A 228799-nucleotide genomic window follows, 5' to 3' on the forward strand; every position below is an offset into this window, starting at 1 on the left:
TCGCCCGCCCGGGCGAGTTCAGCGGCATCGGCGAACTCGAGGGCGTCGTTGCCGGAAGCAGCACGCACAGCCCGGAGGATCGCGCTCGACGACGCCACCGCCTCGACGCAACCGTGCCGGCCGCACACGCAGACCGCATCCATCGAGGCGAGCGGCAGGTGGCCGATCTCGCCGGCGACTCCGTGGGATCCGGCCACGACGTCGCCGTTGAGGAACAGGCCACAGCCGATGCCCCGACCGATGGTGACGATGGCGAACGAGCGGGAGTCGACGCCGACACCGAACCAGTGCTCCGCGATCGTGAGCGCACGCACGTCGTTGTCGATCATCACGGGACGCCCGAGCCGTTCGGTCAGCAGGCGCGCGAGGGGCACGCCGCTCCATCCCAGCAGCGGAGAGTCCCGCACGACACCGCCGTCGGTGTCCACGTCGCCGGACACGCTGACCCCGATCCCGACGAGGCGGTCGACGTCGTCGCCGAGTGCCGCGGTGAGCCTCCCCGCAACCTCCTCGACCGCATCGAGCACGGACTCGAGCGCCGTGTCTGCCAGCGGCAGGTGGACGGTATGCCGGATGTCCGCGGTCATGCCGGTGGCGACGCCGATGACCTCGTCGACGTTCACCTTGATTCCCAGCACGAGCAGGGCGTCGGGGACGACGGTGAGTGGGTACACCGGACGGCCCGGGGAGAGACCCGCCGGCAATTCGCCCGCGACCTGGATGAAGCCCTCAGCCACGAGCGGCGCGACCGCCTTCGTCACGGCCGCCTGCGACAGGCCGGTCTGGCGACCGACATCGATGCGGCCGATCGGGCCGTGCGTCAGGATGCGCGTGAAGATGTCGATCGACGCGGGCGTCTTCAGCCTGAGCCGGGAGCCCGGTCGTCCCTGCGCGGCCGTCGTCGTCATAACCTCTCCATCCTGTCAGCGCGCACCCGCGCGCACGAGAGGCACCGCATCGCCGGTGGCGATGCGGTGCCCCGATCCGTGCGGACTCAGCCCGCGAGGATCTCCTTGCTCTGCTCCGCCATCTCGGCGAACACGTCGGCGTCACGCTCGTGCGAGAAGTACGCCTCGAACAGCGGCTGCATCGTCGAGCCCATCTCCGACCCGTTGGCGTACGCCGGGGCCGGGTAGACCCACTCGTTCTTCGCGGCTTCGACGAAGACGCTCAGGTCGACGCCTTGTCCGAGCTGGTCGGCCGCGAGCGCGTCCATGGCGCCCGGGATGGAGGGGAAGAAGGATCCGCTCTGCAACGCCGCCTTCGTCTGGCACTCCTCGGTGCCCATGTACGACATCCACTTCCAGGCGTTCTCCTTGTTCTTGCTGCCCGCCCAGAGCTGGTTGCCGTTCGAGTTGCTCATCATCGACCGCGTCTCGCCATCGGGTCCCAACACCGTCGGCGCGATGCCGACCTTGGATCCGGGGAGCTTCGCGAACGTGGTGGCCGACCACGAGCCGCCCGAAGCCATGGCGATCGCGCCGGAGCCGAGCTGCTCGGTGTCTCCCACGGTGAACTGGCCGAACCCGGGCGCGATGCCCCGGTCGGTGAGACCGCGCAGGTACTCCATCGTCTTGACGAACTCGGGGTCGTCGTAGTTGAACTTGGTCGGCCACTTCTCGGGGTCGCCGATGCGCCAGCCGGTGGTCGACAGCATCGGGTTCCAGGTGGTCTGCCCGATGAAGTCGCCGGAACCGAGCGCGCCCACCCCGTATGTGGCGACCTTCGTCTTGTCGAAGCCGGGCTCGTCGGCGCGCACCCCGTTCTCGTCGACCGTCAGTCGCGCGGCGACCTTGTCGAAGGTGCCGCCGTCATCGGGGTTCCAGGTCATCGTCGCGATGTCCTCGGGGGTGAGGCCCGCCTCAGCCACCTTGTCGACGTTGTAGTAGAACGCGGTCGCCGCCCAGTCCAGCGGCAGTGCGTACTGCTCGCCGTCGGTGTACTGCCACGCCGACACACCGACGTTGTAGACGTCGAGGTCGAAGCCGGACTTCTCGATGTAGTCGGTGAGCGGCTCCAACTGGCCCTGCTTCGCGTACGCGTCGAAGAACTGCACGCTGTTCTGGAACGCGTCCGGCGCGTTGCCGGCGACGAAGCCGGCGGTGAGCTTCGTGAAGTAGTCGTCGACGGCGTACTGGGAGATCTCGACCTTGACGCCGGGGTTCTCCTTCTCGAAGCCGGGCAGGCACTCCTTGTACGAGACGGCCTGCTTCTCGTCCCAGGTCCACCAGTGCACGGTGCCGCCCGAAGAGCCTCCGCCGTCACCGCTCGCGCACGCGGCGAGCGGCAACGCGAGGGCGGTGGCGGCCAGCATCGGGATCAATGTCCTTTTCAGTGTTCTCTTCGTCATGGTTCCTCTTCGATCATGAATGTGATGGGGATGTGGCTCAGGGCCGGTCGAACACCCGGCGGAGCACGCGGAGCGCTCCGGCGAGGTCTTCGGATCCGCCTGCGTCGTGGCCGTTGTGCGGCCAGGTGACGATGTGGCGCTCCGCCGCCCACGCGTCGTGCACGGCGCGGACGGTCGAGGCGGGAGTGATGTCGTCGAGCTCGCCGATCGAGAACCAGGCGGGCGCGGTCGCGCGCCGGGCGAGGTTGACGGTGTCGAAATACGACAGGGTGCGTAGCACGGCGGTCTCGAGGTGCCGCGCGCGGGAGAGCAGGTCGGGGATCTCCCGGTACGGGTATCGGTCGGTGGCGGCGAGGGCGCGCGGGAAGTCGCTCAGCAACGGCGCCTGGGCGAGCACGGCCCGGATGTCCGTGCCGAGCACACCCGCAGCGATCGCGATCCCCGCGCCCTGGCTGTTCCCGACCGCAGCCACCCGCAGCGGGTCGACCGGGTCGAGGGAGCGCACGGCGTCGATGGCGCGCACCGCGTCGGTGAAGACCCGCCGGTAGTAGTACTCGTGCGGATCGAGCACCCCTCGCGCGAGGTATCCCGAGGGCGCGAATCCGTGCCCCGGGTCCTCCGTGCCGCCGTCACCTTGGCCGCGCGTGTCCATCACGAGGTGGGCGTACCCGGCGCTCGCGAAGAGCAGGTCGTCGATCGGCGCCCCGCGGCCTGCTCCGTAACCGGTGAAGTGCACGACGGCCGGACGCGGCTCGCGACGACCGCGCGGCACGCGCAGCCAGGCACGGATGGGGTGACCGCCGTACCCGGGGTAGGTCACGTCGAACACATCGACGGTCTCGAGGCCGCAGTCGACGGGCGCGAGCGTGACCGCCATGGGGACGGCTCGGGCCTCGGCGATCGTCGACTGCCAGAATTCATCGAAGTCGTGCGGCTCGGCGGTCATGCGGCCGCACCGGTCACGAGGGGCATGAGGTCGACGACGGTCTCGCCGGCCACGAGTGCCACCGTGATTTGCCGCCCCGCCCATGTGACGCCGGTCCGGTCGGGCGCGTCGTCGTGGAGTCGCCGCACGACGAGCCTGATCGGCACGCCTTCGGCCCAGGCGAGATCCACCTCGAGCGCGCCGGGCACGCGCGCGCCGCGCAGTTCGCCCTCCGGCCAGGTCGCGGGCAGGGCGGGCAGCAATCGCACGTCACCCTCGCGTGTGCCCAGGAGCATCTCGCGGATGCCCGCCGTGAACCCGTAGTTGCCGTCGAGCTGGAACGGTGGATGCGTCGAGAAGAGGTTGGGCAGCAGCCCACCCCACTCGGAGCCGTCGACGGGGGCGAGTCGGCGATGGTCCTTCTCGAAGGGTTCGGAGGCCTCCTCGAGCAGCGACCGCGCGACCTCGGCGTCCCCCAGCCGGGCGCGCAGCGCGATCTTCCACGCCCAGGACCAGCCCATCGCGCCCGGGCCACGTTGCTCGAGAGTGCCGCGGGCCGCCTGGGCGAGCTCCGGCGTCGACTCCGGGTCGATGAGCCCGAGCGGGTACACCGCGACCATGTGCGACATGTGCCGGTGGCCGGGATCGACCTCGACCACATCCGTGCCCCACTCCCGCAACCGCCCGTCGGCGGTGATGGCGAACCCGGGCATCCGGGGCAGGGCCGCGTCGATCTCGTCGAGCACGGGGTGGTGAACCTCGAGCACGGCGGCGGCGGTGCGGACGCGCTCGAACAGGGCCCTGATCACCGCGACGTCGAGGGTCGCGGATTCTGCGAGCGACTCCGGATGCCCGTCCGGCCCGCGGAAGAGGTTCTCCGGCGAGGTGGCGGGCACCGTGCGCAGTCCGCCGCGGCCGTCGTCGATCATCCAGTCGAGCGCGAATTCCGCCGCACCGAGCAGCACCGGCCAGGCGCGCTCGCGAAGGAATCCGCGATCGAGCGTGTAGGCGTAGTGCTGCCAGACGTGGTCGGTGAGCCAGAGCCCACCCATCATCCAGATCGCCCAGGAGGCGGGGCTGTGCCCGTTGCCGACCGGCAGCGACCAGCCCCACATGTCGGTGTTGTGATGGGCGACCCAGCCTCGGGTACCGTACAGCCGCCGCGCGGCAGGTGCACCGGTCGACGAGATCCGCTCGACGAGGTCCAGCAGGGGGCCGTGGCACTCGGCGAGGCCGGTGGACTCGGCCGCCCAGTAGTTCATCTCGGTGTTGATGTTGATCGTGTAGTTCGACGACCACGGCGGGCGTACGTCGTCGTTCCAGATGCCCTGCAGGTTGGCGGGCGGCGATCCGGGGCGCGAGGACGAAGCGAGTACGTAGCGGCCGAACTGGAACAGCACGGTCGCTACGAGGGCGTCATCGTCGCCGCGCAGCACTTCGGTGGCCACGTCGAACGAACCGCTGCGCCGACGCCCGATGCGTGCGCTGGATGCCCCGAGCAAGGCGCCGAGATCGGCGACGTGGTCGTCGAACAACCGCTGTGCGGAGCGGCCGACCGCGGCCTTTGCGAGCGCGGCGGTGCGGTGGATCAGTTCCTCGCGCGAGGGCTGCGCGACTCCGTTCCACCAGGCGCGCGCTGCGGTGTCCGTGCTGACCGTCAACACGATGCGGCGGGCTCCGCGGATGCGCAACGCCTCGTCGACCGCTTCGACCGTGCCGTCGGTGCGGACGGCGACCGAAGTGGCGCCGTACGCGTCGTACCCGTCCGACCCGTCCGCGTACCGGTGGGGCACGTCGACCGCCTCCTCGTGGATGGGCGCCCCGTCGACGGGCAGCTGCACGCCGAGCGTGAGCGTGCCATCCGTCGCGACGACCCGGTCCGGGCGCAGGGGCGTGGAGAGCGACAGCTCGAGCTCGATCGGGTGCTCCGCGTCGAGATGCACGACCACGGCGGCGTCAGGCGCAGAGGCCCAGCTCGTGCGGCGGATCTCTCCGCTCGGGGTCGAGAACAATTCGGTGAGCACGCCACGGTCGAGGTCGAGTTCGCGCGCTCCACCGGTCACCCCGGCCGCGAGGCAGGTCATTCGCAGGTCGGCGAGCGGCAGGAACTCCTGACTCCAGGGGCCCTCGAAGGTGTAGAGCAGCCGCTCGGCGGCGCGGTAGTCGCCCGCGTCGATCGCCGCCCGCACCTCGGCGAGGAGCTCCGGGCCCGCACCGCCCGCGACGAGGGCGTCGAGCGCCTCGTCGGTACGGTTCGGCGTTCCGGACCACCCGGTGGAGTCGTTGAGCTGCAGGCGGGCGTCGTCGAGGCCACCGACGAGCATCGCGCCGGTGCGGCCGTTGCCGAGCGGCGCCGCCTCCACCCACTCGCGAGCGGGCTCGGGCCAGCGCAAGCGCAGCGAGTGCTGCGCGTCGCCGAGGTCCAGGTCGAGATCGCTCACTTGAGACCCGTGAATCCGATCGAGTTGACGATCCGCTTGCCGAAGAACATGAACAGGATGAGCATCGGCAGCGCCGCCACAAGGGTCGCCGCCATGAGCCCCGCCCAGTCCGGCGCCGACTGCGGGGAGGACTGCTTGAACACGGCGAGCGCGAGGGTGAGCGGGCGCACCGAGTCGTCGCTCGTGACGAGCAGCGGCCAGAAGTAGTCGTTCCATGCCGTGATGAATCCGAGGATCGACAGGGTGATGATCGGCCCGGAGGTCATCGGCATGGTGATCTGGAACAGCACACGCAGCCGGCCGGCGCCGTCGATGAGCGCCGCCTCTTCGATCTCCTCGCTCAATCCGAGCATGAACTGGCGCAGGAAGAAGATGTTGAACGCCGAGAACAGCGCTCCGGGCAGGATCATGCCGGCGAAGGAGTTGAGCAGCCCGAGTTCCTTGATGAGCACGAAGTTGGGTAGCAGCGTGAGGATGCCGGGCACCATGAGGGCTGCGAGGAAGAGCGAGAACATGAGCTCGCGGCCGCGCCAGCGCAGCCGGGCGAACGCGTAGGCGGCGATGAGCGAGAAGAACACGATGAGCGCCGTCGAGACGGTCGCGTAGATGATCGAGTTGAGCAGGAAGTGCCCCAGTTCGATGGACGCGCCGGAGCCGCCCTCGGCGAGGGACTGCTCGGGCGTGGCGAGACCGAGCACTCGCGCGAAGGCGCCCCAGGTGAAGTCGACCGGCACGAGCGACGCGGGGTCCCGCACCAGCGCGTAGTTGTTCGACAGCGCCGTGCGCAGCATCCAGTAGAACGGGAACACGGTCACCAGCAGCACGAGGCCGATGTAGAGCCAGGCGATGCCGCGGCCGACGCTGAATCGGCGCAGGCTGCGTCCGCGCGGGCGTCGCGGTGCCGGGGCGGCCGGGCGGCCGAGGGCGGTCGCGGTCATGGTCGGCTCCTCTCGAGTCCGGATGCGGTCGGGTGGTCGGCCCGGTGCGGGGCGCTCAATTGGTGTCCGATTCGCTCGCGCGCATGAGGCGCATCTGCATGAAGGTGATGACGATGAGCATCGCGAACAGGGCGAGCGACATCGTGGCGCCGTATCCGAAGTCGAACTGTCCGAACGCCTTCTCGTAGATGTACATCTGCAGCACGTTCGATGCGTTCGCGGGGCCGCCCTTGGTGGTCACGGCGACGATGTCGAACACCTGGAACGATCCGATGACGGTGAGGATGAGCACCATCGCGAGGATGGGGCGCAGCAGCGGCAAGGTCAGGCGGCGGAACATCTGGATCTCGCTCGCCCCGTCGATGCGCCCCGCCTCGTAGATCGACGGCGGGATGGTCTGGAGGCCGGCGAAGATGATGATGGCGTTGTAGCCCATCGACTTCCACACGCTGATGAGCGCGATCGAGGGGATGGCCCAGGCCCGCGAACCGAGGAAGAGGATCGGTTCCCCGGTGATCGCCTCGATGAGCTGATTGACGATGCCGAGCTGCGCGTCGAGCATCCACGACCAGGTCGTCGCGGCGACGACGCCGGAGATGAGGAACGGCAGGATGATGATGCCGCGCACGATCGTCGACGAGGTGAGGCGGTGCAGCACCACGGCGGTCATGAGCGAGATCGCCATGCCGATGACGACCGACAGCACCACGAAGTAGACGGTGACCGCGAGCGACGACCAGAACACCGAGTCGCCGAAGAGCCGCACGACGTTGTCGAGGCCGGTCCAGGTCGGCGGCGTGAGCACCCGGAAGTCGGTGAAGCTGAGGTAGATGCCGCGTACGGTCGGATAGGCGGCGAAGACGAGGAATCCGACGAGGGCGGGAGTGATGAGGATCCAGGCGAGCCGTGCGTCGCCGCGGTGCGCCGGCGCGTGGGCGTTGATCGCGCCCGAGCGGCGTCGCCTCCCCTCGAGCGTGCGGGGTGCCCGTCGTGTCGCTGTCATCGCCATCGATTTCGCCGTTCCTGCCGTCGGAGGTGCTTCCCCCGAGTTGCGTGGCGAGCATATGCAGGGATAATTGATGCTGTCAAATAATTCGATGACGAAGGACTCCATGCCGCACGACACTCCGCCCGCCGTTCACCTCCGTGCCGCGGGCGTGTCCCTCGTCCTCGACCTCGGCCGCGACGTGCCGACGGTGCTGCACTGGGGCCCGGATCTCGGGGCTCTTCCCGCCACCGCCCTGAGCGCGCTCGTCGCCACCTCGGCGACCGCTCTGCTGCACAACTCGCCCGACGTGCCGCGCGTGTTCTCGCTCCTCCCGGGCGAGTTCGAGAACTGGTCGGGCACCCCTGCGCTGACGGGTCACCGGGCTGGGGAGGCGCTCACCCCGCGGTGGCGCCGCACCTCCGTCGAGGTGCAGGCGGACGGCGGCGCGGGAGGTTCCGTGGCGCTCGGTCTCGACGATCCCGCGTCCGGCCTCGCGCTCGAACTCGTGGTGACCCTCGGCGCCGAGGGCCTGGTGCGCATCCGGCAGTCGTTCCGATCCACGGCACCTGTCGACGCCGCCGACCTCGACCTCGCCTCCGTCGTGACGCTGCTGCCCGTGCCGTCCCGCGGGCAGGAAGTGCTCGATTTCACCGGCAAGTGGAGTCGCGAGCGTCAGCCGCAGCGCACGCCGCTCGTCGACGGCACCCACGCGCGACGGGTGCGGCGTGGCAAGCCCGGGGTCGACTCCCCGTACCTGCTGGCCGTCGGCACACCGGCGTTCGGAGCACGCACCGGCGAGGTGTGGGCAGCGCACGTGGCGTGGAGCGGTGACGCCGAGTGGCTCGTCGAGCGGTTGCCCGAAGGCGCGGGCGCGTTCTCCGCGGCGCTCGGCGGCGGCGAACTGCTGCGCGCCGGCGAGGTGCGCCTCGCCGCCGGCGAGCGGTACGAGTCCCCCGAGGTCGTCTACGCGTACTCGAGCACCGGCCTCGACGGCATCGCCGATCGCTTCCATGCCGCGCTGCGGGCGGATCGCCGCCGACCCGGCGCACAGCCCCTCGTACTCAACACGTGGGAGGCCGTGTACTTCGACCACGACCTCGCCCGTCTCACCGAGCTCGTCGATCGCGCCGCTTCCGTCGGGGTCGAGCGGATCGTGCTCGACGACGGCTGGTTCCGCGGACGCCGCGACGACCACGCCGGGCTCGGCGACTGGCAGGTGGATGCGGGCGTATGGCCGGAGGGACTCGACCCGTTCGTGGAACGCGTCCGGGCGCACGGCATGCAGTTCGGCCTGTGGTTCGAGCCGGAGATGATCAACCTCGATTCCGAGCTGGCACGCCGACACCCCGAGTGGATCCTCGGCCCGACCGCGGGGCTCGCCGCGCCGTCGCGTCACCAGTACGTGCTCGACATCGCACATCCTGAAGCGTTCGAGTACCTGTACGACAGCATCGCCGAGCTCGTCGAGCGACACCGCATCGACTTCCTCAAGTGGGACCACAACCGCGATCTCGCCGAGGCTGTGCGCCGCACCGCCGGAGGGCGAGCGGGGGTGCACGAGCAGACGCTCGCGCTGTACGCCCTGCTCGACCGGTTGCGCGAGCGGTTTCCTACGCTCGAGATCGAGTCGTGCGCGTCGGGCGGGGGACGCGTCGACCTCGGTGTGCTCGCCCGCACCGACCGGGTGTGGACCTCGGACTGCAACGACCCCATCGAGCGGCAGCGCATCCAGCGCTGGTCGGAACTGCTGTTGCCGCCCGAGCTCCTCGGCTCGCATGTCGGCGCGGCACGTTCGCACACCACGAACCGGATGAGCGACCTCTCGTTCCGCCTCGCGACGACCCTGTTCGCCTCTGCCGGAATCGAGTGGGACATCACCACCTGCAGCGCCGACGAACTCGACCGGTTGCGCGCCTGGGCCGATCTGTACAAGGAGGTGCGCGAGCTCGTCGCAACGGGCCGCCGTGTGCACGCGGACCTCGCCGACGACCAGACGCTGCTGCACGGCTCCGTCGCGGCCGACGGCTCGCGCGCGCTGTACGCGTGGGCACGGCTCGACACCTCGCCGGCGGGACAGGCGGGCCGGGTGCCGTTCCCCGGGCTCGACCGCGGACGCGACTACCGGATGCGCGTGCGGCGCGAGCTCGGCGACGTGTCACTGCACCAGGGCGCCGGACCGGAGTGGCTCGAGAGCGCCGACGCCGACGGCGTGGTGCTGCCCGGCGTCGTGCTCGGTGAGGTCGGCGTGCCGCTTCCGACGCTCAACGCCGGTCAGGCGCTCGTGTTCGACCTCGTCGCCGTCTAGCGGCCGCACAACGGTTCCCTTCGACGAGCTCAGGGAACGCACACGCCCGCTGAGCCCGTCGAGCGTGCCCTTTGGCGACGCGATCGAGCCGATTTCGGCCCGGATGTGTCGCGAACGGGCACGCTCGACGGTCCCTTCGACAGGCTCAGGGAACGGATCGGGCACACGGAGCGCGGGCTCAGGAGCTGAGCCGGGTCCACTCCTCGTACGGGGTGAAGGGCACCAGCGGCGGGCGTTCGGCCGTCGTCGTCAGGTCGAGACGGCGACCCTCCCGCGCCGAGGCGAGCAGTGCCGTCATGACCTCGAGCACGTGCAGGGCGACCTCGCCGCTCGCGCGGCTTCCGCGGCCCGTGACGTGGTCGAGCAGGCCGATGCCGCGGCCCGCGTTCTCGTAGCCCGCGCGTTCCTGCACGGGCGACCATCCGGCGTCGCCGATGCGGCGCATCCGCACCTCCCCGTCGAACATGTTCGGGTCGGGCAGCGACAAGGACGCCGTCTCGCCGTGGATCTCGAGCGGCGCCGCGCCGCTGTCGACGGCGTCGAAGCTGAAGGTCACCGTCGACAGCGCGCCGCCGACGTGCTCGAGCACGCCGGTCACGTGGGTGTCGACCTCCACCGGGATCTGCTCGCCGGCGCGCGGTCCGGAGGCGATGCGCCGCACCTCCTTCGGCCGCGACGACGCGCCGGAGACGCGGGCCACCGGTCCGAGCAGGTGCACGAGCGACGTGAGGTAGTACGGCCCCATGTCGAGCAGCGGACCGCCGCCGTCCCGGTAGTAGAAGTCGGGGTGCGGATGCCACGACTCGTGCCCGGGCGAGACCCACGACGCGGTCGCGGCGACGGGGCGGCCGATGCCTCCCCCGTCGACCACGGCGCGAGCGGTCTGGATGCCCGTGCCGAGCACCGTGTCGGGCGCGCATCCGACCCACGCCGACCCGGTCGCATCCATGACGGTGCGGGCCGCGTCGAGCGTGGCCGCGAGCGGCTTCTCGCCGTACACGTCCTTGCCGTGGCTCAACGCCGCGAGGGCGACCTCGGCGTGGGCCGCCGGGATGGTGAGGTTGAGCACGGTCTGCACCGACGGGTCGGCGACGAGTTCCTCGACGGTGAGCGCCCGGCATCCGGGGAACCGGTCGGCGACCTCCGCCGCGCGCGCCATGTCGAGGTCGGCCGTCGCGGCGATGCGCACCGCCGGGTGCGACCCGAGGGTCTTCAGGTACTGCGCGGAGATGACCCCGAGCCCGACTATGCCGATTCCGTGCGGCTCGCCCACAGCATCCCCCGTTCGATGATCGTGCGTACGTTGGCGTCGCGGAGCACGTCTGGGCTGTGCCCGGGCGTTGCGACGAAGATGCGGCCGCGGCCCCACTCGCGCGTCCAGACGGCGGGCGACGTGATCGGACGGTGCCACGGGTGGTACGGCTGCACGGGGTGCGTCGTCGTCGCGAGCACGTCGTTGAGGTCGTCGGCGAGCACCCAGTACTGCTCGGTGTGCAGCGTGAAGTCGTCGAGTCCGGCGAGGATCTCGTGGGCGCGTCCCAGTTCGGTGAGCTCGACCGTGTAGTCGAGGAAGTTGTCCGCCTCGCCGCCCGCCCGCTCATCCGGATGCTTGGCCGGATGGGTCGCGAACTGCCCGCCGATGAGCTGCAGGTAGTCGGAGCTGTTGCGGTACGAGTCGGCGATACCGCCGTGCCATCCGGCGAGCCCGGTGCCATTCTCGACCGCGGTGCGCAACCCGGTGAGGGCCTCGCCGGAGATCTCCGACATCGTGACGCTCTGCACGATGAGGTCGGTGCGCGCCATGAGGTCCGGGTCGGCGTAGACCGCGTTGCTCTCCTCCACCCGCACCTCGAACCCGTTCTCGCGCAGGAAGGGGATGAACAGCTCGGTGGCCTCGACGGGACTGTGCCCCTCCCAGCCGCCTCGCACGACGAGGGCGTGGCGCATGGTCATCGCGGGTCTCCTTCCACCGGGATGTACCGGCTCTGTTCGGCGGCGCTGCGGTCGACGGCGTCGAGCACGCGCTGCACCTGCGTCGCCTCGGCGAAGGTCGGATGCACGGTGCCGCCGTCGACCACGGCGCGCACGAAGTCCACCACCTGGTGGGAGAACAGGTGCTCATAGCCGAGCCCGTGGCCGGCCGGCCACCAGGCGTCCGCGTACGGATGCTCGGGCTCGGTCACCTCGATGCGACGGAAGCCCTGCTCGCCGGCGGGCAGGGTCGCGTCGTAGAAGCGCAGCCCGTTCATGTCGGCGAAGTCGAACGAGATCGCGCCGCGGTCGCCGTTGATCTCGATCCGGTTCGAGTTGCGGTGCCCGGTCGCCATGCGGGTCGCCTCGAAGACGCCGAGAGCACCGTCGGCGAAGGTGGCCGTGAACGCGGCCGCGTCGTCCACGGTGACCTCCTGGCGGGGCGCGTCGGCGCTGCCGCGACCGCCCAGTCCCACGCGCTCGTCGAGGTGGGGACGGCTGGGAACGAAGGTGCGCAGCATCGCCGAGACCCCGGTGATGTCGGATCCGGTCAGCCACTGGGCGGTGTCGATGCTGTGCGCGCCGATGTCGCCGAGCGCCCCGGAGCCGGCTCGCGTGCGGTCGAGACGCCAGGTGAACGGGGCGTCGGGGTCGCTCAGCCAGTCCTGCAGGTACTGCGCGCGCACGTGGCGGACCTCGCCGACCCGCCCCTGCTCGATCAGACGCCGGGCGAGCGACAGCGCCGGGGTGCGACGGTAGCTGAAACCGCACATGCTCACGACGCCGCGGGTAGCCGCGCTCTCTGCTTCGGCGGCCATCCGTTCGGCGTCGGCCAGGTCGTTCGCGAGCGGCTTCTCGCACAGCACGTGCTTGCCGGCGGCGAGCGCCGCGAGGGCGATCTCGACGTGCGTGTCACCCGGGGTGCAGATGTCGACGATGTCGATGTCGTCGCGGGTGACCGCCGACCGCCAGTCGTCCGTCGACTCCGGGACCCCGAACGCGGCGGCCGCGGTGACGGCCCGGGACGCGTCGCTGCCCGCGAGCAGCGCGGCCTCGACGCCGCGCGGCAGGTCGAAGAAGCGTGGTGCGGTGCGCCAGGCGTGGGCGTGCATCCGCCCCATGAATCCGGTTCCGATGATGGCCACTCGCAACGGTGCTGTCGTCATCGACCTCTTCCCCTCCGCGTCGACGGGTGCTGAACGCATCAACGATGCCATCGCGACTCGCGATCCGACGGCGAGTTGCGCAAAATGGAGGATGCCCGTCGCCGCTCGTTCCACCCTCGCCCTCGTCGCGCAGACCGCCGGGGTGAGCGTGTCGACGGCGTCGCGCGCGCTGCGCGGACTGGGCGAGATGTCGGCCGAGACCCGCGCCCGCGTGCTGCGGACCGCCGAAGGCCTCGGCTACCCGGCGGCCGGTCGGCGGCTCGGCCGCCCACGCCGCAGCGCTTCGCTCAGCATCGACCTCGTGCTCGGTAGCTACCACGACCCGTACACCGAGGAGGTGACCGCCGGTGCTCGCACGGCGGCCACCGCGCTCGGCTACGACCTCGTGCTCACCGCGGAACGCGACGATCCCGACGACGACTGGCCGGTGCGGGTGCGGGCGCGCGGCACGGCCGGTGTCATCCTCGGCGTGATCGTGCCGACGAGCACCCAGCTGGCCGTGATGCGCGCGGCGGGCATCCCCGTCGTGCTGCTGGATCCGCCCTCCGAACGGTTGCCAGAGCTGCCGAGTGTGCGCACGACCGACCGGGCGGGCGGCGCGGCCGCGGCCCGGCACCTCGTCGAACGCGGCGCCCGGCGCTTCATCGTGATCGGCGGCACGCCGTCGTACCGCTACGGCCGCGCTCGCGTCGACGGCTTCACGACGGCCCTCGCCGAGGCGCTCCCCGGCGCGCCGGTCGTGCACACGAGCGCGCAGTGGGGAGCCGCGGATGCCCGACGCGCCTGCGCCGGTGCTCTTGCGGAACTCGACGGCGACGGCCCGATCGGGCTGTTCGCGTGCTCGGACGAGATGGCGGCCGGCGCCTATCGGGCGATCGCCGCCGCGGGACTGTCGGTTCCCCGCGATGTGCTCGTCGTCGGTTTCGACGACGTGCGCGCGGCACGCTGGCTGCATCCGCCGCTGACGACGATCCGGCAGCCGATCCGCGAGATGGCCGCCGCTGCGGTGCATGCCCTCGCGTCGACCGCAGCCGGAACGCCGCCCCCGAGCACGCCGGTCGAGCTGCCGACGGAGCTCATCGTGCGGGGCTCGACCCGGCTCGATCGGGGCGACTGAACGTCGCGGGCACGCCTCGGTTCAGCGGGTGCGGTACCGCGTGGCGACGACGCCGTTGCCGAACCGTCGCTCCTCGACGAGCGAGAGCTCGAGTCGCACACCGTCGGGGAGCGCCCGCAGCCCGCCACCGACGAGGATCGGGCACGTGATGAAGTAGTACTCGTCGACGAGACCGGCGCGGATGGCCGTGGCCGCGAGGGTGGGACCGCCGATGGTGAGCGGGTCGGTCGCCTCGTCCTTCAACCGACGGAGGGTCGGGACGTCGAGGGTGCGCAGCAGGGTGGTGCGCCTGGTCTCGACGGCGTCGAGGGTCGACGACACGACGACCTTCTCGCGCGCCCGCCATGCCCGCGCCCATGCCGCTTCCTCCGCGGTGTCCCCGTCGAAGGCCTCCCAGACCTTCATGGTCTCGTAGAGCCGGCGACCGTAGATCTCGGTGCCGGTGCCCGCCGCGAGTTCGTTGACGTAGTCGAACACCTCGGCGTCCGGCGCGCTCCAGTCGAAGTCGCCATGCTCGTCGGCGATGTACCCGTCGAGTGAACCGATCACCCCGTAGACGAGGTCGGCCATCAGAGAATCTCACGCGTCGTCGACATGTCCACAAAGTACACATCCGAAGGTGCGCGGTCGACCTCACATTTCCTGCTTCTATCGGGTCGAGTAGACAGCGGCGCATCGCCCGCACCGCGCGCCCGTCCCATCGGGTCCCCCACGACGTACGAGGAGAACAGTCATGCGGATCGCAGTCGCCGGAGGAACCGGCACCGTCGGACGACACCTGGTCGCGGCGGCGCAGGCACGGGGACACGAGGTGACCGTGCTGTCACGCAGCTCGGGGGTGGACGTGCTGGCGGGCACGAACCTCGACCCGGCGCTCGCGGACGTGCCGGTGGTCATCGATGTGCTGAACCTCACGTCGCTGTCGAAGCGCAAGTCCGTCGCGTTCTTCGAGCGCGCGACGCAGAACCTCCTCCGCGCCGAGGCGCGCGCGGGCACCGCGCACCACGTCGCCTTGTCCATCGTCGGGATCGACCGGATCGACGCGTCGTACTACGCCGGCAAGCTCGCCCAGGAGCGACTCGTCAGCGCCTCGGAGGTGCCGCACACCATCGCCCGCGCGGGACAGTTCCACGAGTTCGCCGAGCAGGTCGTCGGACAGGCGACCTTCGGCGGCGTGTCGATGGTGCCGCGGCTGCTGGGGCGGCCCGTCGCCGCGAGCGAGGTCGCCGAGCACCTGGTCTCGATCGCCGAAGGGGCCCCACTCGGCCGCGCATCCGATCTCGTCGGCCCGCGGAACGAGACGCTCGCCGACATGGTGCGCCGCATGTACGCGCACGACGGCATCCGGCGCCGGGTGCTCGAGGCGCGCCTGCCGGGACGGTATGGCCGAGGCCTCGCCTCGGGCGACCTGCGCGGCTCCGGATCGGCGACCGTAGCGAAGGTCGGCTTCGACGAATGGCTCTCGTCCGGGCATCGACGCCGGTGAACTTCCGCCACCGCGGAACGAGAAAGCCCCGGTCCCTCAGGACCGGGGCTTTCCCCGTGGCGGTGACGGTGGGATTTGAACCCACGGTGGGTGTAAGCCCACACAACTTTTCGAGAGTTGCACCTTCGGCCGCTCGGACACGTCACCGCCGAAGAGCTTAGTACATTCACGGCGAACGCCCGATCCTCCCGGTTATCGTGCGCTGATGCCTTGGTTCCTCGTCGCAATCGTCGTCGCCCTCGGGGGCGGGATCGCCGGGTGGGTGCGGTGGCTCGTGCGCCGCCGCGGCGTCTGGTTCATCCGCCTCAACGACGCGATCCCCGTGAACGCGCACTACTGGCGCGAGCGGATGGCCCGGCACGGCGAGTACCTGTACGTGGCGATCGGCGATTCCGCCGCGCAAGGCATCGGGGCGAGCCGACCCGGCCGCAGTTACGTCGGCATGATCGCCCGGCACGTCCGCACCGTCTCGCCCGCGAAGTGGCGGGTGGCCAACCTGTCCGTCTCCGGCGCCACCGTCTCGCTCGCGCTGAAGAACCAGCTGCCCAAGCTCCGCAAGCTCGAGCCGGACCTGTGCACGGTCGCGATCGGCGCCAACGACATCGCCGCCTTCGACCCGGAGCGGTTCGAGCGCGACCTGCGCGCCCTGTACTCCGCCCTGCCGTCGCACACGATCGTCGCCGACGTGCCGTGCTTCTACTTCAACCCGCGCGAACGGATCGTGCGGCAGGCGAACGAGATCCTCCGCCGCGTCGCGGGCGAGTTCGGACTCGAGGTCGTGCCGCTGCACGAACTCACCCGGCGGCAGGGCGCCCGCGGCATCGTCACGCAGTTCGCGGGCGACCTGTTCCACCCGAACGATCGCGGCTACGCAGTGTGGGCCCGCGCGTTCGAACCGGCGGTGGATGCGCGACTGCGGTCGACCGGACTGGGCGCCGGTGCCCTCGACGCGGACGACCCGCGCTCGACGGTCGGCGATCCCCTTCCGGTGAGCGCGCCGGAGGCCGACGCTCCGCGCGGTTCCTAGGGCGGCCTCGTCATCGGTCGCCGGGCGCGATTGCCCCGGCCTCCGCGCGCCGCCTAGCCTGCTGGGGGCGGGTGACCGCCGCCGACGGAAGGGTCCACCCATGAGCTACATCAGGTCAGCCGCGTTCGACGAGACGGGATACGTCATCCTCGACGCCTACGACCAGGCGAGCGACCCGAAAGAGTGGCTCGACCTCGAGTACGTGGACTGGAGGTCGTCGGGGGTCACCCGGTTCGCACCGCTCGCGAGCGCGTTCGGCGAGATGGAGGTCGACGGGTTCTGGAACCACACCCCTCCCCGCACCGACAAGGACGGCGTGTGGGTGCGGGCGAACGTCGAGAAGGCGCCGCGGTTGAAGGCGCGCGCCGAGGAGCCCGGGGCGAACGTCGGCCGCTGCCGGGTGATCGAGCTGCAGCCGAACGGATACGCGGACGCGCTGTTCAACCAGCACCAGGACGACAACAACCGGCTCAACCCCGACAACTCCGGGTGGATCGTGCGCGGCTTCTTCAATCTGAGCGACGACCGCGAGTCGCTCATGATCCTCCGCGAGGACCGCCTCGATCCGTCGACGGAGACGCGGATCGCCCTGCCTGCCGGCACGCAGCTCATCGTCGACACGCAGCGCCTGTGGCACTCGGTGTGGCATCAGGGCACCGAGCCGCGGTACTGCCTCATCACGTCCTGGGAGTCGGGTCGCGAACTCGATGCGTACATCGAGAGGTGGAACGGACGCAGCCGCTCCGAGAGCGCGCCGCTCGCCCCGGGCGTGCAGGACGCTGCGCAACGGCTCTTCGAGGAGAGGCTCGAGGCGCGGGCCCGTGCGCAGGCCACGCGGGGCCGCGTCGAGCGCGGCGCCTACGAGGGTTGAGCCCCGCACACACGAAGCGCCCCTGCACTCCGTTGTGCAGGCGCGCTCCGCGTATCAGGTGATGGGGGCGTGCCCCATCCGCGGGACACGTTAGTCCGCTCGGGTTCCCTGCGACGGGACCGAGTCCGAACCGTTACACGGATGCGCCCCGCCGCTGCACAGCCGCCGTTCACACGCGCCGGATACGATCGGCGTGCGCCCGATGGGCCAGCGGACGAGGGAGCAGTACCCGCACACGACAAGACTGACTCGGAAGGGTTCCGTCGTGTTGTGGATCGTGCTCGTGCTCTCCGGAGTTCTCGAGGCGGTGTGGGCCTCCGCGCTCGCGGCGTCGAAGGGGTTCCGGCGCCCCGGTCCGACCGTCGTCTTCGTGGCGGCGCTCTTCGTCAGCATGGCCGGGTTGGCCCTCGCGATGACGGGGCTGCCGACGGGCACGGCGTACGCGGTGTGGGTCGGCATCGGCGCGACCCTCACCGTCGCGTGGGGCATGCTCACCGGACGGGAGCGGGCGACCTGGGGTCGCAGTCTGCTGCTCGTGCTGCTCGTCGGTTGTGTCGCCGGACTCAAGGCGGTGAGCTGACGTGCCGTGGCTCGTGCTGCTCGTCAGCGCCGTGTTCGAGGCCGTCTGGGCCACGGCGCTCGGTCAGTCCGCCGGGCTGACCCGCCCGGTGCCCACCGTCGTCTTCGCGCTCGCGCTCCTCGTCAGCATGATCGGACTCGGCTGGGCCGCCCGGCACATCCCCATCGGCACCTCGTACGCCGTGTGGGTGGGTGTCGGCGCCGCGCTCACCGTGGGCTACGCGATGGCGACGGGGGCGGAACCGGTGTCGCCATGGCGCCTGGTGTTCCTCGCCGGAATCGTCGGCGCGGTGATCGGGCTGAAGCTCGTGCCCTCCCGGCCGCGCGACGACCGGCCGGAGCGCGTCGGGGAGGCGACGCGACCGGCATCCGAGCGCACCTAACCGGCGACGGTCGTCGCGACGGCGAGCAGCACCGTGCCGGAATGCACGAGCACGACCGCGACGTCCTCGAGGTCTTCGCGGATCGTCGCGCGCTGTTCCTCCGAGACGATGCAGACGGGCCCGCCGACCGGCATGATCACCCAGTCGGCCGCCACGGCGACCTCGTACATCAGGTCCCACGCGACCTCGCCGGTCACGTGCGTGAACATGAGCCCGTTCACGGGGGTGTCGTCGGCGCCATACACCTCGGCATCGCCGTCCGCGGTGATGATCGCTCCGCGGGACTCGTCGAAGTAGGGGCCGAGCACACGCTGCACGGCCTCGCTCTTGTCGGCGGGGGCGTCGGCGAAGTCCTGCAGGAAGATGTCCATGCTCACGGCGCCATCCTGATGCATGCGCCTCCCCTGCACCAGCGCGCCCCCTCCACACCCCAGCGGCGCGAGGGCCCGGTGTCCGCGGCGACGCCTAGGCTGAACGCATGGCCCGCACCACCGCGAACTTCCGCTGCACGGAATGCGGATGGACCACCCTCAAGTGGGCCGGTCGCTGCGGTGAATGCCAGTCGTGGGGCACCATCGTCGAGGCGGATGCCCCCACCCGCACGATCGCGCCGGCGCGCGTGGCCGCGTCGCGCGCCGCCCGCCCGATCACCGAGGTGGGCGTCGAGAGCGCCGCCCGCTGGCCCAGCGGCATCGCGGAGTTCGACCGGGTGCTGGGCGGCGGCATCGTGCCCGGCGCGGCCATCCTGCTCTCCGGCGAACCCGGCGTCGGCAAGTCCACGCTGCTGCTCGAGGTCGCTTCCCGCGCGGCCCGGCAGGGCAGCCGGGTGCTCTACGTCAGCGCCGAGGAATCCGTCAACCAGGTGCGGATGCGCGCCGAGCGCACCGGTGCGCTGAGCGACAACCTCTACCTCGCCTCCGAGACCGATCTCGCGACGATCCTCGGCCAGATCGACCAGGTGGTCCCGCAGCTCGTGATCGTCGACTCCGTGCAGACGGTGTCATCCGCGATGTCGGAGGGACTCGCCGGCGGACCGGCGCAGGTGCGCGAGGTGGCGGCGACGCTCACCCGCATCGCCAAGGAACGCGACCTGCCCGTGCTGCTCGTCGGGCACGTCACGAAAGACGGCTCGATCGCCGGCCCTCGGCTGCTCGAGCACCTCGTCGACGTCGTGTGCTCGTTCGAAGGCGACCGGCAGACGGCGCTGCGATTCATCCGTTCGCTCAAGAACCGTTTCGGACCGACGGATGAGGTGGGCTGCTTCGAGATGACCGGCGACGGCATCGCCGAGGTGCCCGACCCGAGCGGACTGTTCCTCTCGCGCAGCAGCTCTCCGGTGAGCGGCACGTGCGTCGCGATCGCCGTGGAAGGCCGCCGGGCGATCCCCGTCGAGGTGCAGGCGCTCATCGTCAAGAGCGCCGCTCCGCAGCCCCGACGAGTGGTCAACGGTGTCGACTCGTCGCGGGTGGCGATGCTGCTCGCGGTGCTCGAGCGCCGGGCGGGCATCAAGCTCTCCGATCACGACGTCTATGTGTCGACGGTCGGCGGCATCCGCCTGCAGGAGCCGGGCGCCGACCTCGCGATCGCCCTCGCGCTCGCGAGCGCGCAGCGGGAACGGGCGCTGCCGCACACGCTCGCCGCGGTCGGCGAGATCAGCCTCGCCGGCGAGATCCGCCCCGCGTCATCCGGCCGTCAGCGACTCGCCGAGGCGAAGCGCCTCGGTTTCAGCGAGGTGCTCGACAGCTCGCGGCACAATCTGAGCGATGCGATCCGGCGCGCGTTCATGCGCGCCGCGCCCGACCTCGTGCAGGTGCCGGACTTCTAGGGCGCTACTCGGCCTCGAGTTCGAGCGCCTTCACGATCTCGGCGGGCTCCGCCTGCATCGCGTGCGGTCCGGCGAGGTCGAACACGACCGCCTCGAGCAGACCCTCGTTCTGGGCGACGAAGTCGTGCAGCTGCGCCCGGTCGTACATGACCACGCGCTGGTTCTGCTCCGTCGGAGTCATCGCCACGTAGTTCGCCACCGAGGAGAACAGCAGCAGCATGTACTTCTCCGCACCCTCGCGGCGGAACACCCGCACCTGGTCGGGTCCCGGCGCATCCAGCAGCGGCACCACGACCTTGCCGTGACGCAGCGCGAGCGCGACGGCGGCGGTATCCTGCTTCTCGAGCGCATCCGCCAGCTGGGGCGACTGGTAGTTCCGGTCGTCGGACTGGATCGGTCGTGCCATGCCGTCCAGGCTAGCGAATCCGCCCGGGCTCGCCGGATGCGCGGCGACTCAGTTGAGCAGGAACTGCCGGGTCTCGTCGCTCGTGATCTCGCCGACCGTCACGGCGAGGTGGTAGCTCGCGCCGCCGCCGGGCACGAGCGGACGCTCCGCCTCGCAGGTGCTCGGGTCGGACCGGGTGCGATCCCACGGGATGGGGGCGGGTGAGACCGGCTCGTTCGGCTGCAGGATCATCTCCTGCGCTTGCGGGGCGCTCTGGCAGTGCTTCGACGACCAGATGGTGTCGGGTCCGCTCGTGATCACGTACTCCTGCACATCCGACCCGACCGGCAGGAGGCACGGCGCGGTGCCGGTGTTGACGAGCGAGAACGACAGCTGCGGCGTCTCCTCGGGCGCGTAGGTGCCCTTGTCGGTGACGGCGGTGAGCGTGACGCTGCCGGGCGAGCAGGCCGGGGCGTCGCCATCGGCCTCGATCGGCTCGGGCGTCGGCGAGGAGCTCTCGGCGGTGCCCGCGGTGTCGGCCGGCTTGTCGTCTCCCCCGGCGGACTGCGCGGAACCCGGGCGCACGACGATGAGCACGATGACGAGGATGACGGCGAGCAGTCCCAGCAGCACGATCAGACGGCGGCGCCAGTAGACCTTGGCCGGCTGGGGGCCGACGGGATTGCGGAACGTCGACATGCGGTCAGGGTACGTCGCGACCCGCCGTGCGCCGTGCACCCACGCCGCGCGCCGCCGCAACGCCGCTATCGTCCCCGCCGAGCGTGCCCGCGACAGCAGCGAGCGCGGACCCGTTCCGCGGCACGCCGGTGTGACGGCAGCTCCGGCGGCGCGTCGCGCCGGGGATCCGCGCTCAGTGCCGCGGCACGCCGACCGGTCGAAGCGGCTGAAGATCGGGCCCGGTTGCCGGCTGGCTCACATCGACAGGCTCGGGGAACGGTCGCGGAGCCTGTCGAAGCGACTCAGTCCAGGGTCTTGAGCATGCGGGTGTTGCCGAGCGTGTTCGGCTTCACCCGGGCGAGCTCGAGCATCTCGGCGATGCCCTCGTCCGGGGAGCGCACGATCTCGGCGTAGACCTCCGGCGGGATGAGGTCGTCGCCGATCTCGACGAAACCGTGCCGCCCGAAGAAGTCGACCTCGAAGCTGAGGCAGAACAGCCGCTGCACGCCGAGGTCGCGCGCCTGGTCCTCCAGGGCGAGCAGGATCGCGTGCCCGACGCCGCGCCCCTTCCACTCCGGCAGCACCGCGAGCGTGCGTACCTCGGCGAGGTCCTCCCACACGACATGCAGCGCACCGCATCCGATGATCTCGCCCGCGTCGGACTCGGCGACGCGGAACTCCTGCACGGTCTCGAAGAGCACGACGCGGTCTTTGCCGAGCATGATGCGCGACTGCACGAAGGGTTCGAAGAGGTGCTCGATCGCGGCGACATCGCTCGTGCGCGCGCGACGCACGTGGAACCCCTCGCTCACGCGGCCACCTCTCGACTCGGGATTCCGACCCTACTCCTCGAGCAGCGCACCGATCCGCGCGACGAACTCGGCGATGCGCGCCGCGGCGGCCCCGCCGTCGAGATCGGGGTTGTAGATGACGACACTGGCCCCACGGCAGCCGGGCACCGAGAGCACGGCGTCGACGACCGCGTCGAGCTCGTGCCAGTCGAGTCCGCCGGGTTGCGGGTAGTCCACGGCGGCGAGCGCCGCCGTGGAGAGCACGTCGAGGTCGATGTGCACCCACCAGGCCCCGGATGCGCGCGCCGCCGTCTGCCGTACGGCGTCGGCGAGGTCGTCGGAGGTCGCGCGCGCGAGCCACTCGGCGTCGTGCATCCGCACCAGGGAGCCGACGCGCGGAACGCCCGCCGCCTCGAGCTCGTCGGCGTCGCGCGGCCCGAGCACGAGCACTCTGCCGGGATCGATCAAGCGCCCGAGCGGCGGCGGCGCCGCCACGAGCCCGAGCGCGATCCCCAGCTCGCTGTCCGCCGCCTCACCACTCGTCGCGTCGCTCGGGGGCCAGGCGTCCTCGTGCCCGTCCACGAAGACGAGACCGAGCGGATGAGCGGCGAGCGCGCCGAGCATCACCGGGCAGTCCCCGCCGATCACGACGGGGGTGCGCGACTCCGCCCATGCGCGAGTCACCGCGGTGCGCACGTCGTCGACCATCGCCCCGAGGGCGTGCTCGGCGAGGAACCCATGCTCACCCCGTTCGGCGACCGCACCCCGCACGGTGATCGGATGCCGTGTGACGGTGCCGAGCATGTCGTGCAGACCGCGATCGGCGAGCGCGGCGGGCATCCGGGCGACTCCGGAATCGGTTCCGGCCGAATTGAACGGCACCTCGATGAGCGCGATCATGCGCACACGCTACGCGCGCCGTCCGCGGCACGACAGGGCCGATCCGCGACCCGCCGCACCTCACATCCGCCTGCCCTGCGTCGTCGTACAGGTGAAGCGCGAAACGGAAGGAGCGCACGATGACCGAGATCCTCATCATCGGCGGCGGGTACGCCGGGTTCTACACCGCCTGGAAGCTCGAGAAGAGGCTGCGACCCGACGAGGCCCACGTCACCATCGTCGACCCGCGGCCCTACATGACCTACCAGCCGTTCCTGCCCGAGGTGGTCGCCGGGTCGGTGGAGCCGCGCCACGTCGCGGTGTCGCTGCGCAAGCACCTGCACCGCACGCGACTCGTCGCCGGACGCGTGACCCGTCTCGAGCACGCGACGAAGACGGCCACGGTGCAACCCGCCGCGGGCCCGTCGTTCGATCTGCACTACGACATCGTCGTGGTGACGGCCGGTGCGGTGACCCGCACCTTCCCGATTCCCGGGCTGCTGGAATCCGCGATCGGGATGAAGAACGTCGAGGAGGCGGTCAGTATCCGCGACCGTCTGCTCACCGCCTTCGACCGCGCGGCCGTCCTGCCGCGCGGCCCCGAGCGGCAACGTCTGCTCACCGTCGTCTTCGTCGGCGGCGGGTTCTCCGGCGTCGAGGGTTTCGGCGAGGCGCTCTCGCTCGCGAGCTCGCTCGTCCGCCGGTATCCGGAACTGAGTTTCGACGAGGTGGCGTTCCACCTCGTGGAGGCGCAGGGCCGCATCCTGCCCGAGGTCACGGATGAACCGGGCCGGTGGGTGGTGCGCCACCTGGAGGAGCGCGGTGCGCACGTGCACCTCGAGACGCAGCTCGTGTCGGCCGTCGACGGGCACGTCGTGCTCTCCTCCGGTGATGAGTTCGACAGCGACCTCATCGTGTGGACCGCCGGCAACGCGGCGAACCCGACGGTCGCGAAGCACACCGACCTCCCGATCGATGCGCGCGGGCTGCTGCAGGTGCGCGCGGACCTGCGGGTCGGAACCGACGAGGCGCCGATCCCGGACGCGTGGGGCGCCGGAGACGACGCCGCCGTTCCCGACCTCGCGTCGCCGATGCCCGGCGCGCGCACGGTGCCGAACGCGCAGCACGCGGTGCGGCAGGGCAAGCGCCTCGCCGCCAACCTCGTCGCCGTCGTGCGCGGCGAGGAGCCCCGCGAGTACGTGCACCACAGCCTCGGCGTCGTAGCGACCCTCGGTCTCGGCCACGGCATCTTCCAGTACAAGCGCCTCGTCATCCGCGGTGTGCTCGCCTGGCTCATGCACCGCGGCTACCACGTGCTCGCGGTGCCGACGTGGGAGCGCAAGATCCGCGTGCTGCTCGTATGGATCGGCGCCGTGTTCGGCGGGCGCGACATCGTGTCGCTCGCCGCGACGACCGAACCGCGGCGCGCATTCGTGGCCGGTGCGGGCCCGACGGTACGGAGCGCCGATCCCGCCGAGGCCTCCCGCACGGCGGCGTGAGCGCGAAGGTATGGGTGGCGGGGACACCCGGCGACGCGGGAAGGTTGTGACGTGAGCGATTCCGAGCAGGATGCCGCGTCCGGGCGGGCGCCGAGCCTCGGCGACGTCATGGACGAGCGTCGGCGCCTGCTCGCCCTCGCGTACCGGATGACGGGCACCCTCGCCGACGCCGAAGACGTCGTGCAGGAGACCTACGTGCGCTGGTACCGCATGAGCGACGACGAGCGGGCGGACATCCGCAATCCGGCGGGCTGGCTCACCCGCGTCGCGAGCCGCGTCGCCCTCGATCAGCTGACCACCGCGCGGGCACGCCGCGAGCGGTATGTCGGCGAATGGCTGCCGGAACCGGTGCCCGCGGATCTCTTCGCGGGCACCGCTCCCGCCTCCGGCACGTCGGTCACGGCCCACGCCGCGACGGAGGACCCTCTCGACCGGGCGGTGCGCGACGACGCGGTGAGCACGGCACTGCTCGTGGTACTCGAGGCGATGACTCCGGCGGAACGCGTCGCGTTCGTGCTGCACGACGTCTTCGCGGTGCCGTTCGACGAGATCGCCGAGGTCGTCGGGCGATCGCCCGCTGCCGTCCGACAGCTCGCGACATCGGCACGTCGTCACGTCGAGCAGCAGCGCGCTGTCGCGGTGCCCCGTGCCGAGCACGACGCGACGGTGCGGGCGTTCGCCGCCGCCACGCGCGACGGCGATCTCGACGCGCTCATGCGGGTGCTCGCCCCCGGGGTGACGCTCCGGTCGGATGGCGGAGGTCGCGTGCGCGCCGCCCGCAACGCGATCGTCGGAGTGGACCACGTCGCGCGCTTCCTGCTCGGCGTCATGGCGAAGCAGCCGTCGCTCGTGTTCGAGGAGGTCGTCACGCCCGACGGGCTCGCGTTCGGCGCCCGCGCCGGCGATGCGTTCTACGGAGTGCTGAGCGCCGCCGTCGTCGACGGCAAGGTGCGAGACATCTGGCTCGTGGTGAACCCGGACAAGCTCAGCAGCTGGGTCTGACGCCCGCGGTCGGGCACCGGCGCCCGTCGTTAGACTCGGGCGCCGGAGGAGCGATGGGAACACCTGCAGCGGAGATCGAGCTCGACGCCTCGGCGGTCGGGCGGCTCGTGTCCGCGCAGCATCCGGCGCTCGCCGGTGAGCTGCGGTTCGTGGCGCACGGGTGGGACAACGACATCTGGCGACTCGGCGACGACCACTCGGTGCGGATGCCGCGTCGCGCCGCATCCGCGCCGCTGATCGAGCACGAGCAGCGGTGGCTGCCCCGCTTCGCCGAGCGGATGCCCGTGGCGGTGCCCGCTCCGGTCGCCGTCGGCGAGCCCGGCGACGGGTTCCCATGGCGCTGGTCGATCGTGCCCTGGTTCACCGGCACGCCGATGGACGGCATCCCCGTCGCGGCACGCGCGACGGCGGCGCGGGACCTCGCCGACGCGTTCGCCGCCCTGCACATCCCCGCCCCGGCCGACGCCCCCGTGAACGTGTACCGCGGCGTGCCGCTCGCCGATCGCGACCCGCTCGCGCGCGAACGGCTGCGCGAGGTCGAGCTGCCCGAGGCGGAACGCGCGGCGCTCACCGCGGTGTGGGACGACACGGTCGCGGCGCCGCCGTGGCCCTCCGTGCCGCTGTGGCTGCACGGCGACCCGCATCCGGCCAACATGATCCTCGACGAGCACGGCGCACTCGAGGCGCTCATCGACTTCGGCGACCTGTGCCAGGGCGATCCGGCGAACGACCTCGCCGCCGCGTGGCTGTGCTTCGACGCTGAGGCGCGCACCGCGTTCCGCTCACGACTCGAGGCGACCGGCGCCTACGACGCTCACATCTGGCGCCGCGCGCGCGGCTGGGCAGTGCTCGTCGGCACCGCCCTGCTCATCGCCTCGACGGGCACCGACCGCATGCTCGCGATCGGCCGGCACACGCTGCAGCAGGTGCTCGCCGACTGACCTGCACCCCGGGAACGCCGAAGGGCGGCGGACCCGATGGATCCGCCGCCCTTCGTACTGAGCGGTTACGCCTCGACGGCGGCCACGGCCTCCGGCAGCTCGCGCCCGGCCTGACGGCCCGTGGCGAACTGGAAGTCCGTGCCGTCGAAGTCGACCTGCACGTGGTCGCCCGCGTTGAGGCGGCCGTGCAGGATCTCCTCCGAGAGACGGTCCTCGATCTCGTGCTGCACCGCGCGGCGCAGCGGGCGGGCGCCCAGCGACGGGTCCCAGCCGAGTTCGATGAGTCGCACCTTGGCCGAGTCGGAGACCTCGATCGTCATGTCCCGGTCGAGCAGACGCTCGCTCAGGCGCTTGAGGAACAGGTCGACGATCTGCTTCAGCTCGTCGCGGCTCAGCTGCGGGAAGACGATCGTCTCGTCGACGCGGTTGAGGAACTCCGGCTTGAAGTGCTTCTTGAGCTCCTCGACCACCTTCGCGCGCATCGCCCGGTAGCTGTTCTCGGTGTTGCCCTCGATCGTGAAACCGACGGGGCCGCCCGTGATGTCCTTCGTACCGAGGTTGGTCGTCATGATGATCACGGTGTTCTTGAAGTCGACCACGCGACCCTGACCATCCGTCAGACGTCCCTCCTCCAGGATCTGGAGCAGCGAGTTGAAGATGTCCGGGTGCGCCTTCTCGATCTCGTCGAACAGCACCACGCTGAACGGCTTGCGACGCACCTTCTCGGTGAGCTGGCCGCCCTCTTCGAAGCCGACGAATCCGGGAGGGGCACCGAACAGCCGCGAGACGGTGTGCTTCTCGCCGTACTCGCTCATGTCGAGCGAGATGAGCGCGTCCTCGTCGTCGAACAGGAACTCGGCGAGCGCCTTCGCGAGCTCGGTCTTACCGACACCGGTGGGGCCGGCGAAGATGAACGAGCCCGAGGGACGCTTCGGGTCCTTCAGTCCGGCGCGGGTGCGGCGGATGGTCTTCGACAGGACCGAGATGGCCTCCTCCTGGCCGATGACCCGCTGGTGCAGGGCCTTCTCCATGAAGATGAGGCGGCTCGACTCCTCCTCGGTGAGCTTGAACACCGGGATGCCGGTCGCGTTCGCCAGGACCTCGGCGATGACACCCTCGTCGACGGTGCCGGATGCGGCCACGTCGCCCGAACGCCACTGCTTCTCGAGGCGCAGCCGCTCGCCGAGGAGCTTCTTCTCCTCGTCGCGCAGGCTCGCGGCCTTCTCGAAGTCCTGGTCCTCGATCGCCGACTCCTTCTGGGCGCGCACCGCGGAGATGCGCTCGTCGAACTCGCGCAGCTCCGGCGGGGCCGACAGGATCGACAGGCGCAGGCGGGCGCCGGCCTCGTCGATCAGGTCGATGGCCTTGTCCGGCAGGAACCGGTCGCTCACGTAACGGTCGGCGAGGTTCGCCGCCGCGACGAGCGCGCCGTCGGTGATCGAGACCTTGTGGAAGGCCTCGTACTTGTCGCGGAGTCCCTTGAGGATGTTGATCGTGTGCGGGAGGCTCGGCTCCTGCACCTGCACCGGCTGGAAGCGGCGCTCGAGCGCGGCATCCTTCTCGAAGTGCTTGCGGTACTCGTCGAGCGTGGTCGCACCGATCGTCTGCAGCTCACCGCGGGCGAGCAGCGGCTTGAGGATGCTGGCCGCGTCGATCGCGCCCTCGGCGGCACCGGCACCCACGAGGGTGTGGATCTCGTCGATGAACGTGATGATGTCGCCGCGCGTGCGGATCTCCTTGGTGACCTTCTTGAGGCGCTCCTCGAAGTCACCGCGGTAGCGGCTGCCGGCGATGAGCGAACCGAGGTCGAGCGTGTAGAGCTGCTTGTCCTTCAGCGTCTCCGGCACGTCGCCGCGCACGATCGCCTGGGCGAGGCCCTCCACGACGGCGGTCTTGCCGACGCCGGGCTCACCGATCAGCACGGGGTTGTTCTTGGAGCGGCGGGAGAGGATCTGCATGACCCGCTCCATCTCCTTCTCGCGCCCGATGACGGGGTCGAGCTTGCCCTCGCGCGCGGCCTGCGTGAGGTTGCGGCCGAACTGGTCGAGGATCTGCGAACCCTTGTCGGGGGCCTGGTCGTTGCCGCCGACGGCGACCTGCTCCTTGCCCTGGTATCCGGAGAGGAGCTGGATGACCTGCTGGCGCACGCGGTTCAGGTCGGCGCCGAGCTTCACCAGCACCTGAGCCGCGACACCCTCACCCTCACGGATGAGTCCGAGCAGGATGTGCTCGGTGCCGATGTAGTTGTGGCCGAGCTGCAGCGCCTCGCGGAGGCTGAGCTCGAGCACCTTCTTGGCGCGGGGCGTGAAGGGGATGTGCCCGGTGGGCTGCTGCTGACCCTGCCCGATGATGTCCTGCACCTGCTCGCGCACGGCATCCAGGGAGATGTTCAGCGATTCGAGGGCCTTGGCTGCGACGCCTTCGCCCTCGTGGATGAGACCGAGCAGGATGTGCTCGGTGCCGATGTAGTTGTGGTTGAGCATCTTGGCCTCTTCCTGGGCCAAGACGACGACGCGACGGGCGCGGTCGGTGAATCTCTCGAACATCTCACTCTCCTCCGGCGCCGAGCACGGGGCGGCGCCGATACAAAGAGAGTAACGACGCAGGCTGCTCAGTACTCCCGTGTTCGCTCGGGGCGTGACAGTCCGCTGAACGGGCTGGCAACGACCTGCGGATGTGCGGCAGATTGTGCGAGAACGTGCCCGATCCGGGCGGGGAGGATTCTGCATGCCGAACGACGACGACCCCACACAGCCGCTGCCGCCGGCCGACCGCATCCCGAACGGGGCGGACGGAGCCGGAGGGGCGGGAGCCGCAGGAACCGGAGCAGGGGGTGCCGGGAGCGCCGCCGCAGGCGGTGGTGCCGCGGGTGCTGCTGGCGCCGCGGCCGGCGGTGGTGCCGCCGATCCGGATGCGCCGACTCAGGCGTTCCGGCCCGGCGAGGTGGATGACGGGCTGCCGCCGACGGCGCAGCTGCCCGCCGCGGATCGCGCCTCGCTCGCCGACCCGGACGGCCCCGCCGTGGTCGCCCCGCACGTGCCGGTGTACGACGGTGCTCCGACCGAGCCGGTGACTCCGCCGCTCGGCACCCCGGTGGCGCCCGCGGCCGTGCCTGTGGCACCGGACGATGACGGCGGACGCGGCGGCAACCGGGTGTGGTGGATCGTCGGCGGTCTGCTCGTCGCGGCGATGATCGTGACCGTGCTGCTGTTGACGCAGGCGTTCGGCGGCCCCGCGCCGGTGGCGACGCCGAGCCCGAGCGCGCCGACGCCGAGCCAGGTCCCCACTCCGTCGCAGACCCCCGTGGAGGAGGAACCCGAGGACGAGGCGCCGGTCGAGGATGAGCCGGAAGAGCCCGCCCCCGCCCCGCCGCCCGCCGAGGAGCCCGCCCCGGCGCCGGAGCCGACGCAGCCGGACCCCGCGCCGTCGCAGCCGGTGGATCCGCCGCCCACAGATCCGACGCCGACGGAAGAGCCGCCGACCACCGAGGACGCCCCGACCACTCCCTGACGCGTCGCCGAGGGTGCCTCCATCCGACGTTTCACCACCGCATCCGCGCCCGATCCGTCGGATGGAGGCACGTTCGACGTCCGATCCCGCTCACGGGTCCGCCACGGACGTCGAGCGTGCCCGTTCGCAACGGAATCCGCCGCTTTCGCGCTCGTTTCTGTCGCGAACGGGCACGCTCGGCGGCTCCGCCTCCGTCGCGGCCGACACCGCCGCGCCTACAGTGCGAGCATGAGCACCACGTCGGGGATGGCCTCGAACGCCCGTTCGCGGGTTCCCGGTTTCGTGCTGTTCCTGCTCATGCTGGTCTACGGATGTGCGGCGATCGCTACCGCCTTCGGCGCCGGTTTGTCGATGTTCGTGGTCGACTCCTGCGGCGTCGCCACGGGTCGTTGCGCGAGCGACGCGATCGGAGCGCTCCTGCCGCTGACGCTCGGGTACGTCGCCGTCGTCTCCCTGCTCGTCTTCGTCGGCGTGGTCGTGAACCTGGCCCGCGGTCGGCGGACCATTTGGATCCCGCTGGTCGGGATGGTCCTGCTCGTCGTGGGACTCGTCGCGCAGAACATCGCCCTGTCGCTGTTGGTCGCGCCGAAAGGGTGATCCGGCGGGTACGCCGAACGTGCCTCGAACGGACGGATTCGGCGTCGCCGGGGGCGTGAAACGTCCGGAGAAGGCACGCTCGACGGTCCAGCGGACCTGATGCGCCGACCGCGACCGCTGCGGCGCCCGGGCCGGGCGTAGCATGCGAGCGTGAGCAACCTCGAGCGCGACCCGGCGGCGTTACTCCTCGAGTGCCCGGCACCGGACGGGTTCGAGCTGCTCGAGCCGCGGCTCGTGCCCCTCGGCGGACCGCGCGCGATGGAGGTACGTCGCACCCTGCCGCAGCGCCGCCGCAGTCTGATCGGCGCGTGGTGCTTCCTCGACCACTACGGTCCGGAACCGAAGCAGATGGTGGTGCCGCCGCATCCGCACACCGGCCTCGCCACCGTGAGCTGGTTGTTCGCGGGCGAGATCGAGCACCGCGACAGCACCGGCGCCCACGCCATGGTGCGTCCGGGCGAGCTGAACCTCATGACCGCGGGCCACGGCATCCAGCATTCGGAGGTGTCGACGGACCGGTCGGATGTGCTGCACGGCGCCCAGCTCTGGCTCGCCCTGCCCGAGGCTCAACGCGAGCATCCGCCCTTCTTCGAGCGGTTCATCCCCGAACCGGTCGAGGTCGACGACGCCACCGTGCACGTCTTCATCGGCGCGCTCGCCGGACGTGAGAGCACGGCCACCGTGTTCTCGCCGCTCGTCGGCGCGCAGATCGACCTGCCCGCCGGCGGGCGCGTGCGGCTCGCGGTCGATCCGGCGTTCGAGCACGGGGTGCTCGCGGACCGCGCGGCGGTGCGGATGAGCGGCCACGACGTGCCCGCCGACCACCTCGGGTACCTCCCGCCCGGCTCCGACGTGCTCGAGCTCGAAGCGGTCGACGGACCGGCGCGCATCGTGCTCATCGGTGGGGAGCCGTTCGGTGAGCGCATCGTGATGTGGTGGAACTTCGTCGGCCGCAGCCACGACGACGTCGTCGAGTCCCGCGCCCGCTGGCAGGCGGAGGTGATCGCCGGCGCCGCGGACGACGGCCGATTCGGCATCATCCGCGACTTCGACGGCCCGGCTCTGCCGGCCCCCGAGTTGCCGAACGTGCGGCTCGCGCCGCGCGGCTGACGCGCGTCGCGGTCAGCCCTTGACCGCACCGCCGAGGCCCGCCGAGCGCAGGAACACGCGCTGGAACACGAGGAACAGCGCGATCGGCACGAGCGTCGAGATGGCGAGCGCCGCGAGGAACACGTCGAGTTCGACCGACTGCTGGATCGCGGGCAGGCGCACCGAGAGCGGCTGCACCGCGGGATCCGGCAGCACGAGCAACGGCCACAGGTAGTCCTTGAGCGAGGCGACGATCGCGAACACCGACACCACACCGAGGATGGGCCGCGACATCGGCAGCACGATCGACCAGAACAGGCGCAGGGCGCTCGCCCCGTCGGTGCGGGCCGCTTCGAACACCTCGCGCGGCAGATTGTCGAAGAACCGCTTCACGAGCAGGATGTTGAACGCGTTCGCGGCGGCCGGCAGCCACACCGCCCAGTAGGTGTTGAGCAGACTTGCGTCCTCACCGAGCAGCGGCGGGCGCACGATCGTGAGGTACAGCGGCACGAGCAGCACGACCGCGGGGATGAACAGGGTCGCGAGCACCGCTCCTTCGACGATCCGCGCGTACCGCGGTCGCAGCACGGAGAGACCGAATCCGCCCGTCGTGGCGATGAACAACTGGAAGAACCACGACCCGAACGCGATCACGAGCGTGTTCACGAAGTACTGGTCGATGTGCACGTCGACCCAGGCCTGCTCGAGGTTCGCCCAGTCGATTCCGGTGGGGAAGAGCGCGAGCGGCTGCCGCAGGGTGTCCTGCGTCGGGGTGAGGGCCGCCTTCGCAAGCCACAGGATCGGCCCGAGCCCGGCGACCACGAGTCCGATCGACAGCACGAGGTGCACGAGCGTCATCGAGGCGCGCACGCCCGTCTTGCGCCGCTCCATGCTCGAGAGCAGACCGCGGTCCGCGGGGGTGTCGGATGCGCGCGCCATCAGCTGCTCCACTTCTCGGTGAGTCGGAAGTACAGGAACGAGAGCAGGGCGAGCGCGATCGCGAGCATCACGCTGAGTGCCGTCGCCTCGCCGTAGTCGCCGCCGAGGCTGTTCTGGAAGGCGTAGCGGTAGATGAGCAGCAGCACCGTGACGGTCGCGTTGTTCGGTCCACCTGCGGTGAAGAGGAACGGCTCGAGGAACACCTGCGCGGTCGCGAGCACCTGCAGGATGAGCATGACGAACAGCACCCCGCGCAACTGCGGGAGGGTCACGTGCCACACCTTGCGCCACACCCCGGCGCCGTCGACCTCGGCGGCGTCGTAGAGCTCCGGCGGCACGGCGAGCAGTGCGGCGAGATAGATGATCACGCTGCCGCCGGCCCCGGCCCACGTCGCCTCGAGCACGAGCGAGGGCATCGCCGTCTCGGAGGCCTGCAACCACGTCTGCGGCGGAACGCCGAACCAGCCCAGCACGGTGTTGAACAATCCGGTGGGGCTCGCGTCGTAGAACACCTTCCAGAGCAGCACCGCGACGACCGGCGGCACGACGACCGGCAGGTAGGCGAGGGCGCTGTAGACGCCCTTGCCACGCCGCACCTCGCTCATCAGCACGGCGAGCGCGAGCGGCAGCGGGAATCCGAACAGCAGCGCGAGCACCGCGAACCAGAGGGTGTTGAGCACGGCGGTGCCGAGCAGCGGGTCGGCGAGCACGTTGGCGAAGTTGTCGAGTCCGACCCACTCCCACGTGATGAGGTTCGTGCGCTGCAGGCTCATCACGACGGACTGGACGATGGGCGACCAGCTGAACAGTGCGAACACCACGATGGTGGGCGCGAGGAACAGCAGATTCGCGAGTCCCCCGCCGCTCAGCCAGGTCGCCGGCGATCGGCGTCTCCTCGCGCGCGGCGGCGCATCCGATGGGGGTGTGCGCGCGCTGTCGATGAGGACGGGCGCCTCGTCGATCGTCGTCATGGTGTGCCTTCCTCGCCGCGGGTGGGCGATGGCGACGGATGATGCGGGCCCGCCCGCAGCATCCGTCGCCTGTCGTCGTCAGTGCTATTCGCCGTCGAGGAGCGCTTGGGCGTCGGCGTCGGCCTTCTCGAGCAGCGCGTCGATGTCGGCGTCGGGGTCCGTCAGCACGGCCTGCACGATCGGGTCCAGCAGCGCGTAGATCTCCTGCGTGCTGCCCTTCGGTTCGCCGACGGGCAGCTGATCGAAGACGCCGTCGAAGAAACCGGACATCTGGTCGAGCGGCACGTTGATGTAGTCGGCGATCCACTCGCGTGACTGCTGGTAGGTCTCCTCGTCGAGCACGGGGAGCACCGGCGTACCGACGGCCTGGTCGCTCGCGACGAGCGCCTCGGCGTCACGGCGTGCGGCGTCCTCGTCGAGCAGCTTCTGCATGTAGTACCAGTCGATCCACTCGACCGCGGCCGCCTTCTCCTCCTCGGAGACGCTCGGGCTGATGACGGCGATGTCGCCGCCGCCGAGCGGACCTGCGTCTTCGCCCTCGAGCGGCAGCACCGTCAGTCCGTAGCTGTCGGGGTCGGCGGAGAAGTCGCGCACGAGAGCGGTGTAGACGTCGGAGCCGCTCGTGTACATGCCGATGTTGCCGGCCGCGAACTCCTGGTTGATGGTGCCCCAGTCGAGCAGGAAGTTGCTGCCCATCGACTCGTCCTCCCAGCGCAGCTGCTTGAGGAACTCGAGGGCGGCGACCGTGCCGGGGTTCGCGATCGTCGACGTGTACGTGCCGTCGCCGTTGTCCTCCTGGATGCGTCCGCCACGGGCGGCCGCCGCGGCCGCGAGCTGCCAGCCGCCGGTGTTGTTCGAGGTCATCTGGGCGTAACCGGCTTTGCCGGTGGCCTCGGCGATGGCGTCCGCCGCCTCGCGCACCTCATCCCAGGTCGTCGGCGGCGAATCGGGGTCGAGCCCCGCCTGCTCGAACAGGTCGCGGTTGTAGTGCAGGCCCATCGCGTACGCCTGCCGAGGGAAGCCGAAGATGTTGCCGTCGGCGTCCTGCACCTCGGCGAGGATCACCGGGTTGAACTTGTCGGCGTAGCCGAGCTCTTCGACCTCGGCCGTCACGTCCGTGAGCTGTCCGTTCTCGAGCAGCGTCTTCGAATCGGTGAACGGCACGGTGAACACGTCGGGAAGGCTCCCGCCGGCGAGCTGGGCGGCGAAGGTGGGGCCCTCCCACTCGTATTCGACGCCGACCACGTCGATGTCGGGGTTGTCCTTCTCGAACTGCTTCTCCTGCTCCTCGAACGCCTCGTAGGCCGCGGCGTCGGCGCCGGGCGGGAAGGTCGCGACGCGCAGCTCGAGCTTGCCGCTCTCGCCTCCGGCGCCGGTGGAGCACGCGGCGAGGCTCGCGACGGTGGCGACCGCGGCGAGGCTCGCGACGATCGTGCGGGGTGACTTCATCGTCTTGCCTTTCATCTCTGGTGGTTCTCCGGCGGCTAGTGCTGTGGTCGTAGCCACACCGTGGAGTCGGGGGGGAGCGCGCCGTCGTCGAGTTCGACGCTCGACAGCAGCACGGCCTCGTGCGCGGGCAGCGCGACGGGGGTCTCGGAGAGGTTCACGACGCACACGAGGCCGTCGCGGTCGAACGCGAGCACGTCGGGAGCGCTCGGTAGCCACGTCATCGCCTCGGTCGTCAGCGCGCGGCGCCGGATGCGGAGGGCGGCGCGGTAGAGCGACAGCATCGATCCGGGGTCGCGCTCCTGCGCCTCGACGGTGAGCGCCGCCCAGTCCGTCGGTTGCGGCAGCCAGGGCGTCCCGCCGAACCCGTACGGCGGTTCCGACCCGCTCCACGGCAGCGGCACGCGGCAGCCGTCACGGCCCGGGTCGATGCCGCCGGAGCGGTGGTGCATCGGATCCTGCAGCGCTTCGAGGGGCAGGTCCTCGACCTCGGGCAGACCGAGTTCGTCGCCCTGGTACACGTACAGGCTGCCCGGGAGAGCGGCGGCGAGGAGAGCCGCGGCGCGAGCGCGCCGGGTGCCCTTCTCGAGGTCGGTGGGGGTGCCGAAACGCTTCTTCGCGAACGCGAACGAGCTGTCGGCCCGGCCGTAGCGGGTCACCGGCCGGGTCACGTCGTGGTTGCCGAGCACCCACGTGCTCGGGGCGCCGACCGGCGCGTGGACGGCGAGCATGAGGTCGATCGACGAGCGCAGCTCGCCGGCCTGCCACGCCCGCGTCATGAAGTCGAAGTTGAACGCGGTGTGCAGTTCATCGGGCCGCAGGTAGAGGGCGAACCGGTCGGCATCCGGCAGCCACAGTTCGCCGACGAGCACGCGGGTGCCGTCGTACTCGTCGGCCACCCGGCGCCACCCGCGGTAGATCTCGTGCAGTTCGTCGCGGTCGGTGTTGGGATGCTCGCCGGGCGCGGGCAGCGCCGGCACCTCGGGCAGCGCCGGGTCTTTGACGAGCAACGCGGCGGAGTCGATGCGGATGCCGGCGACGCCGCGGTCGAACCAGAACCGCAGAACCTCCTCGTGCTCGCGCACGACATCCGGGTGGCTCCAATTGAGGTCGGGCTGCTGGGGGTCGAAGAGGTGCAGGTACCACTCCCCGGGGGTGCCGTCGGCGTTCGTCGTGCGGGTCCAGGTGGGGCCGGCGAAGTTGTTCGGCCAACGCGTGGGCGGCTCATCGCCGTTCTCGCCCTTTCCGGGGTGGAACCAGAACCGCTGCCGCTCGGGGCTGCCCGGCGGGGAGCCGAGCGCCTCCTGGAACCACCGGTGCTCGCTCGACACGTGATTGGGCACGACGTCGACGATCGTGCGGATACCGAGCGCGAGCGCGTCGGCGATGAGCGCCTCCGCCTCCTCGAGGTCGCCGAACTGCGGGTGGATGCCGCGGTAGTCGGCCACGTCGTACCCGCCGTCGGCGAGCGGGCTCGGATACCAGGGGGTGAACCAGAGCGCGTCGACGCCCAGCTCCTTCAGGTACGGCAGCCTCGAGCGCACCCCGGCGAGGTCACCGGTCCCATCGCCGTTCGCGTCCGCGAAGGACCGTACGTACACCTGGTAGATGACCGCGCGGCGCCACCACTGCGGATCGTCGGTCGGCGGTGCCACGGGTGCGTCGTGCGCCACGGCGGGGGCTGCGGCGGTAAGGACGGGTGCGTCCACAGGAGCTGCTCTCGGTCGGCGTCATCGACGGCACGGAAGGGGTGCTCGAAATGTAGCGATACCGACGAACTGATGCAAGAACTAAACTTTTGCGCGCAATATTGCAGTCGCTTGCGCCCGCTTACGCGTCAGGTGGCGCGTCCCGTGCTGCCGCGCACGACGAGTTCGGGCTCGAAGAGGTACTCCTCGGCGACGGCGGTTCCGCCCGCCAGCTGGGCGACGAGCAGCTCGATCAGCATCCGCCCCATCGGCTCGATCGGCTGCCGCACGGTTGTGAGGGGTGGGTCGATGCTGTTCATGAGCGCCGAGTCGTCGAACCCGACGACCGAGACGTCGTCCGGCACGTTCTTGCCGGCCCGACGGACCGCGCGGATCGCCCCGAGGGCCAGTGGGTCGGACGCGCAGATGATCCCAGTGGCTCCCCCGGCGATCAGGCGAGCCGCGCCCGCCTGACCCGCCTCGAGGTTGTAGTGGGTCGTGACGATGCGGGAGTCGGGCAGCGCGAGGCCGCTCTCCTTCGCCATCCGCTCCGCGGCCGCCCGCTTGCGCTGCGACGGAACGTGGTCGGCGGGACCGAGCAGCAGTCCGATCTCGCGGTGCCCGAGCTGCACGAGGTGCTTCCAGGCGAGTTCGACGGCGACGGCGTCATCGGTGGAGACGGTGGGGAACTGCAGGCCCGGCACCGGCGCATTGACGAGCACGGTGGGGATCTTGAGGTCGAAGAGGCGCGCGTAGTGGTCGTGCGGCGCCTCCCCTTGCGTGTACTGGCCGCCGACGAAGACCACACCCGACACCTGCTGCTGCAGGAGCAGGTCGACGTAGTCGGCCTCGGTGATCCCGCCGGCGCTCTGCGTGCACAGCACCGGCGTGTACCCGTGTTGCGCGAGCCCGCCCCCGACGAGTTCGCCGAACGCGGGGAAGATCGGATTGTGCAACTCGGGCAGGAAGAGCCCCACCAATCGGGCACGATCGCCGCGGAGCTTGCTCGGTCGCTCGTAGCCGAGCACGTCCAATGCCGTCAGCACGGCGTTGCGCGTCGCCTCCGATACCCCGGGTTTCGCGTTGAGCACGCGACTGACCGTGGCTTCGCTTACTCCGACCTGACGTGCGACGTCAGCCAACCGCCTCGACATGACGCAACTCTACGCAAGAACTTGCAAAGCGGTCCCGACCATCGCGCCCAGCCGGGCCGACACGCACCGAGGAGGCCGATCGACGGCTGGACCCACCCGCCTCTTGACCTTACTTAAGTTACTTACGAAAATGAACCGGGGGCACTGCCGCCCCATGGACTTCGAGAGGCATACGTCATGACCCACCGCTCACTCGACGGAGAGTGGAAGCTCACCGCCGTCTCCGGACAGGCCCCCGACGACCTGCGGGGGGTGGCGATCCCCGCGGTGGTGCCCGGATGCGCGCACACCGACCTGCTGCGCGCCGGCCTCATCGACGCGCCGTTCGACGGCGACAACGAGGCGGCCCAGCAGTGGATCGGCAGTACGGTCTGGCGCTACGAGCGCACCTTCGACTGGACGCCCGACGAGCATGAGCGCCACGACCTCGTCGCCGAAGGGCTCGACACCCTCGCGACGGTGATCGTGAACGGCACGGTCGTCGCGCAGACGCGCAACCAGCACCGCTCCTACCGCCTCCCGATCGGCCACCTGCTCGTCGCCGGTGAGAACACGATCGCCGTCGAGTTCGAGGCACCGGTCGACGCCGCCGAGCGGCTCGAGGCCGAGAACGGCGGGCCACTTCCCCGCGTCAACCACCACCCCTACAACGCGCTGCGCAAGAACGCGTCGAACTTCGGCTGGGACTGGGGCATCGACGTCGCGACGAGCGGCATCTGGCGCCCCATCGGCATCGAGTCGTGGAGCCGCGTGCGCATCGACTCGGTGCGCCCGCTCGTCGACGTGGCGGGCACGACCGGTGTGCTGCGCACGCACGTCGCTCTGCAGCAGCACGGCGTGCCGCACGACGTGCCGGTGACCGTGGCGGTGTCGCGCGCCGGGTCGACCGTCACCGCGAGCGGCGTCGTGCGCCACGACGGCGAGATCGTCGCGGTCGTGCCCGACGTCGAGCTGTGGTGGCCCCTCGGCCACGGCGAACAACCGCTGTACGAGGTGACCGTGACGGCCGGGGACTCCCGCTGGGAGGGCCGGGTCGGCTTCCGTACCCTCGAACTCGACACCCGTCCCGACGAGCACGGGCACCGCTTCGTGCTGCGCGTCAACGGCGAACCGGTGTGGATCCGCGGCGCCAACTGGATCCCCGATCACGCGTTCCTCACCGAGATGACGCCCGAACGCTACTCGCGGCGCATCGACGACGCGATCGACGCCAACATGAACCTGTTGCGGGTCTGGGGTGGCGGCATCTACGAGTCGGAGGACTTCTACCGCCTGTGCGACGAACGCGGCGTGCTGGTCTGGCAGGACTTCCTGCTCGCGTGCGCCGCCTACGCCGAGGAGGAGTGGCTCTCCACCGAGATCGAGGCGGAGGCACGCGAGGCGGTGACCCGGCTCTCGCCGCACGCGTCGCTCGTGATCTGGAACGGCAACAACGAGAACATCGTCGCCTACGCCGACTGGGGCTGGCGCGACGATCTCAAGGGCCGCACGTGGGGCGACGGGTACTACCGCCGCATCTTCCCGGGCATCCTGGCCGAGCTCGACCCGACCCGCCCGTACACGCCCGGCAGCCCGTTCTCGTTCGACGACTACCTGCGCCCGAACGAGGACGCCGACGGCACCGTGCACATCTGGGACGTGTGGAACCAGAAGGACTACACCGCCTATCGCGAATGGCGTCCGCGTTTCGTGGCGGAGTTCGGGTTCCAGGGCCCTCCGGCCTGGACGACCCTCACCGACGTCGTGCACGACGAGCCGCTCGACCCGTACGGGCACCAGATGCTCGTGCACCAGAAGGCGCACGAAGGCAACCTCAAGCTCGCGCGCGGCATGGCGGGTCACCTGCCCGAGCCGGCCACGATCGACGACTGGCACTTCGCGACGCAGCTCAACCAGGCGCACGCCATCCGGTTCGGCATCGAGTACTTCCGCTCGCTCACCCCGTACAACACCGGCTGCATCGTCTGGCAGCTCAACGACGACTGGCCGGTCGTGTCGTGGGCGGCGGTCGACTTCGAGGAGCGGCGTAAGCCGCTGTGGTTCGCGCTCCGCGAGGCGTACCGCCCGCGCCTCGTCACCGTGCAGCCGAGCGAGCAGGGACCGACGCTCGTGCTCGTGAACGACACCGCCGAGCCGTGGACGGGCGAGATCGTGTTCGAGCGCGTCGGCTTCGGAGGCGAGCGGATGGCCGAGGCCGCGCTGCCCGCCGAGGTCGGTGCCCGCTCGACCCTCGTCGTCGCGATCCCCGCCGACCTGGCGACGGCCGGCGACGCGGGCACGGAGGTGCTCGTCGCGACCGCGCCGGACTTCGGCCGGGCGATCCACGACTTCGCCGAGGTGATCGACCAGCGGCTCGACGCGGACCCGTTCGAGACGCGCGTCGAGCCGACGGCGACGGGGGCGCGCCTGACGGTGACCGCCCGCTCGTACGTGCGCGACATCGTCGTGCTCGCCGACCGGGCCCACCGCTCGGCATCGGTCGACGCGTCGCTCGTGTCGCTGCTGCCGGGCGAGAGCGCGGTGTTCGAGCTCACCGCCGACGGTCCGCTCGAGGCGGATGCGGTGACCTCGCCGCTCGTGCTCCGCCACGCGGGCCGGCTGGGCGCGTCGCAAACGGCGCGGGACGAGCAGAGCCTCGCCGACGCATCGGTCTGAGCGGATGTCCGTGAACGCGCAAGATGCCCGGGAACTCCGATGGGGCGGCGATCGCATCGCCCTGTCGTTCCTCGTCGACCCCGGCGCCGCCGTGTCTCTCATCACGGTGGCCGACGCCGCGGGCGGCGCCGCCCGTCTCGAACCGACGGACCGCCGGGCGGACCCGCACCGCGATCAACCGCTCGTCGAGGTGTCGGCGCACGGACACGGCCGCTTCCCCGGCGGTTACCGGCACGTCGACACGGTGATCGGACGGCGGCTGCGCTACCTCGACCACCACGATCGCGAGGTCGACGGCGGCCGCGAGTTGCGCATCCGGCAGACCGACGCCGACACGAGCCTCGTCGCGACGAGCGTGTTCCGTGTCGCCGAGGGTGTACCGGCCGTGCGGGCCTGGACCGAGATCGAGTGCGACACTCCGCTCGTGCTCGACTTCGTCTCGAGCCTCGCGACCGGGGCCGTCTACGACGCGACCGGACGCGGCATCGACGGGCTCGACCTGCTGTCGGCCGCGAGCGACTGGGTGGCCGAGAGCCGCTGGGAGCGCCGGCCGCTGCGGCGCATCGGACTCGCGCGCATCGACCGAGAGTTGCAGCACCACCCGCCGCGCAGCCGATACGTGATCGGCTCGCGCGGGGCCTGGTCGACCGGTGAGGCGCTGCCGACGGGCGTGCTCCTGCCCACCGACGGCGACCGCGACGCGCTGTGCAGCGCGTGGCAGGTCGAGCACAACGGACCCTGGTTGTACGAACTGGGCGAGACGCGGTCCGGGGCGTACCTGCTGCTCGCGGGCCCGACCGACCAGGAGCATCAGTGGTCGCATCGACTGCTTCCGGGCGAGCCCTTCGTCTCCGTGCCCGTGTCGCTCGCGGTCGGCCGCGGCGGAGCCGACGGCGCGCTGGCCGCCCTCACCGCCCAGCGCCGCGCCATCCGCCGGCACCGGCCCGTCGACGACACCCTGCCGGTCGTGTTCAACGACTACATGAACACGCTCATGGGCGACCCCACGCGCGACAAGCTGCTGCCGCTCATCGACGCGGCCGCCGAGGCCGGTGCCGATGCGTTCTGCATCGACGCCGGGTGGTACGCCGAGGGCACCTGGTGGGACTCGGTCGGGGCGTGGGAGCCGGCGGCGAGCCGCTTCCCGCACGGCATCCGCGAAGTGATCGACCGCATCCGGGAGCACGGGATGGTCGCCGGGCTCTGGCTCGAGCCGGAGGTGGTCGGGGTGCGCTCGCCGCTCGCCCGTTCGCTGCCCGACTCCGCCTTCTTCTCGCGGGACGGCGTGCGCGTCGCGGAGCACGGCCGGCACCTGCTCGACCTGCGCGACCCGGCCGCACGCGCCCACGTCGACGCGGTCGTCGACCGCCTCGTGGGCGAGTACGGCATCGCGTTCATCAAGCTCGACCACAACACGATGCCCGGACCGGGATCCGACGCGCACGGCCTCTCGGCCGGCGCCGGGCTGCTCGGGCACTCCCGCGCGCTGCTCGACTGGATCGACGACGTGCAGGCGCGGCACCCGCAGCTGCTCATCGAGAACTGCTCGTCGGGCGCGATGCGGATGGACTACGCGATGCTCTCGCGGCTGCACCTCCAGTCGACCTCCGACCAGCAGGACCCGGTGATGTACGCGCCCATCGCGGCGGCCGCGCCGGCGTCGATCCTGCCGGAACAGGCGGGTCATTGGGCGTACCCGAACGAGCGGATGGACGACGAGCTGTTCACCCTCTCCCTCGTGAACGGCATGCTCGGCCGGATGTACCTGTCCGGCTACCTCAACCGCATGGCACCCGCACGTCGCGCCCTTGTCGCCGAGGCGGTGGCCGCGCACAAGGCGCTCCTGCCCGCCCTGACCCGCTCGACGGCGCTGTGGCCGCTGGGGCTGCCGGACTGGGAGGCGCCGTGGGTGGCGCTCGCCCTCGGGGCCGACGACGCGGTGCACCTCTCGGTGTGGCGCCGGCCCGGGGCGGAGCCCGAGGTGGCGCTGCCGTTCCCGACGCTGCGCGGCCGCGGACTCGCCGTGGAGCCGTACTTCCCGGCCCAGCCGAACGGCTGGCAGTGGCGATGGGACCCCGACGCGGGTGTGCTCACCGTCCACACGACGGTCGAGGCCCCGAGCGCGCGCGTACTGCGGCTGCGCGAGGCCTGAACGGCGGTCGCCCGGCGACCGCCGCTCACGCCGCGGCGGTGGCCGTCGTCGTCGAGCCCGCCTGCACCCATTCGCCGCGGTGATGGTCGTAGCAGACGGAGTTGTCGAGGGCCGAGCGGTCGAAGGTCGTCTCCGACGACACGACCTTGCCCGGGCGTTCCGGGTCGGGAGCGGCGAGGGCGAGCAGCTTCGTGTAGTCGTGGTGGGGGTCGAGGATGACCGCGTCGGCCGGTCCACGCTCGACGACGCGTCCCCGGTAGAGCACGAGGATCTCGTCGGAGAAGTGCCGCGCCGTGGCGAGGTCGTGGGTGATGTAGAGCACGGCGAGGTTGTCCTCGCGCTGCAGCCGTCCCATGAGGTTGAGCACCCCGAGGCGGATCGACACGTCGAGCATCGACACCGGTTCGTCGGCGATGAGCACTTGCGCGCCGGGGGCGAGCGCCCGCGCGATGGCCACGCGCTGGCGCTGCCCGCCCGACAACTCGTGCGGGCGCCGGGCGGCGAACTCCCCGGCGGGCGTGAGGTTCACCCGCTCGAGCATCTCGAGCACGCGCTGGTTCGTCTCCCGGGCGCCGCGCGTGCGCTGGTGCAGCAGTAGCGGCCGCGCGATGTGGTGCTCGATGGAGTGGAAGGGGTTCAACGAGGCGAAGGGATCCTGGAAGACCATCTGCACGTGCCGGCGGTAGAGGGAACCCATCACCGGCGTGCGGTCGTCGAGTCGCACGTCGATGTGCCCCGACGAGGGCTTCTCGAGCTTCGCCAGCATCCGCGCGATCGTCGACTTGCCCGACCCGGACTCCCCCACCAGTGCGACCGTGCGCCCGGGCAGCAGGTCGAACGAGACGCGGTCGACGGCCCGGAACGGCGTCCGCCGCAGGCCCTTCCGCAGGCTGAAGTCCTTGGTCAGGTCACGCACCTCGACGCTCGTCATCGCGCCTCCTCCTCGTCGACGCCCGAGCGGATGAATGCCCCGCGTGCGCCGCTCAGGCTGGGGAAGGACCCCAGCAGCTTCTTCGTGTAGTCGTGCGTCGGCGCGCGGTAGATCTGGTCGCTCGGAGCGAGCTCGACGATCTCACCCGCGAGCATGACCGCGATGCGGTCGCTGATCTCGAGCAGCAGTGGCAGGTCGTGCGTGATGAAGATCACGGCGAACGACAGCTCGTCCTTGAGCCGCACGATCTCGCGCAGGATGTCGCGCTGCACGACGACGTCGAGCGCGGTCGTCGGCTCGTCCATCACCATGAGCTGCGGCTCGAGCAGCATCGCCATCGCGATCATGACGCGCTGGCGCATCCCGCCCGAGAGCTCGTGGGGATACGACCGCATCCGCGCCGGGTCGACTCCGACGCGACGCAGCACATCCTCCGACCGCTGCCGGCGCTCGGCCCGGGACATGCCGGGGCGGTGGGTGCGCAGGGTGTCGTCGAGCTGGGCCTTCACCGTGGTCACCGGGTTGAGCGCGTTCATCGCCCCCTGGAACACCATCGACAGCTTGTCCCAGCGGAACCGGCGCAGCTCGTCGTTCTCGAGCGCGAGCACGTCGATGTCGTCACCCGAGCGGTCGTGGAACGTGATCGATCCCTCGGCGATGCGCGCCGGCGGGCGGTGGAGGCGGTTGATCGCGTAGGCGAGCGTCGTCTTCCCGCACCCCGACTCGCCCGCGAGCCCCAGGATCTCTCCGGGTGCGAGGGTGAGCGACGCGTTCTTGACGGCCGTGACGGGTCGCTCGACCTCGTAGACGACGGAGAGGTTCTCGACGGTGAGTACCGCCGGGCGTCGGCTGCCTCCGCCGCGGGTGTCGGAGACGGGAGGGGTGGTGAGGGTCGTCATCGCACGGCCTTCCTGCGCTCGAGGCGGAGTGCCTGGCGGGCACGCTTGCGGTGCAGGCGCACGTTCTTGAGCTTGGGGTTGATGATCTCGTCGATCGAGAAGTTGATGAGCGACAGGCCCATGCCGAACAAGGCGATGATGAGCCCGGGAGGACCGAACCACCACCACGCCCCGAGCGGCAGCGCGAAACCGTTCTGGGCGTAGAAGAGCATCGTGCCGAGGGTCGACGAGTTCGACGCGCCGAGGCCGATGAACGACAACCCGGCCTCGCCGAGGATCGCCGCGATGACCGCGAACACGAACTGCGACGCGAGCACCGGCAGCAGGTTCGGCAGGATCTCGACGGTGATCACGCGCCACGGCTTCTCGCCGGCGACCCGCGCCGCCGCGACGTAGTCGCGATTGCGGATCGACAGCGTCTGCGCCCGCAGCACGCGAGCGGACGCGGCCCATCCCGTGACGGCCAGCACGACCGCGATCGTCCAGAGTCCGCGCGACTCGCGGGGCACGAAACCGGAGATCACGATCACGAGCGGCAAGCCCGGGATGACGAGGAACACGTTCGACAGCAGCGAGAACGCCTCGTCGGCGAAGCCGCCGAGGTACGCGCCGAGGATGCCGAACACGGCCGACAGCGCCGTGGCGAGCACGCCGACGATGAGTCCGATGATGAGCGAGCCGCGGGTGGCGTGGGCGAGTTGGGCGAGCACGTCCTGCCCGGTCTGGGTGGTTCCGAGCGGATGCTCCCCGGTCGGCCCGGTGAGCCCCGCGTCGCGGATGGCGTTCGGGTCACCCACGAGGAACGGCCCGATGATGCCGAACAGCGCGATCGCGCCGACGATGATGAGTCCGAGCGCGAGCCACGGCGTCATGGTGGGCACGAGGAGGCGCCACGAGGAGCGCGGGGGCGTGCCGCCGCGGCGAGCGTTCTCGGCCGCGAGCACGTCGGCGTCGTCGGCGGCGGTCGGCTGGGTGGTGGGGCTGACGTTGGTCATGGTGTCTCCCGCCTAGCTGCGCGCACGGGTGCGCGGGTCGATGAGGCCGTAGAGCAGGTCGACGATGAGGTTCGCGCCGAGCACCGCCAGGGTGATGAACAGGAACAACCCCTGCATGAGCGCGTAGTCGTTGTTGGTGACCGCGGTGAGCATCTTCGATCCGATACCGGGGTACGAGAACACCTGCTCGGTGATGATCGATCCCGACACCACGAACCCGAGCGAGATCGCGAATCCGGCCACGCTCGGCAGCACCGCGTTGCGGGCGGCATAGGCGCGCAGGATGCGTGCGTTCGAGAGCCCCTTCGCCTGCGCCGTCAGGATGTAGTCCTCCGACAGCGTCGAGACCATCATGTTGCGCATCCCGAGCAGCCAGCCGCCGACCGAGGCGAGCACGATCGTGAGCGCGGGCAGGAAGCCGTACTGGATGGTCGAGGAGATGAACTCGGGGCTGAACGCCGGGTCGAGCACCACGTCGTAGCCGCCCTGCGAGGGGAACAGCTTCATCGTCGTCGCGAAGACGTAGACGAGGATGAGCGCGAGCCAGAAGTACGGCACCGCGGCGAGCAGGGTGGTCGAGGGCACGAGGGAGTCGACCCACGTTCCGGGCTTCCAGCCCACGAAGGCCCCGAGCGCGACGCCGAGTACCGCGGCGATGATCGTCGCGATGCCGACGAGGGCGATCGTCCAGGGCAGCGAGGTCGCGATGACCTCGGACACCGGCGCCGGGAAGTAGCTCACCGAGAGTCCGAGGTCACCGCGGAACACGTTGACCAGGTAGTTGCCGTACTGAGACAGCAGCGGTTCCGAGGAGTCGCCGCCCAGGAGGAGCTCGTAGGCCTTCCGGGTCTCGGAGGTCACCACGCCGCCGCGCTGTTGCAGCTTGGCGAGCAGGATGTCGACCGGATTGCCGGGCAGCATGCGCGGGATCAGGAAGTTGAGGGTCAGTGCGGCCCACAGTGCCACGAGGTAGAACCCCAGCTTGCGTACGAAGTAGTTCACGTCGTCCGATCCCCCACCGTCTCGAGCTCCTCCATCACGTTCCCGCCCCTCAGTCGCTCTTCGGGGTGAGCCGCTTGTAGATCTCGGCGTTGTCGGGCGACGCCCACACGGCCGGGAATGCGTAGAGGTCGTCGAGCGTCGGCCACCCCTCGAACTTCTGGGCGTTGAACTCGCTCGTGGTGCCCCCGGTCATGATCGGGATGTACGGCATGTTCTCGACGATGGCCGCCTGGATGATGTCGAACTGCGTCTGGCGCGCGGCGTCGTCGTCGGGGTTCGTCGCGGCCAGTGCCTCGACGGCCGCGTCGACCGCCGGGTCGCTGAACCGGGCGATGTTCATCGGCGCGGACTCTCCGACGGCGGCGGTGTTCTTCGTCGTGAAGTAGTTGTTGTACAGGTAGAAGGGGTCGGCCGCCGCGCCCTGACCGAGCGAGTCGATCGCGAGCTGGAAGTTGCCGCGACCCTTCTTGTCGGTCCACTCGTTCCAGGATGACTGGGCGGCGCTGACCTCGATGCCGGCCGCCTTCAGCTGCTGCGCGAGGGTGTCGATCGCGGTGATGTAGTCCGTCCATCCGGTGACGACCTCGACGGTGAGCGACAGCGGCTGCCCGTCCTTCTCGTAGATGCCCTCGGAGTTCTTCGCCCATCCGGCTCCCTCGAGGATCTCCGCGGCCTTGTCGGGGTCGGCCTTCATGGGCGCGACCGGCTCGGCCACCTGGTCGGAGATGGCGTCGGCCTGCGAGGTGGTGAGGGCGAAGGTCGGCGACACCTCGCTCGCGGTGTTCTGGAAGGCGAGCGAGTTCATCTGGTCGCGGTCCATCGCGTAGTAGATCGCGTGGCGCACGGCCGGGTCGGTCTGCGGACCGGTGCAGCCGAGCTCGACGCTCGAGCAGGTGTGCAGCACCATCTGATTGAGCGGCACGGTGATCGCCTCGTAGCCGGGGTAGTTCTTCGACACGTTGGCGATGTCGGGCACGGGACCGGTCTGCCAGTCGATCGTGCCCGCGGCGAGCGCGTCCGCTCCGGCCGTGTTGCCCGAGAGCGAGACGTAGCGGAGCGCCTTCACGGCCGGCTCGCCGTCCCAGTAGTCGGGGTTCGCCTTGAGGGTGTAGGCCTGCGGCTTGAAGTTGTCGAGGGTGAACGGGCCGGTCCCGACCGGCTCCGAGATGACGTCGGTGGTCGGGTCGATCTCCGACCAGATGTGCTCGGGCACGATCGGCGTGCGGCTCAGTACGGAGGGGCCGGTGGTGAACGCCGAGTGGTCCCACGTGAAGGTGACGTGCGTCTCGTCGGTCGCGGTGATCGTGCCGTCGAATCCGCCGGTGTTGATCGACGGGGTGTCGAGGATCATCTGGAAGGTGAAGACGACGTCGTCGGCCGTGAACGGCTCGCCGTCCGACCAGGTGACGTCCTCGCGCAGGGTGACGTCGAGCTGCGTGCCGTCTTCGTTCCAGGTGTACTCGGTGCCGAGCAGCGGCACGGGCTCTTCGGCGTTGATGTTCGTGATGAAGAACAGGCCTTCGAAGATCGTGCCGATGCCGCCGATCTGCGACGGCGAATAGGGGTTGAAGTTGATCTGGTAGTCGCCGGACTGGCCGGTGTAGGCGACCAGAGTGTCGGCGGAGGTGGAGCCGCCGCTCGAGCCGGCCGCGCAGCCGGCGAGGGCGGTGACCGCGGCGAGCGCTGCCGCCGCGACCGAGAGACGCCGCCGCGTGGAACGGCGGCGGGTGTTCGCTGTGAGGATCATCGTTGGTCCTTTCTGGGCCCGCCTCCTCGGGGGAGGGCGGCGGGACGGGAGAGGCGACGACGGAGGACGTCGTCGTCGACGCCCATTCTTACGCTGCTAAATTTAGTAGGTCAAGTAGTTGGCGAAACACGTCGTCATGACCCCATCGGGGACAACGATCCCAGGTCGCTCGGACGGCGACGACGGAGCCGGACGCCGGCGGGCCCGGCGCCGGGACGGGTCAGGCGGGCGGTGCGGTCGTGCCGCGCTCGACGACGACCGCGCTCGGCGCGTGCACGACGGTGCCGCGCTCCCCGCGGATCGCGTCGACGAGCCCGCGCGCCGCGGCGGCGCCGACGGTGCGCACATCCCGCTGCATGACCGACAGCGGCGGATCGCTCAACTGGCACAGCACGGAGTCGTCCCAGGCGAGCAGCGACAGGTCGTGCGGCACGCGGAGGCCGTCGGCCTTCGCCGCCTCGAGTCCGGCGGTCGCGGTGAGGGCGTTGTCGTAGATGATCGCCGTGGGTGCGAATCCGGCGAGCAGCGCGCGGGTTCCGTCGGCGCCCGACGCGACGCTGTAGTCGCCTTCGATGCTCTCGCCCGTGACGCCGTACCTCGCGACCGCCGCGTCGAACGCGGTGGAGCGCGCGATCGTGTGCAGCAGCCCACCGGGACCGGCGACACGGCCGATCCGTCGGTGACCGAGACCGACGAGGAACGCGACCGCATCCTCGACCGCTCGCGCGTTGTCGACGTCGACGCTCGGCAGAGGCCACGACGGGTCGCCGCCCAGCAGGATCGCGGGCAGCTCGAGCTCGCTCAACAGAGCCACGCGCGGGTCGTCCTCGACGAAGTCGGCCACGACGACGCCGGCCACCTCGCGGGTGCGGGACCAGCGTCGGTAGTCGACCGTCTCCTCCGCCGGGTCGTCGATGACACGCAACAGCACGGCGCCGTCGAGCGGCAGGAGCACGTCCTCCATGCCGAGCACGAGGTCGGTGTAGAACGGCTCGACTCCCCCGGCTCCGGGGGTGCGACGGGCCACGACAGCGACGACGAGGTCGCCGCGGTGCGATGATTCGTCGTGAGCGGTCGGGTGCGGCACTCTGGCAGTATCGCGCACAGGACGCACGGTCCGGGTGCCGGGCCGGCACGCGGCACGGGATGGACCCGCGCGGAAGGACGACGGATGGCGCAGGGCAGAGCGACCCTCACGGGCGCGACCAGCCGCGGGATCGTGCTCGACCTCATCCGCTCCCGGGGCCCCATCAGCCGGGTGCAACTCGCGACCGCGACGGGCTTCACCCAGGCGACCATCTCGCACGTGGTCCGCAGTCTCGCGAGCGACGGCCTCGTGGTGGAATCCGGCGAACGCGAATACACAGGCGGTAAGCCGCGCGTGATGCTCACGCTCGCCCCGCGCGCCCGTTTCGCGGTCGGCGTGCAGCTCGGCGCCGACTCCACCACCTACGTCGTGACCGATCTGACGGGCACCGTCGTCGGCCGGTTGCGCACCCGAGGCGTCCGCACCGGGGAGCCCGCGGAGAGCATCCTCGCCATCGCCGCCCGCATCGACCGCCTGCTCGCCGCTCTCGACGTGGATCCTTCGCTCGTGCTCGGCATCGGGGTGGCCACGCCCGGTCCGCTCGATGTGGAACGCGGGTGCATCCTGCGGTCGCCGACGATGCCCGCCTGGGTGGGATTCCCGTTGCGCGAGCGGCTCGCCGCGGCGACGGGCTTGAGCGTCTCGCTCGACAACGATGCGACGGCCGCCGGCGTCGGCGAGTTCTGGGGAGGCGACGGCGCATCCTCGGTGGCGCACTGCACCGTCTTCATGGGCGCCGGCATCGGCGCCGGCATCATCGTGGGCGGCTCGGTGTACCGCGGCTCGAGCTCGAACGCCGGCGAGATCGGACAGTTGCGCGCCCTGCGGTCGGAACCGGGCGCCACGATCGAGAGTGTCGCCGCACCCGCGGCGGTCGCCGCCGCCGCCCGCCGCGCGATCGCCGCCGGCCGCGCCACCTCGATGGTGCTCGGCGAAGGCGACGCCTTCGCGGACTTCGACGTCGTCGCGGCGAGCGCCACCCGTGGCGATCCGCTGGCGCTCGAACTGATCGCCGAGTCCGCGGAGCACATCGGCGACGCGGTGGTGACCCTCGCGGACATCCTCGACCTCGACTCGGTCGTGCTCGCCGGACCGTCGTTCTCGATCGCCGGTCCCCTGTACCTCCGGGCCGTGCAGCGCCGGGTCGATGCGGAGTTCTTCGCGCGGGAGCTGCACGGGGTGCGGGTGCAGCTCTCGCATCACGTCGTGGACGCCGCGGCCGTCGGAGCGGCGACGCTCGTGCTGCAGCAACAGCTGTCCCCGCGCCGTTTCGGCATCGGCGCGTTCGCCGCCGCTCCCTGAGTTCGACGGGGTCGGCGTCGGCATCCATGGACGCCGGCGCGAACGCTCGCTAGCGTCGATCGGATGGACGACGACGCCTTCCTCGCCTCCGTGGCCGCGAGCCTCGCCGGCCTCGACGGGGTGCGCGCGGTCGCGCTCGGCGGGCCTCGTGCACAGGGCACCGCGCGGCCCGACAGCGACTGGGACTTCGCGGTGTACGACCGCGGCTCCTTCGATCCGCAGCAGCTCCGCGACCTCGGGTGGCCGGGCGAGGTGTCGGAGATCGGCGGCTGGGGCGGCGGGGTCTTCAACGGCGGGGCGTGGCTCACGATCGGCGACCGGAGTGTCGACGTGCACTACCGCGACCTCGCGACGGTCGAGCACGAGATCGCGCAGGCGGAGGCCGGGCGCGTGCACATCGAGCCGCTCCTGTTCCATCTGGCGGGCATCCCGACCTACCTGCTGCTCGCCGAACTGGCGGTGAACCGCGTGCTGCACGGAGAACTGCCCCGTCCCGGGTATCCGGAGGCGCTCCGCCGCGCCGCGCCGCGGGAGTGGTGGGGCCGCGCCGACGCGCTCTTCGGCTACGCCCGGGCGGGGTTCGCTGCACACGGCCGACTCGCCCAGACGCTCGGCATGACCGCCCAGGCGACCACGTGCGCGGCTCACGCGGTGATGGCCGCCCACGGCGAGTGGGTGACCAACGAGAAGACGCTGCTCGAGCGCGCGGGCCTGCGCGACGCCGTGGACGAACGGATGCGCGACACGGCCGACCCGGTCGCGCTCGTCGACGACATCCGCTCGCTCTGCGCCGCCGCGGTCGAAGCGAGCTGATGACGGCGGTTTCCCGTCAGTAGACGCCCTTTCGGCGCGCCCGTAAGGGCATCTACTGACGGAAAACGGAGCTACGGATGGCCCGGGACGGCTCAGTCGCGCGCGGCGAGCTTGGCGCGTTCTTCTTCCTCGATGCGCGTGTAGGCGGCGCGCTCGCTGCGGTCGGCGCGGAGGATGGAGCGCATCGCGAGCCAGAAGATGCCGCCGATGAGGATGGTCGGGGTCACCGAGAAGAGCGCGTTGGCCCAGAAGTCGTCAGGCACCCCGCGAGTGTACCTTCCCGCCCTGAGCGTCGTCACGCCCCGGTGGACAGCGGGCCGGGGCGTGACGCTCAGCCTGGTGTGCGGAGAAGCGCGGGATCAGCCCTTGGCGATCATGCCGAACAGACCGGACAGCACGAGCCACAGGCCGGCGCCGCCGACCACCACCCAGAGCACGATGCGGGTCGTCGACGGCTTGTTGGGGTCGCGGTCCTCGGGTCCGAAGTTGGTCATCTCAGCCTCACTTCACCAGCGGGAACAGGATGGTCTCGCGGATGCCGAGACCGGTGATCGCCATGAGCAGCCGGTCGATGCCCATGCCCATGCCGCCCGACGGGGGCATGCCGTGCTCGAGCGCACGCAGGAACTCCTCGTCGAGACGCATCGCTTCGACGTCGCCGCGCGCGCCCTGCTTGGCCTGCTCGACGAAGCGCTCGCGCTGGATGACCGGATCGACGAGTTCCGAGTAGCCGGTCGCGAGTTCGAACCCGCGCACGTACAGGTCCCACTTCTCGACCACGCCGGCCTTCGAGCGGTGCTCCCGCACGAGCGGTGAGGTGTCGACGGGGAAGTCCATCACGAAGGTCGGACGCTCGAGGCGCGCCTTCACGAAGTGCTCCCACAGCTCCTCGACGAGCTTGCCGTGAGTGGCGAGCTTGACCTCGACCCCCACCTTCTCGGCGAGCGCCTCGAGCTCGGCGACACCGGACTCCGGGGTGATCTCCACGCCGGCGGCCTCGGAGAGCGACTCGTACATCGGCAGCCGCTCCCACTCGCCGCCGAGGTCGAACTCGGTGCCGTCGGCCCAGGTGACGGTGGTCGACCCGGCGACGGCGACGGCCGCGTTCTGGATGAGCTCTTGCGTGAGGTCGGCGATCTGGTTGTAGTCGCCGTACGCCTGGTACGCCTCGAGCATCGCGAATTCGGGGCTGTGCGTGGAGTCGGCACCCTCGTTGCGGAAGTTGCGGTTGATCTCGAACACGCGGTCGAGCCCGCCGACGACGGCCCGCTTGAGGAACAGCTCGGGCGCGATCCGCAGGTACAGCTCGGTGTCGAACGCGTTCGAGTGCGTCACGAACGGACGCGCCGCCGCGCCCCCGTGGATGGTCTGCAGCATCGGGGTCTCGACCTCGAGGTACCCGTGGCTCGCGAAGGTGGCGCGCAGGCTCGCGTTCGCGGCGGCCCGGGCGCGCACGACGTGGCGTGCCTGCTCGCGCGAGATGAGGTCGAGGTAACGCTGGCGCACCCGCGTCTCCTCGCTCAACTCGGTGTGCAGGTTCGGCAGGGGCAGGATCGCCTTCGCCGCGATCCGCCACTCGTCGGCCATCACGCTCAACTCGCCGCGGCGGCTCGAGATGACTTCGCCGGCGATGAAGAGGTGGTCGCCGAGGTCGACGAGCTCCTTCCACCGGTCGAGCGACTCCTCGCCGACCTCGGCGAGCGAGATCATGGCCTGGATGCGCGAGCCGTCACCGGCCTGCAGCGCGGCGAAGCACAGCTTGCCGGTGTTGCGCAGGTGCACGACCCGCCCGGCGAGCGCGACACGCTCCCCCGTCTTCGCATCCGGCTCGAGGTCACCGAAGCGGGCACGGACGGCACCGATGGTGTCGGTGATCGGCAACGAGACCGGGTACGCGTCGACACCCTCGCTCAGCATCCGCTCGCGCTTGGCGAGCCGGACCGCCTTCTGCTCCGAGATCTCGGTCTCGGTCAGTTCGGTCGGGGGCGTGGGGGACTCGCTCACGGCAGCTCTCCGCTAGAAGGGTGGGGCCCGGGTGGGACCGTCCCATGCTAGCCAGTGGCGGGATGCGCTCCGGGCGTCAGCCGAGCACGATCGGTTCGTTGTCGATCAGTCGCGTGCCGCCGACCCGCGCGGCGACGAGCACGAGGGCCGCCCCGCGCGCGTCGTCGTCGACGGGCAGGAAGGTGCGCTGGTCGACGACGGCGAGGTAGTCGACGTCGACGAGCTCTTCGCCCATGAGGCTGCCCTGGGCCGCGGCGAGCACGGCGTCGACCCCGCGGTCCGCGGACGACGCCGCCGCCTCGAGCGCGCGGGAGAGCGCGAGTGCGGCGCGACGCTCCTCGTCGGAGAGGTAGCGGTTGCGGCTCGACAGGGCGAGGCCGTCGGCCTCACGCACGGTGTCGACCGTCTCGACGTGCACCGGCAGGTTCAGGTCGGTGACCATGCGCCGCACGAGGAACACCTGCTGCGCATCCTTACGCCCGAAGAGCACGTGACGCGGTTGCACGATGTTGAGCAGCTTCGCCACGACGGTGAGCACGCCGTCGAAGTGCCCGGGCCGTGAGCGGCCCTCGAAGAGGCCGCCGACCTGACCGGCGACGACGCGCGTGTCGACCGCGCCCGTCGGGTACATCTCGTCGACGGTCGGAGCGAACACGTACTCGACCTCGCGGGCGGCGAGCGCCTCGAGGTCCGCCTCGAGCGTGCGGGGGTACCGGTCGAGGTCCTCGGACGGGCCGAACTGCAGCGGGTTCACGAAGATCGACACGACGACCTCCGGCGCGAGCTCGCGCGCCCGGTCCACGAGGGCCAGGTGCCCGGCGTGCAGGGCGCCCATCGTGGGCACGAGGGCCACGTCGCGACCCGCGATCGCGGAGCGCAGTTCGGCGATGGTGGTGAAGACGGCGGGGGTCACGAAGCACTTCCCGGCCCGCCGACCGTCGGGAGCCGTGTCGATGCTACTGCGGGGCGCTGCGCGGACGTCTCAGCCCGCGGCTTCGACGACCGGCTCCGGATTCCAGCGGTGTGCCCATTGGGTGAGCGGCTGCAGCGACTCGAGCAGCTCGGCGCCGCTCTCGGTGAGTCCGTAGCGCACCTGCACGGGGGTCGTCGGGATGATGGTGCGCTCGACGAGGCCGTCGGCCGCGAGCGTCTTGAGTCGCACGGCGAGCATGCGGTCGGAGATGCCGGCGACGTTGGCCCGCACGTCCGAGAAGCGGGTCGCACCGCGGGCGAGAGCGAGCAGGATCGCGCCGCTCCAGCGCTGCCCGACGAGGTCGACGGCGGAGAGGAAGTGACGGCACTGCTCGTCATCGATCTGCTGATACGCGGGAATCACTTACCTAGAGTAAGTGACTTCCCTGACGTTTGCCAAGGGGTGCGCGTCGCCCGAGGCTGGATGCATGCCCGACTACGGCCATCCGCTTCGCTTCGGAACCTTCATCACGCCCGCCGCCGCCCGCCCCGAGAACGTCGTCGCGCTCGCCCGGCACACCGAGCGGGTCGGCCTCGATCTCGTCACCTTCCAGGACCACCCGTACCAGCCGTCGTTCCTCGACACCCTCACCCTGCTCACCTGGGTCGCGGCGCAGACGGAGCGCGTGCACGTCTCCGCGAACGTGCACAGCCTGCCGCTGCGACCGCCCGCGGTGCTCGCCAAGGCGGCCGCGAGCGTCGACCTGCTCTCGGGCGGACGCTTCGAGCTCGGCCTCGGCGCCGGCGCCTTCTGGGACGCCATCGAGGGCATGGGCGCGCAGCGGCTCACCACCGGGCAGGCGGTGACCGCACTGTCGGAGGCGATCGACGTCATCCGGGCGTTGTGGGCGACGGATGAGCGGACACCGTTGCGCATGGAGGGCACCTACTACCGGTTGCGCGGCGCCAAGCGCGGGCCGGCGCCGTCGACGCGCATCCCGATCGCGCTCGGCGCGTACAAGCCGCGGATGCTGCGGCTGGTCGGCGAGAAGGCGGACGGCTGGCTGCCCTCGCAGGCGTACCTCGGCGAGGGCGGGCTGCAGGCGGGCAACGCCGCGATCGACGCCGCCGCCGAGGACGCCGGTCGCGATCCGCGCGAGGTGCGACGGATGCTGAACATCGCGCCCCCGGGCGGGGACGTCGACTCGTGGGTGGCCGAGCTGGTGCGCATGGCGGTGGACGACGGGGTCGGCACGTTCATCCTCGCCGCCGACGATCCGCGCACCATCCAGCTGTTCGGCGAGGAGGTCGCTCCGGCCGTGCGCGAGGCCGTCGCCGCGGAACGCCGCGAGCTCGGAACGACGACCGGGACGGTTCGCCCCCGCGCCGTGCTCGCGAAGCGCCGTGAGGGTATCGACTACGACGACGTGCCCGCCGATGTCGAGGCGATCGAGCCCGGCGATCCGAGCTTCGGATCGGTGCGCTCCAACTACCTGCGCGGCGGGAACCCCGGCCTCGTGCTGCGCCCGGCCGACGTCGACGGCGTCGCCCGCTCGCTCGCCTTCGCGCGACGACAGCCGGTGCCGCTCGGCATCCGCTCGGGCGGTCATGGCGTCTCCGGTCGCTCGACCAACGACGGCGGCATCGTGCTCGATCTGGGCCGTCTCGACGGCATCGAGGTGCTCGACGAGGCGACCCGCCGCATCCGGGTGGGCGCCGGCGCCCGGTGGGGCGACGTGGCCGCGGCGCTCGACGACTACGGGTGGGCCCTGAGTTCGGGCGACTACGGCGGCGTCGGCGTGGGCGGCCTCGCCACCACCGGCGGCATCGGCTGGCTCGCCCGCGAGCACGGGCTCACGATCGACCACCTCCGCGCGGTCGAGGTCGTGCTCGCCGACGGCCGCATCGTGCGCGCCTCGCCCACCGAGGAGCCCGAGCTGTTCTGGGGGATGCGCGGTGCCGGCGGCAACTTCGGCATCGCGACCGCCTTCGAGTTCGAGGTCGACGAGGTCGGTGCGGTCGGCTGGGTGCAGCTCGCCCATGACGCCACCGACCTGGCGCGCTTCCTGCAGGCCTGGAGCGCGATCGTGGAGTCGTCGCCGCGCGACCTGACGGCCAACCTCATCGTCGGCCGTTCGAGCGGTCGGATCATCGCTCAGACGATGGCCCTCGTCGACTCCGCCGAGGCCGATGTCATCCTCGCCCGGGTTCAACCCCTCGCCGACATCGCGCCGCTTCTCGACTCATCCGCCCAGCTCACCTCGTACGCCGCCGTCATGGGCAATGCCTCCGGCGAACCGCACCAGGGCCGTGGCGAGCCGGTCGCGCGCTCGGTGCTCGTGGAGGCGATCACGCCGCAGGTCGCCGAGGTGGTGCAGCGCCTCGTCGAGTCGGGCGACTCGCACTTCTTCCAGGTGCGCTCCGTCGGCGGGGCGGTGTCGGACGTCGCCCCGGACGCGACGGCGTACGGGCAGCGCGGCGCGAGCTTCTCCCTCGTGGCGATGGGCTCGGACGACACCCGCCTCGACCGGCACTGGACCCGGATGCGCGAACTCGGCTCCGGCCTGTACCTCTCGTTCGAGACGTCGCAGGATCCGGCGCTGCTCGAGCAGGCGTTCGGCGCGGAGAACCTCGTGCGGCTGCGCGAGCTCAAACGGCGCTACGACCCGGAGAACGTGTTCGGCGGCAACTTCCCGATCCCACCCGCACTCGAGGCGTGACCCGCTTGTTAGTACGATGAAAGTCGTAGTACGGTTCTCGTCGTACTAACGACCTGGGAGCGACCGTGCGCACGTTCGAGCATCCGCACGTCGACGATCTGACGATCGGCGCCGTGCTGGCCGCGCTCGCCGATCCGTATCGGCGGCAGGTGGTGCGACAGCTGGCCGACGAGGCCGATGAGCTCACCTGCAGTCAATTCGACCTCGCGGTGGGCAAGTCGACGCGAACCCATCACTTCCGGGTGCTGCGTGAGGCAGGCATCATCCGGCAGCACTACGAGGGCACGACGATCCACAACGCGTTGCGCGCCGACGACGTGGGATCCCGGTTCCCTGGCCTGCTCGACTCGGTCATCGAGGCCGAACGCGCCGCGCTCGCCTCGACCCGCTGAGCGTCGGTACAACGCCCATCCGCGCCGGTCCCTGACGCGACGCCCCACGAAGGAAGATCCCTGATGCACGTGCTCCTCACCGGCTCGACCGGCTACATCGGTTCCGCCGTCCTCCGCGCGCTCCGGAGCGCCGGACACACCGTCACCGCGCTCGTCCGCAGCGACGAGGCGGCCGGCCGCGTGCGCGGAGCGGGCGCCGAGCCCGTCGTCGGCGACATGCGCGACGCGGACCTGGTGCGGCGTCTCGCCTCCGGGGTCGACGGCGCCATCCACGCCGCCGCCACGGGCGACGAGCAGAGCGCCGACGCCGACCGCGCGTTGACCGAGGCCGTCATCGCTGGCCTCGGCGAGCGCGGAGCTCCGTTCGTGCGCACCGGCGGCATCTGGGCGCACGGCAGCGGCGAGGCGATCACCGAGCAGACCCCGCGGAACGCTCCCGGCATCGTCGCCTGGCGGGAGGCCATCGACGTCGCGGCGCTCGCCGCGCCGGGCATCCGCTCGGTGCTCATCGAGCCCGGCATCGTCTACGGGCACGGGCAGGGCATCCCCAACGTGGTGACCCGCGCCGAGGTGACCGCGGACGCGGAGCCCGCGCTCGTGCTGCTCGGCGACGGCTCGCAGCACTGGGCCACGGTGCACGTCGACGACCTCGCCACCCTGTACCTGCTCGCCCTCGAGAACGCTCCGCACGGCTCCACCTACCTCGGAGTGAACGGACACAACCCCACCGTGCGCGAGATGGGCGAGGCCGCCAGCCGGGTCCGTGGCCTCGGCGGACGCGTCGTTCCCGAGCCCGCGTCGGCGACCGTCGAGCGGCTCGGCGCCTTCGGCGAGGCCCTCCTGCTCGACCAGCAGGCCACCGGCACGGCCGCACGCACCGACCTCGGTTGGACTCCGACGCGCCCGACGCTGCTCGACGAGATCGAGGCCGGCCACTACACCGACTGAGGGCGGCGCACCCCGCTCACGAGGTGAACTGCTCCGACCCGAGCACTCGCAGCAGCGCGAGCTTCTCGGCGGCCTCCGTGCGCGGAGCCGCGGTGAGCACGAGCAGGCACTGGGACTGGTCCTCCGTGAACAGCGCCTGACAGTCGAGCTCGATCTCCCCCACCTCCGGGTGCAGCAGGATCTTGTGGTCCTCGAACCGCTGCGCCACCTCGTGCCGGTCCCACAGCTCGGCGAACTCGGGACTGCGCGCGAGCAGCGCGCGCACGAGCTCGCCGGCCCGTGATCCGGCGCCGGTGACCCCGTAGGCGAGCCGCAGCCCCGCCACGTGGGCGCGACTCTGCCGCGCGTGATCCGCGACCGGGTAGACGTCGCGCTCCGCCGCATCCGTGAACCAGCGGTAGACGCCCGACCGCGCGAGTCCGGTGTGGCGGGTGTGGTCGCCGAAGATCGCGGCGGCGAGCCGGTTCTGCACGAGCGTCTCGGCGAGGTTCGAAAGCACGAGGGCCGGGGTGTCGTCGAGCCGGTCGAGCACCCGCTGCAGCGCCGGGGCGACGTGGGTGTCGACGGGCGTGCGGTGGGGCGGATGGTGTCCGCTGATCCGGTAGAGATGGTCGCGTTCGTCGGCGGTCAACCGCAGGGCCCGCGCGAGCGCGGACAGCATCTGCGCCGACGGCTGAGGACCGCGGCCCTGCTCGAGTCGCGTGTAGTAGTCGGCGGACATCCCGGTGAGCTCGGCGACCTCCTCGCGGCGCAGCCCGGGCACGCGGCGGCGGGCTCCCTCGCGCAGGCCCACGTCTTCGGGGCGGAGTTCCTCGCGACGGTGGCGGAGGAAGTCGGCGAGCTGCTGGCGGTCCATGAGGCCATGATCCTCCCGCGCCGCGGCGGGAGGGAGGGATCGGGAGTCCCCCGACAACGGCTCCTCTCGTGCCGCCGCCGGTGCCGGCGGAGGGTGGATCCGATCGAACGAAAGGGATCAGCCATGGACCTCTCCGGCAACACCGTCTTCATCCCCGGCGCCACCTCCGGGATCGGCCTCGCGCTCGCCGTGCGGCTCCAGCAGGAGGGCAACACGGTCGTCATCGGCGGCCGCCGCGCCGACCTGCTCGAGCGGCTCGCGGCGGAGCACGGACTCGACACGGTCGTGATCGACACGACCGACCCGGCGTCGGTACTCGCCGCCCGCGACGCCGTGCTCGCGCGTCACCCCGAACTGAACGTGCTCATCGCGATGGCGGGCATCATGGTCGTCGAGGACGTGACGAAGGCCGGCTTCCTCGAGGCGGCCGAACGCGTCGTGAACACGAACGTGCTCGGACCGCTGCGGCTCATCGACGCGTTCGACGAGCAGCTCCAGTCGCGCCCGGCGGCCGCCATCGTGACGGTCTCCTCGGGGCTCGCCCACACCCCGCTGCGGCTCACGCCGACCTACAACGGCTCGAAGGCGTTCATCCACCTCTTCAGCGAGAGCATCCGGATGCAGTTCGCCGGCACGTCGGTGCAGGTGATCGAACTCGTGCCGCCTGCCGTGCAGACCGAGCTGCTGCCCGGCGGTTCGCAGGAGGAGTCGTACCTGCCGCTCGACGAGTACATCGACGAGACCGTATCCCTCCTCGCGTCCCAGCCGGACGCGACCGAGATCCTCGTCGAGCGGGTCAAGCCGCTCCGCTTCTCCGAGGTGAACGGCGCGTACGAGCAGACGGTCGCGTTCCTCAACGCGCACTGACGCAGGCGGGCCGTTCGCTCCTCGCCGGGCTCTCGCGGCCTCGCGCTACAGAAACGCGGGCGCGCTACAGGTATTCGTGGCGCGCAGACGCTTTTCTGTAGCGCGACGCGGGAACGGCACGGCGTCGCACGGCTTGCGCTACACCAATGCTGTGCGCGCTACAGGTATTCGTGGCGCGCAGGATGCACTTCTGTAGCGCAACGCTCGCCCGGCTCGGGACCGGGAGGACGCGGGACCGTGCGGACGCGGGGGGCGGGCGCTCGCGCGGCGCGCGCTCCGGGCTAATCCTCGGGCGGGAGGAGTTCCGGCGCGGCGCCACCGAGGGCGTTCTCGACGGCCGAGCGCACGAGCGGGCCGAGCACGCGTCCCGGATCGGGGATGCCGAGCTCGTCGAGGATGCCGACCGTCTGGGCCACGATCGCGGTCGAGAACGTGCTCGCGGTCGACACCGCCTCCGCCCACGCGGCACGGTCCTCCTCGGCGACGATCACCGGTTCCGCGCCCATCTCGACGACGAGCGCCTGTCCGATCGGCTGAACGGGCGTCGGCGCGGTGACGGCACAGTAGGCGCCACGCAGTCGGACGAGGTCGATGCTCGTGCCGGTGAACGCCATCGCCGGATTGACGGCGAGAGGGATCGCCCCGGCGGCCCGGGCGGGGGCGAGCACCGACGTGCCGACTCCCGGCGCCGTGTGCAGCACGAGCTGCCCCGGCTGCCATGTGCCGGTCGCCGCGAGTCCCTCGACGAGTGCGGCGAGCTCGGACTCGGGCACGGCGAGCAGCACGAGCTCGCTGCGCCGCACCACCTCCGGCACGGTGAGCACCGGCACGCCGGGCAGCATCGCCTCGGCGCGGTCGCGGCTCTCCTGCGACACGGCGGAGATGCCGACGATCGCGTGGCCCGCGCCGCCGAGCGCGGCCCCGAGCACGGGGCCCACCCGACCGGCGCCGATGATGCCGACGCCGAGGCGTCCGGAACGTTCGGTCACACCGTCTCCTGCGAGCGCCACCGGTGCGAGGTGTCGGAGCTCGCCGACTCGACCGCCGAGCGGGCGACGTCGTCGAAGAAGCGCTCAGCGCTGCCGCGGTCGACGGCTCCGAGTCGGGCCGAGATGGGGCCGGCGACCGTGTGCACGTGCACCGTCGCGAGATCGAGCGAACGCAGCAGCGGGCCCTGCGTCATGGCGACGCTCTGCATCCGGGGTGAGGGCACGACGACCAGCTCGCGCCAGATCGCGCCCCGGCGCAGCACCACCGCATCCGGGATCAGCGCATAGCCGTTGCGGCGCCAGCTGAACCAGCGCAGCACCGCGGCGCGCTTGGGCGAGTTGACGAACCCGTCGGACTCGCCGCCCTTCGACACGAGACCCTCGCGCAGCATGTCGGTCTCGATGCCGGGCAGCAGCAGCGCGATCACCCGCATGACGTCGTCGACATCGCCGACCGGCAGGATGATCGACCGCGCCTGGTTCTCGCTCTGCCCTCCGGAGGAGTTGTACGAGGTGGACCGCGACGCACGGTTGACCTTCACCTCCCACCAGCCCGCCGGACGCCACAGCAGCGACTGCGAGATCGACACGGAGTGGATGCGTCCGGGCGGCAGCGTCTCATTGGTCGTCGAGAGCAGGCCGTAGCCGACGCGCACACCGTCGCGGGTGAGCGCGATCGAGTAGCGCAGCGAGCGCAGGAGCCGGTTGACGAGGTATCCGCCCATCCCGAGGGCGGCCGGAACGAACGCGAACACCGGCCAGAACTCGCCCAGGAGGAACGGCAGCGCGATCGCCGCCGCGACGAACAGCAGGAAGAAGATGAGCACCTCGCTGAGCAGCAGCGAGCCGATCAGCCGGCCGAGGTGCAGTTTCACCACGGACTCGGGCGGTGCCTCGTCGGGGTCGAGCTCGGGTGCCAGGAACTCGTTGACCCGGCGCTCGATGATGTTGCCCTCGGCGTCGCGACGTTCCCGCGCCTCGACCTGCTGCGTGCCCGAGGCGAGTCGCAGGATCTCGCGACGCAGGTCGTCCGTCTGCCCGCTCGCGAGGTAGGTGAGCTGCACGTTGGCGTCCTGACCCGCTTGCGACACCTCGAGCTTCGCGGCGCCGAAGATGCGGGCGAACAGCGGACGCGCGATGTTGATGCCCTGGATGCGATCGAGCCGCGCCTTGCGGTTGGTGCGGAACAGGATGCCGCTGCGCACCTCGACGACCTCGTGCGTGATGCGGAAGGTGTGGAAGCGCCACGACAGGTAGAACGCGAGCAGACACACGATGAGCACGCCGGCGACGGCGAGCAGCGCGATGCCGATGAGGTCTTCGCGCAGGATCAGATCGAACGGGTCCCCGCCGTACTCCCCGCCGGGCACCTCGAAGAAGATCTCGATGAGCCGCTCGCGCAGGTTGGCGATCACGACACCGAGGATGGCGAGGAAGGTGATGCCACCCTTCAGCAGCGGCGTGGCCGGGTGCAGCCGGTGCCACTCGCCGTCCGCGAGGCCGGTCGCCTCGACGGGCGGAGCGGGCGTCGGCTCCTGCAGCGGCGCTCCGGGTGCCGGGTGCTCTGCGGGAACGGGCGGAGTGCCGTCGGATGCGGCGGGCGGGGTCGCTTCGACAGGCTCAGCGACCGGAATGCGGTCTGCGGCGGGCGGGGTCGCTTCGACGGGCTCAGCGGCCGTGTCGCGGGGGTGGTGCTCGTCGTTCACAGTCCCGCCCGACGGGATTCGGCGAGCTCCACCAGCCGGTCGCGCAGCTCCTCGGCCTCGCCCTCGGGGAGTCCGGGGATGACGACGTTCGACATCGCCGCGGCCGTGACGAACTTGAGTTCGGAGAGCCCGACGGCGCGCGCGATCGGTCCGCGGTTGATGTCGATGAGCTGCATCCGCCCGTAGGGGACCGCGACGATGCGGCGGAACATGATGCCGCGACGGAACAGCAGGTCGTCCTCGCGCAGCTGGTACCCGATGGACCGCACGCGCCGCGGGGTGAAGGCGACGATGAGCAGCCCGATGACGCCGACGACCGTGGGCAGCACCCACGCCCACTCCCAGTCGCTCACGAAGAACGGGATGGCGCTGGCGCCCGCGATCACGATCATCGTGATGAGGGTGCCGATCAGATCGACCACGACGTATTTGGGAGAGACCCGGCGCCACTCCACGTCGGTCAACTCGATGGCGTTCATGGACCCCTCCGGATGGGGCTCGATCACGCGGCGGCGGCCGGGCCCGAATTCTCGTTCTCGTCGTCCGGCGGGATGGTGCACATCCGCTCGGCGACGAGTCCGCCGACGAGCAGCGCCACGGCTCCCGCCGTCATGGCCGCGGCCATCAGCACCGAGCCTACTCCGCCGGGCACCGACGAGCGCCCGACGAGATAGATGAGGATGCCGATGCCGCCACCGCCCAGCAGGGAGCCGGTGAGCGCGGCCGCCTTCGCGAGCAGCACGACCCGCATCGCGTAGAAGGGGTCGACCTTGTTGTGCATCCGGTCGCGCACCGCGCGCCGGACCGGCAGCGCCGCGAGCACGACGATGGCCGCGAGCACGAGCAGCACGATCGCGAGCGAGTACGGCGGCATGACGATCGCCTGCCCGGCGGCGGCGAGTCCCGCGTCGAGGAAGAATCCACCGACGGTGCCGATCACGGCGAAGAGCACGAGGGTGGAGGGGGTGGTGTGCTTCATCGGACGCCTCCACGGAGCTCGGTCAGAAGATCCCGCACCGGTCCGGCGCCGGTGAGTCGCGCATCCGGGTCGGCCTCGAGCCAGGGTGCGAGCACGAACTCGCGCTCGGTGGTGCGCGGATGCGGGAGGGTCAGCCGGGGGTCGTCGCTCACGACCCCGTCGACGTCGATGAGGTCGAGGTCGAGGGTGCGGTCACCCCAACGTTCGGCGCGTACCCGCCCATGCGCGCGCTCGATCCGCTCGAGTTCGGCGTGCAACGCCGTCGGCTCGAGTTCCGTCTCGACGACGACGACCGCGTTGAGGTACCGGGGCGCGGAGTCGTCGACGCCGTCGAGCTTGAGTGCCGCCGTCTCGTGCAGACCCGACCGGGCCACGACCGCCGTGTTCTCGAGCGCTTCCAGCTCGGCGATGGCCGCCTCGAGCGTCGCGGCGCGATCGCCGAGGTTGCCGCCGAGAGCGATCACGGCGCGCGTCATCGTCGGCTCCGCACGATCGTCACCGACACGTCGACGAACGGCACGGTGATCGGGGCGTGCGGCTTGTGCACGGTGACGATCGTCTGCTCGACCACGGGATGCGCGAGCACGACCTCGGCGATGCGTTCGGCGACGGTCTCGATGAGGTCGACCGGGTCGCGTTCGACCGCCGCGACGACCTCTTCCGCGAGTTCCCCGTAGTGCACGGTGTCGTGCAGCGCGTCCGTCAGCGCCGCGGCACGCAGGTCGAGTTCGGCGACGACGTCGATCACGAACTCCTGCCCGTCGCGGCGCTCGTGCTCGAAGACGCCGTGGTGGGCGGTCGCGCGCAGGCCGGTGAGCGTGATGCGGTCCATCATGCGAGTGCCCCCTGTCGCCAGGCCTCCGCGACGGCGAGCGCCGCGCGGGTTCCGGGTACATCGTGCACCCGAACGGCCCATGCGCCCTCGCGCGCCGCGAGCGCGCTCACGATCGCGGTCGGGGCGTCGCGGTCGGTGACGGGCGCGTCGGGGTCGAGCAGTTTGCCCAGGAATCGCTTGCGGCTCGCGCCGACGAGAACGGGGAAGCCCAGCTCGACGAGCTCGCCGAGGTGTCCGAGCAGGGCCCAGTTGTGCCGCGCCTTCTTGGCGAAGCCGAGCCCCGGATCGAGCACGATGCGCTCGACCGGCACTCCCCGGATGATGAGTTCGGATGCGCGCAGCGCGAGGGTGTGGTGCACCTCACGCACCACGTCGGCGTACTGGGTGTGCTTGTTCATGGTGGCGCTGTGCCCACGCCAGTGCGAGGCGATGTAGACCGCGTCACTCTCGGCGATCACGCGATGCATCTCGGGGTCGGCGAGGCCGCCCGACACGTCGTTGATGTAACGCGCGCCGGCCGCGATGGCCGCGACGGCGGTGGCGGAGTTCATGGTGTCGACGCTCACGGCCACGCCACGCTCGGCGAGGGCCCGCACGACGGGGATGACACGACGCTGCTCCTCCTCGACGGGCACGCGGTCGGCGCCGGGACGCGTCGACTCGCCGCCGACGTCGACGACGTCGGCGCCCTGCTCGACGAGCTCGAGGCCGCGGGCGATCGCATCGTCGGCGGAGTCGAAGCGCCCGCCGTCGCTGAACGAGTCGGGGGTCACGTTGAGCACGCCCATGATCGACGTGCGCCGCGAGCGTCCCGTGCGATCCTGCTGCACGAGCGCGTCACCCATCGCGGCTCCCGGCGTCGCCGCGACCGCCGATGAGCGCCATGACGTCGGCGCGCGCGACGGGGTCGGTGAGCAGTCCGCGACTCGCCATCGTCACCGTGGAGCTGTGGGCCTGACGCACCCCGCGCGCGTTGACGCATCCGTGTTTCGCGTCGAGCACGACGAGCACTCCACGCGGTTCGAGGCCGGTCTCGAGCGCATCCGCGATCTCGTCGGTGAGGCGTTCCTGCACCTGCGGCCGCGAGGAGAGCGTCTCGACCACGCGCGGCAGCCGGCCGAGGCCGACGACGCGGCGGTCGGGCAGGTAAGCGAGGTGGGCGACGCCGGTGAACGGCAGCAGATGGTGTTCGCACATCGACCGGAACTCGATGTCGCGCAGCACGACGGCCTCGCCCGTGCGGTCGCCGACGTCGATCGTCTCGCGTAGATGGTCGAGCGGGTCGGCGTCCAGCCCGGAGAAGAATTCGCCGTACGCCTCCGCGATGCGTTGCGGAGTCGTCGCGAGCCCCGACCGGGTCGGATCCTCACCGATCGCGGTCAGGAGCTCGACGACGGCCGCTTCGATGCGCCGGGTGTCGATCGCCACCGCGGCCTACGCGGTCGCGATGCCGGGGGTCTTCCGCGGGCGCGGCGCGCGACGCGAGGTGTCCGCCGGCGGCTCCGAGTCGACGCCGCCGTCGACGGCACCCGCATCGATCGGGGCCTTCGCGGGGATCTTCACGGGAGGCAGATCGGAGATCGGGCGCTTCTGGCTCGAGAGCCACTGCGGACGCTCCGGCAGGCGACGCACGTCGGCGAAGATCTCGGCCAGCTGGTTGTGGTCGAGGGTCTCCTTCTGGAGCAGCTCGGTGGCGAGCCGGTCGAGGATCTCGCGGTTGTCGCTGAGCACCTGGTACGCCTCATCGTGCGCCTGCTCGATGAGGAGGCGCACCTCCTCGTCGACGCGCTCGGCGATCGTCTCGGAGTAGTCGCGCTGGTGGCCCATGTCGCGCCCGAGGAAGACCTCGCCGCTCGACTGTCCGAGCTTCACAGCGCCGACGTTCGCGCTCATCCCGTACTCGGTGACCATCTTGCGGGCGATGCCGGTGGCCTTCTCGATGTCGTTCGACGCACCCGTCGTGGGGTCGTGGAACACGATCTCCTCGGCGACGCGGCCACCCATCGCGTAGGCGAGCTGGTCGAGTAGTTCGTTGCGGGTCACGGAGTACTTGTCCTCGAGCGGCAGCACCATCGTGTAGCCGAGGGCGCGACCGCGGGGCAGGATCGTGACCTTCGTCACCGGGTCGGTGTGGCGCATCGCGGCGGCGGCGAGGGCGTGACCACCCTCGTGGTACGCCGTGATGAGCTTCTCCTTGTCCTTCATCACGCGGGTGCGGCGCTGCGGACCGGCCATCACGCGGTCGACGGCCTCGTCGAGGGCGCGGTTGTCGATGAGCTGCGCGTTGCTGCGCGCGGTGAGCAGTGCGGCCTCGTTGAGCACGTTCGCCAGGTCGGCGCCGGTGAATCCGGGCGTCTTGCGGGCGAGCACCTCGAGGTCCACCCCGGCGGCCATCGGCTTGCCCTTCGCGTGCACCTCGAGGATGCGCTTGCGACCGAGCAGGTCGGGGGCATCGACGCCGATCTGGCGGTCGAAGCGACCGGGACGCAGGAGCGCCGGGTCGAGGATGTCGGGGCGGTTCGTCGCCGCGATCATGATGACGTTGGTCTTCACGTCGAAGCCGTCCATCTCGACCAGCAGCTGGTTGAGGGTCTGCTCGCGCTCGTCGTGACCGCCGCCCATCCCGGCACCGCGGTGACGGCCGACGGCGTCGATCTCGTCGACGAAGATGATCGACGGGGAGTTGTTCTTCGCCTGCTCGAACAGGTCACGCACACGACTCGCGCCGACACCGACGAACATCTCCACGAAGTCCGAACCGGAGATCGAGTAGAACGGCACGCCCGCCTCACCCGCGACAGCGCGCGCGAGGAGCGTCTTACCGGTACCGGGAGGGCCGTAGAGCAGCACGCCCTTGGGGATGCGCGCGCCGACCGCCTGGAACTTCGCCGGCTCCTTGAGGAACTCCTTGATCTCGTGCAGCTCCTCGATCGCCTCGTCGGCGCCCGCGACATCCGCGAAGGTGACCTTCGGGCTCTCCTTCGACACGAGCTTCGCGCGGGACTTGCCGAACTGCATGACGCGGTTGCCGCCGCCCTGCACGCGCATGAAGAGGAAGTAGAAGATGACGCCGATGATGAGGAACGGCAGCAGCACGCTGAACAGCTGCGTGAAGAAGTTGACCTGAGGCACCTCGTCGTCGAAGTCGGCCTTCGACGCGTCGATCGCCTCGATGATCTCCGGTCCGCGCGGCTGCACGTAGTAGAACTGCACGCGCTCGCTGCCCTCGTAGGCCTTGCTCAGCACGAGGTCGACGCGCTGCTCGCCGTCGACCGTCTTGGCCTGTTCGACGGTGTCACCGCGCAGCAGGGAGAGACCCTGCTGGGTGGTGATCTCGCGGAATCCGCCCCCGGCGGTCAACAGACTGAAGCCCAGCCAGAGGGCGAGCGCACCGACGATCACATAGATGATCGGTCCGCGGAAGAGGCGCTTGAAATCCATGGTCCGCCAAGGCTACAACCCGGGCGCTGTGCGGGCACCGGGTGTTCGCCGTCGGGGTAATGGGCGCGCGCTCGGCGCCCGCTGTGCGGCGTTACTCGTAGACGTGCGGCGCGAGCACCGCGACACCGCGCAGATTGCGGTAGCTCTCCGCGTAGTCGAGGCCGTAGCCGACCACGAAGTCGTTCGGGATGTCGAAGCCGATGTACTCGACGTCCACCTCGACCTTCGCCGCATCCGGCTTGCGCAGCAGGGCGCAGATCTTCACCGACGCGGCGCCGCGGCTCTGCAGGTTGCCGAGCAGCCACGAGAGCGTCAGTCCGGAGTCGATGATGTCCTCGACGATGAGCACGTCGCGCCCGGAGAGGTCGGTGTCGAGATCCTTGAGGATGCGCACGACGCCGCTCGACTTCGTGCCGGCGCCGTACGACGACACCGCCATCCAGTCCATGTCGATGTGCATCCGCAATTCGCGGGCGAGGTCGGCCATCACCATGACCGCACCCTTGAGCACGCCGACGAGCAACGGCTTGCGCCCCGCGTAGTCGGCCTCGATGCGGCGGGCGAGCTCGGCGATCTTGTCGTGGATCTGCTCTTCGGTGAGCAGCACATCCGTGAGGTCGTCGCGCACGTCATCCAGCCGCATCCGGGTTCCCTTCGGTCGTCTCGGCCGCGCTGAAGACGAGGAGCCCCGCGCGCCTCTCCACCCTAACGCCGGGCAGGTGCACCGGGCCCTGCCCGTGCCAGTCCGTCACGAGCCGCGCGATTTCGAGGGTCTGCGCCCGGCTCAGGCTCACGTGGAACTCGCTCGACACCGCGAGCCGGATGAGCCGCTGCCGCAGCGCCGCCGGGTTGCTCGCGAGCGCGGCGACCGGCAGCGAGATGCCCGCCTCGGCGTGCTCCGCGAGCTCCTCCGCCACCTCCTCTGCGAAGCGGTCGAGCGCCTCGTCGTCTTCCCGCAGTTGGTCGGCGGTGCGGGCGAGCGCCTCGGCGACACCCGGCCCGAGCTCGCGTTCGAGCACGGGCAGCACGTGCTCGCGCACCCGCACGCGCGTGTACGCGGGGTCGGAGTTGTGCGGGTCCGTCCACGGCTCGAACCCCGCATCCGCACACGCCGCGATCGTCGTGGCCCGGCGCAGGGCCAACAGCGGGCGCCGGTAAAGGCCCGCTGTGGCGGGCATCCCGTGCAGGCTCGACGCGCCGCTGCCGCGGGCGAGGCCGAGCAGCACCGTCTCGGCCTGGTCGTCGAGCGTGTGTCCGAGCAGCACCGCCGCGGCGCCCGTCTCGGCGGCGGCCGCGTCGAACGCGGCGTACCGGGCGGTGCGCGCGGCCGCCTCGGGTCCGCCCTCCGTGCCCACCTCGACCCGGCGCACGAGCACGGGGGCGAGCCCGAGCTGCTGCGCCTGCCGCGCGGCCCGGTCGGCGACCTCGGCTGACGCCGCCTGCAACCCGTGGTCGACGATCACCGCGCCCGCCCGCACCCCGGCGCGCGGCGCCTCGAACGCGGTCGCCGCGGCGAGCGCGAGCGAGTCCGGCCCGCCGCTCAGCGCGACGAGCACGAGCGGCGCGTCCGCGGGCACCGTGGTCGGCGCGAGCTCGTGCGTCGGAAACTCAGGAGTTGCGGGCTCCGCGCCCACCGGCTCGTGTGTCGGAAATTCAGGAGTTCCCGCGACGGGCCGCGTTGCGGGTTCAGGAGTTCCGCGCGATCCCGCTGCGGGGAACCCCGCCGCACCCGAGCTCGCGTCCGGGTCTCCTGAATTTCCGACACCACCGCCCGCGACCGTCGCCGGCGCGACTCCTGAATTTCCGACACCACCCCGCGCGACCGTCGTTGGCGCGACTCCTGAATTTCCGACACCGGGAGCACCGGCGGCGGCGGGAGCGGCGTCCACGCGGCGCGGGCCGCGGGCGCGCGGCGCGAGGTCCGTGAGCACGGCGCGCACGGCGCGGCGCACGTCCGCGACGGCCGGGGTGAGCCGGGGACGACGGTCGGACGGGGCGCCGGAGGTCATCGGATAACGTTATGGCAGCATCCGCCGAGCGAGGAGAGAACCACATCATGGCCGACTACGACGTCGTGATCGAGATCCCCAAGGGGAGCCGCAACAAGTACGAGGTCGACCACGAGACCGGTCGCGTCTACCTCGACCGCGTGCTCTTCACCCAGTTCGTCTACCCCACCGAGTACGGCTTCTTCGAGAACACGCTCGGCCTCGACGGCGACCCCGTCGACGCGCTCGTGCTGCTCGAGTACCCCACCTTCCCCGGCGTGGGCATCAAGGTGCGCCCGGTCGGTGTCTTCAACATGACGGATGAGGCGGGCAGCGACGCGAAGGTCGTCTGCGTTCCCTACAAGGACCCGCGCTGGCAGCACATCCAGGACATCACCGACGTGCCCGAGCACGTGCGCAAGGAGATCGAGCACTTCTTCGAGCGCTACAAGGACCTCGAGCCGAACAAGTGGGTCAAGACCGAGGGCTGGGGCGACGCCGCCGAGGCGGAGGCGATCGTGCAGGCGGGCTTCGAGAAGTTCCGCACCGAGGGTCACTGACCTCACACGAGTTCCGAGAGGGCCGCGATCCGGAAGGGTTCGCGGCCCTCTCGCATGTGCCGGACACGCGGCGGTGTTCCCGAGTGGGCGAATCCATCGCCAGGACGCCGGCGTTGGCGATGGATTCGCCAACTGACGGTCACGGGTGGCGCGACGCTCCCGTCGACACGCTCAGGGAGCGGGACGCCGGGAGACGTGGAGCGGGTCAGCCCGTGGGGCGACCGGCCTGGCCGAAGAGCTCGCCGTACCGCACCGGCACGATGCGCACCGGCTTGCCCGCGTAGGGGGCCTCGATCATCTGGCCGCCGCCGATGTACATGGTCACGTGGTACATGTCGCGCCCACCGCTCGAGGTGTACCAGAGCAGGTCGCCCGGCTGCATCGCGCTCAGCGGCACGAGGCGCCCCTGCGACCGCATGGTGTTGTACTGGTTCGTCGCCGAGTGGGTGCCGATGTAGACACCCACGGATGCGTAGCTGTACTTGGTGAGGCCGGAGCAGTCCCAGCCGGGGTTGCCGGAGCCGGCGAACTGGTACGGCAGGCCGAGCTGCCGCTTGGCGAAGTCGATCGCGCCGGCCGCCTTGCTCTGGTTCGGCGCGGGCGCCGGGGCGGGCGCGGGGGCCGGGGCGGGGGCCGGAGCAGGCGCCGGGGCGGGCGCCGGAGCCGGAGCCGGGGCAGGCGCAGGAGCACCGCCCCCACCGGGAGCGGGGGCCGGAGCCGGGGTACCGCCGCCGGTCGACCCACCGGTCGCCGGGGCTGCCGGCGGTGTGGTGCCCTCGATGTAGGCGCGCTCGAGTTCGGCGGTCGTGCCCTTGAGCGTGGCGAGCTGCGCGTAGAGCTGCTGGCCGGCGGCCTCCTGCTCGCCGACGCGCGCATCCGCACTCGCCGCCGCATCCTGGGCCGTCGCGAGCGCCGCCTTCGCCGCGTCGAAGAGCTTGGTGCGCTCCTTCTCGGCCTCCCGCGCGTCGGCGGTCAGGCTGCGGGCGAGGTTGCGGTCGCGGATCGCGGTGTCGTACAGGGTCGACGACTGCTCGGTGAGCTTGCTCAGCGTGCCGAGGCGGGCGAGCATGTCGCCGTCCTTCTTGTCGTCGAAGAGCAGGCCGACCGTGACGTCGCCCCCTCCGGTGCGCGCGAGCTGCGCGACGAGCGCGGCGGCGCGCTTGCTCGACTCCTCGGCCCGCTGCTTCGCCTTCTCGGCGTCACGCTCGAGCTTCTCGGCCTTCGCCGTCGCGGCGTCCAACTCGTCGAGCGCCTGGTTGTACAGCTCCGCCTTCTGCATGGCGGTGCGCTGCGCGCCCTCCGCCTGCGTGCGCAGCGCAGTGAGGATGCCCTCGATCTCGGCGACCTTCTCGGCCGCCTTCCTCGCGTCGGCGCGCGCCGCCTCGACCTCGTCCCAGCTGGGGTAACTCGGCGCCGCGAAGGCGGGCCCGGTGACGGCCGCCGTCGAGCCGAGGGCGGCCGCGACGGCGAGCGCCACGTAGCTGATGGGTCGGGTGCGAGTGCTCGCCATGATTCGGGTCATCCCTCCGGATGGATGTGGTGCGTCAGAACGAGACGCCCTGGCTGCGCATGAACGGAATCGGATCGGTGGTCGCGCCGTTGATCCGCACTTCGTAGTGCAGGTGGCAACCGGTCGAGTTGCCGGTGGTGCCGGTGATCGCGATCAGCTGGCCGGGTGACACCGCCTGGCCGATGGAGACGCGCATGCCGCCGTGCACGATGTGCGCGTACTGGGTGCTGATGCCGCCGCCGTGGTCGAGGCGGATGTAGTTGCCGTAGCCGCCGCCCCACGCGATGAGACCGACCGTGCCGGCGTGGGCCGCGTAGATGGGCACGCCGCAGCCACCGGCGATGTCGGTGCCCCAGTGGGTGCTGACCTTCCCACTGATCGGATGCACTCGGGTGCCGTACTGGCTCGTGATGCGCCCGGTGGTCGGCCAGGTCCAGCCGGATGCGCTGATGGCGCCGGGGGAGGTGGTCGCGCCGCCGCCCGGGGGCTTGAGCGTCGTGAGGTACTCGGCGTACGACGCGTCCAGGCTCTTGCGGGTGTCGATCAGGGCGGCGAGCTGGGCTTCGAGCTCGGCGGCGTGGTCCTGCTCGGCCGCGAGCGCCTGCTGGGCCGCATCCGCCTTGCCCTGGGCATCGAGGTAGGCGGCCTCGGCTTCGGCACGCAGCTGCTCGCGCTTGTCCTTCGCGACCTGCGCCTGGTCGGTGAGCGACTTGGCGGTGTTCTGGTCCTGCACGGCCTTCGCGTAGATGCCGTCGGTCTGTTCGGTGAGACGGATCGCGCGGCTCATCTGCGAGAGCACGTCGTCGGCGTCGTCGCCGTTCGCGAAGAGGTTGGCGGTGAGGTCCGAGCCGCCGATGCGCGAGAGCTGCGCGGCGAACTGTCCGGCGTTCTTCTTCGACTCCGCCGCGGCCGCCCGCGCCTTCTCGGCCTTCTCGCGCTTGGTCTCGTAGTCGAGGTTCGCCGCCTGGAAGTCCTCATCGGCCTGCATGTACTTCGCGTTCGCCTCGTTGGCGATCGCGAGCTTCGATTCGGCGTCGGCCTTCAACTGCGTGAGGAGCCCGCGGATGCGCTCGACCTCGGCCTTCGCTGCGGCCTCGTTGTTGCGGGCCTGCTTGACCTCGTCCCAGGTGGGGTAGTCGACGGCGTAGGCGGCCTCGACCGGGCCCGCCGCGACGCTGACCGTGGTGAGCAGTCCCCCGATGGCGAGCGCGACGATGAGACGGAAGCGGCGCGTGCGCCGTCCGCCCATCCCCCGAGTAAGCGTGACGTCCATAGATCCCCGAACTCCCGTGTGGCCGCGCGGAATCACGTCAGTCACAGAAGTAACAGTGACAACAGTAACAACGCATGGCGGTTCTGCACAGTGGTCGCCGCATTCCACCCACCCGCGGCAAGCTTCAACGACGACTTGAACCTAAGTGGTCGGTCCACGGATGCCGCGCTGATTCGCCGGTTTCGCCGACATCCGCTGGATTGCGCGACATTCCCCGGGTCGTCGGCCGCGCATCCGCCGGGTTTGGTATTTGGCGGATGCGCCCGTATGCTTGACCCTCGGTTGCTATGGCGTCTGGTACTACATGGCCCCATCGTTCAGTGGCCTAGGACTCCGCCCTTTCACGGCGGCAACACGGGTTCGAATCCCGTTGGGGTCACTTGAGCGACTGATAATTGAATAAAGCAAGGCCCTGTAGCGCAGTTGGTTAGCGTGCCGCCCTGTCACGGCGGAGGTCGCGGGTTCAAGTCCCGTCAGGGTCGCCAGGTGAGGCGCTAGACGTCGAGCCGATGGCTCTGTAGCTCAGTTGGTAGAGCGTTCGACTGAAAATCGAAAGGTCACCGGATCGATGCCGGTCGGAGCCACCAGTGAAACCCCCGGTTTACCGGGGGTTTTCTCGTGTCAGAGCGACATCCCGCGAGGCCGCTCGTGAGGCTGTGCCATTAATGTGCCATTGAGGGTTCGCCTGGTTCGGCGTTGTGCCTTCCGGGGTTCGGGGTCGGCGGTCTCGGCGATGCTCTTGTCGGCCGTCGCGCCGGTGCTTTCGTCGGCTCGTTTGAGCGCATCGTTCAGGGCAGCGCCGGGCACCGCCGTCGTCGCCGCGCATCCGCGGCTCGCAGCCGTGCTCGACGCACACGGCCTCACGCTCGATCCCGTGACCGGCGAGGTCGCTGAGCTGGAGCCTTTCAATGCGGTGATGAGCAAACGGGCCGAGCAGGTTGCGCGCAACCTCGCGCGGTTCGAGAAGGACTGGCGGGCGGCCCATCCCGGCCACGAGCCAAGTCCGGGTGCGATGTCGCGGCTGACCGCGATGGCGTGGGATCACGAGCGGCCGCACAAGAAGCCGACGACGCTCGGCAGCGAGGATGCGTGGCAACTCAAGCTCGAGGTATCCGGATATCGACCCGACCTTGAGCGCATGCCGACGCAGCAGTGCATCGCACTCGAAGACCTGAGCGTGCAGGATGTCGCATCCCGCGCGCTCGATCGTTGCGCCGCCGCATCGTCGACATGGACCGTGCACGACATCCAGGATCACGTGTCGCGGATCATCACGGAGGCCGGCGTGCGTGCCGACCCGGCCCCGCTGCGCGAACTCGTCACGCTCACGACGCGACTCGCTGAGCAGGGCTGTCTGTCGGTGCTGCCGCCCGGAGGTCCGCTTCCGGAGCACGTCGCCCACCTGACGGGCCTCCACGTCATCGCCGTCGAGACCCGTCTGCGCGACCTGCTCACGGCCCATGCCGAGCGGCCGCGGCAGCGCACACCGGATCTTTCGGGGATCGCACGGCGACTCCGGCTCGACCCGGCGCAGGCGCGCGCGGCCGAGGCAGTGGCATCCGCCCAATCACTGGTCGTCGTGGAGGGTGCGGCCGGCGCGGGCAAGACCACCATGCTCGCCGCCGCGATCGAGGGCGCGGCCATGCATGGGCGTGCGACGCGGGTGATCACCCCGACGAAGAAGGCAGCCGACGTTGCGCATCAGGAGCTCGGAGTTGCCACCGACAGCGTCGCCAAGCTCGTGCACGAACACGGGTGGCGGTGGAATCGCGACGGCGTGTGGACACGGCTCGCCATCGGCGACCACGACCCCAATACGGGTGCCACCTACGCCGGCCCTGCGGCATCCGCTCGGCTCACTCGCGGCGAGCGGATCGTGGTCGACGAAGCGGGCATGCTCGACCAGGACACCGCGCTGGCGCTCCTGACCCTCGCCGACGAGTGCGGCGCCACTGTTGCCCTCGTGGGCGACCGCGCGCAGCTCGCCGCGGTCGGACGTGGCGGCGTCCTCGACATGGCTGCGCAACTACTCCCCCGCGTGCACCGCATGACCACCGTGCACCGATTCGTCGACCGCGAGTACGCCGCGCTCACCGCGCAGATGCGGCGCGGTCAGCATCCGGAGGCACTGTTCGATCGGCTGTGCGCGCTCGGGCTCGTTGCGATGCACGAATGCCCGGAAGCGCAGCTCGAAGCGCTTGCGGGCGAGTGGCGCGAGGGTTGCGCGATGACTGTTGCGACAAACGATGAGGCGCGCGAGTTGAATGCGCGGGTGCGCGAGGAGCGGGTGCGTGCCCGCGATGTCGATGACAGCCGCACGGTAATCGGAAGCGATGGGCTGAGCATCGGGCGCGGCGATGTGATCCAGACTCGGCGGAACGACTCTGGCGTGCGGGTGGCGAATCGGCAGATGTGGGTTGTTCAGGGGGTGGGCGAGGATGGTGCCGTTTGGGCCGCCGAGGACGCCAGCGGGCGAAAGCCACGTGTGGTGCGACTGCCTGCCGAGTACGTCGCCGAGCACACGCATCTCGCGTACGCCTCGACCGCCTACGGAGTACAGGGCGTCACCGTGCGCGAGTCCACACGATCCTCGGCGACGCCATGGGGGCGGCGAGCGCATATATGGGCATGACCCGGGGACATACCTCCAACCGCCTGCACCTCGTCGCAGCTAATATGGATGATGCACGGGAGCAATTCGCCGTTGCGCAAGAACGTGACCGCGCCGACCGCGGTCTCGCCCCCGCGGCCGTCGCCGCGCAGGCGTCCGTGCGCGGCCTCGCGACGGGCACGGATGGGCTGGGTTGCGATGCTCCTGCGCCGGACGGAATGCGCTTCGGTCAAGCCTCCACACCCCGGAGCACGCCGGGCGCCGGTCTGCGCCGCTGAGGTGTTTGGATCGCGCTACACCGGAGCCCGGGCAAACTCATTGATAGTCGTTGCGAAGGGATGGCGGTCGCGGCGGCATCAGCAGGTGAACCGAGCGCCCTGCGCCACACAGGCCCTACGGTGTGTAAGCCGTTCCCAGCTCATCTCGCGGAGGCTCAACTCCTCGTGCTAACTTGCAAATAGGAGGTCGGAGCGTCGGCTCCACTGGCTCGAGACCAGCGACTTCCACAGAACTAGGTCGACCCGGGTTCGAGTCCCGGCCCGGTACATGCCGGTGTAGCTCAATAGGACAGAGCCCCTACGTCTTAGTCCAACCAGCTCGAACGTGTCCATACACCGAGTCCTCGCGCGGACAGCTCAAGGTCGCTCTCAGCAACGTCCACATCTCGATAGATCTGGCGTGCGTAACCCACGAGGGATCGGCGCCAATTGGCTGAGTTGCGGGGCTTCGCAGTCTGCGCACTGAAGTCGTCGACAATGATGCTGGCCCACTCCGATTTCGTCAGCTCCCGCGCGATCAGGGAGTTGATCTCGCGTCCCAATCGTTTCGTGACTGCAAAAGCGGTAAAGATGTGCTCGGCGGTTAGATCGAGACGACCGGCGCGGTCAATCGCCTCTGGCTGCAGCCCCAGGTTGAGCTTCGCCCAACCTTCCCGCGCTTCGACGCCCATTGCAGTGATCTGCTCCTGGAGCTTTGCGCTAACGCTGCCACCCTCATGCGTGATGCAGTTGCGGAGTTCCCTTAGTACATGAAATGACTGCATCCACTCTTCTGGGTCGTCCACGCCGCAAGATTCGAAAAGCACAGTGTGCATGTTCCATGCCTTGATGGCCTTCCCGCGGGTCACGAGTCTTCTGCCGTGTGAAGTAAGCATGTCTAGCGTGCCCATTACGAAGTCTTCATGAGTCGCGAGGGCGTACGGCACTGCGACCGACGCTATGTGGTAATCGGCATCGAGCAGGAACTTTCGCGCGTCGTCACTTCGAAGGTTGAAACGCGCGATGTGCTCGACGGCAGGGAATACCTCGCCAAGAGTCCTGGAAGACCCTGCAGTCAACTGGAGAGTGTGCGCCGCAAGACGCGAGCCCGCGAGAAGCGCGGTCATCGCGTCGTTAACATTCACACGGCTTTCGACGTATGCACGATATGAGGGATAGAGGATCTCGGCCACTTCCCTTACCTACCACAGGCCCGCGCTTCCATGGCCCTGAAGATCTGAGCGGAGACGCTCTCCCTCACCAGCGGTTCGCGCTCGATCGAAACGACAAGACGGGGGCGAGGGGGTGTCCCTCGCCCCCTCGAGCTACCAGGGCTCGATCGTGATGGTGATTCCAGATACAGTGGCGGTCACAGTGATGCGGAAGCCTGACCTCATCGGGTTCTCCTCTCTCTTGGGATGCCCCCTCCTGTCTTGGCCGACGAGGGGGCATCTGGCTGATCACTAACTGTGGCCCTGAGTACCGCAGGAATCAATAAAGTCCACCGACGCTGTGAGCGGGGTATGACCGCATATGAAGCGGATTTACTAGTCATCTTCAGCGGTGTCGAAGTACGTCAACAGCGGGGCAATACCGCAGGTCTGGCGGTATGTTAATAGGAAGTATCTCTTGTACCCCAAGGATCCCTGTGTACCCCCGGACCCCACGCCACTCCGCTGAGGTCGTCAACTACTTCGACGGAGCGTTGTATGGACGTCCCCTCTGAGGCCATCGAGTCTCTCGGCCGCGCCACCGCGAGGTCGAAGCGCAAATCGAGCGTCAACTTCCCGATCAACTATGTAAAGCGTGGGGATCGGGCCCCAACGGCTGCCCGGCTCTTTCGATCTGATGAACTTCGCCTGAAGCTCCACATGACCCTCGCGATGCAGGCCACTAAGGCCCCGCACACGCTCCCCAAGCGTCCAACTCAGTCCTTGGCGCGGTTGTTGAACGTGCCGGCCGACACGGGCCCTCGCCGGGTCAGGGACGCAATGAAGTTCCTCCAGAAGGAGAACCTCATCACCACTACCGACCTTGCAGAGGGGAAGGCAGGGCTGTTGCTTCTTCATCCGGACGGCTCAGGAAACCCGTGGGATGGCAACGGAAACCGTTGGGTCGGTGTGCCCTTTACTCTGTGGACGAATGCTTGGATTCTGCGGCTAAGCGGGCGCGCTATCGCCGTCTTACTTGCACTCCTCGAACTCAACGGCGGGTCCGAGCATCCTGACGGCGAACTCATGGACGGCCACCGCAAGAAGCAGTACGGACTCTCTGATGACACCTGGACGCGAGCAACCCAGGAACTCGAGCGGTTCAACCTTCTGCGAACAACCCAGGTCCGCTGGGGTGACGACGACTATGACATCCGCCAACGCAAGCGCTACTTCGTGATACGCGAGAACTTCGATCACTCTCCCGACTGGAGTCAGCCGTAGCGCCTGCTAGTTGACACACCCACGAAGGGACCGCGCGTTCGGGTAGTTCCGACTCCGCGCTCCTCGGTCCAGTCGCGTCGAGCACCAAATCCCGGGCCGAAGAATACCTGCTCGCCACCGAGGCGGTGGCAATCGCGCGCGCCCCTGCAGCCGAGTCGAGGTCAGCCAATCGACCTGGTGCTCCTCGGCAAGATCCCGCCCGACCAAGTCAACCGGAATCGATCACTTGGGGGCTCATCGCAGACTCGATTCCAAGCCGAATCTGTGCCATTAATGTGCCATCAAATGCGCGAAAACCAACTGAAACCAACTGTGACCGTTTTGAAGAATCCCTGATCAGCGCGATATCGTATCCATAGAAATTGAGCGAAAACCGCCGAGGCTCACTGAAAATCGAAAGGTCACCGGATCGATGCCGGTCGGAGCCACAGCCTGAAACCCCCGCCCCGGCGGGGGTTTCGTCGTTTCCGGGGTGTCTCCACCGCCCGGCTCCACGACAGGGGCGGGGAATCATCCTCGCGGGCGAGTGCCGTCCGCCTCCCGATCGACGACACCCGCGGGCGCCGCTGCTGGAGTGGCAGCATGACCAACTCCGCACCGCATCCGCTCGGCCGCCGCACCTCGCGGCTGCTCGGCCTCGCCGCCTCCGCCGCCCTCGCCGCCGTCGTGTTGACCGGATGCTCCGGCATCACGAACGCGCTCGAGAAGGTGCACGAGGAGAGCTTCGAGAACGTCCGATCCGCGGAATCGGGATGGAAGGGCGTCGACTTCCCGACCTGGATCCCGGATGACGGCACCGGCATCCGCAACCTCGCGACGACGAACGAGAGCGGCTCGGTCGTCTACGTGGCGACGGAGTCCGACCCGATCGGCTGCGAAGAAGCGGACCGGCGGGGTCTGCCGTTCGACGACCGCGAGTGGATCGCGACGCCGGATCCTCTGCCCGACACGGTGTGGGCCTGCGGCGACTACGAGGTCACGCGGGCCGACGGCGGTCTGCTCGGCTGGTTCAACGCCACCGAGTCGGGACAGAAGCCCGGGTCCTGAGTGCACGCGCGTCGCGCGCCGACGTTTCAGCGATGGCGCGTGATCCGCTCCTCGGGGATCCGCTCCAGCCGTGCCCAGCCACGCCACCCACGTTGCTCGAGGATCGCCAGGAGCCGCCGTGCGACGGGCGTGGACTCGGCCATGGTCGCGTCGAGCAGGGCCGCGAAGGGGTCCGACGGATCGGCGTCGCCGACCTCCACCTCTCCGCTCTCGACCGAGCGGATGCGGAGCTGCTCGATGATGTCGGCGAGTTCGACGACTCGGGGGTCGTCCGGCGACCACTCCGACACGGAGCTGAGGAGGCGATAGAGCCGAATCGTGTCCGGGTCCTCGTCCAGCTGGCGGTGCTTCTCGGCGATCACGGCGTCGATGTCCGGGATCTGCGCGGCGAGCATGATCCACGCGTCCCGCTCGAGCTCGATGTAGGCCTCCCCGACACCGAGCCCGCGCAGCCGGTCCAGGTAGTCCACGACGACTCTGGGTAGAGCCAGATCGTCGCCGGCAGCGAGCTCGGCGATCCGCTCACGGTTGCGCTGGAGCCGACGGATGTCTGCTCTCAAGGCCGTGTCGATCTCCCGCACTGCGTGAGCGAACTCCTCGGGGCCGGCGACGAGGAGTTCCTGCACTCGTGCGCGGGGCACGCCGGCGTCGGCCAGCACACGGATGCGGATGAGCCGCACGACCGCGGCGGCGTCATACCTGCGGTAGCCGGAGTGGTCGCGCCCTGGCTCGTCGAGCAGGCCGATCTGGTGATAGTGCCTGACCGTTCGCACCGTCACCCCGGCATAGGAGGCCAGTTGACTGATCGTGAGCATGATCCAGACTGCCTCAACCGGCGACGCCGCGCACCGCGTCGGCGATCGTGCGGAAGTCCTTGCGCAGGATCGCGCCGTGAGTGCTCGCGACCTTGGCGTGAATGGTGATGTGCGGGTTGCGTTCGGCCACCGCGGGCACGCTTGCGCGGATCCGCTCCTGCCCATCCCCCGTGCTGCCGAACGACGTCCCGGACGCGAGAACGTACCGGGTCGGGACGGTGATCCTGTCCATCACCGGACCGAGCTCCCGTTCACGAGCGAGCCTGCCGACCTGGATGTTGCATTCGGCCATCTCCAGGGCGGTCATCCGCGGCGTGAGCCCCGTCACGCGAAGTGGCACCGTCAGCCAATGCAGACGACGGAAGACCGTTCGGATCCCTTGCTCCATCTCGTCGTCGAGCCAGTCGTGCGGCTGCGCCCCATCGACGAGCACCGCCCCGATCGTCCGGTCCGGATTGCCGCTCGCCCAGTGCGCGGCGACGAACGCACCGTACGACCACCCGACCACCACCGCACGGTCGACACCTCGAGCGTCGAGAACGGCACCGACATCCCGGACCGCCGCCTCGAACGAATAGTCCACCGACCGTCCGGATTTTCGACCACGGGCTCGCTCGTCGTAGGTGATGTGCCGCCAGGCCGGCCCGAGTTCGGCGATCACCCGCCGCCAATAGCCCTGGGTTGCGAACTGTCCGTTGAGGTAGATCACCGGAGTTCCGGAGCCACCTGAATCGGTGACGGCCAGCGCAGTGTCGTCGACCGGCACCATGCCGGTCCAGGCCGGGGGCGAGGGCGTGGTGTTCATGGCTCTCCCTTCCGTTCGGCAACGCCTGTCCAGCGTGCAGGGTTGACGCTGCGTCAGGCTCAAGCACGAATCCGGCGCGCGAGGTCACGTTCCGCGTCGCTATCTCGTCGTACTCATGAGACCGGTTTTCCCCGGCCGAGCGAGGAGTCGAGCGATGGACCACACGGCGAAGCGAAACGGCGCGAGCGCGAGCCGCGCGACCTCGTGGCTGCAGCAGCGGCCCGCGGTGCAGAAGCTGCGCGACGCCCTTTCGCGCAACGGAGAGCGGCCGAGGTGGTCGACCATGTTCTGGCCGGTCGCCGTGGCGAGCTTCGTCGTGGTCGTCATCACGGGGTTCTACCTCACCGCGTTCTATGACCCGTCGATCGAGCAGACGCGATACGACGGCGACTATGCGCCCCTGCGCGGCACGGAGATGTCGCGAGCGCTCGAGTCGACACTCGGCATCACCTTCGACGTGCCGGGCGGGCTGTTCGCGCGGCAGCTGCACGGATGGGCGTCGTCGCTCATGATCGCGGCGCTGCTCGTCCACCTGCTCGCCCTGTTCTTCACGGGCCGGTACCGCAAGCCGGCGCGGATGACGTGGGTGTTCGTCTTCGTCGTGCTGTTCTTGAGCATGGCGGGCGGGCTCACCGGCGTCGTGCTGCCCGACGACCTCGTCTCCGGCAGCAGCCTCGCCGTGCTCGACGGGGTGACCAAGGCGGTGCCGGTCGTCGGCACCTGGCTGTCGTTCCTCATCTTCCAGGGGCAGGGCACGAGCGGCGCGATCGGGCTCTTCTACCCGCTGCACGTCTTCGCACTGCCGCTGGCCATCGCCGGCGCGATCGCGTTCGTGGTGCTCGGCGCGCTCCGCGTGCCCGAACGCCTCCCCCGGTGGAAGGCGACCGGATGGGCGCTGGCCGCGACGGCGACGCGTCGAGCGCCGCTGTTCTTCCTCGTCGCGGCGACGCTCACGATCGTCTCCGCGGCGGTGACGATCAACCCGGTGTGGATCTACGGACCGGCCGACCCGGGCAATGCGGCGGCGGGGGCGGGCGCGCTCTGGTATCTCGCGTTCCTCGACGGCGCACAACGCCTCATGCCTCCCGGATGGGAGATCGTGTGGCTCGACCGCACCTGGACCCTCGCGATCCTCGTGCCGGTCGGCGTCGCGGGACTGTTCCTCGTCGTCGCGCTCATGTACCCGTTCATCGAGTCCGTGCTCACCGGCGACCGACGCGACCACGTCGCTCCCGAGCGCCCGCGGAACGTGCCCACTCGCACGGCGACCGGTGTCGCCGGCATGGTGTTCTACGGGGTGCTGTGGGCGGCCGCAGCGTCCGACGTGATCGCGGCGCAACTGCAGCTCGGCCTCGAGAACGTCGTGCACGCCCTCCAGCTGACGCTGCTGATCGGACCGGTGGTCGCGTTCCTCCTCACGAAACGCATCTGCCTCGACCTGCAGGCGAAGGACCGCGAACTGCTGCGGCACGGACGCGAGACCGGGCGCATCGTGCGCCTCCCGGGGGGCGAGTACATCGAGGTGCACGCGCCGATCGACGACGACGAGCGCCGCGCCCTGTCGTCGGTGCCGGTGGGGCCGACCGTCGTGCGCCCCGGACCGGACGGCCGCATCCGGGTGTCCACCCGCGTTCACGCGGTCGCGTCGCGCTGGTTCTCCGACGGCGCGGCGACCCCTGCCGCCGACGACGCGCGGCCGGTAGAACTGGAGCGGACAGGAACGAGGTCGGATGCCCGCTGAGAGCCGCGACGACCCGGCGGCGCCCGACGCCGCGGCCGAACGCCACGCGCTGCTCGGCCTCTGCTACCGCATCCTCGGCTCGCTCGCCGACGCCGAGGATGCCGTGCAGGAGACGTACGCGCGGTGGCACCGCCTCGGCGAGCAGGAACGGCGCGGGATCACCGCACGCCGCAGCTGGCTCATGACGACGGCGAGCCGCATCTGCCTCGACATGCTCGGCACCGCCCGTGCCCGCCGCGAGCACTACGTCGGGCAGTGGCTGCCCGAGCCCGTGCCGCAGGCGGGGTTGTGGCAGAGCACGACCGCGACCGTCGACCCGGCGGACCGGGTGACACTCGACGAGTCGGTGTCGATGGCGCTGCTCGTCGTGCTCGAGTCGATGACGCCCGCGGAACGCGTCGCCTTCGTGCTGCACGACGTGTTCCAGTACACCTTCGCGGAGGTCGGCGAGATCGTCGGCCGCTCCCCGGAGGCGTGCCGGCAGCTCGCGTCGTCCGCACGCAAGCGCGTGCGGGGTGCCCGCCGCGCACCGGCGGATGCGGCGCAGCACGCGGCGCTCGTGCGGTCGTTCAAGGCCGCGTGGGAGACCGGGGAGATCGACGCGCTGCTGCCGCTGCTCGACCCGGACACGGTCGCCGTCGCCGACGGCGGCGGGGTCGGCGGCGCGAGCCCACGGCCGGTCGAGGGTGCGGCCCGCGTCGCGTGGCTGTTCGCCGACCTCCGTCACCGCGCCCCCGACCTGGTGCTCGCCGAGACCGAGGTGAACGGCGTGCCCGGCCTGATCGCCCGCCGGGACGGGCAGACGGTCGCCGTCATCTCGCTTTCGGTCTCGAACGGACGCATCGACCGCATCTGGGGCGTGAGCAATCCGGAGAAGCTCCGCGCCTGGCGGTGAGCGCGCTACGCCGTCGCCGCGACCGGCGCGACCGGCTGCTCGATCTTCGACACGTGGTAGTGACTGATGAGCCAGTCGCCGCCCGTCGAGCGGAGCACCGCGGTGAGGTGCACGGGGATCACCGCAGCCTCCGGCGGGGTGAAGTCGACGCGCACGTACGCGAGCACGGCATCGGCGGAGATCGGGCGGATCTCACGGATCTCGTATTCGGCGCGGAGGCCGAGCGGCTGCTTGTCGTAGTAGGCGGCGATCCCCGCCCGCCCGACGGTGTGCACGGGGTCGAACCCCTGGAAGATCGCGTCGTCGGTGAAGACGGAGGCGACGTCATCCGGCCGGTGAGCGCGGATGCCCGCCGCCCAGGCGTCGAGGGTGGCGGTGACGGCCGGTTCGGCCGAGTCGGTGGTGCTCATGGGAGTTGCCTTTCGAGTCCGGCGGCCGGGGCGCCCAGTCGGACGCCCCCGGCCGCGATCGGTTTCAGTAGCCGGCGCTCTGTCCGCCGTCGACGTGCAGGAACTCGCCCGTGACGAACGGGGCCTGCTCGAGGTAGACGACACCGCGCACGACGTCGTCGATGGTGCCCATGCGCCCGACCGGGTGCAGGCCGGCGTAGGTGGCGTGCGTCTCCTCGGCGTGCAGCGGGGTCTTGATGATGCCGGGCGAGACGGCGTTGAAGCGGATGCCGCGCGCCGCGTACTCGATGGCGAGCGACTTCACGACCGCCGCCGTGCCGCCCTTGGTGAGGGACGCGAGCGCCGACGGCACGTTCGAGTTGGCGTTCTCGACGAGGGTGGTGGTCACGTTCACGACGTGGCCCGCTCCCTGCTCGGCCATCTGCGCCACGGCCTTCTGGGTGACGTGGAAGAAGCCGCCGAGGTTCACGCGCAACGCGGTGTCGTAGTCGTCCTGGGTGTAGTCGAGGAACGGCTTGGCGATGAAGATGCCCGCGTTGTTGACGAGCGTGTCCACGCGACCGAACGCGTCGATCGCCGTGCGGATGACGGCGTCGGCGACCGTGGGGTCGGAGATGTCGCCGGACACGGTGCGAACGAGGTCGTCGTCCGACGCGCCGATCGAGCGGGAGTTCGCGACGACGGCGTATCCGAGTTCGCGGTACGCCTCGACGAGACCAGCCCCGATGCCCTGTGAGCCGCCCGTGATGACGGCGACCTTGAGTGTGTCCATGTTGCACTTCCTTTAGTAGACGGTCGGTCGACTATCGACCATGGACAGTTATAGCCGACCGGTCGTATAATCGCAACCATGGGACGGAAATCAGACGCGGGAGACCGGATCCTCGCTGCCGGCACCAAGTTGTTCGGGCAGCGGGCGTACGCCTCGATCGGTGTCGCGGAGATCGCCGCCGAGGCCGGAGTGCCGAAGGGGAGCTTCTACTACTTCTTCCCGTCGAAGCAGGCGCTCGCACTCGCCGTCGTCGACGCCCACTGGGAGCAGCAGCGCGCCGAATGGTTGCGCATCCTCACGGCCGCCGAGCCGCTCACCGAACGCCTGCGCGGACTGTTCGCGTCGACGGTCGAGGTGCAGCGGCAGGCCGTCGCCGGCACCGGGGCGGTGGTGGGCTGTCTGTTCGGCAACCTCGCGCTCGAGGTGAGCGCGCAGGACGACCCGGTGCGGGCGCGACTGCAGCAGATCTTCGAGGAGCAGATCGACATCGTCGAGGAGGCCATCCGCCCCGAGCATGCGGCCGGTCGGTCGGGCTTCGGCACCGCGCGGGAGGCCGCGAAGGCGATCGTCGCCCAGATCGAGGGCATGGTGTTGTTCGCGAAGCTCTTCAACGACCCGGGTCAGCTCGACCCGCTGCTGCAGAACAGCCTGCGGCTGCTCGGCCTCGACGACGCGCGCACGGCCGCCTGAACCCGCGCGCTACGGACGGTTCCCTTCGACAGGCTCAGGGAACGAACGCGCTCGCTGAGCCTGTCGAAGCGAGTACGCACGAACTGTTCCCTTCGACAGGCTCAGGGAACGAACGCGCTCGCTGAACCGTGCCCTCAGGCGCCGGTCGGGTCGTCGGGGTCGAGGTCCTCGGCGCGGAGGCGCTCGCCCGTGGGGGTGCGGAACGACGCCTCCTCGCGCTTGGCGACGAGCTCATCGAGCGCGACCTCGGAATCGGACGGCGTCGCGTCGGCATCCGGTTCGAACACATCGGGCTCGGGGCTCGGCTGCACGACGGCGCCGTCGCTTCCCGGTTCCGCCGCGCCGGAGCGCTCGTCGTCGGAATCGGGGTGCGGGAGCAGGGGCTCGGACATCGACATGCGCGCATGATCGCATGCGCACGTGACCGGACGGCCCTACCTGAACGGCAGCCGCAGAACCAGCCGTTAACCCGGCGCCGCTACAGTGACGGGCCGTCCCGCGCCCGCGGACGCAAGGAGGTCGAGTGCTCGCGTCGCCATTGCTGAGGTCGCACCACGCGGCGCCCCCGCGCACGCTCCTCGACATCCTGCGCGAGACCGCCGCACGCGTCCCCGACGCCTCCGCTCTCGATGACGGAGAGGTGTCGCTGAGCTACCGCGAGCTGCTCGCCGCCGTCATCGCCACGGGCGCGCGCCTCAACGCGGCCGGCGTGCGGCGCGGCGACCGCGTCGGTGTGCGGATGCGGTCGGGCACCCGCCACCTGTACGTCGCCATCCTCGGCATCATCGCCGCCGGGGCGGCGTACGTGCCCGTCGACGCCGACGATCCGGACGAGCGGGCCCGCCTCGTCTTCGGCGAAGCGGATGTGGTGGGCGTCGTCGGCGACGGAGGATACGTGTCGCGGCGCACCGCCGACGCGCGACCGGAGCCGATCCTCACGGCGCCGGCACCGCATCCGAGCACGGCGAGTTCGCCGATCATCGACCCGCCGACCGTCGACGACGACGCGTGGATCATCTTCACGTCGGGCTCGACCGGCACCCCGAAGGGTGTCGCCGTCTCGCACCGCAGTGCGGCCGCGTTCGTGGATGCCGAGGCGCGGCTGTTCCTGCAGCACGAGCCGATGGGGCCGAACGACCGCGTGCTCGCCGGATTGAGCGTCGCGTTCGACGCGTCGTGCGAGGAGATGTGGCTCGCCTGGCGGCACGGCGCGTGCCTCGTGCCCGCGCCCCGCTCGCTCGTGCGCAGCGGCGCGGATCTCGGTCCGTGGCTGCAGACCCGCGGCATCACGATCGTGTCGACCGTGCCGACGCTCGCATCGCTGTGGCCGGCCGAGTCGCTCGAGAACGTGCGCATGCTCATCTTCGGCGGCGAGGCGTGCCCGCCGGAACTCGCCGCCCGGCTCGCGACCGACGGACGCGAGGTGTGGAACACCTACGGCCCCACCGAGGCCACCGTGGTCGCGTGCGCCGCCCCGCTCGACGGCTCGGCGCCGGTGCGCATCGGACTGCCCCTCGACGGGTGGGACCTCGCGGTCGTCGGCCCCGACGGCACGCCCGTCGCGGACGGTGAGCCCGGGGAACTCGTGATCGGCGGGGTGGGCCTCGCACGCTACCTCGACCCGGCGAAGGACGCCGAGAAGTACGCACCGCACGCGGGCCTGGGCTGGGAGCGTGCCTACCGCAGCGGCGACCTCGTGCGGTTCGACGGCACCGGACTCGTGTTCCAGGGTCGCGCCGACGACCAGGTGAAGGTCGGAGGCCGCCGCATCGAGCTCGGCGAGATCGAGTCGGCGCTGCAGGAGCTGCCCGGGGTCTCCGGCGCCGCCGCGGCGGTGCGCACGACCGAGGCGGGGGTGCAGGTGCTCGTCGGCTACCTCGCCGTGCTCGACGCGACCGCGTTCGACGCCGCGGCTGCCGCCGCGCGACTGCGGGAACGACTCCCGGCGCCGCTCGTGCCGCTGCTCGCCGTCGTCGACGACCTGCCGACCCGCACCTCCGGCAAGGTCGACAAGGCCGCCCTGCCGTGGCCGTTGCCCGGCACGGGCGACGCGGAGGCGACGCTGCCGGATGCGGTGCGCGAGCTCGCCGCCGACTGGCGCGCGGTGCTCGGACTGCCCGTGGAGAGCGTCGACGCGAACTTCTTCGACCTCGGCGGCAGTTCGCTCGCCGCCGCGCAGCTCGTGAGCCGCATCCGCCGCCGGCACGCCGACTTCACCGTCGCCGAGCTCTACGAGCATCCGCGGCTCGGCGCCCTCGCGGATGCGCTCGCCGCCCGCGAGGGCGACTCGGAGCCGGCGCGCACCGACTATCACCGCGTCACGCCCACCCCGCGGCGGATGCAGGTGCTGCAGACGCTGCTGGGCATCCCGTTGTTCATGTTGAGCGGCATCCGCTGGCTCGCCTACGCCCTCACGGCCTCCACCGTGCTCGCGTCGCAGCCGGGGTGGGAGGGGTTCCCGTCGGTGTCGCCGTGGGTGCTCGCGATCGGACTGCTGCTCTTCGCGACGCCGTTCGGGCGCATGACGATCTCCGCGGTGAGCGCGCGGCTGCTGCTGCACGGACTGCAGCCCGGCGACTACCCGCGCGGCGGCGGCGTGCACCTGCGGCTGTGGGTCGCCGAGCAGGTCGCCCACCAGGTCGGGGCCGTCAGCCTCGCCGGGGCGCCGTGGATCACCTACTACGCCCGCGCCCTCGGCGCGCGCGTCGCGGCGGACGTCGAGTTGCACTCCGTGCCGCCCGTCACCGGACTGCTCACGATCGGTCGTGGCGCCTCCATCGAGCCGGAGGTCGACCTCGCCGGCTACTGGATCGACGGCGACATCGTGCGCATCGGCGCGCTGCGCATCGGCGCGGAGGCGACCGTCGGCGCGCGCAGCACCCTGCTGCCGGGCACCCGGATCGGCAAGCGCGCGGAGATCGCGCCCGGCTCGTCGGTGTTCGGGCGGGTGCGCTCCGGGCAGCTGTGGGCGGGCTCCCCCGCCGTGCGCGTCGGCAAGGCCCGCGGCTGGTGGCCCGACGAGCGCGCCCCACGGCCGCGCCGCTGGTACTGGGCGTTCGGGGCGTCGTCGGTGCTCATCTCGCTCATCCCGGTGATGGCGCTCGCGGCGGGTGGTCTCATCGTCGCCCTCGCCGTGCGCGGAAGCGACACCCTGGGCGAGGTCGCGGCGCGATCCGCCCTCGCCCTCGTGCCGGCGACCGTGGTCACCGGGCTCGTGCTCGCCCTCGCCGTCGTCGGCATCGTGCGGCTGCTCGGCCTCGGGATGCGCGAAGGCGTCTACCCGGTGCACAGCCGCGTCGGCTGGCAGGCGTGGTGCACCGAGCGGCTGCTCGACCTCGCCCGTGAGCTGCTCTTCCCCATCTACTCGAGCATGCTCACCCCGGTGTGGCTGCGGATGCTCGGGGCGAAGGTCGGTCGCGACGTCGAGGCGTCGACGGTGCTGCTGCTGCCGCGGATGACGACGATCCGCGACGGCGCGTTCCTCGCCGACGACACCCTCGTGGCCGGATACGAGCTCGGCGGCGGATGGATGCGCATCGCCGAGGTCGAGATCGGCCGCCGCGCGTTCCTCGGCAACTCCGGCATGGCGGCCGGCGGCAACCGGGTGCCCAAGGACGGGCTCGTCGCCGTACTCTCGGCCGCGCCGCCCAAGTCGAAGGCGGGCTCGTCGTGGCTCGGCTCCCCCGCGGTGCGGCTGCGCCGCAGCGTCACCGAGGGCGATCCGGCCCGCACGTTCGCGCCGCCGCGGCGCCTGCGCGTCGCCCGTGCCCTGTGGGAGGCGTGCCGGTTCGTGCCGGTCGTCGTCACGTGCGGACTCGGCCTCGCGGTGCTCGTCGTGCTCGCGGCGCTGACGGAGGCGCTCGGGCTTCTTGCCGCGATCCTGCTGAGCGGACCGGTGCTGCTGGCCGGCGGCGTCCTCGCCGCGGCCGTGAGCACGGCCGCCAAGTGGGCCCTCGTCGGACGGATGCGCGCGAGCGAGCATCCGCTCTGGTCGTCGTTCGTGTGGCGCACCGAGGTCGTCGACGTCTTCACCGAGATGGTGGCCGCGCCCTGGTTCGCCAACGCCGCATCCGGAACCCCTGCGCTCACCCTGTGGCTGCGCAGCCTCGGGGCGAAGATCGGACGCGGGGTGTGGTGCGAGACCTACTGGCTGCCCGAACCGGATCTCGCGCGGCTCGACGACGGCTCGACGGTGAATCGCGGCTGCGTCGTGCAGACCCACCTCTTCCATGATCGAATAATGAGCATGGATGAGGTGACCTTGCGCGCCGGGGCGACGCTCGGTCCCCACAGCGTCGTGCTGCCGGCCGCGCAGATCGGCGCCCACGGCACCGTCGGACCGGCGTCGCTCGTCATGCGCGGCGAGCTCGTACCGGAGGGCACGCGCTGGAGCGGCAACCCCATCGGGCCGTGGCGCGAGGTCACCACCGCGGTGTACTACCCCGTCGGCGCCTGATGGCGGCCGCCCTCCGCACGCACTCGAGAACCGCGGACCCTTACGTTCCCGGCAACGGCAGCCTCGACTACGCCGTCGACTCGTACGCCCTCGACCTGCGGTACCGGGTCGCGTCGAACCGGATGCAGGGCGTCGCCGTGATCGAAGCGGTCGCGTTGACGTCGCTCTCGCGCATCGAGCTCGACCTGTCGACCCTCAAGGCGACGCGGGTGCTCGTCGACGGGGATCCGACCGCCCACCGGCAGACGGCGCACAAGCTCATCGTCGCCGCCCGCTCCACGATCGAGGCGGGCAGCCGGTTCTCGGTGCGGGTCGAATACTCGGGCGCGCCGCGCCCGCGGCGGAGCCCGTGGGGATCGGTCGGCTGGGAGGAACTCGAAGACGGCGTCATCGTCGCGGCGCAGCCGAGCGGAGCGTCCACCTGGTTCCCGTGCAACGACCGGCCGAGCGACAAGGCGACCTACGACATCCGGGTAACGACGGATGCGGCGTACACCGTGATCGCGAACGGCCGGCTCGCGGGATCGACGGCCTCCCGCGGCGATCGCACCTGGCACTACGTGCAGCAGCAGCCCACCGCGACCTACCTCGCGACGGTGCAGATCGGCCGCTACACGACGGATGCGGTGGACCTCGCGGGTGTACCGGGCGTGCTCGCCTATCCGCGCCCGCTCGCCCGGCGGGTGCGGGCGGACCTCGGCGCGCTGGACCGCATGATGGCGCTGTTCATCGACCGCTTCGGTCCGTACCCCTTCGACGGATACGCCGTGGTCGTCACGCCGGATCCGCTCGAGATCCCGCTCGAGGCGCAGAGCCTCGCGATCTTCGGGGCGAACCTCATCGACGGCATCGGCGGCTCGGAACGCCTCGTCGCCCACGAACTCGCCCACCAGTGGTTCGGCAACAGCGTCGGCGTCGCCGCGTGGCAGCACATCTGGCTCAACGAGGGGTTCGCCTGTTACGCCGAGTGGTTGTGGTCGGAGGAGCGCGGCGGCCCGAGCGCCGACGCCTGCGCCCGCGACCACCACGCCGGGCTCGCCGCGAAACCGCAGCAGCTCGTGCTCGACGATCCGGGCGCCCGCGACATGTTCGACGACCGCGTGTACAAGCGCGGCGCGGTCGCCCTGCACGCGCTGCGACTCGGTGTCGGGGACGACGCGTTCTTCGGCGTGCTGCGCCGCTGGTGCGACGAGTACCGCGGCGAGGTCGCCACGACGGCGGACTTCGTCGCCCTCGCCGAGGCGTCGACCGGCGCGGACCTCACCGCGTGGGCCGACGCGTGGTTGCACACCGCGGCGCTGCCCGCCCTCCCCCGCTGACGCGGCGGTCGCACGGCGGTTCCCTTCGACGGGCTCAGGGAACGCACGCTCGCTGAGCCTGTCGAAGCGGGTCGTACGGCGGTTCCCTTCGACAGGCTCAGGGAACGCACGCTCGCTGAGCCTGTCGAAGCGGGCCGTACGGCGGTTCCCTTCGACAGGCTCAGGGAACGCACGCTCGCTGAGCCTGTCGAAGCGGGCCGTACGGCGGTTCCCTTCGACGGGCTCAGGGAACGGGGCGAAGCTCGGGGAACGGTGGAGCACCTTCCGTCGCACATCCGGCCGCCCCTAGGGTCGGGGCATGGCGAAGGCGAGCAGTCCCGCGGTCGAGATCGAGGTCGGTGGGCGCACGGTGCGCATCAGCAATCCGGACCGGGTGTACTTCCCGGCGCGCGGCGAGACGAAGCTCGACCTCGTGAACTACTACCTCTCCGTCGGCGACGGCATCGTGAACGCACTGCGGGAGCGGCCGTGCATGATGCACCGGTTCCCGGAGGGTGTCGCCGGCGAGAAGGTGCATCAGAAGCGCCTGCCGTACGGGGCGCCGCCGTGGATGGAGACGGTGCAGGTGTTCTTTCCGCGGTACAAGCGCACGGCGGATGAGCTGTGCGTCACCGAGCTCGCGCAGGTCGCGTGGGCGGTGCAGATGTCGACCGTCGAGTTCCACCCGTGGAACAGCCGCCGGGCGCACGTCGAGCAGCCTGACGAGTGGCGCATCGACCTCGACCCCATGCCGGAGTGCGGGTTCGACCGCGTGCGGCGGGTCGCCCACATCGCCCACGAGGTGCTCGACGAGATCGGCGCGACCGGATGGCCGAAGACCTCCGGCGGCCGCGGCATCCACATCTACGTGCGCATCAAGCCGGAGCACGGGTTCGACGACGTGCGCCGGGCGGCACTCGCGTTCGCGCGCGAGGTCGAGCGACGAGCCCCGGATGAGGTCACGACGGAATGGTGGCGGCGCGACCGCGACCCGAAGGCGCTCTTCGTGGACTACAACCAGAACGCGCGGGATCACACCATCGCGGCCGCCTACTCGGTGCGCGGCAATCCGATCGGCACCGTCTCGACGCCCATCCGGTGGGATGAGATCGACGCGGTGGAGCCCGACGACTTCACGATCGCCACGGTGCCGAAGCGATTCGCCGAACTGGGCGACCTGCACGCCGGCATCGACGACGCCGTCTTCGACCTCGCGCCGCTGCTCGAGTGGGCCGATCGCGACGAACGCGAGGGAGCCGCGCCGCCGGCGGATCCCGACGACCGCGACTAGACGGCAGCCGGCTCGGGCTGGGCCGGCTCCCGCACGGCGACACTGAGCACGGCGTCGACCGGCTGCTCCACCTCGACGAAGCGGTAGCGGATGCGCGTGTCGCCGAGCGTCGCGAAGGATCCGTCGTCCGAGACGAGCACCCGGGCCGGATCGACCCGGAGTCCCCGCCCGTCGGCTTTGAGCACCGCCTCGATACGAGTCCACCGCCGCAGGAGTTGCCGCACATCCATCGCATCGACGCCGACGAGTGCCGCGATCGACGCGATCCGCTCCGCCGGCTGGGCCGCGAGCTCCGCATCGACGCCCACGTCGCCCTCGTCGGTGACGGCGACCCACGTGCCGGTGCCCGCGTGGGTCACGCTCACCCACGCCCCGACGGCTGCGCCCGACCGCGACCGCAGCGACGGACGGCCGTGCGGGCCGCCGCAATCCGGGCAGACCGCCGACACGACGAGGTCGTCCTCGGGCACGCCGAGCACCGTCGCGGCGAGCGCGCGGGCGTCGGCGGCACCCGCGCCCGGGGTGCCGCCGACGACCCTGCGGACCAGCAGCACGGTCAGCGGCGAGCGCCGTCGGCGGTGTCGTCGACGAACGCCTCATCACGGGACGCCGTCGGCGACGCGTCGCCCGCGGACGGCACCCCGCGCCGCGCAGCCTCGAGCGCCTCGGCCTCGGCGCCGCCGACCGCTTCGCCTCGGGCCACGAGACCCGCCACATCCGACAACGGGATCTGCTTGAGGAACAGCGACAGCACGAAGGCGAGCCCGATGAACGGCAGCAGGTACCAGAAGACCGGGGCGAGGGCGTCGGCGTACGCCGCGACGATGCCATCGCGCACCTCGTCCGGCAGCGACTGGAGGGTCCGCGGGTCGATCGTCGCCGCCGACGACGAGGCGTCGGCGGCGCTCGCCCCCGCCGCCGCGAACACGCCGGTGAGGTTCTCGGTGAGCCGGGTGGTGAAGATCGTGCCGAACACGGCGACGCCGAGCGACGCCCCGACCTCGCGGAAGTAGTTGTTCGTGCTCGTCGCCGTGCCGATGAGCGAGGGACTCACCGAGTTCTGCGTCACGAGCACCACGACCTGCATGATCAGCCCGAGCCCGGCGCCGAAGACGAAGAGGAAGACGCAGATGAGCCAGATCGGCGTCTCGGCACTCAGACTCGTCATGGCCACCATGGCCGCCCCCGTGACGAGGGTGCCGAGGATCGGATACATCTTGTACCGCCCGGTGCGGGTGATCGCGATTCCGGAGGCGATCGAGGTTCCCATGAGCCCGACCATCATCGGCAGCATGAGCAGCCCGGACTCGGCGGCCGACGTGCCCGACGACATCTGCAGGAACGTCGGGATGAACCCGATCGCGGCGAACATGCCGAGCCCGAGGGTGAGTCCGATCGCGGTCGCGTTGACGAAGATCGGGTTGCGGAAGAGCGACAGCGGGATGATCGGGTCCTTCGCGCGCGACTCGACGAGCACGAACAGCAGTGCGGCCACCACGAGCCCAGCTCCGAAGAGCCAGGTGAGCGGGTCGTCCCAGCCGTGGGCGGAGTCGCCGCCGAAGTCGGTGAAGAAGATCAGGCACGTCGTCGCGGCCGACAGGGTGAGCACACCGAGGATGTCGATCGGGGCCGTCGCCTTCTTGCTCGGCAGGGTGAGGGTGAACCAGGCGATGACGAACGCCGCGATGCCGATCGGGATGTTGATGTAGAACGCCCACTGCCAGGTGAGGTGGTCGACGAAGAGCCCACCGAGGAGGGGACCGCCGACGGCAGAGAGTCCGAAGACCGCGCCGAGGGGCCCGAGGTACTTGCCCCGCTCCGACGCCGGCACGATGTCGGCGATGATCGCCTGCGAGAGGATCATGAGCCCGCCGCCGCCGAGGCCCTGGATGGCGCGGAACACCACGAGGGCCCAGAAGTCGCCCGCGAACGCGCAGCCGACCGAGGCGAGGGTGAACAGCGCGATGGCGACGAGGAACAGGTTCCGGCGGCCCAGCACGTCGCCGAACTTGCCGTACACGGGCATGACGATCGTCGTGGCGAGCAGGTAGGCGGTCGTCACCCACACCTGGTGCTCCACGCCGCCGAGTTCACCGACGATCGTGGGCATGGCGGTCGAGACGATCGTCTGGTCGAGGCTCGAGAGCAGCATGCCCGAGATGAGCGCGGCGAAGATGATCCAGATGCGGCGCTGGGTGAGCAGGAACGGCGCGTCGGCGCCGCGGGTGGAGGGGCTGGCGGCGGTGGTCACGGGGTGTCCTTCCGGGAGGGCGACGGGGCGAGCACGGCGCGAGCCGCGTCGAGGGATGCGGTGAGGGCGCGGTCGAACTCCTCGACCGCGCCGTGCGCGAGGATGCGGTCGCTCGCGTCTCGGAGCAGCACGAAGACGATGTGCACGGCGGTGCGGGCTCGAGGATCGTCGGTGCCGACCCCCTCCCGCAGCGCGACGAGCTCGATGAGACCGCGTTCGCGGTCCTGCGTCTGCCCGAGGAACCGGGCGAGGAGACGCGGTTCCCGCATGATGGCGGCGTGGAGGTCCGCGCGTTCTGCGAGGCCGAGGTCATCGGTGCGGACGTGTTCGCGCGCGAGGTCGACGAGATCGTCGATCACCGCGGGCCAGCCGCGGGACCCGAGGGCGAGGAAACGCTCGGCGAGACGCTGGCCTTCGTCGGCCTCGTCGACGCCGAGCACCGCCTCCTCTTTGGAGGGGAAGTAGTTGAAGAAGGTACGCCGGGAGACGCCGACTTCGGAGCACAGCTCCTCGACGGTGAAGCCGCTGAGGCCACGCTCGGCCGTCAGGCGCCGGGAGGCTGTCGTGAGGCGCGCGGCCGTCTTCTCGCGACGTTGCTCACGCGTCGACGGAGTTGCACTATTAGTCACGTAGTGCATTCTTGCACTTCATCGCATTGAGTGCAACGCGCATCCTGATCGTCGACTGCAAATCGCCGACGACGCGGCGCATCGCCCGCACACTGGCCGGGAGAGGCGACATGAACCACATCCTCAGCAGCTCGGCGGAGCGGCAACTGCTGCACGCCTGGCGTTCGGTGCGGGCGGACGAGCGCGCATTCGGCGCGGGCGCGCACGCCGGCGAATGGGCTCGCGCGGAGGCGATCCTCGAAGCGCTGCGCGTGCTGCACCGGGAGACGGAGCGGGGCACCTACAGCCCGGCCGAAGAGGAGAGCCTCGGGGAGCTGCTGCAGGCCGCCCTCGACCACGTCATCCGCATGTCGCGACGCGCCTCCGACACACCGGAGTAGCGCGCCGAGCGGACGACGCCCGGGCGCCCGCGGCTCCTGAACCTTGTCGCGGACGCCGCGACACCGGTGCTCCCGCACCGATGGGGCGCCTCACACGGCAGTCCCGCATACGGGATGGGCGTCGCGCAACGATCGGCGCGATCCCCACATTGCGCGCCCAGCTGGGCGGCGGCGTCAGTCCGTCTGCTCCTCGAGCAGCACGAGCCCCCCGGGCGTGTTCGCCGACGCGGACAAGCGCTCGAGCCACTCGCGGTTGAGGGTCGGCGGGCGCGTGCCGAAGTACTTGAACCGGATGGGGACGGCCGGCGAGATCCAGACGCTCGCCCTCGTCTCGCCGCGCCCCTCCGTGAACGTGAAGAAGAACGATTCGCGGCGGCGCAGCTTCGAGCCGATCACCACCTGCAGGTGTGCGAGGGTGCGGTCTTCGATCTCGATGCGTTGCGGCCGATCACCGTAGAGCAGAACCCCCAACCCGCATCCCTTCCCCTGCGTGACACCCGACCAGTGAAAGTTACCCGCCCGCGAAGATGCTCGTGGGGGGTTGACACATGCGTTCACCCAACGGTAGGCGCGACAACACCCCCGCTCTCAGGAGCGGGGGTGCCGGTCGATGGGTTTCTCAGCGCAGTGCCTGCTGCGCCTCCTCCATGGTGCCGAACACGCCCAGGGTCTTGCCCAGGCGCGTCGTGACCTGGTAGCCGCTGCCCCAGATCTGCTCGATCATGCCGGCGAACTCGCCGTCACGCCGTCCCACCCAGAGTCCGGCCTGCACAGCGCTCCATTGCGTGCGCGGGACCGCGTCCGTTTCGGTGGCGGTCGCGCTATCCGTCATCAGTGTCATGTGGTGCTCCCGTTGCCTGTTCCCCACCGACAGCTTCGAGCGCGCCCCGTCCGCGGGGTGCCATCGGTGTCCGAACCATGACACGCCGGGGGACAGCCGGGGGACAAGAGTCCCGGGTGATTTCTCAGCAAGAGCACGTCGCTTGTCAAGTCGACGCGCGGGTTCACCCCTGGGACACGAGTTCGAGCACCGCCTCGCCGTACGACTCGAGCTTCTTCTCCCCGACTCCGCTGATCGTCGACAGCGCTTCGAGGGATCCCGGGCGGGTGGCCGCGATCCCGCGCAAGGTCGCGTCGCCGAACACGACATAGGCGGGCACACCCTGTTCGCGTGCCACGCCCGCGCGCCAGGCGCGCAACCGTTCGAACAGCGGCTGGGCGCCGGAGGGCAGTTCGGCCGCGGCGGCACTGCGCAGCTTGCGTCCCCCGCGGGAGGCGACCGGATCCCGCCGCAGTCGCACCTGCCGCGATCCGTTGAGCACCGACGCCGACCCCTCGGTGAGCACGATCGTGCCGTACCCGTCGCCGTGGACGGCCAGCAACTGCTGGGCGAGCAGCTGCCGCACGACGCCGCGCCACTCCTGTTCGCTCAATTCGGTGCCGATGCCGAAGGTGCTGAGCTGGTCGTGGCCGTACTGCGCCATGCGCGGGGTCTGCTTGCCGAGCAGGATGTCGATGAGGTGCCCCGCTCCGAAGCGCTGGTGGCGCTCGCGCCACAACCGCACGACGGTCGAGAGGAGCTTCTGCGCCGGAACGGTGCCGTCGAACGACTCCGGCGGGGTGAGGCACGTGTCGCAATTGCCGCACGGCTCGGACTGCTGCCCGAAGTACGCCAGCAGCTGCACCCGGCGGCACTCGATGGTCTCGCACAGCGCGAGCATCGCGTCGAGGTGCTGACTCGCGCGCCGTTTGAACGCCGCATCGCCCTCGGACTTGTCGATGAGCTGACGCTGCTGCACGACATCCTGCAGCCCGTAGGCGAGCCAGGCGGTCGAGGGCAGTCCGTCACGTCCGGCGCGGCCGGTCTCCTGGTAGTAGCCCTCCACGCTCTTCGGCAGGTCGAGGTGGGCGACGAAGCGCACGTCGGGCTTGTCGATGCCCATCCCGAACGCGATCGTGGCGACCATCACGATGCCGTCCTCACGCAGGAACCGCGACTGGTTCGCGGCACGCGTGGCCGTGTCGAGGCCCGCGTGATACGGCAGAGCCGGAACGCCGGCGTCGTTCAGCGCCTGTGCCGTCTTCTCGACCGAGGCGCGCGAGAGGCAATAGACGATCCCGGCGTCGCCCGGGTGCTCGGTGCGGATGAGACTCAGGAGCTGCTTGACCGGCTCGTTCTTGCCCTCGATGCGGTACTGGATGTTCGGTCGGTCGAAGCTCGCGACGAAATGCCGGGCGTCCTGCAGCTGCAGTCGCTCCGTGATCTCGCGATGCGTCGCCTCGGTCGCGGTCGCCGTGAGCGCGATGCGCGGCACGCTGGGCCAACGCTCGTGCAGCACCGTGAGACCGAGGTAGTCCGGACGGAAGTCATGACCCCACTGCGCGACGCAGTGCGCCTCGTCGATGGCGAACAGCGCGAGCTCGGCCCGGTCGAGCAGGGCGAGGGTCGACGACACCTTGAGCCGTTCCGGCGCGAGGTACAGCAGGTCGAGTTCGCCGGCGAGGAGGGCTCGCTCGACGGCCATCCGCTGGTCGGGCGACTGGGTGGAGTTGAGGAAGCCGGCACGGGCGCCCACGGCGGTGAGCGCATCCACCTGGTCTTGCATGAGGGCGATGAGCGGCGAGACGACGACGCCGGTGCCGGGGCGCACGAGCGCGGGCACCTGGTAGCACAGCGACTTGCCGCCGCCGGTCGGCATGAGCACGAGGGCGTCGCCACCGGAGATGACGTGGTCGACGATCTCGGCCTGCTGACCGCGGAAGCTGTCGTACCCGAAGACGGTGTCGAGCACGGACAGGGCGGACGTCACCCGACGAGTGTACGGAACGCTCCCGACGCTCAGATCTCCCAGCCGAACTCGGTGGAGTAGTCGTGCTTCTGGGGACGCACGGCGGCGGGCACACCGACGAGCAGCGAGCGAGGCGGAGCCGAGCGGATGACGACCGCCCCGGCACCCACGACGCTGTCGTCGCCGACCGTGATGTCGCCGAGCAGCGACGCGCCCGCTCCGATGACGACGCGGTCCCCGACCGTCGGGTGCCGCTTCACCGGATTCGCCGTCGTGCCGCCGAGGGTCACGCCGTGGTACATCATCACGTCGTCGCCGATCACCGCCGTCTCGCCGATGACCACGCCCATGCCGTGGTCGATGAACAGCCGTCGGCCGATCGTCGCGCCGGGGTGGATCTCGATACCGGTGAAGAAGCGGGCGAGCTGCGACACCACGCGGGCGAGCAGGCGGAGCCGGGCGCGCCAGAGCCGGTGCGCGAACCGGTACCACCACACGGCATGGAGCCCCGAGTACAGCAGCCACACCTCGAACGCGGAGCGCGCCGCCGGATCCCGGCGGCGCGCTCCGGCGATGTCGTCACGGACCCCCACGTCAGTCGGCGAGGTCCTCGTAGAGCACGGTCGACAGGTAGCGCTCGCCGTAGCTGGCCACGATCACGACGATCGTCTTGCCCGCGTTCTCGGGACGCTTCGCGAGTTCGACGGCCGCGTGCACCGTGGCGCCGGAGGAGATGCCGGCGAGGATGCCCTCCTCGGCGGCGAGCCGGCGGGCCATGGCGACGGACTGCGTGATGTTGACGTCGATGACCTCGTCGTAGACCTCGCGGTCGAGGATCTCGGGCACGAAGTTCGCGCCGATGCCCTGGATCTTGTGCGGTCCGGGAGCGCCGCCGTTGAGGATCGGCGACTCCTCCGGCTCGACCGCGACGACGGTGAGTCCGGGCTTCTGCTCCTTGAGGTAGTTGCCGGCACCGGTGATGGTGCCGCCCGTGCCGATGCCGGAGACGAACACGTCGACGGCGCCGTCGGTGTCCTCCCACACCTCGGGGCCGGTGGTGGCGCGGTGGACGGCTGGGTTCGCCTCGTTGGCGAACTGGCGGGCGAGCACGGCGCCGGGGGTGTTCGCGACGATCTCGTCGGCCTTCTCGACCGCGCCGCGCATGCCCTCCGAGCCCGGGGTGAGCACGAGCTGCGCGCCGTACGCGCGCAGCAGCATCCGCCGCTCCTTGCTCATCGTCTCGGGCATCGTGAGCACGACCTTGTAGCCGCGCGCGGCGCCGACCATGGCGAGAGCGATGCCGGTGTTGCCGCTCGTGCCCTCGACGATGGTGCCGCCGGGCTGCAGCGCGCCGGACTTCTCCGCGGCGTCGACGATGGCGATGCCGATGCGGTCCTTGACGCTCGCGGACGGGTTGTAGAATTCCAGCTTCGCGAGCACGGTCGCGGCCGCTCCGTCGGTCACGCGGTTCAAGCGGACGAGGGGGGTGCGGCCGAAGGCCTCGGTGATGGAGGAGTGGATGCGCGCCATGCGTGATCTCTTTCGAAAGGTGGGCGTACGAGGAGAGCGGGTCCGGGTGGTCACAGCCTAAGACGCGGCGCTGGATGACGCGTCATCATGACGCGCGACGGCCCGCACCCTCGCCATACCGTGCCGTGTCAGCCGCCGACGCAGTTCGGATCACCTTCGCCGAAACAGGGCACGTAGCCGTCGTCGACCACGGGAGCCGGCTCGGGGGTCCACCGCCCCTGCGGCACGGCGAACACGCCGGCGAGGGCGACGGTGAGCAGCACGACCGCGATCCCGGTGATGACGGCGCGCGTGCGCCGGCGTACCGCCGCGACGACGGTGCCCGCGACGCCGAGTGCCAGCGCGGTGCCGCCGGTGAGAAGGTAACGGGCCTCCTCGCCGGGCGACGGCCGGTCGGATTCGCCCCAGATGGTGAAGTACACCTCGAGGTACTGCAGCATCAGCAGCAGGGCGGCGGCCGCACCGCCGAGCAGCAGAAGGATCGTGACCACCCCCGCCGCCCGTGGGCGGGAATCGTCGCGTGCCGCGAGCCCGGAGGCGAGCGCGCCGACGGCAGCACTGGCGCCGAAGGCGAAGAGCTGGAGGAACCACATCACCGCGAAGAGCACTCCGCCGCCTCCGCCGGCGGCGAATGCGGAGGGCAGCGTCGAGATGCCCAGGTCGATCACGGTGGCGATGAGGGCGACGACGACGAAGGCGATCCGGCGACGTGACGACGACGCGTGCGCCATCCGCATGGCGACGAGCGCGAGCCCCACGGCGTACAGGAGGGTGCGCCACGAGATCACCGCCGCGGACGCCGTGGCGAGCAGGGACTGCGCCGAGACGGCGCCGACCAGAAGCACCGACCCGAGCACGAACACGGCGAGCGTGACGGCGCCTGCTGTGAACGCTTCGACCGCCGGACGCGCCGCGGGCCGCCCGTCGTCGCGCGTCGGCGTCACGACGGAATGTGAAACGGGCTCCATTCCTGGATGCTAGCGGACGCGGAACGGCCCGCACCCTCGCGGGTGCGGGCCGTCCGGTGCCGCGGATTACCAGACGACGAGCACGTCCGGCACGCTCAGCGAGCGCTCGAATCCGTCGTCGCCCTGGTACCGCACGGTGACGAGGTGGATGCCCTTCGTGAACTTGGGCAGCGTGAGCGAGACGCGACCCTCGTCGTCCAGCGTGCCCGTGGCGATCACCTTGGTGCCGTCGTACACCTTCACGTCGCCGGTCGGCACCGCGTCGCCCGCGGCGGTCACCCGGGCGGAGAGCTTCACCGCCGTCTTGGGACTCGCGAAGGTGTGACTCAGCGAGGCGTAGGTGCGGGTCGACAGCACGACCGGCTCCTCCGTCTCGGTGATCTCGATCGGCACGTCGATGCTCGAGCCGGTCTCCGGCACCGACACGGTCAACGCCTGCGCACCCGACACGCCCTCCGGGATCGTGATCGTGACCTGCGCCGAGCCCTGCTCGTCGTAGAAGTCGGTGATCGCGAACTGGAGCGGTGCGCTCGCGAGCTCGGTCTCGCCGAGGCTCACGACCGCCGTGCCGGTCGTCGGTGCGCCGTTGCTGAAGGCGAGCGACGAGAGGTCGAGCGTCACCTGATCACCGGCGCTGTAGCCGTCGGCATCCGGGGCGCTCAGCGTGACGCCGTACGACCGCTGCGCGAGGTCGGGCGACGCGGGCGACTCGGCGGCGAAGTAGTCGGAGATCGCCTGCAGGTCGACCCGACCGGAGTCGGCCCGCTGCGTGCCCTGCGCGAGGGTGAAGAACTGGTCTCCACCGCCCGCGAGGAACGAGTTGGTGACGATCCTGATCGACTGATCCGCCGTGACGAGCTTGTCGTCCAGGTACATCGCGGTGATGCGCGAGCCGGCCGGAGCGGTCGGATCGTAGGCATACCGGAACCCGTCGGACAGGCCGAGCTTCAGGAAGGGGCGGGCGAGCCCGGCGGGCTGCCACTGCTCCTCGAGCACCTGCTCGAGCTGGTGGCCCTTGAGGGTGAGTGTCACGAGCGTGTTCGCGAACGGCTGCACGTTGGCCGCCTCGCGGTAGGTCACCGTGCCATCCGGGTCGCCGGGTCCGCTCGACGCGTACGTCAGGTCGGCGCGGATGCCACCCGGGTTCATGATCGCCAGTTCGGTGCCGAGATCCTGCGTCGCCCAGAGCTGCACGTCGGCGATGAAGTTGCCGATCGTGGACTCCGCGCCCCGGTTCTCGGTGGTGCCGTTCGAGAACACGCCGCGCTTGAGGTCGCCGGTGATCTCACCGAGCGGCCGCTTGCCGAGCTCGTTCGCGACCGCGACGGCGTTCGCGACGATCGCCGCGACCTCCGGGTCGGGCGCGGCCGCGCGGAACAGTGGCTTCACCTCGGCCGAGATCTCCAGCAGCTCGCCCGTGGTCGGGTCGACCGAGAGGCTCAGATGACCGAAGCTCTCGCCGTACTGACCCGACTGGATGACCGGCATCACGCGGTCGGTGCCGGGAACCGGCACCTCGTGGTCGTACACCTGGTGGGTGTGCGCCGACACGATCGCGTCGACGTTGCCGACGACCCCGTTGACGATCTGACCGAAGGCCGAGTCGTTCGTCGCCTGCGAGATGTCGGGACCGGCGGCGCCCTCGTGCACGAGCAGCACGAGCACATCCGCTTCGCCGTTGGCGTCGTCGCCGTCCTGCAGCTGGTCCGCCACGCGGTTCACCGCGGTCGGGATGTCACCGAAGTCGAGCGTCGCGATGCCGGTGGGGCTCACGAGCCCGTACATGTCCTCGGTGATCGCTCCGATGAATCCGACCGAGACACCGTCGACCTCGGAGATGAAGTACGGGTCGTAGGCGGGCTCGGTGGTGCCCTTCTCGTAGATGTTCGCCGAGATGTACGGGAAGTCGGACGCCGGGATGACCCGCTCGTCGACGTCGGCTCGTCCACGGTCGAACTCGTGGTTGCCGAAGGTGCTCACGTCGAGCCCGATCTCATTGAGCACGTCGATCGTGGGCTGGTCCTGCTGCACGAACGAGTCGAACGTCGAGGCGCCGATGCTGTCACCGGCCGAGACGAACAGGGTGTTCGGGTTGTCGGCGCGGTACTGGTCGACGACCCCTCCGAGCACCGCGGCTCCCGCCGCGGGCGAGGCCTCGACGAGGCGGCCGTGGAAGTCGTTGATCGACAGCACGTCGATGTCGACCGGAGCCTCGGTCGCGCTGATCCCGACGTTGATCGGGTCATGGTCGCTCGATCGGAACGGGGTGCCCGCCTCGGTCGCCGGGTAGGAGTACCCTCGGTCGCTCCACTCTGCCGAGTTGATGCCCCAGACGCCGACGCCGGTGACGTTCTCGGCGAGCGAGCCGGTCACGAGCGCGTGGTCGAGGGAGCCGAGCTCGCCGTCGAAGGTGTAGGTGTACTGACCCGGCGCGCGGGTCGGCACGAGGTCGACCATCCCGGCGCCCGTGAGCACCTGGATCGGGTCCTCCTGCGCGTAGGAGTTGAAGTCGCCGAGCAGGATGACGTCGTCGCTCTTCGCCGGGTCGTCGATGATGCCCTGCACGAGACCGGCCAGACGCGTGGCCTGCTCGACGCGCTCGGCGTTGAACTGACCCTGCCCGTCGGCCGGCTCGGGGCCGTCGCCGCTCTTCGACTTGAGGTGGTTCGACACGACCGTGACGACCTTGCCCGCGGCGTCGAAGGTCTGCGCGACCGGCTCACGTGCGATGTCCCACACGGTCTCGTCGATGTCGGTGAAACTTTCGCCCACCGGCGTCGCGACGGACGGCTTGAAGATGATGGCGTTGGTGATGTAGTCGGTGGTCGCCGCATCCTGCAGCGCCGTGGGCGTGCGCACGTAGTCCCAGGTGCCGGCGCCCGCGGCCTCGTTGAGGCCGGCGACGAGGTCGGCGAGCGCCGAGTCGACGGGCTTGCCGAGCTTGACCGAGTTCTCGATCTCCTGCAGCGCGACGATGTCGGCGCCGAGTCCGTTGATCGCGGTCACGATCTTCGACTTCTGGATGGCGAACTGCTCCGCGCTGCGGGCGCCGCGAGCCGGCTCCTCGAACGTCGTGAAGTAGTTGTAGACGTTGAATGCGCCGACCTGCACGTCGCCGCCGACCTCGGGGGCGGTCTCGGGGCGCGCGTTCTCCGTCTCGAACGTGGGCTCGTAGAGGGCGGTCTCCGGGGCGGAGCTGTCGCTCAGCGGCACCTGCGGCTGCAGGCGCCAGTCGTCGAAGCCCCAGCTCAGCACCATGCCGCCGGCGGGCGACACGAAGCGATCGCCGCCTCGCACGACCTCGTCCTTCTCGAAGTACGGCTGCCCGCCCGGGTGGGCGTTGTTGCTCACCTGGATGCTGTAGCCGTCGTCGACGAGGAGGCGGTTGGCGCGGTTCGCGACCGCGATCGCGTTCGCCTCCGGTCCGGCATCCGTCGTCTCGGTGCTCTTGACCGCCTGCTCACCGACGTTGAGCCACAGCGTGCCGAAGTTGTAGAGCTGGTGGCTCGAGCTGAGCACCGCCGACTCCGGGGTGACGAGCATGCCCTCGTACGCCTCGCGGGCGTTGCCCTGGGTGACGTTCGGCAGCACGGTCGGAGCGGGCACGCCGGCGCCCGCCTGGAGCACCTCGACCGCGTCGGCCGCGGTCGCGGAGACCTGCGTCTGGTTGAAGTACTCGCCCGCGACGCCGGTGACCCGGATCTTGTCGCCGATGGCGAGCTGCGGGTTCGCGTTCCCGAGGAACACGAAGAGCCCCTGCGACCCGAAGGCGGGGTCGACGGCGCCCGCGCCGGACCCTTCCGCCTGGATGAACACGCCGCGGTAGCCGCTGGCGGTCTGGGCACGGTAGTCGGCGGTGACGATGCCCTCGACGGTGACGGTGGAACCGTTCAGGGGCGTCGTCGCCCCGGTCCCCTGCACCTGGGCGATCGTGTGCGTCGTCTCGGCCGCGTGGGCGGCCGGAACGGTCAGCGCGCTGAGTCCCAGGGCCACGGCCGCCGACGCTGCGAGCGCCGACAGGTGGAGGGGGGATCGGCGCGCACGAGCGGGTTCAGACATGGACTCGTGGTCTCCTCGTGTGGAAAAGGACAGAAGCATCCCGTCTACCCCCGGATGGGGGGAGACAGGTGCAGCCTAAGTCGGAGCACCGACGTTGGGAAGATCCGCCGCAACCGGTAACGCAAAGTTCACGCGGCGGGCGGTGGAACGCCCGGTCCGCGCCGGAGTGACCGTCAGCGGAGCGTCCCTCAGGCGCGTTCCCCGTCGCGAATCGCGGGTGGGACGCCGCTGCACCCGCGATATGCGACGGGAACGGTCGGTTTCCCGTCGGTAGATGCCCTTACGGCAGCTCCATAAGGGCATCTACTGACGGGAAACGGCTCGGCGGGCGGCAGCGCGGGGCGAGGGGGCCCGGCGCGACACGAGGGGGTCGCGACACGGGAGGCGGCAGGGCGTCGGCGCGCGGTCAGTCGGCGATGAGGCGCTTGCCGAGGCTCACGGCCGCGTCGGGGGCGTAGCCGAGCGCGCGGTAGAACTCGAGCGCCTGCTCGTTGTCGGCGCGCACCTGCAGGTTGAGCTTCGGGCAGCCGATCGCCTCGAGCCGCCGCTCGATCTCCGCCATGAGGGCGCGACCGTGGCCGGCGCCGCGGTGTGCGGGCGCGACGGCGAGGTAGTTGACCCACCCGCGGTGCCCGTCGTAGCCGGCCATCGCGCTCGCGGCGACCGCGCCGTCGACCGCGCCGACCAGGAAGAACTCGCGCTGCACCTCGAGCTTGCGGCGGATGTCGCGGTACGGGTCGTTCCACGGACGGGTGAGGCCGCAGTCGCGCCACAGCGCGACCACGGCCTCCGTGTCGTTCTCGTCGAAGGGGCGGATGCGCATCCGTCCATTGTGGACGGATGCGCGGTGCCTCAACGGGTGAAGCGGTCCTTCGCCGACTTGAGCAGTCCGGCGGCGGGCCGCTGCTGCTCACCCTGCTGCGCCGCGAGCACGAGCAGCACGAGGGTGAGCGCGGGCGTCACCCACTGCACGATCTTCTGCTGGCGCTGCACCGACGTGAGCTTGCCCGACGATGCTGCGGACGCCTCGGTCGCACCCTCGACGGGCTCATAGGAGTGCTTCGCCTGCTGGGCGCCGAGCACACCGTTGTAGACGGTCGACGCGATCGCGGCACCGGTGACGGCGAGCTTGATGTAGGTGTTCGTGCGGGCCTCGGGCTGCTTGAGCAGTCGCGCCTTGTTGCCGAGGATGAGGCCGACACCGCCGATGCCGTGCACGGCCATCGCGGCGAACTGCACGGGCGCCCACTTCGCCCAGCCCACGGAGGCGAGCTTGAGGCGTTCGGTCGGGTCCTTCGCGGCGGCCGCGGCGCCGTTGAGGCCGATGTCGCCCATCAGGCTGCCGCCGAACCAGGCGGCGAGGCCGATGTCGTGCAGGGAACGGATGAGGGTCTGACGTTCAGACATGGCTGACCTCCGGGGGATTCGGTTGTTATCCCCACGGTGCGCTCCCCCGCGACGCCTGCCAAGAGGATTCGTCACCCGCTCAGCCGATCAACGGTTAGCAGCCGGAACCCAGGTGACGCGTGGCACAGACGGCTCGGAACGACGACGACCGCGCCACCCGGAGGCGGCGCGGTCGTCGTGATGACGGTGATGCGTTATCGAGCGACGGCACCCATGGCGATGTCGGTGATGATCTGGTCGCCGGCGGTGACCGGCGTCCATTCGGCCTCGATCTCGGCGCGCTCGAGCAACTCCTCGAGGCGGCGACGGCGGTTGCGGTTCGTCAGCGTGATGACGGTGCCGTGCTTGCCCGCTCGACCGGTGCGACCGGAGCGGTGCAGGTACGTCTTGTACTCGTCCGGAGCGTCCGCCTGCACCACGAACTCGATGTCGTCGACGTGGATGCCGCGCGCGGCCACATCCGTCGCCACGAGCACGTTGACCTTGCCGCTCGTGAGCTTCTCGAGGTTGCGGGTGCGTCGCGACTGGTTGAGGTCGCCGTGCAGGCTGACCGCGGGGATGCCGTCGTCGTCGAGCATGTCGGCGAGCTCCTCCGCGAAAGCGCGGGTGCGCGCGAACACGAGGGTCTTGCCGCCGCCGGCGGCGAGCTGGGCGATCACGTCGCGCTTCTCGCGCTGTTCGATGAGCAGCACGCGGTGGTCGATCGTCGACGACGCCTGGTCCTCACCGGCGACCTCGTGCACGCTCGGGTTCTCGAGGAACTCGTCGACGAGCGTCGCGACGCCGCGGTCGAGGGTCGCCGAGAAGAGCAGCTTCTGACCGCCCGGGGCGGTGCGACGCAGAATGCGCTGCACCGGCTCGAGGAAGCCGAGGTCGCACATGTGGTCGGCCTCGTCGAGCACCGTGATGGTGACGCCCGAGAGGTCGAGGCGGCCCTGCTCGATGAGGTCCTCGATGCGGCCGGGGGTGCCGATCACGATGTCGACCCCGCGCTGCAGCGCACCCACCTGACGGTGCTGCGGCACGCCGCCGTAGATCTGCGTGGTGAAGAGGCCGACGCTGCGGGCGATCGGCTGCACCGTGCGGTCGATCTGCAGTGCGAGCTCGCGGGTCGGCGCGAGGATGAGGGCGCGCGGGGCGCGACCCGGGCGGCGCTTGGTGCCACCGCCGTTCTCCATGAGGCGCTCGACGAGCGGGGCGCCGAAGGCGATCGTCTTGCCGGATCCGGTGCGTCCGCGACCGAGCACGTGACGCCCGGCGAGCACGTCGGGGATCGTCGCGGCCTGGATGGGGAACGGGCTGGTCGCGCCGAGCTCGGTGAGGGCACGGGTGATGTTGCCGCCGAGTCCGAGGTCGGCGAAGCTCACACCCTGCACATCCTCGGCCTGGATCGCCTCGGCCTCGAGGCGCTCGAGCACGACGTCGTCCTGTTGCACGAAGGGCTGCGCCTCGCGGCTCGGGTAGTACGAGGATTCGCGACGCGGCGCACGGTCGGCGCGGTCGTCACGGCGCGGCGCACGGTCGGCGCGGTCGAACTCGCGGCGCGGGGCACGGTCGTACTCGCGGACGCCGCGACCGGCGCGCTCCGGACGGTCCGCCCGGTACGGACGCGGAGCCCGGTCGCGGTCGAACTCGCGGCGGGGTGCACGGTCGTCGTCGGTGCGCCGGGGTGCGCGGTCCTCGTAGTTGCGGCGGGGAGCACGGTCATCGCGAGCGGGACGCTCATCGCGGTCACGACGCGGCGCGCGCTCCTCCCACTGACGGGGAGCACGATCGTCGCGAGCCGGACGCTCGTCACGGTCACGACGCGGCGCACGGTCGTCGTAGTTCCGGCGGGGCGCACGGTCGTCGCGATCGAACTCGCGGCGGGGCGCGCGGTCGTCGCGACCGAAACGGCCGCGGTCCTCGCGCGGAGCGCGGTCGTCACGGAACGGACGACGCTCGCCGCCACGGTCCTCGCGCGGAGCGCGGTCGTCACGACCGAAACGGCCGCGGTCCTCGCGCGGGGCGCGGTCGTCACGCGCGGGGCGCGCTCCACCGCGGGGCTCCCAGCGCGACGTGCGGGATTCCTTCGTGCGCGGCTCCCAGTTCGGCCGGCTGTCGCCGCCGCGCTGATCGCTGCGCTGACCGTCGCGCGGGGCGTCGCCGAATCGGGAGCGGGCCGCGCGGTCGTCCGCCGTCCAGCGGCGCTTCGGGGCGGGAGCGGCGTCGCCGCGGGTGCCGCGGTGCTTGGCGCTCGGGCCGCCGACCTTGCGGGCCGCGGGGCGGCCGGTCGAGCTGTGGGCGCGCGAGGACGCCTTCTTGTTCTGAGGCATGGAGATGCTTTCTTCGGATCTACGCAAAAGACGTAACCCGGGCAAATCGCTGGCCGGGGGCCGTTTCACTTGGTGTGTCCGGGGCGGATGCGCCACCGGAACCGGCCCGCGAGACGAACAGTTGATGCGGCGCGGTGAATCGCGCTGTCTCGAGCCGACTCCCTCAGGATACTCCACATGCCGCTGAGCGCCTAGGCTCGACGGCAATATGTGCCGCTCCGCGCGATCCGTCCCCCTGGGGCGGATCGTCGTGCTCGCGCTCGGCACCGCCGCTCTGCTCGGCGGTTGCGCCGTGACCGGACCGGACGCGGAGGTCACGCCGACCGCGGAGTCGGTGTATCCGCAGCTGCGCACCTACCCCGACGTGCCGGTGCTCGAGAACGTGCGGTACGGCACGGCCGACGAGGTGCCGCTGCTGCTGGACGTGTGCCTCCCCGAGGAGGCGAGCGAGATCGACGACGACACTCCCCCGCGTCCCGCGATCGTGTCGGTGCACGGGGGGAGCTGGGCGCGCGGCGACAAGGCGAACCTCAACTGGCGCAGCGTGTGCCAGTGGCTCGCGTCCGAGGGTTTCGTCGCCGCATCCGTCAACTACCGGCTCGCGCCGACCTACACCTTCCCCGCGCAGATCGACGACGTGCGGCAGGCGATCGGGTGGCTGCGGGAGCCGGACCAGGTGGACCGTTACGCCATCGACCCCGACCGCATCGCCCTCTTCGGCGGCTCGGCCGGCGGGAACCTCGCGGCGCTGCTCGGCACCGAGGGGACCGGCGACTGGACCGAGGGCACCCGCGTGGCCGCCGTGGCCGAACTGAGCGGACCGGTGGACCTCACGGCGGCGGGCCAGCGGACTCCGGACTTCGAGCCGGTGCAGCTGTCGTACCTCGGCTGCCCCGAACTGGCCGAGTGTGAGGTCGCGCACGATGCCTCGCCGTACTACGCGATCGATCCGAGTGATCCGCCGTTCTTCGTGGGGCACTCGGTCGACGAGCGCATCCCGGTCGCACAGTCCGAGCAGTTCGTGAAGGAGCTGCGTCGCCACGGCGTCGACACCACCTTCGTCACGGTGGAGGGCACCATGCACTCCATCGCGATGCTCGACGACCCGATGCGGGAACGCATCATCGCCTTCTACCGGGAGAAGCTCGCCGACCCGGTCGACGCGGTCGTGGCCGAACCGCTCGTGGAATAGTGGCGGGATGACCGTCGTCACGGTGGAACACTCGACCGCGCCCGGTGTGCTCGACCTCGTGCGCCAGGGCGACGAGTTCGGCCTCAGCCTCTACCCGCCCGAGAGCTACTACGCGCTCGACGCCTCGGAACTCGACCGTGACGACGTGGAACTGCACGTCGCCCGCCACGACGGCCACGCCATCGGCATCGCCGCGCTCGTCGACGCGGGCGACGACACGGGAGAGCTCAAGCGGATGTTCGTGGATCCGACCGCGCGGGGTCGCGGTGCCGCCCGCGCGCTGCTCGATTCGATCGAGACCGCGGCACGAGCGCGCGGCATCCGGGTGCTGCGGCTCGAGACGGGTCCGAAGCAGCCGGAGGCGATCGCGCTCTACACCTCGCACGGGTACGAACCGATCGACGCGTTCGGCCCCTACGTGGGCGACCCGTCGTCGCTGTGCTTCGCCAAGTCGCTCTCGTGAGAACGCTGCTGCTCAACGGCACGGTCGGTGCCGGCAAGACGACGGCGATGGATGCCCTCGGCCACGAACTCCGCCGTCGGGGCGTGCGCCACACCCTCGTCGACGTCGATGGGCTCCGGCAGAGCTGGCCGGCGCCGCCGGAGGATCCCTTCCACTTGGAGCTCACGCTCCGCAACCTCGCGGCCGTCGCGGCGAACGCCGCCGCGGCGGGTACCGACCGGCTCGTGCTCGCCGGGGTGCTCGAGAGCGCGGCGGAACGGGCGCGCTACGCGGACGCCGTCGGGGGCGACCTCACGGTCGTGCGGATCGCGGTGCCGATCGACACGGTCATCGCGCGGCTCACGCGGCGGCATGCCGACGACCCCGACGGGCTCGCCTGGCACCTCCGACGGGCGCCCGAGCTGGCCGCGATCCTCGATGCCGCCGGTGCCGACGACCACGTGATCGAGGCCGGACGCCTCACCCCACGGACCCTGGCGGAACACATCCTCGACCTCTGGAAGTGACGACGTGCTCGACCTCATCCGCCCCGACGATCCGCGCTACCCGGCCCTGCAGCACGTGCACTCGGGCGGCGGCGCCCCGGGCGTGATCGTCCGCCCGCACTCGGCGGCGGAGACCGCCGACTCGCTCGCCCTCGCGCGCGACACGGGCGGCCCGATCGCGATCCGCAGCGGCGGTCACGGCATCAGCAGCGTCGCCACGAACGTCGACGGCACCGTCATCGACCTGGGTGCGCTAGACGCGGTGGAGCGGGTCGACGACCGGCACGTGCGAGTCGGCGCCGGAGCGCGATGGGGACGGGTCGCCGCGGCGCTCGCCCCGTGGGGGCTCGCCATCAGCTCCGGGGACTCCGGCGACGTCGGCGTCGGCGGGCTCGCGACCGCGGGCGGCATCGGGCTGCTCGGTCGCGCGCACGGGCTCACGATCGACCACATCGTCGCTGCCGAACTGGTCACCGCCGACGGCCGGATCGTGCGGGTCTCGGCGGATGAGCATCCGGACCTCTACTGGGCGGTGCGCGGTGCCGGGGCGAACCTCGGCATCGTCACGTCGTTCGTGTTCCGCGCGACACCGGTGTCGACGGTGACGCACGCCGTGGTGTCGTACGTGCTCGCCGACGCCGCGGGCTTCCTCGAGCGGTGGGGTGCACTCGTCGAGACCTCGCCCCGGGCGATCTCGGCGTTCCTCTCGGTCAGCGGCGGCGGCACGCCCTTCGCCCACGCCACCATCGTCGGCGTGGGTGACGCGGTTCCGCTCGATCCGTTCCTCGAACTGCCGGGGGCGATGGGACAGCGCGTGCAGTCGGTGCCGTATGCGACGGTGTCGGCGACGACGGGCGCGACGTACTCGGGGCGGCCGTCGCCCCTGTCGCACAGCGGTCTCGCCGATCACCTGGACCCCGCCCTCAGCGGCGACATCGCGGGGATGCTCGGCTCCGGCGCGGCGCAGATGGTGCAGATCCGCTCCGCCGGCGGTGCGATCAACGACGTGCCCGCCGACGCGACGGCGTACGCGCACCGCCACCAGAACTTCTCGGTGACGGCGATCACTCTCGGGGACCGCGAGGCGTTCGACGCCGGCTGGGAGCCGCTGCGCGGCCGGATGCCCGGCCTCTACTTGAGCTTCGAAGCGGATCCGCGGCCGGATGACCTCGAGCGCGCCTACCCGGCCGCGACCCTCGATCGCCTGCGGGCGATCAAGGGGCACTGGGATCCGGATCGGGTGTTCACGCAGAACTTCGACGTGTCGGTGCCCGCCTGAACCGGTCCTACTCGGAGGACTCCGCCGCGGCGTTCCCCCGGCGGCGCGGGCCCGGCTCCGGCTCGAGTTCGCGCGCGGCCCGCCGGTCGGTGCGGCGCTCCTTGGCCCCCTCGACGAGGTAGTACAGCACCGGCAGCACCACGAGGGTCAGCAGCGTCGACGACACGAGTCCGCCGATCACGACGATCGCGAGCGGTTGCGAGATGAAACCGCCGGATCCGGTGATGCCGAGCGCGAGGGGCAACAGCGCGAAGATCGTCGCGAGCGCGGTCATCAGGATCGGCCGCAATCGGCGGCTGGCGCCGTGGATGATCGCGTCGCCCACCTTGAGCCCGCGTTCGCGGTACTGGTTCACGAGGTCGACGAGCACGATCGCGTTCGTCACCACGATGCCGATGAGCATGAGCACGCCGATGAGCGAGGGCACGCCGAGCGGGATGTCGGAGACGATTTGCAGCAGGATCGCGCCCGTCGCGGCGAACGGCACGGAGACGAGCAGCAGCAGCGGCTGCCGCAGCGAACGGAACGTGGCCACCATGACGATGTAGACGATGAGGATCGCGACGAGCAGCGCGATTCCGAGCTGGGTGAAGGCGTCGCCCTGCTGCGCGGTCACGCCGCCGAGCTCGGCGGAGGCGCCGGAGGGCAGGTCGACCGCATCCACAGCCTGCTGCACCTGCGCGGACGCGGTGCCGACGTCTTCGCTGCCGGGCGTCACGGAGACGGTCGCGGCACGCGTTCCCTTGATCGTCGTGATGCTCGCCGGGCCGTTCGTCTCCTCGACGGTCGCGAGGGTCGACAGCGGCTGCGGTCCCGAAGGGGTGGGCACGAGGAAGTCGCGCAGTTCCTGCACGGTGACGGGCGCACGCGGGTCGTCGATGTAGATCGACAGGGTCGTCTCGTCGATGACGACGTCGCCGACCGCGGCCGGGAGCGTGCTGTCGGCCACGATCCCGCCGACGGCGACCTCGCTGAGGCCGGCGGCCGCGGCGGCCGCCCGATCGACGCGGATCGCCAGGAACGGCTGCTGCACCGAGAGGTCGCTCGTCGCCTCGGCGACGACGTCGAGGTCGCGCACCTCGGCGAGGATCGCATCCGACGCCTCGGTGAGATCGGCCTGGCTCGTCGCGGTGATCTCGACCTCGATGTCGGAACTCGCGAATCCGGAACCCGAGGCCGCGAGGCTCACCTCGCCGACATCCTCGAGCCCCTCGAGCGCGTCGCGCACCCGGGATTGGAGCGCCACCTGGTCGACGCCGTCGTCGGTGGTGACCGAGAAGGTCGTGTCGCCGCCGCCGAGGAACGCCTGCTGGATGGAGGAGCCGCTCGTGCCGAGCGACATCTGCACCGTCTCGACGCCGTCGATGTCGAGCAGGGTCTGTTCGACGGTGGTCGCGGCGGTGTCCTTGGCCTCGAGGCTCGTGCCCGGGTCGAGGCTCTGGCTCACGGTGAGCGTGTTCTGTCCGCTGTCGCCGATGAAGTTGGTCTTCATGCTCGGGATGAGCGCGACGGTGCCGGCCAGCAGCAGCACCGACGCCACGATGGTGACCACCGGACGCCGCAGGGTCCAGCGGATGACCGGCAGGTAGCCCTTCTGCAGGCGCGTCGGGCGGTCGAGTTCGTCCTCGTGCTCGTCATCGACGACCGGCGCGGCGTGCTTGTGGCGCTTGTTGCCGAGGAACCAGTACGCGAGCACCGGCACGATCGTGAGGGCGACGAACAGCGAGGCGCCGAGCGCGATCGTGACGGTCAACGCGAACGGGCGGAAGAGTTCACCGGTGATGTCGCCGACGAGCGCGAGGGGCAGGAACACGGCGACGGTCGTCACGGTCGCGGCGGTGATCGCGACGGCGACCTCGCGCACGGCGTTCTTGATCGCGGTGAGCTTGTCCTCGCCGAGCCCCAGGTGACGCTTGATGTTCTCGATCACCACGATCGAGTCGTCCACGACGCGACCGATCGAGATGGTGAGCGCCCCGAGCGTGAGGATGTTGAGCGTGTAGTCCGCCGCCTGCAGGCCGATGAAGGTGATGAGGATCGACACCGGGATCGAGATCGCCGTCACGAGCGTCGAGCGGATCGACACCAGGAAGATCAGGATGATGATGACCGCGAACACGAGACCGAGCAGGCCCTCGGTGGTGAGCGACTCGATCGACTGTTCGATGTAGGGCGCCTGGTCGAAGACGATGGTGAAGCGGGTGCCGTCGCCGATCGCATCCTCGATGCCGGGCAGCGCCTCCTGCACCGCGTGCGACACGTCGACGGTGTTGCCCGCCGGCGTCTTGGTGACCGCGAGGGTGAGGGACGGTTCCCCGTTGACGCGGGAGATGCCGGTCACCGGGTCGTCGGTCAGCTCGACCGTCGCGATGTCACCGATGGTGGTCGCGGTGGAGCCGCCGAGCAGCGGCAGCGCCGCGATGTCGTCGGAGCTCGCGAGCCGCTGACCGGCCTGAACGGTGAGGGTGCGGTCGCCCTCCGTGATCTCGCCGGCCGGCAGCAGCACGCCGTTCGCGTCGAGCGCGTCGCGGATGTCCTGGTTGCTGAGGCCTCGGCCGAACAGTGCCGTGGAGTCGGGGGTGATCGTGATCCGCTGCCCGATCTCGCCGAGGATGCTCACCTCGCGGATGTTGTCGAGGTCGCGCAGTTCGGGCAGTGCAGTGTCTTCGAGTCGTGTGCCGAGCTCGCGGGCCTCGAGGTCGCTCGTGACGGCGATCTGGATGACGGGCAGGTCGTCGAGGCTGCCCGTGATGACCTGCGGGTCGACGGATTCCGGCAGCTGGGAGCCGAGCCGGTTGATCGCCGACTGCACCTTCTGCTCCGCGGTGGCGAGGTCGGTGCCGTATTCGAAGCTCGCCGAGACGGTGGAGATGTTGGCGCTCGAGGTCGCCGTGGTGTTCTCGAGTCCGGGCACGGCCTGCACGGCCGTCTCGATCGGGGTCGACACGTCGGTGTTCACGACCTCGGGGGCGGCGCCCGGGTACTGGGTGACGACGACCAGCTGCGGGAAGCTGACCGACGGGATGAGCTCCTGCTTGAGCGAGGTGAGCGCGATGCCGCCGAAGATGCCGACGGTGATCGTGACGAGCGCGATCAGGGCGCGGTTGCGCAGGCTGAAGACGGCGAGAAGGTGCACGGTACTCCTGGGGATGAGGACGGGCCGGTTGTCGCACCGCGTCGTGCCCGACCGGGGCAGTATCGCAGCGGCCGCTGGGAGTCCGCGTCCCCCCGTGGTCGGACATCCGGCGCCTCGGTCGCTGAGCCCGTCGAAGCGGGTCGTACAACGCCTCCCCTCGACAGGCTCAGGGAGCGCTGAGGGTCAGACGACCTCGGCCAGGTAGTCGCTCTCGACCGGGTACGGCTGGCGCATGACCGTCGCCCACGCGCGCTCGAGCGCCCCGACCGCAATATCGGTCTCGGCGGCGGGGTGGCTGAACGGGATGCGCAGGAAGCGTTCGAACGCCCCGTCGACGCCGAATCGCGGACCGGCGGCGATGAGCAGTCCCTCGTTCCGGGCCGCGAGTGCGAGCTGCGAGCTGACGGCCGCGCCGAGGTTGACCCACACCGTGAGGCCGCCGTCGACCGCGGGCACGTCCCAGTCGGGGAACCGGGAGCGCAGCGCCGCGACGAGGTGGTCGTGGCCGGCGCGCAGCTGAGCGCGACGTTCGTCGAGCACCGTGTCGTAGTCGCCGAGGATGTCGGCCACCACGAGCTGCTCGAAGACCGGGGTGCCCAGGTCGCCGGCGGAGCGCACCCGCGCGAGCCGCTGGATGAGCGCGCGGTCGGCGCGGATCCAGCCGAGCCGCAGACCACCCCAGACGGTCTTGCCGACCGATCCGACGATGACCGCGGGACCGTGCGCGGCGAGGGGCGCCCGCACGGGCTGGTCACCGAAGCCGAGCTCACCCATCGTCTCGTCGGCGATGATCGTCGTGCCCTGCCGGGCGGCGAGCGCGAGGAGCCTCGACCGGGTCTCGTCGTCCATCGTGCGACCGGTGGGGTTGTGGAAGTCGGGCATGAGGTAGCCGAGAGCGGGGCTGGTGCGCTGCAGCGCCTGCTCGAGTCCCGCGACATCCCATCCCTCGTAGGAGGTGACGGCGACGGGCACGATGCGGGCGCCGGCACTGCGGAGCGCCTCGAACCCGTGCGGATAGCTGGGGTTCTCGACGAGCGCACGGTCGCCGCGCGAGAGCAGGGTGCGGGCGAGCAGCGCGATCGCGTGCTGCGCCCCGACGGTGATCATGATCTGCTCGGGGTCGGTCGCGAGTCCGCGCGCGGTGTACCGGCGTGCGAGCGCGGCGCGCAGCTCGGGCAGGCCGAGCGGGTCGAATCCCGACAGGTGGAGGTGCTCCGGCATCCGGGCGGCCGCGCGTTCGATCGCAGCGGGCAGGTGCACGCTCGCCGGTAGTGTCGCCTTGCTCAGGTCGGGAGCGCCGCTGATCGGGGCATCGGGCACCAGGACCGGTTTGAGAGGTAGCCGCGCGACGCTGCCGGATCCGCGGACGCTCTTGAGGAAGCCGCGGTCGCGCAGCTCCGCGTAGGCGGCGGTGACGGTGGTGCGGCTCAGCCCGAGCTGCCCGGCGAGGTCGCGTTCCGCCGGAAGGCGGTCGCCGATGCCGACCCGTCCGTCGAGCACGAGCAGGCGGATGCGGTCGGCGAGCTGGGAGTAGGCGGGCCCGGCGTCGGGGTCGCGCCAGTCGCGCAAGAGCTCGACGAGGATGCGGGTCGGGATCACGGCCATGCGACCACCGTACTTCAATTGGCCTCTTGTCGGCAGTCCAATATCGAGATTGGATTCACAACATGTCCCCCACGATGATCATGACCCGGCGCATCGCCCAGTTGCTCGTAGGCCTCTTCCTCTACGGCATCGCGCTGTCGCTCATGATCCGCGCCGCGGTCGGCGTCCCCCCATGGGATGTGCTGTCGCAAGGCGTCGTGAAGCAGACGGGTCTTCCGTTCGGACTGGTCACGATCGCAATTGGACTGATCGTGCTGCTGCTGTGGATCCCGATCCGGCAGAAGCCCGGCATCGGCACGGTGCTCAATGCCGTGCTGGTCGGCCCGAGTGCGGAGGTCGGGCTCGCGCTCGTTCCCCCGATCGACGACCTCTTCACCCGCGTCCTGCTCTTCGCGGGCGGGCTCTCGATGCTCGCCATCGCCACGGGGCTCTACATCGGCGCGCGATTCGGTCCGGGGCCGCGTGACGGCCTCATGACCGGACTGCACCGCCGCACCGGCTGGCCGATCTGGGTCGTGCGCACCGCGATCGAGGTCACCGTGCTGGCGATCGGCTGGGCGCTCGGCGGCAACGTCGGCCTCGGCACGCTCGCCTTCGCGCTGCTGGTCGGACCCATGGTCAACGTCACCCTGCCGCGCCTCATGGTGCCCGCGGCGGTCGTGGCTCCGAAGAACGAGTCACCCGAGGAGGTGCGGGCATGATCGCGACATTGACGGCGTTCGCCGCCCTCGCCGCGTGGGCCGTCATCGCGACGATCGAGATGGTCGCGCGAGACGGTTACCGCGCGGTGCCCACCCGGCCCTGAGCCGGCTCGACCGGCCGGGGCGGCAGCGCCTCCGCCGGTCGCTCCCCGCGTTGCACGAGAGCGACGCCCACGATGATGAGCGCGCCGCCGCCGATCTGCACGACGGTGAGCGCTTCGCCGAGCAGCAGCCACGACACGACCGCCGCGAAGATGACCTCGCCCAGGCCGAGGAACGACGCGAGCCGTGACCCGAGCCGTCGAGCCGCCGCCACCCCGGTCGCGTAGGCGAACGCGGTCGAGACGAGCACGACGATCGCGAGCGGCACGAACCAGGGCACCGTGGTGCCGAAGAGGGGCACGGATGCGGTGGTCGCCTCGAGCGGGAGCAGTCCCGTCGCCCCGACCAGCAGCAGAGCGATCCCGCCGATGAGCATCGCGGCCGCGGTGAGCGCGATCGGGTGCACCCCGCGCGCCGGGGACGCCGAGATGACGAAGTAGATGGCGCATCCGACGGTCGATCCGAGGGCGAAGAGCAGGCCGAGCGCGTCGATGCCGCCGACCCCGCTCGGGCCGAGCACGGCGACCAGGCCGACGACGCTCACCGCGGCGCCGGCGATCACGACGCCGCGCGGCGCCCGACGGGTGGCGATCCACGCGACCGCGATCAGCAGCACCGGTGCGAGGTGCTCGATCATGATGGCGATGCCCACCGGCATCCGCTGCACGGCCGCGAAGTAGCACAACTGCACTCCGGCGACCGCGAACAGGCCGAACCCGAGCACCTGCCGCCAGGCGCGCAGCAGGTTGCGGTAGCGGCCGTGCAGGGTGACCAGCGCCGGGATCGCGAGCACGATCGCCGCGCCGAGCGCGCGAGCGGCGACGGCCGCGATCGGCGACCAGCCCGCCTCGAGCAGCGGCTTCACGAAGGCCCCGCTCGTGCCGAAGGCGGCCGCGGACGCGACCGCGAGCAGGATGCCGTCGCTGCGGGTCGTGCGGACCATGGCTGCCTCCGAACGGATGTCAGGGGTAAACTCGAATACGGTCCTGACGCTACCGACACCCACTGACAGGAGTCAACTGGTGTTCACCCATGACACGGTCGACGCGCTGGTGTTCCTCGCGGCGCTCGTGAACACGACGCCGACCTCCTCGGACTCCGAGACGGAGGAGCTCTCCACCGTCGCGGAGCTCGAGGTGCTGCTTGATGCGCACGGCTACTTCGGCCGACGCGACGGAACGATCGAGGAGCTCCAGGAGGTGCAGGCCCTGCGGGAGGTGTTCCGCGAATTGTGGGCGCTGCCGACCGACGACGCCGTCCCCGTCGTCAACCGGATGCTCGCCGATGCCGGCGCGCTCCCCCAGCTCGTGCGCCACGATGCCCAGGACTGGCACATCCACGCGGTCGGCTTCGACGCCCCGCTCGCCACGCGCATCCTCGTCGAGGGGGCGATGGCGTTCGTCGACGTCATCCGCACCGAACACCGCGACCGCTTGCGCGTGTGCGCCGCGGACCGCTGCGACACCGTGCTGCTCGACCAGTCGCGCAACGGATCGCGCCGCTTCTGCTCCGACGGCTGCGCGAACCGCACCCACGTCTCGGCGTACCGGGCACGCAAGGCCGCGCGCGTCTGAGGAATACGGATGACGCGCGGCACACCGCTGACTATGGTTCACGAATGGACCCGCGCCAGGAGGAGTTCCTCGACACCTTCCAGACCTTCATCAATGACGTCGTGCAGCAGCATCGCCGACGGCGAGGCCTCGACGAACTGACCCCGTTCGGGCAGCTCGTCGAACGCCACCTCGGCGTCGACGTGCGTGCCCTGCCCGTGGTCGAGGAGCCGATCGCGCGGCATCGTCTGGTGGACGTCGACATCGCCCTCGAGCATCTCGCCGGCGAGGGCTCGCAGCTGCTCGGTCTCACCGGTGGGCAGAGCCGCCACCACTCCCAGCTCGCGGAGCTGCTGAGCAACCCGCACATGCCCTACGCGCCCGGACCGGTCGACTTCATCGCTGCTCCGACCGGACCGCACAGTCATCGCCAGGTGGTCGCGTTCGGCGTGCGCCTGTTCACCTTCGAGGGCGAGCCGGTCGCGGTGCTGCAGCGCGGCGCGCAACCGCAGTTCGGCCGCGACGCCGCAGCCCTGGAACTGCTCACGCCGACCGCCGCGCTGAGCGACCGCCTGCTGCAGGAGGTGCGCCGGCTCATGGTCGACCTGAGCGTGCTGCGTGGGCAGGTGCTCTCGTTCGACGGCGGCGAATTCCACGGACCGTCCGCCGCCGGAGCGGTGTTCCTCGAGCGACCGGATGTCCCCGCGGAGCAGGTGGTACTGCCCGACGGTGTGCTCGAGAGCATCCGACGACACGTGGTGGGCATCACGGAAGGCCGCGATGAACTGCTGCGGGCGGGGCAGCACCTCAAGCGCGGCGTGCTGCTCTACGGTCCGCCCGGAACGGGCAAGACGCTCACCGTGCGGCACCTCATCGGCGTCGCCGACCGGGTGACGTGCGTGCTGCTGACCGGCGCGAGCATCCGATTCATCCGCGAGGCGGCCGATCTGGCCCGGGCGATGCAGCCCGCCCTCGTCGTGCTCGAAGACGTCGATCTCGTCGCGATGGAGCGGGGGATGCACGGCGGTCCGCAGCCGCTGCTCTTCGCCGTGCTCGACGCGCTGGACGGTCTCGACGGCGACGCGGACGTCGCGTTCGTACTGACCACGAACCGCGTGGAGACCCTCGAGCCGGCCCTCGCCCAGCGCCCGGGGCGCGTCGACCTCGCGGTCGAAGTTCCCCTGCCCGACGCCGCCACGCGTCGCCGCCTGTTCCGCCTGTACGCCGCGGGTCTGCCGCTGAGCGAAGAGGCGATCGACGCCGCCGCGGAGCGGTCCGAGGGCGTGACCGGCTCCTTCGCGAAGGAGCTCATGCGGCGCGCGGTGCTGCTCGCGGTCGCCGAGGGGCGACCGGTCGCAGACTCGGATCTCTCCGCCGCTCTCGATGAGCTCCTGTCGGCGGCCTCCCTGCTCACCCGCCGCTTGCTCGGCGTGACCGGCGACGGCGGCGGCTTCACGGGTGAGGGACCCGCCCATCCGTCGGGGTTCGCCTTCGCGGCGGGATGACCGCGGGCCGGCCGCTCACCTCGGGGTGAACGCCCGGCCCGGATGCATCACAGGTTGCGGTCGGCGTACGCACGCATCGCGTCGCGCACGAACGTCGCGCCCCGGGTGCCGCCGTAGTTCTTCGCGAACCGCTCGTCGGCGACGTACATCTCACCGAGCCCGACGAAGTACTCCTTCGTCGGACCGTTCGCGTCGCGCGGGGTGCCGGGCACCCCGGCGAGCCACTCGTAGTGGCGGCGGGCCAGCTCTTGGGCCTCGCCGCTCGCCGGGTCGACGCCGCGCTGCGCGGCCTCGCCCCAGGCGACGCCGAGCTCCTTCGTGCGCGTCAGCCACGCGGCGCGGTCGGTGCTGCTCAGCCCGCGCCACCAGCGGTCACCGTCGGCGTAGGCGTCGGCGCCCCAGCGGGCCTCGACCTCTTCCTTGTACTGCGTGTGGTCGAATCCATCGAACATCTCGTCTGCCATCAGTTCTTCACCTCCTCTCATCTTGCGGATCGTGGTCTCCACGCTCGCGATCTGGCGGTCCAGCCGCTCCTTCTCCGCACGCAACCACCTCAAGTGCTCATCGAGCGCCGCGGTGTCATCGCGATGCCCCTCGAGCACGTCGGCGATCGCGGGCAGTCCGAGTCCGAGCTGCCGGAGCAACAGGATGCGTTGCAGCCGGGCGAGCGCGGACGCGTCGTAGTAGCGGTAGCCGTTGCTGCCGACCGAGCTCGGCGGCAGCAGGTCGATGTCGTCGTAGTGCCGCAGGGTGCGGCTCGTCGTTCCCGCGAGCCGCGCGACCTCTTGAATCGACCATTCCATCTCGCTCTCCTTCCGACACTCGACGGTAGAGGTTGACGCCGCGTCAATGTCAAGCGCACCGGCACCGTCCGACGCGCCCTCGTGGAGCGCGCGATCTCGCGCTCTTGACGGGAACCCGCTGGAGGGTTATCTTCAACGTGTCAGTTGATCAATGGAAGGGTTGAATGTGAGTCAAGCGGATGAGGAGCGACTCGACCGTGCCTTCCAGGCCCTGGCCGATCCGGTCCGCCGGCACATGGTGGCCCGGCTGAGCCGCGGGCCGCTCACCGTGAACGAACTGGCCGAGCCGTTCGACATCACGGTGCAGGCGGTCTCGAAGCACATCCAGAGCCTCGAAGCCGCCGGGCTCGTCACTCGCAGCCGCGACGGGCAGCGCCGCCCGGTGCATCTCGAGGCGGCCGCGCTCGAACGACTCACCGCATGGATCGACCGATACCGGATCGTCGCCGAGCAGCGCTACCGGCGCCTCGACGACGTGCTCGACACCATCACGAACGAGGAGGAATCATGAGCAACGCAGTAGAGATCACCGCCCCCGAGGGGCAGCCGTTCATCACCATCGTGCGGGAGTTCGACGCGCCGGTCGCCGCCGTGTGGCGCGCGCACGTCGAGCCCGACCTCGTGCGCCGGTGGCTCGGACCGCACGGCTACGAGACGAGGATCGACACCTTCGAAATGCGCAGCGGCGGTCGCTACCGCTACGTGCAGATCGCCGACGGCGAGGAGTACGCCTTCAACGGCGTCGTGCACGCCGCGGACGAACACCGCCGCATCGTGCAGACGTTCGAGTTCGAGGGGATGCCCGACGTCGTGACGCTCGAGACCGCCGTCTTCGAGGAACTCGGAGGCGGCCGCACCCGGCTCACCGGTACGAGCGCCTTCCCGTCGGTCGAGGCCCGTGACGGCATGCTCGCGAGCGGTATGGAGACGGGCGTCCGCGAGGGATTCGAACGGCTCGACGCGATCCTCGCCGAGGGGTGAGCGCAGTCCGGTCGCGCGCGGATGCGCGGGCCCCATTCCCGTCGCGAATCGCGGGTGCGAGATGCCACGACCCGCGATTCGCGACGGGAAACCCAGGCCGGTCGCTCCGCGGCACCGGATCGACCCTTGCGCGCGCGCAAGACGCGATATATCTTGTCTTCATCAGACGCGTTATATCGCGTTTACGATGCGACAGGGAGAACCGGGATGACGCGGGAGAAGTGGCTCGTCGACGGGCCGAAGGTGATCGACCTCGAGCTGGTTCGTTCGCTCAAGGTCGGGCTGTACGGCGGGCAGATCGACATCGTCGCCCATGACGAGCCGGGCGCCCGGGTCGAGATCCACCACGTCTCCGGCAAAGACCTCGAGGTCTCGATCGACGGCGACGTGCTCGGCATCGACCACCCGCAGCTGCGCTGGGACAACTTCCTCGAGGTCTTCGCGACGTCGCGCAACACCTCCCGCGCCGACGTGAGCATCATGGTGCCGCGCGACACCCGCCTCAAGCTCGGCGTCGTCGGGGCCGAAGTGCTCGTCTCGGGACTGCACGCCGACGCCTCCCTCAGCACCGTCTCGGGCGACGTCGTCGTCGACGCGTGCAGCGGGTCGCTGCAGCTCAACGCGGTCTCCGGCGACCTCTCCGTGCGAGACCACACCGGCACGCTCACCGCCCACACCGTGAGCGGCGACCTCGTCGCGAGCGGCGCCATCACCCGCCTCACCGCCGACACCGTCGGCGGTGACGTGTTCCTCGACCTCCCCGGCGAGCCGGATGAGGTGCGCGTCAACACCGTGAGCGGCGACGTGACCGCCCGGCTGTCGCCCGATCACGCCGTGCAGTACCGCTTCTCGACCGCGAGCGGCAAGCTGCGGCTCGACAACCGCGAGGTGCGCGGCGTGCGCGGAAGCTACGCCGAGACGTACGGCACGCTCGAGGGCAGCTGGCTCGAGTTCAAGGTGAACACCGTCTCCGGTGCCATCAACGTGCTGCACGGGGTGACGGCGTGAGTCCCGCGGTCTTCGGCCACGGCCACCTCCGGCTCTACCTGCTGAGCCTGCTCGAGGAGCGTCCGCGCCACGGCTACGAACTCATCCAGGCCCTCGGCGACCGTTTCGGCGGCACGTATGTTCCGAGCGCCGGCACTATCTATCCGCGACTGTCGAAGCTCGAGGCGGAAGGCCTCGTGACCAAGCAGAACGACGGACGCAAGACCGTTTACGAGATCACGGATGCGGGGCGCGCCGAGCTCGCCGCCCGTCGCCATGAGCTCGACGGCATCGAGAGCGAGGTGACCGACTCGGTGCGGCGTCTCGCCGACGAGGTTCGCGCCTCGGTCGACGGGGCGATGCGTTCCCTGCGCGCCGAGCTCGCCGCCGCCGCGCGGGAGACGCGGTCGGCGACTCCGCCTCCACCTCCGCCGCCCGCCCCGCACGCCGCCGGCGCGAGCTCCTCGAACACGCGCCTCGACTCGCGCCTGCGACTGAGCGAGGCGGAGCAGGCGATCGCGCACTTCCGCCAGCAGCTGCGTTCCGACCTGCGCGGCCACGCCGCGCGCGGCGAGCTGAGCCGCGAGACGGTCGACGTGCTGCGCACCGGACTCGGCGATCTGCGCGCCGCGGTCACCGCGACGCTGCGCGTCGGGTCCGCCGACGGCGCGCCCGGTGCCGCGGCCGAACACGACGTGCTCGACGACGACACGGGCGCCGCGTGATCACCGAGATCCTCGCGGTCGCCGCGTCCGTCGTGTCGGGCCTCGGAGCCGGCGTGTTCCTCGCGTTCTCGAGCGGGGTCATGCCGGGGCTGGCCCGCACGAGCGACGCGGTCTACGTGGAGTCGATGCGCGGGATCAACCGCGCCGTCATCAACGGGGTGTTCCTCGGCGCGATCTTCGGCGCCGTGCCGCTGCTCGTCGCGGCGGCCGTCGCCGCCTTCGCCGAGGGCGCGACCGCTGCGGGGTGGCTGCTCACCGCATCCGGTCTCGTCTATCTCGCGGGCGTGCTCGTCGTCACGGGCATCCGCAACGTGCCGCTCAACGAACGCCTGGAACGGCATCGCGGAACACCCCGCCAGGCGCGCGAGGATTTCGAGCGGCCGTGGGTGCGATGGAACGGGCTGCGCACGGTCGCCGGGGTCGTCGCAACCGTGCTCGCCGTGAGCGCGCTGATCGCGCTCTGAGCGCGCGCTCACCGCGGGAATCCGCGTGTTTTCGCGGGTGTATGCTCGCCGTTCGTGACTGACGACGTCCGCTCACCGAAGCGGTGGCTCCTCGGCGATCCGCTGCCCTCCGACAAGCTCGAGGGGCAGCTCCTGCCGAAGCATCTGGCGCTCCCGATCTTCGCGAGCGACCCCCTCTCCTCGGTCGCCTATGCGCCGCAGGAACTGCTCATGATCCTGCTGCTGGGCGGCCTCGCGTTCCTCAGCTTCGCGCCGTGGGTCGCCGCGGCCGTCGTGCTGCTGCTGGTGGTGGTGGTCGCGTCGTACCGCCAGCTCATCAAGGCGTACCCGAGCGGAGGCGGCGACTACGAGGTCGCGCACCGCAACCTCGGCGAGAAGGCCGGTCTCGTGGTGGCGAGCGCGCTGCTCGTGGACTACATCATGACCGTCGCCGTCTCGGTCGCGAGCGGTGTGGACAACATCATCTCCGCGATCCCCGGCCTCGCCCCGGCGCGGATCGAGATCGCCGTGCTCGCCGTCATCCTGCTCGCTGCCGTCAACCTGCGCGGGGTGCGCGAGTCGAGCAAGGCGTTCGCCGTGCCGACCTACCTCTTCATCGGGTCGATCGCGATCATGGTCGTCGTGGCGCTCGTGCGCACCGCCCTCGGCGACGCCCCCGTCGCCGAGAGCGCCGAGTTCACCGTGCAAGCCGAGCAGATCTCGCAAGCCGCGTTCGTGCTGCTGCTGCTGCGCGCGTTCTCGAGCGGATGTTCGGCGCTGACGGGCGTCGAGGCGATCTCGAACGGCGTGCCGGCCTTCCGGCGACCGAAGGTGCAGAACGCGCAGCGCACCCTCGTGCTCATGGGCGGCATCGCGATCCTGCTCTTCTCGGGTCTCACCGCCGTGGCCCTCATCGCGAACGTGCACTACGCCGAGGAGCCGTGCCACCTGATCGGCTGGGAGCAGTGCGCGACCGAGCCGCAGCGCTCCCTCATCGCGCAGATCGCCTCGAGCGTGTTCGGCAACAACAGCGTGCCGTTCTTCATCATCCAGGCCGCGACCGCGGCGGTGCTGCTGCTTGCGGCGAACACGGCGTTCAACGGGTTCCCGCTGTTGGGTTCGGTGCTCGCCACCGACCGTTACGCCCCGAAGGCACTCTCCACCCGCGGCGACCGCCTCATCTTCTCGAACGGTGTGCTGCTGCTCGCCCTCGCGGCCATCGTCATCCTCGTCGTCTACCAGGCCGACGTGACCGCGCTCATCCAGCTCTACATCATCGGCGTCTTCGTCTCGTTCACCCTCGGCCAGACCGGCATGGTGCGGCACTGGTGGCGGATGCTGAAGAACGGATGCAGCGATCCCGGCTCGGTGTGGCGCGGCCTCGCCATCAACGCGCTCGGCGCGCTCATGACCGCGAGCGTGCTCGTCATCGTGACGATCACGAAGTTCACCCACGGGGCGTGGCTCATCTTCGTGATCATGCCGATCCTGTTCCTGCTCATGCTCGGGGTGAACCGCTACTACCGCGACGTGGAACGGGAGATCGAGGCCGACCCGGTGACGACGTTCGGCTCGTCGGGCGACCACGCGATCGTGCTCGTCGGACGCGTGCAGAAGCCGGTGCTGAAGGCCCTCGACTACGCGATCGCCGCCCGCCACGACTCCATCGAGGCCGTGCACGTGTCGATCGACGACGCCGAGAGCGAGCGGCTCGCCCGGCAGTGGGACGAGCAGAACATCCAGGTGCCGCTGCGGATCGTGCCGTCGCCGTATCGCGACATCAGCGTGCCGCTCATCAAGTACATCAAGGCGCGACGCGAGCAGCACGGCTCCGAAGTGGTGACCGTGTACACCCCGCAGTACATCGTGGGTCACTGGTGGGAGAACCTGCTGCACAACCACAAGGCCCGCCGCATCCGTCACAAGCTCTCGCTCGTGCACGGCGTCGTGATCGCGGTGGTGCCGTGGCTGCTCGATTCGAGCGACCTCATCTACGGTCGCCGGTCGCGACCGCTGCCGGGTCAGGACCGCCGCGGGGAGCCGGTGCGTCCGGTGCTCCGCGCGCCGATGCCGCCCGCCCGAACGCCGGCGGGCAAGACGCCGGCGGGCAAGACGCCGGCGGGTAAGGCTCCGGCGCGGGCGGGCCGCGGTCCGGGTTCCGACGGGCGCGCGTGAGCGTACTCGCGGTGTTCCTCGGCGGGATGATCGGCACCGCGCTGCGTCTCGGCGGCGACGCGCTGCTCCCGCATGAGGCGCACGCATTCCCATGGTCGACGCTCGCGATCAACGTGCTCGGGTCGTTCGTGCTCGGGATGCTCGTCACGCGCGTGTGGCCGGTCGCGCCGGCGTGGCTGAGGGCGGGCCTCGGCGCGGGCGTGCTGGGGTCGTTCACCACGTTCTCCGCCGTCATCGTGTCGCTGCTCGAGATGGAGGGTGCGGGCGATGCGCTCGGCGCCCTGTTCTACGCGGTCGCGTCGGTCGTGCTCGGGCTCGCGGCGGCGGCCGCGGGGCTCGCGTTCGGGCGCCGTCCGATGCCGGGGGAGGGTCGCGCGTGACGGCGTGGGCGGCGGTCGCCGCGGTGCTCGCGGGCGGCGTGGCGGCGGTCATCCGCTACGGCGTGACGCTCGCGTTCGCCGGGCGGTTCCTGCCCTGGGCGGTGCTCGTCGTCAACGTCGTCGGGTCGGCGCTCGGCGGCGCGGTGGTCGCGCTGAGCTCGATGGGCGGGATGGACGCGGGCCTGCGGCTGGTGGTGCTCGGCGGCGTCGCCGGCGGACTCACGACGTTCAGCACGTGGTCGGTCGAGACCGTGCAGCTCGCCCGCTCGGGGCGCTACTGGATCGCCGTCGGCAACGTCGCGGTGAACCTGGCGGCGGGCCTCACGGCCGCGTCCGTGGCGTGGAACGTGACGACCGCGATCCTGCTGTTCCCGATGGGGCGCGCCTGACGCCTCCCCCGCATCCACTCTCGCCGTCAGCCCGCGAGTTGGCGAAAGCATCGCCATGGCGCGCCCGGAAGCGATGTATTCGCCAACTCGCGCCCGGCCACGTCACGGAACGGTCGCGAGCCGCGCTACTCCTTCACGGCTCCGACGCTCGCGTTCATGATGCGGCGCTGGAAGATGAAGAACACGAGCGCCACCGGGATGGTCATGATCGCGCCCGCCGCGAGCTTGAGCGGGAACTGGCTGCCCTGGCTGAGCTGCCCGCTCGAGAGCTGCGCGACGCCCTTCGTGAGCGTCGTGAGCTCCGGACTCTGCGCCGCGACGATGAAGTGCGCGAGCTCGTTCCACGACCCCTGGAACGACAGGATGACGATCGTGATGAGCGCGGGCCGCGCCATCGGCAGCACCACCGACCAGAAAACGCGGAACGTGCCGGCGCCGTCGATGCGCGCCTGCTCCTCCACACTCGCCGGGATCGACTCGAAGAAGTTCTTCATGATGAACACGCCGGCCGCATCCGCCAGCAGCGGGATGATGAGCCCCGCGAACGAGTCGTAGATGCCGAGCTGGTTGACCACGAGGAACTTCGGGATGAGCAGCACGACGTTCGGCACCGCCATCACGGCCACGAGCAGCGCGAACACCACCGTGCGCCCGCGGAAGCGCAGGCGGGCGAGCGCGTAGCCGGCGAGCGAGTCGAAGAACACGCGGCCGGCGGTGACGAAGATCGTCACGACGACCGAGTTGCGGAACCACGTCGGGAAGTCCGACCGCAGGAACAGCCGCTCGTAGGCGGCGGTCGACCAGGTGGCGGGGATGAGCGACAGCGGGTCCGACGCGGCCTCCGCATCCGTCTTCACCGACGTCGCGAGGTTGATGAGGAACGGGGCGATGTAGATGACCGCGATCACCACGAGCAGCGCGTAGAGCAGCGACTGCGACGCGAGGCGTCCGGTGCCGACGCGACGGCGGCGCGGGGGACGTGAGGCGGATGCGGGCGGGGCGGATGCGCGGGGCGCGGCGGTCGCGGTCATGAGCGGTTCCCCTTCGCGGAGTCGGCGTCCGGGTCGTCCGCGGGCGGCGGCGTGCCGATCGAGCGGCCCGGGGCGGCGACCGGCACCACGCGCCCGCCGGTTCCGGCCCCGGACGACGTGTACAGCCGCATCCGCCGCTTCGAGACCTTGCGTTCGCGCAGCAGGAACCGCTGCAGGATCGTCATCACGATGATGATCGCGAACAGCACGAACGCGATCGCGGCGCCGCGGGGCCAGTCCTGGCTCTCGAAGGCCGACGTGTAGGAGAGGTACGCCGGGGTGAGCGTCGTCTTGCCCGGGCCGCCTTGGGTGCCGGTGTAGATCTGGTCGAACACCTGCCAGGTGCCGATGAGCCCGAGCGTCACGACGGTGAAGATCGTCGCACGCAGTTGCGGCAGCGTCACCCGCCAGAAGCGCTGCCAGCCGCTCGCGCCGTCCATCATGGCCGCCTCATCCACGTCGCCGCTGAGGTTCTGCAGCGCGGCGATGAACAGGAGCATGAACGTGCCGCTCGTGGTGAAGATCGCCATGAGCACGAACGCGGACATCGCCACCGACGGTCCGCCGAGCCACTCCCACCACGACACGCTGAGGAACGACGACTCGGTGAGGAACGCGGGGCCCTCGGTGACGCCGATCACCTTGAGCAGGTTGTGCACGACGCCGGAGGGGTCGTTGAACCAGTTCGGGCCGGCGATGCCGACGAACGCGAGCAGCTGGTTGACCGCGCCGGACGCGGAGAACAGGAACAACCACAGCACCGTGATCGCCACCGAGCTCGTGACCGACGGGAAGTAGAAGGCGGTGCGGAATAGGCCTCGGCCCTTGAGCACCTGGCGGTTGACGAGCACCGCGAGCAACAGCGACACCGCCGTCTGCAGCGGCACGACGAGCAGCACGTACCAGGCGTTGTTGCGCAGCGAGATGCCGAAGTCGCGTTCGGCGAGACCGCCCCCGGCGAGCAGCTCGCCGTAGTTCGCGCCGCCGACGAAACCGACGTTCGACGAGAGCGGGCTGCCCCGGCCGGTCCAGTCCGACAGGCTCACCCAGAGCGCCATGAGCACGGGGACGGCGAGGAAGAGCCCCAGGATCACGATGACCGGGGCGGTGAAGAGCCAGCCGGAGACGGACTCGCCGCGCCGCAACCGGGCGCGGCGAGTCCGTCGGGCCGCGGGAGCGGACGTCATGCGCCCGCTCCCGCCATGCGGGCGGTTCTCACTCGACGATCGCCTCGAGGTTGCCCTGGGTCGACTCGAGCAGGGCCTTCGGGTCGCCGGAGGCGAGGGTGCCGAGCTGCGAGTTGAAGTCGGCCACGACGTCGTTCGCGCCCTGCGCGGTCGGCACGCTCTTGGCGTACTCGGCGCCGTTGAGGAACGGCACGAGCACCGGGTTGTCGGTCGACCACTGCTCGGCGGCCGACTGGATGGACGGCATCACACCGAACGCGGTCGAGAACGCGAGCTGCTGCTCCGTGGCGGTCAGGTACTCCACGAGCTGCTTGGCGCCGTCCTGGTTGTCGCTGTCCGCGGCGATGCCCCAGCAGTTGGTGAACTGCAGGGTGCCCTTGCCGGCGGGACCGGCGGGCAGCTCGGCGACGGTGTAGTTCACGTCGGGGAAGTCGTTCGTGAGCGCACCGGTGATCCAGTTGCCCTCGATCGTCATCGCCGCGAGGCCCTTGCCGAAGGCCTCACCGCCCCAGCCGGCTCCGACATCCGACGCGAACGCGAAGGTGCCCGCGGTCAGCTGCTGCTTCACGTACTCGAGCGCTTCGAGGTTCTCGGGGCTGTCGGCCGTCGCCTCGGAGTTGTCGTCGCTCATGAGCGTGCCGCCGGCCTGCGCCATGAACGCGCCGACCCGCTGGTACTCGGCGCCGAACACGAGACCCTTGCGCTCGGGCGTGGTCAGCTTCGCCGCGACGTCGGCGAGCTGCGTCCAGTCGGTCGGGATGTCGGCGTCGGTGAGGCCCGCCTCGGTCCAGGCGTCGGTGTTGATGACGAGGCCCAGGGTCGAGAAGTCCTTCGGCGCGCAGTAGAACTCGTCCTCGTAGGTGAAGGCGGAGACGAGGCTCGGGTAGAAGTCGTCCTTGTTCTCGAGCTCGTCGCCGTAGGCGAGCAGCGATCCGTTCGAGGCGTAGCCGGCCAGGGAGTCGGTCGAGAGGTAGAACACGTCGGCGGGGTCGCCCGACGAGAAGCCCTGCGCGAGCTGCTGGTTGAGCTCGCTCGCGACCGACACCTCGGCGTCGATGCCGGACTCCTCGGCCCACGCCGCCACCGCATCCTCGACGGCCTTCGTCTCGGCCTCGCCGCTCGATCCGATGAGCACGGTCAGTGCCGAGTTCTCGTCCTGCTCCGCCCCGGCGTCGTCGAATCCCGAGCCGCAGGCGGCGAGTCCGGCGACGACGCCGCCCGCCACGAGCACGGATCCCCAACGGGAGATTCTCATTGCTGTTCCTTTCGATGGTGATTGCCGGTCTCGGGCGCTGCGGCCTCTCCGGCCTCGTCGACGGGTGCCAGGTGACTCGACCGGCGAACGACAAGCTTCGGGGTGACGAACCGGCTGCGCGGTCCGTCGGAATCGGGCGGGATGACGCGGGTGCCCGTCGGGCCCATGAGCAGTTCGAGGGTCGCGCTCGCGACCTCGGCGAGCTGCTGGTCGACGCTCGACAGGCCGACGGCCTGGGCGACGGGCGTGTTGTCGAATCCGATGATCGGGAAGCGCGGATGCCCGGCCTCGCGCACGGCCATCATGGCGCCGAGCGCGAGGGAGTCACTCACGCAGACCAGCCCGTCGAGCCGCAGGCCCTCGTCGACGAGTCGCTCGACCGCGCGCCGCGCGGCGGGCACGGCATCGTCGACCTCGATGGCGAGGGCGTCGAGCGCCACGTCGTCGAGGCCGAAGCGCTCGCGCATCGTCTCCGCCCATCCGCGGCGACGGTCCCCGCCCGTGCCGGAGTCGCCCGGCCAGCCGAGGAACCCGATCCGTTCGAGCCCCCGTCCGATGAGGTGGCGCGTCGCGGCGGCGACGCCCGCGCGTCCGTCGACGTCGACCCACGGGGTGTCGGCGGTGTCATCGCCCCACGGGCGGCCGAACGAGACGAAGGGCACCTTCTCGGCGGCGAGCCAGCGCAACCGCGTGTCGTCGAACTGGGTCGCCGTGACGATGAACGCGTCGACGTCGGCACCGTCGCGCAGCTCTCGGAACTGCGCGATCTCGTCGGCGTGATCGGTGGCGGTGAAGAGCATGATGCGCATGCCGCGGGCGGCCGCCTGTTCGGTGAGCGAGTGCAGGTAGCGATCGAGCACCGACCCGGAGACGCCGTTGGTGATCGGATCGAGTCGGATGCCGATGGTCGACGAGGCCCGGGTGCGCAGTCGCCGCGCAGAGGCGTGTGGGCGGTAGCCGAGTTCGTCGATCGCGCGGCGCACGCGGTCCCGCGTCTCGTCGCGCACGATCGCCGGGGTGTTGAGCACGTTCGACACGGTCTGGCGCGACACCCCGGCCGCGCGGGCCACGTCGTCGACCGTCGGGAGACGCGTCACCATGACCCTCCTTGGCCGTGTCGTCGTGCTGCTTTCGTCAAGACGGACTTGATCGTTCCATTCGCCCGAGGCGGTTGTTTGAACGATCAAATTGTGGCTGCTATGTTACCTGCCGGACGGGTTCTGTCAATCGACGCCCGTGCCGCGCAGGATGGACTGCGCCACGTGCACTCATCGACGGGGATCAGGAGAACGCATTGTCGGAATCGGGCGAGACCGAGCACCTCCAGCCTCTGCTGCATGACCGCCTCGTCGTGCTCCGCGCCCCCGCCCAGGCATGGTCGGCGCACGACGGAGGCATCGGGTCCGCCGCGATCGACGGTGTCTACGTGTCGGACGTCCGCGTCGTGCGCGGGCTGCGGATCACCGTCGACGGCCGCCGGGGCGAGCACATCGCCACCTCGCTCGACGCCGCGGACCGCGCACGTTTCATCATGCTGCTGAGGCGACTCGACGACGGCGGCGCCGACCCCGGCGTGCGGGCCGTGCACGACCGCGCGGTCACCGCCGACGGCACCGTCGAGAGCCTCACCCTCTCGTCCCGGCTCGGCACCCCCATCCGCACCACCGTCACGGTCGAGGTCGTCGCCGAGACCGGCGACATGGATGCGATCAAGGCCGGCGTGACCGGGCAGGCGCCCGCGTCGCCGACGCTCGCCGACGGACGCGCCGGGTGGGGAGACGAGCACGTCTCCGCGGCGTTCGACGCGCCCGGCGCCGAACTCGTCGTGAACGGCGATCGGGTGACGGCGACCTGGGCGGTCACCGTCCCCGCACACGGCGAGGTGTCGATCGACTGGCGGGTCACCGCGGTCGACGCGCACGCCGTCGTCGGACCGGGCCGTGGACCGCGCCTCACCGCCCCCGCCCTCACCACCGGCGACGAACGACTCGCCCGCTGGGTCGCCCGCGCCGTCGACGACCTCGATGCGCTGCGCCTGGAGACGAAGGGACTGCCCGGAGCGGAGTTCCTCGCCGCCGGAGCGCCGTGGTTCTTCACCCTGTTCGGCCGCGACTCGATCTGGGCGGCACGCATGCTGCTGCCGCTCGGCACCCGGCTCGCCCACGGCACGCTGCGCGTGCTCGCCGGACTGCAGGGCGAGAGCGACGTCGCGGCCACCGCGGAGCAGCCGGGCAAGATCATGCACGAGCTCCGCCGCGCGACCCTCAACATCCCCGGCGAGAGCATCGCCCTGCCGCCGCTCTACTACGGCACCGTCGACGCGACCGCCCTCTGGGTGTGCCTGCTGCACGATGCGTGGAAGTGGGGGCTCGCCGACGACGACGTGCGGGAACTGCTGCCCAACCTGCGGGCGGCCCTGGCCTGGATGCGCGACTCGGGCGACAGCGACGGCGACGGGCTGCTCGAGTACATCGACAGCACCGGCCACGGGCTCTCCAACCAGGGCTGGAAGGACTCGGGCGACTCCGTGCAGTGGCTCGACGGCACGCTCGCCGAGGGCCCGATCGCGCTCTGCGAGGTGCAGGCGTACGCGTTCGAGGCGGCGACGCACGGCGCCGATCTCCTCGAGCACTTCGGCGAGGACGGATCGGAGTGGCGAGCCTGGGCGGCGCGCCTGAAGCAGCGCTTCGACGAGACGTTCTGGATCGAGCACCCCGACGGCGCCTACCCCGCCATCGCGCTCGACGCGCAGAAGCGGCCGGTCGACACGGTCACGAGCAACCTCGGGCACCTGCTCGGCACGGGTCTGCTCGACCCCCGCCAGTCGGCACTTGTCGCGCGACGACTCGGTTCGCCGCAACTCGACTCCGGCTTCGGCCTGCGCACGATGTCGACGGACTCCGCCGGCTACTGGCCGCTGAGCTACCACGGCGGCACGGTGTGGACCCACGACACCGCGATCGCCATCGCCGGACTCGTCCGCGAGGGGCATCGGGAGGTCGCCGACTCGCTCATCCGCGGCCTGCTCGCCGCCGCATCCGGATTCGACTACCGGATGCCCGAACTGCACTCGGGCGACACCGCGACGGAGGTCGCGACCCCCGTGCCCTACCCCGCGGCGTGCCGGCCGCAGGCGTGGTCGGCGGCGGCCGCCGTGTCGGTGCTCGCGAGCACGCTCGGCCTCGAGCCGGGCGACGAGGGACTCGCCGTCTCGCCGAGCGCGGTCGCCGGTGCCGTCGAGGTGTCGGGCCTGCGCTTCGGGGATGCCGAGCTGCGCCTGCGCACGGACACGGCAGGCGACGTGCTCGACGCCTCCGGCGCGCCGATCGTCGTCGGCTAGGTCGCGTTCCCCGAGCCCGTCGACGGTGTCGACCCCGGCAACCCGCTCAGCGAGCGGCCATACCGTTCACGCGGAGAGGCGGCTGAGTTCCGCCACGACCTGGCGCGCAATGGTGCGGCCGGCGCGGTTGGCGCCGATCGTGCTGGCCGTGGGTCCGTAGCCGGCGAAGAACACCCGGGAGTCGCGCCACGACGTGCCCTGCCCGACCATGATGCCGCCGGTCTTCTCGCGCAGCTTGAGCGGGGCGAGGTGCCGCAGCTCAGGCCGGAAGCCGGTGGCCCAGATGATCGCGTCGAACTCCTGCACCGTTCCGTCGGACCAGCGCACGCCTTCGGGCACGATGCGTTCGAACATGGGCTTCGCATCGAGCAGGCCGCGGTCGATGGCGGCCTGGATGCGGCGGCTGCGCGGCACCCCGGTGGTGCTGACGATGCTCGGCAACGCGCGGCCCTCGCGCGCGGCGGCATCCTGCTGCGCGACGGAGGCGACACCGGCCTCGACGTCGAGCTCTTGCGCCTCGAGGAACTCCACCGGGCGGCGTGCCACCCAGGTGAGCTCCGCGGCGACGTTCTCGAGTTCCATGAGGAACCCGATCGCCGACGTGCCACCGCCGACGACGAGCACCCGCTGGCCCTCGAACTCCTGCGCGCGCCGGTACTCGGTGGTGTGCACCTGACGGCCCGCGAACTCGTTCATGCCGGAGTACCACGGAACGAACGGCGAACCCCAGGTGCCCGTCGCGTTCACCAGCAGCCGTGTCGTCACATCCTGCTCGCCCACCTCGTCGCGGAAGCGCACGCGCAGGTCGGTGCCCGCGTTCTCGACCGCCACGACGTTCGCCGGACGCACCACCTGGAACCCGAAGTGCTGCTCGTATCGTGCGTAGTAGTCGGCGACGACATCCTTCGCGGGCGCCGTGCGGTCGGCGGTGTCGAAACTCACACCCAGCTCCGACATGCCGGGCAGGTCGTTCACACGGTGCGCGTAGCCGAGGCGCAGCGCCTCCCAACGGAACTGCCAGGCACCGCCCGTGCCCGGGCCGCGATCGAGCACCACGAAGTCGTTGCCGGGATCGAGACCGAGGCGCTTGAGGTAGTACGAGACCGAAAGTCCCGCCTGCCCTGCACCGACGACGACGACGGACGTGTCGGTCGAGGCACTGGTCACGCGGCTAGGGTACTCGCGGCAGCCGACCGGTCGGTGCGAGAGCTGTTCGCCCACGGCGTTCGGATGCCCGTCCCCAGGGCCGTCCGGCACGAGGAGCGCGAACGACCGCGTGGTAGCATGACGGATAGTTTTCTCGTCCTGTTCCTGAACCTAAGAGGGGGTCACGCATGGGGCGCGGCCGACAGAAGGCAAAGCACACCAAGGTGGCCCGGGAGCTGAAGTACTTCAGCCCCCAGACGAACTACGACGCCCTCGAACGCGAACTCACCGGTGGTGGGCACTCGCAGGAGGACCTCGACAAGTGGGCCGACTACGTGGCGGAGACCGAAGAGCACGACGAGTCGAAGACGGCCTGATCGACGACACGTCAATGACGTCCGCTGAACTCCCGACGGACGGGCCGATTTCTGCTGCGCGCACATCCGGGCTCCTTCCGGATCGCTTGAGCACGCGCGTCGCGTACGAGAACGCCTGGATGCGCGTGCGCGAAGATCTCGTGCGCTGGCCGAACGGCCACGAGTCGATCTACGGCGTCGTCGAGAAGCCGGACTTCGCGCTCATCCTGCCGCGCGACCGCGACGGGTTCTGGCTCGTCGAGCAGTACCGCTACACCGTCGAGCGACGGGTGTGGGAGTTCCCGCAGGGCTCGTGGCCCTCCGGGCACACGGGAACAGCGGAGGATCTCGCGCGCGCCGAACTGCGTGAAGAGACCGGCCTGCGGGCGGAGCACGTCGAGCATCTGGGCCGCTTCGATGAGGCCTACGGGTTCACGCGCCAGGCCTGCGACGTGTTCATCGCGACCGGCCTCTCGCACGGCGCCACCGAACGCGAGGCGACCGAGGCCGACATGGAGCACCGCTGGTTCTCCGACGCGGAGATCGACGAACTCATACTCAGCGGGCGTATGTCGGAATCCGCATCCCTCGCCGCCCTCCTGCTGTGGCGGATGCGCGAACGCAGCGCACGCGACTGACGGTCACACCGGAGGGGTGAAGCGGGTCAGCCGAAGGCGAGGAACGGGAGCGCGAGCAGGCCGAGTCCGGCCCCGAAGGCGATCACGAGCACGGCGATGATGAGCCACCCGAACAGCAGCAGCGCGTTGATCCAGATGCCGACGAGGGCGAGCGTGCGGGCATCCGGTTCGCGCCTGCGCCCCATCACCCCGAGCACCAGGCCGATGATGGGCACGAAGAACGTGAACCCGAAGAACACCGAGATGACGCCGAGGACGACGCTCGCGATGCTGAGTGTCTTCGTGGAGCTGGTCGAATACTGGCTCATCGCTTCACGCTACCGAAACATGACGGTCGTAGGGTCGGATCATGCGTGAACTGCAGGAGCGGATCATCAACGACCTCGGCGCGAAGCCGACGATCTCCCCCGAGGACGAGATCGAACGCAGAGTCGGGTTCCTCGCCGACTACCTGACCACGAGCGGTGCCGCCGGCTTCGTGCTCGGGATCAGCGGCGGGCAGGACTCCTCGCTCGCCGGGCGACTCTGCCAACTCGCCGTGGAACGCGTGCGTGACGCCGGCCAGGAGGCGCAGTTCATCGCCGTGCGCCTGCCGTACGGTGTGCAGAAGGACGAGGACGACGCGCAGCTCGCGCTGCAGTTCATCCGCGCCGATCGCCTCGTCACCTACAACGTCAAGCGCGGCGTCGACGGCTTCGAGGACGAGTTCCAGGATGCGCTCGGCGAGGAGATGACGGACTTCAACAAGGGCAACGTGAAGGCCCGTGCCCGCATGATCGCGCAGTACGCGCTCGCCGGGCAGACGAGGTCGATCGTGGTCGGCACCGACCACGCCGCGGAGGCGATCACCGGTTTCTTCACCAAGTTCGGGGACGGCGGCGCGGACATCCTGCCGCTCTCCGGCCTCACGAAGCGGCAGGGCAAGGCGCTGCTGCAGCACCTCGGTGCCGCGGAGCGGCTCTACACGAAGCCGCCCACCGCGGACCTGCTCGACGACAACCCCGGTCAGACTGACGAGGCGAACCTCGGGCTCACCTACCAGCACATCGACGACTACCTCGAGGGCCTCGAGGTGCCCGACGAGGTCGCCGAGGCGATCGAGCAGCGCTACCTCTCCACCCGCCACAAGCGCGAGCTGCCCGTCGCCCCCACCGACGACTGGTGGCGCAGCGACAACGGCTACACGCGCTGACCCGCCCGCCCGCTTCACTGGGCCCGGTCGCTGAGCCCGGTCGCTGAGCCTGTCGAAGCGCGGCCACCCCGTTTCCCGTCGCAAATAGCGGGTGTGACGCATCGGCACCCGCATTTTGCGACGGGAAGTCCGCCCGCCGACGCAGCCACGTTCGCTGAGCCTGTCGAAGCGAGATCGGCTCACGCACCGCTAACGTGAGCAGATGTACGGATTGAACTTCTTCTCGATCGTCTACCCGCTGCTCATGCTGGTGCTCGTCGGCGGCGCGATCGTGCTCCTCGTGCTGCTGTGCCGCCTGCTGCTCGCCGCACGCACCCATCTGATCGCGGCGACGCGGCTGACCGAGCTGCGCACCGACCTGCTGCTCGCGGGTGACGACGACGACACGGACACCGACGGCTCCGCGACGCGGGCCTGACCCGCGCATCCGCGGTTTCCCGTCAGTAGATGCCCTTGCGGATGCGCGCTAGGGGCGACTACGACGGGAAACGGCTCGCGAACGGCGGGGGCGCTCGCGCGGGTCGGGGATAGGCCGAGAACGGTTCTCGTAGACTGGAACCCATGCCTTCACGCCGCGCGACCGCAGTGTCGGGGCGCGGACTCCTCATCGGGGTCGTGCTCGTCGGGGCGTTCCTCACGGCGCGACTGCTCTCGCCGCCGCAGGCGTTCGCGGCGATCGACGGGGCGCTCGGCGACGGGATCACCCTCGCGCTGAGCGTGATCATCGAGTCGCTGCCGTTCGTGTTCCTCGGCATCGGCTTCTCGATCATCGTGCAGGTGTGGCTGCCGGAGGGCTTCCTGCTGCGGCGGCTCCCCCGCCGATCGCTGCCGCGGCGCCTCGTGCTCTCGGTGCTCGGCGTGTTGCTGCCGGTGTGCGAGTGCGGCAACGTCCCCCTCGCCCGTGGGTTCCTGATGAGCGGTCTCACGGTCGGCGAATCGATGACCTTCCTGCTCGCTGCGCCCATCCTGAACCCCGTCACGATCATCACGACGTACGAGGCGTTCGGCTGGGAGGACGGCGTGCTCGTCTCCCGCATCCTCGGCGGATTCCTGATCGCGAACCTCGTCGGCATCATCTACAGCCGCATGCCGCGGCCGATGTCGGCGCTCACGCCGGTGTTCGAGCGCTCCTGCAGCGTCGACCACTCGCATGCGCCGCGCGGCAAGCGCCTCACCCGCAGCGCCGAGCTCTTCGCTCACGAGACCACGGCGATGCTGCCGTCGCTGTTCGTCGGGGCCGCGATCGCCGGGCTCATCCAGGTGGCCGTCTCGCGGGATGTGCTCGTGACGCTCGGCAGCAACCCGCTGTGGTCGGTCGTCGCCCTCATGGCGCTCGCGTTCGTCGTGTCGATCTGCTCCAACGTCGACGCCTTCTTCGTGCTCGCCCTCGGCTCCACGTTCATGCCGGGCGCGATCGTGGCGTTCCTCGTGTTCGGTCCGATGATCGACATCAAGATGCTCGCGATGCTGCGCACGACCTTCCGGGCCCGCACCCTCGCGCTCGTCACGGCGCTCGTGGCACTCTCGACCCTCGTTCTCGGATTGGCGGTGAACCTCCTTGTTTGACCGACTTCGCGCCCGCTGGCTGGGCGTGGTGCTGACGCTCGCCGGCGTCGTCGCCATCCTCTGGTTGACGGCGACGGGCCGGCTCGGCCTCTACGTGCATCCGCGCTACTTCGTCTTCACCGCCGTCGCGGCCGTCGCCGCGGGGGTGCTCGCGATCGGCGCATTCGCGCTGCTGCCGCACACGGAGGCGGACGACGACCACGATCACGACGGCGAGGGTCCCCGCACGCGCGCCGGCCGGCTGTGGTTCGGCATCGGGGCCGTCGTGCTCACCGCCGCGACGTTCGTGAGCATGCTGCTGCTGCCGCCGTCGACCCTCGACACCGCATCCGTGCAGTCCAACGAGATCTCCGACACGGCCGGCTCGCTGCCGGACGAACAGACCACCGAGCTCGTCGGCAGCGACTCCACGTCGTTCACCGTGAAGGAGTGGGCCGCGCTGCTGCGCCAGGGCGTCGACGAGGAGTACACGGCGCAGAACCCGGCGGATGTGAGCGGTTTCGTGATCGCCGACGACGCGGACCCCGACAACGTGTTCTTCGTCGCGCGGCACGCGATCACCTGCTGCACGGTCGATGCGCAGCCGATCGGCGTGCCCGTGTACCAGCCGGACTGGGCCGAGTCGCTCACCGACGGCGAATGGGTGCGGGTCGCCGGACGCTTCGAGCCGAACCAGAGCGCGACGAGCCTCGAGCCGCTCGCGATCGTGCCGACCGCGGTCGAGCCGATCGACGAGCCCGCCGACCCGTATGTCTACTGAGGGTCGCGGAGCCGCACGGGCGAACCGTCGCTTCCGACGGCTGCTCTACGGATGCTTCGCGGTGCTGCTGCTCGCTGCGGGCGGGCTGACCGCCGCGAACGCGGTGCGCGGCCCGACCCTCGACGCCGTCGAATACAGCGGCGCGAATCTCGTCGCGCGCGACGGGCAGCGCGTCATCCTGCGCACGGATCAGGCGCTCGCCGACAACGCGGCCGAGGGTCTGCGCACCGAGCCGGAGGCCGAGGTCGACGCGCAGGTCGACGGCTCATCCATCGTGCTGCGCTTCGCCCAGGCGCTGCGCTACGACACCGACTACCGCATCACGCTCCCGACGGTGCGCGGCGCGTTCACGACGGCGGAGTCCGTCATCGAGTTCGAGGTGAGCACCCCCGACACCGACGTGTACTCGCTCGTGCGCGACCCCGACGGTGACGACGAGTTGCGCCGGCAGGGACTCGGCGCCGGCTCGGAGGGCTCCGTGGTGTTCGCCTCCCCGCGCATCCAGGAGTACGCGCGGCTGCGCTCGCTCATCGCCGTGGCCACCCTCGACGACGAGGACCGCAGCGGACTCTCGGTCGTCGGAACGCGGGGCGAGGACCCGTTCGAGGTGGGGCTTCCGGATGTCGGCAACATCGAGAGCCTGCAGGGCGTCGGCGACGTGCTCGGCTTCGCGTTCACGGCGGCCACTCCCGGCGCGGTGAACGACGCCTTGTACGTGATGAACCTCGCGGACGGCAGCGGTGTGGTGAATCCGGTGCTCGGAGCGGATGGGGCGCCGCTGCAGGTACTGGACTGGCGGTTCGTGCCCGGCACGAGTTCGATCGTCGCGCAGACCTACGACCAGTCGCTGTACCTCGTGGACCCGCTCGGCGAGACCCCGACGAGCCCGCTCGGTCAGCACGCGGAGTTGCGCGGATTCATCCCCGGCACCGCGACGCTCATCGTCGCCGACCCCGACCGCGGCACGCTCATCGACCTCACCTCCGGCGACGTGACGACGCTCGAGCTGCCCGAAGAGACCGAGACGGTGGGCACGACACCCGGTGAGCTCGTCGTGATCGACGACAGCCTCCGCTATGCGCAGGAGTTCACGTCGCCGCAGACCACGTCGGCCGGCACGACCTTCGACGCGGTCGTGGCGGTGACGGATGCGGAGGGCACCCGTGTGGTGTTCGAGACGGCGACTCCGGCCTCCCGCATCGGACGGCTGTGTCCGTCGCCGAACGGCCAGTACCTCGCGATCGAGACGATCTCGCCCGAGTCGCTCACCGACGGCTACCCCGGGCTGCCTGCGGCGAGCGCCATCACGACCGTGTTCGTCGACCTCGACACCGGCGAGGCTACGCGCAGCGTCGTCGGGTTCCTCCCCGGATGGTGCCGCTGACCCGGGTCAAGGCTCGAGCGGCCGCCCGCCGTTCTGGCAGGTCGGGCAGTACTGGGCGGCGCCCTTCGACCCGGGCACGTCGAGCACGAGGTCGCCGCACACCGGGCACGGCTCGCCGGTGCGGCCGTGCACGCGCATCGACGCGACCTTCGCCGCCTTCTGCTGGTCGATCGGCACGTCGCGGCGGGCATCGAACGCGGCCGTGAGCACTCCGGTGATGGCCACGAAGAGTCGCTCGCGCTGGTCGGCGTCGAGCGCCGAGGCGTGGGTCGTGGGCGACAGCCGCGCCGCATGCAGGATCTCGTCGGAGTAGGCGTTGCCGATGCCGGCGAGCGACGCCTGCTCCTGCAGGAGTGCTTTGAGCTGCTTGCGGCGCCCACGGACGAGCCCATCGAGCAGCTCGGGGGTGAAGGCCGGTGTGGTCGGGTCGGGGCCCAGGTCGGCGACCGCGGGCAGCGTGGTGACGTCATCCGCGATGGAGATACCGAGCGACAACCAGTCCCCGGCGTCCGTGAGGGCCATCTCCGCACCGTCGGTGAACGTGATCCGCGCGACCACGGGAGCAACGACGGCATCGGATGCATCCGGGACGGTCTCGGCCTCGCCCGCATCCGCCCATCGGGCCCACCCCGCGCGCCCGAAACTGATCAGCAGGCCCGGGCCGTCGGTGTCGAGCGAGACGTGCTTGCCGAACCGTCGGACGCCGATCACCGTGCGGTCGGCGAGCTCCTCCGTGCGGCGGTTCCGGGTCTTGAGCACCCTGAACTCTTCCAACTCGATCGCTCGGATGGTGCGGCCGGTCGCTCGCGCGCGCAGGAACCCGGCGAGCGCGTCGACCTCTGGTGACTCGGGCACGGCGTCATCCTCTCACCGGCGTCCGACGTCCGACGAGGGCCGCCGCGTCATGTCGAGTGCTCAGGCGGCGTAGCCGCCGACCAGGCGCACGGCGCCGCCGTCGACGCCCTTCGCACCCTGCTCGAACCCGTCCAGGTTGCGCCCCGACGTCGACACGGTGCCGGCGACCCACGACGGGATGCCGTCGGCGGTGAGGGCGGCGACGGTCGCATCGGCGGATTCGGCCGCGACGACGGCGAACATGCCGATGCCGAGGTTCCAGGTGCCCTCGGAGCTCTCCAGCGTCGACCCGGCGAGGTCGCTCAGCACCCGGAACACCGGGGAGGGCGACCAGCTCGACCGGTCGAGCTCGACCCACGATCCGCGCGGCAGCACACGCGCGAGGTTCGCCGCGATGCCGCCGCCGGTGACGTGGCTGAGTGCGTGAATGCCGTGGGTCCCGTCGAGCACGCGGAGCAGCGGGGCGGTGTAGAGGCGGGTCGGCTCGAGCAGCGCCCGGCCGACGGCTCCCCCGAAGTCGGGCAGCTCGTCCGCGTACCCGATCCCGCGCTGGGCGAGGATGTGCCGCACGAGCGAGAACCCGTTGCTGTGCAGCCCGCTCGAGGCCATCGCGACGACGACGTCACCGTCTGTCACCCGCTCCGGGCCCAGCACCGCATCCGCTTCGACCGCGCCGACCGCGGCACCCGCCACGTCGTAGTCGTCCGGGCCGAGGAGTCCCGGGTGTTCGGCGGTCTCGCCGCCGACGAGCGCCGTACCCGTCTCTTCGCAGGCCCGGGCGATACCCCGGACGATGGCCGCGATGCGCTCCGGCACGACGCGGCCGCAGGCGATGTAGTCGGTCATGAACAGCGGGCGGGCGCCCACCACGATGATGTCGTCGACGACCATGCCGACGAGGTCCTGCCCGATCGTGTCGTGGATGTCGAGCGCCTGCGCGATCGCGACCTTCGTGCCGACGCCGTCGGTCGAGGTCGCGAGCAGGGGCCGCTCGAACGCCTTGAGCGCCGACACGTCGAACAGTCCGGCGAAGCCGCCGACGCCGCCGAACACCTGCGGTCCGTGGGTCTTGGCGACCGCGGCCTTCATGAGCTCGACGGCGAGGTCGCCCGCCGCGGTGTCGACGCCGGCCTCGGCGTAGCTGTTCGTGGGCGTCGAAGTCATGCGATCAGGGTATCCGGGCCGCGCTCGCCTGACGCGCGCGTCAGCGCGAGAGCGCGACGGAGAAACGGTCCACCTCGCGCGACAGCACGTCGATGCCGGTGATCCGGCCGCCCCGGAGGCGGATGACGTAGACCGCGCGCGGACGAGCGTCCGGCGCGTAGACGGCACCCGGCAGGCCGTCGACGAGTGCCACTTCCGCCCCCTGGGCGCGACCGGCGAACACTCGCGCCACGGCGTCGGCGCCTCGGACGTTCTCGCGCAGCAGCGGGGCACCGCCCGCGGCGTACGGCTCTGCGGTCGCGACCGCCTGCGGATCGGCCCGCAGCTCGACCTCGGGGTCGAGCAGCTGCAGCAGCGCCCCGAAGTCGCCCTCGCGGGCGGCGCGGAGGAAGGCGGCCACCGCATCCGCCCGTTGTGCACGCTCCGCCGACACGTCGACGCTGCGCACCCGCCTCCGTGCACGCGACGCGAGTTGGCGCGCGGCGGCCGGGGTGCGCTCGACGATGGGGGCGATGTCGTCGAACGAGAGCGCGAAGAGATCGTGCAGCACGAACGCGAGCCGCTCGAGCGGGGTCAGTGTGTCGAGCACGACGGCGAGCGCCGCCGCCACGTCCTCGGTGCGTTCGGCGGAGGACTCCGGCACGAGCGCGTCGTCGGCGTCGTCCTGTTCCGGCAGCACCGCATCCGGGTCCTCGTGGCGGGCGCCCCTGCTGCGCAGGAGATCGACGCTGACCCGCGACACCACGGTGGTCAGCCACGCTCCGAGGTTCTCGATGCCGTCGACGTCAGCGCGCTGGAGCCGCAGCCATACCTCCTGCACGGCGTCGTCGGCGTCCCACGTCGACCCGAGGATGCGCGTGGCGATCGCCCGCAGACGGACGCGATGCCGGGCGAACACGTCCGCCAGCGCCGTCGTCGTCATGGACACACCGCCACCTCCCACCTGTCGCGTCACACATCCGGTCCGTCCATCGACAACCAAGTGACGCGCGTGATCCGACGCGCCCACCCTACTTCTGCGAAGGACCCTCATGTCGATCACCTCGGCCCTGTCAGCGAACCTCTCCGACGCCCTCCGCGGCCGCGTCTGGACTCCCGAACACGACGAATTCGAGAAGCGGAGCCGGCCCTGGAACCTCGCGATCGCACAACAGCCGGCCGCCGTGGTCGAGGCCGCGGATGCCGACGACGTGGCCACGCTCGTGCGCGTGGCCGACTCCGCCGGACTCGCCGTCTCCACCCAGCCGAACGGCCACGGCGCCTCCGGACGAGTCGACGACACGATCCTGCTGCGCACCGGACGCCTCGACGGCATCAGCGTCGACCCGGTCGCCCGGCGCGCGGTCATCGGGGCCGGTGTCCGATCCGGTGACCTGCAGCGGGCGGTCGCCGAGCACGGTCTCACCGCACTGCCGGGCAGCTCTCCCGTCGTGAGTGTGACCGGGGTGGCGCTCGGCGGCGGCCTGAGCTGGTTCGGGCGGGCGCACGGCTGGGTCGCTGACAGCGTCACCGCCTTCGACGTCGTCGACGCGCACGGGCGACGCCTGCACGCGACACCGGACGAGCATCCCGACCTCTATTGGGCTCTGCGTGGGGGCGGCGGCGACTACGCGATCGTCACGGCGCTCGAGATCGCACTGCATCCGGCACCGCACGTGTTCGGCGGACGGATGTCGTGGACCGGCGAGCACACGCGCGCGGTGGCCGAGGCGTTCCGCGCGCTCACCTCGACGGCCCCCGAAGAGCTCACCGCTTGGCTGACGATGCTGCAGTTCCCCGGCGCAGAGCCGCTCGTCGCCCTCGACGTCACCTACCTCGGAACCGAGGTGGACGCGCGTCGGCTGCTCTCGTCGCTCGACGCGCTGCCCGCGCCGGCCTCCGACACCCGACGCGCCATGAGCGTCGCCGAACTCGGGTCGATCACGGGCGAGCCGACGGCACCGGGACCGGGCGCGTCCCACGCCGAATTGATCACCGCCCTCGACGACGCCGCGCTCGACGCCCTCGTCTCGGAGCCGATCGCGCCCCTGCTCAGCGTGCAGGTGCGCCACCTCGGCGGTGCCTTCGCCCGACCCTCCGACAGCCCCCACGGTGCACTCGGGGAGCCGTACGCCCTCTACATGTTCGGGCTGCCGCTCGGCGAGGAGGCCGCGCGGGCGATCCGCGCCAAGCAGGCGGCGCTCGCGGCGGCTCTCCCCACCAGCGGGCGCAAGCCGGTCACCTTCCTCGACCCGACCGAGCGGCTCTCCGACGCCCTGCCGCCCGAGTCGATCGAACGGCTGCGGCGGATCAAGCGCGAGTACGACCCGCGGGGGCTGATCCGGGCGAACTTCACCTCGCTGGAGTGACGGCGACGGCCGCGAATCGACCGTCGCCCGGCGGTGTGGGAGACTGGACCGTACTCGATCGAGTGCGCACCTCCCACCCCTTGGAGCCATTCCGCGTCATGTGCGGCATCGTCGGCATCGTCTCATCGGGCCCGGTCAACCAGCAGGTCTACGACAGCCTCTCCCTTCTGCAGCATCGCGGGCAGGACTCGACCGGTATCGCGACCTCGGACGGCAACACCATCCACATGCACCGCGCACGCGGTCAGGTGCGCGAGGCGTACCGCACCCGCGACATGCGCAACCTGCTCGGCACCATGGGTCTCGGGCACGTGCGCTACACCACCCGCGGCTCCGCGAGCAGCGAGGAGGAGTCGCAGCCGTTCTATGTGAACGCCCCCTACGGCATCGTGCTCGTGCATAACGGCAACCTCACCAACACGCGTGAGCTCACCCAGGAGCTGTTCACCGTCGACCGGCGGCACCTCAACACGAGCTCCGACACCGAGTTGCTCGTCAACGTGCTGGCCAATGAGCTGCAGGCCGCGATCAGCGGCACCGAGCTCGACCCCGACCAGGTGTTCACCGCCATCTCGCGTCTGCACGAACGCGTCGAGGGCTCGTACGCGTCGATCGCGCTCATCGCCGGTCAGGGGCTCCTCGCCTTCCGCGACCCGTTCGGCATCCGCCCGCTCGTGCTCGGTCGCCGCTCGCAGGGTCTCGTCGGCGACGAGTGGGTCGTCGCGAGCGAGTCGCTCGTGCTCGAGAGCGGCGGATACGAGTTCGTGCGCGACATCGCGCCCGGCGAGGCCGTGTGGATCGGGATGGACGGCGAGATGGTGTCGCGCCAGTGCGCCGCGAACCCCCGCCTCATCCCGTGCTCGTTCGAGTACGTCTACCTCGCGCGCCCCGACTCGATCATGAACGGCATCTCGGTGTACGAGGCGCGGCTGCGGCTCGGCAACCGGCTCGCGGACACGATCGAGCGTTACGCGCCCACCGGCAACATCGACGTGGTCATGCCCATCCCGGATTCGGCTCGACCGGCCGCGATGCAGGTCGCCCAGAAGCTCGGCGTCGAATACCGCGAAGGGTTCTACAAGAACCGCTACGTCGGCCGCACGTTCATCATGCCCGGACAGGAACAGCGCAAGAAGAGCGTCAAGCAGAAGCTCAACGCGATGTCGAGCGAGTTCAAGGGCAAGAACGTGCTCATCGTCGACGACTCGATCGTGCGCGGCACGACCTCGAAGGAGATCGTCGAGATGGCGCGGGCAGCCGGCGCGAACGAGGTCACCTTCACCTCCTCGGCGCCGCCCGTGCGCTACCCGCACGTGTACGGCATCAACATGCCGACCCGGCACGAGCTCGTGGCATCCGGCCGCCGCATCCCCGAGATCGCGACCGAGCTGGGCGCCGACCACCTGATCTACCAGGAGGTCGCCGACATGCGCGACGCCATCATCGAGGGGTCTGACGTCACCGACCTCGAGATGAGCTGCTTCACCGGCGAGTACATCGCCGGCAACGTCACCGAGGAGTACCTCGCCTGGGTGGAGCGCAACCAGCTCAGCTGAGGGTGTGCGACGGCTCCCTTCGACAGGCTCAGGGAACGGGGCAACCGGCCCTGTCCGCGAGGCCCGAGCAGGCGTAGGCTCCCAGCCACCTCGTGAGTCGTTGGGAGACCTCATGACCAGAACGGTGATCCGGACGTCGCGGGCCCCCGCCGCGCCGCCCAGCTACAGTCAGGCCACGAAAGCCGCGGGCCTGGTCTTCGTCTCGGGCACATCGCCCGTCGACCCCGCCACCGGGGTCTTCGCCGGAACGACCATCCAAGAGCAGACCCGGCAGTGCCTGACCAACATCGCCGCGATCCTGGAGTCGGCCGGGAGCTCGATCGACGACGTCGTGAGCGCGACCGTGATCCTGGCGCACGAAGAGGACTTCGCCGGGATGAACGAGGAGTGGGTCCGGTGGTTCCCCGAGGATCCGCCCGCCCGGCAGGGTGCCAAGCTTCCGGTGCGGGTGGAGGGCCTGAAGGTCTCCATCGCGGTCATCGCCGAGGCCTGACCCTCCGACTCCGCGGCGGTCTCAGTCCTCGAGATCGCCCTCGGCGGGGGGTGCGTCGACGGCGTCGCGTTCCGCGGCGACCACCTGGGCGCGGGCGCGCGACCGGCGGTCGAGCACGAGGGCGATGAGCGCTCCCGCGGCGATGCCGAGCGGGATGCCGAACAGGGCGAAGAGCGCCAGCAGCGGCACGAACCCGACATTGGGGTCGACCGGCCGCACGGCGGTGAGCACGAACGCGACGATGGCGCCGAGCCCGCCGCCCACGATCATGAACGCGGAGTACTTCGGCGCACGCCGCAGCGACACCTCGTCGGTCGACCGCTGCTCGTTCACCGGTCCATTCTCGCCTGCTCGGCCGTGTCCCACGTGACGGGCAGGTGCCCGCTCAGGTCGGCGCGCGTTCCGGATGCACTGACGCGGCCGCCCGCGACCGCGGACGCCCACGACTCCGCGCCGGTCGCGAGGGCGACCCAGGTGCGCGCATCCGTCTCGACGACGTTCGGCGGGGTGCCGCGCGTGTGGCCCGGACCCTCGATCGCCTGCACCGCGCCGAACGGTGGAACCCGCACCTCCACCGCGTTGCCGGGCGCGCGGTCGGCGAGCACCTGCAGCAGGTACCGCACGGCCACCGCCTGAGTGGCGCGGTCGGGATCACCCTCGATGCACACGCGCACCGCTGCCTCGCCGACGGTCGCCACGATCCTCGCCTTTCCCATGCCTCCACGCTAACGCCGTCCGCGGGGCCGATTGCCGCATCCGCCGTCATGATCGCGCGGGCATGGTGTCTAATCGTTGCGGGGGCTCTCCCGGGGAACGCATAGGACGCAGCGGCATGGACGAATACGAGGACGCCCTCGACGGCGCCCCGATCGTCGGCGACGACGAACTCGCCGACCGCTCCCGCGCCGGGGACGCGCAGGCCTTCGCCGAACTCTGGTCGCGTCACGCCCGCGCCGGCCTCGCCGCCGCGCGGCAGTTCCAGTCGATCGCCGACCCCGACGACATCGTGGCCGAGGCGTACCTCAACATCTTCCGCGCCATGCAGCGCGGGGGAGGGCCGACCGAGGCGTTCCGCCCCTACCTGTACCGCACCATCCGCAACGTCGCGCTGAGCTGGGCACGCAACTCCAACAACCTGCCCATCGACGCCGCGGAGGATCTGCCCGACCCCAAGGCGGACGTCGAGTCGACGGTGCTCGAGAACACGGTCACGGTGCGCGCGTTCCGCACCCTGCCTGAGCGGTGGCAGACGGTGCTCTGGTACACCGAGGTCGAGGGGATGGAGCCCGCGGAGGCCGCCCCGCATCTCGGACTCAGCGCCAACAGCGTCGCCGCGCTCGCCTACCGCGCCCGCGAGGGCCTCCGCAAGGCGTGGCTGCAGGCGCACGTGAGCGACACCCGCATCCCCGAGGAATGCCGCTGGACGACCGAGCGGATGGGCGAATACGCGCGCGGCGGCCTGACCCCCCGCGCCCGGCAGAAGTTCGAGAAGCACCTCGAGACGTGCACACGCTGCTCGATCCTGCTCGAGGAGATCGACGACATCTCCGGCCGGCTCGCCGCCATCCTGCTGCCCGCCGTGCTCGGCGGCACCGCGGGGGCGGGGTACCTCGCGCATCTGCTCGCGCAGAACGGTTCGGGCGGAGCGCCCGCGATGGCGGACGGCTCCAACGGAGGCTCGAACGACGGCGGCACCGGCGCGACCACGATCGGCGTCGGAGCCGGCACCGCGGTCGGGGTCGGAGCATCCGGCGCCGCGATGGCCGCGGCGGGCGGCACCCTGTTCCGGATGTCCGGACGCACGGTCGCCGTCGCCGCCGCGACCGCTCTCGCGGTCGCCGCCGCCACCGTCGGCGCGTTCGCGATCAACGGTGCGTTCGTGCCGCAGCCGTCGCAGCCGACCGCATCCTCGCCCGACGCCCCCGCCGACACGGATGCGGACGCCGACACAGACGGGGACACCGATGCCGGCGACGACCCCGCCACCGTGCCGCCGCCCGCTCCGCCCGTGACCGCTCCGCCGGTGCTCGACGAGACGCCGCCGCCGGCGACCCCGCCGCGCACCCGCCCGGGACGTCCCGTGCCCCTCCCCCCGCTGCCGGGCGTGCCGCCGCTCCCGCCGCCCGTGCTGAACCCCGTCGACACGACCGCGCCGGCGGTCCCGGTCGTGAGCGGACCGGTCGACGGTCTCGTCACGAACAGCGCCACCCCGACGTTCTCCGGCACCGGCGAGCCGGGCTCGACCGTCACGCTCTCCTCGGTCGCGGCCGACGGCACCGTCGTGCCGCTCGGCACCGCGACGGTCGCGCGTGACGACTCGTGGTCGTTCACCCCGGCCGCGCCGCTCGCGGAGGGCGTGCAGACCGTGCGCCTCGTGGCGACGGACACCGCGGGCAACCGCTCGCAACCCGTGGACCGCACGATCACCGTGGACACGGTCGCCCCCGCCGCGCCGGTGCTCGCCGCGGTGCCGACTCCGACGAGCGACCCGACCCCGACGTTCTCCGGCACCGCCGAGCCGCTCTCGACCGTGCAGCTCGTCGCCGGTGCGACCGTCATCGGGACGGCGGTGGCGGATGCGGCGGGCGCCTGGGCGCTGACCCCGGCCGCCCCGCTCGCCGACGGCACCTTCGCGCTCAGCGCGACGGCCGTCGACGCCGCCGGCAACTCCTCCGGTGCGGCGACCTCGAGTGTCACGGTCGACACTTTCGCCGCCCCGCCGGTGATGAGTGAGATCGAGGGAGACGCCCATTACTTGCCTAGAGTCGCCGGCACGGCGGAAGGCGGAGCGACCGTCGTCCTGGTCGATGGTTCCGGCTCACCCATCGGCGAGGCGATCGCCGATGTCAACGGTGCATGGACGACACAGCTCGACAGCAGCGTGCGCGGAGAGAGTCTTACGATCTCCGCTAGGCAGACCGATGCCGCGGGCAACGTCTCCAGCGCGTCGACTGCAGCAAATGTGCCCCTGCTGGTGCCCCGCTTCGTCGCACCGGCAGATGGATCGACGTCCTCGACAGGAACCGTATCGGTAGAGATCTCGGGTGATCGCGGCTTGATCGTGCAGATTCTGATCGATGGCGTGTGGACGGGCCGCCAGCACCTGATTGACGGGCCGACCATCACCCGTGTCACCCCTGAATTGAGCCCTGGGCCGCACACCATCGCAGTGCGGTACTTCGATCCAGCCTCAGGGACGCACGGTGCGATGTCCGTCGTCACCGTGATCGTCGCCGAGTAGCTCACGTGCGCGGCGCGATTCGCGTCCGCCGTGGAAATAGTCACGCATCACGCGACTTCCTCCGCGCCGAGCATCACGCGGGAGGCAGTTCACGGACGAAGAACACCCGGTCGAACCCGTCCTCCGTACGTCGGTCCACCTCGCGGAATCCGCGGCGCGGGTAGTACTCGAGGTTCTCCGTCATCGTGACGTTCGTGTAGAGCCGCAGCTCGGCAAGGCCCAGCTCTCGCGCCTCGGACTCTGCGACCCTCAGGAGCGCCCCGCCGACTCCGCGGCCGCGCACCGCATCCGAGACGGCGAGGTTGCCGATGAGCAGGTGGTCGAGACGCGGCTCCGTGACCATCACGCCCATAACGACGCCGGCGGCCCGCGCGACCGTCACCCGGCCCGCGGCGACAAGCCCTGCGAAGTCGGCACCCATCGGAGCCGGTTCGCGCCCCATCCTCGGCACGTACAACTGGTACGCCGTACGAACAAGGCCCGTGATTGCGGCCACGTCGCTGTCGACGGCGCGACCGAAGCTCACCCCATCCAGCACACTCCTCAGGCTATGCGGGCGGAACGACGAAGCGCCCCGCCCCGCGGGTGCGGGGGCGGGACGCTGTCGTCGCCGCACGAAGCGGCGGATCCGAGGCCGGCGTTCCGGCCGCCGGGGGCACCGGCGGCCGGGACGGGCTCAGTCCTCGGTGATCACGCCACGGCGGCGGATGAGCACCGCGGCGGCGCCGAGCAGCAGGAGCAGCGCGGCGGCGCCCAGGGGGAGCGCCACCTCCGCTCCCGTGCTCGCGAGGTGGGTACCGGCGGGGGTGACCGCCGGGGTGACCGTCGGCTGCGGCTCCTCGGGGAGGGGCAGCGTGGGCAGCTCGAGCGCGGCGAAGCCGAAGTCGAGCGTCGGGTCGTGGTCACCGTCGTGGGGCAGGTCGCCGGATTCGACGGTCCAGGTGGAGGAGTCGCCCTCGAGGTCGCCCTCGCCGGCGGTCGTCGGCTCGACGCCGAAGAGCGCGGTGGCGGATGCCTCGCGGTCGATCGAGACCGTGTAGTGCTCACCCTCCGGCAGCACCGGCAGGTTCTCGAACACGTACGCACCCTCGGCGTCGGTCACCACGGGGGCGACCGGCTCACCGGCGACGTCGGTCACCGCGGCACCGTCCGGACCGGTCAGCGTGAGCGTGACGCCCTCGATGCCCGACTCGTCGTCGCCCTGACGGCCGTCACGGTCCGCATCCAGCCACACGTAGTCGCCGACCGAGACGCGGGCCTCGATGAAGCCGAAGTCGAGCGTCGGGTCGTGGTCGCCGTCGTCGGTCAGGTCGACCGAGGACTCGGCCCACAGCGACGAGTCGCGCTCGGCGTCGCCCTCCCCGGCGATCGTCGGCTCGAGGCGGTCGAGCGCGGTGGCGGATGCCTCGCGGTCGATCGAGACCGTGTAGTGCTCGCCCTCCGGCAGCACCGGCAGGTTCTCGAACACGTACGCACCCTCGGCGTCGGTCACCACGGGGGCCACCGGCACACCGGCGACGTCGGTCACCGCGGCACCGTCCGGACCGGTCAGCGTGAGCGTGACGCCCTCGATGCCCGACTCGTCCTCGCCCTGACGGCCGTCACGGTCGCCATCCAGCCACACGTAGTCGCCGACCGACACGCGCGGGGTCACGAAACCGAAGTCGAGCGTGAGGTCCTTCGCCTGGTTGACCGTGAGGTCGGTGGAGTCCGCGGTCCACGAGGCGGAGTCGCTCGCGCGATCGTCGCCCGCACCCGCGACGGTGGGGACGAGGCCGCGGAGCGCGTCCGCCGACGCGGCGCGGTCGATCGTGACCGTGTAGTGCTGGCCCGCCGGGAGGATCGGCAGGTTCACGAACGAGTAGAGCCCGTACGCGTTGGTCTTCACCGGCGCGACCGGCTTGCCGGTCACATCCGTCACGGCGGTGCCCTCGGGTCCGGTGAGCTTCACGGTGACGCCGGGGATGCCCGCCTCGCCCACGGTCTGGATGCCGTCGCGATCGGTGTCGAGCCACACGAGGTCGCCGACGGAGACGCTCTGGTAGCCGTCGCCGTTGCCGCCCGCGGCGGTGCGCTTACGCGTCACCGTCTTCTCGGTCGTGGTGCCGGCGATCGTCATCTTGACGTTGTTGCCGTACGCGCCGAGACGCTGGTCGGTGATGGTGCCCTTGTACTCGACGTTGATGAATTCGCTCGGGCCGATGCGGTCGAGGGTGAGGGTGAAACCACCCTCATTGCAGTCGAGTGTGTAGCGGGACGGGTCGACCGGGGTGCGCGGTGTACCGCCGACGAGGCTCGGGAAGGTCTGCACCACCAGGGTGGAGCACTCGATCACCATGCCGGCGTTGGGGGTGTCGACCACGGTGATCGGTCCGTTGAAGCCCTGCGGGTTGCCCGGCAACTCGACCCACCAGTGGATGTTGTTCTTCGCGTCGCGGGTGCCTTCGTACTCGCCGTCGGTCCACGAGCCGGCCTTGTACAGGCCGCGTTCGGTGCGCGGGGACTGCGGGCCGCAGTTGGTCTGGCACGGTGCCGGAGGGGCCGGCTTGTCGCCGATGTCGACGGTCACGACCTTGCCGCCGCCGAAATCGAGCACGAGCGGAGCGGTCGTGTCGGTGATCTTCGAGTGGTCCCACTGGGCGGTGAGGAACCCGGTGCCGTGCACGCCGTCGTGGGTCTCGACGTAGTCGGTGAGCGTGAACTCCACCTTCTTGTCGCTCCACACGGCCTTCGCGACGGCCGCGCCGTCGGGGGCGGGAAGCTCGAACGTCGCCTTGCTGACGGCCTTGAGCTGATCGGGCAGCTGCAGGGCGAAGGAGTCGCCCTGTTCGGCGGTGTCGGGCACGGCCCATTCGAAGTCGAGGGCGACGCGCTCGGTGTAGCCGTAGCTGGTCTTGTCGGTGCTGACTGAGGTGATGGCTCCGTCGATCGTGGCGGCGGAAGCGGCGATGGGGGCAGCAGCGAGCAGGCCGGCGCTCACGAGCAGAGTGCTCGAGATCGCGGCCACGGCACGCCACGGGCCCCGGCGCGAGGGCAGGGTAGAGCCTCGCAACTCGGGTCGTTGCATGGGGGGTGGGTCTTTTCGGGTTCGGGTTTTCGGGGGGGTAAGGAGTGCGCGCGGCGCTTCTGGGGGGACACCGCGCGCACCCAACTAGGTACACACCGGATGCGGGAGATCATGACGCGGGTTCGCAAAACTTTTTCCGGCGGGCACGACCGGGACCGCCGAGTACCCTGGGACGGTGAAGATCCTCGTACTCGGTTCGGGCGCGCGGGAGCACGCCATCGTCACCGCTCTGCTGCGTGAGAACGCCGGGCACGAGATCACCGCGGCTCCCGGGAACGCCGGAATCGCCGCCGATGTCGAGGTCGTGGCGCTCGACTCGACCCGCGGCTCGATCGTGGCCGACTACGCGCTCGACAACGACATCCAACTCGTCGTCATCGGCCCGGAGGCCCCTCTCGTCGCGGGCGTCGCGGATGTGGTGCGGCAGCGCGGCATCGCCGTGTTCGGCCCGTCGAAGGCGGCCGCACAGCTCGAGGGCAGCAAGGCCTTCGCGAAGCGGGTGATGGATGCCGCCGGCGTGCCCACCGGTCGCGCGGTGCGTGCGGGCACCCTCGAGGAGGCGACAGCAGCGCTCGACGAGTTCGGCGCCCCCTACGTGGTGAAGGCCGACGGGCTCGCGGCCGGGAAGGGCGTCATCGTCACGCCGGCCCGCGAGGAGGCGCTCGCCCACGCCCACCACTACCTCCAGCAGGGCAGCGTGCTCGTCGAGGAGTTCCTCGACGGACAGGAGGTGTCGCTGTTCCTGCTCAGCGACGGCCACGATGTGCTGCCGCTGAGCCCCGCGCAGGACTACAAGCGACTCCTCGACGGCGACGCCGGCCCGAACACCGGCGGCATGGGCGCCTACTCGCCGCTGCCGTGGCTGCCCGAAGGCTTCGTCGACGAGGTCATCGACACGATCGCCCTGCCGACCATCCGGCAGCTCGAGAACGAGGGCACCCCCTTCATCGGTCTGCTCTACTGCGGACTCATCGTCACCGCGGACGGCATCCGCGTGATCGAGTTCAACGCGCGCTTCGGCGATCCGGAGACGCAGGTGGTGCTTCCGCGACTGGAGACGCCGCTGAGCGAGCTGCTGTTCGCCGCCTCGACCGGCGGCCTCGGCCGCCTGCCGTATCCGAAGTTCTCCCCCGAGGTCGCCGTCACCGTGGTGCTCGCGAGCGAGGGCTACCCGGAGAGCCCGCAGACCGGTCGGGAGCTGCGCGGACTCGACGCGCTCGAGGGCGTCACCGTCAACCATGCGGCGACCGTGCGCGACGGCGAGCGCCTGCTCGCCTCGGGCGGCCGGGTGCTGAGCGTCGTCGCGACCGCGCCGGACTTCGTCGAGGCGCGCCGCCGCGTGTACACCGCACTCGAGCGCATCGAACTCGAGGGCGGCCAATACCGCCGCGACATCGCCGAGCGGGTCGCCCGGTGAACGGCTGGCGTCACGTCTACTCGGGCAAGGTGCGTGACCTCTTCGAACCGACCGACGGCTCGATCGATCGGATGCTGCTCGTCGCGAGCGACCGGGTGAGCGCGTTCGACCACATCCTCGAACCCGTCATCCCGGGCAAGGGCGCGGCGCTCACCGAGATCACCCTGTGGTGGTTCGGGCAGCTCGCCGACGTGCCCAACCACGTGCTGCCGGATGCGGTGCCGGATGAGGTCGCCGGCCGGGCGATGGTCGCGAAGCGGCTCGAGATGTTCCCGATCGAGTGCGTCGTGCGCGGCTACCTCTCGGGCAGCGGACTCAAGGAGTACCGGGCGACGCAGAGCGTGTGCGGCGTGCCCCTCCCCGCCGGACTCGCCGACGGCGACCGGCTGCCCGAGCCGATCTTCACTCCGGCGTTCAAGGCGCCCCAGGGCGAGCACGACGAGAACATCACGTTCGAACGCACCGTCGAGCTCGTCGGCGCGGAAGCCGCCGCCGCGCTGCGGGATGCGAGCCTCGACATCTTCCGTCGCGCATCCGCCATCGCGGAGCAGCGCGGGGTCATCCTCGCCGACACGAAGTTCGAGTTCGGCACGGACGCCGACGGCACGCTCACCCTCGCGGACGAGGTGCTGACCCCCGACAGCAGCCGTTACTGGGACGCCGAGGTGTACGCCGCCGGCAACCGCACGGAGAGCTTCGACAAGCAGATCGTGCGCAACTGGCTCGCGGCGAACTGGGACGGCGAGGGTACTCCCCCCACGCTGCCCGACGAGATCGTCGAGCGCACTGCGGCTCGCTACCGCGAGCTCGTCGACCGGCTCACCGCATGAGCACCGAGGGCCTCGACGCCGTGTTCGAGGTGCGTGCGGTGCCTTGGGACGACCCGGACGCGGAGCGCCTGCGCGCCGCCCAGCGCGCGGAGATCGCCGAGCGCTACGGCACCCCCGACTCGGAACCCGGCGTCGCGCCGAGCGCGGCCGACATCACCCACTTCGTCGTCGCCTACGTCGGCGACGAGCCGGCCGGCTGCGGCGGACTGCGGCGCATCGACGAGAACCACGGCGAGATCAAGCGGATGTTCGTGGCCCCCGCCCACCGCGGCACCGGCGTCTCCCGCGCGGTGCTCGCCGCGCTCGACGCCACCGCGGCCGGATTCGACTGGGACCGGCTCGTGCTCGAGACCGGCGACCAGCAACCCGACGCCGTCCGGTTCTACGAGCGTGAGGGATTCACGCGCATCCCGAACTTCGGGCACTACGTCGGCCACGACGCGTCCCTCTGCTACGAACGGAAGGTGCGCCCGTGAGCGTCCTGCCCACCAGCACCCCGGAGCGGCAGGGCATCCCCTCGGCCGCCGTCGCCGCGCTGCTCGATGAGTTGTCGACGGTGACTCCGGCGGTGCACTCGATCGTGATCGTCCGGCACGGGCACGTCGTCACGCGCGCCGGGTGGGCTCCGTATCGACCCGACCGCCCGCACGCCATGTACTCGGTGAGCAAGAGCTTCACGGCCACCGCGATCGGCATGCTCGTCGATGACGGGCTGCTCGACCTCGACGCCCGCGTGCTCGACCTCTTCGCGGATTCGGCCCCCGAGCATCCGGCCTCGAATCTGCGGCAGGTCACGGTGCGGCACCTGCTCACCATGTCGATCGGCTCGGAGGAGCCGATGATGCGCGGGCTCGACGAGCATCCGGAGCGCGCGTGGATGCAGACCTTCCTCGCGTCGCCGTTCACCGAGGAACCGGGCGCGGTCTTCCAGTACAACAGCGGGGCCACCTTCGCGCTGTCGGCGATCGTGCAGAAGGTCACCGGGCAGCGCACGCTCGATTTCCTGCGACCTCGACTGCTCGACCCGCTCTCGATCACCGACGCGGACTGGCAGCAGTCGCCGGAGGGCATCGACGTCGGCGGGTGGGGTCTCAGCATCGACGCGGACGCGATGGCGCGCTTCGGCGAGCTGTACCTGCGCGGCGGGGTGTGGCAGGGCGAACGGCTGCTCTCGCAGGAGTGGGTCGACCAGGCGACCTCGACGCAGATCTCGACCGCGCACTGGGACAAGATCGACTCGCAGCAGGGCTACGGCTTCCAGTTCTGGCGCGCCCGCCACGGCTACCGCGCCGACGGCGCCTACGGCCAGGTGGTCGTCGTGCTGCCGGAGCAGGATGCGGTGGTCGCCATCACCGCCGGGGTCGCCGACACGCAGCGGATGTTCGACGCGATCTGGGCGCACCTGCTGCCGGCCTTCGACACGACGGCGGAGCCGGTCGAGCTGCCCGTCCTGTCCCTGCCGCGACCCGACGGCGCCCCGGTGACGGACCGGCTCGTGCGCGTGCGGCTCGAGTCCAACTCGCTCGGGGTCACCGAGGTCACGGTCGCCGACGAGGGACTCGTGGTCGACGGCGTGCCCGTGCCCGGCGCATCCGACGGCTGGGTCGACGCGGAACTGCCGCTGCCCGCACCGCTCGCCGCCCGCCTGCACATGGGCATCTCCGACGACGGACGCGGGGAGCCGCATCCGGTCGGCGTCGCCGCCGCCTGGACGTCACCCGCCACCCTCGAGGTGCGGATGTGGTGGACGGCCGGACCGTTCGGCTCGACCCTCACGATCGACACGACCGCGGGCACCGCCCGGGTCGCGTACTCGTTCACCGACGGCAACCTCACCCCCGCCACCGTCACGGCGACGGTCGAGGAGCCGCCCGCCTGACGCGGGCGTTCCTCGTCGGCCGGCGAGGGGCGTCGAACGCCCCGCAACCCGCGTCCATCCGGGGCCTTCGACGCCACTCGGCGTCACCTCACCTCGTGGGGGCGCCGCCCCTGCACCGGAATGCGCCCCGCCGGCCGGGCGTTCCACACGCCATGACCGATCGACTCGCCGCCGACACCGCGATGGGACCGGTGACGCTCGACGTCGCGGACCTCGACGGCATGACCGCGTACTACCGCGACGCCGTCACGCTCGACGTGATCGGATCGGAGGGCGCCGTCGTCACCCTCGGGCGCGGCGATGTGCCGGTCATCCGCCTGCGGCACTCCCCCGAGCTGCGGCACGCCGCACCGCGACAGGCCGGGCTGTTCCACACGGCGATCCTGTTCGACAGCGAGGCCGCGCTCGCGGCCGCCGTGTACAACGTGGCGACGCGGCACCCGGGATCGTTCACCGGCAGTTCCGACCACCTCGTGAGCAAGGCGTTCTACTTCGACGACCCCGAGCGCAACGGGGTCGAGCTTTACTGGGATCGGGACCGGTCGCAGTGGAGCTGGGTGCACGGACGCATCGAGATGTCGACCCTGTTCCTCGATCCGAACGCGTTCCTGCAGCAGAACCTCACGCAGCAGGCGCTCGACGACCCGAGCACGAGCCGCCCGGTGGTCGGGCACGTGCACCTCTCGGTCGGCGACGTGGATGCGGCACGCGACTTCTACGTCGAGAAACTCGGCTTCGAGACGACGGCCGAACTGCCTGGATCGGCGCTCTTCGTGAGCGCGGGCGGGTACCACCACCACATGGCGATGAACGTGTGGAACAGCGCCGGCGCCGGACGACGTCAGCGTACCCTCGGTCTCGGCCAGGTCGATATCGTCGTGCCGAGTGACGACGACCTCGGCGCACTGACCGAGCGGATGCGGCACTCGGGCGTCGAGGCGCGCGACGACGGTCGCACCGTCGCCTTCGACGATCCGTGGGCGAACCTCATCCGGGTGACCACTCCCGACCGCGGCTGATCCTCTCCTGCGGGCTCTCGTTCCACAGATGTGGAATTGAGGCCAGATCCTGTCCGGTAGCGGTCGTAACGTCGTCGTCATGAGCACACCGACCCCGTTCTCCATCGCCATCCCCGACTCCGATCTCGACGGCCTGCACCGTCGCCTCGAGCAGACCCGCTGGTCCGATCCCGTCGTCGACGCCGACGACGGCAGCCGCGGCATCTCGGCCGCCCGCCTCCGCCACCTCGCCGACCGCTGGCGTTCCGAGTTCGACTGGCGAACGCGTGAAGCGCAGCTGAACTCGCTCCCGCAGTTCACCGCCGACCTGCCCGGCCAGCGGGTGCACTTCGTGCACGCCCGCTCCGAGCATCCGGATGCCCGACCGCTGCTGCTCCTGCACGGCTGGCCCAGCACGTTCGCCGAGTACGAGCGGGTCATCCGGCCGCTGACCGCGCCCGCCGCGGGCGAACCGGCCTTCCACGTGGTCGCCCCTTCGCTGCCCGGATTCGGGTTCTCGCCGCACGTCGGGCCGGGCACCGGCGACCTCGGACGGGTCGCGGGCGTCATGGTCGCTCTCATGGACGAGCTCGGGTACGGCTCCTACCTCGTGCACGGCACGGATGTGGGCGCCGGCGTCGCCGGAGTGCTCGAGTTCGTGGGTGCCGGCCGGGTCGCGGGAGTGCACGTGGCCGGACCGAGTCCGTTCCCGCTCGCCCCCGCTCCCGAACTGCCCGACGCATCCGAAGCCGACCGTCGCCGGCTCGACCGGTTCACCGAGTGGCAGCAGAACGGTCTCGGCTACCTCCAACTGCAGTCCACGCGTCCGTCGACGATCGGCTACGCCCTCGTCGACTCCCCGATCGCCCAGCTGGCGTGGATCGCCGAGAAGTTCGACGAGTGGTCGGGAGACGGCGTCGACGACGACGTCATCCTCACGACCGCGAGCCTCTACTGGTTCACCGGCACCGGAGCGACCGCGGCGCACGTCACCTTCGACGGCATGCAGGCGTTCCGTGCCTTCGCCGCATCCGGGCAGAGCGCGCCGCCGGCCCACTTCGTGCCGAACGGGGTCGCGGTCTTCGGCGCCGACCACACCGTGCGGGCCCTCGTCGACCCGCAGCACGCGCTACCGCACTGGTCGGAGTTCGACACCGGCGGCCACTTCCCCGCGATCGAGGTGCCCGAACTGCTCGTCGGCGACCTGCGCTCGTTCGCCCGCCTGATCGACGGTCGATGACCTCCCCGGACCGCATCCACGCGCGTCGGCTCGCACTCACGACGCTCGACCGGCAGTACCTGCTGCGCCGGGCGGAAGGGTCGACGAGCGAGGTCGTGCGCCAGCTGGTCGGGATGCAGGCGCAAGCGGCCGATGCGCCCTACCTCGGGTTGTGGTCGCGACTCGAGGGGTTCGCGCTCGACGACCTCACGGACCTCGTGACGCTCCGGGAGGTCGTGCGCGGGTCGCTCCTGCGCGGTACGCAGCATGTCGCGCTCGCCGACGACTACGTGTGGTTACGACCGCTCATCGCGCCGACGCTCGCTCGCACGCAGCGCGCGGGGTGGGGGCGCGTGATGGGCGACGTCGACCTCACGGAACTCGCGCGGCTCGCACGGGAGCACCTCGCCGGGGAGCAGCTCACCCGCCCGCAATTGCGAGATCGTCTCGCCGTCCGGTGGCCCGACGTGCACGCCGACGCGCTCGGCTGGTCGGCGCAAGCACTCGTCGCGGTCGTGCATCCGCCACCCCACGGCACGTGGCGGCGCGGAGGCGCGACCCCGTTCACCCTCGCCGAGTCGTACCTGGGCCGTGCGCTCGACGACCGTCCTGACCCGCGGGAGCTCGTACGCCGCTACCTCACCGGATACGGGCCCGCGACCGCCCGCGATGTGCAGGCGTGGAGCGGCGTGCGCGGGCTCGGCGAGGTGATCGACACGATGGGGAACGAGCTGCGGCGGTACGTGGTGGACGGCGTCGAGCTCGTGGACCTCGCCGACCTGCCGCTCGTGAACGACGAGGCGACCCCGCCGGTGCGGTTGCTGCCCGAGTTCGACAATCTCATGGTCGCCTTCGCCGACCGCTCGCGGCTCATGACCGACGCGGCCCGGGCCCGGGTGTCGATCGGGGCGATGGTCTTCCCGACCGTGCTCGTCGACGGACGGGTGGTGGCCCTCTGGAAGCTCGAGCGCGGAGCCGATCGCACGGTGCTCACCGTCGACCCGCTCGAGCCGCTCGCCGCGAGCACGCGCCACGAGATCCGGGACGAGGCCGAGCGCATGCTCGCCTTCGCCGCCGCGGATGCGGAGCGGCTCGACGTGCGGATCGACTGAGCTCAGCGCGCGAGCGGGCCGCGCACGAGCACCGCGGCGACCACGACCGCGAGCACGATGAGAGCGGCCCAGGCCGCGAGTCCGGCGTAGCCCACGAGCGCGAGCACGGGGCCGGCCGCGGCACCGCCGACACCGCCCGCCGCACTCATGATGAGGTCGGTGCGGCCCTGGATCCGCGGACGGGCACTCCCCGTCACGAGATCGGCGACGAGGGCGCTGCCCGAGACGGTGGAGGCGCTCCAGCCGAGGCCGAGCAGCACCAACCCCACCGTGACGAGGGTCGGATCATCCGCGCCGAACCCGACGAACGCGAGGGCCGCCGCGATGAGCGCTTGCCCGACGAGGAGTCCCGGCACGCGGCCGATGCGGTCGCTCAACCAGCCGAAGACGGGCGCGAGTCCGAACATCCCGGCGACGTGGAGGCTGATCGTGAACCCGATGAGGGCGACTCCCGTGCCGTGGTGGCTGAGGTGCACGGGCGTCATCGCCATGACACCGACCATGACCGCGTGGGCGCACGCGATCGCGGTGATCGCGAACACGACGAGGCGCCGCGCCCGCACCTCGCCACCGGCCGGGCGCTCCTCGTCGGGCACGACCGGGAGTGTGCGACTCAGCAGATACGGGTCCGGGCGCAGCCCGACGAGATACACGGCGCCCGCGATCGCCTGCGCGACGACGGCGATGACGAAGGACCCGGTGAGTTCGGGCATCCCCAGCACGCGGCCGATCTCCTCGCCCGGTGCGAAGAGATTGGGACCGATGACGACACCGGCCGTCGTGGACCAGACGACGACGGAGAGGGCGCGACCGCGGTTCCGCGGCTCGGCGAGGTCGGTCGCGGCGAAGCGCGCTTGCAGCCCGACCGTGTTGGCGATGCCGAGCACCGCGTAACCGACGAGCAGCAGCGGGAAGGCGGCGAGCGCCGTCGCGCCGACGACGACCGCCGCTCCGACGAGGGCCGCGAGGGTGCCGCTGCCGAGGGCGATGCGCCGGCCCGCGCGCTGCGCGAGGCGCGCCAGCGGCACCGCCGCAGCCGCCGCGCCGAGCGTCGTGGCGGTCGCCGCGGCACCCGCCCAGGCCTCGGATCCGGAGACCTCGACCGCGAGCAGCGCGCCGATCGAGAGCACCGCACCGGCTCCGATGCCGCCGAGCACCTGACCGGTGACGAGCACGCCGACGGTGCGCCGCTGCAGCGCGACGAGGTCGACGGATGCGGGGGCGACGCTCATGACGGCGACGCTACGACGGGACCGGTGGGGGCGGTCAAGAGCCGGGGGTCGTACGGTGGCATGCTGCTCCTTGTGGACGGCGTTCACAACACTATCGACGGCGGGCGCCCCGCGGTAGCGTGGGGCCCGATGTCGCTCGCCCTCCGCTCCTCGCGCGCCGTCGCGGCGGCCCTGGCGCCGGTGCTGCTCATTCAGGCACGCCGGGTGAAACGCGACGTGCCGATCCTGCCGCCCGCGGCACGTCCATGGAACGGCACCGTCGACGGACCGCATCCGCTGCGCCTGCTCGTGTTCGGCGACTCGACCGCGGTCGGGGTGGGCGTCGAACACCACCGCGAGGCGCTCGCCGGTCACGTCGCGGACGTGCTCGCGGAACGCACCGGCCGCGGCGTGCACTGGCGAGCGGTCGGGGAGAGCGGGGCCACCTCGCGGGAGCTGCTCGACCGTCACCTCGTCGAAGCCGTGCGCGAGCCGGCCGATGTCGTGCTGCTGAGCGTCGGCGCCAACGACGCCCTGCGCCTGAGATCGCGAGGGGCGTTCGCCCGCGACGTCGGCATCCTGCTGCGCGCTCTGCGCGCCGCGAGCCCGGGTGCGGTGCTCATCCTGTCGTCACTGCCGGCGTTCCACCGCTTCACCGTCTTCCCGCAGCCGTTGCGGCGCACGCTGTCGCTGCACACGCGCAGCCTCGAATCCGCGGCGCGCGCCGTCGTCGAGGCACGGGGTGACGCGACGATGTCGGCACCTCCGCCGCCGTACACCGACGGGTTCTTCGCGCGCGATGGGTTCCACCCGAGCGCGTCGGGCTACCGCGACTGGGCGCACTTCGCCCTCGACGGACTGGAGCTGCCGTGGCCGTGATCCGCACCATCCCCGAGCTGCTCGACACGGTGCGCGCCGTCGCCGACGGTCGCGACCGCACCCTCGTCGGCATCGCCGGGGCGCCCGGGGCGGGCAAGTCGACGATCGCCGACGGACTCGTCGACGAGCTCGGCGACGGCGCTGCGCTGCTGCCGATGGACGGGTTCCACCTGCCCCAGCGGCGCCTGATCGAACTCGGCCGCCGCGACCGGATGGGCGCGCCCGACACGTTCGATGTCGACGGGTTCGTCGCCACGCTGCAGGCGGTGCGGGATGCCCGGGGCGAGGTGCGCGCGCCCGGATTCGACCGGCGCATCGAGGAGCCGGTCGCCGACGCGCTCGTGTATCCGGCATCCACGCGCATCGTCGTGGTGGAGGGCAACTACCTGCTGCACGACGAGGGCGGGTGGGAGCGTGTCGCACCCCTGCTCGACGTGACCTTCTTCGTGTCGCTCGCCCACGACATCCGCCTGGCCCGACTCATCGAACGGCACGTGCGGTTCGGCAAGACGGAGGAGGCCGCGCGGGCCTGGTCGCTCGGCCCGGACGAGACCAACGCGCGGCTGATCGAGGGCACCCGGGAGCGCGCCGACCACGTCGTCGACCTCACCGAGTGAGCCGCGGACGACTCCGGTAGAATCGTCCTACTCCACCCCTCACGAGAAGGCGGTCCGCCGTGCCCACCATCGTCGTCGACGTCATGCCGAAGGCCGAACTGCTCGACCCGCAGGGCAAGGCCGTGGCCGGCGCCCTCACCCGGATGGGCGCCGAGCGCATCACCGGTGTGCGCGTCGGCAAGCGCTTCGAGATCCAGGTCGACGGGCCGGTGGATGCCGAACTGCTCGAGCAGGTGCGTCACCTCGCCGAGACGGTGCTCTCGAACGCCGTGATCGAAGACGTCGTGGCCATCCACCACGACGACAGCGTGATGGCGGGAGAGACCCACTGATGCGCGTCGGCGTCGTCACCTTCCCCGGATCCCTCGACGACCGGGACGCCCAGCGTGCCGTGCGGCTCGCCGGCGGCGAAGCCGTCGCCCTCTGGCACGGCGACCACGACCTCAAGGGCGTCGACGCGATCGTGCTGCCCGGCGGCTTCAGCTACGGCGACTACCTGCGCTGCGGCGCGATCGCCGCGCTCTCGCCGATCATGAGCGAGGTCGTCGACGCCGCGAACAAGGGCATGCCGGTGCTCGGCATCTGCAACGGCTTCCAGATCCTCGTCGAGGCGCACCTGCTGCCCGGCGGCCTCATCCGCAACGACCACGGCGAGTTCATCTGCCGCGACCAGCGGATGCGCGTGGAGAACACCTCGACCGCGTTCACGAACGGGTTCGAGCAGGACCAGGAGATCGTCGTCCCGCTCAAGAACGGCGAAGGCGGATGGATCGCCGACGCCGAGACGGTCGCCCGCATCGAGGGCGACGGGCGCGTCGTGTTCCGCTACCTCGACGTGAACCCGAACGGGTCGATCAACGACATCGCCGGCCTCAGCAACGAGCGCGGCAACGTCGTCGGCCTCATGCCGCACCCGGAGCACGCGGTGGAGCCCGGCTTCGGTCCGGACACGCCCGCGGCGATGCGCTCGGGCATCGACGGCCTCACGATCTTCACCTCCCTCGTGCAGGGCGCGCTCGCCCGCGCCTGACGCGTCACCGCCCGCGCCCTTGAGCATGTCGAAGGGCGCCGTCGAGCGTGCCCGTTCGCGACAGGAAATGCCTCGATTCGCCGGGAAAACCGTCGCAAACGGGCACGCTCGACGCTGACCTGCTCGAGTGGAGCGCGGCACTCAGTCGGTGCTGAACCGCTCGACGTACCGGCGCTGCGCCGGCGTCTCGACCGCGCGCCGGTGGTAGCGGCCGCGCACGAACGCCACCGCATCTGCCCCCGATACCCCGTCGAGCACGGCGAGGCACGCGAGCGCTGTGCCGGTGCGTCCGCGCCCGCCACCGCACGCGATCTCGACCCGCTCGTCGGCGGAACGCTCCCACGCGTGCCGGAACGCCTCGGCCGCGTCCGCCGGATCCCGGGGCAACCGGAAGTCGGGCCAGCGCACCCACCGCGCGTCCCACGCCACGGGCGCGGGCCTCCGCCCGAGCAGGTAGACGACGAAGTGCGGCTCGGGTCCGGCCGGGAGCGGATGCCGCAATCCCCGACCGCGCACACGCCGCCCCGACGGCAACTCGAGCACGCCGGGATCGCCCGCGGTCCACGTCGTCACGCGTCGACCCTACGACCGCGTCGACTGCACGCATACTTGCGGGGTCTTATATGTGCGTGGTCTACTATGAGCGTGTCACTCCGCCATTGCATCCTCGCCCTCGTCGACCTGCGCCCGATGACCGGGTACGACCTCAAGAAGGCGTTCGACGGCTCCGTCGCGCACTTCTGGTCCGCCGACCAGGCGCAGATATACCGCACGCTCGCGCGCCTGGAGGCCGACGGGCTCGTCGAGGTCGAGGTGATTCCGCAAGCAGGCAAGCCCGACCGCCGCGAGCATCGGATCACCGCGGAGGGATCCTCCGAGCTGTCGCGCTGGCTGCGCTCCCCCGCCGAACACGAGCCGGACCGCGAACCGTTCCTCGCCCGCATCTTCTTCGCCGGACGCGAGAACGACCCCGCCCTCATCCGCGCGCTCATCGGCGAGCGCCGCGCCGAGGCCCAGCGCCGACGGGATGCCCTCCGGTCGCTGCCCGCGCCCGACGGCGACCTCGCCGCCCGACTGCGCACCGCGACGCTCCGCAACGGCGTCCTGCACCTCGAGGCCGAGCTCGCCTGGGTCGACGAACTGGAGAGGACCCTCTGATGCACGTCGCGCAGTACCACCCCGAGGCCCGCGACAGCGTGCTCTTCGTGCACGGCGGCAACGTCGCCGGATGGATGTGGCACGAACAGGCCGAAGCGCTGCCCGACCACCACGCGATCGTGCCGGACCTGCCGGGGTTCGGCGGATCGGCGGACGAGCCGTGGACCGACCTCGCCGACGTCGCCGACCGGCTCGCCGACCTCATCCGCGAACACGGCCACGACGGGCGGGCTCACGTCGTCGGGCTGTCGCTCGGGGCCGTGCTCGCCGTGGTGCTGACGGCGCGGCATCCGAATGTCGTGCGCTCGACGCTCGTCACGGGGGCGATCGTCGACGGCGTGCGTGGGCTGACGCGGCACCTCGGGCTGCTGCAGCTGCGGATGTGGGGCTCGCCCGCGTACTGGAAGGCGACGGCCCGCGCCTTCCGGCTGCCCGCCGACGCCGTGGACGAGTTCGTGCGGACCGGGCTCGGCATCGACCGCTCGAGCGCGACGCGCCTGATGCGGCAGGTGTACGACGGCGTGCCCGCGGTCGAGCTCGACCGGCTGCGCGACGCCGCGGTGCCGCTGCTCGCGATCGCCGGCGGCGCCGAACCGCGCCTCACGCGCGACTCCTTCCCGTCGTTGAGCGCGCGCTCGAGTGCGGTCGTGACGCGGATCGCGCCGCGGATGCACCACCAGTGGAGCGCGGAGGACCCGGAGCTGTTCCACCGCGTGCTCGCGCACTGGCTGCGCACGGGGGAGCCATCGCCGGAGCTCGCCGCCCCCTGAGTCGGTCGGATGCCCGGGGCCGAGGCCGCGGTCGGGAGGTCTCGATACGGGCGCCAGGGCGCCCTACTCGACCAGCGGGTACCCGCCCTCCCGCCGGTCGAGTAGGCGCGCGAAGCCGCCGTATCGAGACCCCCGCGGGGTGCCCCGCCTCAGCTGTCGCCGCGACCCCGGGCGCGTTCGGCGAGGTCCGACTCGGGCTCGTCGTCGAGGTCGGGCAGGGGGATGGCCGTGGTGAAGTCCGACGCGCGCTGCTGCGCCTCGATGCTGCCGGAGAACAGGCCGTTGTGCTCGCTCACGGCGTCGCGCCGCTGCGGACGGTGCTCCTGCTCGACGAGCTGCACGCGCTGCCTCGGCAGCGCGGACCCGGCGTGCTCGTGCATCCACTCGATGAGCTCCTCGCGCACGAAACAGCGCAGGTCGAACAGGGTCGGCGCATCCTTCGCCGTGACGAGCACTCGGATGCGCACGAAGCCGCCGACCGCATCCGTCACCTGCAGCACCTTGACGCGGCCGTCCCACAGGTCGGTGCGGGCGAGGATGCGGTCGAGCTCCTCGCGCATCGCCGACGGCGCGACGCGCCAGTCGAGGTCGAACTCGACGGAGCCGAGCAGTTCGCTGTTGCGGCGGGTCCAGTTCTCGAACGGAGTGCTCGTGAAATAGGTGGAGGGCAGCACGAGCCGCCGATCGTCCCAGATGTGTACGACGACATAGGTGAGCGTGATCTCCTCGATCGTGCCCCATTCCCCCTCGACGACCACGACGTCGTCGACGCGGATGGCGTCCGAGAACGCGAGCTGCACACCGGCGAACATGTTGGCGAGCACCGACTGGGCGGCCAGACCGGCGACGATGCTCGCGACGCCGGCGGAGGCGAGCAGGCTCGTTCCGACCGCGCGCACCTCCGGGAAGGTGAGCAGCATGGCGCCGAGCGTGACGATCGCGATGATCACCACGACGACGCGGCGCAGGATGAGCACTTGCGTGCGCACACGGCGCGCGACCCGGTTGTCGGCCACATCCGTGCGCCAGCGTCCGAGCACGCTCTCGAACGCGAAGCTCACGATGCCGGCGCCCAGCCACCCGGATGCGCCGATGACGAGCAGCCGCAGGGTGGTGTCGAGCGGCACGATCAGGTCGCGGCTCGGGAACGCGACGCCGACCGCGATCCACAGGCCGACGAGGAACAGCAGCACGCGGAACGGTCGCCGCACGCGCCCGATGTGCCGCTCGTCCCAGCCGCGGCGTTTCGCGAGCGAGCGGACGATCACGGCGACGAGTGCGGCGATCGCGACGGCGGCGATGAGGGCGCCGAGCACCCACGCGGCGAACTCCAGCCAGGGCATGACATCGAACGGCAAGGGGGTACCTCCGGGTCGGGAACAAGGGGCAGCACCATCGCCGGCTCCCACGCTACGAGGAGCGACCCGTGCGCGTCACGGATGTTCGCGTGACGCGTAGCGGATCCGGAGGCGGCATCCGCCCCGTCGCCTGCGCTCGAAGCACGCGATGTCTGCGGACCCGCGCGGGCGCGACGGGCTGGTCGCCCGCAGAAGTGTGCGGATAGCGGGGTCAGCCGGCCTTCGCGGCGGCCTCGCGCACCAGCCGCTCGAGCACGTCGAGGTCGATGCCATCGAGGCGCTTCAGGTAGATGCAGCTCTTGCCGGTCGTATGCGGTCCGAGGTCGGCGAGCGCCGCACCCGATCCCTCGTCGTAGGCGTTGTGGATGTTGTAGACGGTGATCGCGGAGGCGCGCGGGGCGAAGCCGACGGCGAAGGTGTCGCCCTCACGGCCGCTCTCGTAGCGGTAGTGCACGTGGCCGAACCCGATCATCGTGCCCCAGAGCGTCGCCGGATGCCCGGTCGCGCGCTCCATCAGCCGGCGGAGCACCCGCGCATCCTCCCGACGCCGTTCGGGCAGCGCGTCGATGTAGGCGTCCACCTCGCCCGGGGCATCGGAGCCGTTCATGCGCCGAGGCTACGCCGACGGCCCGCCCGTGTCACGGCGCAACGACCGACCGCATCCGACCGCGCCGGTAGGATCGAGCGGTACGGCACGCCCTCGGATCCAGGAGCACCCGCCACGTGAGCACCCCCTCCATCGCCCCCGTCGATTCGGTCGACGTCGCCGCCTCCACGCCCGAGAAGGAGCAGCCGTACGCGGCACTCGGTCTCAAGCCGGACGAGTACCAGCGCATCCGCGACATCCTCGGCCGCCGCCCCACGAGCGGTGAGCTCGCCATGTACTCGGTGATGTGGAGCGAACACTGCTCCTACAAGAGCTCGAAGGTCTGGCTGCGCCAGTTCGGCCAGAAGGTCAGCCCCGCCATGAAGAAGAACCTCATGGTCGGCATGGGCGAGAACGCGGGCGTCATCGACGTCGGCGAGGGCTGGGCCGTCACCTTCAAGATCGAGAGCCACAACCACCCGTCGTACATCGAGCCGTTCCAGGGTGCTGCGACCGGCGTCGGCGGCATCGTGCGCGACATCATCTCGATGGGCGCCCGCCCGGTCGCGGTGATGGATGCGCTGCGTTTCGGTGCGGCGGATCACCCCGACACCGCCCGCGTGCTCCCCGGTGTGGTGAGCGGCATCAGCTTCTACGGCAACTGCCTCGGCCTCCCGAACATCGGCGGCGAGACCTGGTTCGACCCGGTGTACCAGGCCAACCCGCTCGTCAACGCGCTCGCGGTCGGCGTGCTGCGGCACGACCAGCTGCACCTCGCGAACGCCCGCGGCGTGGGCAACAAGGTCGTGCTCTTCGGCGCCCGCACGGGCGGCGACGGCATCGGCGGCGCGTCCATCCTCGCCTCCGACACGTTCTCCGAAGGGGGACCGACCAAGCGCCCCGCCGTGCAGGTGGGCGACCCGTTCGCCGAGAAGGTGCTCATCGAGTGCTGCCTCGAGCTGTTCGCGAACGAGCTCGTGGAGGGCATCCAGGATCTCGGCGCAGCCGGCATCTCGTGCGCCACCTCCGAACTCGCGAGCAACGGCGACGGCGGCATGCACATCGAGCTCGACAAGGTGCTGCTGCGCGATCCGTCGCTCACCGCCGAGGAGATCCTCATGTCGGAGAGCCAGGAGCGCATGATGGCGGTCGTGCACCCCGACAAGCTCGACGCCTTCCTCGAGGTCGTGAAGAAGTGGGACGTCGAGACGAGCGTGCTCGGCGAGGTCACCGACACCGGCCGCCTCGTGATCGAGTGGCGCGGCGAGCGCATCGTCGACGTCGACCCGCGCACCGTCGCCGTCGACGGACCGGTCTACGAGCGCCCCATCGTCTACCCGAAGTGGCTCGACGAGGTGCAGGCCGACTCCGCCTCGAAGCTGCCGCGCCCGACGGATGCGGATGAGCTGCGCGGCCAGCTGCTGCAGCTACTCGGCAGCGCGAACCAGGCCGACAAGAGCTGGATCACCAACCAGTACGACAAGTACGTGCTCGGCAACACCGCGCTGAGCTACCCCGACGACGGCGGCATGGTGCGCGTCGACGAGGAGTCGGGTCTCGGTTTCGCCGTGGCGACGGATGCGAACGGCCGCTACTGCTACCTCGACCCGTACCGCGGTGCTCAGCTCGCGCTCGCCGAGGCGTACCGCAACGTGTCGGTCACCGGCGCGACCCCGGTCGGTGTCTCGGACTGCCTCAACTTCGGCAGCCCGGAGAACCCCGAGGTGATGTGGCAGTTCTCGCAAGCGGTCGAGGGGCTCGCCGACGGCTGCCTCGAGCTCGAGATCCCCGTCACCGGCGGCAACGTGTCGTTCTACAACCAGACCGGCGACGTGCCCATCCACCCGACCCCGGTCGTCGCGGTGCTCGGCGTGATCGACGACGTCGCCCGCCGCATCCCCTCCGGCTGGCAGGACGACGGACACAACATCTACCTGCTCGGCACGACCCTCGAGGAGCTCGACGGCTCCGCGTGGGCGGGAGTCGTGCACGGTCACCTCGGCGGCGTGCCGCCCGTGGTCGACCTGCCCCGCGAGAAGGCGCTCGGCGAGCTCATCGCGGCCGCCTCATCCGAGTCGCTCATCGGATCCGCGCACGACCTCGCCGACGGCGGTCTCGCCCAGGCGCTCGTCGAGAGCGTGCTGCGGTTCGGTCTCGGCGCCCGCGTCTGGCTGCGCGAGATCGAGGAGCGGGACGGCGTCGACGCGGCGACCGCGCTGTTCAGCGAGTCGACCGGCCGTGTGATCGTGTCGGTGCCGCGCGAGGACGACGTGCGGTTCCTCGGTCTGTGCGAAGGCCGCGGCTTCCCCGTGATGCGCATCGGCGTGACCGACTCGACCGTCGGCCTCGACGTGCAGGGCCTGTTCTCCGTGTCGCTCGACGAGCTGCGCGAGACGCACCGCGGGGTGCTGCCGGCGCACTTCGGTCCGGTCGTCGGCGGCTAGGGGCGGTCGGCTCACTCGCGGCTCTTCCGCCCCGCCTCCCCGTCGGAGGTGCGCGTTACCGTACGGGCATGGCCGGATGGACGCGAGTGGAGACGGAAGCGCCCGAGCTGGCGCGGCGGGTGCGTGAGCTGTTCGAAGCGGGGCGGGACAAGACCATCGCGTCCCTGCGAGCCGACGGCTCCCCGCGCATCAGCGGCATCGAGATGGAGTTCCTCGACGGCGATGTGCAGTTCGGCATGCTCCGCGACTCGCTGAAGCTGCGGGACGTCCGACGGGACCCACGCGTGGCGATCCACTCGCCGACGCTCGTGCGGCGAGGGGCGGAGAGCGAGTGGCGCGGAGACGCGAAGCTCGCCGGGAACGCCGTCGAGTTCGTCGGCCGGGAGGATCCGGAGCATCCTGGAGCGGGACAGTTCCGGCTCGACGTGCGTGAGGTCGTGCTCACCCGCGTCGACGAGGACGCCGAAGTGCTCGTCATCGAGTCGTGGCACGAGGGGCGCGGGCTGCAGCGACGGGAACGGGCCTGACGCGAACCGCGCGGATGGCGGCGCGCGGCCGGGCCCCGCGTCACACGGTGATGACGACCTTCGCGCGGGCGTGTTCCGTCTCGACGTAGCGGATCGCGTCGGGCACCTGCTCGAGCGGGTACGAGCGGTCGATGATCGGACGCACGGCACCCCGCTCGACAAGTCCGGCGAGCCCCGCGAGACTCTCGGTCACGGGCGGGTCGCCGGTCATCACGACGACCCGTTGCGGGAGGGACCGGGCGCGCAGTTGCGCCGCGATCAGTCGGCGCATCGGACCGAACACCGTGGGCCCGTTCGAGGTGCCGCCACCGGAGAGCAGCAGTGCGCCGTCGTCGGCGGCGACACCCGCCAGCTCGTCGAGCGCCCGGTTGCCGACGAGGTCGAGCACGGTGTCGTAGCGTGCGGTCGACTCGGTGAAGTCCTCGCGGCGGTAGTCGACGACGCGGTCCGCGCCGAGCGCGGCCACGAGTTCCGCGTTCCGGGTGCTGCACACGGCCGTGACCTCCGCGCCGAGCGCGACGGCGATCTGCACCGCGAAGGTGCCGACTCCGCCGGAGGCCCCGTTGACGAGTATGCGCTGGCCGGGCTGCACCTCGGCGAGCTCCACGAGTGCACGGTAGGCGGTTGTGCCCGCGAGGGGCGCCGCGGCGGCCTCCTCGAATCCGAGCTCCGCGGGCATCCGTGCGAGCCGGTCCTGCGGCACCCGCGCGAGTTCGGCGAAGGCCCCGTCGACCAGTCCGATGTCGCCGAACACCGCATCCCCCACCTTCAGGGTGGTCACGGCGTCGCCGACCGCCTCGACGACGCCGGCGAGGTCCCGCCCGCGGATGCGCCGCCTCGGGCCGCGCGGACCGAAAACCCCGGGCGCCATGAGCCGCGCGATGTAGGGATCGCCGCGCATGACGTGCCAGTCGTAGGCGTTCACCGAAGCGGCCCGCACGCGCACGAGCACCTCGTGCGGTGAGGGGGCGGGGTCGTCCGCCTCCGCGAGCCGCAGCCGTTCGGGGGATCCGTACCGTTCTTGGACGATCGCGCGCATCGTGGTGTCCTTTCGTCGATTCCGGCTCAGCCGGCGAGCCGCGGCTGTCGGGCATCCGCAGGTGCGGCGGCCGGGGAGGGGCGGAAGCCCTTGACGATCAACCAGATGCCCAAAAAGCCCTCCCAGACGATCTCGGGCAGTGTGGCGAGCCCCGACCAGACGGAATCCTGCGCGTACCAGCCGAACAGCACCGCGATGCCGGAGAGGCAGAGCAGCGGCCCGCCGATGAGCCCGACGAGCGCCATGCCGCGCGGCACGAGGCCGGAGCGGTACATCAGGTAGCCGAGCAGCAGGCCGTTGCCGAAGCCCGCGAGGAAGCCCGGGCCGAGAAGGAACGTCCAGTCGTGCACGGCGACGAGGGAACGCGCCGCCACGAGCAGCGCACCCTCATCCGTGCCACCGGACTCGCGGAGCGTCACGATCGAGAGCACGCTCAGGATGCCGACGCCGATGAGTGCCGATTCCATGACGCGGGCGGCGACGTAGCCGAGCGCCACGCTCTCGTTCACCCGCCGGAGGATCGGGAACAGCACCACGGCCGTGCCGATGTTCGCGATGGCCAGCACGATCTCGCACACCGCACCCCAGCGCACCATGGTGTCGGAACCCGGGCCGAGCACGTATCCGGGGTCGGTGAGCGCGGGCGTGTAGAGGGCCGCGCCGGTGATGGCCGAGACGAAGGTGATGACGAAGAGCACACCCACGATGAGGGCGCTCCTTCTGCTGGGCTGCACGGCGGTGCCTCTCGACGAGGTTGTGGTGTACTTGGTACACCTTGATGGGATCACCGTAGGTGTACTGCGTACACCTTGTCAAACCGCGACGTGGATGGAGTGAGCCGGTGGCAGAGGATCCGAGCGCGCGACGCCCGCGCCTGAACCGGGAGACGGTGCTGCGCACGGCCGTCGCACTCGCCGACCGGGTGGGTCTCGACGGCTTCACGATGCGCACCCTCTCGCAGGAACTCGGCGTCGTGCCCATGGCGCTCTACAAGCACGTCGCCAACAAGGACGAACTGCTCGACGGCATGGTCGACCTCGTCTGGGCCGAGGTGCAGCTGCCCGACAGCTCCGCCGGATGGAAGGCCGCGATGCGCGGCCGGGCCGTGTCGCTGCGCGACGCGCTCTCGCGGCATCGGTGGGCGGTCGGGCTGATGGAGTCCCGCATGTCGCCCGGACCCGAGAACCTGCGGCACCACGACGCGATGATGGGCTGCCTGCGCGAATCCGGATTCTCGTTCCGCACCACCGTGCACTGCACCTCCACCCTCGACGCGTACGTGTACGGGTTCGCGCTGCAGCAGAAGACCCTGCCGTTCGAGACGCCTGAGGAGTCCGGAGTCGTCGCCGCACAGAAGCAGAGCGCGCAGCCCGACCCGGCGGCGATCGCCGCGATGTTCCCCTACCTCGCGGAGGTCGTCGTCGAGCTCGCCCGCTCGGGCTACGACTACGACCTCGAGTTCCAGCTCGGCCTCGACCTCATCCTCGACGGGATCGAGAAGCTGCGCCCGGAATGGTCCGCCGGCTCCTGACGACGCCGGCTTCGGCTGTCAGATCCCGAGCCCGCGGCTCGTCGGGCGCTCCAAGTACCCTGCGTCGGCTTCGTCCGCGCCGCCCGCCCTGCTAGCAAGGGGTCATGGATGTGACGGATCGCGCCGTCGGCGTGCTGCTCGGATGCGCGACCGGCGATGCCCTCGGAGCCGCCTACGAGTTCCAGCCGCCGCTTGCTCCCGACGTGCCGGTCGAGATGCGCGGCGAGCGCGGCACGCGATTCGCTCCGGGCGAGTGGACGGACGACACCGCCATGTCGGTGCCGCTCGCCCAGGCGGCCGCCGCCGGGCGCGACCTGCTCGCCCGCGACACGCTCGACTGGGTGGTCGGCGAATGGATGCGCTGGGCGGAGACATCGAGCGACATCGGAGCGCAGACGAAGAACGTGTTCGCCCGCTTGCGCGAGCCGGACGCGAAGGCCGCCGCCGCGGCGGGCCGCGAGGTGCACGAGCTCACGGGCCGTTCGGGCGGCAACGGCTCAGTGATGCGCACCGCTCCGGTGGCGCTCGCGTTCCTCGACGACGAGCGCGGGCTCGCCGAGGCGGCGCGCACGATCAGCCGGCTGACGCACTTCGATCCCGACGCCGGGGACGCGTGCGTGCTGTGGTGCCTCGCCATCCGTCACACCGTGCTGACCGGGCAACTGGACGTGCGCGTCGGCCTCGGCGCGCTCGGCGGCGAGGCCGCGGAGCGCTGGTCCCTGCTGCTCGACGACGCGGAGGGCAAGCAGCCGTCCGACTTCCAGCGCAACGGCTGGGTCGTCGAGGCGCTGCAGGGCGCGTGGTCGGCGATCTGCGCCGGTGTGGATCTCGTGGACGTGCTCGAGCGGGCGGTGCGCGGCGGGAACGACACCGACACGGTCGCCGCCATCGCGGGCTCCCTCGCCGGCGCCGCCTACGGCGCGGGCGGCATCCCGACGCAGTGGCGCGACATCGTGCACGGCTGGCCCGGTCTCACCGCCGACGACCTCGCCGACCTCGCGGCGCGCATCGTCAGCCGCCACGCGGTCCGCTGACTCGCCCCGGCGGCGGCGCGTGGCCGCGCGGCCGGCTGACCGCGTGCGGCGCCCCTCCGCGCGGTTTCCCGTCAGTAGATGCCCTTTCCGACGCCACATAAGGGCATCTACTGACGGGAAACGGATCGGGCCGCGGTCCCGGGCGGCGGGCGCTGCGTGGCGCAGCCCCTCCACGTGGGCGGGGCTGCGGCAAGCGTCCACAGATCGCCGCCCGCGCACGCCCGCCGCGAGCGGGTCGGGCCACCATCGCGACGTGAGACCTCGCCGCCCGCTTCCCGATCCCCTGCATGAGCGACCGTTCAGCGTCGCCGAAGCGCTGTCCGTCGGCGTCACCGCGAAGCGGCTGCGCGGAACGGATCTCGCGCAGCCCTTCCGCGGCGCACGGGCCATCGGCTCGGGAGACGACACACTGTCGCGCGCACGCCGCTATGCGGTGCGGATGCCCGGCAACCAGTTCTTCTCCCACGTCACCGCTGCGTACATCCACGGCATGCGGCTTCCGCATCACGCGTCATCCGAGCCGCTGCACGTGGGGGTGGTGTGGCCGCGACGGTCGCCGCGAGTGGCGGGCGTTGTAGGACACGAGATGCGGCCGCCCGTCGCCGTCGTGCACGTCGGAGGTCTCCGGACCGTCCCGCCCGTGGTCGCATGGTGCCAGCTGGCGGCGGTGCTGACCCCGGAGGAGGTGATCGTGGCGGGCGACGGACTGATCCGTCGACAAGATCCCGTGAGCGACCTCGAGTCGTTGCACCATGCGGTGAGGCGCTGGACGGGAGCTCACGGAGCGCCGGCGCTCCGAGCGGCGCTGCCGCACCTGCGCGCGGGCACGGACTCGGCACGCGAGACCATGCTGCGCCTGCTGATGTCGCGCGCCGGGCTGCCCGAACCTCAGGTGAACCCACCCATCCTGGATTCCGCCGGCCGGTTCCTGGCATACGGCGACCTCGTCTATGCCGAGCGCCGGGTGCTGGTCGAATACGACGGTGAGCAGCATCGTCTCGATGCCGAGCAGTACCAGAAGGACGTCGACCGCCTCGACCGCCTCATGGAGGAAGGATGGCGTGTCATCCGCGTCAACAGGGCGCACATGCGGCGGCGGGCAAGGGCCGCCCTCGTGCTGCGGATCGAACGGGCCCTCCACGATGCCGACGGGCGGGACCGCGCGCCCATTGCCCGCATGCCCCCCAGGCGCTGAGACGTCAGCGGGCCTGTGCCCGAGGCCGTTTTCCGTCAGTAGATGCCCTCACCAAGCTGCCGAAAGGGCATCTACTGACGGGAAACCGCAGGCTCAGCCCCGCCGGGCGCTCCGCCGGACGCGGCCCCGGGCGCGGCGCCGGGCGCTCCCCAGACCGCGGCCTTGGGGCGGGCGAAGCAGGCGACGATGATCGCGCCGACGACCGCCACGGCCGCGGGCAGCAGCAGCGACTGCGCCATCGCGGTGGAGAACCCGGCACGCAGCGCCTCGGGGAGCAGACCGCCGCCGATCTCGCCGGCGGGGGCGGCGCCGGCCCCGCCGGCCGGCATCTCCGCGGCGAGGCGCGCCTCGATGAGCACGGCGATCGACGCGCTGCCGAGCACCGCGCCCACCTGCCGCGTCGTGTTGAAGACGCCGGATCCGGCGCCCGCCTGCTGCGGCGGGAGGGCGCGGGTGGTCGCGTTCGAGATGGGTCCCCAGACGAACGCGTTCGCGACGCCGAGCAGAGCGGAGGGCAGCAGGAACCAGCCGATCGCGGTGTCCGGCGAGAGCAGCAGCGAGTACCAGACCAGCGCGGACGCGAGCAGCAGCGTGCCGAGCACGGCGAAGTTGCGCGGGTTCACCCGGTCGAGCAGGCGCCCGGCGAAGGGGGCGAGCACAGCCGAGATGACCGCCATCGGCGCGAGCATGAGCGCCGACTGCGTCGGAGTGAGCCCGCGGGCGGTCTGGTAGAAGAACACGAGCGGCAGCGACATGCTCGTGACCGCGAACCCGATCGTCGAGATGGCGGCGTTGCCGAGCGAGAAGTTGCGTTCCCGGAAGAGTCCGAGCGGCAGCAGCGGCTCACCGCGGTTCACGCGCTGCCAGACGACGAACCCGACGAGCACGACGACGCCCGCGATGATGAGCGACCACACCGAGATCGGTCCGGCGATGACACCCCAGTCGTAGGTCTCGCCCTCCTGGATGCCGAACACGAGCAGGAACATGCCGACGGCACTCAGCACGACGCCGAGGATGTCGAACTTGTGAGAGTTCGTCGGCAGGCGCGGCACGAAACGCGCGGCGAGGATGAACCCGACGATGCCGACCGGGAGGTTGATGAAGAAGATCCACTCCCAGCCGAGCCCGTCGACGAGCACTCCGCCGAGGATCGGCCCCACGAGCGTCGCGAGCCCGGCGACCGAACCCCACAGACCCATGGCCGCGCCGCGGCGATCGGGCGGGAAGATCCGGGTGATCACGGCCATCGTCTGAGGCGTCATGATCGCCGCTCCGAGTCCCTGCAGCACCCGCGCCGCGATGAGCGCTCCGACGCTGCCCGCGAATCCGCACCAGACGGATGCGAGGGTGAAGACCACGAGGCCGGTCAGGTACAGGTTCTTCGGACCGAAGCGGTCGCCGAGTCGCCCGGTGATAAGCAGCGGCACCGCATAGGCGAGGAGGTAGGCGCTCGTCACCCAGATGACCGAGTTGATGTCGGTGTCGAGCCCGCGCATGATCGACGGATTCGCGACCGAGACGATCGTCGTGTCGATCAGGATCATGAAGAACCCGATCACGAGCGACCAGAGAGCCGGCCAGGGTTTGAGGGAGGTGGTCACGCGCGTCCTTCCGAGGTACCCGCGGGACTATACCCCTGGCGGGCGACCCCGCCCTGACCGCCGGGGGCGGACGATCAGGATGACCGGGCGGGCCCGCGGTGGGGTCTCGATACGGCGGCTTCGCGCGCCTACTCGACCAGCGGACGGGGGGCGCCGCGCGCGGTGGGTCTCGATCCGGCGGCCTCGCGCGCCTACTCGACAGGCTCAGCGACCGGGCTCCGCGACCGGAGACACCCCGGCGGCACGCGTCACACGGCGCCGGGGGTGGCGAGCGACGCACGGCGCAGCAGCGGGCGCGTCGCCAGGAGACCGAGCCGCACGAGCAGGATGCCCGCGGCGAGCACGCCCGCGATGACCAGGAGCGACAGCGGGGCGACGATCAGCGCGATCCCGGTGAGCGGGAACACCACGATCGCCGCGATCACCGCGGAGCCGATCGACGTGATGAGCAGCGGCACCATGACGGTGCCGCGCCGGGCCGCATCCGCCGTCGCCTCCGGCATGCCGAGCCGGTGCAGGCTCGCGTAGAGCTCCGCCCGGTCGAGGATGCCCGCCGCCTGGTTGACACCCACCGAGCACGCGACCATGAGGAACGAGATCACGACCGTGATGGTGAGCCCGGTGCCGATGTCGGTGGCGAGCATGCGCGTGTCGGCGTCGCCGTCGGATGCGCTGAGCGCGTCGAGCAGGGCGGTGCCGGTTCCGGCGAACACCGCCATGAAGCTCACCATCGCCGTGCCGCTCACCTGGCGCCACGCCGCTTGCGGGGATTCGAGGATGGCGCGCGCCGCGAGCAGCTTCTGCGGCGTCTGCGCGCGACGTGCGCGGCCGCGGGCGACGAGGCCGATGACCCACGGACCCACGAGGTTGAGCACCGCGATCGTGCCGCCGAAGCCGGCGGCGAGGATGAGGAGCACGACGGCCGCGCCGCCCATGCCGAGAACGCTCATGCCGATCGCCGCGAGGGCGACGACCGCGACGGCGACGAGGGCCCGCACCCATGACATGCGCGGGGCTTCCTGCCGGGTCCGCACCCCGAGCGGTGAGATCGTCACGCGACGCAGTCCGATGACCGCGCTCACGACGGCGATCGCGACGACCCCCACGATGGCGCCGAGCAGCACGGGCAGCGGGAGCAGCACGTTGCTGAAGCCGAGCGGCTCGCCGCGGAACGGGATCGCACCGATGATCGGCGCGAGACCGAAGGACGCGGCGGTGCCGAGCACGGCGCCGATGAGCGCGAGGGCGGCCGATTCGATGACCGTCATCGCCCCGACGGCCGCGGGGGTGGCGCCGAGCAGGCGCAGCGTCGACAGCCGATCGTCACGACGGCGGGCCGAGAGCCGCGCGGCTGAGCCTCCGAGGGTGGCGAGGGGAACGAGCAGCAGCGTGAGCGCGAGCACTGCGAGCGCCTGGTAGGTCAGCGCCATGTCGTCGTCCCAGCGCCAGAACGCCTGGGCGCCTCCGAGCACCGCGAGCAGCAGCGCCGTGACGATGCCGAACGCGACGATCGGCAGCGCGGTGACCCCGAGCGAGTCGCGCGTGGGCCGCGCGAGCAGCCACGTCATCCGCCAGATCATGCCGCCACCTCCGACGGCTGGATGCGACCATCGCGCATGTGCACGATGCGGGAGCAGCGGGCGGCGACGTCGGCGTCGTGGGTCACGACGACGAGTGTGCGGCCCTGGCCGGTGGTCGAGTGCAGGAGCGCGTCCATGACCTCGCTCGACGTGTGCGAGTCGAGGGCGCCGGTCGGCTCGTCGGCGAAGACGACGGATGCGCCGGTCACCTGGGCGCGGGCGATGGCGACGCGCTGGGCTTGACCGCCGGAGAGCTGCCCGATCCTGCGGTCCTCGAATCCGGCGAGGCCGAGCGCGGCGAGCCAGCCGGCCGCGTGCCCTTCGGCTGCGGCACGGGGCATCCCGCCGAGCATGAGCGCGATGGCCACGTTCTCGAGGGCGGTGAGCTCGGGGATGAGCAGCCCTTGCTGGAAGACGAAGCCGAACGCCTCCCGGCGCAGGCGGGAGCGTTCCCGCTCGTCGAGCGCGGCCACGTCGGTCTCGGTGCCCCGGGTGCGCAGGATCACCTGGCCGGTGTCGGGCGTGATGATGCCGGCGAGGCAGTGCAGCAGTGTGGTCTTGCCCGAGCCCGAGGCGCCCATGATCGCGAGGGACTCCCCCTCGGTGATCGCCAGGGATGCCGCGGCGAGCGCCGCCGTACGGCCGTAGAACTTGTCGAGACCCCGGGCCTCGAGGATGACGTTGGACATGCCTTCAGCCTCGTCACGCGGGCCGACGCGGGCGTCCGCCGCGAGGAGTGAGCGGGTCATCCGGGCGGATGATCTCGGAGCGGACGACGCCAACATCACGGTTTCCTGAGTTCGCTAGACGCTTTAGTTGCTAGTTCGTCTAGTTAGCAAATAGAGTCCGGATGTGACCCGAAGGGGGGCGGAATGATGCAGACGATCGAACGGCCGCAGATGACGGCCGACGCGCGAGTGGTGACCTGGACCAGCGTGCATCCGGGACTGTGGGCGGGGCAGATCGGCGACGATTTCGCCGGCCTGATCGAACGCGACGGACACGGCTACGTCGTGACCGACTGGCAAGGCGCCGAGGTCGGCGCGTACGCGACCCTGGCTGAGGCCGAGGTCGCTCTCGAGCCCAGCCGCCGCGCGCTCGCCCGCGCCGCGCGAGAAGAACGACGTTCCCGCGCGGAGATGCTCGCCCTCGCGACCCTCTCCCTCGTCGGCTTCGGCATGGCGGTCACCACCCTCGGAGTGGTCGGGACGGTGTTCGCATGAGCCAGCAGCGCATCCCCCGGTACATCACCGTCGCGCGTCTCTCCCCGACGGAATGGTCGATCGCCGATGATCGGCGCCTTGAGGTGACCCCCCGCGGATTGGTCGGTTTCGTGCGCATGCGCACCGGCCTCTACGAGGTGGTGCGGATCGGACGGCCGCACATCCGCTCCTGGCACGCCACATTCGACGACGCGGTCGCCCAGTTCGTGCGGCCTCACGCGTTCTGGTGGGCGCTGCCGCACGACCTGCCGGAGGTCGACAGATCCGTGATGGCCGACGACGATATCGTGGCTCCCGACACACGATCCACCGTGGAGGAGGCACTGCTCGCCGCGACGGCTTGACCTCATGACGACGATCCGACCCGACACCCCCGCCACCCAGGACTCCGGCTACTGGTACGCCGATGCCGCGCGCACCCGCCGGGGCATCGAGGTGCTCAACGCGTTGCGGCAGTACCGCGCCGCGGAGAGCGAGATGCGCCGTCGTACCCGCACGTCGATGGGCATGGGCGAGACGGACATCCTCGCCATCCGCTACCTGTTGCAGGCCGAGAAGCTCGGTCTGCAGGTGAGCCCGAAGGACCTCGCGGCGAAACTGCAGATCTCGTCGGCCTCGGTGACGGTGCTCATCGACCGTCTCGTGAAGAGCGGGCACGTGGAGCGCCAGCCGCACCCGACGGACCGGCGGGCGATCATCGTGGCGCCGACGCATCACACCAACACCGAGGTGCGCGGCACGCTCGGTCAGATGCACGAACGCATGATCGACGTCGCCGAATCCCTCGAACCGGATGAGGCGGCCGCGGTCGTGCGATTCCTGGCCCGGATGCGTGAGGCCGTCGACGAGATCGACGCCCCGCACGAGCGGTAGGACCGGCTTACAGCTCGCCGGACTGCGCGATGCGCTCGTGGTGGTGGATCACCTCGGCGACGATGAAGTTCAGGAACTTCTCCGCGAACGCCGGGTCGAGGTGCGACTCCTCCGCGAGGGCGCGCAAGCGGGCGATCTGCACGCGCTCGCGATCCGGGTCGGACGCGGGCAGCCCGACGGTCGCCTTGAGCCGGCCGACCTGCTGCGTGAACTTGAACCGTTCCGCGAGCATGTGCACGAGCGCCGCATCGATGTTGTCGATGCTCTGACGCAGGGCCGTGAGCTCCGCGAGCGCCTCGTTGCCGTCTTCGCCGAGGATGCTGAGGTCGGTCATGCTCCGACCCTACCCGCAGCCGCTCAGCGCTCGCGCGGCGTCACGGGCACTCCGCCGAAGGCGTCCAGGCGCGCCTCCAGTCCCGCGCGGACAGCGGGCCATTCGTCCACGAGCACCGAGAAGACCGCCGTGTCGCCCCACCCGTCGGCACGGATGCGGTGGCGGCGCAGCACGCCCTCGAACGTGGCGCCGAGACGGGCGATCGCGGCGCGGGAGCGGGCGTTGAGGGCATCCGCCTGCAGCTTCACCCGGCCGAACCCGGAGTCGAAGGCGAGCTGCAGCAGCAGTAGTTTCGCCTCCGGGTTGACGGCGGTGGACCAGACCGACGGGTCGTAGCCCGTCCACCCGATGTGGGTGCGTTCGAGGCGCTCCTCGAAGTCGCCGAGGGTCGTTGTTCCGACGAGCCGGCCGTCCGCCGAGCCGCCCCGCAGTCGCACGGCGTAGGGGTTGCCGGCGCCGAACTGGTAGTAGTCGAGACCCCACTCCGCGAACGCCTCATCGCTCTGCGGCAGACCCGCCGGTCCGCCGCCGTACCCGCCGGCGAAGACCTCGGGCCTGCGGATCGCCCGGGCGAGCTCGGGCAGGAGCTCCGGAGTCAGCGGCTCGAGGCGGATGTAGCGGCCCTCGAGGGGCGCGGGTTCGGGGCGCGTCGCGGTCATGCCGCCAGTCTTCCGACCGACGCCCGGCGTGCGGCAGGGCCGCCGTCCGATCGGTGGCCCTGCGGATGGTGCCCCGGAACCGTCGACTAGGTCCTGTTGCCGTGGCGTTGATAGTCGGGATGAAGGCGTATCCAGATGATCGAAGCGCGGTCCGCATCGAAATCAATGCCGATCGTCGCTTCCGCGAGGTCCCCGCGCATCAGGATGAGTCCCGCTTGACCGTTGACCTCGCGGAGCGCCAGCTTTCGTCCGGGCGCTGGCGTCGTTCCGTGCAGCAGCATCCTGACGGCATCAGCCACCCCGACCAAGACTCGTGCGCTCTGTCGACCATGCCCACCCGGGTCGATCACCATGCGGACGGATGGGCTCAGCAGCTTCGATATCGCACTCGAGTCCCTGGAGATGATCGCTGCTTGCAGCACGCCTACCGCCTTGGAATGCGTTGGCATCACCAGCTTCTCCGCGGCATTCGCAATGGCGAGGCGAAGACGCGCTACTCCGTGGGCATCTCCATGGGGATGCGGCCGTGGCCTCGTTTGCATCGACATGACCGTTCCTTTCGACTCACATCCAGCGCCGAGTGGCGTTGCTGTTCGGCGGAGACCCGGCGTCGCTGCTCTGAAGTGCGCTCTCGCGGTGTCGTGGCGGAATGGCGATCCCGATACCGAGGGTGCCGGCGACGGCGAGAACGATCATCTGGGCGGTGGCGTCCGGGGCGCTCATATGCCCTATGTGAGTGACGTGGTAGGCGAAATGCAGGACCCCGAAGCCGCCCCAGGCGATCCCGAGGACTCGGTACAGCGGTTGTGCTCGCCAGATCAGCGCGCCGACGCTTGCGGCGCCCAGGGCGAGGTACTGCGCGCCGTGGTCGCGGATGAGGTGTTCGTTGAACGGGCCGTCCTGAGAGATCCACTCGCCCAGGACGGAGGGGAAGTGATCGTAGAACTCGCGGGGCAGGACGTATGCCCAGATGCCGACTCCCGCGGCGATGACGACCGTGCCGACGAGTGCGACGATCTGAAGACGACCGACTCGGTCTCGGACGAGTGATGCGCTGGCCAATGGAGTACCTCGTTCTGGTGAAATCTGCTACTGCTGCGCAGGAGTGACGGCGACGGGGTACGGGTGCGTGCCGACGCGGTGGGCACCCAACGGGACGAGCGAGTCCAGCGCGTCCGCACCGAGCGCGGTTCCTTCAACCGTCACGACATCGCGCTGGTCGGATGCGGCGGAGAGTGTCTCGCGGAGCAGTACGTCGAGGTGGAATCTGTCAGGTCCGGCGAGGTCGACGGTGTCCTCGAGCGGTGCGCTTCGTGCAGTCATCGCCAGGAGCTCGACGACGTCATCGACGTCGACCGGCTGCAACAGCATGCGCGGGGTCTCGACGCGTCCCTCGACGGTGAGCCAGTCAGCGATCGTGGGGACGAAATCGTGGAACTGCGTTGCACGGACGATCGTGAAGGGGATGTCCCCATACCGGAGGGCGTCCTCTTGAGCGACTTTTCCGGCGTAGTACCCGTTGGCGAGCGCACGGTCGGCGCCCACCACTGACAGGAGCACGTGATGCCTCACCCCGGTGGTGTGCTCAGCGGCGAGGATGCGCTCGGTGGTGCCGCGGAAGAACGCGGTCGCGGCAGTCACGTCCATTTCCATCGTGTTGAGGACGTCGACGACGACATCCGCGCCGTCCATGGCTGCGCCCAGGCCTTCGCCGGTCACAGCGTCGACGCCGGTCGAGCGGGAGCCCGCAATCACGTCCTCTCCGAGGTCTCGCAGTCTGGCCGCGAGGCGGGTGCCGACGTGCCCATTGCCGCCGACGATCAGGATCTTCATGGATGTCCTTTCCGGTCGGCAGATCACCGCCCGTAATAGTGACGACACGGGTCGCGGATTGTGAGGTCAGCTCCTGACGGCCCACGCAGTCAGCTTCCGGGGGTTGGCCTGCAACCACACGTCGGTGATGCGACCCTCACGGACCTGGACGTTCACGACGCCACGGAGCTGATCGCCGTACACCGCCGTGAAAGCGAGGCCGTCTCCGGTGCGGTGCTCCTGCAATGCCAACTCCGGCTGCTTCTGGAAGACGCCGACCAGGAAGCGGGCGACGTTCGACATGCCGAGGACCGGACGGCGTGCTGCGTTGACAACGCCGCCCCCGTCGACCCGTAACGTGACCGAGGGATCGAGCAGGTGCGTCAAGGTCGTGAGATCGCCCTGTGTAACGGCCTGCGCGAAGGCGCGCATCACAGCATCATGCTCGTGCGTATTCCGCGGCCGGGCGTCGTGCGCACGAACACGGCGGCGCGCCGACGTCGCAAGTTGCCGCACCGCCGCCGAACTGCGACCGACGATGGTGGCGATCTCATCGAACGGCACCGCGAACACGTCGTGCAGTACGAAGGCGACGCGCTCCGCAGGCGTCATCGTCTCCATCACGATCAGCATCGCGGTGCTGACCTCCTCGTCGAGCGAAATGCTGTCCAGCGGGTCGGCGCTCGGAGCGCGACTGACAGAGCGTCCGGGAAGGGAGAACAGGTCCGCCGGGATGGGCTCCGGCAACCATTCGCCCACGTAACGCTCGCGTCGCGCCCGCGCGGATCCGAGCACATCGAGGCAAACCCTGCTCATCACCCGGGTGAGCCACCCCTGCGGGTTCGCAATCGCGGCCCTTTCGGCGTCCGTCATCCGGTACCACCGGACGTAGGTCTCCTGCACGGCATCCTCGGCTTCGGCGAGAGTGCCGAGCATTCGATAGCCGATCGCGACCAGACGACGGCGCTCGTCGAAGACGTCCGGAAGGTGGTGACGAGCCGGCTTCGGGGGCCGCCCTCGTCCGGAAGTGCTGTGGGTCAACGCGCGCACCTTTCGTCGTCACCCATGACGAGGGACGCCCCGGAATTGTGAGGTGCGCCAAGTCGTGCACCTCACATGTCAGCGACCCACGTCGTCATGCCTCGGGCGACACCTCGCCCGGTGAAGGGAGAAAGCGGACATGAAGGTATTCATCGCGGGCGGCCGCGGCCAGGTAGGAGCGAGAGTCGCAGAGGCACTCGCGAAGAGGGGCGTCGAGGTGATCGTCGGTAGCCGCGCAAACGGCCAGGACCCGATGACGGGGGATGGACTGGATGCCGCCATGATCGGCGTGGACACGATCGTCAACGTGCTCAACATCGCGCGCTTCGACGATGAGGCCGCCGTCTTCTTCGAGACCACTACGCGGAACCTGGTGCGTGCGGGCGACGGAGCGGGTGTCGGGCATCATGTTCTTCTGTCCATCGTGGGGGTCGACGCGGAAGACGGACCGGACAACGGGTACTGGCGCGGCAAGATCGCCCAAGAGCAAGTGTTGCGGTCCTCGTCGACCCCCGCGACGATCATCCGCACCACCCAGTTCCATTCCTGGGTTCCGGTGCTTGCCGACCAGCACACCGCCGACGGACGCGTCGTCGCAGAGCGGTCGCTCATCCAGCCCGTGGACCTCGACGAAGTCGTGGAACTCATCGAACGTGCCACACTCATCACGGAACCAGCAGATCGCGAGATCGAACTGGCCGGCCCGGAGCGCTACTTCTTCGATGACCTGCTTCGCGGGACGCTGGCCGCAATGGACGACCGGCGCGAGATCGTGACCACCGCCTGCGACGGCCCCATCGACCTGATGGTTCCGCGCGGCGAGCACCTCATCGGCACTCGGCCCTATCCCGTCCGCGGTATCCCGACGGCGTAGCCCGTCGAGTCGAGGCTTTCGTTCGCCAGTTCGGCCTGCGGGCGATGGCACCGATGGTGATCCGGCACATCGCACCGTCGTCCGAGCCCCTGACGCCGGCGGCGCGTCAGTCGACGAGGGTGCGGGTGACCTCGATGTTGCCGCGGATGGAGTTCGAGTACGGGCAGATGTGGAAGGCGCGCTCGACGACCTGCTCCCGCTGCTCGGCGGCGACCTTCGGCAGGTAGATGACGAGCTCGATCCCGTGCGTGTAGCCCTCTCCCGACCGGGAGAGTTCGACCGTCGCCGAGACCGCCGCCTCGGACGTGTCGGTCTTGAACTCGGCGCCGGCGCCGTGCAGCGCGCTCAGGAAGCTCGCCGCGTAGCCCGCCGCGAACAGCTGCTGCGGGTTCGTGCTCGATCCCTCGCCGTCGCCTTCGAGCGCCTGCCGGGTGTCGAAGTCGATGCGGTCGTCTTCGCTGCGCACGTGTCCGGCGTTCTCGCCGCCGGTGGCGTGCGCGATCGCGGTGTAGAGAGTCTCCATGCCACCACTCCACCAGGCGTGGCGCCGAGTGGGCTGGAATCCGGTCGCCCTCGGAGGAGCCCCTCAGCCGAGCAGGTCGTGACGCACGACGATCTCGTCGCGCGCCGGGCCGACGCCGATCGCGCTGATGCGCGATCCGCTCATCGCCTCGATCGCGAGCACGTAATCCTGCGCGGCCTGCGGCAGGTCGCCGAACTCGCGCGCGCCGGAGATGTCCTCGCTCCAGCCCGGGAGTTCCTCGTAGATCGGCTTCGCGTGGTGGAAGTCCGACTGCGACACGGGTACCTCGTCGACGCGCTCGCCGTCGACCTCGTAGGCGACGCACACCGGGATGCGCTCGAGGCCGGTGAGCACATCGAGCTTGGTGAGCACGAAGTCGGTGATGCCGTTGATGCGCGCCGAGTAGCGGGCGACGGGCGCGTCGTACCAGCCGGTGCGCCGCGGTCGACCGGTCGTCGTACCGAACTCGAAGCCGCGGGAGCGCAACCACTCGCCCTGCTCGTCGTGCAGCTCGGTCGGGAACGGGCCGGCGCCGACACGCGTCGTGTACGCCTTGACGATGCCGATGACGCGCTCGATGCGGTTCGGGCCGATCCCCGAGCCGGTCGCCGCCCCGCCGGAGGTCGAGTTCGACGACGTGACGAAGGGGTAGGTGCCGTGGTCGACGTCGAGCATCGTCGCCTGGCCGCCCTCGAAGAGCACCGTCTTGCCCGCGTCGAGCGCGGTGTTGAGTTCGAGCGCGGTATCGGCGACCATCGGCCGCAGGCGCTCCGCGTAGCTCAGCAGGTCGTCGACGACCTCGTCGACGGCGATCGCGCGGCGGTTGTAGATCTTCACCAGCAGGTGGTTCTTCTGGTCGAGCGCGCCCTCGACCTTCTGGCGCAGGATGTTCTCGTCGAAGATGTCCTGGATGCGGATGCCGACCCGGTTGATCTTGTCGGCGTAGGTGGGGCCGATGCCGCGACCGGTGGTGCCGATCTGACGCTTGCCGAGGAACCGCTCGGTCACCTTGTCGAGCGTGCGGTGGTAATGGGTGATGACGTGCGCGTTCGCGCTCACCTTGAGCCGCGACACGTCGACGCCCCGCGCGGTGAGCGCGGTGAGCTCGTTGAAGAGCACCTCGATGTCGATGACCACACCGTTGGCGATGACCGGGATGACACCCTCGGTCAGGATGCCGGAGGGCAGCAGGTGCAGCGCGTACTTCTCGTCGCCGACCACGACCGTGTGGCCGGCATTGTTGCCGCCGTTGAACTTGACGACGTAGTCGATGCGGCCGGCGAGCAGGTCGGTCGCCTTGCCCTTGCCCTCATCGCCCCACTGGGCGCCGACGATCACGATTGCGGGCATGGGCTCGCCTCCTCAAGAAATGGGGATTACACCCCATCCTACCGATGGCCCAGGTCGAACGTCAGGAGTCTCACACCGGCGTCTGCTGGTGCAGCGCGACCTTCCACCGGCCGTCCCGCCACAGGTAGGTCGTGCTCATCATGAGCTCGACCCGGGTGTCGCCGCGGCGGGCGACGGCGCGGTAGACGAGCACCGCGCCCTTGTCGCCGACGCGCACGATCCTCGGTTCGTGCAGCTCCCACTCGTCCCAGGTGGAGCCGTCGAGTGCGGCGGCGATCCCGTCGCGATCGATCACCGCGCCGGGCACCACCATCACCGCGTCGGGTGTCATCGCAGAGGCGTAGTGGGCGCCGCCCCGGCCCGCGGCGATGGCCTTCCAGCCCATCTGCTCTTCGTGCAGGAGTCGCGCGGGCAGATCGTCGGTGATCACCGTCATGACCGCAACCCTAACCACCCGGCGCCGGCCGCGACAGGCTCCCTGGGAAAGCAACAACCCTGGGCAGCGGATGTGGTCGCGCTGCGGGTGCGCTGCACATCGTTTCTGCACCCTGATGCAGCACCGGCGCCGGAGAGATGCTGATCGCCCCCCGCAAGATCCCGCACCCACTGGAAGGCATCATCCCCATGCTGAACACCGATTCCCCCTCATCCCTCATCGGCTCGACGGTCTACGACCGCGACCACTCGAAGATCGGCTCGGTCGAGCAGATCTACGTCGACCCGGGCACCGAGCGCCCGCTCTTCGCGGCCGTGACGACGGGCCTCTTCGGCACCTCGCAGACGTTCGTGCCGCTCGAGGCGGCCGACCAGACCGACGACGGCATCGTCGTGCCGTACGAGAAGTCGTTCGTCAAGGACGCCCCTCGCATCGAACCGGAGGGCGCGCTCGACCCCTCCGAGGAGAACGCGCTGTACGACTACTACGGACTCTCCGGCGCCGACTCGTCGGTGAGCGGCGGCTCGAGTCTCACCGACGGCGTCGACACGACGACCACCGGATACTCGGACACGGTCGGGCACGACACCGGCACGGTCGGGCACGACACGTCGGGGCCGAACACCGACGACGCGATGACCCGCTCCGAGGAGCAGCTACACGTCGGCACGGAGCGCGTGCAGACCGGCAGCGCCCGCTTGCGCAAGTACGTCGTCACCGAGAACGAGACCGTCACGGTTCCGGTGACGCGCGAGGAGGTGCGGCTCGAGCGCGAGCCCATCACCGACGCGAACGTGGGCGACGCCCTCTCGGGCCCCGACCTGAGCGAGGAGGAGCACGAGGTGACCCTCACCGAGGAGCGCGTCGTCGTCGACAAGGAGACCGTGCCGGTCGAGCGCGTACGCCTCGACAAGGAGACGGTCACCGAGCAGCAGCAGGTCGACGAGACCGTGCGCAAGGAGCAGATCGAGTTCGACGGCGACGCGGACACGCGCCGCTGAGCACCGACACGAGGAGGCCGGCCCTGCGGGGCCGGCCTCCTTCGCGTCGGCGGCGTCGTCAGCCACGGGCCCGCAAGTCGAGCAGGGCGCCCCGCGAGGGTCCGAGCCCCCGGATCGGCGTCGGCCCGCGACACCGTCCGATCGCGGTTCAGGCGGTGTAGCGCTCCACGCGCAGCACGCAGGTGAGACCCTCGTCGGCGAGCTCCACACTCGTCTGCCAGTCGGCCGTGGCGCCCGCCTCGACGCCCGGCACGTCGACCTGCTTGAGCGCGCGGGTGTCGCTCTCGGGGTTCAACAGCGACACGTAGATGCGGTAGTCGGCGGGCGCGTCGGTCGGGTTGGTGACCGTGCCGACCACGTTCCAGGTGCCGTCGGCGAGCTCGCACGAGGTGACTGCGGTGTCGCTCAGCGCCCCGACGAGGTTCTCGCCCGTTCCGGGCGGGTCGGTGACCTCGGTGATCCCGGGTGCCTCGGCCTGCTCCGTCTCGGTGGCCGACGGGGTCGGCTTCGGCTTCTCGGTGCCGGATGCGGTGCACCCGGTGAGCACGAGGGCGAGCGCCGTCAGCGCGGTCGCGACGGCCAGGACGGGCGTGGCGGTGCGAGTGGGCTTGGCGGTCATGCGAGGTCCTTCCGTCGGGCGGTTCGGGCGCCGAGTGCCAAGGCTAGGCCGCTCAGCAGCAGGAGAGCTGCGGCATAGCCGAGAGCCCCGACGTCGCCGCCGGTGCGCGCGAGTCCTCCCGATACCGGCGGAGCAGCGGGGGCGCCCGGGATCGGTCGCGCCGGCAGCGTGATGTCGGCCGTGTCCGCGGCCGTCACGGCGGTGCCCGCGTCGGCATCCGTCGCGATCGCCTCGGCGGCACCTGGCAGCACGCGGCCCTCGTCGAGCGGGGTGATGACGTACGTGGCGGTCGCGACGACGGACTGGCCGGGTAGCAGCACTCCCGGCTCCCCGGGCCACGCGTAGGTGATCGGCGACAGCCCCGCGCGACCGTCCGCCACCCGCACGTCGATGAGGGGACGGGTGCCGGTGTTGGTCACGACGTAGGTGTACTCGAGGGTGTCCCCGGCGAACCCGAGCTGGCCGGGGCGCAACGCGACCGACATGTCGAGCGCGATGGATGCCGCGTCGAGGATCCGCACCGAGGCGGAGCCGCTCGCCGTGGCCGGCTGACCGTCGGGACCGGTCCCGCTCACCGTGGCCGTGTTCGACACCGCGCCCGCCGTCACGTCGGCGTCGTCGATCACGTAGCGTGCCTCCGCCCGGAGCGTCTGGCCCGGCAGAAGGCGACCGGGCTCCCCCGGCCAGGTGAGCACGGGTGCCGAAAGCCACGGCAGCGGGTCGGTGAGCGTGACGTCGTCGAGGGTCACGTTGCCGGTGTTCGTCGCGGCGAACGTGTAGACGATGACGCCGCCCTGCTGCGCGTAGGTCTCGAGGCGGGAGGACTTGGTCAGCGACAGCGCCGGGTCCGCGGCGATGGCGATCGCGTCGTCGGCCTCGTCGAGCACCTCCACCCCGAGCGGGCTGTCGGCCGTGGCCGTGACCTCCGAGCCGAGGGTGCCGCGATCGACGTCGGCCTGGGTGAGCACGTAGCGCGCGATCGCCGTCGCCTCCGCTCCCGGTGCGAGCACGCCCGCGCCGGCCGGCCAGGTGTACTCGATCGCCGAGAGTCCGCTCTGCGCGTCGAGCAGGGTCACGCCGGAGAGCGTCACGTTGCCGGTGTTGCGCACTCGGAAGCTGTACTCCACGACGTCGCCGGCGCGACCGGTGGCGCCCTCCGCGAGGCGCATCCGCTTCTCGACCTGGATGCGCGGGTCGGCGGCCACGGTCGGCACGACCGAGGGCGGCGACGAGGCGGTGACCTCGGTGCCCGAGAGCGTGGCACCGGATGCCGTGGCCACGTTGAGCACGGAACCGCGGTCGAGATCGGCCTGGGTGATGCGGTATCCGGCGGTCGCCTCCACCGCGGTGGCGGGCGGCAGCGCTCCGGCGGTGGCGGTCGGCCAGGCGCCGTATTCGATGGCGCCCAGTCCCGGCAGCGGGTCGTTGAGGCCGACACCGGTGAGGGTCGCCGTGCCGGTGTTCGCGACCGTGAAGCGGTAGGTGACGAGGTCGCCGACCCCACCCGCCCCGGTGAGCGTGCCCTGCTTGGTGACCGCGAGCGAGGTGGCCGGCGCCGCGAGCGGCACCGTCGTCTGCCCGGACCGGTCGCTCACGGCCGGTCCGGTGGGCGGCGTGCCGGTCGCGGTCGAGACGTTGCGCACGGCGCCGGCGTCGACGTCGACCTGGGTCACCGTGCGGGTGGCGGTCGCGGTCGCGACCTGACCCGGAAGCAGCACACCCGGGGCACCCGGCCAAGTGAACGCCGGAGGGGTGAGGCCGTCGACCGTGTTGGCGAGCGAGACGCCGCCGAGCGTGACGTTGCCGGTGTTGCGCACCTCGAAGGAGTACTCGATCGTGTCGCCGACCACTCCCGTGGCGCCGGCGGCGAGCGCCGCCGAGTGCGTCGTGGTGATGACGGGGGCCGCGACCGCCGTGGCGGTGGTGACCTCGTTCGAGACGCCGCTCACGACGACGCCGCGCGGCGACGTGCCGATGGAGGTCGCCCGGTTGATCACCGAACCGCGGTCCACATCCGCCTGGGTGACCACGTAGGTGGCCGTGCCGATGGCGCTCGCGCCCGGTGCGAGGATGCCGGTCGTCGACGGGAAGTCGATGTCGGGCCGTGAGATGCCGGGCAGCTCGTCGCGCAGGCTGATGAGGCGCAGCGTCACGTTGCCGGTGTTGGTGATCTCGAACGAGTACGTGATGGTCTCGCCGACGGCGCCGGTGCCGGCGATCTCGGCGCTCTTGACCGTCGCGATGCCGGGGCGGTGCTCGACCGTCGGGATGGAGACGAGCGCGGACTGCGCCGTCACGCGCACGCCCGTGGGCGGCGCGGCCGAGGCCGTCGCCGTGTTGTCGACGGTGCCGCGGTCGACGTCCTCCTGAGCGATCGTGTACTCCGCGGTCGCCGTGGCGACACCGCCGGGCGGGATGACGCCGGCCGTGTCGGTGGGCCAGTCGAACCGCGGTGCGGTGATCCCGGCGAGGGCGTCCGTCAGCACCACGTCGCTCAGCGTGACGTTGCCGCGGTTGCGGAGCTCGAAGGTGTAGCGGATGACGTCGCCGCGCCCGTTCGCCCCCGCGGTCGCAAGCGCACCGGTCTTCACCAGGCTGAGCGCGGGCGCGGCGGACACGGTCACGGTGGCCGACGCGGTCGCGGTCGCGGGCGCGCCGATCGGCGGCGCCCCGGCACCGGTCACCGTGCTCACGACGGCCCCCGCATCCACGTCGGCCTGCGTCAGCACGTACGCGGCGGTGGCGGTGACGCTCTGGCCGGGCAGCAGCACGCCGGGCTCTCCGGGCCAGACGTACTGCGGGGCACCGGCGCCGGGCAGTGCGTCGGCGAACGACGCCTGCGTCAGCGTGACGTTGCCGGTGTTGGTCAGCTCGTAGGTGAACACGACCGTGTCGCCCGCGATGCCGGTGGCGCCGGGCGCGAGCGCGCCGCGGTCGGTGACGGTGACCGACGGAGTCGCCGCCTGCAGCGGGGTGACGACCTCGGGCGAGGAGTCGGAGACGGCCGCGCCGGCGGGCGTCGTGCCCGACGAGGTCGCGGTGTTCAGCACGCGGCCCGCATCGACGTCGGACTGGTCGATCGGGTAGTCGGCGGTCGCGGTCACCTGCTCGCCCGGGGCGAGCACGCCGACGGCGCCCGGCCAGTCGCCGTAGGCGAGCGGGGCGAGCCCCGGCAGCGGATCGGCGATGGTCACGCCCGAGAGCGTCACGTTGCCGGTGTTGCGGGTGGTGAAGCTGTAGCGCACCTCGTCGTCGACACCGCCGGTGCCCGTGACGACGGCGGTCTTGATCGTCTCGAGTGCGGGTGCGGGCTGCACCGTCGCGACGCGCACGGTGTTGGAGTCGGCCTCGACGAGCGCGCCCTGCGGGGTGCGTGCAGAGACCTGGGCGGTGTTCTCGATGTAGCCGCGGTCGATGTCGGCCTGCCGCAGCTGGTACGTGGCCACGCCCACGACCGTCTCCCCGACGCCGACGCGACCGGGTCGCGACGGATCGGGCCAGGTGATCTGCGGCGGGTCGAGTCCCTCGAGCGGGTCGACGAGCGACCCCTGCGTGAGCGTCACGTTGCCCCGGTTCGAGATCTCGAGGCGGTACTGCACGGTATCGCCCACCTGACCGATTCCCGGGGCGAGCAGCACGCCGGTCTTGAGCGCGACGAGCACGCCGTTCGCCGCGATCGTCACGGCGGCGGTCGCCGTCGCGTCGACGTCGTCGCCTGCCGGATCGAGGGCCGAGCCGGTGATGCTGCTGGTGACCGTGCCGGCATCCACCTGCGCCTGGGTGAGCGTCGAGGTCGCCGTCGCCGTCACCGACTGACCCGGGAGCAGCACACCGGGTTCGCCGGGCCAGGAGTAGACGGGCGCGGAGACGCCGGCGAGCGCGTCGGCGATGCTCGCGCCGGCGAGCGTCACGTTGCCCTCGTTCGTCAGCACGTAGGTCCACTGCACGGCGTCGCCGGCGATACCGGTCGACCCGGGCGCGAGCGCGCCGGCATCCGTCACCGTGACCGCCGCGTCGGCGGCCTCGGTCGGGGTGACGACCTCGTCGGAGACTCCGGAGACGGGGGTCGCGCCGAAGACGGCCGTCGCGCGGGCGGTGTTGCGCACCTCGCCGGCGTCGACATCGGCCTGCGTGATCTCGTAGGTGGCGGTCGCGGTCGCGCGCTGCCCCGGCGCGAGCACGCCCGCTTCGCCCGGCCACCGCAGGCTCGGTGCCGTGAGTCCGCGGAGCGGGTCGCCGAGCGCGACGCCCGTGAGCGTCACGTTGCCCGAGTTCACGACCTCGAACGAGTAGGAGATCAGGTCGCCGACTCCCCCGCCGTCACCGGTGGCGGTCTTCACGACGGTCAGTCCGGGCACCGCCGGCTGCACGGTCGTCACGTTCTCGGGGGAACTCACCCGGATGGTGTCGCCGATGGGGGGCTTGCCCGTCGCGACGGCGGTGTTGGAGACGCTGCCGCGGTCGACGTCGGCCTGGGTGATCTCGTACGTCGCGGTCGCGGTCGCCACCTCGCCGGGCGCGAGCACGCCGGGCGGGCCCGGCCAGCTGATGACCGGGTCGCTCACGCCGCCGAGCGCGTCGATCAGGTCGACGAGGGTGAGGGTGACGGTGCCGGTGTTGGTGATCGAGAAGTCGTACTCGATGTCGTCGCCGACGCCGCCCGCTCCGGTGATGGTGCCGTCCTTCGTCACGGCCATCGCGGGGTCCTGGCGCAGGGTCACATCGGCCCCGTCGCTCGCCGTCACGTCGGCTCCGAACGGCGGAGTCCCCGTCGCGACGGCCGCGCTCGAGATGACGCCCCGGTCCACGTCGGCCTGGGTCAGGCGCGACGACGCGGTCACGGTGACGGACTGTCCGGGCGCGAGCACGCCGACCGCACCGGGCCACACGTACACGGGCGCGGAGACACCCGCGAGGGAGTCGGCGACCTGCGTGCCTGTCAAGGTGACGGTGCCCGTGTTCTCGACGACGTAGGTCCACTCGACGATGTCGTCGGCGACGCCGGTGTCCCCGGCGGCGAGCTGCCCGGAGGTGCTCAGCCGGATGCTCGGCGCGGCGATCGCGGTCGGCACCGTCGCCGGGGCATCCGTGCTCTCGACGGCGGCGTCGTCGCGCACCGAGCTGCCGGAAGCGCTCGCGATGTTGCTGACCGCGCCGGCGTCGAGGTCCTGCTGGTCGATGACGGAGCTCGCGGTCGCGGTGGCGGTCTGCCCCGGGGCGAGCACGCCGGTGACGCCGGGCCAGGCGATCGCGGGAGTGCTGAGTCCGGGCAGCTCATCCGTGAGCACGATGCCGTCGACGGTGACGTTGCCGCTGTTGCGGATGACGATCGTCCAGTCGATGGTGTCGCCGAGTGCGCCGCCGGCGCGGGTGGCGCCCGACTTCGTGGTGGTGAGCGCCGGGGTCGCCTGCACGGTGGCGATCCGCACCGTGTTCGACGTGGCGGTCACGGGGCGACCGTTCGGGTCGTCGGCGGCGACGTCGGCCGTGTTGTCGATGTACCCCCGGTCGACGTCCGCCTGGGTGAGGCGGTAGTCGGCCACACCGACGACGGTCTCGCCCACGCCGACGCGCCCGGGCCGGTCGGCATCCGGCCACGTGATCACCGGCGGCTCGAGTCCGGGCAGCGGGTCGAGCAGCCGCCCGTTCACGAGGGTGACGTTGCCCGTGTTGGTGATCTCGAGCCGGTAGCGGATGAGGTCGCCCGCGGCGCCGATGCCCGGCGCGACGATGACGCCCGACTTCACGGCGGTCAGCGCTCCGACGGCGGCGACCAGCACGGTGGCGGAGTCGGTCGCCGTGACGGGGGCACCGGTCGGCGGCGTGCCGATGGCGTCGGCGATGCTCGTGATGCTGCCCGCGTCGACGTCGGCCTGGGTGAGCGTCGACGACGCGGTGACGGTCACGGACTGTCCGGGCTGCAGCACACCCGGCGCATCCGGCCAGGCGAAGACGGGGAGGGTGGCGCCCGGCAGCCGGTCGGTCACGCTCACGCCGGTGAGGGTCACGTTGCCGGTGTTGGTGAGGCGGTAGGCCCAGTCGACGCGGTCGCCCGCGCGTCCCGTGGCGCCGGGGGCGAGCGCACCCGTGTCGACGACCGCGATCGCCGGATCCGCGGTCGCGAGCGTCGTCGTGACGGTCGCGTCGTCGAACGCCGCGGCGCCGACGGGCGGCGAACCGACGCCGCGGGCGGTGTTGACGATCGACCCCGCGTTCACGTCGGCCTGGGTCACGCGGTAGGTGGCCCGCGCGGTCACGGTCTCGCCGGGGGCGAGCACGCCCGGCTCCGCCGGCCAGTTGTACAGCGGGTCCGAGAGACCGGCGAGGGCGTCGGTGAGCGCCACCCCGGTGAGGGTGACGTTGCCGGCGTTGCGCACCGAGAAGTCGTAGGTGACGATGTCGCCCGCGAGCCCGGTGCCCGCGACGGTCGCCGACTTCGTCGTGTCGACGCGCGGATCCGCCGCGATGGTCGGGGTGACGACGGCGTTCGAGGTGCGCGAGATCGGTCCGTCCGAGGGCACGCGGCCGGTGACCGTCGCCTGGTTGGTCACGCTGCCGGCGTCGACGTCGGCCTGGGTGATCACGTAGGTGGTGCGCACGATCACGACGTCGCCGGGGGCGAGCGAGCGGCCGTCGCCCGGCCAGTCGAACCCGGTCGCGCCGGCGAGCTGCTGCGCGAGCACGAGCGCGGAGAGGGTCACGTTCCCGGTGTTCTCGAGCCGCACCTCGTAGTCGATCGTGTCGCCGACGCTCGCGTCGGTGCGCGGCGCGCCGCTCAGCACGATCGTCAGGTCGGGGCCGGGCACGAGGGTCACGGATGCCGCGGCATCGTCGGTCACGACGGTGCCGTCGGGCGCGGTGCCGGTGCCCGTGACGACGCTCACGACGGAACCTGCGTCGATGTCGGCCTGCGTGAGTATGTACTCGGCGGTGGCACTCACCGTGTCGCCGGGCAGGAGCACACCCGGCTCTCCCGGCCAGACGTAGACGGGTGCGCCGACACCGGGGAGCGCGTCGGCGAGTGCGGCCGCGCCGAGGGTGACGTTGCCGTCGTTGAGGATCGTGTAGGTCCAGACGACCCGGTCGCCGACGCGCGCCGTCGACCCGGGCGCGAAGGCGCCGCTGTCGGTCACGACGACCGCGGGGGTCGCCTCCTGCACCTCGGTGACGAGTTCGGGGCTCACGCCCGACACGGGGGCGGCACCGTTCGGCGGGGTGCCGGTCGACGTCGCGGTGTTGGCGACGAAGCCCCGATCGAGGTCGGCCTGCGTGATGGTGTAGTCGGCGGTCGCGGTCACCGACTGGCCGGGCGCGAGCACCCCGACGGCCCCGGGCCACTCGAAGTCGAGCAGCCCGAGTCCGGGCAACGGGTCGGCGAGGCCGACGCCGGTGAGGGTGACGTTGCCCGAGTTGCGGGCGGTGATCGAGTAGGTGATGGTGTCGCCGAGCGCACCCTCGCCCTCGACCTCGGCGGTCTTCACGGTGGCGAGCACCGGAGAGGCCTGCACGGTGGCGATCCGCACCGTGTTCGAGTCATCGGTGACCGTCGCGCCCTGCGGGGTGACGGCGGCGACGCCCGCGGTGTTCTCGATGAACCCGCGGTCGACGTCGGCCTGCGTGAGCTGGTATTCGGCCACGCCGACCACCGTCTCGCCGACTCCCACGCGACCCGGCTGCGCGGGGTCCGGCCACGTGATGACCGGCGTCTGCAGGCCGGGCAGACGGTCGAGCAGCCGACCCTGGGTGAGCGTGACGTTGCCGGTGTTGCGGATCTCGAGCCGGTACTGGATCGTGTCGCCGACGCGGCCGATGCCGGGGGCGAGCAGCCGCCCGGTCTTCACCGCGTCGAGGCGGCCCGCCGGCGTGATCGTGACCGTCGCCGTGGCCGACTCCTCGACCTCGACGTCGGTGGGGGAGTTGCCGGTGGCGGTGACGGTGCTCTGCACCGATCCGGTGTCGACGTCGGCCTGGGTGAGCACGTAGATGCTCGTCGCCGTGGCGGTCTGCCCGGGCAGCAGCACTCCCGGAGTTCCGGGCCAGGTGATCGACACGGCGCTCGCACCGCCGAGCGCTTCGGCGATGTCGACGCCGTCGAGCGTGACGTTGCCGTCGTTGGTGACGGTGTAGCTCCAGCGCACCGCTTCCCCGGCGCGGCCGGTCGCACCCGGGAACAGCGCTCCCGCATCCGTCACCGCCAGGCTCTCGTCCTGCGCGACGGTCGGGGTGTCGAGCACGTCGCTCGGATCGACCACCGGTCCGGCGAGGGCGGTTCCGGATGCGGTCGCCTGGTTGCGCACGAAACCGCGGTCGACATCCGCCTGGGTCAGCGTGTAGGTCGCCGTCGCGAGCACGGATTCTCCGGGCAGCAGCACCCCGGGCTCGGCGGGCCAGGAGCCGTAGACGAGCGGTGAGAGTCCCGGCAGCGGGTCGGCCACGGCGACGCCGGTCACGGTGGTGTTGCCGGTGTTCTCGACCTCGATCGTGTAGTCGATGACGTCGCCCACGCCGCCGCCTCCACCGTCGGAGGTCTTGACGGTGGTGAGCGCCGGAGCGGGCTCCTGGGTGAAGAGGCGCACGCCGTGGGGAACCGTCACGGTCCCACCGTCGGGGCTCACGGCGGACACCGACGCAACGTTGTCCTTGAACCCGCGATCGATATCGGACTGGGTGAGCCGGTACGTCGCGGTCGCGGCGACCGCCTCGCCGGGGCGGAGCACCCCGGCGGTCCCGCTGGGCCAGGCGCCCACCACGAGCGGCGAGAGCCCGTCGAGCTCATCGATGACGGTGACGCCCGAGAGCGTGACGTTGCCCTGATTGGTGACGAGGAAGGTGTAGTCCACGAGATCCCCGACGGCGCCGGTGCCCGGCGCGCGGATGGCGGCCGCCTTGTCGAGCGTCAGGGCGGAACTGGGCGCGAGGGTGACCGTGGCCGCGTCGGTCGCGACGGTCGTGCCGTCGCCGGGGGTGCGACCGGTCGCGGTGACGAGGTTCGCCACGGATCCGGCGTCGACGTCGGCCTGCGTCACCTCGTAGGTCGCGGTCGCCGTCACCTGCTGGCTCGGCTCGAGGGTGCCGACCGGGCCGGGCCAGGCGCCGAACGCGATGTCGCCGAGTCCGGGCAGCTCGTCGGCGAGCTCCACGGCCGTGAGCGTCGTGTTGCCGACGTTGCGGACGACGAAGGAGTACTCGATGTCCGACCCGGCGGCGGGCGGGCCGACGAGGGTCGGAGTCTTGCCGACGCTCAGCGCGGGCGACGGCGGCACCGTCGGGGTGACGGTCGACGCGGTGTCGCGCACCACCACGAGGCCCGGCCCCGGGCCGACGCCGCTCGCGGTCACGGTGTTCGTCACCGACCCGAGGTTCACGTCGCTCTGCCGCACGGCGTACTGCGCGGTCGCCGTCACCGTCTGACCCACGTTGAGAACGCCCGGGGCGCCGGGCCACGTGTAGCTGACGGGGCCGAGACCCGGGATCGGGTCGGTGAGGGTCACGCCGTCGAGGGTCGTGTTGCCGATGTTGGTCGCGGTGAAGGTGTAGGTGATCGTGGAGCCCACGGCACCGCCCCCGCCGGTCGAGGACTTCGTGGCCTCGATCGCGGGGTTCTGCTCACCGGGCACGACGCGTGCCGTCTCGGACGACGCGAGCACGGGCGCGCCGTTCGGCGCGACGGCCGTGAGGTCGGCCACGTTCTCGATGACGCCGGCGTCGATGTCCTGCTCGGTGATGCTGTAGGTGGAGGTCGCGGTCGCGGTCTGGCCGGGGGCCAACACGCCGGCGGCACCGGGCCACACGAAGGTCGGGTCGCCGACGCCCGCGAGCCGGTCCGAGAAGGTGACGCCCGACAGGGTCACCGTTCCGGTGTTGCGGATGACGAACGAGTACACGACGGTGTCGCCGATGTCGCCCTCATCCGGGTCGGCGAGTCGACCGGACTTCTCGATGGTCGCGGCGGCGCGCGGCGTGATCGTCACGGTCGCGGGCGCGGTCGCCGTGACCGCCGGGCCGGTCGGCGGCGTGCCGCTCGCGGTGGCCGGGTCCGTCACGCTTCCGTTGTCGACGTCGGCCTGGGTGAGCGTGGAGGTCGCGGTGCCGGTGACCTGCTGGCCCGGCTCGAGCAGCCCCGCAGTGCCGCTCGGCCAGGAGCCGTACGTGATCGGCGAGATGCCGGCGAGCTGCGGCGCGATCGTCGCTCCGGTCAGGGTGACGTTGCCGGTGTTGCGCAACGTGAAGCTCCAGATCACGGACTCGCCGGCTCGACCGGTGGACCCGGACGCGAGCGCGCCCGTCTGCGTGAACTGCAGGGCGGGTGCGGCCGCCTGCGTCGGCGTCACGACCTCGCCGCTCGGGTCGCTGACGGGGGCGCCGGACGGCGCGGTGGCCGACGTCGTCGCGGTGTTGCGCACGGTGCCCGCGTTCACGTCGGCCTGCCGGATCGAGTAGGTCGCCGTCGCCGACACGACCTGGCCGGGCAGCAGCACCCCGGCGGTGCCGGAGGGCCACGTGCCGTACCGCACCGCGGAGAGCCCCGGAAGCGGATCGGCGATCGTCACGCCGGTGAGGGTCGTGTTGCCGGTGTTGCGCGCGGTCAGCGTGTAGGTGACGGTGTCGCCGACCCCCGTGCCGGTGGTCGCGGCGGACTTCGTCGTCTCGACCGCGGGGGACGCCGCCTGCGGGGTGAGCGTCACCGTCGGCGAGGACGCCGTGGCGGGGCCGCCGACCGGCGGCCGGCCGGAGACCGCCGCGGTGTTCGCGATCGAGCCGCGGTCCACATCGATCTGCCGCACGGTGTACGTGGCGAGGGCGACGACCGATTCGCCCGGGGCGAGCACGCCCGCGCGACCCGGCCAGCTGTACTCGATCGCCCCGAGACCGGGCAGCGGGTCGACGATCGCGACACCGGTGAGCGTGACGTTGCCCGTGTTCTCGGCGCGGAACGTGTACACGACACCGCTGCCGACCCCGGTCGACGCGGTCGCGAAGCGGCCGCTCTTCTCGAGGGTGAGGGCCGCGTCGGCGGCGACCGGCACGGTCGCGCTCGCGGGGGTGGTCGTCGCCGCTCCGGTCGGCGGCGTGCCGCTCGCGACCGCCGTGTTGGTGACGGCACCGGCGTCGACGTCGGCCTGCGTCAGCGTGTAGGTCGCGCTCGCGGTGACCGTCTGGCCCGGCTCGACGGTGCCCGGCGTGCCGCTCGGCCACGCACCGAAGGTGATGCCCGAGATGCCGGGGAGCGGGTCGACGATGCCGACGGAGGTGAGCGTCACGTTGCCCGAGTTGCGCACGGAGAACGAGAACGCGACGGTGTCGCCCGCCTCCCCGGTCGCTCCCCCGGCGAGGGCACCGGTCTTCGAGAACGCGAGGGTCGGCTGGGTCGCCGCGGTCGGCGTGACCACGGCCGGCGAGTCGTCGGCGATCGGCGCTCCGTTCGGCGCGGCGCCGGATGCGGTGGCGACGTTCGCGACACTGCCGCGATTCACATCCGTCTGGGTCAGCACGTACGTGGCGGTCGCGGTGACGGTCTGCCCCGGATCGAGAACGCCGGGGGTGCCCGGCCAGGTGTACTGCAGCGGTGGGAGGCCCGGGAGGGTGTCGGTGACGCCGACCCCGGTGAGGGTGACGTTGCCGCTGTTGCGCGCCTCGATCGTGTAGGCGATGGTGTCGCCGACCCCGCCGGACCCGGCACGCACCGCCGTCTTGACGGTCTCGAGCGCCGGGCCGGCGGCGATCGTGGCCACCGTGACGGTCGGCGAGGTGGCGGTGACGGCGGGACCGGTCGGAGGCGCGGCCGTCGCGGTCGCGGTGTTGCGCACGGAGCCGGTGTTCACGTCCGTCTGCGTGATCTGCCGGGTCGCGGTGGCCGTGGCGGTCTGGTTCGGCAGCAGGCGCCCGTCGGGGCCGGGCCACGTGTAGGTGAGCGCGGAGAGGCCGGGCAGGGTGTCGGTGACCGCGGCGCCCGTGAGGGTGACGGTGCCGGTGTTGCGCAGGACGAACGTGTAGGCGATGGTGTCGCCGACCGCGGCGTTCCCCGTGACCGTGGCGGTCTTGCCGAGCGTGAGGCCCGGGATGGCGGCGAGCGGGACGGTCGCGGGAGCGGTCGCGGTGAGCGCGACGCCGCGCGCATCCGTCGCCGATCCGGTCGCGGTGTTCGCGATGCTGCCGGCGTCGACGTCGGCCTGCGACACGGTCGAGGTCGCCGTGGCCGTCACGAGGTCACCGGGGCGCAGCACGCCGGCGGTGCCGCTCGGCCAGGTGCCGTAGCTGAGCGGGGAGATGCCCGGCAGGCTGTCGGCGGCGCCGACGCCCGAGAGGGTGAGGTTGCCGGTGTTGCGCAGGGTGATGGTCCAGGTGACCGTGTCGCCCACGGTGCCGCGCGAGCTCGAGGTGGCGCCGCGTTTGGTCACGGCGAGGGAGGAGGCCGCGGCGACGGTCGGTGTGGTGACGGTCGCGGAGGCGGCGGTGACGGTGTCGCCGCCGGGTGTGGTGCCGGATGCGGTGGCCCGGTTGGCGATGGACCCTCGGTCCACATCCGCCTGGGTGATCGTGTAGGTGGCGACGGCGGTCGCGGCCTGGCCGGGCTGCAGGGTGCCCGCGGGTCCGGGCCAGGTCACCTCGAGGGGCGAGAGGCCGGGGAGCGGGTCGGCGAAGACGACACCGGTGAGCGTCTGGTTGCCCGCGTTGGCGACGGTGAAGCGGTAGGTGACGGCGTCGCCGGCGGCGCCGGTGCCCGACACCGTCGCCTGCTTCGTGACGGCGAGCGAGTTGGCCGGCGTGACGGTCGGCACGGTCACGGTGTTCGAGTCGGCGGTGACGGTGGCGCCCTGCGGGGTGCGCCCGATGGTGGTGGCCGTGTTGCGCACCGAGCCGGTGTTCACGTCGGCCTGGGTGATCGTGTAGCCGGCGGTCGCGGTGGCGGTCTGGCCGGGCTGCAGCACACCGGCGGCGCCGGGCCAGGTGATCGCCGGAACGCTGATGCCGGGGAGGCTGTCGGTGAGCGTGACGCCGGTGAGGGTGACGTTGCCCGGGTTGCGGAGGGTGAACGAGAACTCGATGCGGTCACCCACCGCTCCGGTCGCTCCGGCGGCGAGAGCGGCGGACTTGGTGACGGCGATCGCGGGGGCGGAGGTGACGGGCACGGTGGCCGGCGCGGTGGCGGTGACCCCGGCGCCGGTCGGCGGAGCACCGGTCGCGGTCGCCGTGTTCGCGACCGACCCGGCGTCGACATCCGCCTGACGCAGCGTGTACGACGCGGTGGCGGTGATGGATTCCCGCGGCTGCAGCACCCCGGGCTCTCCGGGCCAGGCGCCGAAGGCGAGCGCCGACAGACCCGGCAGCACGTCGGTGAGCGTCACGCCCGTGAGGGTCACGTTGCCCGTGTTGCGCACCGTGAACGTGTAGTCGATGCGGTCGCCGGCCACGTTCGTCGAGCCGGGCGGGAGCGCGCCGGTCTTCGTCACGGCGATGGCCGGCGCGGCGGGCGCGGTCGGGGTGACGATCTGCGCCGAGGCGCTCGAGACGGGGGTGCCGGTCGGCGGCGTTCCGGATGCGGTGGCGCGGTTGGTCACGGAGCCGCGGTTCACGTCGGCCTGCGTGAGCGTGTACCCGGCCGTCGCCGTCACCGTCTGACCGGGCGCGAGCACGCCCGGGGTGTCCGGCCAGCTGTAGGCGAGGGCCGTGAGCCCGGCGAGCGGGTCGGCGATGCCGACCGCGGTGAGCGTGACGTTGCCGGAGTTGCGCGCGGTGAACGTGTACACGACGGTGTCGCCGACGACACCGGACCCGGTGACCGCCGCCGTCTTCGTGGTGACGATCGCCGGAGCGGCGGCGACGGTGGGGACGGTGACGGCGGCGGAGGTCGCGCTCGTCGTGGTCCCCGTGGGCGTGCGCCCGGTCGCGGTGGCCGTGTTGCGCACGGAGCCCGCATCGACGTCGGCCTGGGTGATCGACCGTGTCGCCGTGGCGGTGACGGTCTGGTTCGGGGCGAGGGTGCCTGCGGTGCCGGGCCAGGTGTACTCGAGCGCGGAGAGCCCCGCGAGCGGGTCGGCGATCGACACCTGGGTGAGCGTCACGTTGCCGCTGTTGCGCAGCGAGAACGAGTAGGTGATGGTGCTGCCGACTCCGCCGCCGCCGCTCGTGACGGCGCCGCTCTTCGCCAGGGCGAGCGCGGGAGCGGAGGCCAGCGGCACGGTCGCGGACGCGGTGCTCGACGTCGCGGGGCCGGTGGGCGGCGTGCCCGATCCGGTGGCGGCGTTCGAGACGGCGCCGGCGTTCACGTCCTGCTGCGACAGCGTCGAGGTGGCGGTCGCGGTGACCGTCTGTCCGGGCTGCAGAGTGCCTGCGGTGCCGCTCGGCCAGGTGCCGTAGGCGGGAGCCGAGATGCCCGGCAGGCTGTCGGCGACGGTCACGCCCGTGAGCGTGACGTTGCCCGTGTTGCGCAGCGTGATCGTCCAGACCACGGAGTCACCCGCGCGGCCGGTGGCACCGCTCGCGAGGGTGCCGGACTTCGTGGTGACGATCGCCGGCGACGCGGCGGCGGTCGGGGTGAGCACGGTCGAGGGGGCCGCGGAGACCGGTGACGCGCCGAACGCGGCGGATGCGGTCGCGGTGTTGCGCACGCCACCCGCGTTCACGTCGGCCTGGCGGATCGTGTACGACGCGACGGCGGTGACCTGCTGGCCCGGCGTGAGAGTGCCTGCGGTGCCGCCCGGCCAGCCGCCGTAGGTGACCGCGGAGAGCCCGGGGAGCTGGTCGGCGACGGCGACGCCGGTGAGCGTGACGTTGCCGGAGTTGCGTACGACGAAGGTGTAGTCGATCCGGTCACCGGCGTTGCCGGCCGCCCCACCGGCGACCACGCCCGTCTTCGTCAGCGCGAGAGCGGGAGCCGCGGTCACGGTCGGCACGACCGCCTCGGAAGAGGCGCCCGTCACCGTCGCACCTGCGGGCGTGCGCCCGGTCACCGACGCGGTGTTCCGCACGGAACCGGCATCCACATCCGCCTGCCGCACGGTGTACGAGGCCGTGGCGGTGGCCGTCTGCCCCGGCGCGAGGGTACCGGCCGTGCCCGGCCAGGTGACCACCGGGGCGCTGAGCCCGGCGAGGGAATCGGTGAGGGCGAGCTGCCCGAGCGTGACGTTGCCGGAATTGCGGAAGGTGATCGTGAAACCGACGGTGCTGCCGACCCCGCCGGTGCCGCTCGTGAGCGCACCGGTCTTGGTCACGACGAGCGCACCGGTCGGGGTGATGGGCACGGTGGCCGCTCGCGTCTGCGTGACGTTCGCGCCGTTCGGCGGCGTCGCGGTCGCGGTCGCGCTGTTCGCCACGGCACCGGCATCGACGTCCGACTGCCGCAGTGAGTAGGTGGCGGTCGCCGTCACCTGCTGCCCGGGCTGCAGGGTGCCGGCGGTGCCGCTCGGCCAGGTGCCGTAAGCGAGAGCGGAGAGCCCCGGCAGCGGATCGGCGATCGTCGCGCCGGTGAGCGTGACGTTGCCGGAGTTGCGCAGGGTGAAGGTGTAGGTGACGGTGTCGCCCGCGACACCCGTCGCGCCCGGCGCGAGGGCGCCGGTCTTGGTGAGCGCGAGGGCCGGTGCCGATGCGACGGTGGCGACGGTCACCTGCGGTGACGCGGCCGTGATCGCCGCGCCCGTCGGCGACGTCGCGGCCGTCGTGGCGGTGTTCCGCACCGCGCCGGCGTTCACGTCGACCTGGGTGATCGTGTAGGTGGCGGTCGCCGTCACCTGCTGGCCCGGCGCGAGGGTGCCCGCGGTACCGCTCGGCCAGGCGCCGTAGGTGACCGCCGAGAGCCCGGGCAGCGGATCGGTGATCGCCACACCGGTGAGGGTCACGTTGCCCGAGTTGCGCGCGGTGAACGTGTAGGTCACGACGTCGCCGACGGCGCCGGCACCGGCGCGCGCGGCGGACTTGGTGGTCACGAGCGCGGGCGCCTGGGCGATCGTGGGGACGACGCTCTGCGGCGACGAGCCGGTGGTGGTCTGCCCCTGGGGCGTGCGGCCGGTGACCGTCGCGGTGTTGCGGACGGCGCCCGCGTCGACATCCGACTGGCGGATGACGTAGCTCGCGGTCGCGGTCGCGGTCTGCCCGGGCGCGAGCGTGCCGGCGGTGCCCGGCCAGGTGATCGCCGGGGTCGAGAGCCCGGGAAGCGGGTCGGCGAGGGCGACGCCGGTGAGCGTCACGTTGCCCGTGTTGGTGAACGAGAAGCGGTACGAGACCCGGTCGCCGACGACGCCCGTCGCTCCCGCCGGGAGGGAGCCGGCCTTGCTGACGGCCAGGGTCGAGGCGGCGGCGATCGGCGTGGTGCGGCTCGTCGTCGCCGTCGGAGTCGGTCCGCCGTCGGGGTCGACCCCGCTCGTCGTCGCGGTGTTCGCGATCGAGCCCGCGTCGACATCCGCCTGCGTCAGCGTGTACGTGCCGGTGGCGGTGACCGCCTGGCCGGGGGCGAGCGCGCCGGCGGCTCCGGGCCACGCGTAGGCGAGGGTCGAGAGCCGCGGCAGCGGGTCGCTGATGGCGACGCCGGTGAGCGGCGCCCCGCCCGTGTTCGTGGCGGTGAAGGTGTAGGTGAGCACGTCGCCGGCGCGCCCGGTGGCGCCCGGGGCGAGGGCGCTCGTCTTGGTGAGGCCGATCGCGCTCAGCACGATGTCGGTCGAGTCGCTGTCGCTCGCCAGATAGTTGCCGACGAGGGTCGTGGCGGTCACGTTCGCCGTCGACACGTAGGTGGCTCCCGACCCGGTGTTCGCCCGGCAGGTGTACGTGTAGCTCTGCTGCGGAGCGAGGCTCACGCCGGTGAGCGTGCGGGCGCAGTCGTTCTGGTCATCGGCCACCACGAAGTTGCGCAGAGTGCCCGCACCCGTGTTCGTGATGACGACCGTGAAGGTGGCGGGTTCCGCGGCGGTGCGGTACTGCACATCCGTGGTGCCGTCCAGGGTCTTGTTCACCTGCAGGCCGGCGACCGGCACCGAGAGCACGGCGTTCGTGAGCAGATACGAATCGCCGGTCGTGCCGATGCGGAGGCTCACCGAGCTGTCGCCCGCGACGACGTTGGTGAGGGGCGCCTGGGTCACGTCGACGCTCTGGTTGGTGAACGGCGTGCCGCTCGAGGTGTACCGCACCGACCCGGTGGCGCGCCCGATGCCGAAGTTGCCGGTGGCGCCGGCCGCATTGGGGATCTCGGTGTACGTGGTCGATCCGGCACGCGAGTACTCGGCGGTGTCGCCGCTGATGCTGCGGTCGCCCTCGTAGAGGGTGAAGCCGGCGCGGGTGCCCACGTCGACCGCCTGGAAGCCGCTGAAACCGACCTGGAGGTCGGCGTCGTTCGTTCCCTGACGCACGTGGCCCTGGTACCAGATGATGCGGTGCGGCACCGAGGCGGTGTTGCCGACGATGTAGCTGCCGAAGTCGTAGACCACCGTGAGCGACCAGCCCGCGTAGCAACCGGCACCCGTGGGCGCCCAGATGTTCCCGGCCGAGACGGTGAGGGCGCTGCCCGTGGCGGCACCCGCGAACGCGGCGGTCACATCCGCGGTCGCGGAGTAGTACCGGGCCGCGGCCTGCGCGGTCGGGTCCTCGAGCACGTTCGCGGGGGCGATCGAGGTGAGCGCGCCGCCGCCGACCCGGAGCTGCACGGGCTGGGTGCGGTATCCGGTCGCCGATCCGGCCGGCAGGGTCGCCGTGCCGCGCGCCGTCGTGAACGCGGTGCAGAGCGCGCGGTTGTCCCCGGCGTAGGAGCCCGTGTTGGCGCTCCAGCTGAGGAACGCCCGGGCCACCGACGCCCCTGCCGGGATGGTGAGGGTGGCGCTGCTCGAGTTGGTGGAGAACCCGCCGACGGTGTTCGAGTTCACCATCGCGAAGTTGTCGTTGGCGTTGTTCGCGTTCGTCGAGGTCGAGTGCAGCTCGGCGCAGCTGCCGTTGCCGGTGCCGAGAGCCGTGGAGCATGCGAGCACACCGTTGCCGACCTGGAGGAAGTCGCCGTTGACGTTCGCCTGGTAGTTGGGCGCGGAGCCGCTGTTGGTGCCCCACTGCACGACGACCGCTTCGGCGGGCGACGCGATGGGCGCGAGACTGAGGCCGAACACGGCGACCGCGAACGCGACGACGAGCGCGACGGCACGGCTCGTGCGGGTGAAGGGGGAGTCGTCCTCGCTCCGGCGCGCGCGATCCGTGAAGACGCCGTTCCGCGGTACGCCGACGGCGCCGCGCCGTTGCGCGTGTTCCCCCACCTACTGCTCCCCGGTTCGGGCGCATCCGGTGTTCGGAACGCCGCGGTGATCCTCCGCGGCGTCGAGTACGCCGCGGTCATCGTAAGCAGGGTTCGGTGCGGACCTTAGACCGGATTGGTCCTTCCCAGCTGGCCGTTACCTGGCCGCGTGGCGCAGCACCCACTGGTGCATGATGATCGCCGCTGCGGCGGACGCGTTGATGCTGCGGGTCGAGCCGTACTGGGTGATCTCGACGACGGAGCTCGCCGCGGCGAGCGCTTCGGGCGACAACCCAGGCCCTTCTTGGCCGAACAGCAGGATGCAGCGCTCCGGGAGCTCGGCGCGCTCGACGGCGACAGCACCCTCGACGTTGTCGACGGCGACGATCGGCAGCTCGTTCTCGCGGGCCCATCCGGCGAGCGCCGCGACATCCGGATGGTGCATCACATGTTGGTAACGATCGGTGACCATGGCGCCGCGGCGGTTCCACCGCTTGCGTCCGACGATGTGCACGGTGTCCGCGGCGAACGCGTTCGCGCTGCGCACGATGGACCCGATGTTGAGGTCGTGCTGCCAGTTCTCGATCGCCACGTGGAACGCGTGCCTGCGGGTGTCGAGGTCGGCGACGATCGCCTCCATCCGCCAGTACCGGTAGCGGTCGATCACGTTGCGGGTGTCGCCGCGCTCGAGCAGCTCCTCGTCCCAGTGGTCCCCGTCGGGACGTTCGCCGACCCACGGGCCCACGCCGTGCGTGGAGAGCTCGGGCGTGGGAGAGGGCCCGGTCGACGGGTCATCCGAGGGCTGATGCACCCGTCCATCCTGCCGCTCGCGGCGGCCGCCCACTGCGCGCCTCGGCCGTCGCGGCGGGCATGCCGTTAATCTCCCCCTGTGACCCTGTGGCTGCCCGACGGACCCGATCTGGTCGTGCACGGCGACAACCTCGCGGTCACGGCACAGCTGCCGGATGCCGCGTTCCGCCTGATCTACCTCGACCCGCCGTTCAACACCGGGCGGCGTCAAACGCTGCAACGCACCACGACGGTGCGCTCGGCGACCGGCTCGCGGGTCGGGTTCCAAGGCGCCCGGTACGAGACGGTCAAGAGCACCCTGTACGGCTACGACGACCGGTTCGAGGACTACTGGGAGTTCCTCGAACCGCGCCTCGAGGAGGCCTGGCGGCTGCTGGATGAGCGGGGCACCCTCTACCTGCACCTCGACTACCGCGAGGTGCACTACGCCAAGGTCGCCCTCGACGCCCTCTTCGGCCGGGAATGCTTCCTCAACGAGATCGTGTGGGCCTACGACTACGGCGCCCGCTCAAGGTCGCGCTGGCCGAGCAAACACGACACGATCCTCGTCTACGTGAAGGATCCGGACGGCTACCACTTCGACGCCGCCGCGGTGGATCGGGAGCCGTACATGGCGCCGGGCCTCGTGACCCCGGAGAAGGCCGCCCTCGGCAAGCTGCCCACCGACGTGTGGTGGCACACGATCGTCTCCCCGACCGGGTCGGAGAAGACCGGCTACGCCACCCAGAAGCCGCGCGGCATCCTGCGGCGCATCGTGCAGGCCTCGAGCGCCCCCGGAGACTGGGTGCTCGACTTCTTCGCCGGCAGCGGCACCACGGGAGCCGTCGCCGCGGAGCTCGGTCGGCGTTTCGTGCTCGTGGACAGCAACCCGGACGCGATCGACGTGATGCGCTCCCGCCTGGGCGCGGCCACCGCCTTCGTCGAGACGGCGCGCGAGGGCGCCTCCTGATCCACGTGCGCGTGATCGCGCCGACCGGGACGCGTCGCGCTGCTCTTCCGCGCTCCCGCGCCTGAAGCAACGCGTCGCGCTACACATCCGCGCTCCCGCGCCTGAAGAAAGGGTCGTGGGAGCGCGGAACGGTAGCGCGGACGGGGGCGGGGTCCGCGCCCAGTGGCCTAGCGGCCGCCGCCGCCTCCGCCTCCGCCGCCACCGCCGGAGAAGCCGCCGCCCATCGAGCCTCCCGAGAAGCTGCTGCTGTCACTGCCGGAGTAGCTCGGGGCGGGCCTCGCCGTCGTGCTGCGGCTGACGCCGTTCAGGGTGGAGGTGAACGCGGTGCCGTTGAAGCCGTCGGTCGACACGAACCAGTCCGGACTCTCGCCCGCAGCCCGCGCGGTGATCTCGAGCTCCTTCGCCCAGGCGTCCTCCACGCCCCAGATGACGGCGAAGGGCAGCAGCTTCTCGTAGAGCTTGACCACCTGTCTGGTGTCGCCGATGTCGACGCGTTGCGCGCCCTCCGGGCTCTGCAGCATCCGCATCCGGTCCTGTTCGGCGAGCTCGAGGTACATGCGCATGCCGAGCAGGTAATCGCGGTGCTCGCGCCCCAGCGCGGTGAGTCGCGGCGGACGCGGGATGAAGAAGAGCGAGGCGAGGAACGCGAGCGCCTGCAGCACGAACACCGCGATCGACCACACGGGGATGGCCCCGGCGAACGAGGCGCCCACGAGCGCGAGGAACATGATCGCCGGCAGCAGGAACAGCGTCACCGAGATGCCGATGCCGCCCGAGCGCCGCTGCCCTGCCTCGTGCAGCCCGCCCTCGATGAGGAGCGCCTGCGCACGGGCGATGACCCGCGCGGCGCCGTCGCCGAGATCGGTGTCGTGCGGGCCGAGTTCCTTCACGCGACCGGCGGTGCGCTTCTTGCCGAACAGCACCTTCAGCAGGCGGCGCTCGAGGTCGTCGGTGAGTCGCTCATCCAGGAACTGCAGCGAGTACTCCGCCCCCGACCGGCCCGATACCGGGTAGTCGAGGATGCGCAACCGGCGGCGCACGGCGAGGCTCACGAGCTGGGCGGGGATCGCCGTGGCCGCGCGCCCGACGAGGTGCGCGGCGACCATCACGTTGAGGCCGTCGGGCACCGAGTACTGCGGCACGATCGTGCCCGGGCGGTTGGCGCGCGACGCGCGCACCCGCGACAGGATCGACAGGCCCAGCAGCACGACGGAGGCGATCGCGAAGAGCGCGACGATGAGGTTCGTCCACCACGGCACCTCGCCGTCGAAGACGGTCGGCTCCGGCTCCCCCGGCACGAACGTCCCCGCGTCGAAGCCGATCGCGAAGGTCAGCGTCTCGCCCGGGGCGAGGTCGGTGACGGATGCGGTGAACGTGCCGTCATCCGCCCCGGTGATCTCGCACTGCGTCGTATCGCCCTGCGCGCCGGAGTAGCACGCGGTCGCCCCGCTGAGGGCGTCGACCAGCTCGGGGGCGACGGTGACCCGCGCGGAGACCTCACCGAAGGGCTGCTCCCATCCGGTGCCGTTGACGTCCCAGTAGAACTCGTCGGACGCGGTGTCCTCGAACGCACCGACCACGTTCTGCTGCTCGTAGGAGATGACGTAGGTCTGCTCGCCGTGCACGAACTCGTCGGTGCCGAGCGCGAGTTCGATGAAGTCGCCCGCCTCCGACTCTCCGAACGGCACCGCCTCGCCGGCGGCGTCGGTCACCGACTCGACCTCGGTGTACAGCGGGATGCCCTGATACGAGTCCGGGATCGCGCGGATGATGCCGCGGTTCTGGTCGAACTCGGGGAACACGGCGACGATCGTCTCGACCGTGCTCAGGCGGGAGGTGCCGTCCTGCGCACGGGACAGTTCGTACTCCGCTGCGAAGCTCGCGAACTCGAAGTCGCTCGTGTCGGCCGGGGCGAGCGCGGGCACCGGTGCGGCTTCGGCGGCGGCACTCGCGGGGGCGGCATCCGCGGCTCCAGCACTGAGCGCCGGCGTCACCACGACCGCGAGGGCGAGGACGGTGCCGAAGAGGAGGCCGACGGAGCGGTCGTGAGGACGTTTCGGGAGCATGTGTCCACGCTATCCACGAGGCTGTCGGGGACGACAGGCGCGCCGCGCGGCGCAATTGCGCTGCAACGTTCGAGCCGCGAGGTGAGCGGGTCAGCACGTGCCGGCGGCAGCCCCGACGACAGCCGCAGTCCCACGGCCCACGGCCCACGGCCCACGGCCCACGGCCCACGGCCCACGCCCCACGGCCCCACGGCAACGAGAGCGGACATCCGACCCGACACGCCGGTCACCCGACCCACAACGCGGCGCGCCACCCCGCACATCCGCTCTCACTGCCGAGCCGACGGGACATCCGCGCTCAGGCCCACCGGACCAGACCGCGACAGGATGCGGAGACGAGGAACGGGCCGCGCCGGGCTCCCTCTTCCCGACGCGGCCCGCCCTGACTCGGGGCTCCTCCTAGCGGAGGCTCCGCCGAGCCGTCCGCGGGCGCCTGCGGGGGGCGAGGGCGACCGCGAAGCCGACGAGGGCGACGACCGTCGAGAGCACGAGGCCCGGACGGAATCCGTCGAGCAGCTGCCCGGCGCTCGCGCCGGCGACCTGGCCGCCGCCGGCGATGAGCGCCGTCGTGACGGCGAGCACGAGCGCGGCGCCGACCTGGGAACTGCTCTGCACGAGCCCGGCGGCGAGCCCCTGCTCGTCGTTCGAGATGCCCGAGGTCGCGCGCTCCTGGATGGCGGGGAAGCCGAGCGCGAATCCGGCACCGAGCAGCAGCACCGACGGCAGGATGTCGACCGCGTAGACGGGCTCGGTGCCGACCCGCAGGAACAGCAGGTAGCCGAGGGACAGCGCCCCGAGGGCCACGGTGATCAGCAGCGGCGATCCGAACCGGTCGATGAGACGGTCGGCGAAGGGTGCCGTGGCGACGACCACGAGGCCGGCCGGCAGCAGGGCGAGCGCCATGCTGAGCGGCTGCCAACCGAGCACCGACTGCAGGTAGATCGTGAGGATGAACTGGAAGCTCACGTACGACCCGAACAGGGCGATCGCGCTGATGTTGGCCCGGGCGACCGAGCCCTCGCGCAGGATGCCGAAGCGGATGAGCGGGTGCTTGGCGCGCAGTTCGATGATCGCGAAGGCGGCGAGCACGAGACCCGCCCCGACCAGCCCGAGGATCGTCTGCAGCGACCCCCAGCCGACCTCCGGTGCCGACACGACCGTGTAGACGAGCGACAGCATGCCGACGGCGAGAGTCACCGCGCCCCAGATGTCGTGGCCGCCGTTCTCGGCGCGACGGTCGCGCGGGATGAAGAAGAGGCCGAGCACGAGGGCGGCGACGGCGAACGGCACGGAGAAGAGGAAGGTCCAGCGCCAGCTGAGCGACGTCATCAGTCCGCCGACGATGAGTCCGAGCGAGAAGCCGCTCGCGGCGAACGTCGTGAAGATCGAGATCGCGCGGTTGCGCGACGGACCTTCGGCGAAATTCGTCGTGATGAGCGAGAAGGCGGCCGGTGCGGTGAACGCCGCGGCGATGCCCTTGACGAAGCGCGAGGCGATCACGATCGCCGGGTCGCTCACGAGGCCGCCGGCGAGCGACGCGACGGCGAACACTCCGAGGGCGATGAGCAGGATGCGGCGGCGGCCGAGCAGGTCGGCGAGGCGTCCGCCGAGCAGCAGCAGGCTGCCGTAGCCGAGCACGTAGGCCGACACGATCCACTGCAGGGTGCCCGTCTCGAGCGAGAGTTCCGTGCCGATCGAGGGCAGCGCCACACCGACCATCGAGACGTCGAGGCCGTCGAGGGCGATGACGATGCAGACGACGAGCAGCAGGAGCCAGGTGCGGGTCGTCCAGCGCTGCGCGGACGAGGGTGTCGAAGTGTCGGATGCGGGGGCGATCCGGTCGGTCGTTGAAGTCACCGGGCTAACTTATATGACGGTGCATACGTTGCGTCAACATTGGATACGGCTGCATGAAATACCGCATCATGCGTTCGCGAGGTACGATGTCGGCATGGTCCAGAGCGATGTGGTGGAGCGCTGGCGCTCCCTGCAGACGACGTATCTGTCCACCGCATCCGCCCTGGAGCGAGCGCTCGACGAGAAGTGCGACCTCGGTTTGAGCGAGTTCGAGGTGCTCGACCTCGTCGCCGAGTCGAACAGCGATCAGCAGTGCCTCATGCGCGACCTCGTCGCGCGCACCCCGATGACGCAGAGCGCGCTCTCGCGCATCGTCGACCGCCTGCAGAAGGCCGAGCTCGTCGAGCGCGAGGAGTGCGGGTTCGACCGCCGATCGATGTTCGTACACGTCACCGCGAAGGGCTCCGCCGTGCACGCCGAAGCGCAACGCGTCTACCGCTCGCTCCTCACCCACGAGCTCGACTGACCCCGCGACGCCCCTACTTCGAATTCGCAGCACCGTATACTCGGGGCGTGGCCACCCCTGACGCCTCACTCGACCCGACGGAGCTCGACGGTTACCTCGCGCTCATCGAGGTGAGCAGCCTGCTGCGCCACACGGTCGAACAGCAGCTGCGTGACGCCGGCGACCTCTCGTATGTGCAGTTCCAGCTGCTGGCACGGCTCGGCGACTCCGCGACGGGCAGCCACCGGATGACCGACCTCGCCGACGGCGTGGTCTACAGCCGCAGCGGACTCACCTATCAGGCGCAGCTGCTCGAGCAACGCGGACTCGTCACCCGGGCGCCGTCGCGCGAAGACGAGCGCAGCATCACCGTGACGCTCACCGACGCGGGACGCGAGGTGCTCGCGACCGTGTTCCCCGGACACATCGGGATCGTGCGGAGCCTGCTGTTCGACGCCCTCTCCCGCGACGAGGTGGAGGCGCTCGCCGGAGCGCTGACGCGCGTGCGCGCTCACATGCGTTCGACGCCGCCGCGCTCCGCCGCGCCGCGCCGCCGGAAGGCCGCGGGCTCCGGCTCCTGACGACTCAGCGCTCGGGTGTCCGCGCCGCGATCCGGGCGGCGGGCGAGTGCGCCGCCTCAGCCCGCGCGGGTGACGAGGCGATCCCGCGAGGTGCCGCGCGACGCGTACTCGTCGGCCACGCGGAGGATGGAGCTCCGCATGGCCGCGGCCGCCCGGGTGAGCGTCACATCCGAGCGCTGCGCGAGACTCACGGTGCGGTCGAGCCGCGGTTCGGTCAGCCGGACCGCCCGCAGGCCCGCGCGGTCGATCGGCACCATCGCGGGCACCACCGCGACGCCGAGACCCCGTTCGACGAACCGCAGCACCGCATCCATCTCGGCGCCCTCGAGAACGACCTCGGGCGTCAGACCGGCGTTCCGGAAGGCCGCGTCGGTCACCGCGCGCAGGTCGTAGCTCTCGGCGAACGCGATCTGCGGCAACGCGGCGAGCTCGCTGATGGTCATGCTGCGCCGCGCGGTCACCGGCGGTTGCGCGGCCGACGAGACCACGACGAGCTCCTCGGTCAGCAGCGCGGTACGGCTGAGACTCACCGTCTGCGGCTCGACTCCGGCCGTCGACGTCAGGAGCGCGAGGTCGAGCGCACCCTCGGCGAGTTCGCCGATCAGGCGACGGGAGCCGCGCTCCGAGATGTGGATGTCGACGCCCGGGTGGGCCGAATGGAACGCGCTGACGACGTCGGTGACGATGCTCGCGCACAGGCTCGGCGTCGCACCGAGACGCACGCGCCCCTTCCGCAGCCCCGTCAGTTCCGCCATCTCGTGCCTGACGGAATCGGCGTCGGCGAGCATGCGCCTCGCGAGGGGCAGGAGCGCCTCGCCCGCCGCCGTCAACGAGATGTGCCCGCGGGCGCGGTGGAACAGCTCGGCGCCGAGGTCCTGCTCGAGCGTCGCGATCTGGCGACTCAGCGACGGCTGGGCCAGGTGGAGCGCCTCCGCAGCGCGGGTGAAGTGCGCCTGGCGGGCGACCTCGACGAAGCCGCGGAGTTGTTCGAGGTTCACGTCGATAGCTTAGGCGTATCGAATCGACTCGAATGATTCATTGGAGTAATCGCGGGCTGCTCCGTAGCGTCGAGTGCATGAACGCGACACACGCACGGGAGCGACGGGTCTCCACCACCGTCCTCGTCATCGGAACGGGCGGATCGGGCCTGCGCGCCGCGATCGAGGTGGCCGAGCAGGGCGTCGACGTGCTCGCCGTGGGTAAGCGCCCGCGCAACGACGCGCACACCTCGCTCGCCGCGGGCGGCATCAACGCGGCGCTCGGCACCATGGACGCCGACGACAGCTGGCAGCAGCACGCCGCGGACACCATCAAGGAGAGCTACGGGCTCGCCAACCCGCACACCGTCGAGATCGTCACGCGCGGCGCGGAGCAGGGCATCCGGGACCTCGAGCGCTACGGCATGAACTTCGCCCGCGAGCACGACGGTCGCATCTCGCAGCGCTTCTTCGGTGCCCACAAATACCGCCGCACCGCCTTCGCGGGCGACTACACCGGGCTCGAGATCCAGCGGGCGCTCGTGACCCGCTCCGAGCAGCTCGAGATCCCCATCCTCGACTCCGTCTACATCACACGCATCCTGGTGCACGACAACGCCGTCTTCGGCGCGTACGGGTTCGACCTCGTCGACGGCACCAGGTACCTCATCCACGCCGACGCGGTCATCCTCGCCGCCGGCGGACACAACCGCATCTGGCGCCGCACGTCCTCGCGGCGTGACGAGAACACGGGCGACTCGTTCCGCCTCGCCGTCGAGGCGGGCGGACGGCTGCGCGACCCGGAGCTCGTGCAGTTCCATCCGTCGGGCATCCTCGAACCCGAGAACGCGGCGGGCACGCTCATCTCCGAGGCCGCGCGCGGCGAAGGCGGCATCCTGCGCAACGCCCTCGGTGAGCGGTTCATGGAGCGCTACGACCCCGAGCGGATGGAACTGTCCACCCGCGACCGCGTCGCGCTCGCCGCGTACACCGAGATCAAGGAAGGCCGCGGCACCCCGAAGGGCGGCGTGCTGCTCGACGTGTCGCACCTGCCGCGCGAGACGATCATGACGCGGCTGCCGCGGGTCTACCAGACGATGATGGAGCTGCAGATGCTCGACATCACGAAGGACCCGATCGAGATCGCGCCGACCGCCCACTACTCGATGGGCGGCGTATGGGTGCGACCCGAAGACCACAGCACCGACGTCGACGGCCTCTACGCGATCGGCGAGGCGTCGAGCGGTCTGCACGGCGCCAACCGGCTCGGCGGCAATTCCCTCATCGAACTGCTCGTGTTCGGCCGGATCGTCGGGCAGGCGGCGACCGCGCACGCGGCCGGTCTCGACGCCCAGCGGCGCTCGGCGGACGCGGTCGCCCAGGCCCGGGGGGAGATCGACGACCTGCTCGCGGCCGACGGGAGTGAGAACGTCCGCGCCCTCCAGCGCGCGATCCGCAACACGATGACCGAACACGCGGGCGTGGTGCGCGACGAGGAGGGACTCACCGCCGGCCTCGCCGAACTCGACGCGATCGAGGCGCGGATGGCCGACGTCGGCATCCACCCCGACATCGCCGGGTTCCAGGACCTCGCGCACGCGTTCGACCTGAAGTCGTCGGCGCTCGCCGCCCGGGCGACCCTCGAGGCGGCGCGGGAGCGGCGCGAGACGCGGGGAGCCCACAACCGGAGCGACTACCCCGACCTCGACCCCGCCCTGCGGGTAAACCTCGTCTGGTCCCCCACGACCGGCGTCGTGCGCGAAGAGATTCCGCCGGTCCCGGACGAGATCGCGGCGCTCATGGGCGAGGTCGACACGACGGGCAAGCTCCTCGAGTAGCCCGCCCCGCTGCCATTCCGCCTCCCTTCTGGCACTTGCTCTGCGGGTGGGGGGTGGGGGCGGTCCGACAGCGGCGTCGGCGTCCGCCTCGGCGTCGGCGTCGGCGTCGGCGTCGGTGGTGGCGTCGGCGTCGGTCGCCGCGGTGGTGTCGGAAATTCAGGAGATTCGGTGCGCGGTCGGTCGGCGGGCCGCATCAATCCGTACCCGACCCCGCCGCCCCGCCCGGCGAGTCCTGAATTTCCGACACGTCCGGGCGGCGCCTGCACCTGCCCTCGCCGCGCACCACCGAGCGGTGCCGGACCCTGGCCGGTGTCGGAGGGCGGACGTTGGCGCCGCATTGCAGCGCGCTTGCAGCGCCGTCGGCGCCGTCCGGCGCGGCGGTGCGACTCACCAGCATGAGTGCATGCCCCGCATCCGCCCCCTGCTGCTCCCCGCCGTCGCCGTGCTCGTGATCGCTCCGACGCTCGCCGCCTGCACCGCGCCCGCTCCCGACGCGGCGGGTCCGACGATCGAGTGGGCGGCGTCGACCCTCGAGGAGCAGACCGCCCGACTGGTGGACGCCGAGCGCGAACTCGACGCCCTGCTCGCGGCCGAGGCCGGCATGGCCGACGCGCTCGGAGTGAGCGGCGCGGAGGCGGCAGAAGCGCTGCCCCGTCTCGGCGCCCCGTCCGCCCCGCTGCCGGCCGCATCCGGACCGGTCATCGCCACGGCGTCGCTGCACACCGGGGGCGGCGTCGCGCCGGCGGACTACCCGGTGCCGCGACCGGACCTCGAGACGGTCGGCGCGGCGGCGAACAGCCTGAGCCTGCTGCACGACATCGTGCGGGATGCGCTCGGGGAGGCCTCGCTGAACAGCACCGATCACAGCGCCGCCAGCACGCCTGCCGCGGGTGCCAACCCGGCGATCGAGTGGAGCGTGGAGAAGGGCTCGACGAACGGGGTCTTCACGAGCTCGATCAGCGACACCGACGAGACCGGCAACTCGGTCACCGTTGCTCTGGAGGGCGCGTTCGAGCTGAGCGTGTGTCCCGACGAGAACGGGGCGGCAGAGGGTTCCTTCTACGCGACGGCCGCGGTCACCTTCACGCCCGCAGGCGGCACACCGAAGCGCACGGCCATCGACCTCGACATGGACACGATCGCGCACGTGAACGACGAGGCGTACGCGTACGAGCTCTGGGCGAGCGTCGACTCGGCGGTGAGGACGGGCGCGCCGGCCGCCGACTCCGCGACGCGCATCCCCGAGCCCGACAGCTCCCGCCGCGAGCAGAACGCGTACGCGTTCGAGTTCGGCGAGACCGGTGTCGCGGACCGCGGCGAGCTCACCGCCGACCAGCAGCTCGACGGCGCCTTCTCGGTGCAAGTCGACGACCTCGCCGAGCAGATCGCGTTGCTTCTCGCCCGCGCGGCGGAGGACTACTGGCGCGACGGCAACTGCGTCGACGTCGTCATCGAGGGTGAAGACGTCGCGCCGATGCCGGGAGACAAGCAGCAGCTGTGGGTCGACGCCGTGAGCGTCGTGGACGGCGAGAAGATCACCCGCGGCACCGTCGAGCTCACGGGCATCCTGGGCGATTCGACCGTGAACCCGACCGGCCCGCAGAAGATCGCCGACGCGGACTACCAGTTCATCGCGGGGCAGGAGTACGGCAAGGCCGACCCCGACTTCGAGGTCGTCACGCGGCGCGGCATCGGTCGCGGCGGCACCGGCATCACCGTCGTCGGCGACGTGTGGACGTTCACGGAATCCGCGTACGGCGCAGACTACTGGGGGCTCAGCTGCACGGGCATCCGCGGGCCGTGGGAGATGACGATCACGGTGCCGATGATCGCCGAGACCTGGGGTACGGAGGTGCTCTTCGACGAGAACCTCCGCGGCCGTCTGACCGCGCCCCCCACGAACGGCGGCGAGTGGGTGCATCCCGACACCCAGTTCTGGCTCGTGGCCGAGGGCGACGGCTACGTCATGCACAACGACCCGGAGGACGTGCCGATGCGCGTCACCCGCGGAGACCCCTCCCTCTGCGGCTGACCGCCGCGCGGTGTGCTCTCCCACCAGCCCTGGCACCCGATCCGCCCTGGTCCACCCCATCCGCCACCCGGCGTCGACCGATCCGTCGATCGTTGCGTCGCCCCGCTTCTCGTGATGTCGGAAATTCAGGAGTCGCGACGGTGGGCGTGAACGCCGGCCGAGTGTTCTCGCCCGCCGAAACGGCTCGGCGCGGCGCGCATCCTGAATTTCCGACGCACGCCCGCTGTTGGTGCTCCCTCACACCTCGCGCGGACGGCGAGCAGTCCACCGATCGGCTGCACGGACGGCGGGCGTGCGGGATGCTCGCGATCGTGACGAGGTGGGCATCGGGGAGTGGGTCGCCGAGTTGGGCGGCATGGCGCAGAAACAGCAACTCATACGGCGCGGGGCGGGCGACCGCCACCTGACGTCGGCCGTCCGCCGCGGCGAGGTGGTCCGGGTGCGCAACGGGTGGTACACGACGCTTCCGCCGCAGGACCCGCGCGTGCGGGCCGTGCGTGTCGGCGGTCGGCTCACGGGGATCTCGGCGGTCGCTGCGTGGGGCGGATGGGTCGAGCGCACGGGCGTACTGCACGTCGCCCTCCCGGTGAACGCCGCGCGTTCACGCTCACCGGTCAACCGCCGTCGGCGCTTCGCGCCCGGACGGGACGGCGTGCGCCGGCATTGGGAAGAGCACGCGCGTTCCACCCGAGGCGACAGCATGTTCGTCGACATCCGCGACGCACTCAGGAGGGTCGCGCTCGACGAGCCGATCGACGTGGCCGTGGCCGCGTTCGACTGGGCCCTCCACTCGGGCCGCCTTGAGCGGAGCGACATCGACGGTCTCATCGAAGAGCTTCCGGCGAGAGCGCAGGTGCTCCGCGAGCTCGTCGATGGGCGTAGGGAGTCGCTTCCCGAGAGCCTCGTGTGCACGCGGGCGCAACTCGCGGGGCACCGCGTGCGAGCGCAGGTGCGCATCACCGACACCCTCCAGCGCATCGACGTCGTCGTCGACGACATCGTCGCGGTCGAGGTGGACGGCAAAGAGCACCACCTGCTCGCGTTCGAACGCGACCGCGAGAAGGACCTGGCGATCACGCGCGACGGATATCACCCCCTCCGACCGACCGCGCGACTCGTGTTCGACCGCTGGCCGGAGGTGCTCGCCGCCATCCGCGCCGCGATCGCCGCTCGCCGATCCGGTGCCGGCGTCGGAAATTCAGGACTGCGCGGCGGGCCAGTCGGGCCTCGCCCCGGAATCGCGGCGCTCTCGCCACTGCCGCCGCCCACTGGAGCTCGGAACTCCTGAATTTCCGGCATCACGGCGGATTGACGGGGCGGAGCAGGCAGGCGGCGGACACGGCGGGTTGACGGGGCGGAGCAGGCAGGCGGCGAACCGGCGGATTCACGGGTTGGAGCGGGGTGGCGGCGGACCGGCGGATTGGCGGGGCGGAGCAGGCAGGCGGCGGACACGGCGGCTTGACGGGGCGGAGCAGGGCGACGGCGGACCGGCGGGGTCGACGGGACGGAGCAGGGGGCGGCGGACCGGCACGCCGGCCGGCCAGCCCGCCGGCCCGGACGGCCGGCGTCAGCCCCGCTTGCGGGCGGTGACCTCGATCTCGATGCGCATGCGGGGGTCGGCGAGTCCGACCTGCATCATCGTGGCGGCCGGACGCACCTCGCCGAAGGCGGCGCGCAGCGCCGGCCAGCACGGCTCGAAGTCCGCCGCGTCGGGCAGCAGGTAGTGCACGCGCACGACATCCTCGAGCGACGCGCCGGCCTCGGCGAGGGCGCTCGTGATGTTGCGGATGCACTGCTCGGTCTGCGCGACCACGTCGTCGTCGATCGTCATCGTCGTGTAGTCGAATCCGGTCGTGCCGGAGACGAACACCCAGTCGCCGTCGACGACGGCGCGGGAGTACCCGATCTGCTCTTCGAAGGTCGAACCGGACGAGATGAGGTGACGGGGCAAGAGTTCTCCTTGTCGGCGGGGTGGGACCACCGGCCAGAGTAGCGGGGCCGTGCAGCGACCACACGGAGCGCGTGCCGACATGCGCCCTCGCTAGCATGTGCGCATGAGGGACCGTTCCGAGATCGACTGCTGGCTCACCGACATGGACGGCGTGCTCGTGCACGAGAACCAGGCGCTCCCCGGCGCTCAGGAGCTGCTGCAGCAGTGGAAGGACCAGGGCAAGCCGTTCCTGGTGCTCACCAACAACTCGATCTTCACGCCGCGCGACCTGTCCGCGCGGTTGCGTGCCTCCGGCCTGGATGTGCCGGAGGAGTCCATCTGGACGAGCGCCCTCGCGACCGCCGACTTCTGCGCCTCGCAGAAGCCCGGGGGCTCCGCCTTCGTGATCGGCGAGGCCGGGATGACGACCGCGCTGCACGAGGCCGGTTTCATCATGACCGAGACCGACCCGGACTACGTCGTCGTCGGCGAGACGCGCAACTACTCGTTCGAGGCGATCACGAAGGCCATCCGCCTCATCGGCAACGGCGCGCGCTTCATCGTCACCAACCCGGACGCGACCGGCCCGAGCGCCGAGGGACCGCTGCCCGCCACCGGCGCGATCGCGGCGCTCATCACCAAGGCGACCGGACGTCAGCCGTACGTGGTCGGCAAGCCGAACCCGATGATGTTCCGCTCGGCACTCAACCGCATCGGAGCGCACTCCGAGTCGACCGGCATGATCGGCGACCGGATGGACACCGACATCGTCGCCGGCATCGAGGCGGGTCTGCACACGGTGCTCGTGCTCACCGGCATCAGCGACCAGCGCGAGATCGAGCGCTACCCGTTCCGCCCCGACGAGGTGCTGAAGGGCGTGTACGAGCTGCTCGAAGACGGACCGCTCGAGTCCGAGGTCGTCTGACCCCGATCAGCCCTGCGGCACCGCGATGCTGCCGGCGAACGGTTCGCCGGATGACCGGGTGACGAAGCAGAAGTAGTCGCGGTATCCCTCGTCCCACTCCTCCGCGGTCACCGGGTACGCGCCCTGCACGACCACGTCGGGGTACTGCGCGGCCGCGGCGAAGTCGATCACCGACGGCGGCGTGCACAACAGGTTGATCTGCGACTGCAACGCGTCCGCGCCCGGATACGCCGCATCAGGCTCGCTCGGGAACGTGCCCCGGTCGACCAGCTGGGCCGGATGCGGTGTCGCGCAGTCCACGACCGTGAACTCCTCGTCCCACGCGGAAGCGAACGGGGCGAGGCACTCCCCGCCTTGCAGCGCGTCCCACTCGTGCACGCCGGGCGGCAGCGGCCCGACGGCGACCGGCGGTTCGACGGTCGGCGTGGGGGTGGGTGTCGGCGTGGCGCTCGGGGTGACGGATGGGGTGGGCGTCGGCTCGGGAGCGGGACGCAGTCGTGTGCCGAGCAGGTAGAGGCCGATCAGCGCGATCACCGCGAGCAGCGCGCCCGCCGCCCACAGCAGTCGCTTCTGCGCGGGGGTCGGGTGCCAGCCGCCGCGTCCGTCCGCGCGGCGCCGGGATGCGGCGGCGCCGTCCGCGTCGAGGGGTGCGGCGGGCGCGGGGTCGGCGACGGTCGGCGAGACGCCGCCGACGAGTCCGGCGAAGGCGCCGCCCACCGGTTCCGCGCCGGGCCGACCGTCGAGCGCGGGTTCGATCGAGACGGGCGTCGCCGCGGCGCGCTCGTCGAAACCCGCGACGGGCATCGCCTGCGTCGCGTCGGGGTCGGCGATCACGGAGGGGTCTGCGATCACGGGAGGGTCGGCGATCACGGAGGGGTTGGTCGCGGCCGCTCGGGGGTCGAAGCCGGGTGCCGCCATGGCCTGGGTGGCGTCGTCGGCGTCCGCGGCGCTGCCGGTCGCCGGGGCGTCGCCGGCCTTCGGAGCGTCGCCCGCCTCCGGTGAGGCGGCGGCGGCGGCGCCGCGCGGGCGAAGGCCCCACACGAAGCCGTCCGCCGCGGGAGGCGTCGCAGGCGCAGCCGCGGCAGACGCAACCGACCCGCCGGACTCGGGCGGAACGGCCCCGGACGCCGCGGGCGGAACGGACCCGCCGGGCTCGCGCGGTGGAACCGCTCCGGACGCCGCGGGCGGAACGGACCCGCCGGGCTCGCGCGGTGGAACCGCTCCCGACGCGGCGGGCGGAGCGGCGGGCACGCCGGGTCCGCCGGTGAACGACTCGGCGCTGGCTCGGCGCGGCGGCGGCACGTCCTGCCGACCGGACCCGCCGTCGTGGACCCCCTCGTCGGGTTCGTCGTCGGACTCGTCGCCCGCCTCGAACTGCCGGGAGAGCCAGTCGCTCGCGTCGTCGTCGCCGCGGTCGCGTTCGGTCATGACGGGGTGAGGCCCAGATCCTCGAGTCCGATGGCGGCGAGGTAGCGGTACCCGGCGGCCTCGATCGTCTCGCGTGCGCCGGTCGCCCGGTCGACGACGACGGCGACGGCGGCGATCTCCGCGCCGACCTTCTCGAGCGCCTCGATGGCCTTGAGCGGCGACCCGCCGGTGGTCGAGGTGTCTTCGAGCACGATCACGCGCTTGCCGGCGAGGTCGGGACCCTCGACCTGCTTGCCGCGGCCGTGGTCCTTGGGCTCCTTGCGCACGACGAAGGCGTCGTAGCTCTTGCCGGCGGCGGCCCCCTGGTGCAGCACCGCCGTCGCGATCGGGTCCGCGCCCATCGTGAGGCCGCCGACCGCATCCACGTCGGGCACGTCCGCGATGAGGTCGACCATGACCTGCCCGATGAGCGGCGCGACGCGGTGGTCGAGGCTCACCTTGCGCAGGTCGATGTAGTAGCTGGCCTTCTTGCCGCTGGTCAGCGTGAAGTCGCCGTGGAAGACGGCCTCGTCGCCGATGTAGCGGATGAGCTCGGTGCGGGCGTCGGTCACGTCGGCGAGTCTACTGGGCGGCTTTCCCGGCGTCCGGGTTCGCCGGCGCCTCGGGCGCGACCGTCCCGACACTTCCGGTCACGCTGTCGCTGCGCGGGCCGAGCTTCGCGAGGAAGTACAGGCCCACCCCGACGGCGAGGATGATCGCCCCGTACAGCCACACCTGCAGGCTCTGCTGGCTGAGCAGCAGCAGGCACGAGGCGATGCCCATGTAGGGCAGCGGCGTCCACACGCGGAAGTGCTTGTGCTCGACCTTCTCGCGCCGCAGCACGAGCACGGCGATGTTCGAGCTCAGGAACACGAGCAGCAGCAGCAGCACGACCGTCTCGGCGAGGATCGAGATGTCGCCGATCGTCGCGAGCACCATCGACGCGGCGGTCGTCACGAGGATGGCGACCCACGGGGTGCGGCGCTTCGGCAGCACGCGGCCGAGCACGCCGGGCAGCAGCCCCTGCTCGGCCATGCCGTAGGTGACGCGGCTCGCCATGATGAGGATGAGCAGGGCGCCGTTCGCGACGGCGGCGAGCGCGATGATGCTGAACAGCCAGTCGGGCACGCCGATCCCGCTCGCGCTGACGACGGCGAGCAGCGGGCCGGACGACTCCGCGAGCTCCTCCGGCGAGAGGGTGATGGATGCGGCGAGTCCGACGAGCAGGTACACGACGCCGGCGGTGGCGAGGGAGAGGAACAGAGCCCGCGCGAACACCTTCGGCGGGTTCTTCACCTCTTCGGCGATGTTCGCCGAGGTCTCGAACCCGACGTAGGAGTAGAACGCGATGATCGTCGCCCCGAGCACGCCGACGATCGGGGTGACGCCGTCCTTGAACTCCATCGTGCGGGCCGGGTCGCCGGTGCCGGTGAAGAGCACGACCGCGCCGGCGACGATCACGATGATGAGGCCGATGATCTCGATGAGCGTCATGGCGACGTTGCCCTTGAGCGACTCGCTGATGCCGCGGGCGTTGAGCAGGGCGAGCAGGGCGAGCAGCACGATCGCGGCGGGAACGGCGGGAACGTCGATGAACGTGCCGAGGTAGTCGCCGGTGAACGACAGCGACAGCAGCGCGGGGCTCGTCACTCCGGCGGCGAGCATGCAGTAGCCGACGAGGAACGAGACGATCGGCTTCTTGTACGCCCGCTCCGCGAACACCGAGGCGCCGCCGGCCCGGGGGTACTTCGTCACGAGCTCCGCATAGGAGCCCGCGGTGAGCAGCGCCAGGGCGAGGGCGAGCAGGAGGGGAGCCCACAGCGCGCCACCGACCTCACTCGAGAGGTCACCCATGAGCGCGTAGATGCCGGCGCCGAGCGTGTCCCCGACGATGAAGAGGAACAGCAGCGGACCGGTGATGCCGCGCTTGAGTTTCGTCTTCTCGATGTCCGCGACCGGTGCGCTCATCGGGGGCCTCCTCGGGGTGGGTCGCCACGACGGTACGCGCCCGCCGCCGCGCGCCCGGTGCCCATACAGTGCGCTTTCAGCGATTCGGATGCTCCGCGCCCGGGGTGGTAACGGCATCCGGCCACCGCTCGCCGCCGGTCGAGGCGGAGTCGCAGGGGGCGAATACGATGGCGGTCATGCGCATCGCCACCTGGAACGTGAACTCGATCCGCACGCGAGTCGGCCGGGTGGTGGACTGGCTCGTGCGCGACGACGTCGACGTGCTGGGCATGCAGGAGATCAAGTGCAAGCCCGAGCAGTTCCCCTACGAGGCGTTCGAGCAGGCCGGCTATCACGTCGAACTGCACGGCTTGAACCAGTGGAACGGCGTCGCGATCGCGAGCCGCGAGCCGATCGAGGACGTCGAGGTCGGATTCCCGGGCGCTCCCGGTTTCGGCAAGCCGCTGCCCGACGGCACCCTGCCGGTCGAGGCGCGGGCGATCGGCGCGACCGTCGGCGGCGTGCGCATCTGGAGCCTGTACGTGCCCAACGGACGTGAGCTCGGCGATCCGCACTACGACTACAAGCTCGACTGGCTCGACAAGCTCGCCGTCTCGACGGGCGCGTGGCTGCAGGCCAACCCGGGCGTGCCGTTCGCGCTCATGGGCGACTTCAACATCGCCCCGCTCGACACCGACGTGTGGAGCATGGACTTCTTCGCCGGCCGCACCCACGTGTCCGAGCCGGAGCGCGCCGCGTTCGCGCAGCTGCAGTCCGTCGGACTCGTCGACGTCGTGCGCGAACGCGTGCCGCAGGGGTTCACGTACTGGGACTACCAGCAGCTGCGCTTCCCCCGGAACGAGGGGATGCGCATCGACTTCATCCTCGGATCCCGCGACTTCGCCGACCTCGTCGTCGACGCGAAGATCGAGCGCAACGAGCGCAAGGGCACGGCGCCGAGCGACCACGTGCCGGTGGTCGTCGACCTCGACTTCGGTCCCGGGGACGACGACGACCGCCCGATGATCTTCTGACCCGGATCCCGGTGGGCGTGGAGTTGGAGCGCAGCGCCCGCTGAGCCCTCGAAGCGGGTCGGACCACGGTTCCCTTCGACGAGCTCAGGGAACGACAGCGTCAGGGAACACGCGGGCGGAGGCGCCGCTCAGAGTGCGGCGACACGGTAGACGCCGATCCGCACCGCGAGCGTGACCACGGTCGGGTCGGCGAGGCGG

202 protein-coding genes, 4 tRNA genes and 1 riboswitch (2 of these 207 only partly in view) are annotated in these 228799 nt (G+C 71.0%); of the genes, 94 read left to right on the forward strand and 112 right to left on the reverse strand.

All coding sequences use genetic code 11. The features are described from left to right. The 6 genes from CLV46_RS14565 to CLV46_RS14590 form a co-directional block, all read right to left on the reverse strand. Positions 1–908, reverse strand: partial view of an ROK family transcriptional regulator gene (locus CLV46_RS14565; protein WP_100365448.1) — the 5' portion only. The gene continues 283 nt to the left of window position 1, outside the view; 908 of the gene's 1191 nt are visible here — the first part of the coding sequence; the start codon lies at positions 906–908; the stop codon falls past the left edge of the window. 86 nt (positions 909–994) lie between these two features. Continuing rightward, the gene (locus tag CLV46_RS14570; RefSeq protein ID WP_245866898.1) at positions 995–2350 is read right to left on the reverse strand and encodes an ABC transporter substrate-binding protein; all 1356 of its coding nucleotides are present in this window, start codon (positions 2348–2350) and stop codon (positions 995–997) included. Between the two features lie 37 nt (positions 2351–2387). Beyond that, entirely contained in the window at positions 2388–3296 is a 909-nt protein-coding gene (locus CLV46_RS14575) for an acetylxylan esterase (protein WP_100365450.1), read from the reverse strand. Next, entirely contained in the window at positions 3293–5716 is a 2424-nt protein-coding gene (locus CLV46_RS14580; protein ID WP_157802347.1) for a glycoside hydrolase family 95 protein, read from the reverse strand. The genes CLV46_RS14575 and CLV46_RS14580 overlap by 4 nt, the downstream gene beginning before the upstream one ends. Next, entirely contained in the window at positions 5713–6654 is a 942-nt protein-coding gene (locus CLV46_RS14585) for a carbohydrate ABC transporter permease (protein ID WP_100365452.1), read from the reverse strand. The genes CLV46_RS14580 and CLV46_RS14585 overlap by 4 nt, the downstream gene beginning before the upstream one ends. Before the next feature lie 55 nt (positions 6655–6709). Next, positions 6710–7657 (reverse strand): carbohydrate ABC transporter permease, encoded by a 948-nt coding sequence (locus CLV46_RS14590; protein WP_245866901.1) that lies wholly within the window; start codon positions 7655–7657, stop codon positions 6710–6712. Between the two features lie 94 nt (positions 7658–7751). Between CLV46_RS14590 and CLV46_RS14595 the strand changes: the two genes are divergently transcribed. Continuing rightward, a complete protein-coding gene (locus CLV46_RS14595; RefSeq protein ID WP_245866904.1) occupies positions 7752–9947 on the forward strand; it encodes an alpha-galactosidase in 2196 nt (731 codons plus the stop codon). 178 nt (positions 9948–10125) lie between these two features. On the opposite strand, the gene CLV46_RS14600 is transcribed toward CLV46_RS14595, so the two are convergent. Genes CLV46_RS14600 through CLV46_RS14610 form a run of 3 tightly spaced genes read right to left on the reverse strand, consistent with a single transcriptional unit; the run spans position 10126 to position 13084 of the window. Continuing rightward, positions 10126–11220, reverse strand: coding sequence for a Gfo/Idh/MocA family protein (locus CLV46_RS14600; RefSeq protein ID WP_100365454.1), 1095 nt, complete (start codon positions 11218–11220; stop codon positions 10126–10128). Next, the gene (locus CLV46_RS14605; protein ID WP_100365455.1) at positions 11193–11900 is read right to left on the reverse strand and encodes a ThuA domain-containing protein; all 708 of its coding nucleotides are present in this window, start codon (positions 11898–11900) and stop codon (positions 11193–11195) included. The genes CLV46_RS14600 and CLV46_RS14605 overlap by 28 nt, the downstream gene beginning before the upstream one ends. Beyond that, positions 11897–13084, reverse strand: coding sequence for a Gfo/Idh/MocA family protein (locus tag CLV46_RS14610; protein ID WP_100365456.1), 1188 nt, complete (start codon positions 13082–13084; stop codon positions 11897–11899). Before CLV46_RS14610 ends, CLV46_RS14605 begins: the two co-directional genes overlap by 4 nt. Positions 13085–13175: 91 nt before the next feature. On the opposite strand from CLV46_RS14610, the gene CLV46_RS14615 reads away from it, so the two are divergent. Then, positions 13176–14201: a LacI family DNA-binding transcriptional regulator gene (locus tag CLV46_RS14615; protein ID WP_100365457.1), complete on the forward strand. Its 1026-nt coding sequence runs from the start codon at positions 13176–13178 to the stop codon at positions 14199–14201. Positions 14202–14222: 21 nt separating this feature from the next. Here the strand turns inward: CLV46_RS14615 and CLV46_RS14620 are convergent, their stop codons facing one another. Then, on the reverse strand, positions 14223–14771 hold the full coding sequence (locus tag CLV46_RS14620; protein ID WP_100365458.1) for a dihydrofolate reductase family protein: 549 nt from the start codon (positions 14769–14771) through the stop codon (positions 14223–14225). A 163-nt stretch (positions 14772–14934) separates the two neighbouring features. On the opposite strand from CLV46_RS14620, the gene CLV46_RS14625 reads away from it, so the two are divergent. Further along, on the forward strand, positions 14935–15687 hold the full coding sequence (locus CLV46_RS14625) for an SDR family oxidoreductase (RefSeq protein WP_100365459.1): 753 nt from the start codon (positions 14935–14937) through the stop codon (positions 15685–15687). A gap of 57 nt (positions 15688–15744) precedes the next feature. Here CLV46_RS14625 and CLV46_RS14630 read toward each other — a convergent pair. After that, positions 15745–15834, reverse strand: a tRNA-Ser gene (locus tag CLV46_RS14630). A gap of 58 nt (positions 15835–15892) precedes the next feature. Between CLV46_RS14630 and CLV46_RS14635 the strand changes: the two genes are divergently transcribed. The 4 genes from CLV46_RS14635 (at position 15893) to CLV46_RS14650 (ending at position 18547) form a co-directional block, all read left to right on the forward strand. Further along, on the forward strand, positions 15893–16714 hold the full coding sequence (locus CLV46_RS14635; protein WP_100365460.1) for an SGNH/GDSL hydrolase family protein: 822 nt from the start codon (positions 15893–15895) through the stop codon (positions 16712–16714). A 100-nt stretch (positions 16715–16814) separates the two neighbouring features. Beyond that, complete coding sequence (locus tag CLV46_RS14640; protein WP_100365461.1) at positions 16815–17585, forward strand: hypothetical protein; 771 nt, start codon at positions 16815–16817, stop codon at positions 17583–17585. A gap of 192 nt (positions 17586–17777) precedes the next feature. Next, positions 17778–17839, forward strand: a riboswitch (guanidine-III (ykkC-III) riboswitch). Positions 17840–17850: 11 nt separating this feature from the next. Continuing rightward, positions 17851–18165: a DMT family transporter gene (locus tag CLV46_RS14645; RefSeq protein WP_100365462.1), complete on the forward strand. Its 315-nt coding sequence runs from the start codon at positions 17851–17853 to the stop codon at positions 18163–18165. 1 nt (position 18166) lies between these two features. Next, positions 18167–18547 carry a DMT family transporter gene (locus CLV46_RS14650; protein ID WP_100365463.1) on the forward strand — a complete coding sequence of 127 codons (381 nt, stop codon included), beginning with the start codon at positions 18167–18169 and terminating at the stop codon, positions 18545–18547. Here CLV46_RS14650 and CLV46_RS14655 read toward each other — a convergent pair. Then, positions 18544–18924, reverse strand: coding sequence for a hypothetical protein (locus CLV46_RS14655; protein WP_157802348.1), 381 nt, complete (start codon positions 18922–18924; stop codon positions 18544–18546). The genes CLV46_RS14650 and CLV46_RS14655 overlap by 4 nt on opposite strands. Before the next feature lie 101 nt (positions 18925–19025). Between CLV46_RS14655 and radA the strand changes: the two genes are divergently transcribed. Then, positions 19026–20372 carry a DNA repair protein RadA gene (radA, locus tag CLV46_RS14660; RefSeq protein WP_100365465.1) on the forward strand — a complete coding sequence of 449 codons (1347 nt, stop codon included), beginning with the start codon at positions 19026–19028 and terminating at the stop codon, positions 20370–20372. A 4-nt stretch (positions 20373–20376) separates the two neighbouring features. On the opposite strand, the gene CLV46_RS14665 is transcribed toward radA, so the two are convergent. The 4 genes from CLV46_RS14665 to CLV46_RS14680 all read right to left on the reverse strand — a co-directional run bounded on the left by CLV46_RS14665 (position 20377) and on the right by CLV46_RS14680 (position 23126). Then, positions 20377–20778, reverse strand: a complete 402-nt coding sequence (locus CLV46_RS14665; RefSeq protein ID WP_100365466.1) for an SseB family protein — start codon at positions 20776–20778, stop codon at positions 20377–20379. Positions 20779–20826: 48 nt separating this feature from the next. Continuing rightward, positions 20827–21456, reverse strand: a complete 630-nt coding sequence (locus CLV46_RS14670) for a hypothetical protein (protein ID WP_100366084.1) — start codon at positions 21454–21456, stop codon at positions 20827–20829. Positions 21457–21737: 281 nt separating this feature from the next. Next, entirely contained in the window at positions 21738–22247 is a 510-nt protein-coding gene (locus CLV46_RS14675) for an amino-acid N-acetyltransferase (protein WP_100365467.1), read from the reverse strand. Positions 22248–22277: 30 nt separating this feature from the next. After that, complete coding sequence (locus CLV46_RS14680) at positions 22278–23126, reverse strand: arginase family protein (RefSeq protein ID WP_100365468.1); 849 nt, start codon at positions 23124–23126, stop codon at positions 22278–22280. Between the two features lie 119 nt (positions 23127–23245). Here CLV46_RS14680 and CLV46_RS14685 point away from each other — a divergent pair, with 119 nt between their 5' ends. Genes CLV46_RS14685 through CLV46_RS14695 form a run of 3 tightly spaced genes read left to right on the forward strand, consistent with a single transcriptional unit; the run spans position 23246 to position 26547 of the window. Further along, positions 23246–24604: an NAD(P)/FAD-dependent oxidoreductase gene (locus CLV46_RS14685; RefSeq protein ID WP_100365469.1), complete on the forward strand. Its 1359-nt coding sequence runs from the start codon at positions 23246–23248 to the stop codon at positions 24602–24604. A gap of 51 nt (positions 24605–24655) precedes the next feature. Beyond that, entirely contained in the window at positions 24656–25606 is a 951-nt protein-coding gene (gene sigJ / locus CLV46_RS14690; RefSeq protein ID WP_342746122.1) for an RNA polymerase sigma factor SigJ, read from the forward strand. A gap of 53 nt (positions 25607–25659) precedes the next feature. Further along, complete coding sequence (locus CLV46_RS14695; protein WP_100365470.1) at positions 25660–26547, forward strand: aminoglycoside phosphotransferase family protein; 888 nt, start codon at positions 25660–25662, stop codon at positions 26545–26547. A 65-nt stretch (positions 26548–26612) separates the two neighbouring features. Here CLV46_RS14695 and CLV46_RS14700 read toward each other — a convergent pair whose 3' ends face one another. Then, positions 26613–29093, reverse strand: a complete 2481-nt coding sequence (locus CLV46_RS14700) for an ATP-dependent Clp protease ATP-binding subunit (protein ID WP_100365471.1) — start codon at positions 29091–29093, stop codon at positions 26613–26615. Between the two features lie 181 nt (positions 29094–29274). On the opposite strand from CLV46_RS14700, the gene CLV46_RS16740 reads away from it, so the two are divergent. The 3 genes from CLV46_RS16740 to CLV46_RS14720 all read left to right on the forward strand — a co-directional run bounded on the left by CLV46_RS16740 (position 29275) and on the right by CLV46_RS14720 (position 31764). After that, positions 29275–30057 (forward strand): hypothetical protein, encoded by a 783-nt coding sequence (locus CLV46_RS16740; RefSeq protein ID WP_157802349.1) that lies wholly within the window; start codon positions 29275–29277, stop codon positions 30055–30057. A 228-nt stretch (positions 30058–30285) separates the two neighbouring features. After that, on the forward strand, positions 30286–30654 hold the full coding sequence (locus CLV46_RS14715) for a hypothetical protein (protein WP_157802350.1): 369 nt from the start codon (positions 30286–30288) through the stop codon (positions 30652–30654). 150 nt (positions 30655–30804) lie between these two features. Then, a complete protein-coding gene (locus tag CLV46_RS14720; RefSeq protein ID WP_100365474.1) occupies positions 30805–31764 on the forward strand; it encodes a pirin family protein in 960 nt (319 codons plus the stop codon). 12 nt (positions 31765–31776) lie between these two features. Here the strand turns inward: CLV46_RS14720 and CLV46_RS14725 are convergent, their stop codons facing one another. The 5 genes from CLV46_RS14725 to CLV46_RS14745 form a co-directional block, all read right to left on the reverse strand. Continuing rightward, complete coding sequence (locus CLV46_RS14725) at positions 31777–32682, reverse strand: carbohydrate ABC transporter permease (protein ID WP_100365475.1); 906 nt, start codon at positions 32680–32682, stop codon at positions 31777–31779. Continuing rightward, on the reverse strand, positions 32682–33653 hold the full coding sequence (locus tag CLV46_RS14730; protein WP_211282208.1) for a carbohydrate ABC transporter permease: 972 nt from the start codon (positions 33651–33653) through the stop codon (positions 32682–32684). The genes CLV46_RS14725 and CLV46_RS14730 overlap by 1 nt, the downstream gene beginning before the upstream one ends. A gap of 84 nt (positions 33654–33737) precedes the next feature. Then, positions 33738–35102 carry an ABC transporter substrate-binding protein gene (locus tag CLV46_RS14735; protein WP_100366087.1) on the reverse strand — a complete coding sequence of 455 codons (1365 nt, stop codon included), beginning with the start codon at positions 35100–35102 and terminating at the stop codon, positions 33738–33740. Between the two features lie 35 nt (positions 35103–35137). Beyond that, positions 35138–36808, reverse strand: a complete 1671-nt coding sequence (locus CLV46_RS14740; RefSeq protein ID WP_100365476.1) for a glycoside hydrolase family 13 protein — start codon at positions 36806–36808, stop codon at positions 35138–35140. Positions 36809–36936: 128 nt separating this feature from the next. Next, positions 36937–37941 carry a LacI family DNA-binding transcriptional regulator gene (locus CLV46_RS14745; RefSeq protein WP_100365477.1) on the reverse strand — a complete coding sequence of 335 codons (1005 nt, stop codon included), beginning with the start codon at positions 37939–37941 and terminating at the stop codon, positions 36937–36939. A gap of 177 nt (positions 37942–38118) precedes the next feature. Between CLV46_RS14745 and CLV46_RS14750 the strand changes: the two genes are divergently transcribed. Both CLV46_RS14750 and CLV46_RS14755 read left to right on the forward strand, forming a co-directional pair. After that, on the forward strand, positions 38119–40596 hold the full coding sequence (locus CLV46_RS14750) for a glycoside hydrolase family 2 protein (protein ID WP_100365478.1): 2478 nt from the start codon (positions 38119–38121) through the stop codon (positions 40594–40596). A gap of 10 nt (positions 40597–40606) precedes the next feature. Continuing rightward, positions 40607–42748: a glycoside hydrolase family 36 protein gene (locus tag CLV46_RS14755; RefSeq protein ID WP_170028596.1), complete on the forward strand. Its 2142-nt coding sequence runs from the start codon at positions 40607–40609 to the stop codon at positions 42746–42748. 25 nt (positions 42749–42773) lie between these two features. Here CLV46_RS14755 and CLV46_RS14760 read toward each other — a convergent pair whose 3' ends face one another. From CLV46_RS14760 to CLV46_RS14785, 6 genes are all read right to left on the reverse strand, one after another. Continuing rightward, positions 42774–43679, reverse strand: coding sequence for an ABC transporter ATP-binding protein (locus tag CLV46_RS14760; RefSeq protein WP_100365480.1), 906 nt, complete (start codon positions 43677–43679; stop codon positions 42774–42776). Further along, positions 43676–44578: an ABC transporter ATP-binding protein gene (locus tag CLV46_RS14765; protein WP_100365481.1), complete on the reverse strand. Its 903-nt coding sequence runs from the start codon at positions 44576–44578 to the stop codon at positions 43676–43678. Before CLV46_RS14765 ends, CLV46_RS14760 begins: the two co-directional genes overlap by 4 nt. Next, the gene (locus tag CLV46_RS14770; protein ID WP_100365482.1) at positions 44575–45573 is read right to left on the reverse strand and encodes an ABC transporter permease; all 999 of its coding nucleotides are present in this window, start codon (positions 45571–45573) and stop codon (positions 44575–44577) included. Before CLV46_RS14770 ends, CLV46_RS14765 begins: the two co-directional genes overlap by 4 nt. 12 nt (positions 45574–45585) lie before the next feature. After that, a complete protein-coding gene (locus CLV46_RS14775; protein ID WP_100365483.1) occupies positions 45586–46575 on the reverse strand; it encodes an ABC transporter permease in 990 nt (329 codons plus the stop codon). Between the two features lie 49 nt (positions 46576–46624). Beyond that, the gene (locus CLV46_RS14780) at positions 46625–48322 is read right to left on the reverse strand and encodes an ABC transporter substrate-binding protein (protein ID WP_100365484.1); all 1698 of its coding nucleotides are present in this window, start codon (positions 48320–48322) and stop codon (positions 46625–46627) included. A 220-nt stretch (positions 48323–48542) separates the two neighbouring features. Further along, positions 48543–49409 (reverse strand): LacI family DNA-binding transcriptional regulator, encoded by an 867-nt coding sequence (locus tag CLV46_RS14785; RefSeq protein ID WP_100365485.1) that lies wholly within the window; start codon positions 49407–49409, stop codon positions 48543–48545. Between the two features lie 84 nt (positions 49410–49493). Between CLV46_RS14785 and CLV46_RS14790 the strand changes: the two genes are divergently transcribed. Both CLV46_RS14790 and CLV46_RS14795 read left to right on the forward strand, forming a co-directional pair. Then, positions 49494–50711: an ROK family transcriptional regulator gene (locus CLV46_RS14790; protein ID WP_100365486.1), complete on the forward strand. Its 1218-nt coding sequence runs from the start codon at positions 49494–49496 to the stop codon at positions 50709–50711. Positions 50712–50774: 63 nt separating this feature from the next. Next, positions 50775–51524 (forward strand): nucleotidyltransferase domain-containing protein, encoded by a 750-nt coding sequence (locus CLV46_RS14795; protein WP_100365487.1) that lies wholly within the window; start codon positions 50775–50777, stop codon positions 51522–51524. A 92-nt stretch (positions 51525–51616) separates the two neighbouring features. On the opposite strand, the gene CLV46_RS16810 is transcribed toward CLV46_RS14795, so the two are convergent. The 5 genes from CLV46_RS16810 to CLV46_RS14810 form a co-directional block, all read right to left on the reverse strand. Continuing rightward, entirely contained in the window at positions 51617–51787 is a 171-nt protein-coding gene (locus CLV46_RS16810; protein ID WP_170028598.1) for a hypothetical protein, read from the reverse strand. A 96-nt stretch (positions 51788–51883) separates the two neighbouring features. Beyond that, positions 51884–52018, reverse strand: a complete 135-nt coding sequence (locus CLV46_RS17095; protein WP_281253579.1) for a hypothetical protein — start codon at positions 52016–52018, stop codon at positions 51884–51886. 7 nt (positions 52019–52025) lie between these two features. After that, positions 52026–53528 (reverse strand): lysine--tRNA ligase, encoded by a 1503-nt coding sequence (gene lysS, locus CLV46_RS14800; RefSeq protein WP_100365488.1) that lies wholly within the window; start codon positions 53526–53528, stop codon positions 52026–52028. A 76-nt stretch (positions 53529–53604) separates the two neighbouring features. Further along, positions 53605–54441, reverse strand: coding sequence for a pantoate--beta-alanine ligase (panC, locus tag CLV46_RS14805; RefSeq protein WP_100365489.1), 837 nt, complete (start codon positions 54439–54441; stop codon positions 53605–53607). Positions 54442–54510: 69 nt separating this feature from the next. Next, positions 54511–54864 carry a winged helix-turn-helix transcriptional regulator gene (locus tag CLV46_RS14810; RefSeq protein ID WP_100365490.1) on the reverse strand — a complete coding sequence of 118 codons (354 nt, stop codon included), beginning with the start codon at positions 54862–54864 and terminating at the stop codon, positions 54511–54513. Between the two features lie 64 nt (positions 54865–54928). Here CLV46_RS14810 and CLV46_RS14815 point away from each other — a divergent pair, with 64 nt between their 5' ends. From CLV46_RS14815 to CLV46_RS14825, 3 genes are all read left to right on the forward strand, one after another. Beyond that, entirely contained in the window at positions 54929–57160 is a 2232-nt protein-coding gene (locus CLV46_RS14815) for an LLM class flavin-dependent oxidoreductase (protein ID WP_100365491.1), read from the forward strand. Between the two features lie 65 nt (positions 57161–57225). Beyond that, on the forward strand, positions 57226–57552 hold the full coding sequence (locus CLV46_RS14820; RefSeq protein WP_100365492.1) for an ArsR/SmtB family transcription factor: 327 nt from the start codon (positions 57226–57228) through the stop codon (positions 57550–57552). Positions 57553–57615: 63 nt separating this feature from the next. Beyond that, complete coding sequence (locus tag CLV46_RS14825) at positions 57616–58500, forward strand: NAD-dependent epimerase/dehydratase family protein (RefSeq protein ID WP_100365493.1); 885 nt, start codon at positions 57616–57618, stop codon at positions 58498–58500. 16 nt (positions 58501–58516) lie between these two features. Here the strand turns inward: CLV46_RS14825 and CLV46_RS14830 are convergent, their stop codons facing one another. Next, the gene (locus CLV46_RS14830; protein WP_100365494.1) at positions 58517–59356 is read right to left on the reverse strand and encodes a helix-turn-helix transcriptional regulator; all 840 of its coding nucleotides are present in this window, start codon (positions 59354–59356) and stop codon (positions 58517–58519) included. A 123-nt stretch (positions 59357–59479) separates the two neighbouring features. Here CLV46_RS14830 and CLV46_RS14835 point away from each other — a divergent pair, with 123 nt between their 5' ends. Next, positions 59480–60223: an SDR family oxidoreductase gene (locus tag CLV46_RS14835; RefSeq protein ID WP_100365495.1), complete on the forward strand. Its 744-nt coding sequence runs from the start codon at positions 59480–59482 to the stop codon at positions 60221–60223. A gap of 281 nt (positions 60224–60504) precedes the next feature. Here CLV46_RS14835 and CLV46_RS14840 read toward each other — a convergent pair whose 3' ends face one another. From CLV46_RS14840 to tilS, 11 genes are all read right to left on the reverse strand, one after another. Continuing rightward, positions 60505–61212 carry a Rossmann-like and DUF2520 domain-containing protein gene (locus CLV46_RS14840; RefSeq protein ID WP_100365496.1) on the reverse strand — a complete coding sequence of 236 codons (708 nt, stop codon included), beginning with the start codon at positions 61210–61212 and terminating at the stop codon, positions 60505–60507. Further along, positions 61209–62918 carry a PH domain-containing protein gene (locus CLV46_RS14845; RefSeq protein WP_245866908.1) on the reverse strand — a complete coding sequence of 570 codons (1710 nt, stop codon included), beginning with the start codon at positions 62916–62918 and terminating at the stop codon, positions 61209–61211. The genes CLV46_RS14840 and CLV46_RS14845 overlap by 4 nt, the downstream gene beginning before the upstream one ends. Continuing rightward, positions 62915–63397 carry a PH domain-containing protein gene (locus CLV46_RS14850; RefSeq protein WP_100365497.1) on the reverse strand — a complete coding sequence of 161 codons (483 nt, stop codon included), beginning with the start codon at positions 63395–63397 and terminating at the stop codon, positions 62915–62917. The genes CLV46_RS14845 and CLV46_RS14850 overlap by 4 nt, the downstream gene beginning before the upstream one ends. A 23-nt stretch (positions 63398–63420) precedes the next feature. After that, entirely contained in the window at positions 63421–63897 is a 477-nt protein-coding gene (locus CLV46_RS14855) for a DUF3180 domain-containing protein (protein WP_100365498.1), read from the reverse strand. After that, positions 63894–64373: a 2-amino-4-hydroxy-6-hydroxymethyldihydropteridine diphosphokinase gene (gene folK, locus CLV46_RS14860; protein ID WP_100365499.1), complete on the reverse strand. Its 480-nt coding sequence runs from the start codon at positions 64371–64373 to the stop codon at positions 63894–63896. Before folK ends, CLV46_RS14855 begins: the two co-directional genes overlap by 4 nt. Next, positions 64370–64732, reverse strand: coding sequence for a dihydroneopterin aldolase (gene folB / locus CLV46_RS14865; protein ID WP_100365500.1), 363 nt, complete (start codon positions 64730–64732; stop codon positions 64370–64372). The genes folK and folB overlap by 4 nt, the downstream gene beginning before the upstream one ends. Beyond that, positions 64729–65577, reverse strand: coding sequence for a dihydropteroate synthase (gene folP, locus CLV46_RS14870; RefSeq protein ID WP_245866909.1), 849 nt, complete (start codon positions 65575–65577; stop codon positions 64729–64731). The genes folB and folP overlap by 4 nt, the downstream gene beginning before the upstream one ends. Further along, positions 65570–66160, reverse strand: a complete 591-nt coding sequence (gene folE / locus CLV46_RS14875) for a GTP cyclohydrolase I FolE (RefSeq protein WP_100365501.1) — start codon at positions 66158–66160, stop codon at positions 65570–65572. The genes folP and folE overlap by 8 nt, the downstream gene beginning before the upstream one ends. Before the next feature lie 6 nt (positions 66161–66166). Continuing rightward, positions 66167–68173, reverse strand: a complete 2007-nt coding sequence (ftsH, locus tag CLV46_RS14880) for an ATP-dependent zinc metalloprotease FtsH (RefSeq protein ID WP_100365502.1) — start codon at positions 68171–68173, stop codon at positions 66167–66169. Positions 68174–68264: 91 nt separating this feature from the next. After that, positions 68265–68816 carry a hypoxanthine phosphoribosyltransferase gene (hpt, locus tag CLV46_RS14885; RefSeq protein ID WP_100365503.1) on the reverse strand — a complete coding sequence of 184 codons (552 nt, stop codon included), beginning with the start codon at positions 68814–68816 and terminating at the stop codon, positions 68265–68267. Further along, positions 68803–69750 carry a tRNA lysidine(34) synthetase TilS gene (gene tilS / locus CLV46_RS14890; RefSeq protein ID WP_245867103.1) on the reverse strand — a complete coding sequence of 316 codons (948 nt, stop codon included), beginning with the start codon at positions 69748–69750 and terminating at the stop codon, positions 68803–68805. Before tilS ends, hpt begins: the two co-directional genes overlap by 14 nt. Positions 69751–70229: 479 nt before the next feature. Here tilS and CLV46_RS14895 point away from each other — a divergent pair, with 479 nt between their 5' ends. Then, positions 70230–70721 carry an inorganic diphosphatase gene (locus tag CLV46_RS14895; protein ID WP_100366090.1) on the forward strand — a complete coding sequence of 164 codons (492 nt, stop codon included), beginning with the start codon at positions 70230–70232 and terminating at the stop codon, positions 70719–70721. Positions 70722–70926: 205 nt separating this feature from the next. Here the strand turns inward: CLV46_RS14895 and CLV46_RS14900 are convergent, their stop codons facing one another. Beyond that, positions 70927–72231, reverse strand: a complete 1305-nt coding sequence (locus CLV46_RS14900; protein WP_100365505.1) for a C40 family peptidase — start codon at positions 72229–72231, stop codon at positions 70927–70929. A gap of 34 nt (positions 72232–72265) precedes the next feature. Further along, positions 72266–73480: a peptidoglycan DD-metalloendopeptidase family protein gene (locus CLV46_RS14905; RefSeq protein WP_100365506.1), complete on the reverse strand. Its 1215-nt coding sequence runs from the start codon at positions 73478–73480 to the stop codon at positions 72266–72268. Between the two features lie 330 nt (positions 73481–73810). Between CLV46_RS14905 and CLV46_RS14910 the strand changes: the two genes are divergently transcribed. The 4 genes from CLV46_RS14910 (at position 73811) to CLV46_RS14925 (ending at position 76136) form a co-directional block, all read left to right on the forward strand. Further along, a tRNA-Glu gene (locus CLV46_RS14910) sits at positions 73811–73883 on the forward strand. A 29-nt stretch (positions 73884–73912) separates the two neighbouring features. Then, positions 73913–73989, forward strand: a tRNA-Asp gene (locus CLV46_RS14915). A gap of 26 nt (positions 73990–74015) precedes the next feature. Next, positions 74016–74091: transfer RNA gene (locus tag CLV46_RS14920), tRNA-Phe, on the forward strand. Between the two features lie 152 nt (positions 74092–74243). After that, on the forward strand, positions 74244–76136 hold the full coding sequence (locus CLV46_RS14925) for an ATP-dependent DNA helicase (protein ID WP_245866911.1): 1893 nt from the start codon (positions 74244–74246) through the stop codon (positions 76134–76136). 562 nt (positions 76137–76698) lie between these two features. Here the strand turns inward: CLV46_RS14925 and CLV46_RS14930 are convergent. Continuing rightward, positions 76699–77565, reverse strand: coding sequence for a hypothetical protein (locus CLV46_RS14930; RefSeq protein WP_157802351.1), 867 nt, complete (start codon positions 77563–77565; stop codon positions 76699–76701). A 516-nt stretch (positions 77566–78081) separates the two neighbouring features. Between CLV46_RS14930 and CLV46_RS14935 the strand changes: the two genes are divergently transcribed. Then, positions 78082–78807, forward strand: a complete 726-nt coding sequence (locus CLV46_RS14935; RefSeq protein WP_100365508.1) for a helix-turn-helix domain-containing protein — start codon at positions 78082–78084, stop codon at positions 78805–78807. A 582-nt stretch (positions 78808–79389) separates the two neighbouring features. Then, positions 79390–79854 (forward strand): hypothetical protein, encoded by a 465-nt coding sequence (locus tag CLV46_RS14940; RefSeq protein WP_100365509.1) that lies wholly within the window; start codon positions 79390–79392, stop codon positions 79852–79854. Positions 79855–79880: 26 nt separating this feature from the next. On the opposite strand, the gene CLV46_RS14945 is transcribed toward CLV46_RS14940, so the two are convergent. Both CLV46_RS14945 and CLV46_RS14950 read right to left on the reverse strand, forming a co-directional pair. Next, the gene (locus tag CLV46_RS14945; protein WP_100365510.1) at positions 79881–80669 is read right to left on the reverse strand and encodes a MerR family transcriptional regulator; all 789 of its coding nucleotides are present in this window, start codon (positions 80667–80669) and stop codon (positions 79881–79883) included. Positions 80670–80682: 13 nt separating this feature from the next. Beyond that, on the reverse strand, positions 80683–81474 hold the full coding sequence (locus CLV46_RS14950; RefSeq protein ID WP_100365511.1) for an alpha/beta hydrolase: 792 nt from the start codon (positions 81472–81474) through the stop codon (positions 80683–80685). Positions 81475–81628: 154 nt separating this feature from the next. On the opposite strand from CLV46_RS14950, the gene CLV46_RS14955 reads away from it, so the two are divergent. Next, complete coding sequence (locus CLV46_RS14955; protein ID WP_157802352.1) at positions 81629–83215, forward strand: cytochrome b; 1587 nt, start codon at positions 81629–81631, stop codon at positions 83213–83215. Beyond that, positions 83205–84110: an RNA polymerase sigma factor SigJ gene (gene sigJ, locus CLV46_RS14960; RefSeq protein ID WP_100365513.1), complete on the forward strand. Its 906-nt coding sequence runs from the start codon at positions 83205–83207 to the stop codon at positions 84108–84110. The genes CLV46_RS14955 and sigJ (CLV46_RS14960) overlap by 11 nt, the downstream gene beginning before the upstream one ends. 5 nt (positions 84111–84115) lie before the next feature. Here sigJ (CLV46_RS14960) and CLV46_RS14965 read toward each other — a convergent pair whose 3' ends face one another. Next, positions 84116–84520 (reverse strand): YybH family protein, encoded by a 405-nt coding sequence (locus CLV46_RS14965; RefSeq protein WP_100365514.1) that lies wholly within the window; start codon positions 84518–84520, stop codon positions 84116–84118. Between the two features lie 64 nt (positions 84521–84584). Next, positions 84585–85292: an SDR family NAD(P)-dependent oxidoreductase gene (locus CLV46_RS14970; protein WP_100365515.1), complete on the reverse strand. Its 708-nt coding sequence runs from the start codon at positions 85290–85292 to the stop codon at positions 84585–84587. A gap of 78 nt (positions 85293–85370) precedes the next feature. On the opposite strand from CLV46_RS14970, the gene CLV46_RS14975 reads away from it, so the two are divergent. After that, positions 85371–85982 carry a TetR/AcrR family transcriptional regulator gene (locus CLV46_RS14975; RefSeq protein WP_100365516.1) on the forward strand — a complete coding sequence of 204 codons (612 nt, stop codon included), beginning with the start codon at positions 85371–85373 and terminating at the stop codon, positions 85980–85982. Between the two features lie 134 nt (positions 85983–86116). Here CLV46_RS14975 and CLV46_RS14980 read toward each other — a convergent pair whose 3' ends face one another. Further along, positions 86117–86380: a hypothetical protein gene (locus tag CLV46_RS14980; RefSeq protein WP_100365517.1), complete on the reverse strand. Its 264-nt coding sequence runs from the start codon at positions 86378–86380 to the stop codon at positions 86117–86119. 125 nt (positions 86381–86505) lie between these two features. On the opposite strand from CLV46_RS14980, the gene CLV46_RS14985 reads away from it, so the two are divergent. The 3 genes from CLV46_RS14985 (at position 86506) to ligD (ending at position 93027) form a co-directional block, all read left to right on the forward strand. Beyond that, complete coding sequence (locus CLV46_RS14985; protein ID WP_100365518.1) at positions 86506–90438, forward strand: Pls/PosA family non-ribosomal peptide synthetase; 3933 nt, start codon at positions 86506–86508, stop codon at positions 90436–90438. Beyond that, the gene (locus CLV46_RS14990) at positions 90438–91757 is read left to right on the forward strand and encodes a M1 family metallopeptidase (RefSeq protein WP_100365519.1); all 1320 of its coding nucleotides are present in this window, start codon (positions 90438–90440) and stop codon (positions 91755–91757) included. The genes CLV46_RS14985 and CLV46_RS14990 overlap by 1 nt, the downstream gene beginning before the upstream one ends. Before the next feature lie 298 nt (positions 91758–92055). Next, positions 92056–93027: a non-homologous end-joining DNA ligase gene (ligD, locus tag CLV46_RS14995; RefSeq protein WP_100365520.1), complete on the forward strand. Its 972-nt coding sequence runs from the start codon at positions 92056–92058 to the stop codon at positions 93025–93027. Here the strand turns inward: ligD and CLV46_RS15000 are convergent. From CLV46_RS15000 to CLV46_RS15010, 3 genes are read right to left on the reverse strand one after another with little or no spacing between them, the layout of a single operon-like run. Continuing rightward, positions 93024–93581 (reverse strand): 4'-phosphopantetheinyl transferase family protein, encoded by a 558-nt coding sequence (locus tag CLV46_RS15000; protein WP_100365521.1) that lies wholly within the window; start codon positions 93579–93581, stop codon positions 93024–93026. The genes ligD and CLV46_RS15000 overlap by 4 nt on opposite strands. A gap of 2 nt (positions 93582–93583) precedes the next feature. Then, entirely contained in the window at positions 93584–95278 is a 1695-nt protein-coding gene (locus CLV46_RS15005; RefSeq protein WP_100365522.1) for an MDR family MFS transporter, read from the reverse strand. Next, positions 95275–95907, reverse strand: a complete 633-nt coding sequence (locus CLV46_RS15010; RefSeq protein WP_425430413.1) for a TetR/AcrR family transcriptional regulator — start codon at positions 95905–95907, stop codon at positions 95275–95277. Before CLV46_RS15010 ends, CLV46_RS15005 begins: the two co-directional genes overlap by 4 nt. A 110-nt stretch (positions 95908–96017) precedes the next feature. Here CLV46_RS15010 and CLV46_RS15015 point away from each other — a divergent pair, with 110 nt between their 5' ends. After that, positions 96018–96287 carry a hypothetical protein gene (locus CLV46_RS15015; RefSeq protein ID WP_157802353.1) on the forward strand — a complete coding sequence of 90 codons (270 nt, stop codon included), beginning with the start codon at positions 96018–96020 and terminating at the stop codon, positions 96285–96287. 174 nt (positions 96288–96461) lie between these two features. Here the strand turns inward: CLV46_RS15015 and CLV46_RS15020 are convergent, their stop codons facing one another. The 10 genes from CLV46_RS15020 to CLV46_RS15065 all read right to left on the reverse strand — a co-directional run bounded on the left by CLV46_RS15020 (position 96462) and on the right by CLV46_RS15065 (position 109355). Next, positions 96462–96758, reverse strand: coding sequence for a DUF7882 family protein (locus tag CLV46_RS15020; RefSeq protein WP_100365525.1), 297 nt, complete (start codon positions 96756–96758; stop codon positions 96462–96464). 148 nt (positions 96759–96906) lie between these two features. Further along, positions 96907–97128 (reverse strand): hypothetical protein, encoded by a 222-nt coding sequence (locus CLV46_RS15025; RefSeq protein ID WP_245866914.1) that lies wholly within the window; start codon positions 97126–97128, stop codon positions 96907–96909. A gap of 163 nt (positions 97129–97291) precedes the next feature. Continuing rightward, a complete protein-coding gene (gene recQ / locus CLV46_RS15030; RefSeq protein ID WP_100365526.1) occupies positions 97292–99097 on the reverse strand; it encodes a DNA helicase RecQ in 1806 nt (601 codons plus the stop codon). 29 nt (positions 99098–99126) lie between these two features. Then, positions 99127–99669: a serine O-acetyltransferase EpsC gene (gene epsC, locus CLV46_RS15035; RefSeq protein WP_100365527.1), complete on the reverse strand. Its 543-nt coding sequence runs from the start codon at positions 99667–99669 to the stop codon at positions 99127–99129. A gap of 1 nt (position 99670) precedes the next feature. Further along, entirely contained in the window at positions 99671–100606 is a 936-nt protein-coding gene (gene cysK / locus CLV46_RS15040; protein ID WP_100365528.1) for a cysteine synthase A, read from the reverse strand. A gap of 128 nt (positions 100607–100734) precedes the next feature. After that, positions 100735–101574, reverse strand: a complete 840-nt coding sequence (locus CLV46_RS15045) for a DUF6234 family protein (protein ID WP_157802354.1) — start codon at positions 101572–101574, stop codon at positions 100735–100737. A 66-nt stretch (positions 101575–101640) separates the two neighbouring features. After that, on the reverse strand, positions 101641–105567 hold the full coding sequence (locus tag CLV46_RS15050) for an ExeM/NucH family extracellular endonuclease (protein WP_245866917.1): 3927 nt from the start codon (positions 105565–105567) through the stop codon (positions 101641–101643). A 472-nt stretch (positions 105568–106039) separates the two neighbouring features. Next, complete coding sequence (locus CLV46_RS15055) at positions 106040–106456, reverse strand: GNAT family acetyltransferase (RefSeq protein ID WP_100365531.1); 417 nt, start codon at positions 106454–106456, stop codon at positions 106040–106042. A 29-nt stretch (positions 106457–106485) separates the two neighbouring features. Beyond that, complete coding sequence (locus CLV46_RS15060) at positions 106486–107040, reverse strand: hypothetical protein (RefSeq protein ID WP_100365532.1); 555 nt, start codon at positions 107038–107040, stop codon at positions 106486–106488. A 194-nt stretch (positions 107041–107234) separates the two neighbouring features. After that, a complete protein-coding gene (locus CLV46_RS15065; protein WP_100365533.1) occupies positions 107235–109355 on the reverse strand; it encodes a DEAD/DEAH box helicase in 2121 nt (706 codons plus the stop codon). Between the two features lie 208 nt (positions 109356–109563). On the opposite strand from CLV46_RS15065, the gene CLV46_RS15070 reads away from it, so the two are divergent. The 4 genes from CLV46_RS15070 to CLV46_RS15085 are packed head-to-tail and all read left to right on the forward strand — an operon-like array spanning position 109564 to position 112774. Next, positions 109564–110547: an alpha/beta hydrolase gene (locus tag CLV46_RS15070; RefSeq protein ID WP_100365534.1), complete on the forward strand. Its 984-nt coding sequence runs from the start codon at positions 109564–109566 to the stop codon at positions 110545–110547. Between the two features lie 7 nt (positions 110548–110554). Continuing rightward, positions 110555–111010 carry a GNAT family N-acetyltransferase gene (locus tag CLV46_RS15075; protein ID WP_100365535.1) on the forward strand — a complete coding sequence of 152 codons (456 nt, stop codon included), beginning with the start codon at positions 110555–110557 and terminating at the stop codon, positions 111008–111010. Continuing rightward, positions 111007–111516, forward strand: a complete 510-nt coding sequence (locus tag CLV46_RS15080; protein ID WP_157802355.1) for an adenylyl-sulfate kinase — start codon at positions 111007–111009, stop codon at positions 111514–111516. The genes CLV46_RS15075 and CLV46_RS15080 overlap by 4 nt, the downstream gene beginning before the upstream one ends. Positions 111517–111520: 4 nt before the next feature. Next, positions 111521–112774 (forward strand): FAD-binding oxidoreductase, encoded by a 1254-nt coding sequence (locus CLV46_RS15085; RefSeq protein ID WP_100365536.1) that lies wholly within the window; start codon positions 111521–111523, stop codon positions 112772–112774. A 7-nt stretch (positions 112775–112781) separates the two neighbouring features. On the opposite strand, the gene CLV46_RS15090 is transcribed toward CLV46_RS15085, so the two are convergent. Next, positions 112782–115910, reverse strand: a complete 3129-nt coding sequence (locus tag CLV46_RS15090) for an efflux RND transporter permease subunit (RefSeq protein ID WP_100365537.1) — start codon at positions 115908–115910, stop codon at positions 112782–112784. Between the two features lie 183 nt (positions 115911–116093). Next, positions 116094–117515, reverse strand: a complete 1422-nt coding sequence (gene yczR, locus CLV46_RS15095; RefSeq protein WP_100365538.1) for a MocR-like transcription factor YczR — start codon at positions 117513–117515, stop codon at positions 116094–116096. Positions 117516–117595: 80 nt separating this feature from the next. Between yczR and yczE the strand changes: the two genes are divergently transcribed. Continuing rightward, complete coding sequence (yczE, locus tag CLV46_RS15100; protein WP_425430428.1) at positions 117596–118216, forward strand: membrane protein YczE; 621 nt, start codon at positions 117596–117598, stop codon at positions 118214–118216. Positions 118217–118292: 76 nt separating this feature from the next. Here the strand turns inward: yczE and CLV46_RS15105 are convergent, their stop codons facing one another. Further along, positions 118293–119261 (reverse strand): EamA family transporter, encoded by a 969-nt coding sequence (locus tag CLV46_RS15105; RefSeq protein WP_100365540.1) that lies wholly within the window; start codon positions 119259–119261, stop codon positions 118293–118295. Between the two features lie 79 nt (positions 119262–119340). On the opposite strand from CLV46_RS15105, the gene CLV46_RS15110 reads away from it, so the two are divergent. Both CLV46_RS15110 and CLV46_RS15115 read left to right on the forward strand, forming a co-directional pair. Next, positions 119341–119892, forward strand: coding sequence for a CGNR zinc finger domain-containing protein (locus CLV46_RS15110; protein ID WP_342746123.1), 552 nt, complete (start codon positions 119341–119343; stop codon positions 119890–119892). A gap of 44 nt (positions 119893–119936) precedes the next feature. Further along, entirely contained in the window at positions 119937–121376 is a 1440-nt protein-coding gene (locus CLV46_RS15115) for an AAA family ATPase (protein ID WP_100365541.1), read from the forward strand. A 47-nt stretch (positions 121377–121423) separates the two neighbouring features. Here CLV46_RS15115 and CLV46_RS15120 read toward each other — a convergent pair whose 3' ends face one another. Beyond that, entirely contained in the window at positions 121424–122179 is a 756-nt protein-coding gene (locus tag CLV46_RS15120) for a MerR family transcriptional regulator (RefSeq protein ID WP_100365542.1), read from the reverse strand. A gap of 166 nt (positions 122180–122345) precedes the next feature. Between CLV46_RS15120 and CLV46_RS15125 the strand changes: the two genes are divergently transcribed. The 8 genes from CLV46_RS15125 (at position 122346) to CLV46_RS15160 (ending at position 128259) form a co-directional block, all read left to right on the forward strand. Beyond that, positions 122346–122690 carry an ArsR/SmtB family transcription factor gene (locus tag CLV46_RS15125; RefSeq protein ID WP_281253580.1) on the forward strand — a complete coding sequence of 115 codons (345 nt, stop codon included), beginning with the start codon at positions 122346–122348 and terminating at the stop codon, positions 122688–122690. After that, positions 122687–123160, forward strand: coding sequence for an SRPBCC family protein (locus CLV46_RS15130; protein ID WP_100365544.1), 474 nt, complete (start codon positions 122687–122689; stop codon positions 123158–123160). The genes CLV46_RS15125 and CLV46_RS15130 overlap by 4 nt, the downstream gene beginning before the upstream one ends. Before the next feature lie 207 nt (positions 123161–123367). After that, positions 123368–124168: a DUF4097 family beta strand repeat-containing protein gene (locus tag CLV46_RS15135; RefSeq protein WP_100365545.1), complete on the forward strand. Its 801-nt coding sequence runs from the start codon at positions 123368–123370 to the stop codon at positions 124166–124168. Continuing rightward, positions 124165–124872, forward strand: coding sequence for a PadR family transcriptional regulator (locus CLV46_RS15140; protein ID WP_100365546.1), 708 nt, complete (start codon positions 124165–124167; stop codon positions 124870–124872). Before CLV46_RS15135 ends, CLV46_RS15140 begins: the two co-directional genes overlap by 4 nt. Next, positions 124869–125336, forward strand: a complete 468-nt coding sequence (locus CLV46_RS15145; protein WP_211282209.1) for an anthrone oxygenase family protein — start codon at positions 124869–124871, stop codon at positions 125334–125336. Before CLV46_RS15140 ends, CLV46_RS15145 begins: the two co-directional genes overlap by 4 nt. A gap of 54 nt (positions 125337–125390) precedes the next feature. Further along, positions 125391–127490 carry an APC family permease gene (locus CLV46_RS15150; RefSeq protein WP_100365547.1) on the forward strand — a complete coding sequence of 700 codons (2100 nt, stop codon included), beginning with the start codon at positions 125391–125393 and terminating at the stop codon, positions 127488–127490. Beyond that, positions 127487–127870 carry a FluC/FEX family fluoride channel gene (locus tag CLV46_RS15155; protein ID WP_245866919.1) on the forward strand — a complete coding sequence of 128 codons (384 nt, stop codon included), beginning with the start codon at positions 127487–127489 and terminating at the stop codon, positions 127868–127870. The genes CLV46_RS15150 and CLV46_RS15155 overlap by 4 nt, the downstream gene beginning before the upstream one ends. Beyond that, complete coding sequence (locus CLV46_RS15160; RefSeq protein WP_100365548.1) at positions 127867–128259, forward strand: fluoride efflux transporter FluC; 393 nt, start codon at positions 127867–127869, stop codon at positions 128257–128259. Before CLV46_RS15155 ends, CLV46_RS15160 begins: the two co-directional genes overlap by 4 nt. Before the next feature lie 125 nt (positions 128260–128384). Here the strand turns inward: CLV46_RS15160 and CLV46_RS15165 are convergent, their stop codons facing one another. From CLV46_RS15165 to CLV46_RS15180, 4 genes are read right to left on the reverse strand one after another with little or no spacing between them, the layout of a single operon-like run. Then, the gene (locus CLV46_RS15165; RefSeq protein ID WP_100365549.1) at positions 128385–129290 is read right to left on the reverse strand and encodes a carbohydrate ABC transporter permease; all 906 of its coding nucleotides are present in this window, start codon (positions 129288–129290) and stop codon (positions 128385–128387) included. Continuing rightward, positions 129287–130477: a carbohydrate ABC transporter permease gene (locus CLV46_RS15170; RefSeq protein WP_100365550.1), complete on the reverse strand. Its 1191-nt coding sequence runs from the start codon at positions 130475–130477 to the stop codon at positions 129287–129289. Before CLV46_RS15170 ends, CLV46_RS15165 begins: the two co-directional genes overlap by 4 nt. Before the next feature lie 28 nt (positions 130478–130505). Beyond that, positions 130506–131732, reverse strand: coding sequence for a sugar ABC transporter substrate-binding protein (locus CLV46_RS15175; protein WP_100365551.1), 1227 nt, complete (start codon positions 131730–131732; stop codon positions 130506–130508). After that, on the reverse strand, positions 131729–132832 hold the full coding sequence (locus CLV46_RS15180) for a LacI family DNA-binding transcriptional regulator (RefSeq protein WP_245866922.1): 1104 nt from the start codon (positions 132830–132832) through the stop codon (positions 131729–131731). The genes CLV46_RS15175 and CLV46_RS15180 overlap by 4 nt, the downstream gene beginning before the upstream one ends. 194 nt (positions 132833–133026) lie before the next feature. Between CLV46_RS15180 and CLV46_RS15185 the strand changes: the two genes are divergently transcribed. After that, positions 133027–135072: a glycogen debranching N-terminal domain-containing protein gene (locus CLV46_RS15185; protein ID WP_245866925.1), complete on the forward strand. Its 2046-nt coding sequence runs from the start codon at positions 133027–133029 to the stop codon at positions 135070–135072. Between the two features lie 66 nt (positions 135073–135138). On the opposite strand, the gene CLV46_RS15190 is transcribed toward CLV46_RS15185, so the two are convergent. Further along, entirely contained in the window at positions 135139–136239 is a 1101-nt protein-coding gene (locus tag CLV46_RS15190) for an NAD(P)-binding domain-containing protein (protein WP_100365553.1), read from the reverse strand. A gap of 167 nt (positions 136240–136406) precedes the next feature. Here CLV46_RS15190 and CLV46_RS15195 point away from each other — a divergent pair, with 167 nt between their 5' ends. Then, complete coding sequence (locus tag CLV46_RS15195) at positions 136407–136595, forward strand: DUF3073 domain-containing protein (protein ID WP_100365554.1); 189 nt, start codon at positions 136407–136409, stop codon at positions 136593–136595. Positions 136596–136681: 86 nt separating this feature from the next. Beyond that, the gene (locus CLV46_RS15200) at positions 136682–137212 is read left to right on the forward strand and encodes an NUDIX domain-containing protein (RefSeq protein ID WP_245866928.1); all 531 of its coding nucleotides are present in this window, start codon (positions 136682–136684) and stop codon (positions 137210–137212) included. A 26-nt stretch (positions 137213–137238) separates the two neighbouring features. On the opposite strand, the gene CLV46_RS15205 is transcribed toward CLV46_RS15200, so the two are convergent. Continuing rightward, entirely contained in the window at positions 137239–137520 is a 282-nt protein-coding gene (locus CLV46_RS15205; protein WP_100365556.1) for a DUF6142 family protein, read from the reverse strand. Between the two features lie 41 nt (positions 137521–137561). Here CLV46_RS15205 and nadE point away from each other — a divergent pair, with 41 nt between their 5' ends. The 5 genes from nadE to CLV46_RS15230 all read left to right on the forward strand — a co-directional run bounded on the left by nadE (position 137562) and on the right by CLV46_RS15230 (position 142114). Continuing rightward, entirely contained in the window at positions 137562–138404 is an 843-nt protein-coding gene (gene nadE, locus CLV46_RS15210) for an ammonia-dependent NAD(+) synthetase (protein ID WP_100365557.1), read from the forward strand. Positions 138405–138606: 202 nt separating this feature from the next. Then, positions 138607–138822 carry a hypothetical protein gene (locus tag CLV46_RS15215; protein WP_100365558.1) on the forward strand — a complete coding sequence of 72 codons (216 nt, stop codon included), beginning with the start codon at positions 138607–138609 and terminating at the stop codon, positions 138820–138822. A 143-nt stretch (positions 138823–138965) separates the two neighbouring features. After that, a complete protein-coding gene (locus CLV46_RS15220; protein ID WP_100365559.1) occupies positions 138966–139970 on the forward strand; it encodes a permease in 1005 nt (334 codons plus the stop codon). Further along, complete coding sequence (locus tag CLV46_RS15225) at positions 139963–140730, forward strand: TIGR03943 family putative permease subunit (RefSeq protein ID WP_245866931.1); 768 nt, start codon at positions 139963–139965, stop codon at positions 140728–140730. Before CLV46_RS15220 ends, CLV46_RS15225 begins: the two co-directional genes overlap by 8 nt. Next, entirely contained in the window at positions 140720–142114 is a 1395-nt protein-coding gene (locus CLV46_RS15230) for a hypothetical protein (protein WP_157802356.1), read from the forward strand. The genes CLV46_RS15225 and CLV46_RS15230 overlap by 11 nt, the downstream gene beginning before the upstream one ends. Positions 142115–142120: 6 nt before the next feature. Here CLV46_RS15230 and CLV46_RS15235 read toward each other — a convergent pair whose 3' ends face one another. From CLV46_RS15235 to CLV46_RS15245, 3 genes are read right to left on the reverse strand one after another with little or no spacing between them, the layout of a single operon-like run. Then, the gene (locus CLV46_RS15235) at positions 142121–142969 is read right to left on the reverse strand and encodes a DNA-formamidopyrimidine glycosylase family protein (protein WP_100365561.1); all 849 of its coding nucleotides are present in this window, start codon (positions 142967–142969) and stop codon (positions 142121–142123) included. Between the two features lie 60 nt (positions 142970–143029). After that, positions 143030–144133 (reverse strand): phosphoribosylformylglycinamidine cyclo-ligase, encoded by a 1104-nt coding sequence (gene purM / locus CLV46_RS15240; RefSeq protein WP_100365562.1) that lies wholly within the window; start codon positions 144131–144133, stop codon positions 143030–143032. A 40-nt stretch (positions 144134–144173) separates the two neighbouring features. Further along, positions 144174–145055 (reverse strand): sigma-70 family RNA polymerase sigma factor, encoded by an 882-nt coding sequence (locus CLV46_RS15245; protein ID WP_100365563.1) that lies wholly within the window; start codon positions 145053–145055, stop codon positions 144174–144176. 109 nt (positions 145056–145164) lie between these two features. Between CLV46_RS15245 and CLV46_RS15250 the strand changes: the two genes are divergently transcribed. The 3 genes from CLV46_RS15250 to CLV46_RS15260 all read left to right on the forward strand — a co-directional run bounded on the left by CLV46_RS15250 (position 145165) and on the right by CLV46_RS15260 (position 148530). Next, a complete protein-coding gene (locus CLV46_RS15250; protein ID WP_100365564.1) occupies positions 145165–146481 on the forward strand; it encodes an FAD-binding oxidoreductase in 1317 nt (438 codons plus the stop codon). Positions 146482–146579: 98 nt separating this feature from the next. Next, the gene (gene purF / locus CLV46_RS15255) at positions 146580–148037 is read left to right on the forward strand and encodes an amidophosphoribosyltransferase (protein ID WP_100365565.1); all 1458 of its coding nucleotides are present in this window, start codon (positions 146580–146582) and stop codon (positions 148035–148037) included. A 112-nt stretch (positions 148038–148149) separates the two neighbouring features. Next, positions 148150–148530, forward strand: coding sequence for a RidA family protein (locus tag CLV46_RS15260; RefSeq protein ID WP_100365566.1), 381 nt, complete (start codon positions 148150–148152; stop codon positions 148528–148530). A 21-nt stretch (positions 148531–148551) separates the two neighbouring features. On the opposite strand, the gene CLV46_RS15265 is transcribed toward CLV46_RS15260, so the two are convergent. Next, positions 148552–148863 (reverse strand): hypothetical protein, encoded by a 312-nt coding sequence (locus CLV46_RS15265; RefSeq protein WP_100365567.1) that lies wholly within the window; start codon positions 148861–148863, stop codon positions 148552–148554. Next, complete coding sequence (locus tag CLV46_RS15270) at positions 148860–149246, reverse strand: sterol carrier family protein (protein ID WP_100365568.1); 387 nt, start codon at positions 149244–149246, stop codon at positions 148860–148862. Before CLV46_RS15270 ends, CLV46_RS15265 begins: the two co-directional genes overlap by 4 nt. 116 nt (positions 149247–149362) lie before the next feature. Between CLV46_RS15270 and CLV46_RS15275 the strand changes: the two genes are divergently transcribed. Next, positions 149363–151771 (forward strand): sigma-70 family RNA polymerase sigma factor, encoded by a 2409-nt coding sequence (locus CLV46_RS15275; protein ID WP_170028600.1) that lies wholly within the window; start codon positions 149363–149365, stop codon positions 151769–151771. 73 nt (positions 151772–151844) lie between these two features. On the opposite strand, the gene CLV46_RS15280 is transcribed toward CLV46_RS15275, so the two are convergent. Together CLV46_RS15280 and CLV46_RS15285 are read right to left on the reverse strand one after the other, a co-directional pair. Continuing rightward, on the reverse strand, positions 151845–152309 hold the full coding sequence (locus tag CLV46_RS15280; protein WP_245866934.1) for a GNAT family N-acetyltransferase: 465 nt from the start codon (positions 152307–152309) through the stop codon (positions 151845–151847). 138 nt (positions 152310–152447) lie between these two features. Further along, positions 152448–154778: an SdrD B-like domain-containing protein gene (locus CLV46_RS15285; RefSeq protein ID WP_170028602.1), complete on the reverse strand. Its 2331-nt coding sequence runs from the start codon at positions 154776–154778 to the stop codon at positions 152448–152450. A gap of 235 nt (positions 154779–155013) precedes the next feature. Between CLV46_RS15285 and purD the strand changes: the two genes are divergently transcribed. The 7 genes from purD to CLV46_RS15320 all read left to right on the forward strand — a co-directional run bounded on the left by purD (position 155014) and on the right by CLV46_RS15320 (position 162293). Then, complete coding sequence (gene purD, locus CLV46_RS15290) at positions 155014–156255, forward strand: phosphoribosylamine--glycine ligase (RefSeq protein ID WP_100365571.1); 1242 nt, start codon at positions 155014–155016, stop codon at positions 156253–156255. Then, the gene (locus CLV46_RS15295) at positions 156252–157085 is read left to right on the forward strand and encodes a phosphoribosylaminoimidazolesuccinocarboxamide synthase (RefSeq protein ID WP_245866936.1); all 834 of its coding nucleotides are present in this window, start codon (positions 156252–156254) and stop codon (positions 157083–157085) included. Before purD ends, CLV46_RS15295 begins: the two co-directional genes overlap by 4 nt. Further along, positions 157082–157561 carry a GNAT family N-acetyltransferase gene (locus CLV46_RS15300; RefSeq protein WP_100365572.1) on the forward strand — a complete coding sequence of 160 codons (480 nt, stop codon included), beginning with the start codon at positions 157082–157084 and terminating at the stop codon, positions 157559–157561. Before CLV46_RS15295 ends, CLV46_RS15300 begins: the two co-directional genes overlap by 4 nt. Then, a complete protein-coding gene (locus CLV46_RS16815; protein ID WP_170028604.1) occupies positions 157558–158964 on the forward strand; it encodes a serine hydrolase domain-containing protein in 1407 nt (468 codons plus the stop codon). The genes CLV46_RS15300 and CLV46_RS16815 overlap by 4 nt, the downstream gene beginning before the upstream one ends. A gap of 152 nt (positions 158965–159116) precedes the next feature. Next, entirely contained in the window at positions 159117–159983 is an 867-nt protein-coding gene (locus CLV46_RS15310) for a VOC family protein (RefSeq protein ID WP_211282210.1), read from the forward strand. A gap of 79 nt (positions 159984–160062) precedes the next feature. Further along, positions 160063–161202: an epoxide hydrolase family protein gene (locus CLV46_RS15315; RefSeq protein ID WP_100365574.1), complete on the forward strand. Its 1140-nt coding sequence runs from the start codon at positions 160063–160065 to the stop codon at positions 161200–161202. Then, the gene (locus tag CLV46_RS15320) at positions 161199–162293 is read left to right on the forward strand and encodes a winged helix DNA-binding domain-containing protein (RefSeq protein WP_100365575.1); all 1095 of its coding nucleotides are present in this window, start codon (positions 161199–161201) and stop codon (positions 162291–162293) included. Before CLV46_RS15315 ends, CLV46_RS15320 begins: the two co-directional genes overlap by 4 nt. 2 nt (positions 162294–162295) lie before the next feature. Here CLV46_RS15320 and CLV46_RS15325 read toward each other — a convergent pair whose 3' ends face one another. Further along, positions 162296–163525, reverse strand: coding sequence for an MFS transporter (locus CLV46_RS15325; RefSeq protein ID WP_100365576.1), 1230 nt, complete (start codon positions 163523–163525; stop codon positions 162296–162298). 129 nt (positions 163526–163654) lie between these two features. Here CLV46_RS15325 and CLV46_RS15330 point away from each other — a divergent pair, with 129 nt between their 5' ends. From CLV46_RS15330 to purQ, 4 genes are read left to right on the forward strand one after another with little or no spacing between them, the layout of a single operon-like run. Then, a complete protein-coding gene (locus CLV46_RS15330) occupies positions 163655–164383 on the forward strand; it encodes an SGNH/GDSL hydrolase family protein (protein ID WP_157802357.1) in 729 nt (242 codons plus the stop codon). Further along, the gene (locus CLV46_RS15335; protein WP_245866939.1) at positions 164374–165000 is read left to right on the forward strand and encodes a nucleoside/nucleotide kinase family protein; all 627 of its coding nucleotides are present in this window, start codon (positions 164374–164376) and stop codon (positions 164998–165000) included. Before CLV46_RS15330 ends, CLV46_RS15335 begins: the two co-directional genes overlap by 10 nt. A gap of 59 nt (positions 165001–165059) precedes the next feature. Next, positions 165060–165332 (forward strand): phosphoribosylformylglycinamidine synthase subunit PurS, encoded by a 273-nt coding sequence (gene purS / locus CLV46_RS15340; protein ID WP_100365578.1) that lies wholly within the window; start codon positions 165060–165062, stop codon positions 165330–165332. Then, complete coding sequence (gene purQ / locus CLV46_RS15345) at positions 165332–166030, forward strand: phosphoribosylformylglycinamidine synthase subunit PurQ (RefSeq protein WP_100365579.1); 699 nt, start codon at positions 165332–165334, stop codon at positions 166028–166030. The genes purS and purQ overlap by 1 nt, the downstream gene beginning before the upstream one ends. A gap of 141 nt (positions 166031–166171) precedes the next feature. Here purQ and CLV46_RS15350 read toward each other — a convergent pair whose 3' ends face one another. After that, a complete protein-coding gene (locus CLV46_RS15350; RefSeq protein WP_100365580.1) occupies positions 166172–166603 on the reverse strand; it encodes a protein-tyrosine phosphatase family protein in 432 nt (143 codons plus the stop codon). Positions 166604–166675: 72 nt separating this feature from the next. Here CLV46_RS15350 and CLV46_RS15355 point away from each other — a divergent pair, with 72 nt between their 5' ends. Both CLV46_RS15355 and CLV46_RS15360 read left to right on the forward strand, forming a co-directional pair. Then, positions 166676–167188 carry a helix-turn-helix transcriptional regulator gene (locus CLV46_RS15355; protein ID WP_100366102.1) on the forward strand — a complete coding sequence of 171 codons (513 nt, stop codon included), beginning with the start codon at positions 166676–166678 and terminating at the stop codon, positions 167186–167188. Continuing rightward, entirely contained in the window at positions 167188–167958 is a 771-nt protein-coding gene (locus CLV46_RS15360) for an alpha/beta fold hydrolase (RefSeq protein ID WP_100365581.1), read from the forward strand. The genes CLV46_RS15355 and CLV46_RS15360 overlap by 1 nt, the downstream gene beginning before the upstream one ends. Before the next feature lie 149 nt (positions 167959–168107). Here CLV46_RS15360 and CLV46_RS15365 read toward each other — a convergent pair whose 3' ends face one another. Then, a complete protein-coding gene (locus tag CLV46_RS15365; RefSeq protein ID WP_100366103.1) occupies positions 168108–169301 on the reverse strand; it encodes a mechanosensitive ion channel family protein in 1194 nt (397 codons plus the stop codon). 226 nt (positions 169302–169527) lie between these two features. Next, positions 169528–169923: a DUF1801 domain-containing protein gene (locus tag CLV46_RS15370; RefSeq protein WP_100365582.1), complete on the reverse strand. Its 396-nt coding sequence runs from the start codon at positions 169921–169923 to the stop codon at positions 169528–169530. A gap of 116 nt (positions 169924–170039) precedes the next feature. On the opposite strand from CLV46_RS15370, the gene purL reads away from it, so the two are divergent. Further along, entirely contained in the window at positions 170040–172346 is a 2307-nt protein-coding gene (gene purL, locus CLV46_RS15375) for a phosphoribosylformylglycinamidine synthase subunit PurL (RefSeq protein WP_100365583.1), read from the forward strand. A gap of 68 nt (positions 172347–172414) precedes the next feature. After that, positions 172415–172873, forward strand: a complete 459-nt coding sequence (locus CLV46_RS15380; RefSeq protein WP_100365584.1) for a pyridoxamine 5'-phosphate oxidase family protein — start codon at positions 172415–172417, stop codon at positions 172871–172873. 40 nt (positions 172874–172913) lie between these two features. Here the strand turns inward: CLV46_RS15380 and CLV46_RS15385 are convergent, their stop codons facing one another. Both CLV46_RS15385 and CLV46_RS15390 read right to left on the reverse strand, forming a co-directional pair. Continuing rightward, positions 172914–173912, reverse strand: a complete 999-nt coding sequence (locus CLV46_RS15385) for an NAD(P)-dependent alcohol dehydrogenase (RefSeq protein WP_100365585.1) — start codon at positions 173910–173912, stop codon at positions 172914–172916. A gap of 26 nt (positions 173913–173938) precedes the next feature. Further along, positions 173939–174646, reverse strand: a complete 708-nt coding sequence (locus CLV46_RS15390) for a DUF4386 domain-containing protein (RefSeq protein ID WP_100365586.1) — start codon at positions 174644–174646, stop codon at positions 173939–173941. 107 nt (positions 174647–174753) lie between these two features. On the opposite strand from CLV46_RS15390, the gene CLV46_RS15395 reads away from it, so the two are divergent. From CLV46_RS15395 to CLV46_RS15405, 3 genes are all read left to right on the forward strand, one after another. Then, complete coding sequence (locus CLV46_RS15395) at positions 174754–175443, forward strand: TetR/AcrR family transcriptional regulator C-terminal domain-containing protein (protein ID WP_245866944.1); 690 nt, start codon at positions 174754–174756, stop codon at positions 175441–175443. Positions 175444–175547: 104 nt separating this feature from the next. Beyond that, positions 175548–176477: an ADP-ribosylglycohydrolase family protein gene (locus CLV46_RS15400; RefSeq protein ID WP_100365587.1), complete on the forward strand. Its 930-nt coding sequence runs from the start codon at positions 175548–175550 to the stop codon at positions 176475–176477. 253 nt (positions 176478–176730) lie between these two features. Continuing rightward, a complete protein-coding gene (locus tag CLV46_RS15405; protein ID WP_100365588.1) occupies positions 176731–177672 on the forward strand; it encodes a DUF559 domain-containing protein in 942 nt (313 codons plus the stop codon). Between the two features lie 71 nt (positions 177673–177743). On the opposite strand, the gene CLV46_RS15410 is transcribed toward CLV46_RS15405, so the two are convergent. The 3 genes from CLV46_RS15410 to CLV46_RS15420 all read right to left on the reverse strand — a co-directional run bounded on the left by CLV46_RS15410 (position 177744) and on the right by CLV46_RS15420 (position 181545). Next, entirely contained in the window at positions 177744–179276 is a 1533-nt protein-coding gene (locus tag CLV46_RS15410) for a DHA2 family efflux MFS transporter permease subunit (protein ID WP_100365589.1), read from the reverse strand. Positions 179277–179524: 248 nt separating this feature from the next. Next, on the reverse strand, positions 179525–180844 hold the full coding sequence (locus CLV46_RS15415; RefSeq protein ID WP_245866947.1) for an FtsX-like permease family protein: 1320 nt from the start codon (positions 180842–180844) through the stop codon (positions 179525–179527). Between the two features lie 8 nt (positions 180845–180852). Then, a complete protein-coding gene (locus tag CLV46_RS15420; RefSeq protein WP_100366105.1) occupies positions 180853–181545 on the reverse strand; it encodes an ABC transporter ATP-binding protein in 693 nt (230 codons plus the stop codon). A 183-nt stretch (positions 181546–181728) separates the two neighbouring features. On the opposite strand from CLV46_RS15420, the gene CLV46_RS16880 reads away from it, so the two are divergent. Genes CLV46_RS16880 through CLV46_RS15435 form a run of 3 tightly spaced genes read left to right on the forward strand, consistent with a single transcriptional unit; the run spans position 181729 to position 182952 of the window. Next, on the forward strand, positions 181729–182079 hold the full coding sequence (locus CLV46_RS16880; protein WP_211282211.1) for a hypothetical protein: 351 nt from the start codon (positions 181729–181731) through the stop codon (positions 182077–182079). Beyond that, positions 182076–182423: a hypothetical protein gene (locus tag CLV46_RS15430; RefSeq protein WP_100365591.1), complete on the forward strand. Its 348-nt coding sequence runs from the start codon at positions 182076–182078 to the stop codon at positions 182421–182423. The genes CLV46_RS16880 and CLV46_RS15430 overlap by 4 nt, the downstream gene beginning before the upstream one ends. 4 nt (positions 182424–182427) lie before the next feature. Continuing rightward, positions 182428–182952 (forward strand): MarR family winged helix-turn-helix transcriptional regulator, encoded by a 525-nt coding sequence (locus tag CLV46_RS15435; RefSeq protein ID WP_100365592.1) that lies wholly within the window; start codon positions 182428–182430, stop codon positions 182950–182952. 7 nt (positions 182953–182959) lie between these two features. On the opposite strand, the gene CLV46_RS15440 is transcribed toward CLV46_RS15435, so the two are convergent. The 6 genes from CLV46_RS15440 to sigJ (CLV46_RS15465) all read right to left on the reverse strand — a co-directional run bounded on the left by CLV46_RS15440 (position 182960) and on the right by sigJ (CLV46_RS15465) (position 186798). After that, the gene (locus CLV46_RS15440) at positions 182960–183286 is read right to left on the reverse strand and encodes a chorismate mutase (RefSeq protein WP_100365593.1); all 327 of its coding nucleotides are present in this window, start codon (positions 183284–183286) and stop codon (positions 182960–182962) included. A 23-nt stretch (positions 183287–183309) separates the two neighbouring features. Next, entirely contained in the window at positions 183310–183945 is a 636-nt protein-coding gene (locus CLV46_RS15445; protein ID WP_100365594.1) for a GNAT family N-acetyltransferase, read from the reverse strand. 86 nt (positions 183946–184031) lie between these two features. Then, positions 184032–184367 (reverse strand): sigma-70 family RNA polymerase sigma factor family protein, encoded by a 336-nt coding sequence (locus CLV46_RS15450; protein WP_157802358.1) that lies wholly within the window; start codon positions 184365–184367, stop codon positions 184032–184034. A gap of 142 nt (positions 184368–184509) precedes the next feature. Then, positions 184510–185007 carry a hypothetical protein gene (locus tag CLV46_RS15455; RefSeq protein WP_211282212.1) on the reverse strand — a complete coding sequence of 166 codons (498 nt, stop codon included), beginning with the start codon at positions 185005–185007 and terminating at the stop codon, positions 184510–184512. Positions 185008–185034: 27 nt separating this feature from the next. Next, positions 185035–185778, reverse strand: a complete 744-nt coding sequence (locus CLV46_RS15460; RefSeq protein WP_100365596.1) for an SDR family oxidoreductase — start codon at positions 185776–185778, stop codon at positions 185035–185037. Positions 185779–185844: 66 nt separating this feature from the next. Then, a complete protein-coding gene (gene sigJ / locus CLV46_RS15465; protein WP_245866951.1) occupies positions 185845–186798 on the reverse strand; it encodes an RNA polymerase sigma factor SigJ in 954 nt (317 codons plus the stop codon). A 139-nt stretch (positions 186799–186937) separates the two neighbouring features. Between sigJ (CLV46_RS15465) and CLV46_RS15470 the strand changes: the two genes are divergently transcribed. After that, positions 186938–187672, forward strand: coding sequence for an SDR family oxidoreductase (locus CLV46_RS15470; protein ID WP_100365598.1), 735 nt, complete (start codon positions 186938–186940; stop codon positions 187670–187672). 106 nt (positions 187673–187778) lie between these two features. On the opposite strand, the gene CLV46_RS15475 is transcribed toward CLV46_RS15470, so the two are convergent. The 3 genes from CLV46_RS15475 to CLV46_RS15485 form a co-directional block, all read right to left on the reverse strand. Then, positions 187779–188195: an Ohr family peroxiredoxin gene (locus CLV46_RS15475; RefSeq protein ID WP_100365599.1), complete on the reverse strand. Its 417-nt coding sequence runs from the start codon at positions 188193–188195 to the stop codon at positions 187779–187781. Between the two features lie 63 nt (positions 188196–188258). Next, positions 188259–189545, reverse strand: coding sequence for an adenylosuccinate synthase (locus CLV46_RS15480; protein WP_100365600.1), 1287 nt, complete (start codon positions 189543–189545; stop codon positions 188259–188261). A 70-nt stretch (positions 189546–189615) separates the two neighbouring features. Beyond that, positions 189616–189981, reverse strand: coding sequence for a nuclear transport factor 2 family protein (locus CLV46_RS15485; RefSeq protein WP_100365601.1), 366 nt, complete (start codon positions 189979–189981; stop codon positions 189616–189618). 188 nt (positions 189982–190169) lie between these two features. On the opposite strand from CLV46_RS15485, the gene CLV46_RS15490 reads away from it, so the two are divergent. After that, the gene (locus CLV46_RS15490) at positions 190170–190982 is read left to right on the forward strand and encodes a DUF2382 domain-containing protein (protein WP_100366106.1); all 813 of its coding nucleotides are present in this window, start codon (positions 190170–190172) and stop codon (positions 190980–190982) included. A gap of 148 nt (positions 190983–191130) precedes the next feature. Here CLV46_RS15490 and CLV46_RS15495 read toward each other — a convergent pair whose 3' ends face one another. The 3 genes from CLV46_RS15495 to CLV46_RS15505 form a co-directional block, all read right to left on the reverse strand. After that, positions 191131–191601, reverse strand: a complete 471-nt coding sequence (locus tag CLV46_RS15495) for a hypothetical protein (protein WP_100365602.1) — start codon at positions 191599–191601, stop codon at positions 191131–191133. After that, entirely contained in the window at positions 191598–209825 is an 18228-nt protein-coding gene (locus tag CLV46_RS15500) for a DUF7507 domain-containing protein (protein WP_100365603.1), read from the reverse strand. The genes CLV46_RS15495 and CLV46_RS15500 overlap by 4 nt, the downstream gene beginning before the upstream one ends. Positions 209826–209960: 135 nt before the next feature. Then, complete coding sequence (locus CLV46_RS15505) at positions 209961–210614, reverse strand: TrmH family RNA methyltransferase (protein ID WP_100365604.1); 654 nt, start codon at positions 210612–210614, stop codon at positions 209961–209963. A gap of 78 nt (positions 210615–210692) precedes the next feature. Here CLV46_RS15505 and CLV46_RS15510 point away from each other — a divergent pair, with 78 nt between their 5' ends. Further along, positions 210693–211562, forward strand: a complete 870-nt coding sequence (locus CLV46_RS15510) for a DNA-methyltransferase (RefSeq protein WP_100365605.1) — start codon at positions 210693–210695, stop codon at positions 211560–211562. Positions 211563–211729: 167 nt separating this feature from the next. On the opposite strand, the gene CLV46_RS15515 is transcribed toward CLV46_RS15510, so the two are convergent. Both CLV46_RS15515 and CLV46_RS15520 read right to left on the reverse strand, forming a co-directional pair. Further along, a complete protein-coding gene (locus CLV46_RS15515) occupies positions 211730–213628 on the reverse strand; it encodes a DUF2207 domain-containing protein (RefSeq protein ID WP_100365606.1) in 1899 nt (632 codons plus the stop codon). A gap of 399 nt (positions 213629–214027) precedes the next feature. Continuing rightward, on the reverse strand, positions 214028–215485 hold the full coding sequence (locus CLV46_RS15520; protein ID WP_100365607.1) for an MFS transporter: 1458 nt from the start codon (positions 215483–215485) through the stop codon (positions 214028–214030). A 94-nt stretch (positions 215486–215579) separates the two neighbouring features. Between CLV46_RS15520 and CLV46_RS15525 the strand changes: the two genes are divergently transcribed. Next, the gene (locus CLV46_RS15525; protein ID WP_100365608.1) at positions 215580–215951 is read left to right on the forward strand and encodes a MarR family winged helix-turn-helix transcriptional regulator; all 372 of its coding nucleotides are present in this window, start codon (positions 215580–215582) and stop codon (positions 215949–215951) included. A gap of 47 nt (positions 215952–215998) precedes the next feature. Beyond that, entirely contained in the window at positions 215999–216511 is a 513-nt protein-coding gene (locus CLV46_RS15530; RefSeq protein WP_100365609.1) for a MarR family winged helix-turn-helix transcriptional regulator, read from the forward strand. A gap of 56 nt (positions 216512–216567) precedes the next feature. Here the strand turns inward: CLV46_RS15530 and CLV46_RS15535 are convergent, their stop codons facing one another. After that, on the reverse strand, positions 216568–217509 hold the full coding sequence (locus CLV46_RS15535; RefSeq protein ID WP_100365610.1) for a LysR family transcriptional regulator: 942 nt from the start codon (positions 217507–217509) through the stop codon (positions 216568–216570). Between the two features lie 77 nt (positions 217510–217586). On the opposite strand from CLV46_RS15535, the gene CLV46_RS15540 reads away from it, so the two are divergent. The 3 genes from CLV46_RS15540 (at position 217587) to CLV46_RS15550 (ending at position 222646) form a co-directional block, all read left to right on the forward strand. After that, a complete protein-coding gene (locus CLV46_RS15540; RefSeq protein ID WP_100365611.1) occupies positions 217587–219326 on the forward strand; it encodes an L-aspartate oxidase in 1740 nt (579 codons plus the stop codon). Positions 219327–219729: 403 nt separating this feature from the next. Then, entirely contained in the window at positions 219730–221358 is a 1629-nt protein-coding gene (locus CLV46_RS15545) for a hypothetical protein (protein ID WP_100365612.1), read from the forward strand. 319 nt (positions 221359–221677) lie between these two features. Continuing rightward, complete coding sequence (locus tag CLV46_RS15550; protein WP_157802359.1) at positions 221678–222646, forward strand: glycyl-tRNA synthetase; 969 nt, start codon at positions 221678–221680, stop codon at positions 222644–222646. Positions 222647–222925: 279 nt separating this feature from the next. Here CLV46_RS15550 and CLV46_RS15555 read toward each other — a convergent pair whose 3' ends face one another. Beyond that, on the reverse strand, positions 222926–223309 hold the full coding sequence (locus tag CLV46_RS15555; protein ID WP_100365614.1) for a RidA family protein: 384 nt from the start codon (positions 223307–223309) through the stop codon (positions 222926–222928). Positions 223310–223412: 103 nt separating this feature from the next. Here CLV46_RS15555 and CLV46_RS15560 point away from each other — a divergent pair, with 103 nt between their 5' ends. Further along, positions 223413–224213, forward strand: a complete 801-nt coding sequence (locus tag CLV46_RS15560; protein WP_100366107.1) for an HAD-IIA family hydrolase — start codon at positions 223413–223415, stop codon at positions 224211–224213. Positions 224214–224219: 6 nt separating this feature from the next. Here the strand turns inward: CLV46_RS15560 and CLV46_RS17100 are convergent, their stop codons facing one another. Genes CLV46_RS17100 through CLV46_RS15575 form a run of 3 tightly spaced genes read right to left on the reverse strand, consistent with a single transcriptional unit; the run spans position 224220 to position 227588 of the window. Then, entirely contained in the window at positions 224220–225641 is a 1422-nt protein-coding gene (locus CLV46_RS17100) for a septum formation family protein (protein WP_100365615.1), read from the reverse strand. Continuing rightward, positions 225638–226192 (reverse strand): orotate phosphoribosyltransferase, encoded by a 555-nt coding sequence (gene pyrE, locus CLV46_RS15570; RefSeq protein ID WP_100365616.1) that lies wholly within the window; start codon positions 226190–226192, stop codon positions 225638–225640. Before pyrE ends, CLV46_RS17100 begins: the two co-directional genes overlap by 4 nt. A gap of 10 nt (positions 226193–226202) precedes the next feature. Then, a complete protein-coding gene (locus CLV46_RS15575; RefSeq protein WP_100365617.1) occupies positions 226203–227588 on the reverse strand; it encodes an APC family permease in 1386 nt (461 codons plus the stop codon). A gap of 176 nt (positions 227589–227764) precedes the next feature. On the opposite strand from CLV46_RS15575, the gene CLV46_RS15580 reads away from it, so the two are divergent. Then, positions 227765–228601 carry an exodeoxyribonuclease III gene (locus CLV46_RS15580; RefSeq protein WP_100365618.1) on the forward strand — a complete coding sequence of 279 codons (837 nt, stop codon included), beginning with the start codon at positions 227765–227767 and terminating at the stop codon, positions 228599–228601. Positions 228602–228729: 128 nt separating this feature from the next. On the opposite strand, the gene CLV46_RS15585 is transcribed toward CLV46_RS15580, so the two are convergent. Then, a protein-coding gene (locus CLV46_RS15585; RefSeq protein WP_100365619.1) for a putative RNA methyltransferase crosses the window boundary here: on the reverse strand, positions 228730–228799 show its end. It continues 764 nt past the right edge of the window; the window shows 70 of its 834 coding nt (coding positions 765–834); its start codon lies off the right edge, out of view — the gene reads right to left on this strand; the stop codon is at positions 228730–228732.

The sequence above is a fragment of the Diaminobutyricimonas aerilata genome, from assembly GCF_002797715.1.
GTDB lineage: Bacteria > Actinomycetota > Actinomycetes > Actinomycetales > Microbacteriaceae > Diaminobutyricimonas > Diaminobutyricimonas aerilata.

What these genes read in the sequence shown, in the direction of transcription:
- ftsH (WP_100365502.1), bottom strand. Translation starts at nt 68,173, where the DNA reads ATGGATTTCAAGCGCCTCTTCCGCGGACCGATCATCTATGTGATCGTC.
- CLV46_RS14635 (WP_100365460.1), top strand. Translation starts at nt 15,893, where the DNA reads ATGCCTTGGTTCCTCGTCGCAATCGTCGTCGCCCTCGGGGGCGGGATC.
- CLV46_RS15065 (WP_100365533.1), bottom strand. Translation starts at nt 109,355, where the DNA reads ATGCCTCAGAACAAGAAGGCGTCCTCGCGCGCCCACAGCTCGACCGGC.
- CLV46_RS14695 (WP_100365470.1), top strand. Translation starts at nt 25,660, where the DNA reads ATGGGAACACCTGCAGCGGAGATCGAGCTCGACGCCTCGGCGGTCGGG.
- CLV46_RS15485 (WP_100365601.1), bottom strand. Translation starts at nt 189,981, where the DNA reads ATGACGGTGATCACCGACGATCTGCCCGCGCGACTCCTGCACGAAGAG.
- CLV46_RS14615 (WP_100365457.1), top strand. Translation starts at nt 13,176, where the DNA reads ATGCCCGTCGCCGCTCGTTCCACCCTCGCCCTCGTCGCGCAGACCGCC.
- CLV46_RS14680 (WP_100365468.1), bottom strand. Translation starts at nt 23,126, where the DNA reads ATGATCGCGCTCATCGAGGTGCCGTTCAATTCGGCCGGAACCGATTCC.
- CLV46_RS15270 (WP_100365568.1), bottom strand. Translation starts at nt 149,246, where the DNA reads ATGGGAAAGGCGAGGATCGTGGCGACCGTCGGCGAGGCAGCGGTGCGC.
- folB (WP_100365500.1), bottom strand. Translation starts at nt 64,732, where the DNA reads ATGATGGACCGCATCACGCTCACCGGCCTGCGCGCGACCGCCCACCAC.
- CLV46_RS14975 (WP_100365516.1), top strand. Translation starts at nt 85,371, where the DNA reads ATGGGACGGAAATCAGACGCGGGAGACCGGATCCTCGCTGCCGGCACC.
- CLV46_RS14955 (WP_157802352.1), top strand. Translation starts at nt 81,629, where the DNA reads ATGGACCACACGGCGAAGCGAAACGGCGCGAGCGCGAGCCGCGCGACC.
- CLV46_RS15115 (WP_100365541.1), top strand. Translation starts at nt 119,937, where the DNA reads ATGGACCCGCGCCAGGAGGAGTTCCTCGACACCTTCCAGACCTTCATC.
- CLV46_RS14665 (WP_100365466.1), bottom strand. Translation starts at nt 20,778, where the DNA reads ATGGCACGACCGATCCAGTCCGACGACCGGAACTACCAGTCGCCCCAG.
- CLV46_RS14835 (WP_100365495.1), top strand. Translation starts at nt 59,480, where the DNA reads ATGGACCTCTCCGGCAACACCGTCTTCATCCCCGGCGCCACCTCCGGG.
- CLV46_RS15435 (WP_100365592.1), top strand. Translation starts at nt 182,428, where the DNA reads ATGACGACGATCCGACCCGACACCCCCGCCACCCAGGACTCCGGCTAC.
- nadE (WP_100365557.1), top strand. Translation starts at nt 137,562, where the DNA reads ATGCGTGAACTGCAGGAGCGGATCATCAACGACCTCGGCGCGAAGCCG.
- CLV46_RS14790 (WP_100365486.1), top strand. Translation starts at nt 49,494, where the DNA reads ATGGCGCAGGGCAGAGCGACCCTCACGGGCGCGACCAGCCGCGGGATC.
- CLV46_RS15175 (WP_100365551.1), bottom strand. Translation starts at nt 131,732, where the DNA reads ATGAGAATCTCCCGTTGGGGATCCGTGCTCGTGGCGGGCGGCGTCGTC.
- CLV46_RS15540 (WP_100365611.1), top strand. Translation starts at nt 217,587, where the DNA reads ATGAACGCGACACACGCACGGGAGCGACGGGTCTCCACCACCGTCCTC.
- CLV46_RS15250 (WP_100365564.1), top strand. Translation starts at nt 145,165, where the DNA reads ATGTCGATCACCTCGGCCCTGTCAGCGAACCTCTCCGACGCCCTCCGC.
- CLV46_RS15130 (WP_100365544.1), top strand. Translation starts at nt 122,687, where the DNA reads ATGAGCAACGCAGTAGAGATCACCGCCCCCGAGGGGCAGCCGTTCATC.
- CLV46_RS15365 (WP_100366103.1), bottom strand. Translation starts at nt 169,301, where the DNA reads ATGCCCTGGCTGGAGTTCGCCGCGTGGGTGCTCGGCGCCCTCATCGCC.
- CLV46_RS15275 (WP_170028600.1), top strand. Translation starts at nt 149,363, where the DNA reads ATGGACGAATACGAGGACGCCCTCGACGGCGCCCCGATCGTCGGCGAC.
- CLV46_RS15420 (WP_100366105.1), bottom strand. Translation starts at nt 181,545, where the DNA reads ATGTCCAACGTCATCCTCGAGGCCCGGGGTCTCGACAAGTTCTACGGC.
- CLV46_RS15060 (WP_100365532.1), bottom strand. Translation starts at nt 107,040, where the DNA reads ATGTCTGAACGTCAGACCCTCATCCGTTCCCTGCACGACATCGGCCTC.
- CLV46_RS14620 (WP_100365458.1), bottom strand. Translation starts at nt 14,771, where the DNA reads ATGGCCGACCTCGTCTACGGGGTGATCGGTTCACTCGACGGGTACATC.
- CLV46_RS15135 (WP_100365545.1), top strand. Translation starts at nt 123,368, where the DNA reads ATGACGCGGGAGAAGTGGCTCGTCGACGGGCCGAAGGTGATCGACCTC.
- folP (WP_245866909.1), bottom strand. Translation starts at nt 65,577, where the DNA reads ATGGGTGACGCGCTCGTGCAGCAGGATCGCACGGGACGCTCGCGGCGC.
- CLV46_RS15170 (WP_100365550.1), bottom strand. Translation starts at nt 130,477, where the DNA reads ATGACGTCCGCTCCCGCGGCCCGACGGACTCGCCGCGCCCGGTTGCGG.
- CLV46_RS17100 (WP_100365615.1), bottom strand. Translation starts at nt 225,641, where the DNA reads ATGACCGAACGCGACCGCGGCGACGACGACGCGAGCGACTGGCTCTCC.
- CLV46_RS15045 (WP_157802354.1), bottom strand. Translation starts at nt 101,574, where the DNA reads ATGGAGCCCGTTTCACATTCCGTCGTGACGCCGACGCGCGACGACGGG.
- CLV46_RS15105 (WP_100365540.1), bottom strand. Translation starts at nt 119,261, where the DNA reads ATGGTCCGCACGACCCGCAGCGACGGCATCCTGCTCGCGGTCGCGTCC.
- yczR (WP_100365538.1), bottom strand. Translation starts at nt 117,515, where the DNA reads ATGGCCGTGATCCCGACCCGCATCCTCGTCGAGCTCTTGCGCGACTGG.
- CLV46_RS14730 (WP_211282208.1), bottom strand. Translation starts at nt 33,653, where the DNA reads ATGACGACGATCGACGAGGCGCCCGTCCTCATCGACAGCGCGCGCACA.
- CLV46_RS15460 (WP_100365596.1), bottom strand. Translation starts at nt 185,778, where the DNA reads ATGAAGATCCTGATCGTCGGCGGCAATGGGCACGTCGGCACCCGCCTC.
- CLV46_RS14780 (WP_100365484.1), bottom strand. Translation starts at nt 48,322, where the DNA reads ATGATCCTCACAGCGAACACCCGCCGCCGTTCCACGCGGCGGCGTCTC.
- CLV46_RS15580 (WP_100365618.1), top strand. Translation starts at nt 227,765, where the DNA reads ATGCGCATCGCCACCTGGAACGTGAACTCGATCCGCACGCGAGTCGGC.
- CLV46_RS14980 (WP_100365517.1), bottom strand. Translation starts at nt 86,380, where the DNA reads ATGTCGATGTCCGAGCCCCTGCTCCCGCACCCCGATTCCGACGACGAG.
- CLV46_RS15415 (WP_245866947.1), bottom strand. Translation starts at nt 180,844, where the DNA reads ATGACGTGGCTGCTCGCGCGGCCCACGCGCGACTCGCTCGGGGTCACC.
- CLV46_RS15205 (WP_100365556.1), bottom strand. Translation starts at nt 137,520, where the DNA reads ATGAGCCAGTATTCGACCAGCTCCACGAAGACACTCAGCATCGCGAGC.
- CLV46_RS14950 (WP_100365511.1), bottom strand. Translation starts at nt 81,474, where the DNA reads ATGAACACCACGCCCTCGCCCCCGGCCTGGACCGGCATGGTGCCGGTC.
- CLV46_RS14795 (WP_100365487.1), top strand. Translation starts at nt 50,775, where the DNA reads ATGGACGACGACGCCTTCCTCGCCTCCGTGGCCGCGAGCCTCGCCGGC.
- CLV46_RS15245 (WP_100365563.1), bottom strand. Translation starts at nt 145,055, where the DNA reads ATGACGACGACGGCGCTGGCGGACGTGTTCGCCCGGCATCGCGTCCGT.
- CLV46_RS14685 (WP_100365469.1), top strand. Translation starts at nt 23,246, where the DNA reads ATGACCGAGATCCTCATCATCGGCGGCGGGTACGCCGGGTTCTACACC.
- CLV46_RS15195 (WP_100365554.1), top strand. Translation starts at nt 136,407, where the DNA reads ATGGGGCGCGGCCGACAGAAGGCAAAGCACACCAAGGTGGCCCGGGAG.
- CLV46_RS15545 (WP_100365612.1), top strand. Translation starts at nt 219,730, where the DNA reads ATGCCCCGCATCCGCCCCCTGCTGCTCCCCGCCGTCGCCGTGCTCGTG.
- cysK (WP_100365528.1), bottom strand. Translation starts at nt 100,606, where the DNA reads ATGGCGCGCATCCACTCCTCCATCACCGAGGCCTTCGGCCGCACCCCC.
- CLV46_RS15470 (WP_100365598.1), top strand. Translation starts at nt 186,938, where the DNA reads ATGAAGGTATTCATCGCGGGCGGCCGCGGCCAGGTAGGAGCGAGAGTC.
- CLV46_RS15215 (WP_100365558.1), top strand. Translation starts at nt 138,607, where the DNA reads ATGTACGGATTGAACTTCTTCTCGATCGTCTACCCGCTGCTCATGCTG.
- CLV46_RS14700 (WP_100365471.1), bottom strand. Translation starts at nt 29,093, where the DNA reads ATGTTCGAGAGATTCACCGACCGCGCCCGTCGCGTCGTCGTCTTGGCC.
- CLV46_RS14850 (WP_100365497.1), bottom strand. Translation starts at nt 63,397, where the DNA reads ATGAACGCCATCGAGTTGACCGACGTGGAGTGGCGCCGGGTCTCTCCC.
- CLV46_RS15475 (WP_100365599.1), bottom strand. Translation starts at nt 188,195, where the DNA reads ATGGAGACTCTCTACACCGCGATCGCGCACGCCACCGGCGGCGAGAAC.
- CLV46_RS14765 (WP_100365481.1), bottom strand. Translation starts at nt 44,578, where the DNA reads ATGACGACCCTCACCACCCCTCCCGTCTCCGACACCCGCGGCGGAGGC.
- folK (WP_100365499.1), bottom strand. Translation starts at nt 64,373, where the DNA reads ATGACGCGCGCCGTGATCGCTCTCGGCGGCAACCTCGGCGATCGCGCC.
- CLV46_RS14745 (WP_100365477.1), bottom strand. Translation starts at nt 37,941, where the DNA reads ATGTCGAGGCGGTTGGCTGACGTCGCACGTCAGGTCGGAGTAAGCGAA.
- CLV46_RS15515 (WP_100365606.1), bottom strand. Translation starts at nt 213,628, where the DNA reads ATGCTCCCGAAACGTCCTCACGACCGCTCCGTCGGCCTCCTCTTCGGC.
- CLV46_RS15560 (WP_100366107.1), top strand. Translation starts at nt 223,413, where the DNA reads ATGAGGGACCGTTCCGAGATCGACTGCTGGCTCACCGACATGGACGGC.
- CLV46_RS14825 (WP_100365493.1), top strand. Translation starts at nt 57,616, where the DNA reads ATGCACGTGCTCCTCACCGGCTCGACCGGCTACATCGGTTCCGCCGTC.
- CLV46_RS14605 (WP_100365455.1), bottom strand. Translation starts at nt 11,900, where the DNA reads ATGACCATGCGCCACGCCCTCGTCGTGCGAGGCGGCTGGGAGGGGCAC.
- hpt (WP_100365503.1), bottom strand. Translation starts at nt 68,816, where the DNA reads ATGCGGCTGGATGACGTGCGCGACGACCTCACGGATGTGCTGCTCACC.
- purF (WP_100365565.1), top strand. Translation starts at nt 146,580, where the DNA reads ATGTGCGGCATCGTCGGCATCGTCTCATCGGGCCCGGTCAACCAGCAG.
- CLV46_RS14625 (WP_100365459.1), top strand. Translation starts at nt 14,935, where the DNA reads ATGCGGATCGCAGTCGCCGGAGGAACCGGCACCGTCGGACGACACCTG.
- radA (WP_100365465.1), top strand. Translation starts at nt 19,026, where the DNA reads ATGGCCCGCACCACCGCGAACTTCCGCTGCACGGAATGCGGATGGACC.
- CLV46_RS15260 (WP_100365566.1), top strand. Translation starts at nt 148,150, where the DNA reads ATGACCAGAACGGTGATCCGGACGTCGCGGGCCCCCGCCGCGCCGCCC.
- CLV46_RS15400 (WP_100365587.1), top strand. Translation starts at nt 175,548, where the DNA reads ATGGATGTGACGGATCGCGCCGTCGGCGTGCTGCTCGGATGCGCGACC.
- CLV46_RS16740 (WP_157802349.1), top strand. Translation starts at nt 29,275, where the DNA reads ATGCCGAACGACGACGACCCCACACAGCCGCTGCCGCCGGCCGACCGC.
- CLV46_RS14770 (WP_100365482.1), bottom strand. Translation starts at nt 45,573, where the DNA reads ATGACCAACGTCAGCCCCACCACCCAGCCGACCGCCGCCGACGACGCC.
- CLV46_RS15055 (WP_100365531.1), bottom strand. Translation starts at nt 106,456, where the DNA reads ATGCGCATCCGCCCCTTCGACGAGAACGACACGGAGGCCGTGGTCGCG.
- CLV46_RS15220 (WP_100365559.1), top strand. Translation starts at nt 138,966, where the DNA reads ATGCCTTCACGCCGCGCGACCGCAGTGTCGGGGCGCGGACTCCTCATC.
- purM (WP_100365562.1), bottom strand. Translation starts at nt 144,133, where the DNA reads ATGACTTCGACGCCCACGAACAGCTACGCCGAGGCCGGCGTCGACACC.
- CLV46_RS15315 (WP_100365574.1), top strand. Translation starts at nt 160,063, where the DNA reads ATGAGCACACCGACCCCGTTCTCCATCGCCATCCCCGACTCCGATCTC.
- CLV46_RS15480 (WP_100365600.1), bottom strand. Translation starts at nt 189,545, where the DNA reads ATGCCCGCAATCGTGATCGTCGGCGCCCAGTGGGGCGATGAGGGCAAG.
- CLV46_RS14945 (WP_100365510.1), bottom strand. Translation starts at nt 80,669, where the DNA reads ATGCTCACGATCAGTCAACTGGCCTCCTATGCCGGGGTGACGGTGCGA.
- CLV46_RS14570 (WP_245866898.1), bottom strand. Translation starts at nt 2,350, where the DNA reads ATGACGAAGAGAACACTGAAAAGGACATTGATCCCGATGCTGGCCGCC.
- CLV46_RS15120 (WP_100365542.1), bottom strand. Translation starts at nt 122,179, where the DNA reads ATGGAATGGTCGATTCAAGAGGTCGCGCGGCTCGCGGGAACGACGAGC.
- CLV46_RS14990 (WP_100365519.1), top strand. Translation starts at nt 90,438, where the DNA reads ATGGCGGCCGCCCTCCGCACGCACTCGAGAACCGCGGACCCTTACGTT.
- CLV46_RS14610 (WP_100365456.1), bottom strand. Translation starts at nt 13,084, where the DNA reads ATGACGACAGCACCGTTGCGAGTGGCCATCATCGGAACCGGATTCATG.
- CLV46_RS14855 (WP_100365498.1), bottom strand. Translation starts at nt 63,897, where the DNA reads ATGAAGCACACCACCCCCTCCACCCTCGTGCTCTTCGCCGTGATCGGC.
- CLV46_RS14815 (WP_100365491.1), top strand. Translation starts at nt 54,929, where the DNA reads ATGCCCGACTACGGCCATCCGCTTCGCTTCGGAACCTTCATCACGCCC.
- CLV46_RS15165 (WP_100365549.1), bottom strand. Translation starts at nt 129,290, where the DNA reads ATGACCGCGACCGCCGCGCCCCGCGCATCCGCCCCGCCCGCATCCGCC.
- CLV46_RS15445 (WP_100365594.1), bottom strand. Translation starts at nt 183,945, where the DNA reads ATGACCGCGACGCGCCCCGAACCCGCGCCCCTCGAGGGCCGCTACATC.
- CLV46_RS14970 (WP_100365515.1), bottom strand. Translation starts at nt 85,292, where the DNA reads ATGGACACACTCAAGGTCGCCGTCATCACGGGCGGCTCACAGGGCATC.
- CLV46_RS14750 (WP_100365478.1), top strand. Translation starts at nt 38,119, where the DNA reads ATGACCCACCGCTCACTCGACGGAGAGTGGAAGCTCACCGCCGTCTCC.
- CLV46_RS16880 (WP_211282211.1), top strand. Translation starts at nt 181,729, where the DNA reads ATGATGCAGACGATCGAACGGCCGCAGATGACGGCCGACGCGCGAGTG.
- CLV46_RS14830 (WP_100365494.1), bottom strand. Translation starts at nt 59,356, where the DNA reads ATGGACCGCCAGCAGCTCGCCGACTTCCTCCGCCACCGTCGCGAGGAA.
- CLV46_RS14935 (WP_100365508.1), top strand. Translation starts at nt 78,082, where the DNA reads ATGGACGTCCCCTCTGAGGCCATCGAGTCTCTCGGCCGCGCCACCGCG.
- CLV46_RS15075 (WP_100365535.1), top strand. Translation starts at nt 110,555, where the DNA reads ATGACCGTCGTCACGGTGGAACACTCGACCGCGCCCGGTGTGCTCGAC.
- CLV46_RS14715 (WP_157802350.1), top strand. Translation starts at nt 30,286, where the DNA reads ATGAGCACCACGTCGGGGATGGCCTCGAACGCCCGTTCGCGGGTTCCC.
- CLV46_RS14965 (WP_100365514.1), bottom strand. Translation starts at nt 84,520, where the DNA reads ATGAGCACCACCGACTCGGCCGAACCGGCCGTCACCGCCACCCTCGAC.
- CLV46_RS15310 (WP_211282210.1), top strand. Translation starts at nt 159,117, where the DNA reads ATGACCGATCGACTCGCCGCCGACACCGCGATGGGACCGGTGACGCTC.
- CLV46_RS14670 (WP_100366084.1), bottom strand. Translation starts at nt 21,456, where the DNA reads ATGTCGACGTTCCGCAATCCCGTCGGCCCCCAGCCGGCCAAGGTCTAC.
- CLV46_RS14575 (WP_100365450.1), bottom strand. Translation starts at nt 3,296, where the DNA reads ATGACCGCCGAGCCGCACGACTTCGATGAATTCTGGCAGTCGACGATC.
- CLV46_RS15380 (WP_100365584.1), top strand. Translation starts at nt 172,415, where the DNA reads ATGGCCGGATGGACGCGAGTGGAGACGGAAGCGCCCGAGCTGGCGCGG.
- CLV46_RS15230 (WP_157802356.1), top strand. Translation starts at nt 140,720, where the DNA reads ATGTCTACTGAGGGTCGCGGAGCCGCACGGGCGAACCGTCGCTTCCGA.
- purQ (WP_100365579.1), top strand. Translation starts at nt 165,332, where the DNA reads ATGCGCGTCGGCGTCGTCACCTTCCCCGGATCCCTCGACGACCGGGAC.
- CLV46_RS14725 (WP_100365475.1), bottom strand. Translation starts at nt 32,682, where the DNA reads ATGGCGCGCGCATCCGACACCCCCGCGGACCGCGGTCTGCTCTCGAGC.
- CLV46_RS15360 (WP_100365581.1), top strand. Translation starts at nt 167,188, where the DNA reads ATGCACGTCGCGCAGTACCACCCCGAGGCCCGCGACAGCGTGCTCTTC.
- CLV46_RS15015 (WP_157802353.1), top strand. Translation starts at nt 96,018, where the DNA reads ATGAACCACATCCTCAGCAGCTCGGCGGAGCGGCAACTGCTGCACGCC.
- CLV46_RS14595 (WP_245866904.1), top strand. Translation starts at nt 7,752, where the DNA reads ATGACGAAGGACTCCATGCCGCACGACACTCCGCCCGCCGTTCACCTC.
- CLV46_RS15440 (WP_100365593.1), bottom strand. Translation starts at nt 183,286, where the DNA reads ATGACCGACCTCAGCATCCTCGGCGAAGACGGCAACGAGGCGCTCGCG.
- CLV46_RS15330 (WP_157802357.1), top strand. Translation starts at nt 163,655, where the DNA reads ATGTCGCTCGCCCTCCGCTCCTCGCGCGCCGTCGCGGCGGCCCTGGCG.
- CLV46_RS15325 (WP_100365576.1), bottom strand. Translation starts at nt 163,525, where the DNA reads ATGAGCGTCGCCCCCGCATCCGTCGACCTCGTCGCGCTGCAGCGGCGC.
- CLV46_RS15025 (WP_245866914.1), bottom strand. Translation starts at nt 97,128, where the DNA reads ATGACACTGATGACGGATAGCGCGACCGCCACCGAAACGGACGCGGTC.
- CLV46_RS14895 (WP_100366090.1), top strand. Translation starts at nt 70,230, where the DNA reads ATGGCCGACTACGACGTCGTGATCGAGATCCCCAAGGGGAGCCGCAAC.
- CLV46_RS15370 (WP_100365582.1), bottom strand. Translation starts at nt 169,923, where the DNA reads ATGAACGGCTCCGATGCCCCGGGCGAGGTGGACGCCTACATCGACGCG.
- CLV46_RS15180 (WP_245866922.1), bottom strand. Translation starts at nt 132,832, where the DNA reads ATGGTGACGCGTCTCCCGACGGTCGACGACGTGGCCCGCGCGGCCGGG.
- CLV46_RS14760 (WP_100365480.1), bottom strand. Translation starts at nt 43,679, where the DNA reads ATGACGAGCGTCGAGGTGCGTGACCTGACCAAGGACTTCAGCCTGCGG.
- ligD (WP_100365520.1), top strand. Translation starts at nt 92,056, where the DNA reads ATGGCGAAGGCGAGCAGTCCCGCGGTCGAGATCGAGGTCGGTGGGCGC.
- CLV46_RS15490 (WP_100366106.1), top strand. Translation starts at nt 190,170, where the DNA reads ATGCTGAACACCGATTCCCCCTCATCCCTCATCGGCTCGACGGTCTAC.
- CLV46_RS14900 (WP_100365505.1), bottom strand. Translation starts at nt 72,231, where the DNA reads ATGGCGAGCACTCGCACCCGACCCATCAGCTACGTGGCGCTCGCCGTC.
- CLV46_RS15495 (WP_100365602.1), bottom strand. Translation starts at nt 191,601, where the DNA reads ATGACCGCCAAGCCCACTCGCACCGCCACGCCCGTCCTGGCCGTCGCG.
- CLV46_RS15525 (WP_100365608.1), top strand. Translation starts at nt 215,580, where the DNA reads ATGGTCCAGAGCGATGTGGTGGAGCGCTGGCGCTCCCTGCAGACGACG.
- CLV46_RS14585 (WP_100365452.1), bottom strand. Translation starts at nt 6,654, where the DNA reads ATGACCGCGACCGCCCTCGGCCGCCCGGCCGCCCCGGCACCGCGACGC.
- CLV46_RS15575 (WP_100365617.1), bottom strand. Translation starts at nt 227,588, where the DNA reads ATGAGCGCACCGGTCGCGGACATCGAGAAGACGAAACTCAAGCGCGGC.
- CLV46_RS17095 (WP_281253579.1), bottom strand. Translation starts at nt 52,018, where the DNA reads ATGACCAACTTCGGACCCGAGGACCGCGACCCCAACAAGCCGTCGACG.
- CLV46_RS14590 (WP_245866901.1), bottom strand. Translation starts at nt 7,657, where the DNA reads ATGACAGCGACACGACGGGCACCCCGCACGCTCGAGGGGAGGCGACGC.
- CLV46_RS14905 (WP_100365506.1), bottom strand. Translation starts at nt 73,480, where the DNA reads ATGGGCGGACGGCGCACGCGCCGCTTCCGTCTCATCGTCGCGCTCGCC.
- CLV46_RS14640 (WP_100365461.1), top strand. Translation starts at nt 16,815, where the DNA reads ATGAGCTACATCAGGTCAGCCGCGTTCGACGAGACGGGATACGTCATC.
- yczE (WP_425430428.1), top strand. Translation starts at nt 117,596, where the DNA reads ATGACCCGGCGCATCGCCCAGTTGCTCGTAGGCCTCTTCCTCTACGGC.
- CLV46_RS14940 (WP_100365509.1), top strand. Translation starts at nt 79,390, where the DNA reads ATGACCAACTCCGCACCGCATCCGCTCGGCCGCCGCACCTCGCGGCTG.
- CLV46_RS15385 (WP_100365585.1), bottom strand. Translation starts at nt 173,912, where the DNA reads ATGCGCGCGATCGTCCAAGAACGGTACGGATCCCCCGAACGGCTGCGG.
- CLV46_RS15300 (WP_100365572.1), top strand. Translation starts at nt 157,082, where the DNA reads ATGAGCACCGAGGGCCTCGACGCCGTGTTCGAGGTGCGTGCGGTGCCT.
- CLV46_RS15430 (WP_100365591.1), top strand. Translation starts at nt 182,076, where the DNA reads ATGAGCCAGCAGCGCATCCCCCGGTACATCACCGTCGCGCGTCTCTCC.
- sigJ (WP_100365513.1), top strand. Translation starts at nt 83,205, where the DNA reads ATGCCCGCTGAGAGCCGCGACGACCCGGCGGCGCCCGACGCCGCGGCC.
- CLV46_RS14735 (WP_100366087.1), bottom strand. Translation starts at nt 35,102, where the DNA reads ATGAAGTCACCCCGCACGATCGTCGCGAGCCTCGCCGCGGTCGCCACC.
- CLV46_RS15070 (WP_100365534.1), top strand. Translation starts at nt 109,564, where the DNA reads ATGTGCCGCTCCGCGCGATCCGTCCCCCTGGGGCGGATCGTCGTGCTC.
- CLV46_RS15320 (WP_100365575.1), top strand. Translation starts at nt 161,199, where the DNA reads ATGACCTCCCCGGACCGCATCCACGCGCGTCGGCTCGCACTCACGACG.